General features: G+C 46.6%; 191 protein-coding genes (1 of these 191 cut by a window edge). 140 read left to right on the top strand and 51 right to left on the bottom strand.

The window, feature by feature from the left end:
• Positions 1-137, top strand: partial view of a DUF2062 domain-containing protein gene (locus CS562_RS00945; protein ID WP_076289671.1) — the final stretch only. The gene continues 454 nt to the left of window position 1, outside the view; only the last 137 of its 591 coding nucleotides appear in the window; its start codon lies off the left edge, out of view; its stop codon occupies positions 135-137.
• Here CS562_RS00945 and CS562_RS00940 read toward each other — a convergent pair.
• Positions 115-1,044 (bottom strand): AEC family transporter, encoded by a 930-nt coding sequence (locus tag CS562_RS00940; protein WP_099852922.1) that lies wholly within the window; start codon positions 1,042-1,044, stop codon positions 115-117. The two genes, CS562_RS00945 and CS562_RS00940, sit on opposite strands and share 23 nt — an antisense overlap.
• A gap of 215 nt (positions 1,045-1,259) precedes the next feature.
• Between CS562_RS00940 and CS562_RS00935 the strand changes: the two genes are divergently transcribed.
• From CS562_RS00935 to CS562_RS00875, 13 genes are all read left to right on the top strand, one after another.
• On the top strand, positions 1,260-2,342 hold the full coding sequence (locus CS562_RS00935) for a lactonase family protein (RefSeq protein ID WP_099852919.1): 1,083 nt from the start codon (positions 1,260-1,262) through the stop codon (positions 2,340-2,342).
• A 403-nt stretch (positions 2,343-2,745) separates the two neighbouring features.
• The gene (gene hxlA / locus CS562_RS00930; RefSeq protein ID WP_090993813.1) at positions 2,746-3,378 is read left to right on the top strand and encodes a 3-hexulose-6-phosphate synthase; all 633 of its coding nucleotides are present in this window, start codon (positions 2,746-2,748) and stop codon (positions 3,376-3,378) included.
• Positions 3,379-3,383: 5 nt separating this feature from the next.
• On the top strand, positions 3,384-3,947 hold the full coding sequence (hxlB, locus tag CS562_RS00925; protein ID WP_076289675.1) for a 6-phospho-3-hexuloisomerase: 564 nt from the start codon (positions 3,384-3,386) through the stop codon (positions 3,945-3,947).
• A 511-nt stretch (positions 3,948-4,458) separates the two neighbouring features.
• Complete coding sequence (locus CS562_RS00920) at positions 4,459-4,818, top strand: winged helix-turn-helix transcriptional regulator (protein ID WP_076289676.1); 360 nt, start codon at positions 4,459-4,461, stop codon at positions 4,816-4,818.
• Positions 4,819-5,222: 404 nt separating this feature from the next.
• Positions 5,223-7,025, top strand: a complete 1,803-nt coding sequence (gene pepF / locus CS562_RS00915; protein WP_099852916.1) for an oligoendopeptidase F — start codon at positions 5,223-5,225, stop codon at positions 7,023-7,025.
• Positions 7,026-7,134: 109 nt separating this feature from the next.
• Positions 7,135-7,650 (top strand): DUF2500 domain-containing protein, encoded by a 516-nt coding sequence (locus tag CS562_RS00910; RefSeq protein WP_246317977.1) that lies wholly within the window; start codon positions 7,135-7,137, stop codon positions 7,648-7,650.
• 240 nt (positions 7,651-7,890) lie between these two features.
• Positions 7,891-9,384: a rhamnulokinase gene (locus CS562_RS00905; protein WP_099852912.1), complete on the top strand. Its 1,494-nt coding sequence runs from the start codon at positions 7,891-7,893 to the stop codon at positions 9,382-9,384.
• Between the two features lies 1 nt (position 9,385).
• Positions 9,386-10,147: a DeoR/GlpR family DNA-binding transcription regulator gene (locus CS562_RS00900; RefSeq protein WP_099852909.1), complete on the top strand. Its 762-nt coding sequence runs from the start codon at positions 9,386-9,388 to the stop codon at positions 10,145-10,147.
• A gap of 67 nt (positions 10,148-10,214) precedes the next feature.
• A complete protein-coding gene (locus CS562_RS00895) occupies positions 10,215-10,943 on the top strand; it encodes a (Fe-S)-binding protein (protein ID WP_063563333.1) in 729 nt (242 codons plus the stop codon).
• Positions 10,940-12,457 carry a LutB/LldF family L-lactate oxidation iron-sulfur protein gene (locus tag CS562_RS00890; protein WP_099852906.1) on the top strand — a complete coding sequence of 506 codons (1,518 nt, stop codon included), beginning with the start codon at positions 10,940-10,942 and terminating at the stop codon, positions 12,455-12,457. The genes CS562_RS00895 and CS562_RS00890 overlap by 4 nt, the downstream gene beginning before the upstream one ends.
• Complete coding sequence (locus CS562_RS00885; RefSeq protein ID WP_076289681.1) at positions 12,447-13,172, top strand: LutC/YkgG family protein; 726 nt, start codon at positions 12,447-12,449, stop codon at positions 13,170-13,172. The genes CS562_RS00890 and CS562_RS00885 overlap by 11 nt, the downstream gene beginning before the upstream one ends.
• A gap of 260 nt (positions 13,173-13,432) precedes the next feature.
• On the top strand, positions 13,433-13,987 hold the full coding sequence (locus CS562_RS00880) for a glutathione peroxidase (protein ID WP_099852903.1): 555 nt from the start codon (positions 13,433-13,435) through the stop codon (positions 13,985-13,987).
• Between the two features lie 379 nt (positions 13,988-14,366).
• Complete coding sequence (locus tag CS562_RS00875) at positions 14,367-17,540, top strand: bifunctional cytochrome P450/NADPH--P450 reductase (protein WP_076289683.1); 3,174 nt, start codon at positions 14,367-14,369, stop codon at positions 17,538-17,540.
• 235 nt (positions 17,541-17,775) lie between these two features.
• Here CS562_RS00875 and CS562_RS00870 read toward each other — a convergent pair whose 3' ends face one another.
• On the bottom strand, positions 17,776-18,174 hold the full coding sequence (locus tag CS562_RS00870) for a hypothetical protein (RefSeq protein ID WP_090896607.1): 399 nt from the start codon (positions 18,172-18,174) through the stop codon (positions 17,776-17,778).
• A 120-nt stretch (positions 18,175-18,294) separates the two neighbouring features.
• Here CS562_RS00870 and CS562_RS00865 point away from each other — a divergent pair, with 120 nt between their 5' ends.
• On the top strand, positions 18,295-18,639 hold the full coding sequence (locus tag CS562_RS00865; protein ID WP_076289685.1) for a hypothetical protein: 345 nt from the start codon (positions 18,295-18,297) through the stop codon (positions 18,637-18,639).
• 204 nt (positions 18,640-18,843) lie between these two features.
• Here the strand turns inward: CS562_RS00865 and CS562_RS00860 are convergent, their stop codons facing one another.
• From CS562_RS00860 to CS562_RS00830, 7 genes are all read right to left on the bottom strand, one after another.
• A complete protein-coding gene (locus tag CS562_RS00860) occupies positions 18,844-20,490 on the bottom strand; it encodes an MGH1-like glycoside hydrolase domain-containing protein (protein ID WP_099852899.1) in 1,647 nt (548 codons plus the stop codon).
• Between the two features lie 23 nt (positions 20,491-20,513).
• Positions 20,514-21,830: an ABC transporter substrate-binding protein gene (locus tag CS562_RS00855; protein ID WP_099852896.1), complete on the bottom strand. Its 1,317-nt coding sequence runs from the start codon at positions 21,828-21,830 to the stop codon at positions 20,514-20,516.
• 88 nt (positions 21,831-21,918) lie between these two features.
• Positions 21,919-22,758, bottom strand: coding sequence for a carbohydrate ABC transporter permease (locus CS562_RS00850; RefSeq protein ID WP_099852894.1), 840 nt, complete (start codon positions 22,756-22,758; stop codon positions 21,919-21,921).
• A 5-nt stretch (positions 22,759-22,763) separates the two neighbouring features.
• Positions 22,764-23,678, bottom strand: coding sequence for a carbohydrate ABC transporter permease (locus CS562_RS00845; RefSeq protein WP_099852891.1), 915 nt, complete (start codon positions 23,676-23,678; stop codon positions 22,764-22,766).
• 123 nt (positions 23,679-23,801) lie between these two features.
• Positions 23,802-25,364: a response regulator gene (locus CS562_RS00840; protein ID WP_099852888.1), complete on the bottom strand. Its 1,563-nt coding sequence runs from the start codon at positions 25,362-25,364 to the stop codon at positions 23,802-23,804.
• Positions 25,339-27,156 (bottom strand): cache domain-containing sensor histidine kinase, encoded by a 1,818-nt coding sequence (locus CS562_RS00835; protein WP_099852885.1) that lies wholly within the window; start codon positions 27,154-27,156, stop codon positions 25,339-25,341. The genes CS562_RS00840 and CS562_RS00835 overlap by 26 nt, the downstream gene beginning before the upstream one ends.
• 108 nt (positions 27,157-27,264) lie before the next feature.
• Positions 27,265-28,554 (bottom strand): Gfo/Idh/MocA family oxidoreductase, encoded by a 1,290-nt coding sequence (locus CS562_RS00830; RefSeq protein ID WP_076289691.1) that lies wholly within the window; start codon positions 28,552-28,554, stop codon positions 27,265-27,267.
• Between the two features lie 125 nt (positions 28,555-28,679).
• Here CS562_RS00830 and CS562_RS00825 point away from each other — a divergent pair, with 125 nt between their 5' ends.
• Positions 28,680-29,564: an AraC family transcriptional regulator gene (locus CS562_RS00825; protein ID WP_099852882.1), complete on the top strand. Its 885-nt coding sequence runs from the start codon at positions 28,680-28,682 to the stop codon at positions 29,562-29,564.
• 50 nt (positions 29,565-29,614) lie between these two features.
• Here the strand turns inward: CS562_RS00825 and CS562_RS00820 are convergent, their stop codons facing one another.
• Both CS562_RS00820 and CS562_RS00815 read right to left on the bottom strand, forming a co-directional pair.
• Positions 29,615-29,902, bottom strand: a complete 288-nt coding sequence (locus tag CS562_RS00820) for a hypothetical protein (protein ID WP_099852880.1) — start codon at positions 29,900-29,902, stop codon at positions 29,615-29,617.
• A 243-nt stretch (positions 29,903-30,145) separates the two neighbouring features.
• Positions 30,146-31,090, bottom strand: coding sequence for a glycoside hydrolase family protein (locus CS562_RS00815; RefSeq protein WP_099852877.1), 945 nt, complete (start codon positions 31,088-31,090; stop codon positions 30,146-30,148).
• 375 nt (positions 31,091-31,465) lie between these two features.
• Between CS562_RS00815 and CS562_RS00810 the strand changes: the two genes are divergently transcribed.
• The gene (locus tag CS562_RS00810) at positions 31,466-31,912 is read left to right on the top strand and encodes a RidA family protein (RefSeq protein WP_076289695.1); all 447 of its coding nucleotides are present in this window, start codon (positions 31,466-31,468) and stop codon (positions 31,910-31,912) included.
• A gap of 5 nt (positions 31,913-31,917) precedes the next feature.
• On the top strand, positions 31,918-32,508 hold the full coding sequence (locus CS562_RS00805; protein ID WP_373561659.1) for a GNAT family N-acetyltransferase: 591 nt from the start codon (positions 31,918-31,920) through the stop codon (positions 32,506-32,508).
• Positions 32,509-32,728: 220 nt separating this feature from the next.
• On the opposite strand, the gene CS562_RS00800 is transcribed toward CS562_RS00805, so the two are convergent.
• Together CS562_RS00800 and CS562_RS00795 are read right to left on the bottom strand one after the other, a co-directional pair.
• The gene (locus CS562_RS00800; RefSeq protein WP_099852874.1) at positions 32,729-34,573 is read right to left on the bottom strand and encodes an IucA/IucC family protein; all 1,845 of its coding nucleotides are present in this window, start codon (positions 34,571-34,573) and stop codon (positions 32,729-32,731) included.
• A 24-nt stretch (positions 34,574-34,597) separates the two neighbouring features.
• Positions 34,598-35,899, bottom strand: coding sequence for an MFS transporter (locus CS562_RS00795; protein ID WP_099852871.1), 1,302 nt, complete (start codon positions 35,897-35,899; stop codon positions 34,598-34,600).
• Between the two features lie 233 nt (positions 35,900-36,132).
• Between CS562_RS00795 and sbnA the strand changes: the two genes are divergently transcribed.
• From sbnA to CS562_RS00715, 16 genes are all read left to right on the top strand, one after another.
• Positions 36,133-37,140, top strand: a complete 1,008-nt coding sequence (sbnA, locus tag CS562_RS00790) for a 2,3-diaminopropionate biosynthesis protein SbnA (RefSeq protein WP_099852869.1) — start codon at positions 36,133-36,135, stop codon at positions 37,138-37,140.
• A 27-nt stretch (positions 37,141-37,167) separates the two neighbouring features.
• Positions 37,168-38,187 (top strand): 2,3-diaminopropionate biosynthesis protein SbnB, encoded by a 1,020-nt coding sequence (sbnB, locus tag CS562_RS00785; protein ID WP_099852866.1) that lies wholly within the window; start codon positions 37,168-37,170, stop codon positions 38,185-38,187.
• The gene (locus CS562_RS00780; protein ID WP_257219279.1) at positions 38,178-39,401 is read left to right on the top strand and encodes a type III PLP-dependent enzyme; all 1,224 of its coding nucleotides are present in this window, start codon (positions 38,178-38,180) and stop codon (positions 39,399-39,401) included. Before sbnB ends, CS562_RS00780 begins: the two co-directional genes overlap by 10 nt.
• Positions 39,402-39,444: 43 nt before the next feature.
• Positions 39,445-41,319, top strand: a complete 1,875-nt coding sequence (locus CS562_RS00775; RefSeq protein WP_099852863.1) for an IucA/IucC family protein — start codon at positions 39,445-39,447, stop codon at positions 41,317-41,319.
• A 17-nt stretch (positions 41,320-41,336) separates the two neighbouring features.
• Entirely contained in the window at positions 41,337-43,412 is a 2,076-nt protein-coding gene (locus CS562_RS00770; RefSeq protein ID WP_180286996.1) for an IucA/IucC family protein, read from the top strand.
• 134 nt (positions 43,413-43,546) lie between these two features.
• Entirely contained in the window at positions 43,547-44,518 is a 972-nt protein-coding gene (locus CS562_RS00765) for an ABC transporter substrate-binding protein (protein ID WP_180286995.1), read from the top strand.
• Between the two features lie 289 nt (positions 44,519-44,807).
• Entirely contained in the window at positions 44,808-45,809 is a 1,002-nt protein-coding gene (locus CS562_RS00760; protein WP_099852855.1) for a FecCD family ABC transporter permease, read from the top strand.
• On the top strand, positions 45,806-46,813 hold the full coding sequence (locus CS562_RS00755; RefSeq protein WP_099852852.1) for a FecCD family ABC transporter permease: 1,008 nt from the start codon (positions 45,806-45,808) through the stop codon (positions 46,811-46,813). Before CS562_RS00760 ends, CS562_RS00755 begins: the two co-directional genes overlap by 4 nt.
• A 45-nt stretch (positions 46,814-46,858) precedes the next feature.
• Positions 46,859-48,457 (top strand): helix-turn-helix domain-containing protein, encoded by a 1,599-nt coding sequence (locus tag CS562_RS00750; RefSeq protein WP_180286994.1) that lies wholly within the window; start codon positions 46,859-46,861, stop codon positions 48,455-48,457.
• Positions 48,458-48,533: 76 nt separating this feature from the next.
• Positions 48,534-49,346 (top strand): phosphotransferase family protein, encoded by an 813-nt coding sequence (locus tag CS562_RS00745; protein ID WP_099852847.1) that lies wholly within the window; start codon positions 48,534-48,536, stop codon positions 49,344-49,346.
• 43 nt (positions 49,347-49,389) lie between these two features.
• Positions 49,390-51,696: a class I SAM-dependent methyltransferase gene (locus CS562_RS00740; RefSeq protein WP_099852844.1), complete on the top strand. Its 2,307-nt coding sequence runs from the start codon at positions 49,390-49,392 to the stop codon at positions 51,694-51,696.
• Positions 51,693-52,280: a histidine phosphatase family protein gene (locus CS562_RS00735; RefSeq protein ID WP_099852841.1), complete on the top strand. Its 588-nt coding sequence runs from the start codon at positions 51,693-51,695 to the stop codon at positions 52,278-52,280. The genes CS562_RS00740 and CS562_RS00735 overlap by 4 nt, the downstream gene beginning before the upstream one ends.
• A 44-nt stretch (positions 52,281-52,324) precedes the next feature.
• Positions 52,325-53,017, top strand: a complete 693-nt coding sequence (locus tag CS562_RS00730) for a 3'-5' exonuclease (protein WP_180286993.1) — start codon at positions 52,325-52,327, stop codon at positions 53,015-53,017.
• Positions 53,010-53,381: a hypothetical protein gene (locus CS562_RS00725; protein WP_099852835.1), complete on the top strand. Its 372-nt coding sequence runs from the start codon at positions 53,010-53,012 to the stop codon at positions 53,379-53,381. Before CS562_RS00730 ends, CS562_RS00725 begins: the two co-directional genes overlap by 8 nt.
• 180 nt (positions 53,382-53,561) lie before the next feature.
• Positions 53,562-54,563: an ABC transporter substrate-binding protein gene (locus CS562_RS00720; protein WP_099852832.1), complete on the top strand. Its 1,002-nt coding sequence runs from the start codon at positions 53,562-53,564 to the stop codon at positions 54,561-54,563.
• A 101-nt stretch (positions 54,564-54,664) separates the two neighbouring features.
• The gene (locus tag CS562_RS00715) at positions 54,665-56,320 is read left to right on the top strand and encodes an AraC family transcriptional regulator (protein ID WP_180286992.1); all 1,656 of its coding nucleotides are present in this window, start codon (positions 54,665-54,667) and stop codon (positions 56,318-56,320) included.
• Positions 56,321-56,530: 210 nt separating this feature from the next.
• Here CS562_RS00715 and CS562_RS00710 read toward each other — a convergent pair whose 3' ends face one another.
• Positions 56,531-57,199, bottom strand: a complete 669-nt coding sequence (locus CS562_RS00710; RefSeq protein WP_099852826.1) for an SOS response-associated peptidase — start codon at positions 57,197-57,199, stop codon at positions 56,531-56,533.
• A gap of 253 nt (positions 57,200-57,452) precedes the next feature.
• Entirely contained in the window at positions 57,453-57,830 is a 378-nt protein-coding gene (locus CS562_RS00705; RefSeq protein ID WP_053779906.1) for a VOC family protein, read from the bottom strand.
• 251 nt (positions 57,831-58,081) lie between these two features.
• Between CS562_RS00705 and CS562_RS00700 the strand changes: the two genes are divergently transcribed.
• The 7 genes from CS562_RS00700 (at position 58,082) to infC (ending at position 67,645) form a co-directional block, all read left to right on the top strand.
• Complete coding sequence (locus CS562_RS00700; RefSeq protein ID WP_257219275.1) at positions 58,082-60,352, top strand: putative PEP-binding protein; 2,271 nt, start codon at positions 58,082-58,084, stop codon at positions 60,350-60,352.
• A gap of 221 nt (positions 60,353-60,573) precedes the next feature.
• On the top strand, positions 60,574-61,659 hold the full coding sequence (locus tag CS562_RS33670) for an HAD-IIIA family hydrolase (protein WP_099852824.1): 1,086 nt from the start codon (positions 60,574-60,576) through the stop codon (positions 61,657-61,659).
• A 148-nt stretch (positions 61,660-61,807) separates the two neighbouring features.
• On the top strand, positions 61,808-63,745 hold the full coding sequence (locus CS562_RS00690; protein ID WP_099852821.1) for an LTA synthase family protein: 1,938 nt from the start codon (positions 61,808-61,810) through the stop codon (positions 63,743-63,745).
• A gap of 194 nt (positions 63,746-63,939) precedes the next feature.
• Positions 63,940-64,947 (top strand): LLM class flavin-dependent oxidoreductase, encoded by a 1,008-nt coding sequence (locus CS562_RS00685; protein ID WP_099852819.1) that lies wholly within the window; start codon positions 63,940-63,942, stop codon positions 64,945-64,947.
• Between the two features lie 90 nt (positions 64,948-65,037).
• Positions 65,038-65,790: a metallophosphoesterase family protein gene (locus CS562_RS00680; RefSeq protein ID WP_306553621.1), complete on the top strand. Its 753-nt coding sequence runs from the start codon at positions 65,038-65,040 to the stop codon at positions 65,788-65,790.
• Between the two features lie 305 nt (positions 65,791-66,095).
• Positions 66,096-67,028, top strand: a complete 933-nt coding sequence (locus CS562_RS00675; RefSeq protein WP_076289717.1) for a manganese-dependent inorganic pyrophosphatase — start codon at positions 66,096-66,098, stop codon at positions 67,026-67,028.
• A gap of 125 nt (positions 67,029-67,153) precedes the next feature.
• Positions 67,154-67,645, top strand: coding sequence for a translation initiation factor IF-3 (gene infC, locus CS562_RS00670; protein ID WP_076289718.1), 492 nt, complete (start codon positions 67,154-67,156; stop codon positions 67,643-67,645).
• Positions 67,646-67,830: 185 nt separating this feature from the next.
• Here the strand turns inward: infC and CS562_RS00665 are convergent, their stop codons facing one another.
• Positions 67,831-68,658 carry a protein-glutamine gamma-glutamyltransferase gene (locus CS562_RS00665; protein WP_076289719.1) on the bottom strand — a complete coding sequence of 276 codons (828 nt, stop codon included), beginning with the start codon at positions 68,656-68,658 and terminating at the stop codon, positions 67,831-67,833.
• A 274-nt stretch (positions 68,659-68,932) separates the two neighbouring features.
• On the opposite strand from CS562_RS00665, the gene CS562_RS00660 reads away from it, so the two are divergent.
• Entirely contained in the window at positions 68,933-71,680 is a 2,748-nt protein-coding gene (locus tag CS562_RS00660) for a PAS domain S-box protein (protein WP_180286991.1), read from the top strand.
• Between the two features lie 98 nt (positions 71,681-71,778).
• On the opposite strand, the gene CS562_RS00655 is transcribed toward CS562_RS00660, so the two are convergent.
• Positions 71,779-71,991, bottom strand: coding sequence for a cation:proton antiporter regulatory subunit (locus tag CS562_RS00655; protein WP_053779896.1), 213 nt, complete (start codon positions 71,989-71,991; stop codon positions 71,779-71,781).
• A 142-nt stretch (positions 71,992-72,133) separates the two neighbouring features.
• Positions 72,134-72,874, bottom strand: coding sequence for a hypothetical protein (locus CS562_RS00650; protein ID WP_099852811.1), 741 nt, complete (start codon positions 72,872-72,874; stop codon positions 72,134-72,136).
• 600 nt (positions 72,875-73,474) lie between these two features.
• On the opposite strand from CS562_RS00650, the gene CS562_RS00645 reads away from it, so the two are divergent.
• The 14 genes from CS562_RS00645 to CS562_RS00580 all read left to right on the top strand — a co-directional run bounded on the left by CS562_RS00645 (position 73,475) and on the right by CS562_RS00580 (position 91,598).
• Positions 73,475-74,281 (top strand): glycoside hydrolase family 12 protein, encoded by an 807-nt coding sequence (locus tag CS562_RS00645; RefSeq protein ID WP_257219274.1) that lies wholly within the window; start codon positions 73,475-73,477, stop codon positions 74,279-74,281.
• Positions 74,282-74,542: 261 nt separating this feature from the next.
• Positions 74,543-76,237, top strand: a complete 1,695-nt coding sequence (locus CS562_RS00640) for a M3 family oligoendopeptidase (protein ID WP_076289721.1) — start codon at positions 74,543-74,545, stop codon at positions 76,235-76,237.
• A gap of 131 nt (positions 76,238-76,368) precedes the next feature.
• Positions 76,369-77,226, top strand: coding sequence for a GNAT family N-acetyltransferase (locus CS562_RS00635; protein ID WP_180286990.1), 858 nt, complete (start codon positions 76,369-76,371; stop codon positions 77,224-77,226).
• Positions 77,227-77,511: 285 nt separating this feature from the next.
• On the top strand, positions 77,512-78,663 hold the full coding sequence (locus CS562_RS00630; protein ID WP_076289723.1) for an iron-containing alcohol dehydrogenase: 1,152 nt from the start codon (positions 77,512-77,514) through the stop codon (positions 78,661-78,663).
• A 211-nt stretch (positions 78,664-78,874) separates the two neighbouring features.
• Positions 78,875-80,494 carry an ABC transporter substrate-binding protein gene (locus CS562_RS00625; RefSeq protein WP_099852806.1) on the top strand — a complete coding sequence of 540 codons (1,620 nt, stop codon included), beginning with the start codon at positions 78,875-78,877 and terminating at the stop codon, positions 80,492-80,494.
• On the top strand, positions 80,491-81,435 hold the full coding sequence (locus tag CS562_RS00620) for an ABC transporter permease (RefSeq protein WP_257219272.1): 945 nt from the start codon (positions 80,491-80,493) through the stop codon (positions 81,433-81,435). Before CS562_RS00625 ends, CS562_RS00620 begins: the two co-directional genes overlap by 4 nt.
• Positions 81,432-82,298 carry an ABC transporter permease gene (locus tag CS562_RS00615; RefSeq protein WP_099852800.1) on the top strand — a complete coding sequence of 289 codons (867 nt, stop codon included), beginning with the start codon at positions 81,432-81,434 and terminating at the stop codon, positions 82,296-82,298. The genes CS562_RS00620 and CS562_RS00615 overlap by 4 nt, the downstream gene beginning before the upstream one ends.
• Positions 82,298-83,050, top strand: coding sequence for an ABC transporter ATP-binding protein (locus CS562_RS00610; RefSeq protein ID WP_099852797.1), 753 nt, complete (start codon positions 82,298-82,300; stop codon positions 83,048-83,050). Before CS562_RS00615 ends, CS562_RS00610 begins: the two co-directional genes overlap by 1 nt.
• Before the next feature lie 2 nt (positions 83,051-83,052).
• Positions 83,053-83,838 carry an ABC transporter ATP-binding protein gene (locus CS562_RS00605; RefSeq protein ID WP_099852795.1) on the top strand — a complete coding sequence of 262 codons (786 nt, stop codon included), beginning with the start codon at positions 83,053-83,055 and terminating at the stop codon, positions 83,836-83,838.
• Positions 83,822-84,880 carry a pyridoxal-phosphate-dependent aminotransferase family protein gene (locus CS562_RS00600; protein WP_099852792.1) on the top strand — a complete coding sequence of 353 codons (1,059 nt, stop codon included), beginning with the start codon at positions 83,822-83,824 and terminating at the stop codon, positions 84,878-84,880. The genes CS562_RS00605 and CS562_RS00600 overlap by 17 nt, the downstream gene beginning before the upstream one ends.
• A gap of 2 nt (positions 84,881-84,882) precedes the next feature.
• Positions 84,883-86,025, top strand: coding sequence for an amidohydrolase family protein (locus tag CS562_RS00595; protein ID WP_099852790.1), 1,143 nt, complete (start codon positions 84,883-84,885; stop codon positions 86,023-86,025).
• A 507-nt stretch (positions 86,026-86,532) separates the two neighbouring features.
• The gene (locus CS562_RS00590; protein WP_099852787.1) at positions 86,533-87,702 is read left to right on the top strand and encodes a glucose-1-phosphate adenylyltransferase; all 1,170 of its coding nucleotides are present in this window, start codon (positions 86,533-86,535) and stop codon (positions 87,700-87,702) included.
• Between the two features lie 27 nt (positions 87,703-87,729).
• Entirely contained in the window at positions 87,730-88,833 is a 1,104-nt protein-coding gene (gene glgD, locus CS562_RS00585; RefSeq protein ID WP_090896761.1) for a glucose-1-phosphate adenylyltransferase subunit GlgD, read from the top strand.
• 332 nt (positions 88,834-89,165) lie between these two features.
• Positions 89,166-91,598: a glycogen/starch/alpha-glucan phosphorylase gene (locus CS562_RS00580; protein ID WP_099852784.1), complete on the top strand. Its 2,433-nt coding sequence runs from the start codon at positions 89,166-89,168 to the stop codon at positions 91,596-91,598.
• Positions 91,599-91,709: 111 nt separating this feature from the next.
• Here the strand turns inward: CS562_RS00580 and CS562_RS00575 are convergent, their stop codons facing one another.
• Together CS562_RS00575 and CS562_RS33280 are read right to left on the bottom strand one after the other, a co-directional pair.
• A complete protein-coding gene (locus tag CS562_RS00575; RefSeq protein WP_099852782.1) occupies positions 91,710-92,519 on the bottom strand; it encodes a CPBP family intramembrane glutamic endopeptidase in 810 nt (269 codons plus the stop codon).
• Between the two features lie 32 nt (positions 92,520-92,551).
• Positions 92,552-92,680 carry a hypothetical protein gene (locus CS562_RS33280; RefSeq protein ID WP_257219271.1) on the bottom strand — a complete coding sequence of 43 codons (129 nt, stop codon included), beginning with the start codon at positions 92,678-92,680 and terminating at the stop codon, positions 92,552-92,554.
• Between the two features lie 429 nt (positions 92,681-93,109).
• Between CS562_RS33280 and CS562_RS00565 the strand changes: the two genes are divergently transcribed.
• The 10 genes from CS562_RS00565 (at position 93,110) to CS562_RS00525 (ending at position 103,529) form a co-directional block, all read left to right on the top strand.
• Positions 93,110-93,568, top strand: coding sequence for a VanZ family protein (locus CS562_RS00565; RefSeq protein ID WP_076290983.1), 459 nt, complete (start codon positions 93,110-93,112; stop codon positions 93,566-93,568).
• A gap of 120 nt (positions 93,569-93,688) precedes the next feature.
• Positions 93,689-95,380 (top strand): glycoside hydrolase family 13 protein, encoded by a 1,692-nt coding sequence (locus CS562_RS00560; RefSeq protein ID WP_099852780.1) that lies wholly within the window; start codon positions 93,689-93,691, stop codon positions 95,378-95,380.
• 88 nt (positions 95,381-95,468) lie between these two features.
• Complete coding sequence (locus CS562_RS00555) at positions 95,469-96,161, top strand: metal-dependent hydrolase (RefSeq protein WP_063563389.1); 693 nt, start codon at positions 95,469-95,471, stop codon at positions 96,159-96,161.
• 239 nt (positions 96,162-96,400) lie between these two features.
• The gene (locus CS562_RS33275) at positions 96,401-97,102 is read left to right on the top strand and encodes a cation:dicarboxylate symporter family transporter (protein ID WP_257219270.1); all 702 of its coding nucleotides are present in this window, start codon (positions 96,401-96,403) and stop codon (positions 97,100-97,102) included.
• 41 nt (positions 97,103-97,143) lie between these two features.
• A complete protein-coding gene (locus CS562_RS33270; protein ID WP_373561657.1) occupies positions 97,144-97,752 on the top strand; it encodes a cation:dicarboxylate symporter family transporter in 609 nt (202 codons plus the stop codon).
• Positions 97,753-98,064: 312 nt separating this feature from the next.
• Positions 98,065-99,786, top strand: a complete 1,722-nt coding sequence (gene treC / locus CS562_RS00545) for an alpha,alpha-phosphotrehalase (RefSeq protein ID WP_099852777.1) — start codon at positions 98,065-98,067, stop codon at positions 99,784-99,786.
• A 29-nt stretch (positions 99,787-99,815) separates the two neighbouring features.
• Positions 99,816-101,828, top strand: coding sequence for a PTS system trehalose-specific EIIBC component (treP, locus tag CS562_RS00540; RefSeq protein ID WP_099852774.1), 2,013 nt, complete (start codon positions 99,816-99,818; stop codon positions 101,826-101,828).
• Between the two features lie 273 nt (positions 101,829-102,101).
• Complete coding sequence (locus tag CS562_RS00535) at positions 102,102-102,956, top strand: chemotaxis protein (RefSeq protein WP_099852771.1); 855 nt, start codon at positions 102,102-102,104, stop codon at positions 102,954-102,956.
• Positions 102,957-102,985: 29 nt separating this feature from the next.
• Positions 102,986-103,249, top strand: coding sequence for a YkgJ family cysteine cluster protein (locus CS562_RS00530; protein ID WP_076290989.1), 264 nt, complete (start codon positions 102,986-102,988; stop codon positions 103,247-103,249).
• Positions 103,250-103,325: 76 nt separating this feature from the next.
• Entirely contained in the window at positions 103,326-103,529 is a 204-nt protein-coding gene (locus CS562_RS00525) for a hypothetical protein (RefSeq protein WP_099852769.1), read from the top strand.
• A 78-nt stretch (positions 103,530-103,607) separates the two neighbouring features.
• Here CS562_RS00525 and CS562_RS00520 read toward each other — a convergent pair whose 3' ends face one another.
• The 3 genes from CS562_RS00520 to CS562_RS00510 form a co-directional block, all read right to left on the bottom strand.
• Positions 103,608-104,729: an AbrB family transcriptional regulator gene (locus CS562_RS00520; protein ID WP_099852766.1), complete on the bottom strand. Its 1,122-nt coding sequence runs from the start codon at positions 104,727-104,729 to the stop codon at positions 103,608-103,610.
• Positions 104,730-104,883: 154 nt separating this feature from the next.
• Positions 104,884-106,215, bottom strand: coding sequence for an MFS transporter (locus tag CS562_RS00515; RefSeq protein ID WP_099852763.1), 1,332 nt, complete (start codon positions 106,213-106,215; stop codon positions 104,884-104,886).
• Between the two features lie 77 nt (positions 106,216-106,292).
• Positions 106,293-106,997: an O-methyltransferase gene (locus tag CS562_RS00510; RefSeq protein ID WP_099852761.1), complete on the bottom strand. Its 705-nt coding sequence runs from the start codon at positions 106,995-106,997 to the stop codon at positions 106,293-106,295.
• Positions 106,998-107,135: 138 nt separating this feature from the next.
• On the opposite strand from CS562_RS00510, the gene CS562_RS00505 reads away from it, so the two are divergent.
• Positions 107,136-108,032: a LysR family transcriptional regulator gene (locus CS562_RS00505; protein WP_099852757.1), complete on the top strand. Its 897-nt coding sequence runs from the start codon at positions 107,136-107,138 to the stop codon at positions 108,030-108,032.
• Between the two features lie 29 nt (positions 108,033-108,061).
• On the opposite strand, the gene CS562_RS00500 is transcribed toward CS562_RS00505, so the two are convergent.
• Complete coding sequence (locus CS562_RS00500; RefSeq protein ID WP_180286988.1) at positions 108,062-108,790, bottom strand: YoaK family protein; 729 nt, start codon at positions 108,788-108,790, stop codon at positions 108,062-108,064.
• Between the two features lie 133 nt (positions 108,791-108,923).
• Positions 108,924-109,670 (bottom strand): alpha/beta hydrolase family protein, encoded by a 747-nt coding sequence (locus CS562_RS00495; RefSeq protein WP_257219269.1) that lies wholly within the window; start codon positions 109,668-109,670, stop codon positions 108,924-108,926.
• Positions 109,671-110,036: 366 nt separating this feature from the next.
• Here CS562_RS00495 and CS562_RS00490 point away from each other — a divergent pair, with 366 nt between their 5' ends.
• Both CS562_RS00490 and CS562_RS00485 read left to right on the top strand, forming a co-directional pair.
• Positions 110,037-110,783, top strand: coding sequence for a GTP pyrophosphokinase (locus tag CS562_RS00490; RefSeq protein WP_076291139.1), 747 nt, complete (start codon positions 110,037-110,039; stop codon positions 110,781-110,783).
• 41 nt (positions 110,784-110,824) lie between these two features.
• Positions 110,825-112,066, top strand: a complete 1,242-nt coding sequence (locus tag CS562_RS00485) for a multidrug effflux MFS transporter (protein ID WP_099852751.1) — start codon at positions 110,825-110,827, stop codon at positions 112,064-112,066.
• A gap of 131 nt (positions 112,067-112,197) precedes the next feature.
• Here the strand turns inward: CS562_RS00485 and CS562_RS00480 are convergent, their stop codons facing one another.
• The gene (locus CS562_RS00480) at positions 112,198-112,791 is read right to left on the bottom strand and encodes a hypothetical protein (RefSeq protein WP_099852748.1); all 594 of its coding nucleotides are present in this window, start codon (positions 112,789-112,791) and stop codon (positions 112,198-112,200) included.
• A gap of 260 nt (positions 112,792-113,051) precedes the next feature.
• Here CS562_RS00480 and CS562_RS00475 point away from each other — a divergent pair, with 260 nt between their 5' ends.
• The 7 genes from CS562_RS00475 to CS562_RS00450 all read left to right on the top strand — a co-directional run bounded on the left by CS562_RS00475 (position 113,052) and on the right by CS562_RS00450 (position 120,942).
• Entirely contained in the window at positions 113,052-114,047 is a 996-nt protein-coding gene (locus CS562_RS00475) for an iron-hydroxamate ABC transporter substrate-binding protein (RefSeq protein ID WP_257219268.1), read from the top strand.
• 155 nt (positions 114,048-114,202) lie between these two features.
• Positions 114,203-114,823: a flavin reductase family protein gene (locus CS562_RS00470; protein WP_099853681.1), complete on the top strand. Its 621-nt coding sequence runs from the start codon at positions 114,203-114,205 to the stop codon at positions 114,821-114,823.
• Positions 114,824-115,036: 213 nt separating this feature from the next.
• Positions 115,037-116,194: a type III polyketide synthase gene (locus CS562_RS00465; RefSeq protein ID WP_099852745.1), complete on the top strand. Its 1,158-nt coding sequence runs from the start codon at positions 115,037-115,039 to the stop codon at positions 116,192-116,194.
• 43 nt (positions 116,195-116,237) lie between these two features.
• Positions 116,238-118,499 (top strand): MMPL family transporter, encoded by a 2,262-nt coding sequence (locus CS562_RS00460; RefSeq protein WP_099852743.1) that lies wholly within the window; start codon positions 116,238-116,240, stop codon positions 118,497-118,499.
• Positions 118,500-118,708: 209 nt separating this feature from the next.
• Complete coding sequence (locus CS562_RS33265; RefSeq protein ID WP_257219267.1) at positions 118,709-119,242, top strand: alpha/beta hydrolase family protein; 534 nt, start codon at positions 118,709-118,711, stop codon at positions 119,240-119,242.
• Positions 119,239-119,727 carry an alpha/beta hydrolase gene (locus tag CS562_RS33260; protein ID WP_257219266.1) on the top strand — a complete coding sequence of 163 codons (489 nt, stop codon included), beginning with the start codon at positions 119,239-119,241 and terminating at the stop codon, positions 119,725-119,727. Before CS562_RS33265 ends, CS562_RS33260 begins: the two co-directional genes overlap by 4 nt.
• Positions 119,728-119,769: 42 nt before the next feature.
• A complete protein-coding gene (locus CS562_RS00450) occupies positions 119,770-120,942 on the top strand; it encodes a rhamnogalacturonan acetylesterase (protein ID WP_076290999.1) in 1,173 nt (390 codons plus the stop codon).
• Between the two features lie 138 nt (positions 120,943-121,080).
• On the opposite strand, the gene mnhG is transcribed toward CS562_RS00450, so the two are convergent.
• Genes mnhG through CS562_RS00420 form a run of 6 tightly spaced genes read right to left on the bottom strand, consistent with a single transcriptional unit; the run spans position 121,081 to position 126,989 of the window.
• Complete coding sequence (gene mnhG, locus CS562_RS00445) at positions 121,081-121,473, bottom strand: monovalent cation/H(+) antiporter subunit G (RefSeq protein ID WP_062324636.1); 393 nt, start codon at positions 121,471-121,473, stop codon at positions 121,081-121,083.
• Positions 121,457-121,741: a Na(+)/H(+) antiporter subunit F1 gene (locus tag CS562_RS00440; protein ID WP_063563408.1), complete on the bottom strand. Its 285-nt coding sequence runs from the start codon at positions 121,739-121,741 to the stop codon at positions 121,457-121,459. Before CS562_RS00440 ends, mnhG begins: the two co-directional genes overlap by 17 nt.
• Positions 121,741-122,217 (bottom strand): Na+/H+ antiporter subunit E, encoded by a 477-nt coding sequence (locus CS562_RS00435; RefSeq protein WP_076291000.1) that lies wholly within the window; start codon positions 122,215-122,217, stop codon positions 121,741-121,743. Before CS562_RS00435 ends, CS562_RS00440 begins: the two co-directional genes overlap by 1 nt.
• A 6-nt stretch (positions 122,218-122,223) precedes the next feature.
• The gene (locus tag CS562_RS00430) at positions 122,224-123,702 is read right to left on the bottom strand and encodes a Na+/H+ antiporter subunit D (RefSeq protein WP_076291001.1); all 1,479 of its coding nucleotides are present in this window, start codon (positions 123,700-123,702) and stop codon (positions 122,224-122,226) included.
• Positions 123,695-124,033, bottom strand: a complete 339-nt coding sequence (locus CS562_RS00425) for a Na(+)/H(+) antiporter subunit C (RefSeq protein ID WP_024631879.1) — start codon at positions 124,031-124,033, stop codon at positions 123,695-123,697. Before CS562_RS00425 ends, CS562_RS00430 begins: the two co-directional genes overlap by 8 nt.
• A 1-nt stretch (position 124,034) precedes the next feature.
• Positions 124,035-126,989, bottom strand: a complete 2,955-nt coding sequence (locus CS562_RS00420) for a Na+/H+ antiporter subunit A (protein ID WP_076291142.1) — start codon at positions 126,987-126,989, stop codon at positions 124,035-124,037.
• 302 nt (positions 126,990-127,291) lie between these two features.
• Here CS562_RS00420 and CS562_RS00415 point away from each other — a divergent pair, with 302 nt between their 5' ends.
• Positions 127,292-128,938, top strand: a complete 1,647-nt coding sequence (locus CS562_RS00415) for a sensor domain-containing diguanylate cyclase (protein WP_099853679.1) — start codon at positions 127,292-127,294, stop codon at positions 128,936-128,938.
• Between the two features lie 50 nt (positions 128,939-128,988).
• Positions 128,989-129,510, top strand: a complete 522-nt coding sequence (locus tag CS562_RS00410; RefSeq protein ID WP_076291002.1) for a hypothetical protein — start codon at positions 128,989-128,991, stop codon at positions 129,508-129,510.
• Between the two features lie 103 nt (positions 129,511-129,613).
• Here the strand turns inward: CS562_RS00410 and CS562_RS00405 are convergent, their stop codons facing one another.
• A complete protein-coding gene (locus CS562_RS00405; RefSeq protein WP_076291003.1) occupies positions 129,614-130,732 on the bottom strand; it encodes a GGDEF domain-containing protein in 1,119 nt (372 codons plus the stop codon).
• A 232-nt stretch (positions 130,733-130,964) separates the two neighbouring features.
• Here CS562_RS00405 and CS562_RS00400 point away from each other — a divergent pair, with 232 nt between their 5' ends.
• The 4 genes from CS562_RS00400 to CS562_RS00385 all read left to right on the top strand — a co-directional run bounded on the left by CS562_RS00400 (position 130,965) and on the right by CS562_RS00385 (position 140,008).
• Positions 130,965-137,675, top strand: coding sequence for a DUF7507 domain-containing protein (locus CS562_RS00400; RefSeq protein ID WP_099852740.1), 6,711 nt, complete (start codon positions 130,965-130,967; stop codon positions 137,673-137,675).
• Complete coding sequence (locus tag CS562_RS00395; protein WP_099852736.1) at positions 137,672-139,366, top strand: DUF11 domain-containing protein; 1,695 nt, start codon at positions 137,672-137,674, stop codon at positions 139,364-139,366. Before CS562_RS00400 ends, CS562_RS00395 begins: the two co-directional genes overlap by 4 nt.
• 163 nt (positions 139,367-139,529) lie before the next feature.
• On the top strand, positions 139,530-139,787 hold the full coding sequence (locus CS562_RS00390; RefSeq protein ID WP_076291006.1) for a YolD-like family protein: 258 nt from the start codon (positions 139,530-139,532) through the stop codon (positions 139,785-139,787).
• Between the two features lie 98 nt (positions 139,788-139,885).
• Positions 139,886-140,008, top strand: coding sequence for a dihydroorotate dehydrogenase (locus tag CS562_RS00385; RefSeq protein ID WP_099852733.1), 123 nt, complete (start codon positions 139,886-139,888; stop codon positions 140,006-140,008).
• 56 nt (positions 140,009-140,064) lie between these two features.
• On the opposite strand, the gene CS562_RS00380 is transcribed toward CS562_RS00385, so the two are convergent.
• Positions 140,065-141,327, bottom strand: a complete 1,263-nt coding sequence (locus tag CS562_RS00380; RefSeq protein ID WP_076291008.1) for an amino acid permease — start codon at positions 141,325-141,327, stop codon at positions 140,065-140,067.
• A gap of 175 nt (positions 141,328-141,502) precedes the next feature.
• Between CS562_RS00380 and CS562_RS00375 the strand changes: the two genes are divergently transcribed.
• The 3 genes from CS562_RS00375 (at position 141,503) to CS562_RS00365 (ending at position 144,113) form a co-directional block, all read left to right on the top strand.
• The gene (locus CS562_RS00375; protein WP_076291009.1) at positions 141,503-142,006 is read left to right on the top strand and encodes a ferritin; all 504 of its coding nucleotides are present in this window, start codon (positions 141,503-141,505) and stop codon (positions 142,004-142,006) included.
• A 396-nt stretch (positions 142,007-142,402) separates the two neighbouring features.
• Positions 142,403-143,143: a polysaccharide deacetylase family protein gene (locus CS562_RS00370; protein WP_076291010.1), complete on the top strand. Its 741-nt coding sequence runs from the start codon at positions 142,403-142,405 to the stop codon at positions 143,141-143,143.
• Positions 143,144-143,204: 61 nt separating this feature from the next.
• Positions 143,205-144,113 (top strand): hypothetical protein, encoded by a 909-nt coding sequence (locus CS562_RS00365; protein ID WP_099852730.1) that lies wholly within the window; start codon positions 143,205-143,207, stop codon positions 144,111-144,113.
• A gap of 141 nt (positions 144,114-144,254) precedes the next feature.
• Here the strand turns inward: CS562_RS00365 and CS562_RS00360 are convergent, their stop codons facing one another.
• The 3 genes from CS562_RS00360 to desA form a co-directional block, all read right to left on the bottom strand.
• Positions 144,255-144,854 carry a response regulator transcription factor gene (locus CS562_RS00360; protein ID WP_076291012.1) on the bottom strand — a complete coding sequence of 200 codons (600 nt, stop codon included), beginning with the start codon at positions 144,852-144,854 and terminating at the stop codon, positions 144,255-144,257.
• Positions 144,851-145,999 carry a sensor histidine kinase gene (locus tag CS562_RS00355; protein ID WP_099852727.1) on the bottom strand — a complete coding sequence of 383 codons (1,149 nt, stop codon included), beginning with the start codon at positions 145,997-145,999 and terminating at the stop codon, positions 144,851-144,853. The genes CS562_RS00360 and CS562_RS00355 overlap by 4 nt, the downstream gene beginning before the upstream one ends.
• Before the next feature lie 93 nt (positions 146,000-146,092).
• On the bottom strand, positions 146,093-147,151 hold the full coding sequence (desA, locus tag CS562_RS00350) for a Delta(5) desaturase DesA (protein WP_076291014.1): 1,059 nt from the start codon (positions 147,149-147,151) through the stop codon (positions 146,093-146,095).
• A gap of 376 nt (positions 147,152-147,527) precedes the next feature.
• Here desA and CS562_RS00345 point away from each other — a divergent pair, with 376 nt between their 5' ends.
• The 4 genes from CS562_RS00345 (at position 147,528) to CS562_RS00330 (ending at position 153,393) form a co-directional block, all read left to right on the top strand.
• Positions 147,528-148,367 carry a YitT family protein gene (locus CS562_RS00345; RefSeq protein WP_062324740.1) on the top strand — a complete coding sequence of 280 codons (840 nt, stop codon included), beginning with the start codon at positions 147,528-147,530 and terminating at the stop codon, positions 148,365-148,367.
• A gap of 223 nt (positions 148,368-148,590) precedes the next feature.
• On the top strand, positions 148,591-149,790 hold the full coding sequence (locus CS562_RS00340) for an ROK family transcriptional regulator (RefSeq protein WP_099852724.1): 1,200 nt from the start codon (positions 148,591-148,593) through the stop codon (positions 149,788-149,790).
• 179 nt (positions 149,791-149,969) lie between these two features.
• Positions 149,970-150,935: a sugar phosphate isomerase/epimerase family protein gene (locus CS562_RS00335; RefSeq protein ID WP_099852721.1), complete on the top strand. Its 966-nt coding sequence runs from the start codon at positions 149,970-149,972 to the stop codon at positions 150,933-150,935.
• Between the two features lie 307 nt (positions 150,936-151,242).
• Positions 151,243-153,393: a cytoplasmic protein gene (locus CS562_RS00330; protein ID WP_099852718.1), complete on the top strand. Its 2,151-nt coding sequence runs from the start codon at positions 151,243-151,245 to the stop codon at positions 153,391-153,393.
• A gap of 181 nt (positions 153,394-153,574) precedes the next feature.
• Here CS562_RS00330 and CS562_RS00325 read toward each other — a convergent pair whose 3' ends face one another.
• The gene (locus tag CS562_RS00325; protein ID WP_099852716.1) at positions 153,575-154,159 is read right to left on the bottom strand and encodes a P-loop nucleotide/nucleoside kinase family protein; all 585 of its coding nucleotides are present in this window, start codon (positions 154,157-154,159) and stop codon (positions 153,575-153,577) included.
• Between the two features lie 297 nt (positions 154,160-154,456).
• Here CS562_RS00325 and CS562_RS00320 point away from each other — a divergent pair, with 297 nt between their 5' ends.
• Together CS562_RS00320 and CS562_RS00315 are read left to right on the top strand one after the other, a co-directional pair.
• Positions 154,457-154,792 carry a PadR family transcriptional regulator gene (locus tag CS562_RS00320; protein WP_024631897.1) on the top strand — a complete coding sequence of 112 codons (336 nt, stop codon included), beginning with the start codon at positions 154,457-154,459 and terminating at the stop codon, positions 154,790-154,792.
• Entirely contained in the window at positions 154,789-156,141 is a 1,353-nt protein-coding gene (locus CS562_RS00315) for an FtsW/RodA/SpoVE family cell cycle protein (RefSeq protein WP_099852713.1), read from the top strand. The genes CS562_RS00320 and CS562_RS00315 overlap by 4 nt, the downstream gene beginning before the upstream one ends.
• Before the next feature lie 61 nt (positions 156,142-156,202).
• Here CS562_RS00315 and CS562_RS00310 read toward each other — a convergent pair whose 3' ends face one another.
• Positions 156,203-157,981 carry an ABC transporter substrate-binding protein gene (locus CS562_RS00310; RefSeq protein ID WP_099852710.1) on the bottom strand — a complete coding sequence of 593 codons (1,779 nt, stop codon included), beginning with the start codon at positions 157,979-157,981 and terminating at the stop codon, positions 156,203-156,205.
• Between the two features lie 133 nt (positions 157,982-158,114).
• On the opposite strand from CS562_RS00310, the gene CS562_RS00305 reads away from it, so the two are divergent.
• The 3 genes from CS562_RS00305 to yidC all read left to right on the top strand — a co-directional run bounded on the left by CS562_RS00305 (position 158,115) and on the right by yidC (position 161,004).
• Positions 158,115-159,758, top strand: coding sequence for a DUF4153 domain-containing protein (locus CS562_RS00305; RefSeq protein WP_257219263.1), 1,644 nt, complete (start codon positions 158,115-158,117; stop codon positions 159,756-159,758).
• A gap of 92 nt (positions 159,759-159,850) precedes the next feature.
• Positions 159,851-160,201 carry a hypothetical protein gene (locus CS562_RS00300; protein WP_175382604.1) on the top strand — a complete coding sequence of 117 codons (351 nt, stop codon included), beginning with the start codon at positions 159,851-159,853 and terminating at the stop codon, positions 160,199-160,201.
• Positions 160,138-161,004 carry a membrane protein insertase YidC gene (yidC, locus tag CS562_RS00295; protein WP_099852708.1) on the top strand — a complete coding sequence of 289 codons (867 nt, stop codon included), beginning with the start codon at positions 160,138-160,140 and terminating at the stop codon, positions 161,002-161,004. Before CS562_RS00300 ends, yidC begins: the two co-directional genes overlap by 64 nt.
• Positions 161,005-161,148: 144 nt before the next feature.
• On the opposite strand, the gene CS562_RS00290 is transcribed toward yidC, so the two are convergent.
• The gene (locus CS562_RS00290; protein WP_099852705.1) at positions 161,149-162,264 is read right to left on the bottom strand and encodes a helix-turn-helix transcriptional regulator; all 1,116 of its coding nucleotides are present in this window, start codon (positions 162,262-162,264) and stop codon (positions 161,149-161,151) included.
• 130 nt (positions 162,265-162,394) lie between these two features.
• Between CS562_RS00290 and CS562_RS00285 the strand changes: the two genes are divergently transcribed.
• The 11 genes from CS562_RS00285 to CS562_RS32765 all read left to right on the top strand — a co-directional run bounded on the left by CS562_RS00285 (position 162,395) and on the right by CS562_RS32765 (position 174,449).
• Entirely contained in the window at positions 162,395-163,102 is a 708-nt protein-coding gene (locus CS562_RS00285; RefSeq protein WP_099852703.1) for a class I SAM-dependent methyltransferase, read from the top strand.
• A complete protein-coding gene (locus CS562_RS00280) occupies positions 163,086-164,183 on the top strand; it encodes a saccharopine dehydrogenase family protein (RefSeq protein WP_099852700.1) in 1,098 nt (365 codons plus the stop codon). The genes CS562_RS00285 and CS562_RS00280 overlap by 17 nt, the downstream gene beginning before the upstream one ends.
• 89 nt (positions 164,184-164,272) lie before the next feature.
• On the top strand, positions 164,273-164,566 hold the full coding sequence (locus CS562_RS00275) for a hypothetical protein (RefSeq protein WP_076291026.1): 294 nt from the start codon (positions 164,273-164,275) through the stop codon (positions 164,564-164,566).
• A gap of 86 nt (positions 164,567-164,652) precedes the next feature.
• Positions 164,653-165,945, top strand: coding sequence for an amidohydrolase (locus CS562_RS00270; RefSeq protein WP_099852697.1), 1,293 nt, complete (start codon positions 164,653-164,655; stop codon positions 165,943-165,945).
• Positions 165,946-166,134: 189 nt separating this feature from the next.
• Complete coding sequence (locus CS562_RS00265; protein WP_099852693.1) at positions 166,135-168,099, top strand: ABC transporter ATP-binding protein/permease; 1,965 nt, start codon at positions 166,135-166,137, stop codon at positions 168,097-168,099.
• A gap of 44 nt (positions 168,100-168,143) precedes the next feature.
• Positions 168,144-168,812 carry a response regulator transcription factor gene (locus CS562_RS00260; protein WP_099852690.1) on the top strand — a complete coding sequence of 223 codons (669 nt, stop codon included), beginning with the start codon at positions 168,144-168,146 and terminating at the stop codon, positions 168,810-168,812.
• Positions 168,809-170,146 carry a sensor histidine kinase gene (locus CS562_RS00255; RefSeq protein WP_099852688.1) on the top strand — a complete coding sequence of 446 codons (1,338 nt, stop codon included), beginning with the start codon at positions 168,809-168,811 and terminating at the stop codon, positions 170,144-170,146. The genes CS562_RS00260 and CS562_RS00255 overlap by 4 nt, the downstream gene beginning before the upstream one ends.
• Positions 170,147-170,423: 277 nt before the next feature.
• A complete protein-coding gene (locus CS562_RS00250; RefSeq protein WP_099852685.1) occupies positions 170,424-172,259 on the top strand; it encodes a UbiD family decarboxylase in 1,836 nt (611 codons plus the stop codon).
• Positions 172,260-172,536: 277 nt separating this feature from the next.
• On the top strand, positions 172,537-173,628 hold the full coding sequence (locus CS562_RS00245) for an HD-GYP domain-containing protein (protein ID WP_099852681.1): 1,092 nt from the start codon (positions 172,537-172,539) through the stop codon (positions 173,626-173,628).
• A gap of 182 nt (positions 173,629-173,810) precedes the next feature.
• Positions 173,811-174,260, top strand: coding sequence for an SRPBCC family protein (locus CS562_RS00240; RefSeq protein ID WP_306553619.1), 450 nt, complete (start codon positions 173,811-173,813; stop codon positions 174,258-174,260).
• Between the two features lie 27 nt (positions 174,261-174,287).
• The gene (locus tag CS562_RS32765; RefSeq protein WP_157258459.1) at positions 174,288-174,449 is read left to right on the top strand and encodes a hypothetical protein; all 162 of its coding nucleotides are present in this window, start codon (positions 174,288-174,290) and stop codon (positions 174,447-174,449) included.
• A gap of 6 nt (positions 174,450-174,455) precedes the next feature.
• Here CS562_RS32765 and CS562_RS00235 read toward each other — a convergent pair whose 3' ends face one another.
• A complete protein-coding gene (locus CS562_RS00235) occupies positions 174,456-175,676 on the bottom strand; it encodes an MFS transporter (protein ID WP_099852678.1) in 1,221 nt (406 codons plus the stop codon).
• 244 nt (positions 175,677-175,920) lie between these two features.
• On the opposite strand from CS562_RS00235, the gene CS562_RS00230 reads away from it, so the two are divergent.
• The 3 genes from CS562_RS00230 to CS562_RS00220 all read left to right on the top strand — a co-directional run bounded on the left by CS562_RS00230 (position 175,921) and on the right by CS562_RS00220 (position 177,955).
• Complete coding sequence (locus tag CS562_RS00230) at positions 175,921-176,505, top strand: TetR/AcrR family transcriptional regulator (RefSeq protein ID WP_099852675.1); 585 nt, start codon at positions 175,921-175,923, stop codon at positions 176,503-176,505.
• Between the two features lie 33 nt (positions 176,506-176,538).
• Positions 176,539-176,790, top strand: coding sequence for a hypothetical protein (locus tag CS562_RS00225; protein ID WP_099852673.1), 252 nt, complete (start codon positions 176,539-176,541; stop codon positions 176,788-176,790).
• A 190-nt stretch (positions 176,791-176,980) separates the two neighbouring features.
• Positions 176,981-177,955 (top strand): D-2-hydroxyacid dehydrogenase family protein, encoded by a 975-nt coding sequence (locus tag CS562_RS00220; protein ID WP_076291036.1) that lies wholly within the window; start codon positions 176,981-176,983, stop codon positions 177,953-177,955.
• Positions 177,956-178,096: 141 nt separating this feature from the next.
• Here the strand turns inward: CS562_RS00220 and CS562_RS00215 are convergent, their stop codons facing one another.
• Positions 178,097-179,140 (bottom strand): LacI family DNA-binding transcriptional regulator, encoded by a 1,044-nt coding sequence (locus CS562_RS00215; protein WP_099852670.1) that lies wholly within the window; start codon positions 179,138-179,140, stop codon positions 178,097-178,099.
• Between the two features lie 420 nt (positions 179,141-179,560).
• Here CS562_RS00215 and CS562_RS00210 point away from each other — a divergent pair, with 420 nt between their 5' ends.
• From CS562_RS00210 to CS562_RS00195, 4 genes are all read left to right on the top strand, one after another.
• Entirely contained in the window at positions 179,561-180,610 is a 1,050-nt protein-coding gene (locus CS562_RS00210; RefSeq protein WP_099852668.1) for a 2,3-butanediol dehydrogenase, read from the top strand.
• A gap of 282 nt (positions 180,611-180,892) precedes the next feature.
• The gene (locus CS562_RS00205) at positions 180,893-182,206 is read left to right on the top strand and encodes a hypothetical protein (protein ID WP_099852665.1); all 1,314 of its coding nucleotides are present in this window, start codon (positions 180,893-180,895) and stop codon (positions 182,204-182,206) included.
• Positions 182,207-182,528: 322 nt separating this feature from the next.
• Positions 182,529-183,629: an NADH:flavin oxidoreductase gene (locus CS562_RS00200; protein WP_099852662.1), complete on the top strand. Its 1,101-nt coding sequence runs from the start codon at positions 182,529-182,531 to the stop codon at positions 183,627-183,629.
• Positions 183,630-183,761: 132 nt separating this feature from the next.
• Positions 183,762-184,208 carry an Lrp/AsnC family transcriptional regulator gene (locus tag CS562_RS00195; protein ID WP_099853675.1) on the top strand — a complete coding sequence of 149 codons (447 nt, stop codon included), beginning with the start codon at positions 183,762-183,764 and terminating at the stop codon, positions 184,206-184,208.
• 72 nt (positions 184,209-184,280) lie between these two features.
• Here the strand turns inward: CS562_RS00195 and CS562_RS00190 are convergent, their stop codons facing one another.
• Positions 184,281-185,834, bottom strand: coding sequence for an acetamidase/formamidase family protein (locus CS562_RS00190; RefSeq protein WP_099852659.1), 1,554 nt, complete (start codon positions 185,832-185,834; stop codon positions 184,281-184,283).
• Between the two features lie 480 nt (positions 185,835-186,314).
• On the opposite strand from CS562_RS00190, the gene nagZ reads away from it, so the two are divergent.
• The 10 genes from nagZ to CS562_RS00140 all read left to right on the top strand — a co-directional run bounded on the left by nagZ (position 186,315) and on the right by CS562_RS00140 (position 197,984).
• On the top strand, positions 186,315-187,652 hold the full coding sequence (gene nagZ, locus CS562_RS00185) for a beta-N-acetylhexosaminidase (protein ID WP_246318134.1): 1,338 nt from the start codon (positions 186,315-186,317) through the stop codon (positions 187,650-187,652).
• A gap of 75 nt (positions 187,653-187,727) precedes the next feature.
• Positions 187,728-188,432: a response regulator transcription factor gene (locus CS562_RS00180; protein ID WP_076291042.1), complete on the top strand. Its 705-nt coding sequence runs from the start codon at positions 187,728-187,730 to the stop codon at positions 188,430-188,432.
• Positions 188,429-189,415 carry a sensor histidine kinase gene (locus tag CS562_RS00175; protein ID WP_099852656.1) on the top strand — a complete coding sequence of 329 codons (987 nt, stop codon included), beginning with the start codon at positions 188,429-188,431 and terminating at the stop codon, positions 189,413-189,415. Before CS562_RS00180 ends, CS562_RS00175 begins: the two co-directional genes overlap by 4 nt.
• A gap of 277 nt (positions 189,416-189,692) precedes the next feature.
• Positions 189,693-190,463: an ABC transporter ATP-binding protein gene (locus CS562_RS00170; protein ID WP_099852653.1), complete on the top strand. Its 771-nt coding sequence runs from the start codon at positions 189,693-189,695 to the stop codon at positions 190,461-190,463.
• Positions 190,438-192,390 (top strand): ABC transporter permease, encoded by a 1,953-nt coding sequence (locus tag CS562_RS00165; protein WP_099852650.1) that lies wholly within the window; start codon positions 190,438-190,440, stop codon positions 192,388-192,390. Before CS562_RS00170 ends, CS562_RS00165 begins: the two co-directional genes overlap by 26 nt.
• A 196-nt stretch (positions 192,391-192,586) precedes the next feature.
• Positions 192,587-194,014, top strand: coding sequence for a 4-hydroxyphenylacetate 3-hydroxylase family protein (locus CS562_RS00160; protein ID WP_099853671.1), 1,428 nt, complete (start codon positions 192,587-192,589; stop codon positions 194,012-194,014).
• 221 nt (positions 194,015-194,235) lie between these two features.
• Positions 194,236-194,943, top strand: a complete 708-nt coding sequence (locus tag CS562_RS00155) for a response regulator transcription factor (protein ID WP_076291046.1) — start codon at positions 194,236-194,238, stop codon at positions 194,941-194,943.
• Entirely contained in the window at positions 194,921-196,372 is a 1,452-nt protein-coding gene (locus tag CS562_RS00150; RefSeq protein WP_076291047.1) for a HAMP domain-containing sensor histidine kinase, read from the top strand. Before CS562_RS00155 ends, CS562_RS00150 begins: the two co-directional genes overlap by 23 nt.
• Positions 196,373-196,472: 100 nt before the next feature.
• On the top strand, positions 196,473-197,552 hold the full coding sequence (locus CS562_RS00145) for an AI-2E family transporter (protein ID WP_076291048.1): 1,080 nt from the start codon (positions 196,473-196,475) through the stop codon (positions 197,550-197,552).
• Between the two features lie 33 nt (positions 197,553-197,585).
• Positions 197,586-197,984 (top strand): Asp23/Gls24 family envelope stress response protein, encoded by a 399-nt coding sequence (locus CS562_RS00140; RefSeq protein ID WP_076291049.1) that lies wholly within the window; start codon positions 197,586-197,588, stop codon positions 197,982-197,984.
• A gap of 78 nt (positions 197,985-198,062) precedes the next feature.
• On the opposite strand, the gene CS562_RS00135 is transcribed toward CS562_RS00140, so the two are convergent.
• The gene (locus CS562_RS00135; protein ID WP_076291050.1) at positions 198,063-198,908 is read right to left on the bottom strand and encodes an AraC family transcriptional regulator; all 846 of its coding nucleotides are present in this window, start codon (positions 198,906-198,908) and stop codon (positions 198,063-198,065) included.
• Between the two features lie 203 nt (positions 198,909-199,111).
• Here CS562_RS00135 and CS562_RS00130 point away from each other — a divergent pair, with 203 nt between their 5' ends.
• From CS562_RS00130 to CS562_RS00120, 3 genes are all read left to right on the top strand, one after another.
• Positions 199,112-200,116: an aldo/keto reductase gene (locus CS562_RS00130; RefSeq protein ID WP_099852647.1), complete on the top strand. Its 1,005-nt coding sequence runs from the start codon at positions 199,112-199,114 to the stop codon at positions 200,114-200,116.
• A 276-nt stretch (positions 200,117-200,392) separates the two neighbouring features.
• A complete protein-coding gene (gene mbcS / locus CS562_RS00125; protein ID WP_076291052.1) occupies positions 200,393-202,003 on the top strand; it encodes an acyl-CoA synthetase MbcS in 1,611 nt (536 codons plus the stop codon).
• Between the two features lie 111 nt (positions 202,004-202,114).
• The gene (locus CS562_RS00120; RefSeq protein ID WP_099852643.1) at positions 202,115-203,359 is read left to right on the top strand and encodes an aminopeptidase; all 1,245 of its coding nucleotides are present in this window, start codon (positions 202,115-202,117) and stop codon (positions 203,357-203,359) included.
• A 93-nt stretch (positions 203,360-203,452) separates the two neighbouring features.
• Here CS562_RS00120 and CS562_RS00115 read toward each other — a convergent pair whose 3' ends face one another.
• On the bottom strand, positions 203,453-203,917 hold the full coding sequence (locus tag CS562_RS00115) for an AraC family transcriptional regulator (protein WP_099852640.1): 465 nt from the start codon (positions 203,915-203,917) through the stop codon (positions 203,453-203,455).
• Positions 203,918-204,154: 237 nt separating this feature from the next.
• Here CS562_RS00115 and CS562_RS00110 point away from each other — a divergent pair, with 237 nt between their 5' ends.
• Entirely contained in the window at positions 204,155-205,315 is a 1,161-nt protein-coding gene (locus tag CS562_RS00110) for a leucine-rich repeat domain-containing protein (RefSeq protein ID WP_099852637.1), read from the top strand.
• A 38-nt stretch (positions 205,316-205,353) separates the two neighbouring features.
• On the opposite strand, the gene CS562_RS00105 is transcribed toward CS562_RS00110, so the two are convergent.
• Entirely contained in the window at positions 205,354-205,986 is a 633-nt protein-coding gene (locus CS562_RS00105; protein WP_063563466.1) for a nitroreductase family protein, read from the bottom strand.
• A gap of 130 nt (positions 205,987-206,116) precedes the next feature.
• On the opposite strand from CS562_RS00105, the gene CS562_RS00100 reads away from it, so the two are divergent.
• On the top strand, positions 206,117-206,392 hold the full coding sequence (locus CS562_RS00100) for a hypothetical protein (protein ID WP_099852634.1): 276 nt from the start codon (positions 206,117-206,119) through the stop codon (positions 206,390-206,392).
• Between the two features lie 251 nt (positions 206,393-206,643).
• On the opposite strand, the gene CS562_RS00095 is transcribed toward CS562_RS00100, so the two are convergent.
• Positions 206,644-207,264 (bottom strand): TetR/AcrR family transcriptional regulator, encoded by a 621-nt coding sequence (locus CS562_RS00095; RefSeq protein WP_257219257.1) that lies wholly within the window; start codon positions 207,262-207,264, stop codon positions 206,644-206,646.
• A 149-nt stretch (positions 207,265-207,413) separates the two neighbouring features.
• On the opposite strand from CS562_RS00095, the gene CS562_RS00090 reads away from it, so the two are divergent.
• Entirely contained in the window at positions 207,414-208,184 is a 771-nt protein-coding gene (locus tag CS562_RS00090; RefSeq protein WP_076291058.1) for an alpha/beta fold hydrolase, read from the top strand.
• Between the two features lie 207 nt (positions 208,185-208,391).
• Here the strand turns inward: CS562_RS00090 and CS562_RS00085 are convergent, their stop codons facing one another.
• Positions 208,392-209,168, bottom strand: a complete 777-nt coding sequence (locus CS562_RS00085; protein ID WP_064638795.1) for a M15 family metallopeptidase — start codon at positions 209,166-209,168, stop codon at positions 208,392-208,394.
• A gap of 246 nt (positions 209,169-209,414) precedes the next feature.
• Positions 209,415-209,777: an iron-sulfur cluster biosynthesis family protein gene (locus CS562_RS00080; RefSeq protein WP_099852629.1), complete on the bottom strand. Its 363-nt coding sequence runs from the start codon at positions 209,775-209,777 to the stop codon at positions 209,415-209,417.
• A 167-nt stretch (positions 209,778-209,944) separates the two neighbouring features.
• On the opposite strand from CS562_RS00080, the gene CS562_RS00075 reads away from it, so the two are divergent.
• From CS562_RS00075 to CS562_RS00050, 6 genes are all read left to right on the top strand, one after another.
• Complete coding sequence (locus CS562_RS00075) at positions 209,945-210,529, top strand: TetR/AcrR family transcriptional regulator (protein WP_099852626.1); 585 nt, start codon at positions 209,945-209,947, stop codon at positions 210,527-210,529.
• A gap of 128 nt (positions 210,530-210,657) precedes the next feature.
• Entirely contained in the window at positions 210,658-211,509 is an 852-nt protein-coding gene (locus CS562_RS00070; protein ID WP_217504765.1) for an NmrA family NAD(P)-binding protein, read from the top strand.
• A 234-nt stretch (positions 211,510-211,743) separates the two neighbouring features.
• Complete coding sequence (locus tag CS562_RS00065; RefSeq protein ID WP_099852624.1) at positions 211,744-212,787, top strand: ABC transporter ATP-binding protein; 1,044 nt, start codon at positions 211,744-211,746, stop codon at positions 212,785-212,787.
• Positions 212,780-214,294 (top strand): osmoprotectant update ABC transporter permease/substrate-binding subunit OpuFB, encoded by a 1,515-nt coding sequence (opuFB, locus tag CS562_RS00060; RefSeq protein WP_099852621.1) that lies wholly within the window; start codon positions 212,780-212,782, stop codon positions 214,292-214,294. The genes CS562_RS00065 and opuFB overlap by 8 nt, the downstream gene beginning before the upstream one ends.
• Before the next feature lie 39 nt (positions 214,295-214,333).
• Positions 214,334-215,677, top strand: a complete 1,344-nt coding sequence (locus CS562_RS00055) for a dihydrolipoyl dehydrogenase family protein (protein ID WP_099852619.1) — start codon at positions 214,334-214,336, stop codon at positions 215,675-215,677.
• Between the two features lie 300 nt (positions 215,678-215,977).
• Positions 215,978-216,586, top strand: coding sequence for a DUF1349 domain-containing protein (locus CS562_RS00050; protein WP_099852616.1), 609 nt, complete (start codon positions 215,978-215,980; stop codon positions 216,584-216,586).
• 192 nt (positions 216,587-216,778) lie between these two features.
• Here the strand turns inward: CS562_RS00050 and CS562_RS00045 are convergent, their stop codons facing one another.
• Entirely contained in the window at positions 216,779-217,252 is a 474-nt protein-coding gene (locus tag CS562_RS00045) for an SET domain-containing protein (RefSeq protein ID WP_076291147.1), read from the bottom strand.
• 245 nt (positions 217,253-217,497) lie between these two features.
• Here CS562_RS00045 and CS562_RS00040 point away from each other — a divergent pair, with 245 nt between their 5' ends.
• Positions 217,498-219,054 (top strand): ABC-F family ATP-binding cassette domain-containing protein, encoded by a 1,557-nt coding sequence (locus CS562_RS00040; protein ID WP_099852613.1) that lies wholly within the window; start codon positions 217,498-217,500, stop codon positions 219,052-219,054.
• Between the two features lie 418 nt (positions 219,055-219,472).
• Complete coding sequence (locus CS562_RS00035) at positions 219,473-224,659, top strand: S-layer homology domain-containing protein (RefSeq protein WP_099852611.1); 5,187 nt, start codon at positions 219,473-219,475, stop codon at positions 224,657-224,659.
• 161 nt (positions 224,660-224,820) lie between these two features.
• On the opposite strand, the gene CS562_RS00030 is transcribed toward CS562_RS00035, so the two are convergent.
• Entirely contained in the window at positions 224,821-225,381 is a 561-nt protein-coding gene (locus tag CS562_RS00030; RefSeq protein WP_063563477.1) for an NAD(P)H oxidoreductase, read from the bottom strand.
• A 177-nt stretch (positions 225,382-225,558) separates the two neighbouring features.
• Between CS562_RS00030 and CS562_RS00025 the strand changes: the two genes are divergently transcribed.
• The 4 genes from CS562_RS00025 to CS562_RS00005 form a co-directional block, all read left to right on the top strand.
• Complete coding sequence (locus tag CS562_RS00025; protein ID WP_099852609.1) at positions 225,559-225,948, top strand: winged helix-turn-helix transcriptional regulator; 390 nt, start codon at positions 225,559-225,561, stop codon at positions 225,946-225,948.
• 213 nt (positions 225,949-226,161) lie between these two features.
• A complete protein-coding gene (locus CS562_RS00015) occupies positions 226,162-228,003 on the top strand; it encodes an assimilatory sulfite reductase (NADPH) flavoprotein subunit (protein WP_099852604.1) in 1,842 nt (613 codons plus the stop codon).
• Between the two features lie 54 nt (positions 228,004-228,057).
• Positions 228,058-229,779: an assimilatory sulfite reductase (NADPH) hemoprotein subunit gene (gene cysI, locus CS562_RS00010; RefSeq protein ID WP_099852601.1), complete on the top strand. Its 1,722-nt coding sequence runs from the start codon at positions 228,058-228,060 to the stop codon at positions 229,777-229,779.
• Between the two features lie 210 nt (positions 229,780-229,989).
• A partial coding sequence (locus tag CS562_RS00005; RefSeq protein ID WP_099853667.1) for a YebC/PmpR family DNA-binding transcriptional regulator occupies positions 229,990-230,686 on the top strand: 697 nt, incomplete at its 3' end.

Genomic DNA, 230,686 nt, shown 5'->3' with positions numbered 1-230,686 from the left:
TTTCTTACTTTGTCGTCAAATTCTTCTATGTCAGAGCACTCAACCGTCGCTTTGAACGCCGGTTGGAGAAACGCAAGCAGGCAGCGATGTCTCCAACTTCGGCTTCCGTGCTGATCAGGAAGACATCACAATCATAATCGGCAGAATGATCATGGAGGCAGCGGTTGTCCATAGAATACAGCGGGACACAAACTGCGGAGATGCATTGAATTGCTCGGCCAAAATGACTGCGTTCACTGCAGTTGGCATGGAAGCCAAGATCAGCAGCACACTGAATAACGTTCCTTCTATCTGAAGTGCGGTTAGGATCAGATACGAAAGTACGGGTGCTGCGGCAAGCCTTACTACAAGTCCAGTCCAGAATGCTTTGCGAACGTTAGGTTTCCAAGGTTCGACCGCACCACGTGGTCTGAGCATCTGTGCACCGAGAATGGCCAGTACGATAGGAGAGTAACCGGCTGCGAGCATGGAGACGCCTCCATCTAGTGCCATTGGTAAGCTCAGATTGGATGCACGCAGGATGATGGCTATCGCAGCAGCATAGATGGAAGGCATACGGAAGACGGACAGAATCGCATTTTTGACCGTGAATTCGGATCTGGCAGCAAAAAAGATACCTACCGTGTTTACAATGATCATCTGTCCGATGACATATACCGAAGCCTTATCCAATCCAAGCTGTCCAAAGGCAAGCAACACAAGCGGGAGCCCATAATTCACGCAGTTCGTAAACGTGGAGACAAGGGTGAGGCCCGCTTTTTCGCTTGCCCCAAGATGGAATACTCGGCTCAGCAGTTCAGCCAGTGCCCACAGGGCGATCAGATTGATGATGGAGAACCAGAATGTGCCGGTTACGTCTGTCCATGTAATATCAGCATGCAGCAGTGTATCAAAGATAAGCGCAGGGCTCAAAATATAGAGGGAAAAGGTCGACAGCGGCCGAGTATCCCAATTTTTGAAGCGTTTTAACAATATGCCTCCGATCACGGGAAGTGATATCGGCAGAAATACATGATATAACGTAAGCAGAAACGAATTAAACAACCGAATTCAGTCCTTTCTGGATGAAAAACCTATTTTATCATAGCAGAAGTTGACCTTTGTCGGAATGGATATTGGTGTTGGCTTATTTCATGAGCATATGTTTGAGGGCACTTCTTTGATGGCTGCACAGGGGCGGTGGATTGCTATTTTGATATGGCAGATTTATTATAGAAGAGGTGCAACCAGATTACATACACATAGAGGAGGAAACTGTAATGAGTGAATCAAAACGCTTGCTCGTATTGGTCGGCTCTTATGCCGAAGCGGAAAATGAGGGCATTTACGCATATGAATTGAATGAGGATACAGGTAACCTCTCCAAGCTTGATGGCATCTCCGGCGTGAAAAATGCAACGTTTGTAAACGTGGATGCTGAAGGCAACAAACTGTATGCGATCGGTGAGACGGTGTCTGCCGAAGGTAATAAAATGTCTGAAGCTGTAGCTCTGAGCATTGATCCTTCTACAGGAAAATTATCATTGCTGAATCGTCATGACTCCATTTCGGCTCCACCATGTCATATCCAACGTGATCCTTCCGGACGTTACTTGATCCTTTCCAGCTACCATGGTGGTCTGGTGGGTCTGCAAGCCCTGACGGATAACGGTGAAGTTGGCGTGCTTCTGGATGAGAAGAAACATGAAGGCAAAGGTGCGCATCCTGAACGTCAGGACAAGCCACATGTGCATTCTGCATTCTTCAGCCCGGATGGCAAATACATGATGGTACAGGATCTGGGTGCGGACAAAATCGCAATCTACTCCATTGATGCAGACAAGAATGAACTCGTATTGCACAGTGAAACCAAAACACATCCGGGTGCAGGACCTCGTCACCTGGCATTCCATCCGAACGGTCAATTCGCCTATGTTATTAACGAAGTAGATTCTTCCATTACGACTTTCCGTTATGATGCAGCAGCGGGTACTTTGACAGAGGTGTCCACCGTGTCTACATTGCCTGACGGCTATGACGGCAGTGAAAACACAACAGCTGAAATCGCCGTATCAAACGATGGTCGTTTTGTATACGGTTCTAACCGCGGGCATGACAGCATCGTGGTATTTGCAGTAGACGCTGAAACAGGACATTTGAAATTGGTTGAGCATGTATCTGCTGAGGGTGAACACCCACGTCACTTTGCATTGACTCCGAATGGCAAACTGCTGATTGCAGCTAACCGCGATACCAACAATATCGTTTCCTTTACAGTGGATCAGGAGAGCGGGCGTCTGAAATACACTGGTCACAGCACAGGTGTATCCAAGCCGGTATGCGTGAAACCTGTTTATCTGTAAACCAAGGATTTGAATGATTAACCGAAAAGTTTAAATAAGTTTTCAGGATCAATATATGTGATCTTGTTGACCTGAAGCTTTGGAAAGACCCTGTCCTTGTGGCGGGGTCTTTTTTGATGAGAAGAGCACAGGAATTCGCGGGTGATCTCATATGTGGATTGTGGACGATAACTTATTTTCAAGATTTAGATTCACATAACAATGTAATTTAATCAATAGTATCGTGCAAGTAACTACCTGACTTCAAAGTGCGTACTTCCTGATCAGATAGTCAGGCTCTACAATGAATGAGTAGCCATGACAAACATTGCATGCATCTGAACTGGCTGTACGGTGCAGGCTAAATATTTTAACATCCTTTACAGGATATACTCATACTCGAACAACAAAGGAGAAATGAATCGTGAAATTGCAATTGGCATTGGACTTGGTAAACATCCCTGAAGGTATTGCACTTGTTAAAGAAGTTGAACAATATATTGATATCGTTGAGATTGGTACGCCAATCGTCATTAATGAAGGTTTGCACGCGGTAAAAGCGATGAAAGAAGCATTCCCTAATCTGCAAGTTCTTGCAGACCTTAAAATTATGGACGCTGGTGGTTATGAAATCATGAAAGCAGCTGAAGCTGGTGCGGATCTGATCACTGTGCTCGGGGCAACCAATGATAGTACGATCAAAGGTGCAGTAGCAGAAGCGAAGAAACAAAACAAACAAGTTCTTGTGGACATGATCAACGTGCCTAATCTTGAACAGCGTGCTCGTGAAGTTGATTCGCTTGGCGTAGATTACATCTGTGTACACACAGGTTATGACCTGCAAGCTGAAGGACAAAGCCCGTTCGAAGATCTGCAAACGATCAAAGCTGCTGTGAAAAACGCTAAAACGGCTGTCGCTGGTGGCATCAAGCTGGAAACATTGCCTGAAGTGATCAAAGCACAACCGGATCTGGTGATTGTGGGTGGCGGCATTACGGGCCAAGCAGACAAAGCTAAAGTAGCAGCTGAGATGCAACGTCTGGTTCAACAAGGGTAAGACAGATGAGCACAGGGCAATACGCAGTGGACATCTTGAAGGAGCTGGAACGTACGCTAAGCCAGATCGACGACTCGGAGATGCAGGCCATGGCGGAACATATTCTGGCTGCCGAACAGGTTTTTGTGGCAGGCGCAGGCCGATCCGGTCTGATGGGCAAGGCTTTTGCCATGAGATTGATGCAGATGGGGCTTCGGGTATATGTAGTTGGGGAGACCGTTACACCAGGAATCTCTCCGAAAGACTTCCTCTTGTTATGCTCAGGCTCTGGGGAGACAGGCAGTCTGGCAGCAATGGCTCAGAAGGCCAATAAAGCAGGTGCTCCTGTCGGTCTGATCACAATTAAACCAGAGTCCACCATTGGACAGCTGTCAGATACCTTGGTTCGTCTTCCAGCTTCTGCCAAAGAGGATACAGCGAGCGCCGGAGCCGAAGTGACCATTCAGCCGATGGGCTCCCTGTTTGAACAGGGGCTACTGCTGAGCATGGATGCACTGGTGCTCACCATGATGGAAATGAAGAGTATGACTGGAGCAGACATGTTTGGGCGTCATGCCAACCTGGAATAGACCATATGCCATAGACTTCATGAATTAGAATATATAAGTTGAACTAAACATCTACACAACAACGGAGAGGACAGAAATAAGCTGGAGAAGCGGAGCTAAAAGCTTTCTGAAAGAAAGCTACATCGGAAGCATACGCTTCGCCTTTATGACCAGATATTCACTTTTGATAAAGAGGATGAAAAAATCTGGGCATAACAGCGATCGGAAGATTGTTCTGTCATCGGAGTGGCTAGTGTAAATATTCATTAGTTCAACTTATAGATGGAAGACCGGAATTCCCTTAAACAAGTGGGAGTTCCGGTCTTTTCTGCTATTGTTGTCTGTGGTCTGATTCGGTCTGCTTAACATCAGGGTTGTACTGTAGTAGAATGTATACAAGCTGTATCGAGCCAATGAACCCGTTATATGATACAAGAGAGCGGCAAGTTCTCCTATTGCGGAGTGTTCTTGTGATATGCGAAATGCATTTTAGTGATAAAAGATTAAGTGGAAGAAAAGGGGGCTCGGAGCCATGGCAGCCGAAGTCAAGGAACGCATCAACTTGAAAGAGATCAACTGTGAGAAAGAATTGACCCTTGCTGTGATTGGCGGCAAATGGAAACTGATTATTTTATGGCATCTGGGTCTTGAAGGCACCAAACGTTTCAGTGAATTGAAGCGATTGATTCCTCATATTACCCAAAAGATGCTGACCAACCAGTTGCGTGAGCTGGAGGAAGACAAGCTAATTGAGCGCAAGGTGTATGCAGAAGTACCTCCTCGTGTGGAATATACGTTGACGGATCACGGACAGAGCCTGATGCCCGTGCTGCATGCGATGTATAACTGGGGTAAAAACTATGGTGAAAATGTAATTTGGAAATCAGAATAAGTTATAGTCAGAACGAACCGCCGGGTAAATGGATACTTCCATTACCCGGCGGTTTTTCTTTCCCCCTAATTCACTAACAGTTTAACAAAAGTTTTCTTGAAACGTAGAGGGCAGAAGTATCCTGAAGAAGCGAAGCGTTCGCCTAAAAGCTTTCTGAAAGAAAGCTACATCGGAAGCATATGCTTATCCCCGGATTTCCCCTTTAAAAAAGGGATCAAAAAATCTGGGGATAACAGCAATCGGAAGGTTATTCTGCCGGCGGAGTGACGCGAGCAAACTAAATTTTCTAACATGGTTGTGAATCCCTTGTACCAAAAGGCTCATTTTAGGATATGTAAGGCATAAATGCTCCGAATATGATACGATGAGAGATATTGGAAATGCAAGGAGGAGGACATTTAACGATGGAAAAAATACGTACACGCGATGAAGTAAGCCAAGAGACTACCTGGGACTTGCGAGACTTGTTTGGGACTGACGAAGAGTGGGAGCAGGAGCTTAGATCATTGACTGAAGCTGCTGCTCATATCGAAACATTCAAAGGACATCTGGGCGAAGGCGCTGAGCAGCTGCTGGCCTGTCTGGATGCCCGTGAAGCACTTCATGAACGGATTGGAAAAACAGCTTCATATGCCCGACTTAAACAGTCGGAGGACAGTACCAATCCCGTGAATATTGAGAATTCTGCCAAGGCAGGAGATATTTTATCGAATTTGTCGTCGTCCTTGTCTTTTGTGAATTCCGAGATCGTGAATCTTCCCGATGGAACGATTAAACGTTATATTGAAGAACTTCCGGGTTTGCAGCCGTATGCTCGAAGTCTGGAGCGTCTAATTCAGGAAAAAGCACATCGTCTCTCGCCCGAAACGGAGAAGGTACTCGCTTCCCTTGGGGAAGTGCTGGACTCACCATACCGGATCTATCTGCGCGGCAAACTGGCAGACATGACGTTTGACGATGCACTTGACAGTGATGACAATAATCGTCCGCTTTCCTGGTCATTTTATGAGAACAATTATGAAATGTCTTCGGATACGAAGCTGCGCCGCTCTGCGTATGCCGCGTTCAGCTCCAAACTGAGCGATTACAAAAATACGTTCGCTGAAGGTTACGCCACCGAAGTGAAGAAACAGGTCGTTATGTCCAGGCTGCGTGGATATGATGATGTTACGGATATGTTGCTCAGCCCGCAGCAGGTGAGCAAAGACATGTACAACAATGTACTGGATATCATCCAGAAGGAACTTGCACCTCATATGCGCAGACTGGCAGCTCTCAAGAAACGTGAGCTAGGCCTGGACAAACTGATGTTCTGTGATCTGAAAGCACCACTGGACCCTGAATTCAGCCCTGCCATTACATATGAGGAAGCCTGCACACTCATTCGTGAAGCTCTTGCGGTGATGGGACCGGAATATGGCGACATTGTGGAACGTGCATTTAGTGAGCGGTGGGTAGATTACGCTGATAATGCGGGCAAATCGACAGGAGCTTTTTGTTCGTCCATATATGGTTCTCATTCCTATATCCTCATCTCATGGGCAAACAATATGCGCGGAGCGTTTACACTTGCCCATGAAGTTGGACATGCCGGACATTTCATGCTTGCCGGGCATTATCAACGTCTTACGAATACACGACCGTCTCTCTACTTCATAGAGGCGCCTTCAACGATGAATGAAATGCTGCTGGCAGATCATTTGTTGAAACGTTCTGATAATCCGAGAATGCGTCGTTGGGTCATTTTGCAATTGCTCAATACGTACTACCATAACTTTGTTACGCATCTGCTTGAGGGTGAATTGCAGCGTCAGGTGTACGCACTTGCAACCAAAGATGAACCTATTACTGCGAAGACGTTAAGTCAGTTGAAAGGCAATATCCTCTCCGAGTTCTGGGGGCCTGATCTAGTTATTGACGAAGGGGCGAAACTGACCTGGATGAGACAGCCTCATTATTATATGGGATTGTATCCATATACCTATGCAGCAGGTCTGACGGCATCTACCGCTGCTGCACAGCTGATTCGGGAAGAGGGACAGCCTGCCGTAGATCGCTGGCTTGATGCATTGAAAGCGGGAGGAAGCCTTGATCCGCAAGAGCTGATGAAGCTTGCGGGTGTAGACATGTCTGGACCTGAGCCGATTCGTGCTGCTGTTGCCTATGTTGGCAGTCTGGTCGATGAACTTGAACGTCTGTATTTGTAATCAGGTTCATATAGTATACGGACAAGGCTTGTAGGGTTGTCTACGTGCACCGTCTCCTTGGCAGGGGGGCGGTGCATCTTAATTTGCAGGGAGAAGGGAACGATGATGAATGACGTCATTGAGCATATCTTCATCACTGGGCTGGTTAAGCATGGATGGTTTCGGTATTTTTGATGACATGAATGATGTTCCGGGATTTGAGGGCAATCAGAGTGGTTTTTTTGCTGGATTCAATGAGATTGGTGCAATGAGTGCGTTTGGATCCATTTTTATCGGTGGCATTTTTCTCATCATTGCGGGTGTCATTGTTTATGCCATTATTTCAGGGGTACGCACATGGTCATCGAATAATGCTTCAGCGCTGTTAACCTTGCATTCAACGATTGTGGCAAAGCGAACGAGAGTTAGTGGAGGATCGGGGGACAGCAGTGCTTCAACTTACTATTACATTACATTTGAGCTGGACAACGGTGAACGGGTAGAACTGAACGTAGGTGGGAGTGACTACGGTATGCTTGTGGAACATGACCGAGGCATGCTGACATATCAGGGGACAAGGTTTAAGCATTTTGAAAGAGATGTTCAGCCTCAGTCCGGTGTTAACAAAAACAGCTTTTATACGTGAAATAACAGGAAGGCGGCTCCTCCCGAGTGGAGAGAGTCGTTTTTGGTATGAGTAAAAGAAACCAATCACAGGGTATTCAAACGCTTACATTGATGATATACTCGTAAAATAAAGCTAAACAGTATAAAACAAAAATAAACAAACAAAAAAATAAAGAATAAAGTACAGAGCAGTCATCATTGAAATCAAGAAATGTTCAAGGGCGAAATATAGTATGGGATGAAGGGCTGGTGAAGAGCGGTGAGTGTGCTGGCGTATGATTTGGGTGCTGGAAGCGGGAGAGCACTGCTGGGTCATCTGAATGATCGGGGAATGGAAACGTTGGAGATCCATCGGTTCAAGAATGAGCCGGTAAAAGTGGGGGAGCGGCTGCACTGGGATATATTGAGGCTGCACCATGAATTGCTGGAAGGGCTGAACCTTGTTAAACAAAAGGGAGAGCAGCCTGAAAGTCTGGGGATTGATTCCTGGGCGGTTGATTTTGGACTGCTTGGAAGTCATGGTGAATTGTTGGGCAATCCATATCATTACCGTGATGCACAGTTTAACGGCATGATGGATCAGGTGCGTAAGGAATTGACCTCTCAGCGAATTTTCGAACGCACAGGCATCCAGTTTCTTAGCTTTAACACACTATATCAGTTGGCAACGCTTAAGCGAAGTGGCTCCCCAATGCTTAACGAAGCGGAGCGTTTCCTCATGATCCCTGATCTGCTTCGTTACTTTCTAACCGGTGAAGCGGTGAATGAGTTTACCAACGCCACCACAACACAGCTGTACAATCCAACCATAGGGCATTGGGACGGTGAACTGCTTGCACATATTGGTATTTCGGAGACGCTGTTTGGAGAAGCAGTTATGCCAGGTACTCAAGTGGGGCAGCTGCGCAGCAGCATTTGCAGTGATCTTGGCTTATCTGCCATTCCGGTTATTGCGGTTGCAGAGCATGATACAGGTTCGGCGGTTGTGGCTGTTCCGGCAACAGAGCGTTCATTTGCCTACCTAAGCTGCGGAACCTGGTCACTAATGGGCACGGAGATTGATCACCCCGCCATCAGTTCCGAGAGTTTGGCGCTCAATTTTACGAATGAGGGCGGGGCAGGAGGCACGTTCCGTTTGCTTAAGAACATCATGGGCCTGTGGATTTTGCAGGAATGCATGCGTGAATGGGAACGGAAGGGACAGGGAATCAGCTATGCGGAGTTACTAAGCAGGGCGGAACTTGCTCCTCCATTTGCGAGCCTATTTGATCCCGATGATGACCGGTTTATGCCAGCAGGGGATATGACCTCTCGCATACAACAATATTGCCGTGATACAGGGCAGGCTGAGCCGCAAGACCAGGGGGCCATTGCCCGTTCTATTCTGGAGAGCCTTGCACTGAAGTATCGGAGAGTGCTGGAATGGACAGAACAACTGTCCAGACAGTCTTTTAATGGATTGCATATGGTCGGTGGTGGCATTCAGAATCGACTGTTATGTCAGTGGACAGCCAATTCCATTGGCAAACCGGTATGGGCGGGGCCAGCAGAAGGTAGTGCGATCGGGAACATGGCTGTACAGTGGATGGCAAGCGGAGCCTTTAAGGATATATGGGAAGCCCGCAAGGTCATACGTGATTCATTCCCAGTTACCGATTATGAGCCAAAGGACAGACCCATCTGGGAAGAGGCCTACGGTAGATTCCTAAGGTTGACGGCTTCGCCCAAATCACAGGCTGGAAGCGAGGTGTAACATGCTGGCAGCAGAGCGCTATGACCGAATTGTGGAGATGGTTAATGTTAAGGGCAGTATGCGTGTATCCGAACTTAGTGAGCACTGCCGGGTAACGGAAGAGACGATTCGGCGTGATCTCGACCGGCTGGAGCAAGCTGGGCGACTGCGCCGTTCCCATGGCGGCGCTGTCAGCGTGAAGGAAGAGCAGCCGGAGATCCCTTACCGGGTAAGGGAGACAACACATGCAGAGGAAAAGAAAAGAATTGCCCTGTCTGCTCTATCCTTGATTCGTCCGGGTGATCGAATCCTACTGGATGCCAGCACGACAGCAGGTTATATGGCGGCCAATATGCCGGATATGCCATTGACTGTATTGACCAATTCCATACAGGTAGCCACTGAACTGAGCAGCAGGGACAAGATTGAGGTCATCTCGACTGGTGGCCAGTTGGCCCAACGATCTCTGTCTTTTGTTGGACCGCTCGCCGAACGTTCTCTGGAGACATATCATGTCGATAAATTGTTCCTGTCTTGTAAAGGTGTGCATCTGGAAGGCGGCGGAATCAGTGAATCCAATGAGCTTCAGGCACGGTTGAAGCAGAAAATGGTCGGTATATCCGACCAGGTCATTTTGCTTGCAGATACGAGCAAGTTTGGAGTTCGTGCATTTGCCCGGGTAACCGGGTTAAATGCGGTTCATGCGGTGATCACGGATCAGTCGCTTGGTGATGATTTGATAGAACGACTGAACAGCTATGATATCTCAATCACAAGGGTGTAAAACAATACGGTACTCGAGACTTATAAGCGTTATAACAACAATTCATCAGTTATAGGAGCGTGTAATCATGAAAGTCTCCTTATTCATTACCTGCCTCAGCGATGCCATATATCCCCGTGTGGGGGAGGCGATGGTGAGATTGCTCGCTGCTCATGGCGTTCGGTTGGATTTCCCGCCCGTGCAGACCTGCTGCGGTCAGCCTTCCTACAACAGCGGGTATTGGGATGAGACGCGGGTAGCCGCCAAAACGATTCTGGAAGCCTTTGATGACAGCGATTTTGTCGTCTGTCCCTCGGGCTCCTGTACGTACATGATTCATCATTATCCCGAGCTGTTTGTCGATGAACCTGTATGGCTGGAGAAGGCTAAACGTTTGGAAGCCAAAGCCTACGAATTCACGCAGTTTCTCGTTCAGGTGCTTGGCATCACGGATTTGGGTGCACATTTTCCGCATAAGGTTACATACCACCCCTCCTGTCATGGCAGCCGCTTGTTAGGCGTAAAGGATGAGCCTATGGCATTACTTTCGGCAGTAAAAGGTTTGGAATTTGTTCCCCTTCCTTACGGAGAGGACTGTTGCGGCTTTGGGGGTACCTTTGCGATCAAAATGCCGGATATATCTGGGGCCATGGTCACAGAAAAGGTAGATCATATCAAAGAGACGGAAGCTGAAGTATTAGTAGGACTGGATATGGCCTGTCTGATGAATATCGCAGGTAATCTGCGGTATCGGAATGAACCAGTGCGTGTGATGCATTTGGCCGAACTGCTGTATGAGGGGGTGCAAACAGGATGAGTCAACCCGGTGTAATGGATGTTACCGTCAAAGAACGTGCAGAATTGGCTTTGAATGATGATTTCCTGCGGAAAGCCGTCAAATTTACGACAGAGCGATTGCGTAATGGCAAGAAGTCCGCATCCGAAGAACATGGCAACTGGGAAGAATGGCGCGAACGTGGACGTCAGATTCGTCTGCATACGATCGCACATCTGGATTATTACCTGAATGAATTTGTCAATAATGCACGTGCCAATGGAGTTCATATTCATTTTGCCGATACTTCGGTAGAGGCAGCAGCGATTGCACTTGATATTGCGGCTCACAAGCAGGCTTCTACCGTGGTAAAATCCAAGTCCATGGTGTCCGAGGAAGTGCATCTCAACCATGTATTGGAATCCGCAGGTATTGAAGCAATAGAGACCGATCTGGGTGAATATATCATTCAATTGGCGGGTGAAGCCCCATCTCATATCGTCATTCCGGCTATTCACAAAAACCGTTACCAGATTGCGGACCTGTTATCCAAGGAAGCGGGAGAAATTCTGGAACCGGACACCACCGTACTTGCCGGATTTGTACGCAAAAAGCTGCGTGAGAAGTTTCTTGAAGCAGATATTGGCATGACCGGCTGCAATTTTGCGATTGCGGAGACGGGTTCCATGGTCCTATTTGAAAATGAAGGCAATGCCCGCATGGTATCCACCGTGCCAAAAACACAGATTACCTTAATGGGCATGGAGCGTATCATTCCATCCTGGACGGATCTGGAGGTGATGGCAACCTTACTGCCACGCTCCGCGACAGGTCAAAAATTGACGATGTATATGTCAGGCATAACCGGCCCTCGCCGAACAGAAGACGGGGACGGGCCAGATGAAATGCACATTATTATCGTGGATAATGGACGTTCACTTCAGTTGGGTGATCCCGAGTTTCAGGAGCTGTTGAACTGTATTCGCTGCGGGGCATGTTTGAACGCTTGTCCGGTATATCGTCATATCGGCGGGCATGCCTATGGTGGAACCTACAGTGGACCGATTGGAGCGGTACTTACACCTGCACTGAATGGCAACATCGATGAATGGAACGACATCGCGGGTGCTTCCAGTCTGTGCGGAGCCTGTTATGAAGCCTGTCCGGTCAAAATTCCGCTGCATGATATGCTCGTATATTTACGCAGACGCAAGGTGGAAGAGGGCCATGGCAATAAACTTGAGAGCGCTGGTATGAAAGGTTTTGCAGCGGTTGTATCCAATTCTAAACGATTCGGAGCGGCTATACGTCTCGGACAGATTGGTCAGAAAGCCGTTGTACGGAATAACGGAATTTCACTTAAACTTGGGCCCCTCAAAGGCTGGAACAGCTATCGGGTTGCGCCAAGCCTCGCGAAGCGTTCCTTCCGGCAGCAATGGAACAAGCTGGATCAAGAGCTGAATCAAGATAAAAAAGAGATGGATTCTTCCGTTCGGGATCGAATGGAACAGATTCTGCGTGAGCGCGAGGGGGGCGGTGGTCAACATGAACACTGAACATCAGGAATGGCTAGAGCAATTGGAGAAAAAGTCTCGTGCGAAGCAGGAACACTTTATGAATGACATTGCGTCCAAATTGAGAAGACCACGGCAGACACATGCTCCGACTCAACCTTTTCGAGGTGCACCCGCATTCTGGACGGATTTGGAGTGGGACATAGATAAGCGCATACAGGCATTCACCGATAATTTTGTGAGTGTAGGGGCTCATATTGCGCGGGTAAGAGACATTGGCGAAGCTTCAGACTTTATCGCTAATAAATCTCATGAATTGAGTGCGAAATATATCATACGTCAGAATGAACAGGCGCTGACGGATCTTGGATTGGAAGAGCAACTTCCCGATGTGCAGATTTCTGTATGGAACAGCCAAGCAGAGGAGAACTGGAAGGCACGGGCAGCCGAGGCAGATATCGGTGTAGTAATGGCGGATTATGCCACAGCATATACGGGTTCCGTCACTGTGCTTTCTTCGCCAGAAAAGGGACGCTCAGTGAGTCTATTGCCCACCGTACTCATCATTATTATTCCAGTTGAACGGCTCTACACCAGACTTGGTGAAACGCTTGATCGATTCGATGAAGCGGGAAGAGAGAATCTTCCGGCAGGCATACATTTTATTTCCGGTCCTAGTCGTTCTTCTGATATCGAAAATGATTTGACGATTGGTGTTCATGGGCCGGGGATTGTATATGGTCTTATTATGGGTTAGCTACATTTCGAAATGCACAACTTTAACGAATGACTGTCCAAAAGCAGCTTTTTATCTGCGAAGGGCAGTTTTTTCTATTTCTAGTATGTCCATTATAAAAGGGATAATGAGCCATATAATCATATGGCAGCAGACAAGATGGTTTATAGATAAAAACTATTAATATTATAATTATTATATATTTAACCTATCAATAGAAGCGGCGTATAATCCATTTCAAGAGAGGGTTCATGTGAGAACCGACCAAGGAGGCGTTATGAATGAGTGTATTTAACTATCCGGTTCCATTCATGGATGGAGGTACGGGTGATTTATCTGTTTTGAGGGGGAAAGTACTGCTTATTGTGAATACAGCCAGCAAGTGCAGTTACTCGCGACAATTTACGGAACTTCAGCACTTGTATGAGCAGTATCGTGATCAAGGGCTGGAGATCCTGGCGTTTCCCTGTGATCAGTTTAATCACAAGGAACCGGGCAGTAATGATGAGATAGCTCAGTATTGCAGGAATCATTTTCATATTTCCTTTCCGATTTTTGAGAAGATCGAGGTTACCGGACCATTCATACATCCTTTGTTTCGCGAGCTGGTCGAAACAGTCCCATTTGAGGGGTATGATATGGAATCGGAAGAAGGTCGGTGGATGGATCAATTCCTCAAGGAGAAACATCCCGAATTATACCGAGGAGACGGGATCAAATGGAATTTTACCAAGTTTCTGATTGATCGAACAGGGGAAGTGAGTGGTCGCTATGAGACTACGGTTGCACCGAAAGAGATGGAGTCCGCAATTCGGGATTTGCTGAGACAGGCCTAGTTTGAGTTTGAGCGAATTGTGTATCTTCAAAATTCTAGTGTTCGTTCAGAGCAAAATATTCTCTATTTTAATGGACCAAAGGGGAAATTTACTCATGCCAATTTGGATGGATACCCATTGGTCCTAAGACTTTGAGACTGTTGAAGATTAGGACTGGAAATGTTAGGGTAAAAGAAAGATAACGAAGGAGCCCATTTTTTTTAATCTAAACTGACCAATATACCATTTTGGTCAGTCGGTTCCGGTATGATTTTCAGGTTATCTGGATGAAATATGAAAATTTGCAGAAAATGTAGTCATGTCTGTTGATCTGAAGTCGTAGTTGAACGAAGGTATTATTTTTTAGTCGAACGTAACACTTGGAAGAGGAGTGAGTATTATGGCGCAAATTTCAGTTCCCCAACCCAAAACTTTTGGACCTTTAGGAAACTTACCACAGTTAAACACCGATGAGCCTGTACAATCCCTAGTGAAACTCGCTGAAGAGTATGGCCCCATTTTTCGAATGGATTATCCTGGCCGAAGTGAATTGTATATTTCAGGTCATAAACTGGTAGCTGAGGTTACCGACGAATCCAAATTCGATAAACGTGTATGGGCACCGCTGGAGAAGGTACGTGCATTTGCCGGAGATGGCCTGTTTACGAGTTGGACTCAAGAACCGAATTGGAAAAAAGCTCACAATGTGTTGCTGCCCAGCTTTAGCCAGCGTGCGATGCAGGGATATCACAACAAAATGATTGATCTCGCTGTACAGCTCGTGCAGAAGTGGTCCAGATTAAACCCGGATGAGACGGTTAACGTACCTGATGATATGACTCGTCTCACCCTGGATACGATTGGATTGTGCGGATTCAACTACCGATTTAACAGCTTTTACCGGGAAGAACCGCATCCCTTCATTACTAGTATGGTTCGAGCGTTGGACGAATCGATGAGTTCGTTGCAGCGTTTGCGTCTGCAAGACAAGCTGATGATCACCAAAAAGAAACAGTTTGAGCAGGATATCCGTTCGATGTACTCACTAGTGGATCATATTATTGCGGAGCGTAAGGAGCAGCCCCAGGAAGGGGCGGACGATCTGTTATCCCACATGCTTAGTGGCAAGGACCCGGAAACCGGGGAAACGCTGGACGATGAAAATATCCGTTACCAGATCATCACCTTCCTGATTGCTGGACATGAGACGACGAGTGGCTTGTTGTCCTTTGCCATCTATTATTTAATGAAAAATCCGGATACACTCGCCAAGGCTCAAGCTGAAGCAGATCAGATTCTAAAAGATCCGGTTCCAACATACAATCAGGTCCGCAATCTGAAATATGTTCGCATGGTTTTGAACGAAGCATTGCGGTTGTGGCCAACGGCTCCAGCATTCTCCTTATACGCGAAGAAAGACCTTGTTCTGGACGGGAAATATCCTTTGCAAAAAGGGGATAGTGTCAGTGTGCTCATTCCCAAGCTGCATCGGGACCGCGAAGCATGGGGTGACGATGTCGAGGCATTCCGTCCGGAACGGTTCGAAGATCCGAGCAAGGTGCCACATGATGCCTATAAACCGTTTGGTAATGGTCAGCGGGCCTGCATTGGCCAGCAGTTCGCCCTTCAGGAAGCAACGCTTGTGCTAGGTATGGTCCTGAAGCATTTTGAATTCATCGATCATGCGGACTATCAGTTGAAAGTGAAAGAAACGTTGACGCTCAAACCCGATAACTTCACGATTCGTGTTCGAGCACGCGGGGGTCAACCGGTCATGGCTGTGCCGGGTGTTGCCGTGGAGGAACCGACTCCGGTTGCCAAACGACAAGAGCCGGATACAGCAAATGCCCATCACACCCCGATGCTCGTCCTGTATGGATCCAATCTCGGGACTGCGGAAGGTATTGCGCGTGAAATCGCAGATACCGCAAGATATCAGGGCTTCCGCAGCGAGGTGGCTACCCTGGATGATCGTGTAGGTAAACTTCCGAAGGAAGGCGTCGTCATCATTGTGAGTGCATCCTACAATGGTCAGCCACCAAGCAATGCCAAGGATTTTGTTGAATGGATTGAACATGCGGATGCAGGGGAATTCCAAGGCGTTCGATTCTCTGTTCTCGGATGTGGGGATCACAACTGGGCCAGCACGTACCAGCGTATCCCACGTTTGATTGATGAGCAGCTATCTTCTAAAGGAGCAGAACGGTTATCACCCATCGGAGAAAGTGATGCTAGCGGGGACTTTGAGAAACAGGTTGGAGACTGGACTGAGCAACTATGGCCGGATCTGGCACGAACTCTGGGCCTCAAGTTGAACACAAGCTCAGGTAGTGAGCGCAGTTCCTTGTCAGTACAGTTTGTCAGCGGACTGGCAGTAACGCCGCTCGCGGATACGTATGATGCACATGTTGCTGAAGTGCTTGAGAATCGGGAACTTCATGATGCGGGCAGTGAACGAAGCACACGTCATCTGGAGATTAAACTGCCTGAAGGCGCAACGTATAAGGAAGGCGATCACCTGGGCATTTTACCGCAGAACCCGTCTGAGCTCGTAGAACGAGTATTGAAACGATATGGATTCACAGGTACGGAACATCTGGTTCTGGATGCATCAGGTCGCAGCGCAGCTCATCTGCCATTGCACCAACCGGTTAATCTGGTCGATCTGCTCAGTCACAGTGTCGAGCTTCAGGAAGCGGCAACTCGGGCCCAACTGAGGGAACTCGCGGCGTACACGGTATGTCCACCGCATAAGAAGGAGCTCGAAGCGCTTCTTGATGAGTCTGTATACATGGAAGAAGTACGTAAGAAACGTATATCCATGCTGGATTATTTGGTGAAATACGAAGCATGTGAGCTGCCTTTCGAACGGTTCTTGGAACTGCTGCCTTCCCTGAAAGCCCGATATTATTCAATATCCAGTTCACCACGAGTGCAGCCTGAACAGGCCAGCATAACCGTCAGTGTAGTGCGTGCTCCGGCGTGGAGTGGTCAGGGAGAATATAAAGGCATAGCGTCTAACTATCTATCAAACTTGAAGCCTGGTGAAGAGGTAGTCATGTTCATACGTACGCCTGAGTCCGGGTTCGAACTACCAGAAAATGCAGAGGCTCCAATTATTATGGTTGGTCCGGGGACGGGCGTAGCTCCATTCCGTGGTTTCCTGCAGGCAAGACGTGTATTGAAGGAAAAAGGTCAGCAGGTTGGCGAGGCCCATCTGTATTTTGGATGTCGCAACCCTGAACATGACTATTTGTATAAAAATGAACTCGAAACAGCCGAACAAGAGGGGCTTGTCCAGCTTCATACCGCTTTCTCCCGTGTGGACGGGGAAGAGAAATGTTACGTGCAGCATCTAATGAGAGATGATACCCACAAATTGATTCCTCTGCTTGAGCAGGGTGGACATCTGTATGTTTGCGGCGATGGCAGCAAGATGGCACCTGATGTTGAAGCAACACTCAAGAAAGCGTACGCTGATGTCAGCGGCAACTCCACGGAGCAAGCCGATGCGTGGTTAGAACGTTTGCAGCAGGAAGGTCGTTATGCCAAAGATGTGTGGACAGGTATCTGAGTGATACGTTCCTGATTTCAATCATTGATAGGCATCTACGTGGTGAGACACAGAAGGATCCTGTGCTCACCGCTTTTTGCTATGGCACAATATCCGAGCAGACTAATGCACCTATGAGTTATACTAGGGAAGAGAAATATGCATATCATGACATGGGATAGATCCAGGGTATGGATCGTTCTTTAATCAAGATTGCAAGTACAGACAGATATGAATTCAGCGAAGTCTGGTCTCATTATTTCTTCTTTTTATTCGTTGGGCGATAGATCGATTCGACCTGAGTTAGCGGAAAGAGAATACGTGAGGAGAATTTACCCTTTCCCTGCAGCTCAATGTAATCCAGTCCAACACCAACAAGTCGGATATTGTTAAATGCATTTCGAGATGGGAATACCGTGCGGATGCCTACCCGTATGCCTCGCCGTGCTCGTGGTACATCAAATACACGAATGGAAAACAAGCTGAGTGGAATAAATAACTGCCGATTAACTTTGATGAAATTGCGCGGATATACTTTTCTAATTATTCCAGGTTCCAGACCAGACAATGGAGCATTCAGTTCTGCCAGATGTCCCTGGAACTCGGCCAGACGCTGCTGAAGTGTTTTTCCTGTATGAAGTTGGTGCCAATTCATAAGCAATCCTCCGTTCGCCATTTATACCTACTATATGAATGGACGAGGGCAAGAGGTGAGCAAAATGGCGCCCATGTTACTCATGATAAGGTACAACTTAAGATATAGGGAGTGATTCAGATGGACGTGGAAATGTATAAAGACCTCATTCGCGATGAACGTGGCAACTATTATATCGCGGTACAGATGGAGGGTAATGAGCTTACGCTTGTTAACGCATTTGTAGAAGCATCGTTTACACCGGAACTGATCTATAATGAAGAATTTCGGAATAAACATAAAGAGATGGAAGGCGGCTTTGTAGGCAAAATCGCAATGGACCTTCTCCGACATGATGTGGTCATGGGTTTGAAACAAATGGACAGAAAGCTGCTGGAGCTGTCGGATGTTGAACAGAAGTACACGGTGAACTATATAGATACGATTGAGTTCTATCGCCACCCTGCGTGGGAGCGGAAAGCATAAGAAAATGTTGGCTTTCTCGTATAAATAAAGGGAGTCTTCAAAGTTAACTTCTCTTCATCCGTCGTGGACAGTCCATACGATATTAAATTGTAAAAGCGCAAGTACAGGGGATTTCCTCCTGCTACTTGCGCTTTTGCTGTTGAACTCTATATCGGCAAATGGGCCTGATTAATGCTCCTGTAGAAAGGATACTTTTTTAACTCACTAGCAATAAGAAGGAAAGATGATGCCAATATCCCGTTCTGTTTTCAACTTTCCCTCAATATATCGCTGGAGTTCATTTCCTTTGATTCGAAACGGAATGCATTTTCCTCGATAGATCAGTTCACCTTCAATCGTGCGCACGCTCATTCCGATGATGCCTTCCAAATGTCCACTACGATCCGTAATTAATCGAATTCCCGCTGGTCCTTCCATAAAAACCTTACCATCCTGATATACCGTTACCCGTTCTGGTGTGTTCACCAATTCAAAATGCAGTCCATTCATCGTGCGGCTGTACGCCGTATGACCAGCTACTTCTTCGCCATGATCCATGTCGATGGGGAGAAGACCGGTAAACCACAGTTGATCCGATCCAACCGGCATGATGCCGCATAACCGTTCCACATAATCAAGCAGGCAAAGAATGGAGGGGGAATAGGTTTCGGTAAAACCTTCCTCCCCGGTCCATGGACTTAAAGCCTGCGGAAAGCGCGTTGCTTTGGAAAGGGACGACAAGATGGGTTGCATCACCCAGGTCAATTCCACATAGCGATGGTGATATTCAAATGCATGTGGTGCACGGATCAGACTCAGGAAATTGGATGCTCCACCCCAACTGTTATAAGAGGAGAACGGATCGAACCTTGGATCATCCATCGACATGGAGGTAAACGGGTATTTGGCGAAAAACTTGCTTGTGTTCAGCAAATACCTGCGCAGCATGTTATCAAACAATTTACGGTCGCCCACCTCGCAGGCCATCACGCGCAGCAGCACATCGGACTGTACCCTGACGAATTCGTCGTTGCGATCCCGGTCGTAGAAGAACATATCCTCTTCGTCATAACAGTAGCGGAAGAGACTTTCGAGACTGGTTTCAGCTTTTGCTTTCCAATCACCACTAGACTCCCCAAGTTCCTCAGCCATTTGGGATAAATACATGCGCTGGCAATATATATTGGCGGTTAAGTCTGGTGCCAAAAAAGGCAGGACCGGAGAGTCCGGATGGTAGGACGCAGCATCATTCATATAAGGTGTATCCGGGACATGCCAGAACCGGGGGGACTGATCATGCCCGGTATCAAAGGTGCTAAATGCCTCCACACAGCCTTTCCCTCGGGTATTACGATACGTTGCAATCCATTCGTCGTATTGTACCATTGCCTTGTACATGGTCTTCAGGAAGGAGCGGTTCTTTCCATGAAGTTGGTAGTGGTTCCATACGCTTCGTGCCAATGGTGTAACGAGCTGAATCTGACGAAAGGAAGGACCGTTCTCCGTTAGCTTATAAGGCAGCAATCCATCTTCTCTTTGGTGTCGGGCAAAAGCTAGATAGGTCGTTTCCGATACGGAAGGAATCAGACGTGACAGCAGCTCCGCATTAATGGTGCCCGTACTCTCCAGCCAGCAGCCCAGATAGATACCACCTTCCTGAAGAATGGGCTCACTGCCGTTCAGGGGCACAATGCAAGTCAGTAACTTCTCCAATGCGGAATAATAAGTCGCTTCCAAACGTCCGCCGGATGCCGCGAATCGAACACCCGACGCCTGCCATTCCTGTATTAACTTTTGATCCTCCGGTTTACCTGGCTGCACATGATCGTGGATCGAGATCTGCCGCAGCTTGTTCAGCAGGGCTTCTGTCATGTTGACCTCCTTGAAGCGGTTAATTATTGATTGGATTCAAAAATTCGTACGGTGCCATTATAGAAGTCAGTCACGGCTTGCTCCACACTTTTTCGGCCAAAGCCGATTTCCTGGTTGGTTGTCTGGGCCAGCTTGGAGAATTCAGCGAATCCCGGAGGATTATAGCTCACGTCAAAAGGCTCCGTTTTTGTAGCTTCAGATACAAAGCTGGTGTAATTATATACAATCTCCTCAACAGGTCCCGCTTCTTGTTGAAGCAGATTGCGGTTGGCTTCCGTAACGGGCACGCCGCGGTCGTTGCCGAGAATTTTGGCTGCGTCCGGATCATTAATCCAGAAATCCATCAGGATCGCGACTTCTTTTGCATGTTTGGTATTTGCATAACCGGACAACCCCTGACTGGATTCAAATACAACCCCAGTTCCTTTTGGACCCCGTGGTACAGGCAAAAGAATTAACTTATCTTCCGTGAGACTCTGGAAAGCAGCCAGCTGATTCGAAGGAAGCAAGCTCATAGCCGCCTTGCCCGTAATAAGCAAGGATTTACTCGTATCATCCGGTGGATTGGAAACCTGCAATTCAGGCGTGACCACACCTCCGGATTTGGAAGCCTGCTCCCAGTAAATGAACCATTCCAAAATGTCTTCTTTTGCAAATCCGAGCGTTCCGTTCTTCATATCATATAGCTGTTTGCCGCGTTGTTTCAAAAAGATGTCCATACCGTCAACCGTGAAATTATAGGTTCCATAAAAGCCCTTGCCGAGCTTGTCGGACAGCTCCTTGCTGATTGCAGCATAATCTTCCCAAGTCCAATCCGAAGCTGGCAAAGGGATTCCCGCTTGATCGAACAGCGCCTGATTGACGACAATGCCCCGTGCATTCGCACCCGCGGAAATATGCTGCAACTTTCCATCAAGACGCCCATACTCAACCATGGTGGCATCCATGCCATCCAGATTCAGTTCACTACCGACATAAGGGTCCAGGTTCAAAAGCACATCCTTCTTGGCATAGTCAACCACATTACCTCCAAGGAAGAAAATATCCGGTGCTGTGCCTGACGCGAGCTGTGTATTCAACTTGTCGAAATATCCGGAGGAAGGCGCAAATTCACCTACAATTTTAATATTCGGATGTTTCTCCTGAAAAACCTTCAGGGCTTCATTCGTAATATCTGCCCGTTTTTGATCGCCCCACCACATCATGCGCAATTCGACTTGCCCGTCTTCCGCGGTTTCCGTTCCTTTTTGCTCATCAGCGCCGGTATGATCCGTTCCAGAGCAGGCAGTTACCAATAACAGGAGCGAAGCTATAACAGTGATCATTAATCGTTTCAACATGAGAAATCCCCCTGACGATGGATAATGAAAAACATAATATCTGTTGTACACGTATTGCGTCTGGACAGGTATTTTCGTAATTTCGTAATCACTTCAGCCCAGTCGTTGCAATTCCCTCTAGAAAATAACGCTGAAATACCAGAAAGATAATGGTCACAGGCAGCAGAGACAGCGTGGACATGGCGAGCAGTGCACCCCAATCCGATTGTCCCGATGGATCGAATAACGACCGAATCCCCAGCTGTACGGTAAACAGATCAATTTTGCTCAGGTAGATCATCTGACTAAAGAAGTCATCCCAGCTCCAGATGAAGGTGAAGATCGCTGTTGTGATCAGGGCAGGAACGAGAAGTGGCACCACGATTCTGAAAAAAATCTGCGATTGCCCGCAACCGTCAATAGTTGCACTCTCGTCCAGCTCCCGTGGGATACCACGGATGAATTGAACCATGAGCAGAATGAAGAAGGAATCCTGTGCCAGCCACTTGGGCAGAATGAGCGGGAAATACGTATTAATCCAATGCAGCTCGTTATACAGAATGTACTGAGGTACCAGGGTTACATGGTAAGGAAGCATGAGTGTGACCAGCATAATGCTGAACCACAGGCCTTTGAACTTGAACTTCAATCTGGAAAAGGCGTAGGCTGCTAGGGAACAAGAAATCACATTTCCCAACACACTCATGACCGAGATCAACGCCGAGTTACCGAAGAAGCGGCCAAACGATACCCCTTGCAATCCTTTCCAGCCATTCACAAAATGATCAAGAGTAAAGTTGGTTGGAATCAGGCTACTATTCGTGAAGATGAGATGATTTGGTTTAAACGAACTGAGAATTAACCATAACACCGGATACAACATCAGCAGACCGAAGAGGATAATGGCGGCATGCCTCCCGGCTTGAACCAAACGTCGCTTTAGTGGCATGTGTACTATCTCCCTTCCTGATTGTCGCCGTAGAACACCCAGAATTTCGAGGTGAGAAAGACGATTGCGGTGAATACCCCGATAATGACCAGCATGATCCACGCCAGGGCAGAAGCATAACCCATATCAAAGAACGAGAAGCCTTTCAGATACAGGTACAAGGTATAGAACATTGTGGCGTCGAGCGGGCCTCCGCGTCCATCCCCGATCACATAAGCGGGTGTAAAGGCTTGAAACGAATTGATCATGCTCATGATCAGGTTGAAAAAAATAACAGGCGAGAGCATCGGAAGTGTGATGCCGAAGAATTGGCGTACCTTTCCGGCCCCGTCGACGTCCGAAGCTTCATATAAATCGGCTGGAATTTGCTTTAGGCCAGCCAGGAAGATAACCATGGCCGAACCGAACTGCCATACAGAGAGTGTGATGATCGTATAGACCACATAATCGGGATGGGCAATCCAGGCGGGTCCGGTGATTCCGAACCAACTCAGAAACTGATTGACCAAGCCACTTCCTTCGAAAATCTGACGCCAGACGATCGCAATAGCGACGCTGCCTCCCAATAGGGAAGGGATGTAATACACGGTTCGGTATAAGCCGAGTCCCCGAATCCCCTTGTTCAGCGCCATTGCTACAAGTAGGGCGAAGGCAAGCCTGAGCGGAACAGATAGAAATACATAATAAAATGTTAGCCCCAAAGATCTGCGAAAGGTATCGTCTTCGGTAAAAATCTGGACATAGTTGCTGAGCCCCGTCCACGTGGGTGATGATAACAAATTAAATTTAGTCAAGGACAGGTAGAGCGACGCAACCATCGGTCCGAGTGTCAGACAGAAAAGTCCGATGAGCCAGGGCAGCAGAAACAAATAGGCAGTCATATTCTGCTGGCCGTATAACGGCTTGGACAGCTTTCTCATCATAGGCCTCCCTTCAGGATTGGATGTTAATTCGTGATCACCGCAAAATTGAATCCGCTTACAATATTTGCGGTGATTCTCTTGGTAAATTCATCATACCGGGGAGGGGGAGAAGCCGGAATCTCATTTCTTCGGATCATGATTATCAATTTTTTCGGAATGCAGCAAACGATAATCCGAAGGACTTATGTTGAACATTTTTTTGAATTTTGAACTGAAATAGCTTGGGGAACGGAAGCCTGTCAGCTCTGTAACATCCCAGACGGTTAGTTGGGTTTCCCTCAGTAAACGTATGGCATGTTTCATTCGCACCTCGGTTACATATTGAATAAAAGAGATGCCGGCAGCTTCTTTGAATATCTCTGAAAAATAGGTAGAGTTGTAGTTATAATGGTCAGCTAACGAAGTTAATGTCAGTTCCAGCATGTAATTTTCCTCAATATATCGTTTGGCCGATTCAATAACCGTATCTTCTCCAACCTCGGATGGCTGCTGTTGATTCACAAAATCTTCCGCCCAATGCATCAGCAGCAGTTCTGCCTGGTCTGGGGTCTTTAGCCAAAGCACCCATTCCGGGGAAAGCCACGAGGATTCCTGTTCGAACAATAATGAAATTTGAAAAAGGCTTCGGATCATATGGGAAGTGGATATCCGAAATGAGTCAGTAAGCTCCTTTCGAATCACGGTGCGGAAGGAATCCAGCTCTCCACGAATGAGGCAACGATGCAGCATGCGACTGGTTTCCTCAGGCAGTAATGGACTATGATCTACTACGGGCACACGGTCCTGTGCACCTTTGCGCCCAGCAGAGTTCCAAGCCAAGAGGGAATGAATATAGCCTTCTTTCCAGCGCTCAAACCCAGACACGGACAATCCCAATCCAACTTGTACATCTATCGTTAAGATAGAGCGGGTCTGTGCTGTGATCTGCTGAGCAAATTCGTGCTGAATACCTTCCAATGTTATGAAATGCATGATTCCAGGGTGGGCTCCGTCATGGAACACTTGCACGTTATCTGGATAGGATTGAGCCATTTCGTGACAAAGCAGCTCAAAGGGTAGGTGGAGCTTTTCGGGAATACGTTCCACTGAGGCAGTCTGTATACCGGAGTTTCGCATGCCAGCGGTGATGAAACAGACGCTGTGATCCTGCCAGGATTCCAGATGAAACAGCCGCATTCGTTCTGGCAGTGAAGAAGGTGGGAGGCGATGTCCCCTAACAAGATCAAGCAGGAAACGTTGCTTCATTTCTTTGTAATACTGGGAGAGACGCCATTGCATCATTTCGGAATCGCCGTGCAGCTGTTTCTTTTTATCCAACTCATCTTTGATTTTATTTAAAGTGGTTTTCAGTTCATCCCGGGTTACAGGCTTCAGCAAATAGTCCATGGCCTGGCTGCGCACACCTGCTCTGGCATAGTGGAAATCTTCATATCCAGTGATGATCATAATTTGAATGGAAGGATTAAGGCTTCGGCAAACGTCCAGTAATTGGACGCCATCCATGACCGGCATGTTCATGTCTGTAATTAACAAGTCAAAATGTTCAGTTTTCAGAAGCTCTTCCGCTTCGATGCCGTTTGCTGCTTCACCTGAAATGATAAAGCCCATGTCTTGCCAGTTCACTTTCAATTTTAGTCCTTCGCGAACCTCGATCTCGTCATCTGCGATCAATACGTTGTACATCATATTCCTCCTGTGCGGGTAGAATCAGTTCAATAGACGTGCCGTTATGCTCTCCGTTCTCGATCTGAATGTTAAACAGACTTCCGTAATGCAAGCGGCAGCGTGCAACTACATTACCGAGCCCAATGTGCCAGCTTTGGCTTCGCAATAGGGGTTCCAGCTGAGATGCTTCAACAGGATCATGAATTTTCTGGATGATTTCGGCTGGAATCCCGGGCCCATTGTCTGAAATGTTGAAATGAAGGTGGTTATTCCGTCTGGAGATCAGGATGTGTACCTCTGCCGTCGTCTGATGCTGGAAGCTGTATTTGACGGCATTCTCGATAAGCGGCTGAAGAATAAATTTAATGATGACCAGAGAATTCAGCTTGCCTTCCTGTGTCAGAGTAATGTCCAGCTTATGACCGAAACGGGTTTGCAGAATGGAGATATAGTGGCGGATATAAGCCAGTTCCTCTGCAAGCTGTACCCTGTCGTCACTTGTATTCATGGAGAATCGCATCATTTTGCCCAGATCCTCAATGACCTGAACTGTATCATCTGTTCGGCACTGCATGGCGAGACTGCTCACCAGTTCCAGCGTGTTAAACATAAAATGGGGATTAATCTGCATGAGCAGCGCTTTATACTCAGCTTGCTGGCGGAGTAGCTTCAGCTCGAATTCGTTCTGGATGTGCTGTCGCAATCGGCTGATCATGTAGCGGAAAGTGGAGATGACATAACTGACTTCGCTTTTTACATTTTTGTCCGGAGGCAGAAGGGACTCTGCTTGATCGAATGCGCCGCGCTGTACCTGTCTCATGGCCAATACCAGTCGTGTTAAAGGTTTGGTGACGCCATAAGAGAGCCAGGCAGCGGCAAACAAAGAGACGAGAATGAGAACAATGGTGACCACCAGAATGGTACTCTGAAGTTTGTGAAGAGAAGAATATAGCTCTTTTTCCGGTGCCAGACCAGCCAGCATCCAGCCCGTACGCCCCAGCTTTTTGTATACCAGAATATCACGCTGTCCTTCATCATTGTTCAGATACACCACACCCGATTTGAGCGAGTTGTTCCGGATCTGATCGATTTCTGCTAAAGCTTCGGCACCAAGCTGATTGGCCTGTTGGGAAAGAATAGGACTTCCTTGTTCGCCCAGTAGAAAAATAGTGCTGCTCTCAGCCAGATGGATTCGGTTAAGCGGTTCCAGAAAGTAAGATTCGCTGACGTTAATTTTCATCACATTTTGGGCTGTAGCATGGTGAAAGGTCCCAATGGGCATTAGCAGACTAACTACCGGGTTGCCATGATCCCTTATATTTTCATGTTGATCGGTATGTGCAGGCAGCCAGTGATTCCCTGAGATAAAGAAATTTTTGTACCATGATTCTTGCAAGAAGAGAGCGTCGGTCGTTACTTGATTTTCACTGCCAATCCTCAGTCCATTTCGTCGATAGATGGATACATCGGAGATACTGGTGTAGCTGTTCGTAGCCTGGGTCAGAAAACGGCTCATCGCCAGATTGACAAGCATCTTTTCCCCTTCAGGAAGGTTGGAGTCACTTATTGCGTTATCCCAGTTCTTGGCGGTATCGCTGTTGAAAACAAGAGAGGCTACATCATAGATCTGCATTTGAACCATATCGACATAGGAACCGTATTCCTCCATCTTCTCAAGAGCAGAAGATTCAATGTAGGAACGAATTACAGTGCGTGATTCCTTAAAGAGTAGGAAGGAGAGTGTGCCAAAACAAAGAACGAAGAGCACAATGATAAAGGCGATCAGGCGGCTTTTTAATGAGAAAAACATGGATTCCTCCTTAAGCGAATAGATTTCAAGACCGTCGTCAAAATGGGAAAAAGACTGCGTATTATACGCAGTCTTTGAATTAAATGTGGTTGGAGCGGCCTTGCGTTCCTAGAAACGAACCAGATTGTTGATGCGAACAGGTAAGCCGGTTGCGATGGCGCGGTTGGCTGCAATTCCGGTGAGGATGGATCTTGCTCCGTCGAATTGGTTGGCAGCGCGGTGGTATGGATCTTCCGCTGGCTCTCCAAACAGATCATTCAGAAGTACAGGATCACCTCCGCCATGACCGCCTTCTTTTTCCTCGACCTGAACCTCGTATGGGGCATCGAACATGGGAAGGACACGCAGTGTTTTGCCAATCAATGCACCTTCAAGATTTTTGTCACCCAGCGAGTTAACATAGGATTGTTCTACAATGTTCATTTCGATCCGGCCTTTGGTGCCATTAATGGCGATGCGATAGCCTTCCCACGGCTGGTATGCAACCAGTGAATAGGTCAAAATAGCTTTGTTCTGATACTGGACAAGAACGCCCATCGTATCCTCGATGTTGATGCCATCTCCGAATACGCTTTGATCCCGCTGGTAGCCGTCTTCCGGTTCAGCATCCAGATACATGGCTTTGAGATGTGCATCCGAATCCAGATGCAGGGCAAAAGGATCTTCTTGCGCAATCGGGTTGCCCGTTGCACGAGTGTAAAACTGGGTCACGCCTCGTTCCTCTGCGTTCTCTCTACCATAATACATGAGATCGCCGAATGCGAAGACGGTCTCAGGCTGCGAACCGATCCAGAAATTGACCAAGTCGAAGTGATGCGTGGATTTGTGCACGAGCAGTCCGCCACTATTACGCTTGTCCCGGTGCCAGCGGCGGAAGTAATCTGCGCCATGGCGCGTATTCAGCAGCCATTCGAAGTGGACCGAAGTCACTTTTCCGATTGTGTCATTCTGAATCAGTTCCCGTATTTTGGTATGGTGCGGCGCATAACGGTAGTTAAAGGTGACGCGTATATTTTGTCCAGTCCGCTTGACGGCATCAAGAATATCCTGACATTTGTGTTCATCGATGGTCATGGGCTTCTCAGTCACAACATCACAGCCAAGCTCCATTGCCCGAATGATATATTTGTGGTGGGTGCGGTCGATGCTGGTTACAATGACGAAGTCCGGCTTCTCGTTCTCAATCATCTGATCAAACTGATCTGCAGGATAGGTTGGCACCTCATTGTATTTATATTTTTCCCTCAGCAACTGATTGGCGTAATTCATGCGTGTCTGGTTAATATCACAAAAAGCTGCAAGTTCGGATGTTTCCCTGAAATTTTGGGCTAATGCTCCATAGAAAAATTCAGCACGGCCGCCTGTTCCGACTAATACGTAGCGTTTTTTGTTACTCATGTCTATCGCCTCCTTGAATATAGCTTTAGACTATAACAAGGAAGCACTTCATTCGCCGCTTTTTGTGCGTAATCGCTTTCAAATGCCGCTTATTTTGCTATAATTCAACTAAAGGGGGCAGCTGCATGATACAGACATTTCAAGCGGATTACCATGATCCCACCGGATATTTGAATATCGAATATGATCGCCGCCTTGGATATTTTTCCATGACCGATGACCATCTGCATGACCATTATGAGCTGTACTACCTGCTATCGGGTGAGCGCATTTACTTCATTAAGGATCGAACTTATCGAATCAAAGCCGGAGACTTCGTATTCATTAACCGGAATACCGTTCATAAAACAATGGAGAGTGGAAGACCAGACCATGATCGAATTGTTCTGTATATCAAGCCAGAGCTGTTCACCGAATTGGCCATTTTACCCGAGCTGGCTGAGGGACTGAAGGAGCCATTCGGCTGGAATATTCCCATTCTGAGGCTTCCTTCACAGGTAAGTGAAACAGCGGAGCGAATGGTCAGTGAAATGATTGATGAGATGGTCCATACCAGAGCTGGAAGCAGTCTGCTGCTGCGTCACCGATCCGTTGAACTGCTGTTGTTTGCTTACCGTAACAAACATTTGAGCACCGTGCACTCGGCCGACAGTGAGCCGGTTCTGCATCCCAAGGCACAGGCAGTGGTGCGTTATCTCAACGATAACTATCAGCAGGATCTAGCGCTGCCTGAGGTTGCTGCATTATTTCGAATTAGTCCCCATTATCTAAGCCGTTTGTTCAAACAGACTACAGGTTTCACGTTCAGCGATTATCTCAATCTGCTTCGTGTGAAGGAGGCGCAGCGTTTGCTGCGTGAAAGCGAGGATTCCATAACCGAGATCGCTCTGCGAGCGGGATTCAGCAATTTTTCACATTTTGGGAAGATGTTCAAGCGTACGGTTCAGGTGTCACCGAGGACATATCGTCAGAAGTTTAGAGAAGTAGGTTCGACGAGAGTGCTGAGATAGGGTGGGTTTATTTCAAACGTTGGAGTCCCTTAATAATGATGTTTGTTTTATCACTTACCTTTTGTAATTCTTTCAATGAAAGCATAATATTCGAAAGCGTTCTTAATATTGTTCGTATAGATGCTCAGGTTTGTTTCATCTGTTGTTTTGTTGCTTTTGATGTATCGATCCAGCTCTTTTTTATAATGTATACTTTCCAGAATAACACTGCGGTAAGCTGAGTCGGCAGAAGACTCGATACGATGTTTGAGTTCACGATACTTATGAAAAAAGATGGATGCAATAATCAGAATGATAGTGAATAAAATCAGAATAATATGTCGTGTTTTTGTACTCATAAATACGTCCTTGTTTATGTATTTAGTATTTTCCCATTTTGAAAATGGAGTTCTACAAAATAACATGTAACGACACTTAAACCTATAGGTAAATACAGGAAGGGAATTCTTGACGACACGCGATCCGAAGTCGAACATGTAAAAAAAGAACCTGAGCAATCCTGCGTGCGCAGACATTGGTTCAGGTCCTTTATTATGACGTTGTATAACTGTGTTTAAATCTCACTTTAGGAACAACGCAGCTCAAACCGAAATTTGACTTGTATCGTTCTCCGGTCGCAACTTCATCTGTAACACTTCATCCCGTGGACAGACCATCACACCATCAATGACATCGAGACGTGCGGCCTGAATGGAGGAACGACGTGCGGGTTCGCTGGCATGATCGATACCTTCGATCCGGTCTGGGTGGGTAAAATAAAAGATATAGGCTTCATCATTCTGTACGACGACATCTGCATGCAAACCGATTACACCATCATCCTCACGATTTCCTGGCTGATCGAGAATCAGACTGTTCCATTCCCAATGCTCCAGGTCATCCGACTTGTAAACAGCCTGTCCTCTCCATTCGTCAACAATCATCCAATACGAATCACGGAAACGAAATACGTTAGGCCCTTCATGCGCACGCCCTGTAATAACCGGACCGATGACTTCCCATTGATAGAAATCCGGGCTATCTGCTGCATACGTATGGGATGAATTAGCTTCATCCTTGTACCACATCCGGAATTTTCCGTTCGGCAGCGGGTAAATGCACGCATCAATCACACGATCCGAGCTAAGCTCCAGTTTGCCATGGAATGTCCAAGAGAGCAGATTCGTACTGGTGTAATGCAAAATGTGCCGATCATGGCCAGCCCAGTCATGAGGCACCCCTTGAATGTAACTGACATACATGTGATACGTGCCCTCATGCCAGAAAATTTCGGGAGCCCAGAACGTATTATGTCCCCATTCATGCTCCAACCCGGTTAACGTACCACGATAAGTCCAAGACTGTCCACCGTCAGCTGAAGAAGCTACGCCCAAATCCGTGCCATGCACCCAGGCGAACTTTGACCCTCCGGCTGTGGCTCTGCGATTGGTATAGATCATCCACCAGGTTTGCTCGGAACGATTCCATACAACGACCGGATCAGCAGCTCCATCAAAGATGGGATCACGAAACAATGGTGCACTCATGATGATTCCTCCTTATATTCAATCCCATTGATTTTAGAGTTATTGCTTCTATCGTAAAAGAAATGATTTGAAATTACAATATGACGTTTTCAATATTTAAGGAATTATATATTTATTAATTCATTTAAAATATCAATAAAAATATCAATTGAATCTAACATCGTAAACTGCACCCTGTATCCTAGTTTAGAGCATTTAATGCTGATCGACATTTGAAATGTAATTAATTACTTATATGAAGGAAAATATCCCTTCAACCCATTTTACATCTTGCAGTTCAAGAGCAACCGGCGTATATTGAGATTTAACTAAATTAGGAATAAATTGAAAGATTGATAGCTTGTAAAGACATTTTTATACATAAAGGAGAAGCCGATGATACAGACCAGATTGGACGAATTGGGCATTGTATTGCCCCAAGCAAGTACGCCGGCAGCAAAGTATACCAATGCGGTGATTGTAAACGGAATCATGTATGTGTCCGGTAAAGGGCCGGATACGCAAGAGCGTGGCAAACTGGGGGAGCAGTTCACGACGGAGCAGGGATATGAATTTGCTCGAAATGCTGCCATCGAGGTGTTGGCTGTCGTTCAGGAAGTGCTTGGTTCACTAGATCGGGTGAAGCGGGTGGTTAAAGTGCAGGGGTTCATCAATGCGACCGCCTCGTATGAGGAGCACCATAAAGTGTTAAACGGGTTCTCGGATCTGATGCTGGAAGTGTTTGGAGAACAGGGCGCGCACGCCCGTTCCGTATTTGGCGCTGTATCCGTGAGGGACAACTTGCCGCTGATCATTGACTCGATTTTCCAAGTGGAGGAGTAGAGTTCATGACCAATCCCGCTTCAATGAATCCGTTAATGCTGTCTTTTCCCGAAAGTTTCGAAACACCGCGTTTGACCATTCGTGCCCCGAGGTGGGGAGATGGAGCGGCAGTGAATGAGGCAATTCGTGAAAGTGCGGAGCAATTACGTTTGTGGTTGCCTTTTGCCGAGAACATACCTTCACTGGAGGAATCGGAAGCGCATGCCCGCAAAGCCAGGCTGCAATTTCTGGAGCGTACCGACATGATGCTTCATTTACGTGACAGATTTACGGATGATTTCGTGGGCAGCAGCGGACTGCATCGAATCGACTGGAATGCACGTTGTTTCGAAATCGGTTATTGGATCAGAACTTCGCGTGCCGGTGAGGGTCTCATGACAGAAGCGGTCAGAGGTATTGAGCAGTTCGCAATAAACTATCTGGAGGCCAATCGACTGGAAATCCGATGTGATGCCCGCAATGTGCGAAGTGCCAAAGTGGCTGAGCGTGCAGGCTATACGCTTGAAGGTGTACTGCGCAAGATGCGGCGTGACAGTACAGGCACGTTGGTAGATATGATGGTGTTTGCCAAGGTAAGAGGCGATGAGTTTGAATAAATAGGTTGAAAAAAGATAAGAAATGAATCGGAAAATGATTTAAAAGAAAGAAAGAAAGAAAGAAAGAAAGAAAGAAAGAAAGAAAGAAAGAAAGAAAGAAAGAAAGAAACGGCTTCTGGAAGAACACGTTGTATTGTTCTCCAGGGCCGTTTTTTGATATGCAAATATTGGAGGCTGGGAGATACTGCTGGATGAATTGGAGCAGATAAAAGGAACCTCCTTACCTCATTGGATTGGGAATGTTGACGTATAACGGCGTCTCACCACGCTGATGGAACCGGCTGAGCAGATTGGCTTTGGCCGGTAAGGTCTCGGTGGTCAACAGATCACGAATGACGTCGTTGATGTGCGAGGATTCGGTTGTCTTTTTCCGAAGCTCCTCCAATGCATTTCTCACCACCCTCCAGTATGGCTGCTCCTGTTGACCAGTATAATATGCCAGACGCTGCACCACATGACTGAGGTGATTGACAAAGAAATAATATTTCAATCGATGAAGTGATTCTTCTTCGGTATACAAGACAGGACTGTTGGCATTCACTACCTGATGGATCCAACCTTGCTGTTCCGCTAAGGCTCGATTGACACTGATGCCCTCCAGATCCCTAACCACAAAAGTGGCAGGCATGCCATCTTCAAGACGCAGCATGGAATTCTGTACATGAGCTTCTAGACTAATGCCTGTCTCGGCATACAGTTCCACAAGTGGAACCATGGACAATTCCAGATATTGACGAAGCCATTCATACCAGTCTGTCTGCACCCTCGCATCATTTACACGATCCGGCGACGAAGATGACTGGAGACTTTCCCGGACAGCCCGGAACAACAGCGGTTCGGTTTCTCCGGGAAGTACCTCCATCAGAGATGCCACAACATAAGGAGCCCCTGAAGCAGAGCGGCAAGACTCTGGTGCTTCGCGCAGGATCATGGAGAATCCGGAGATCAACGCCTCTTGAGTGGACGAAGGCATCTCCGGTACCTTCAAGCTACGATAACCTTTTTCCAGCAAAATTTGAAATTTCTCTGACGTCCAGCGATCCTGAATCTGCTGTACAATTCTGGATGCATCCAGTGTGCGCAGCAACTGCTCTTCATTGTTCTCGCGAATAAAATTTGTAATTCGAATATGAAGAGACAGCTTATAGAAACAACTTTCCTTTGGATTCCAGACCGTGCGCACCGATGAGGTAGGATACACGGAAGGTCCGGTAGAGCCCAGATCAATCAAAGTGCCTTGTCGTAATAAGGACTTTACAGGTTCAAGTGTCCGCAAATAGGCGGCCTGCCAAGGATGACAAGGGAGGAGGACATAATGTTTGCTTTCCAGAGAGAGGTGCTTCCAAGCGGCCTCGGCCATTTCCGCAGGAACCCAGGGTGCTTCACTGCCATAGTCCACGGTATCCAGCCAATCCTCCAACACAAGTTCAGGTGCGACCGCAAAACAGCTGAGCGGAAAGCTTACGCCAAATTCTGGCGAATAGGCATGCGAATCCGAAGAACTGAAGCCCTCCAGACTTTTCGGAGTTGGATGAAATGGATGACCACATAGTAGTGTCTGTTCCAGATAGCGAAAATCCAATGTTACAGGAGATGTTGTACTCAGGGCATGTTCCAGATAAGAGGTCATATGCTCCAAACTGTTGTAAACCATCTGCTCCAGCTCTGCTCTTTTCAACATTCGGGCTTTAAGATTGGGTTCTACAGATGATATTTCATCGAGCAACAGCGTTGTTATTTGTTCAAAAGAAACTTCTCTCCAACCATCGGGCTGTGCCCCGCCTGATTCTGCAATGTGAAACTTGTCGCCATAGACATGATGTCCAGCGGCGGAACGATGAAGCAGATTTCCATATATCCTCTGACCAGTACGCGGAAGCTCAATAACAAGTGAAAAGTTTGGCCGCGTGGTAATTCGAACATAAGGATCATGCTGTTCGGTTTCTCGGAGATAGGCGTTCAATATACGGCTTAACATCTCCTGACGAGCAATTCCGCTCGGCGATACTAAAGAGGGATGAACAGTCTGCTGGAATGGATCGATGGTGACGTTATCCTTGGTCATGATTGATTATCATCCTTTCACAAATTATTGGAGTGGCAGTTGTACGGGAGCTTTTGGCTCATGAACCGCTGGGCGGCGTACAGCAAGCGAAGCGGCAAGCATGACTGTCCCCATGACGAGAAATACAGCTGGAATTCCCCAGATACCTCCGATTAGAACCCCAATGGACGGACCGGCAATCTGACCAGCCATTAACATACTGTTGGTAGCTCCGATGCGCACGCCCCGATCCTGATCGGTGGAGGATTTCAGCACGTTGAGCATGACCGTCTGCAACAGGGCGCTGTAGAAGAATCCTTGCAGAAAACGTACAACCAGCAGCCAGGCCACCCCGAGTGGAAGTGTATGTGCAAGCAGACACAAGCCGCATAACAAACCAGCCAGCCGGAGATTGCGTTCGGGTAAGTAACGATCGTTTCGCTTACCCCACCACGATGCGCCAACCAATTCACCAACCGAAGACATCGCGAGCAGAACCCCGACGGTAAGCGCAGCTGCACCTGAGGAAGGGACGATTTCACGAATAAACGGGGTGAACATCGTAAATGTTGCAAAATCTGCGAGCTTAAAAATGATGCCTGCGATAACGAGTCTTCGGGCAATCGGATGCGTAATCAGCGAAACGAAGGCATGGATAATTCCGCTCTTGTTTCTGTTTTTGCCATGGTTATTCAACAGAGCGGCCGAAGGCAGGTGCTGTTCCACAGGAGATACTTGAGTATTGGTCTTGGCCGTAGGAATCCGATGCGTCGTCGCCCCCGTTAATACGATTGCGGCAAGCACAGCAAAGCTCAATGTCAACGAGGCCGTAATGAACAATAGCGGACGACTTCCCCATGTGTTTACACATATGCTTCCTAGTAGTGGTCCCACGAGCAGACCTGCTGCCGATGCCCGCTCCAACTGTCCGAGCGCAGAACCCTGCTTTTGGTCAGGGACATGGGTTCCCACAAACGCACTGCTTGCATCAGATATGCCACCGAAAGCCCCCTGGCAGAGACGGAACAAAAAGAATTGAAAGGGCGTCTGGGCAACGCCCATCAGAAACATGCTAAGGGCCAGTCCGACCAGCGCTCTGACAACCATCCATTTTCGACTCCAACGATCTCCGATCTTACCCCAAAAAGGGGTCAGAAGTGCGTAGGACAAAGCAGGCGCAGATACGGACAGACCTGTCCACATCAGCACCTCTTCCGGCGTTCCCGCGTTCAGATGCTCCATGTAGTAGGGTATAAAAGGGCTGATTCCAGTCAGCCCGGCACTGGAAAGAAAGCGTCCACCCCACAAAATGCGGACGCTCTGTTTCCATGCCATTTGAGACATCATGTGTCTACTTCACCACCTTGATTTTGGCAATTTGAAACCAATTGCTGATCAGATTATCAAGAATGATTCTCAATGTCAATCTTATTTTTTTTCAAAAACTTTCCAAAAATTTTAGTGTTGACAGGAAAAAAAAGGATATGCATAATAGGCCCTGTGTCCAATTTTGAAAATGATAATCATTATCAATAAAGCGATTTTGGACAACAATATGCCCAGAAAGCTGGTGTAAACACATGGAACAAAGTACCCTGCAAATCAAGGATAGCTCGCTTAAAGTTGCGGATTCCATTATCGATTGTATCGGTCAAACACCACTGGTTCGCTTGAATTCCCTGTTCGGATCTTCAGGAGCGTCGGTGTATGCCAAGCTGGAAATGATGAACCCCGGCGGCAGCATGAAAGACCGACCTGCACGATACATTATCGAGCAGGGTCTGCGAGAAGGAACGATCAAACCAGATACGCATCTCATCGAGAGCACTTCAGGAAATCTGGGAATTGGTCTCGCATTAACCGCAAAACGATATGGACTGAAATTCACTTGTGTGGTTGATCCAAAAATCACATCGACGAATCTGAGAATGATAACCTACCTCGGGGCACAGGTTGACATGGTGACTGAACCGGACGAACACGGAAGTTATTTGCAATCCCGTATTCGCAGGGTTAAGGAGTTAGCCAGTCAGGACCCGGCAGGTTACTGGATCAACCAGTATGCCAACCCTTTGAACTGGCAAGCTCACTATCATGGTGCAGGTCAGGAGATTGTGGAGCAGATGGATGGACAGATAGACGTACTAGTGTGTGCAGTGAGTACGACTGGAAGTATTCTGGGCATATCCCGCCGTGTGAAAGAGGCAAATCCGCATGCGCGGATCGTAGCCGTTGATGCAGTTGGCTCGATCATTTTTGGCACACCATCACGTCAGCGTGAATTGCCAGGTATCGGCGCCAACCGTGTCCCTGAGTTATTCAGCCCGAACGAGATTGACCAAGTTATTCATGTGGATGATCGGGAATCTGTGCTAGGCTGCCAGAAGCTGCTGGAACGGGAAGGCATTTTTGCAGGAGGTTCGTCCGGATCACTGGTTGCTGCATTGGAAAAACTGGTTCCAACCTTGCGGCCTTCAGCCAAAGTGGTTACTGTTTTCGCAGATCGTGGAGAACGTTATCTGGACAGTGTGTATGACGAGCAATGGGTTAATCAATTGCCGCCAAGCCAAGCTATTAAGAGTATTTAAAAATTTATCTCAGAGGAGAGATCAAATATGAGCACCGTTCAGGATCATAGCCTTTTGTATATGAGTAAACAGGATATTATAGATCTGGGAGGGCTGTATTCAGAGCCATATGTCAAAGCAGTAACCCGTGCACTGGAGCTTCATGCCAAGCGGGATATCGTGCAACCGTTGAAGCCTTATCTGCGGGTTAACGAGGCGAGCGGTCATATTGCCGATCGCATTATTGCGATGCCTGCGTATGTGGGTGGCGATGTAGCGATCAGTGGTCTCAAGTGGATTGGAAGCAAACATGATAATCCGGCTAAGCGTCATAAGGAACGTGCAAGCGCTCTTATTATCCTCAATGATCCGGAAAGTAACTATCCGGTGGCGGTGATGGAAGGCAGCGTGATCAGTGGGATGCGCACGGCAGCGGTTACAGCCATTGGGGCAAGATATTTAGCCAGAGAAGGTTTCCGCACAGTGAGCGTAATCGGCTGCGGGGTAATCGCCAGAATGCAGATCACCTCGCTGCTTGAACAATTTGACTCCATTCGGACCATCCATCTGTATGACCTGAATGACGATACGGCCCGCCAGCTTGCCGATGAAATTGGTTCGCGTTTTGATCAGGTTGAAGTGCTGGTGGAAGATTCGTCAGAACAAGCGGTACGACAAGCGGAAGTACTCGTAACGGCTACGGTAGCCTCATCGCCCCATATTCCGTATGAATGGATTGCCAAAGGTACCTTTGTCAGTAACATCTCGATTATGGATTTGCACAAGGATGTATTTATGCAGGCAGACAAAGTGGTCGTGGACGACTGGGATCAATCCAATCGGGAGAAAAAGATTATTAATCAGCTGGTGCTGGAAGGGAAATTCTCCCGTGAGCAGCTTCATGCTGAACTCGGCGAGATCCTGATTGGGGCAAAGTCAGGACGAGAACATGAGGGTGAGATTATTGTGCTGAACCCGATGGGGATGGCGATTGAGGATATTTCCAGTGCGGCAGAGATGTATGCAAGAGCCGTTGAACAAGGAAAGGGCACACGTTTATGGCTATAGAGCTGAAGATAGGACGTATGCCTCAGGTTGCAAGAGTTCGTGAGCACCTATTGGCACTGAAAGAACAGCAGACCGAACCGGTATGTGCCTACATCCGGGATGTAACAGCACTCGTCGCTCATGTGCATCAACGTGTACAATCCATGCCGGAATCTAGTCAGCTGTTCTATGCCATCAAAGCCAACTCGGAAGAAGAAGTGCTTCGAGCGCTGGCCCCTGTAGTTCATGGCTTTGAAGTGGCATCTTTGGGCGAGATCGTGAAGGTGAGACAAGTCTCAGCGGATATTCCGATTCTGTTTGGTGGACCAGGCAAGACGGAAGTCGAGCTTCGGGGAGCGATAGAGCATAAAGTGCAGCTTATTCATGTGGAGAGTATGCACGAGCTAAACAAGCTGAACGAGATTGCTCGTCAAAACGACGTTCGGGTATCCGTATTGCTGCGGATTAACCTGAAAGGTCCACTGCCGCAGGCGACACTGGCGATGGGCGGTCGTCCGACCCAGTTCGGAATCGACGAGGTTATGCTGCCACAAGTCATGAACCAGCTCCGACACTTGCCACATATTCAGGTGGAAGGCTTTCATTTTCACTCCCTTTCGAACAATCTGGATGCGGAGCAGCATGTGAAACTGGTTGAGTATTACTGCACGATCGCACGGGATTGGGCGAGGCAATATGGTTTCACGCTTCGGTATTTGAATGCCGGGGGTGGAATTGGTGTGAACTATGCCCATCTGGAGCAACAGTTCGACTGGAACACATTTGTGAATGGAATTGCACCGGTATTGCAAAAGGAACTGCCTTCGGAAACGACTTTGTTGTTCGAATGTGGGCGTTACCTTACGGCGTCGAGTGGGTATTATGCAACCGAGGTGCTCGACGTTAAAGTCAACCATGGTAAAACATATGTCATCGTGCGTGGCGGTACACATCATTTTCGCCTACCCGTTTCTTGGCAGCACAGTCATCCGTTCGAAGTGATTGAGGTGGAGAACTGGACGCATCCGTATGACAGACCCGAGGTGAAGGAAACCGCTTTTACAGTGGCAGGCCAGCTATGTACTCCGAAAGATATTTTGGCAAGTGATATTATGTCAGGCAGGGTTCGGGCAGGAGACATTTTGCTGTTCCAATATGCGGGTGCTTATGGCTGGGCGATCTCGCATCATGACTTTTTGAGTCATCCACACCCGGAGCACATTTATTTGCAGTAGCACATGAAATGGTTTGAGGCAGTGCAATCATGGGAGGTGTCATATGAACGGTCTAACAGCAGAATTGGTCAGGTCCGAAGAGTGGATAATGGTGCGGCGACGTATTTTCAGGCAATTGGTGGAGTCATTTCTGTATGAGCAAATCTTGAGTGAACCGGTGATCGGGCCTTATGCGGAGGCAGAGTATACACTGCGAGGGGAGATGGAGACAGGAGAGAAGGTGGAATACACCTTTTGGGCTGTACAAAAAGAGAGCTTTGATCGCATTCGGTTGTCAGATAAACCAATTATGCGGGTAACATCGAAAGATAGAGCTGAAGCAGATTCTATTCCTCGTTTTTTACTGGAGATGGCTGCGCATATTCCCACATCCGAAGCTCAGCTGGGGCAATTCATGGATGAGCTTCAGCAAACCCATCTGAAGGACACGCTGTCTGTGCGATGGCGTGCTGGTCAGCCCGAACCTCGGGTATCAGAATATGATGAGTGGGAATCTGCCCTGATTGAAGGGCATCCGTATCATCCTTGTTACAAATCCAGAGTTGGATTCACGCTTTCTGACAATGAAGCCTATGGACCGGAGTTCGGACCCGAATTCAAGCTGGTCTGGATTGCGATTAAACAGGATTCAGCCCAGATATCCATTTCGTCTTCACTGGACACGTATGCTGAGTTTATTCATAACGAGCTGGGGCAGGAGCTACAGACATTCAAGTTGATTTTGCAGGAAGTTATATCGTCTGCGAACTTGAAATTGAACTCGGCTGCCAATGCCGAGGAGAAAGTGAATACGGATGGGGCTGCAAGTGTTGATGAATATGTATTCGTTCCTGTGCATCCCTGGCAGTGGGAACGAATAATATCGGTGGCGTGTGCGGAGCAACTCCGAACAGGGGAAATTATATATCTGGGTCAAGCAGGTGACACCTACTGTCCTCAACAATCCATTCGCACATTGACGAATGTGAGTCATCGCGATAAACCGTATGTCAAACTGCCACTGAATATGGTGAATACGTCATCCGGCCGAATTCTGGCACAGCACACGATCATGAATGCAGCCCGTATCTCGGACTGGCTTGGTCGTGTGGTGGCAGAAGATTCGTTTTTGCAGGATGAGCTTGGTCTGATTGTGCTGAAGGAGATTGCGGGTGTATCGTACCATCACCAGAAACTGCCCAATATACTGGAGCAAAAAATATACGGATCACTTGGAGTGATCTGGCGTGAAAGTCTGCATCCACGCTTGCGGGCAGGAGAAGATGCTTTGCCCTTCAATGCTTTGTGTCATCTCGATCAGCAGGGCACTCCGGTCATTAAACCGTGGATAAGCGCATATGGCCTGGATCGCTGGACCCGGCAATTGCTGAATGTTGCGGTGGTACCGTTGATACATCTGCTGTACGCACATGGAGCGGCGCTGGAATCGCATGCGCAGAATATGATTATCGTGCTGAAAAAAGGATGGCCCAGCCGGATTGCGCTTAAGGATTTCCATGACGGAATCCGTTACTGCCCATCCATTCCTCACCCGTTTGGATACCCGGATATTGAATATCCACCTGCCAACCATCAGCGGGTGAATCGCAATTCGTTTGTGGAGAAGGAAGACCCTTCTGAGGTGAAGGACTTTATGTTAGACGCGTTGTGTTTTATCAACCTGACCGAAGTGGCATTGTTTCTGGAGAAGCACTTTGACCTGAGCGAAAAGCAATGGTGGCGCATGGCTGCCGAAGTGATTTTGAATTACCAGGAACGGTTCCCGGAGCTACAGACGCGATTTGAACAGTTTGACGTTTTTGCATCCGAGATCGAAGTGGAACAGCTGACCAGACGGCGAATTCATGAAGGGCCGGGGGATTGTGTGCATCGGGTAAGTAATCCACTGCATGTCTACAGGCCAATATGGCAGAGTTAATCAGGAGGGGAGGAAGCATGCGCATGGAAAGTACGAGAATATCGGAATATCAGAGCCATGATGAGGATCAGGACGGGCAAACGTTTTGCATAGATGAATCCTCTAGCCACTCAGGAAATGGTGTGGCACGCTCTAGAGTTGGAGTGGAGAAGGAGCATTGGCAAGAGCAGCTAAGAAAATTTTACACCGCATCCCTGTCTTCACACCACTATACCGATGCACGCAGACGCATATTCAAGCAGTTGGTTGAATCCTTGATGTACGAAGGTGTTATCGAATATACCTCAAGGGAGGAGCAGGGGTTCAACGTTTGGGAAATAGAGGGTCTTGGTCTGAACGGCGAACGGGTTTTCTACGCATGCAGGGGAACGAGCCATCTCACCTTTGGTCGTTTACGGCTGAACCATGAACCGATTACAAGACGTGTCTTTATGGATGAGACTCCGGCTTGGGGTTCGGGAAGTAGCAGCATTCAAAAGGGAGAACGTATTCAGGCTGTAGAAGTTGGGCAAGAAGCGGAGTCGATTTCTCTATTTTTGCTGGAAGTCGGACCTGCGATAGGCGCCGATGAAGGAAAGCTGCTGCATTTCGTTAAAGAACTGGAACAGACGCTGATCAATGACACACTGGCGAGATATGTACGGGCTGAGCGGCAGACTGATCTCCATGCTCTTCCCGATGAGGACTGGGAAAGTGGAATTATCGAGGGTCATCCATACCATCCAAGTTATAAATCCCGTATCGGCTTCCGAATCGAAGATCAGCTTGAATATGGACCCGAGTTCCGCGGATGCATTAAACCGATATGGGTGGGAATTCATAAGCAAAACGCACGGATAAGTCATGGCACGAATGAACATGGACCGGCTGCAAGGGAATGGCTTCAGAATCAACTTGGCGAACAAGTGTTGGATCGCTTCCTCACGGCACTACAGGAAATGGGTGCTGATCCGGCAGAGTATGTGATGATGCCAGTCCATCCGTGGCAATGGCGAACAACGATCAGTTCTGTACTTGCAGAAGATATTCGTAACGGGAGCATCGTACCGCTTGGCAGCAGCGAAGACCGATATACTGCTCAACAGTCGATTCGCACGCTAGCTAACCGATCACGTCCCAATTCACCGTACTTGAAGCTGTCGCTTAGTATGATCAACACATCAACTAGTAGGGTGATCGCCCCACATACGGTTGAGAATGCACCTCGCATTACCGATTGGCTGCAGGGAATTAGTAAGCAAGATCCCTACTTGAGGGATGAACTGCGTGTCATTCTTTTGGGAGAGATTGCTGGCGTTGCATACGACAATCATCAGATACCGGATGTTTTGAAGCCACTCTCGTATGGTGTGTTGTCCTGCATTTGGAGAGAAAGTGTACATTCCCGGCTGGAACCGGGTGAATCAGCGATTCCGTTTAATGCATTGTCTACACTGGACTATGCAGGGCGCCCGGCGATTGATCCTTGGGTGAAAAAGCTGGGTGCTGATGAATGGCTGTCCGAGCTACTGCTGACTGCGGTACGACCGCTCATTCACTGGTTATTCGCTCATGGGATTGCGCTAGAGTCTCATGCACAGAATATGCTGCTCATTCACCGGGAAGGCAGACCCTCACGCATTGCGCTGAAGGATTTTCACGATGGAATTCGATTTACAAGAGAGGCACTTGCCGATCCAAAGCTCTGTCCAGCGCTTGTCGAGGTACCAGAATATCACCGCCGTGTGAACCGTAATTCATTCCTGGAGACGGAAGAACCGACAGAAGTGCGGGATTTCATACATGATGCCTTTTTCTTTATCAATCTTGGAGAGCTGGCTTTGTTCATGCACGAGCATTACCAGATCAGAGAGCAGACCTTCTGGAACAAAGTTCGTAAGATTATTACCGACTATCAACAACATTTCCCTGAATTTCATGAGCGTTACGAACGGTATTCCTTGTTTGATCCTGAGATCGGAGTAGAGCAATTGACCAAGCGTCGTATGTTCCCAGATGATGAATTGCGCATTCATCAGGTTCCGAATCCACTGGCGCACCGGATTATGGATAAATTTGGGTCTAATGAGGATGAATTAAAAAATAGTATATGAGATCAAAAGAATATTGCATGGACAGAAACTGGAATTGTGGGATATTGTTTTAATAATGATAATCATTATTGATTAGGTTATTAAATAGGATCAGGGGGTTGGATGGGATGCAAGTAGAGAGAAAGAGGATTGGAATGAAATCATGGGTACATTTTGCTATGTTGGCAGTACTGATGCTGGTGCTAGCGGGTTGTGGAAATTCGGGATCGGGTGCAGCCAATGGTACAGCAGCGGAAACAGCACCAACCGAACCAAAGCAAGAAGAAACCATAGCCAATACTGGCGATACACGTACCGTCAAAGATGCATATGGTGAGGTACAGGTTCCAACCAATGCAAGTCGAATTGTGGTACTGGACATTGGGGCCTTGGATAATTTGCTCGAGTTGGGCATTAAACCTGTAGGCGCACCTTCCATCCTGGCAGCAGGCGATCCGTATCCGGCTTATCTAAAAGGCACAGAAGGCATTGAGAATATCGGATCGGTGAATGAACCAAGCCTGGAGGCTATCGATGCAATGAAGCCGGATTTGATCATTGGTAATAAAGATACACATGATGCTATCCATGATCAGTTAAAACAAATCGCGCCTACGGTGTTTGTAGAAACACTCGGGGTTACCTGGAAAGAAAATCTGCAGCTTCATGCCGATGCAGTAAACAAGCTGGAAGATGGCAAGAAGCTGTTGGATACATATCAGCAGCGCATTGAGGAATTGAAATCCACGCTTGCAGGCAAAGATGCCAAGGAAGTATCGCTGTTCCGTCCCCGTGAAGACAAAATTCAGGTCTATCTGAAAGAAACCTTTGCAGGTACGATTATGGAAGATGCCGGAATTACTCGTCCCGCCGCACAGCAGGATGCAGGCTTCTCCAAGGATATTACGGAAGAACAGATTGCTGATCTCGATGGTGACGTAATCTTCTGGTTTAACCGTGAGCCGGATGCATTCGCCAAGCTGGAGAAAAGTAAATTGTGGGCAACGTTGAAAGGAGTCCAAAACGAAGCTGTGCACCCGGTTGACTGGGAGTACTGGATGAGTGGCCTGGGCATCCAGGCTGTAAACAAGGTCGTGGATGACCTGAACACCTATGTAGCCAACTAAACGCAAACATGCTGCACCTTTTCCAGAGACAATGGATTGTGAAATCAGCACTTTATCAATTGCAATTATGCTTCCAAATGGTCATAGCTTAACTGTAAAATTGGGTCGTCGAATGTGACGATCCAATTTTTCTGATTTTTCTGCATAGGACTCGTGCCACGTTTTATTCGTGCTCTATATTTGTTCCTATATAATAGAAGGAAAAATTTTGACAGTCTGTTATTTTAACTGTTGTATACAACATATTGAAGTACATAAATCAAGCAGCATGCAGGTCGGAGGCGTAAAAATGAACATAAACACCAAGTTTAAAATCACTGGTTTAGCAACGATCATCGTGTTGACACTTCTCGCGTTTCTATTCAGCATCATGTATGGCATTGTACAGATTCCATTGCGTTCTGTTGTGGATACGTTCTATGCCTTTGACGGATCGCGTGAACACCTGATCATTCAAACCGTTAGGCTGCCAAGAGCGGTTATTGCCGCAGTGGTTGGCAGCTCACTGGCTGTGGCCGGGTGCCTAATGCAGGCGATTAGCCGCAATGCTCTGGCAGGCCCTGAACTGTTCGGTATTAATTATGGCGCGGCACTTACCGCGGTGCTTGCTTCCTTTTGGCTGGGAACGACGTCTCTACAATTATTTGCATGGTCTGCGCTGTTAGGGGCCGCGGTTGCAGGCGTGATGGTTTTCCTTCTCAGTTCCACGGGCAGACAACCCTTAACTTCCGTAAAACTAGTTCTGGCAGGGGCTACATTAAATTTGTTATTTGCTTCACTGACACAAGGCATTCTTATCCTGAATGAGCAGTCTTTGGATACGATGCGTTTCTGGTTGGCGGGTTCATTGACAGGCAGAGATCTCGATCTGTTTATTCAAATTCTGCCTTATCTGATCCTTGGCATCGTCGGTTCGTTTGCATTAAGCAGTCAATTGAACATTTTTGGATTAGGTGATGAAGTGGCTCAAGGATTAGGACAGCGAATGAAGATGATTAGGATCATCTGTATTATCTCGATTGTTCTGCTGGCTGGCAGTGCCGTGGCACTTGCCGGACCAATCGGATTTATCGGGTTAGCCGTTCCGCATATTGCAAGATCAATAACAGGCAGTGATTATCGCTGGGTAGTTCCGTACTCTGCTGTTTTGGGGGCACTACTGCTGCTCACAGCAGATATTGGAGCGAGATTTGTGTTGCCTGGGCAGGAAATTCCTGTTGGGGTGGTTACAGCCTTCTTCGGTGCTCCTTTCCTCATCTATTTGGCCCAAAGAAAGGAGAGATCGATATGATTTCTTCTATTATAAAGAAACGTGCAATCACCCTTTTTCTGATCCTGTTGTTATTGAATGTGGGGGTGCTTGTGCTTAATGTGATGTTAGGAGATCGCTCCATCCCTCCGGGAGAAGTATTGCGTAGCTTGATGGGCAGGGGAGATCAGGAATATCACTTCACCATTCATCAGTTAAGGCTGCCCCGGGTACTGACCGGTTTTCTGGTTGGGTGCGGTCTGGCATTGGCGGGTACAATCCTACAGGTCATTACAAGGAATCCTCTGGCATCACCTGGCGTAATTGGGCTGAATTCGGGTGCGGCTGCTGCGGTGGTTGCCGTCATGGTGCTGGTTCCTACCTTTCCAATGCGGCATATGCCTTGGATTGCATTCGTTGGAGCCTTTCTCGCGGCCACGGTAATCTATGGATTGTCATGGAGAAAAGGAGAGGCGAGTTCCACGGTTCGCATGCTGCTGATTGGTGTGGGCATCTCTGCAATGGCTGGCGCATTAATCACCTATTTGCTGACGGTGGGCAAAATATTCCGGGTCTCTCAGGCTTCCGTGTGGATGGCAGGCAGTCTATACGGACGAACGTGGGGACACTTTTGGCCTTTATTGCCGTGGATGCTGCTCCTGTTTCTTCTATTAATATGGATGTCCAGACGGCTGGATATGTTTCTGCTCGATGTCCAGTCGGCAACTGGACTGGGTCTGCGGGTAGAGACTATGCGGGTGTTGTTCCTTCTGATGAGTGTAGGGCTCGCCGGGTCCGCGGTGTCGATGGCAGGAACGATTGGCTTTGTTGGCTTAATGGCTCCTCACATGGCAAAACATCTGGCAGGAAGCCGGAGTCTCGTTCGTTTACCGATTGCAGCGTTGCTTGGAGGACTGATCGTCATGCTCGCAGATCTCGCTGGACGGACATGTTTCACTCCGTATGAAATTCCAGCCGGATTAATTACGGCGATTATCGGGGCTCCATATATGATGTATTTGCTGTTACGACGCAGAGGGATATAATGAAGAAAAGGATTCAGAATGCAAGAAAGGCTGGTGCATTTTTTCATGCCATCATATGTGAACGAAGCCAATCTAATCTATCTTTTATCTTCAGTACGTAAACGAAAGTTTCCCATGACCCGACAAGCCAAACATGTTCGGGTCCCTGTATACATATTATGCTTTATTACAGAGGGCGAAGGAGTTGTTGTACTGGATGGTGCGCTCCAGAAGGTTCGTCCTCTCCAGTTATATTTGCTTGTTCCCGGCATGATTGTGGAATTCCCGGAACAAGGCAGCACGTTTGAATACTATGGCATATGGTTTGAACCGATCCGGCTAACTAAGACCAGAGGTAGATATGAAGCATTGCCTTCCTTATCCTTATCCGGAGCACTCTCACCAGGACATATTCTCGTGCATCATCCACAACAGATCCTCCAACAGATCGTGCAGTTGTATCATCACAGTCGGCAGGAACGAAATCGGGATTCATTGAATTTGAGAATTCAGTTAGAGCAATTGATCCAGAATATTATGAAAAATGAACCGGAACAGCCGACTACCGTAATGGATGAACGGGTTGAACGCAGCATCCTTTATATGGAGCAGCACTATACGGACAAAGTAAGCATTGAACAGCTGGCTGAAGCAGCAGGTGGCATGCCGCCGGTTGCTTTTTCACGTTTGTTCCGAAGTGAAACAGGTCTGCCGCCAGTCGAGTACCTGAGCAATGTGCGCATGACCCGGGCCAAGCAGATGCTGAATACGAAGAACAGTCGAGTGAAGGAAGTGGCAGCTGCAGTCGGGTTTCGTAGTGAATTTTACTTTAGCCGCATGTTTCAGCGCATGGTGGGTGTATCCCCTACATTATATATGAAGCGAGGCAAGTTAAAGGTGGCTGTAGCATCCTCGCTCGGTTTCGACGACCATCTGAAATCTGTTGGAATCGAGCCGGTCTGTGTGGTGGATTTATTCCAGTATCCAGGACAGAGCAATGAACAGTATGCAGAACAATTGCACAGCCAACTGCTGGAATTGGAGCAGTCCAATCCAGATATGATCATTGCCGATCATTATCATACAGAGTTCAGAGAGCAGTTTAAACAAACGGCTGCGCCTGTATTTCTGGATTTCTCTGTGTGGGACTGGAAAGGAAACTTTGAGAAAATTGCCGAGTTGGTGAACCGGGAACGTGAGGCTGCGGAGATGCTGACTCGTCTGGATGTGCAGACTGAGACAACAGGCCAGACATTGCGCCGGATACTGGGCCAGGAACGGATGACCATCATGCAAGTGAGCCACCGGACGATTGGCATTCAGGGCAGGGTGAATCATCCGCTCAATGAATTGGTATACGGCGAGCTTGGTCTGCGCCCGGGTAATCAGGCTCCAGCAGAACTGTGGCGTATGGAGCTGCAACCGGAGGCCATGCCTGTATTGGAGACGGAACATTTATTAATTCATCATCATCATATTCTCGCCGGTAGTGACAAAATGTATGACCAGTTGACCAGAACGGCAGCATGGCCCCAGATTCCGGCGGTGAAGGATGGAAAAGTTAAGCGTATTCCCAATTGGTTTGTAATGAGCTGGACTCCACTGGGGAGACAACGAATCATGAATGAATTGATGGCAGCCGTGGGTGAACATCAACAGCGATAAACAGCACTGAATTAGTAGTGTTTCAACAGGGATCGTACTGCAATAGGTAGTCTACTCATGTTAGGGAGAGTGAAGAATGAGACGGATTGGGCAAGGAAGAACGGCTGAGATCTATGAGTACCCATCAAATCAGATTATGAAATTATACCATGCGGATTTTCCAGCCGAAGCTGTCCAGAATGAGTTTCGGATTACCGAGGCAGTATTCCAAAAGGGCCTACCTGTGCCACAGGCAAGATTGTATATGGATGATGAATCGCGTAAAGGGATTATATTTGAACGGATTGAAGGCAACACGATGTTATCCCTTATGATTCAGGAGCCCGTGTTGATCGAAGAACTATCGCGTCAAATGGCAGTCTGTCATCATAGCCTTCACGCCCAACAGGATGATGAAGGAGCACTCCCCACACAAAAGCAGATTCTTACTGGGGCCATTCGCAATACCTCTCTATTGTCGGAAGAAGATAAGATGCAGGTTATTAATTATATGTCGTCGCTTCCAGAGCGAAAGCAAATTTGTCATGGCGACTTTCATCCCGATAATGTCATGTTAAATGAAATGAGAGATCAATATTGGGTTATAGACTGGATGACAGGCATGTCGGGTGATCCAGCGGGTGATGTGGCACGAAGCTGGGTAATATTAATGAGCGGCACGTTGCCGGAGGATACAGACCCGGCTGTTCATAAGGGATTTGAATTGGCTCGCAATGTAATGCTGGATCATTATATCCAACATTACATCCAGATTTCAGGGATATCTCGCCAGGAGCTGGATGCCTGGATTTTGCCTGTCGCGGCTGCACGTCTAGACGAGAGGTTACCTGCAGTGGAAGCGGATCAGTTAATCAAGCTTGTGCAGAATCGTATTCGTCTGCTGAAATGACATATTTAGTGTAACTAATAAGGATAACGAGGTGTAGAAATTCATGCTGAACGCATTAAAGGCCATACAATCTTACAAGTCAGGCCATCTCCCGGAGGGGGAGCAGCCACTGTGGCTGCAGCTGCTGGCAGCGGCAGAGCAGCCGAATATTAACCTGGAACGCATTCATTCTATAGCTGAGCTGAAAGGCACGAATCCGGTACTGGATTACGTAGAACGTACACTCCTGATGCTGGAGCGACTTCAGGTTTCTTTTTGGATGCGAGAAATTCTGGAGGATGTGTTGGTCTGGTCGGAAACGGCAAAGGCAGGATCACCGAAACAGCGGCGAAAATGGCAGAAACAGGGGGTAAACCTGTTCGTGCACAATGTCGGTTCAGCACAGCTATATGACATGTATGGAAGTGTTGGACATTTGCATGGCAAGCAAGGCCATCGTGAGGAGGAACATTCATCTCGATCAGAATCCTCACGTGATTTATCAAATGATGATCCAAGCGGTAATACACAAATTGCGCAAACTGCATATGGTTCACCCACACCTCGGCATGAGATCATTCGTACCCTTATTGCCACACACGGACTTATTGGTCAGTACATAAGAGGAGAAATTCCATTTGCCGAAAATGCCCCACTGCACTCGTTCATAACGCAAGGGTGGCTGACCGCAGATGAAACGCAGGCCATCCTGATCGCATTAAATGAATGTATCATTGCTGGTGTTGATCCAGCGTTGTGGAATCAAGTTCAGGCTGAAGTGCAGCGTATCGTAGGTTGGATTATTACAAAGCCGGATCATACAGACTGGAATGTGAAGGAGCGGCTGTCACGCTTACGGAGCTCATCTATACGTCAGGGAGAAGCGATGGATGAAGCATATGCGAAACTTCAAGCTCAGCTTGAGATAGAGAAACTTCTCGCTCCTCTGGCTCATCGGACCTTATGGTATGTGGAGTCAGCGATGCATGATTTTTCATTGCAGGAGATGGTTAAGATCTTCCTTTTGACGCTACACAGTGAGGGAATGTTATCTGTAGATGATTTGACGATGAACAGCACAGGCATAGGCAGAGTAACCGAAGAAGAAGGAGTGGGCTTGAACTCGACTTCACAGGAGCAACAAGGGGATATGGTAAGGCATATCAGCTTCGAACCATTAATGAACACGATGTATTACGATTATAAAGGTGTCAAGAAACTGAATGTTTACAAGAAACGAATGATTGAAAAGTATTTGGAGCAATATTCGTGGGAGCAGATTGAAGCAGGTGAGACGATTACTTACCCCCATCTGACACATCGGATTGAGCGGCACCCGGATTTGCGGGATACGGTATTTGTGACATTTGAATTTTCCCCGGCGGCCGAGAAGCTAATTGCATTTTGTATTGAAGCAGAAAAGTCTCCGTTATACGAAAAGGCTGTGCTGTTGTTATTTGACCTATTTGGACTCCGTCGGGATGCGTATGATCGGTTCCATAATGAAGAGACGTATCTGGCCGACATGAACAGCTCAGGTGATTACAAGAAAGTACTGCTAGATTACATGGTTGGCAAACGTGTGCTCGATATCGGTCCCGGCGGTGGAATATTGCTCGATCTGATTGAGCAGGAACGACCTGAGATGGAACCAATCGGCATTGATATTTCAGCGAATGTTATTGAGGCGTTGGAGCGCAAAAAGCAGCGGGAGGCACATCGCTGGCAAGTATTGAAGGGAGATGCTCTCCAACTGGATCAATACGTGCAGCCAGGCACGGTGGATACGGTTATTTTTTCATCCATTCTGCATGAACTGTATTCGTATATTGAACGTGACGGACGAAGATTTAACAGGGATACGGTCGTAGCTGCGCTAAGAAGTTCATTTAACGTGTTATCCCCCGGGGGCCGAATTCTGATCAGGGATGGCATCATGACTGAACCCGAAGCGCAGAAGCGTCGAATTCGTTTCCTTGAACCGGATGGGATGCGATGGCTGGAGCGGTATACGCAGGATTTCCAGGGACGCAGCATTGAATTCGAGCGAATCTCTGAGGACGAAGCGGTGCTGGATATCAACGATGCGATGGAATTTCTGTACACCTATACATGGGGCGAAGAAGCATATGTCCATGAGATTCAGGAACAATTCGGCATATTTACCCCATCGGCATATGAGCAAAGTATTCGCGAAGCGCTGGGTGAGCAAGCCGAGATTATTACATTAAGACACTTTCTTCAAGAAGGATATACGGAGGCGCTTGGAGAACGAATTATATTTATGGATGAACAGGGTCAACCTGCACCTTTGCCAGACAGCACCTGCCTGATTGTGATTGAAAAGAAGAAAGGAATGGCGGACAGATGACGAATGAAGCCAACACGGCTTTATATTTTGTAAGGCACGCGGAATCTGAATATATGGAAGGGCAGGAACGTGAGCGAGGTCTGACGGAACAAGGAAAAAGGGATGCGGCGACTGTCGCGGGTTTGCTCCACCGGGAGCAGATACAATCGTTTTATTCCAGCCCGTATAGACGGGCCGTGGATACGATTCAGGGGTTGGCCGAAGTGTCAGGTGGCATTGTGGTCACCGAAGAGGATTTGCGTGAGCGTAAGCTGTCAGGTCCTGAAGTGAAGCATGAACATTTTCGGGAAGCCAAACAAAGGCTCTATGATGATCCTGCATTCGCTTATTCAGGTGGAGAATCCGGCGTAGTCGCTGGGGCGCGGGCAATTGCTGTTATACAGCGAATTCTGGATAGGCATCCGGGACAAAAAATAGTGATTGGCACCCATGGGGATATCATGACGTTGATTTTCAATTATTTTGATTCGTCCTACGGTTATGACTTCTGGGCAAATACAACGATGCCGGACATCTACAAGCTGGAGTTTGATCGTGAAGGTAGGTTGGTTCAGGTAACACGATTGTGGGAAGAACAGGTTTAGTCCTTTGAAATATGCGTTCTATAGATGAAAAAGGGGAGAGTCGAATGAAGATTACGTTTATGCCGGATACGTACACTGTTGAAGAGCTAAAAGTCTCTCACTTGCAAGATAGGATGTACTGCATATTTGATCTAGAGGGCACAGGGATTAATCCGGCAGAGGAGAGTGTGACCCAATTTGGTGCAATGAACTACAAAAAAGGAGAATCATTAGATTCATCGTTCACTTCACTTGCATGTGCCTTTAAACCGATTCCGGAAGCGGTCTCGAAGTTAACGGGTATTTCAAATGAGGATATGATCCAGGCTCCCTCATTTGCAGAAGCATACCAGGCTTTTCTGGAATTCATCGGGGATAAGGTGTTAGTAACGCAGGCGGGTTATGAGTATGATTTGCCCATATTGAAACGACATTGTGATATGAATGGGCTGCCGATGTTTACCAATCCGGTGTTGGATACAAAAGCGATGTTTACATATATTCATCCTGAAATCTCCGAGGTCATCTCTACCGATTTCCTGATCCGATATTATGACCTGAATACAGACGGAATTCACAGGCACAATGCCTTAGCTGATTGTAGTGTGATTGCTCGTATTTTTGAGCATGTCCTGAATGAATATCAGGCTCTTGCATTGGATCATTTTACTGCGGATGGGGAACGTGAGATGAAGCGTTTTGTGATTCCCGAGATGTATTTAACAGCACCGAATGGAGGAGGGAACCCAGATGAGTAGAGTGGATGCGGATAAATTGCTTGCTGATATGAATAAGGGACGGATTCTTAGTCAACAGACATTCGAAGGACTGGATGTGGAAGCCTATCTGGATCAACGGGATGCTTCCGAATTTGCCGATGAGTGGATGCAGGCATTTGAACGGTTTGCTCAGTCTGACGTCGTGGAAGAAGAAGTGCTTCGTGCAAGCAGGGAATTGGCTTTCAAACGAACGATTGCTCTTGCGGGCGATCCTGAACTGGCCGGATATGTCAGTGATGATATTGGATTGATTGGCGCTGCCCTGTTACAGGACGAAATGCAAGATTCATTTGTTATGCAATTACTTGAACGTTATCAACAAGGTACATTGCCCCTGCGTTAAGCGGGGGTGACGGTTGTATATTCTTTTCGTTTGTATAAAAAAATGGCTGCGAATGTGTATTGTGAGTTTTGCACAGCATAAGGTACAATTCATCTAAGCATTGAGTGAGAATGATAATCATTATTCGTAAAACATGTTCTCACCGATACAACAACAGATTACATAGGGGTGAATGGTATCATGGTATGGTTCAGTAAAGGCTTCAAAGGGTGGACGATCATACTGCTACTCATGGTTGTAGTTATATCGGGCTGTAGTGCAAATTCTGAGTCAAAAGCAGAAGAGGCTCCTGCATCTGAGACAGCGGTTTCGGATGGCAGTACATCTGAAACAACAGAAAAAGAAGCAGAGACACGTGTCGTTCAGGATGAATTCGGTGATGTGACGATCCCGGTGCATCCGCAGCGGATTGCTGGTATCTATGTGGAAGATTATCTCAAGGCTCTCGATATCACACCTGTAGTACAGTGGTATAATCCGATGTGGGGTGTGCAGGAATATCTGGATCTGGATGTGCCTCAATTCGATACTACAGGTAGCATTGAGGCTTTGTTGGAGTATGATCCGGATCTCATCATTGTGGATGGCGGAGCGGACATGGAGAAATATGAGATGTATTCAAAGGTGGCACCGACGTATCGTCTGCCTGAAGATATTTTGCAGGATTCCAATCAAATCTTGACGACTATTGCCGATGTTGTCGGTAAACCGGACAAGGGTAAAGAAGTTGTTGCGGCATTTGAGGCCAAGATTGCAGATGCTAAGGCGAATCTTCAGGAAGCCGTTGGGGATGAGACCGTAGCGGTTGTCCGATTGAATATCAGCAATAATACATTGGCATTGTTCGGTGTGAAAAATCGATTTACCGGATTTCTTTATTCGGAGCTTGGTCTAACACCTCATCCTCTGGTCGCCAAGATGGAAGAATATCAGGAAATTCTGTCCGAAGAGGCTTTTCCAGAGCTTGATGCGGATCATATTATTGTATTTCCATCCAATGGAGAGTGGTCATCTCCAGAGAACAAGGAAGCTTTGAAGGTGCTGGATAGCAAGTTGTGGAAATCTCTCCCGGCAGTCAAAAACAACCATGTGTACATGATGGAAAGATCGTATTGGCAATCAGGTGCGATTACGGCAAACACAATGAAGATTGATGATCTCTTGCAAAAAATGACGCCATAATCCCTTTTCCATAAGAAAGTTCTTCCCTCAGGGTTGAAGAGCTTTCTTTTTTCGTTTACACTATTGTAAATGATAACAATTCTCAATTAAGGAAGATGAATATGTGTCCCACGATTGTACAACTGATTCCCAAGCCCTGGTTATGCTTGCTTCAACATATGAAATACATGGATTATAACCAAGTCGATATCGCCAACAGGCAGACATATAACAAGACATCATCACACGCTCTTTTCGTAGTGACGGGTGGGCAAGGCTCAATAGACTCTTTGGATAATAGGGACACTCGTCTGGAAAAAGGGATGATTATGTTTGTTCCAGCTGGACGTACCATTGTGATTGAAGGCTCCTGTGAGCTGCAATATTATAAAATTGAGCTGATGGTAGCTGAGGTGAAAGAAGATAAGGCCAGTAGGTTGAGTATAACAGGTGAAACGGTGCAACACGAGCCGCCAGCCTTTATATCAGATCCAGATCGGTTGCCTCTTATTGAACTGAATTATAGTCCATGGAGTTCCTGTCTGAAATCGTTGGAACAGATATTGCATGGGCTGACTGCTCAAGACTGGTTGGACCAATGGGAGATACAACTGCGTTTTCAGGAGTGGTTCCGTGTGCTGCTTCGACAAAATGATCCCGAGATTGAATCGCCGGATGACCGTGCACGGCTTCAAAGCTCGATTCGTTATATTCGCGAACACTATGATCAGCCCATAACGGTTGACGATCTGGCAGCAGAGATCCGGCTTACCAGATCCAGTTATACCCGACAATTCAAGGAGATTACAGGCAAGCTTCCGCTTGATTATGTAAATGCTGTACGATTGGAGCATTCCAAACTGCTGTTACAGATGACCGATGATCGCTTGCATGATATTGCACAGAATGTGGGATTTAATAACGAATATTATTTTGGTCGCCGATTCAAGCAATATACAGGTGTTTCACCAGGATTATATCGGCGACATCACCGTCAAGAGGTGCGTGTGTTTGCTCCGTATCTGGAGGACTTTGTTCTTGCCCTTGGAATAAAACCGATACTGCAAACTTCCCATCGTTCTTGGGGAAGACAGCAATATTTAGGGTTGGAAGATGTTCCTGAATTTGATGTTACTCAGCTGGACATAGGGTTTAATGAGACGAATGTACCTGAATTTATTATGCTGAACAACGGATACCAACGCTGGAATCTGGAACGGTTTGAGCAAGTAGCCCCGACATTTTATATGGAGCACGAGGGAGAGGATTGGCGTTCCATTTTGAAATCGACAGCAGATATATTGGGAAAAGTAAATCGGGTTCAGGATGTAATAGGTGCCTATGAGGATAAAGCCGTTGAGGCCAAGGGACAGTTGGCACGTCATGCGCGGGGACAAACGGTAGCTCTTTTACGTATTTCGTCATCTGAAATTATACTCTACGGGAACCAATATGGTTACGTAGGACCGGTATTGTATCAAGATCTCGGATTGACCCCGCATTTCCGTGTACAGCAATGGGCGAGTCAAAGTAGAAGAGTCGGTATTGGGCTTGAGCAGCTGAGTCAGCTTGAAGCAGATCATCTCTTTATTACATTTGACAATATGGATTCTGCCTATCCCGGAGAGGAACGGAAGCTCCTGGAAAGAGATGAGTGGAGACGGCTGCCTGCAGTGATAAGCGGTCATGTATATGAGGTGGATTTTATGACCTGGATGAATTATGGTGTCATCTCCCACGGAAAGAAAATCGACGATATACTGCAGTATTTGGGATGAATTAGGCAACACGGGAGGACTAAATTAATTTAAAAAATCACGAGGAAAATCACATTCTCTGCTAAATCTCACAATTGAATTATACTTGAGTAATCGTATACAATCGTTGACATGGCTGAGAATATGGAATCCTTAGAGCTTAATGATATATCTCTATTAATTCATTACATAAAGGAGCAGAGGGGATAACCTCGCTGCTCCTTTTTATTCTTAACTGACCTCTTTGATCAATTCCTCGTTATTATTTCGCACATTACCTACTGCAGAATCCACCTTGTATGCTATCATTTCATTGGCCTCATGCGGGCTGAGAAGCCTCAGAACGCTTTCCTTGTCCGATTCCTTGTTTAGCCAATCCGCTTCATCTTGCGGCCGGAGAATGACTGGCATACGATCGTGGATGTCCGCCATAAGATTGTTAGGTTCCGTAGTAATGATAGTGCAAGTTGAAAGCTTGTTACCTTCTGGATCAATCCAAGTATCGTATAGACCAGCAAGCGAGAAGATGGAGGCATCTTTCATTAAAATCCGCATGGGTTGCTTTACGGATCCATCCTTTTTCCATTCATAAAATCCCGAGCATGGGATAATACAACGCTTGGAACTGATCAGGCGCTTAAAGGCAGGTTTCTCTGTGAGGGTCTCTGCACGGGCATTAATCATTTTATTTCCTATTTTTTCATCCTTGGCCCAATTAGGAACTAAACCCCATCGGAGCGCCCCCAATCGATTACCGTCTTTGCTACCGATAATTGTCGGGATGAATTGCATAGGTGCAGCGTTGTAATTCGGTTTGTACTCATATCCTTCAGCAATAGAAGCATAGTACCTGTCCATAATTTCTTCGATTGGGTCTGTAATCGTGAATCTTCCGCACATATCGAAGCCTCCTTTAAAACGCTATAGTATGTAATTTAACTCAAATCTTTAACGTTAGAAACGGGTAATATGTGGAGTTGTATATCCATTTAAAAATAAATATGCAAAAAATCACGTGGAATTACTGCGCAACAACATGGGAAAACAGCAACGTATGCAGGCAGGTTTGCATATGAGCAAAATATATAGAAAAAAGCCTGTTCACTACTGAACGGGCTTTTTGATGTGGTATTACTCAGGTGATCCAGGAGATTTAATTTTTCTCCATAACAGCAAAGTAATTGTTTTCGTCATCTGCAAAGTTGAATACTCTTCCGCCAGGCATCGTTACAATCTCGCCAACCGTAACTTGTTTATTGGATAAGTGAGTGTATAGTTGATCCAAGTTATCTGTGAAAAGCATGAGAGATGGTGTACCAAGGTTTAATTCAGGGGACATTTTGGCAACGAATTCTTTGTCGTGCAGGATAATGGTGGTTTGAGCATCCTTCACAGGGGCAATCTCGATCCAGCGCATGCCATTCCCATTAACTTCGTTAACGATATGGAAACCTGCTTTTTCCGTCCAAAATTGAAGAGCCTTATCCTGATCATTTACATACAACATAATTTGCCCGACTTGAGTAAACATTGATTTACACTCCTTATATACGTAGTTGATCATGGTTGAAGCAGGTATGCGTTTGAATGTAGCTTTTTTAGATTGAGTCAAGCTTTATATTACCATATACGAGCGGCCAACATACAACTTCAATTCAAGCACAAAAAGAGGAAGCAAATGTCCTTGACTGCCGTATTGCGACATACCATTAGATAAAGGACAATTCGAGTGATGAATTGCCTTTTAAGCACAGCCATGTAATGGCAGATGGGAGCGCTGTAATGACAAAACGGGTAGTTCTATTGGAAGAAGGTACGGCAGAGATGAAAGGGCTGATGGGTAGTAAAGGGGCTGGACTTGCGGCGTTGCTCCAGGCAGGTTGGCCCGTTCCGGCCGGATTCATTGTAACAAAGGAAGGCTGTCGCACGTTCTGTACCCGTCTTGCACATCTTTCAGCTGAAGGAGCCCAAGAGATTGGCAGCGCAATTCAGCAACTTGAGAAGCATTCCGGCAAAATCTTTGGCGATTCCTCAGCACCGCTGCTGCTTGCCCTCCGGTCAAGTGAAACGTGTCCCAGTGGTACGGCATCCCATGCTTTGCTTCATGTAGGACTGAATGATGTGACCGTGGAAGGTTTCGCAAGGCAAACGAATGATCGTCCGTATGCCCTTAATTGTTATCGAATTTTATTGCAGGATTATGGTCAACTGGTGCACGACATTCCGTATGCCCTATTTGAAGAAAAATGGGGAGACATCTCGATACTCGATGAAGCGAAGTTAGCATTCGCCATCGCGGAATATAAACGCTTAATAGAAGAGAAAGGACGTCATCCTTTCCCTCAAGATGTTCAGTTACAGCTAAAAGAAGTGATGCGTGCAGTTTCTGATTCACAGGGTGTTATACGGTCCAACTCCCAACAAGAACTTCTTCGTAATCCTTCTCTTTTCTCCGATGAAACTCAAGGAGCAGCTGTTCTTATACAGGTGATGGTCAATGGTGAGCGTGGTGACCGCAGCGGGTTCGGAACGGTATATTCTCGTCATCCAGGTACAGGGGAACGAGGTATGACAGGGGATTACGTTTCAACTGCTGCTTCTCGGCCTTCGAATGAAGGACTGGATCAACTGCGGAGTGAAGAGTCTGAACTGTATGGTCTTTTGCAGGACGCTTGCGGTTATTTGGAGTCTCACACGAGAGAGGTACAGGAAGTCCAATTTGTTGTGGATACTGGGACCCTGTATCTTGTGGAAATCAGTGAAGCGAGGTTAACCTCACAGGCGACGCTGAGGAGTACTGTAGATCTCGTGGATGAAGGGGTAATCACCAAAGAGGATGCCATATTACGTATCCAGCCTTGGCATGTGAAGGAATTGCTGAAATTATCTCCAACTTTATCACCAGAGCTGCAGCTTCTACTTGAATGGGCAGATGAAATGAAGGGGCTTACAATACTTTCGAATGTGGATCATCCCAAGGACGCCGTGAAGGCCCGCACGTTAGGGGCTGAGGGCATTGGATTGTGTCGGACAGAACAACTGTTGTTGTCTGCTTCGAGATTTCCTTTTGTACAGAAAATGATTCTGGCAGACAGCGAAGCTGAGCGCAAACGCGGACTGGAACGTCTGTTGCCGATGCAGCAGGCTGATTTTGAACAACTCTTCGAAGCGTTGGATGGTTATCCGGTAACCATTCGATTGCTTGATCCGCCGCTGCATGAGCTGCTGCCTGATATTGAAAGGTTAAACAAACGACGTGAGCAGTTGGCTCTTAGCAAACTAGAGGAAAATAACACCGAAGTGCAGGAGCTTGAGCGTGTCATCCGCAGGGTGCTGGAATTACATGAACAATATCCGTTGCTAGGGCAGCAGGACTGTCGACTGGGAACCGTGTTCCCGGAAATCTACGATATGCAGCTTGAAGCCATTTTTCGTGCAGCCGTGAAGGGCATTCGCCAAGGGCAGTGGGTACGGCCTGAGATCATGATTCCTTTGGTGGGTCATGCCAATGAACTTCAGGTCATGAGAGATCTGGTGGATCATGTAGCGGACCAGGTGCTTGGAGAGGAGAAGCGTCACTGTCTCTACAGAGTGGGGGCACGGATTGAAGTTCCTCGAGCGGCATTGACTGCAGCTCCTATTGCGCGTCATGCGGACTTCTTCTCGTTTGGCACCGATGAGCTGACACAGATGACGTTTGGTTACAGCCGTCACAATACGGAGAAGCCATTCCTTCATTTTGTTGAGCCACAGCGCTCACTGCCCAGCAATCCATTTCACGTACTGGATATCGACGGAGTGGGGCAGTTGGTGGAGATGGCTCTCGTTCAGGGCCGAATCCGGAAACCTCATCTAAAAGCAGGCATCTGTGGTGAGAATGCAGCCGATCCGGCATCCATTGCTTTTTGTCACCGTATTGGTCTGGATTATGTAAGCTGTCTGCCAGAACAGGTACCGCTTGCTCGTATTGCTGCCGCTCAGGCAGCACTCCTTGCTCAGAAGCAGGACCCAAATGTGAACAGGCAGGACGGCGATATATCGACGATTGCGTAATGTTTCTGGTAAGCGATTAATGAGGTAATTGGATCGGCAGATGGTATAATACGGAAATGATAGAGAGACAAAAGCTTTTGTGGACATAACTTGTTTATGGTGTTCACTTGTCTACTGTCAACGTATGACGACCACTTCGCGGATTCGTTACCTCTTTTTAATTTGAAATAAAAACGGAATTCATTTTCGTCCACAATGAAGCATAAGGAGAGACATCCAATATGACTACTTATGATAATCCCCCTATCCAGGCTATCTTTATCGACCGGGATGGCACCATTGGAGGTACAGATGAAATACGATACCCTGGTGAACTGGAGCTGTATCATGGAGTTGAAGAATCCATCCGGAAACTATCTGGACAGGGTATCCGATTATTTGGATTCACGAATCAACCGGGCATTACAAATGGTAAGTCAACGATCAAAGCTTTTCAGCAGGAGATGAGGCTTTTTGGCATTGAGCACACCTATGTGTGTCCTCACCCTGCCGAGGCTCAATGTGAATGCCGTAAACCACAACCAACGATGCTCAAACAGGCAGCACTAGAACATGATTTGAATCTTGAACAATGCATTGTTATTGGAGATCGGTGGTCTGACATGACTGCTGCGCGTGCAGCTGGCTGTTTATGCATATTGGTGTTGACCGGAGCAGGCATAGAGTCGCTTGAGGAGAACCGTACCCGATGGGAAGCGCTGGAGGCAGACTTTTTGGCTACTGATTTTAACGCTGCGGTACAGTGGATTTTACAAATGAGGGAGAAGCCAATCGGGGATGTTATTATTCGCCAAGCCTGTGCCGAAGATGCGGCTCGTCTGCTGGAACTACATCGGGCACTGGATCGTGAAAGTACTTATATGCTCTATAATCCGGGCGAGCGCAAGACCACGTTAGGCGGGCAGGCTCGTTTTATAGATCAGTTGGACGCTACTTCGAATAGTTCAATCTGGATCGCGGAGCATCAGGGCAAGATCATCGGCCATCTTACGGTCATTGGAGGCACAGCAGAACGTATCCGACATCGGGCGAGTATCGTTATTGGAATAAGACAGGCTCATACCGGCCAAGGCATTGGCAAAAATCTAATATCAGCAATGGAAGAGTGGAGACCTACTGCGGGCATTACTCGTCTTGAGCTGACTGTTATGTCCCATAATTTTAATGCGATAGCTTTATATCATAAGGTTGGTTTTATACAGGAAGGAATCAAGCCTAAGTCTTTATTGGTAAATGGTACATATGTGGATGAAATTATTATGGGTAAGCTGTATGAGGACATGAACAAGAGCAGCTTAACTTTGTAGAAACGAGAGATTTCAAAAGAAGGAGTTTGCTTAAACTTTTTTTTGTCTGCTGCCACCCCTCATGGAATACCAACCCCAAAACTGTTATACTAAAATATGCGTTTTGTAAAAGGAACGTAAAAATTTCAGATAAGGGTTGAAAGCGACCATGTTTAATTCCAAAAATGAGCGGACCTCATCACGGACCTTATTTGCCGTGTTATTTATTCTGATGCTGCTGAAGCTGTCGCTTTTGCGGTATTTCTTTTTCCAGGGTCTGTCCGGCATCGGTTTCGTTACTGACGCATTGGGGGCCCTGACAGTGGTATGTATCCTTGATCTGATCGTGCCAAAAGCCTGGAAGCGTTCAGTGTACGCAGGTTTTAATGTGTTGTTCTCGCTGGTATTGTTCGCAGCGACACTCTATAACGTACATTTCAGTTCGGTTCCCACATATACGGCACTCAGCGAACTGGGCCAAGTCGCCCAAGTGAGAGGCAGTATCGGACCTTTGGTAAGACCTGAGCACTTCCTGTTTTTTGTGGATATCGTACTGGCACTGCCCGTATGGTTTATCTTGCGCAGTCGTCGTGCCTCAGCTCGTAACAACAGCTATCGCGACAGTGGACTCCATTTCGGCAGAAGCCGGAGACGGTATTGGGGCAAGTTGGGTGTTGCCCTTACGGCTGCATTTTGTATCGTGCTGTCAGGCAGCTTCATTGTCAAAGGAGAAACCATTGATAATGAACTGGTTCGTGCCGAAAATCTTGGTTTCCTGAATTATCAGGTGTCATCTGCGATTCTGACGAGCAAAGAGAATGAAGCCATTGCGAATGGCAATATTAACGAAACCATCGACAAGATTAATCAACTGGTTAGCAAGTATCCGTATCAGGATAAATCGAGTCAGGGCACTGCTATCAAAACCAAATATTTTGGTCAGGCCAAAGGAAGTAACCTGATTGTTCTCCAACTGGAGTCATTTCAAAACTTCCCGATTAATGCTTCTCTCGACGGTCAGGTATTAACCCCCGTTCTGAATGATCTGGCCAAAGAAAGCTATTATTTCTCTCATTTTTTCCAACAGATCGGACAGGGAAATACGTCGGATGCCGAGTTCATGTCGAACACATCCATCTATCCAACCGGAGTTGTACCTATGTCAGCAGGATATAGTGACCGTGATCTGCCAAGTCTTCCAAAACTGCTTGATAAAGAAGGATATGAGTCAGAAACGTTCCACGTCAATGACGTTACCTTCTGGAACCGGAACAAAATGTATCCAGCGCTTGGATTCAATCGGTACTTCGACAAACCCAGCTTCAAGAATGATAAGTTTAATGATTTTGGACCGTCGGATGAGGAATTATATCGTGTAGGTGTGGAAAAAATGGCTGCGCATCAGGCTGCTAATCAGCCGTTCTATGCTCAGTTCATTACAGCTTCCAGCCACTCACCGTTTACGGTTCCTGCGGACCGGGCGAGAATTACGATCCCGGCCACAATCACCAATACGCTCCTGCATGATTACCTGCAAGCGATCAATTATACGGATTATGCGGTAGGTCAACTGATCAATGAACTCAAAGCAAACGGGTTATGGGATAATACAACACTCGTTATATATGGTGACCATTTCGGACTGCCGGCAAACGATGAGATTACTCAGCAGATCCAGACCAATCTGGGCGTGCCCTATGACGGTAAAGTTAGCCGCTTCAACATCCCACTCTTGATCCACACGCCAAAACAGGCGAAAGGTCAAGTTATAGAACAGCCTGGTGGTCAATTGGATATACTGCCAACGGTGATGAACCTGATGGGTGTCTCTTTGAAGGAAGAGAAATTTACAGCCTTTGGACACGATCTGCTTAACATGGACAACAATGCGTTCGGTATCCGGTATTACTTGCCAACAGGTTCATTTGTGAATAATGACATTATGTTTATTCCGGGTGCGGGCTTTGATGATGGAACAGCCTACTCGTTAAAAACGTATGAACCCGTCACGGATTTGGAGCCGTACCGTTCTGATTATGAGCACGTGCTCAGCTTGATGAAGTTGTCTGACGAGTATGTGAAGCTGTTACCCAAACGTGCACCGTAATTGAATTTTTAAATGTATGAAATACTATAACGTCACTGGCTCACGTGCTGGTGGCGTTATTTGTTTATTCATCGTACATCTTTACGTGTAATGAACGTGTAACTGAGAAGCAGATATCCTTTGAAACTGTAATCAATAATGTTACAATGGGAGATGCAGCCACTAACGCAGGATGACGAAAGGAATGAATATAGATGAAACTTAGTGTACTTGAACATGGACATATTAATGAAGGACGGACGGTACAGGATACCCTTCAGGAGACGGTAACGCTTGCCAAACATGCAGATGAATTGGGATTCTCCCGCTTCTGGATGTCGGAGCATCATGGCAGCGGAGCACTGTCATTTTCCAGTCCGGAAGTTATGATTGCACACGTTGCAGCACATACAGATCGAATTCGCGTAGGTTCAGGCGGCGTTATGCTGCCCCATTACAGTGCATATAAAGTTGCCGAGAACTTCCGTTTGCTGGAAGCGCTACACCCCGGCCGAATCGACCTTGGCATTGGCAGAGCACCGGGCGGTATGCCGATTGCCAGTAGAGCTCTGAATGAAGGAAAGTCATCGAATGTGCAATTCTTCCCGCAGCAAATTGCCGATCTGGGTGGATACTTTCATGAACAGCTGCCGGAGGATCATCGTTTTGCTTCCCTAGTAGCCGGACCATCCGTAACCACTGTTCCCGAAGTATGGTTGCTCGGATCCAGTTCCGAAGGTGCAAGAATCGCTGCGGCACAAGGGACCGCATACGCGTTTGCCCAATTTTTCGGAACACCGGGTGGGGAGGAAGCAATGAAGCATTATCGCAGACATTTCAAGCCTTCCATCCTCAATGACAAACCACATTCCATGATTGCGGTGTCGGCATTTTGTGCAGAGACCGAGGAAGCGGCTGCTGAACTGGCTCGCAGCAATGAGTTATTTTTCCTGCGGCTTGGCCGGGGTCTGGAACAGAACTCATTCCCATCCCTAGAAACGGTGAACAACTATCCATTTACGGCCATGGAGATGGAACAGATCCGTCAACGCCGCTCTTTTTCCATTGTGGGTACACCGGATCAAGTGAAGGAAAAAATTACGGCAATGGCTGAACGCTATGAAGCGGATGAAGTTATTATTGCATCAGCGATTCACTCATTCGAGGATCGTTTGCGTTCATTCAGCTTGATAGCGGAAGCCTTTAATTTAAAGCAGGATTAATCGGTACTGAACGGGAATTATATTCTGAAATGGCTGGAACCTTGTTTAGCAAGGTTCCGGTTAACTCTTGCGTGATCAGGGAGAGGAGAGATTCACATTCGCAGATGTGTCATTAGTGATATTCATGGCTGTTACGACGAATTCAATGCTCTGCTTGAGCAGGCAGCATACGATCCGAAGCAGGACGAGCTGATTTTGTTAGGTGATTATGTCGACCGCGGACCGAAGAGCAAAGAGGTCGTGGAACAGATTATGCAGATGCGCGAGCAGTACAACATTATTGCGATCAAAGGAAATCATGATGCGATGATGGTCAAGGCGCTGAATCATGATGTCGAGGAGTATGACAAACATTGGATTCGTAATGGTGGCTTACAGACGCTGGCCAGCTATTCCGAGATTTCTTTGGATGATGAGCAATTGGACTGGGATGTTTATACTGAAGCCAAACAGTGGCTCCGTACACACTATGAGCATCATCTTCGTTTTCTGGAACAGCTTCCCCTTGTATACGAAATTCCTGGTTATATCTTTGTACATGCCGGGATTAATCCGGATGTGGAGGATTGGCGGACCCAGTCAGAGCGTGACTTCATTTGGATTCGAGAGCCGTTCTATTCCAGACCAACATCGCTCAAGGAGACGGTGGTATTCGGTCATACTCCAGTCAAAAATTTGCATAACGAGCCAGGTGTCTGGTTTGACCCCACGGGGGACAAGATTGGTATTGATGGCGGATGTGCTTATGGTGCTCGACTGAACTTGCTGGAGATCAGCGAAGACGGAAGTGTGCAGACTCTTTTTGTGAAAAGAGGAGAGACCCGTCAGGGTCCCGAGGTTTAATCCACGCGGCGAATTTCAAATAAATCCCTTAAACAAGAGTATAAATTAAATCCCGTTGAAGCTCTAACTTTTTACTTTCTTGAGAATGTGGATTGGTATACATACCGACAATGGATCGAAGCTGGTGGAACGGCAGAGTTGTGCATTCGTTTACGGAGTATAAAGACAAGACCCTGACATGATTTTGTAATTAATTCGCTGTAAAGGGATTGGAATTAAGCCTTATTAACGCTATAATCAGTAAGGGTATGATTGAAATATTACATTTTATTCATCTAAATCAGAATTGACGGAGGGCTATTAATATGGAAAAAGCATTAATCTTCGGTCACAAAAATCCCGATACGGATACGATCTGCTCGGCCATTGCCTATGCAGACTTGAAAACAAAATTGGGTCAGGACGTTGAAGCTGTTCGTCTCGGTGAAGTAAATGGCGAAACTCAATTTGCACTGGACCAATTCAAAGTGGCAGCGCCACGTCTGATCAAAACAGCAGCTAACGAAGTGAATAAGGTCATCCTGGTTGACCACAACGAGCGTCAGCAAAGTGTCAGCGATATTGAGGACGTGACGGTTGTTGAAGTTATCGACCATCACCGGATTGCGAACTTTGAGACAAGCCAACCTTTGTATTTCCGTGCAGAACCTGTAGGTTGTACAGCAACCATTTTGAATAAATTGTACAAAGAAAACGGCGTGGAAATCAGCGCACCGATTGCTGGTTTGATGCTGTCCGCGATTATTTCCGACTCCCTGTTGTTCAAATCTCCAACATGCACAGAGCAGGATGTAGCAGCAGCACGTGAACTGGCTGCCATTGCTGGTGTAGATGCAGACAGCTATGGTCTGGATATGCTGAAAGCGGGCGCAGACCTGAGCCAGAAAACGATTGCTGAACTGATCTCCCTGGATGCAAAAGAATTCGCTATGGGTCAAGCAAAAGTGGAGATTGCACAAGTTAACGCGGTTGACGTGAATGATGTGCTTGTGAAGCAACCTGAGCTTGAAGCAGCGATTGAAGCCATTATTTCCAGTAAAGGTCTTGACCTGTTTGTATTTGTCGTAACCGACATCCTGAACAACGATTCCGTTGCATTGGCTTATGGTGCTTCCACCAAAGCTGTTGAAAAAGCGTACAATGTGACATTGTCGGATAGCAGAGCGCTGCTCAAAGGCGTAGTATCCCGCAAATCGCAAATTGTTCCAGTTCTGACCGAAGCGTTCAACTCGTTGTAAGATGCACAAAACCGACGTATAACCATTACGTCCAGATATACGATGAATATTCAGTTACAACATCCAAGCCTGCTCTTGATCTGTCATAGGTCAGGACAGGCTTTTGTTGTAGAGGAGGATGTACCATGATCAAAAATGAAAAGATCAAAGCGACTGAAGTCCAGTTGACCGGCCTGAACGGTGAAGATCTCGGCATCATGTCTACGCGTGACGCACTTGCACTTGCGAAGCAGCATAAGGTCGATCTGATCTGTATGTCTCTAATGACCAGCCCGCCGCCTTGCAAACTGATGGGCGCTGGAGCAGCAAAACAGGAAAAGCAGCAAGAGAAGAAGAAAGCTGCGAAAACACCGGATAAACGTAAAGTGAAGGAGATCCGACTGAATCTGCAGATGGAAGACCACGACCGGGAGACCAAGCAATCTCAGGCAGAGCGTATCTTGACGAAGGGTGATTCAGTGAAGCTCGTCATCCAGGTGCATGGAGCCAAGGAAGGGACAGCAGGCAAAGAATGGGCAGAACAGCTGTGCAAATCTCTGGCTGAGTATGGCAGTAAAACGACGGGTATTCAGGTAAGTGGCAAGCAGGTCGTTGTACAGTTAGACCCCATCGAATAATAACGATGAACGAATTCAGCTAAATAACAAGGAACGGTGGGACAATCCGGTTGTTATTAGGCTGGCTTATCCCAAATGCTCCAAAAACCCCGTGAAGCAACAGTTGTGCTGTTGCTTTACGGGGTTTTCAGCATGTAATATTGTTACAGCACTTTAACACCTAATGAATTACGCTTCAAGCCGGTTTAGGTTCGCAAATAACGGCTACTGCCAATGCGTACGTACAACTGTCCTGGCAGGACCGGGGTAGATGAGGCTGTCTGTGAATTCGCGTTACTGTTTTTAGCGTAGCGGGATAGATATAGAAAGTCAGGATAAATAACCGTATCCATTAAATAGGCTGACACTGTACTTCCAGGAATGCGATTTTGATTCAGTGAACGAATGATTTCTTCCCCGCTTGCAATTCCGATTCCATGACCATAATATAAGTCTTCACGCAGCATAACGGTATTCTCCCCCTGCCACTCTGGTGTTTCAGGGGAAACGTCCGGATTTTTGAAGTACAATACATCTCCCGGAAGCGCTGAGTCGCTGCCGTTCTTCTCCGTTAATCGCAGATCGCTGTCATAGTGCCAATCGTAGAGCAGCAGGTCGCGGAATAATGAATTGAAATCATCTTCCCGAATACTGTTCAATACACCGCCATAAAGGACAATGACAGTCGCTGTTGCACATTCAAAAGCATACAAATGACCATTCTTCCAAATGTCCCGGATTCCTTCCGCAGGCGTTACCTCAGATCTTAACTCAAAGCCACCTTCAGCGTTTCGGTTCCAATAGGCAGGGTTACATCTGGATTTCTCAAACGAGGCAAAGCTGACCCCACTTCGATCGAGCGCTTCCGCTGCATCCACCAGAGACTCGCGCAACGTCCATTCAAAGTGAAGATGATCCATGGATTGATATGTGTATACGGTGGGACTGTTCTGTAGTTGTTGTAACCAATGCCATGCAAAAGCAGACCAATCCGAACGCACCAGCTCAATCGGTTGATTCGCAACAATGATCATAATCATAACCTCCAGTATCATTTGGATGTTCAGCCTTGTACAAACGGATATGCACGCGTATTCTGTAGTATATGACGCCACTTATATGGTTTTGTATGTCTACCAAGTACAGACAGCATGAACACACGATAAGATTGTCGATAATTGCCTGAATTTTTGTTGATCTCGTTTATAAATCATGGCATTTGGGGTACTACTCTTATAGATGAAGTTATGTTCAGGTCGATCTGTTCATACGGAATATATTCAGATTCCCCATAAAGGAGGATATGTGGTGTCGAATCCAATTGCAGAGAATCGCTCTCTGTTCGAGCAGTTATACACACATGCACCGATCGGCATTGCTGTTGCTTCGCATGTGAACGGACGTTGGCTTCAGCTTAATCCGGCATTTTGTGAAATGCTGGGGTGCAGTGAAGATGAATTGATTGACTCTCCGATTGTACATATGATTCATGAGGAAGACTTAGAGATGGAGGAGTTTAGGTCCCATTTCTGGGATATGACCAATGGAATAAGTCTGATGTATGAAACAGAGTTACGGCTTAAGCGCAAGGATGATTCTCTTCTGTGGGCCACGGTAAGAGCCTGCATCGTCAGGGATGAAACGAGCGGCGAGCCGCTTTATTTGCTTGTGCAGGCAGCGGATATTTCGAAGCAGAAGGATGCAGAGAGTCGACTCATTATACAACGCAAGCAGTTGGAGGAGAGCAGTCGAATCTCAAGATTGCTGGTTGAATCCTCGCTTGACCTGATTGCCATTCACCATGCCGATCCGGAACGGACGTTCAAGTACGTATCTCCAGCCAGCCAAAGCATGTTGGGATATGATCCTGAAGAAGTCGTTGGTCAATCTGGACTGTTCTGCATTCACCCCAGCGATATACCTCTTGTCGAAGCTTACGTGGCGGGTCAAATTCAGGGCCTTGCTCCTGATCGAATGAGCTATCGGCTCCTGCATAAAGATGGTTCTGTTGTATGGGCAGATACCATCACTCATTATCTATATGACAAACAGGGGAATTTGCAGGAAATGATCGCGGTGACCCGTGATATTACAGCAAGTATGCAACAGCAGTTAAGTCTTCAAGAATACCAATCATTGTTCGACAGTAATCCACTTGGAGTTGCTTCATTGGATCTGGAAGGAAACCTGTTGAAGGCCAATGCAGGTCAGGAGCAGTTGACTGGCCACACCAAGGAGGAACTGCTTAGCGGGCCGTTTGATCATCTTATTGATCCGGTGGACCTGGATAAGACAAGGTATCATTTTGAACAGACCGTAAAAGGAACTGCACAGAGCTATGAGGTAGGACTGATTCACAAGAACGGACAGCGTATTGAAACGAGTGTGATTAATGTTCCGATTTTGCTCGAGGATCGGGTCGTAGGCGTCTATGGAATAACCAGCGATATTACGGAGTCAAAAAGGTATGTAGAGGAAATTGAAAATCTCAGTTATGAAAGGGCGTTGATTCTCAATGCCATGTCTGAGGGTGTCATTGGCCTGGATCAGAAAGGAAATCTGATATTTGCCAACCCGATTGCAACAGAGATGATGGATTTCTGTCCGTCTGAGATGAATGGCAAGCCGCTTGAAGAGATTATGTTACAAATGCAAAGTGAGGGTATCCCTTATCCATCCAATGGCACTCCAATTCTTCAAGCTGTACGTGAAGGGCGAAGCCTGCCGCGATCTGAGTCTGTATTTTGGAAGCAGGATGGCTCCAGCTTCTTGGCGGAGTTCCAATTAAAACCGATTATGGAGCAGGGGGACAATCGTGGGGCAGTTCTGGTTTTCCGCGATATGACATCGGTGAAGGAAATCATTCGTGCCAAAGAAGTGGCAGAACATGCGGATCGAGCCAAATCCGAGTTCCTGGCAATTATGAGTCATGAGCTTCGTACACCTCTGAATGGAATCATGGGCATGGCTCACCTTCTAAAAGAAACTGAACTGGATGAGGAGCAGAACGGCTTCGCTGATATCATCATCGACAGTGGTGAATCACTGCTGCATATTTTGAATGAAATTTTGGATTTCAGCAAGATTGAAGCAGGCAAAATGGATCTCGAACGACAGCCAGTGGATCTCAAGGCCGTTCTTGGCGGGGTTATGGAACTATTTGCGCTTAGAGCTTCCGAAAAGAATATTGAACTATACTGTGAAATGTCAGATCAGATTCCCGAACGCGTAAGAGGCGATGAAACACGTATTCGTCAGATTCTAATAAATCTGGTGGGCAATGCCGTCAAATTCACGGAGAAGGGAAGCATTCAGGTTCATGTGAACGTTAAGCCGGCGGAATTTTACAATGAGAATCACCTTATCTTGTTAGTTTCGGTCAAAGATACGGGCATTGGCATTCCGTTCAACAAGCAGCATCAACTTTTCCAGTCCTTCTCGCAGCTCGATCCGGCTATTAATCGGAAATATGGAGGTACAGGTCTGGGGCTGGCTATCAGCAAGAAGCTTGTGGAACTCATGGGAGGCGCCATTGGTGTACAGAGTGAGACAGGAGAGGGAGCGAATTTCCAATTCACCCTGTTACTTGAACGTTGGCAAGACGAGTCCACGGATCGGATTGAAGAGGTGGCTGATCACGACCTGAGGCTGGATCGTACAAGTCTTGCAGCGGGGATCAAAATTCTTATAGCTGAGGACCAGTCATTGAACAGTCATTTGCTGGAGGAAATGCTTCGTAAGCTCGGCGGTGTATGTGATATTGTGGAGAACGGTGCTGAAGCGGTGAAAGCATTGGAAAGGGAAACATACGACCTTCTCTTTATGGATATCCAAATGCCTGTTATGGATGGGATTGAAGCGACCTGTCGAATTAGGCAAAGCCATCCTGAAACTCCCGTCATTGCAGCCATCACAGCATTTGCAGGAGCGAACGACCGGGAAGCCTGTCTAAAATGCGGCATGCAGGACTTTATCAGCAAGCCGTTCAGCTCTACGGAAATAAGTCGTGTGCTAAACACATGGGTTCCGTATATTCGGTCCCAGCAAGAGCGCTGATGGTCTTTTGCACTAGGAATATAGAGATAAGAAAATAACCTGCCCCTAATTGAGGGAGCAGGTTATTTTGCATATCGTCGGTACTGCCCTGACAGATATCAGGACCATCCGCCAATTAACCCCGAAAGGGTTACGCACTCGTCATCTTCCAGTTCTGCAATTAAGGTAAGTTCTTCATTGTCATTGGGGTCCACCGAGAATAATTCACGGCGTCCATCTTCGTGGACAATTATGACCAACTTATTACCGCTTTTTGTATCAAACTGGTACTTCACTCCGATACCAGGCAAAGGGCATTCCCGGATATTCATGAAACCTGTCACCTCTTTAGCTTTTCCATAGTTAAGTTAACCGTTCACACAGTACGGATGTATTCTACTATCCATAACACCGTTTGGCAAGTCGGAAATGAAATCGTAGTCATCTCATCCAACCTTCTTGAGCTGAGGTTAGTTATACATTTCGACCCTGACGGGTTCGTCTGCGACGGACCATAAACCAGATAAGTAATGCAATGATCAGCACCAAGGCAATGCCCCCCGTAATTATGATGTTCCGAATATTCGGGACCTGTACGGTCAAATCCAGTTTATTCGTATTCAGTGGGGAGACGTGCCAAATAAGGGTTTTTCCATGATCTTCGACCAGATCTGCATTGGAATCCTGCACCTTGATCGGCAGTGTCAGCTTGAAATCAAAATTGACATCTTTCAACAGCAAGTTTTTGAGAAATCCGGGGACCTTGCTGATTTGGTCTTTGACTTCTCCATCAGGTATAGTCTGCAACAGGTCTGCTTCAGCAGCAATATGCAATTTGGAAGTGAAAAAGCCAGGTGTAGTGGATTGCTCCACCTTGATTCCATCAGGCAGATCCGACATGCTGAAGGTAGAGACGGTATTACTTTTCTCATAATGGGTTGTCGCTTTGAGTTGTGTCTGATCTCCCTGGTCTGAAACTTCGGCCTGGAAATTATTCTGTTTCAACGTATTTGCGAGCATTGTCATGAGATTTTCTTGTCCCATCATTCCCAAGGCTGAGTCGGTTACGCTGAGATTCAGATCCAGATCGGATGAACCGTCCATATTAACCGTGACATGAGCTTCACCATCAGCACAGGCGGATAGTATAAACAGCATAAGAGTTAGTGAAAAAGCGAATAATAGCTGACGAAAATAGGGTGTGCGAGTCGACATTCAGTTCAAACCTTTCTGCGTGTAATCCAATTCCAATTCATAGATTTATAGTATACACCGTATGTATGGCGGATGAAACTTTTGCGAAACTGTGAATCTGTGTTTTGAATATTTGGATGCAGATACGGTGGATGTGGAATAATCGAATTAGTAAGATGACGGTTGGAATTACAATGAAAAAGGACACAATATGTTGAGTGAAAATGAAGATTTCGTATTTTTGTCAATGTTCAGTCAATTCAAAATGGGTTTCACCGTGTAAACTGGTAGTAGTGTGAAGAAATACGGAGCAGGGGGGTTACATTCATGACATATATCATTATTATGGCAATCATTATGGTTGTGGGAATGGTCGGAATGGGCTGGTTCTACAAGATTATGGACAACGATCAACACTAGAGCGTATTAAGAAAAATGTCAAAAGACAAGCCTATAAGCTGGCTTCGCAATGGATGCGAGGCGGGCTTATTTGTATATAATGCCAAAAAGTCTAAATATAGCATGAAATAATGTCGGATTTAAGTGGTATGCTTGTATATGGAAATGTTTTACACTTAAATCTGTAAGCGTTTACATTAAAATTTATGGGAGGCTAACATTATGGGTTTGAAGATGAAGAAAGGATCAGGCAAGAAAGCATGGATGCTGCTGGTTATGTCATTACTGATTGCGGCCGTTCCAATTACAGCCAGCGCAGCATCGGATTCCACAGCGTACGCCAAACTTAATTTCAGCAACAACAAGTATTATATATTCAACAATAGCTGGGGAAGCTCAAGTGTCAGTGGCTGGTCCCAGTCCGTGTATGTGAACAGCAATACTGATCTGGGTTACGTTTGGAACTGGCCAACGACTGTGGGTGGAGTCAAAGCTTATCCTTCACTAGTCAGCGGCTGGCACTGGACAGAGGGCTACACACCAGGTAGTGGGCTGCCAACGAGATTGTCTGCGAACAAAAGTATCAATACCGGAGTAAGTTATTCTAAGGCGTCCAACACCACTGGGGAGTATAATAATGCGTATGATATCTGGCTGCACGACATCGGCAATGCGACCTGGTCAAGCACACCCACCGAGGAGATTATGATCTGGAACGATTGGACTTCCGGTGTAGGGCCTATTGGTTCCAAAGTGTTCTCGGATGTGTCCATTGGTGGACAAACCTATGATCTGTATCGCGGTGAGATTACCGACAACGGAGTGCATCAGTGGTGGGTATACTCGTTCCTGAAAAAGTCAAAATCCCCTAACAACTATAGCATCAATGTCAAAAACTTCACTGATTACCTCATCTCCAAAAGTTATTTTACCAACAGCAAATATGTCAGCAGTGTTGAATATGGAACCGAAATTACGAAAGGCAGCGGCCAGATCAATTACTCTAATTGGTACGTGAACGTTCAGTAACGGTCTGTTTATCACGCCTTTTCATGATTTAATGAGATGCTGCTCGGAGGAAAACCCATTTCCTGCTGATGCAGCATCTTCTACTTGTGAATTGTACCTAACATTCATCCGTAACATATGTAACGAGTGATGTAGCTCCATTTGACCGATGGACAAATATTTTTCGTAAAGTTGGGATTTTTAGGCTGCTCTTTTGTATAATAGGGTTTAGTTCAACTCGGGGAATCCCGAAATATGCCTAACAGGAAAGGGTGTACATAAATGAAATTTAGTGAGTATACGTATACACGTCCCGATCTGGAACAAATCAAAACGTCATTCCGTGAGCTTCTGAGTGGTTTTGAAGCCGCAACTACGGTTGAAGAGCAGAGTGGATATATGGACAAGATTAACGCTTTGCGCAGTGACTTTGAGACTCAGGCACAATTGGTCTACATCCGTCATTCGATTGATACCAATGATACATTTTACAAAGAAGAAAATGAATTTCTGGATGAAAGCTCTCCGATCATTCAAGAATACATCACCGATTATTATCGAGCATTGGTAAATTCCAAATTCCGTGCTGAACTGGAACAAAAATGGGGCTCACAGCTGTTCCAGCTGGCGGATCAGTCTCTGAAAACATTCAGCCCGGAAATTATCGAGGACCTTCAGAAAGAGAACAAACTTTCTACGGAATACAATCAGCTGATTGCTTCGGCCAAAATCCCGTTTGAAGGTGAAGAACGCACATTGCCGCAGCTGCATCCTTTTGAGTTGTCCACAGATCGCTCCATGCGAGAACGCGCATCGGAAGCAAGATATACGTTCATGGCTGAACATGAGGCTGAATTCGATCGCATTTACGACGAATTGGTGAAAGTGCGTACACAGATCGCGAAGAAGCTCGGATACCCATCGTATGTGGAACTCGGCTATGACCGTATGAACCGCACGGATTACAACGCGGAGATGGTGTCCAATTTCAGAGCACAAGTCCGTGATTATATCGTGCCTGTAGCGACGAAGCTCAGAGAGCGTCAGCGCAGCCGGATTGATGTGGATACCCTCTATTTTTACGATCAGGGCTTCAGCTTTAAGACGGGGAACCCGACACCTAAAGGGGATGCGGACTGGATCATTGACAATGGTAAGAAGATGTACGCTGAATTGTCACCAGAAACGGATACGTTTTTCCAGATGATGACCGACAATGAACTGATGGATCTGGTGAGCAAAAAAGGCAAGCAGGGTGGGGGCTATTGCACCTTCCTGAATGATTACAAAGTGCCGTTTATTTTCTCCAACTTTAACGGTACATCAGGCGATATCGACGTGTTGACACACGAAGCGGGCCACGCATTCCAGGTCTATGAGAGCCGTCACTTCGAAGTACCTGAGTACAACTGGCCGACCTATGAATCCGCAGAGATTCATTCCATGAGCATGGAATTCTTCACTTGGCCGTGGATGGAATTGTTCTTCAAGGAAGATACGGACAAATACAAATTCGATCACCTGTCTTCCGGACTGCTCTTCATTCCTTACGGCGTAGCAGTCGATGAATTCCAGCATTTTGTTTATGCAAACCCGGATGCAACACCAGCGGAGCGTAAGCAGGCTTGGCGCAATATTGAGAAGACTTATCTGCCGCACATCAATTACAAGGATAACGCTTATTTGGAACAAGGCGGATTCTGGCACAAACAGGGTCATATCTTCTCGTCGCCGTTCTATTACATCGACTACACCCTGGCACAAATCTGTGCATTCCAGTTCTGGAAACGCAGTAACCAGGATATGAAGTCTGCATGGGCTGACTACCTGACATTGTGTAAAGCCGGAGGAAGCCTGTCCTTCACAGGATTGGTAGAACTGGCAGGTCTGAATTCTCCGTTTGAAGACGGCTGCGTATCCTCTGTCATCGGAGATATCGAAGCCTGGTTGGACGCAGTAGACGATAAAGCGCTGTAAGCGAAAAATAAAAATAAAGGTCGAAGAGGTGAAAGGGAACGAGGAATACACCTGACGTTACAGCATTCTGAGGCAGGGCGGATTTGAATGTTTTTTTCACCCACCCTATACAAAGAATGCGAGGTTATACCATGTTGGTTTTACTGGATCAACCGTCCCAAAGGAAGCAATTGACGCCCTTCATCTCGGGTACAAACGGGCATGTGGTTATGGGTGGAGTACTTGCAGGACTTCAATGCGGGCGTGTCTATGCAGACCAGCTTCATGCTCCGAAAAGCGCCCTGATTTGGGCCAAAAACGAAATGTTTTACCTAATCGGAAGATCGGATAATGAACATTTCAATAGCCGTATCAGGGAGGTACTTGTTCAGGAGCTATTGCCTGAAGCGTTAGATGCTGGCGAAGACATGCTGAATCTTGAAGTTTACCCAGAGCCCGGCTCGGATTGGTCTCCAGTCCTGGATCACATATTCAACGGACGTTTGCGAGAAGGATTACGAGTTCCTTTTCAATTCAATCTTACGAAGTATGGACAGTGGCTGGAACGCAGTTCCAGCTCCTTGTTCGTCCCTCGTGGATATGAGCTTCAAGTTATCGATCGAGCTGCAATGCTGGAGGACAAAAGCTGTATCATTGAGCAGGAAATTTTGAAATTCTGGCATTCGGTGGAGGACTTTTTTCAATACGGAGTTGGAACATGCAAGGTGTATCAAGGGAAGGTTGTAGGTACATGTATCTCAGTGTTTGTCAGTGGCATTCACCATGAAACAGGCATCAACACCTACGATCCGATACACCGTGGCAAAGGTCTGGCTACGGCCATGGCAAGCGCTTATGTGCAATCCGTTCTGGAACGGAAGTGCGTTCCACACTGGACGACAGAGGATTTTCGTCATGATTCCATTACGATTGCGAGTAAGCTTGGTTTTGAACAAGGTAGAGCCTATCCCGTCTATTACATGCCGATCCAGGAGCTTCTGGATTGCTGAACATCATCTGCAGGGGCTGTCCTAAAGTCATGAAAATGACCAGGGGCGGCCCCTGTTTTTTGATTCGAGAGGCGAAACCTGTGAATCCAAGCTCAACAAGCTCTTTTTAATACACGCACAGATAAGCCGGTTAATGAAGAACAGTCATAATCATTGAATAATTCTTGGATAATTCAGTGCAAAAGAAACATTTATCAACTTAGTTGTGATTTATTTCACTATATCTGAAAACGGATTCAGTTACAATAAAGATAGTAAATCAGGGGTAACAGGAGGCTGGTTCAGATGGCAACACACGCTTATTATGTTCCGCCCGTGAACTTGATGGGTAGAGGATGTTTACACGAAGCAGGAAAAATGATTGAGAAAATGGGTATTCGCAAAGCGCTCGTCGTAAGTGATCGTCGATTGATTTCTTCCGGCGTTGCTGAACAAGTGCTGTCTATACTAAGAAAATCAGGGTTAGACTATGTGGTATATGATGAGGTTCAGCCTAATCCAACCTGTCAGAATGTACATGACGGACTTCACGTATTTCAGGATCATGGCTGTGACGCCATTATATCGATAGGCGGAGGTTCACCTCAGGATGCTGCCAAAGGGATTGGTATTGTAGCAACTAACGGTGGGCATATCCGTGATTATGAAGGTTTGCATCAATCGAAACACAAGTCCGTGCCGCTTGTTGCAATTAACACAACAGCTGGCACGTCCAGTGAGGTGACCATGAACTACGTGATTACAGATGAGGAACGCAAGGTGAAAATGGTGATGGTGGATCGAAACAGTCTCGTCGACCTGTCAGTGAATGACCCGGAACTGATGCTGAGCAAGCCAGCCAGTCTTACTGCGGCTACGGGCATGGATGCATTGACCCATGCCGTGGAAGCCATGGTCACGCCTGGTGGGTTTACGGTAACGAGCGCTACAGCAGCGGCTGCCGTTGAGCTGATCTTTGAATATTTACCCAGAGCCGTCAGGGACGGCAGTGATCTGGAAGCAAGAGAGCATATGACGTATGCGTGTTTTCTTGGCGGGATTGCTTTTAACAATGCAGGCTTGGGTTATGTTCATGCGATGGCCCATCAACTTGGTGGAGTCTATGATCTGCCGCATGGGGTATGTAACGCGATGTTGCTCCCTTATGTAGAAGAATTGAATGCAAAGCATGTGCCAGGTAAATTCCGTCATATAGCCAAAGCAATCGGTATGGATGTAAAAGGCAAACGAGATGAGGAGTGCTCGGAGTATGTGATTGAAGCCATTCGTCAACTTTCCAAGGAGGTTGGCATTCCTGAGAGACTGTCTGAATTGGGTGTGAAAGACCCTGATGTTGAATTGCTGGCGGATAATGCCATGAAAGATGCCTGTGCACCGGGTAATCCGTATCAACCTTCCAGGGATGAAGTGATGGAGCTATTCCGCAAAATCATATAAAGTTAAGAACAAAGAGAGAGCCAGAATATATTCTGGCTTTTTTGGTGTGTCAAGTGCTTCTGAGCCTTATGAATACGGATTCATTTCCTTCATTGGATAAAATAGTTTTATCTCGCAATGGTCATTATTTTTTGTTTGACAGAGGGGGTGCTTTAATCCATAATCAATCCATACTAAACACATAAGCTTTATTGGAAGGGGAGAGTCAGTCATGTCACAGTTTAAATCATCAACTAGAAAGTCATTATGGGTAGGAGCGTTAGCCGTTCTATTATTGGTAATCGTTAGCGGTTGCTCCGGATCGACCAATGATCCTGCTCCCAATGCAGCAGCCCAGCCTGGGACGAACCAAGGTACGGATGAAAATTCAAAGACGGACGAGACTGCAACGGGGGGGACTTTTGTATATGGTCGGCCGGCTTCCGTAACCTCGTTTGATTTGCATAATCAGATTACATCGAACAACGCTTTCGCCATTGATAAAGTATTTGAATCTCTGGTTGCTTTTGATAGCAAAGGCGAGATTGTGGATTGGCTTGCCAAATCGCATAACATCAGTGATGACGGTCTGACGTATACGTTTGTGTTGCGTGATGGCTTGAAGTTCTCTAATGGCACAGATGTTACGGCAGAGGATGCCGTATTCTCGCTGGAGCGGCATTTGAAGGTTGGTGGCCCGCTTGCAATATCCGCGAAGGTGGATACGATCAAAGCCAAAGATAGCCACACACTTGTAATTACACTTAAAGAGCCGTATACGCCGTTTATTTCCGAGCTGTCCAACTTCTCGAACGGTATTATTCCTAACAATTTTGGCGGAGTTACCGAGGAAGAATTTTTCAAGAAACCGGTAGGTACAGGACCGTTTGTAGTTGAGCAGTGGGACCCTGCAGGCGATGTGACCTTTACGAAGAACACTTACTACTGGCAAGAAGGAAAGCCATCGGTTGATAAGCTTGTTTACAAGCTGATAGAAGATGACAGCCAAGCAATCAATCAATTGAAAGCAGGAGAAGTGGACGCGATTGAGTCGCTGGCTCTGCAAAATGCCGATGAAATCAAAAATGGCGCGGATACAACTGTTGTAACCAACGGCAGCTGGGTGACAGAGCAATTGTTCTTTAACACGCTGGATAAGCATTTTTCGGATGTGCATGTTCGTCGGGCATTGGCTCTGGCACTTGATCGTGACGGTCTGACTAAGGCGCTTACCTTTGGTTATGCACAGACCGCTAATTCATTGCTGCCGACAACGATTCCTTACAATTCGAATGATACACTCAAGGCGCTGAATTTTGATGTAAATGCAGCCAAAGCGGAACTTGCCAAATCGGCCTTCCCTGATGGATTTACTACAAAACTGCTTGTAGCTTCAGGCAACAGCACCAGAGCGCAAGAAGCGCAAATCATTCAGGCAGCGGGGAAACAAATTGGCATTAACATCGAGATTGAATCGATTGAACTCGCTACCTTCCGTGAACGATTCTTTGCTTATGATTTCGCAGCGATGCTGAACAGTGGGCAAGCCGATTCTCCGGAAGCGAACTCAATCATTGCGTTCCAGACCGACCCTGATGGTTTCAGCAAATCTTACTGGACGCATTACACCAATGATGAAGTAACCAAGCTTTTGTATAAAGGCCAACAAACACCGGACGGCGATGGCCGTGCCGAAATATACTCCAAACTGCTTCAAACGCTTGCCGATGAAGTGCCTTACATTCCGCTTTATTATCCGGATATTCTGATTGGTGTTCGTTCTTCAGTAGATGGCATTGTTGTTTTGCCTAACGGCAGTGTGCGTTTTGAAGACGTTCGTATTCAGAAATGAAGAAGTTCTGGTTGATCAGTACTGTGGGAAGAGCGTTGGCAGTGATCCTTTGTGTGATGACAGCAGTCTTTTTTCTCATCAGAATGGTACCAGGAGATCCTGCCAAAATGATTCTTGGCGAGTACAGCACCCCAGAGGCCGTTGATAGCATGCACCATGCTCTCGGGCTGGATCTGCCGCTGGGGGAACAATTCATACGGTTTGTGAAGACACTGTTCACTCAGGGGGATACCGGCAACTCCATTATTAACGGAACCTCCACTAGAGAACTGATTGCTGATCGTGCACCCGTTACCTTGCTGCTCATTGCCATGGCATGTGCATTGGCAATTGTCATTGCTCTCGTGCTTGCTACACTGGCCGCTACACACAAGGATAAGCTGCTGGACCATTTGATACGTATTTTTCCTACGGTAACGCTAGGTATGCCAATCTTCTGGGTTGGCATCCTTTTGATTCTGCTGCTGAGTGTTCATCTTCACTGGTTTCCCGTTGGTGGAGTCGGCGAAGGGTGGTGGGGCACCTTATACAGTTTGACACTTCCCGCCATTACCGTAGCTTTTTCACAGATTCCAACATTGGTTCGTTCATTAAGAGCCCAGATGCTTGAAGTACTGGAATCTGATTTTGTAGTTACATTGAAGGCTGCGAGATTACCTAGCCGGGTCATTCTATTCAAACATGTCCTGCGCAATGCGGCACTTCCGACGCTGATCCTTCTTGGCGTTAATATCTCTTATCTCATTGGCGGCACATTGGTCGTTGAACAGGTATTTGGTATCAAAGGAATTGGCAGTCTTTTGTTTAGTTCCATTTCCAAACGGGATTTCCCGGTCATTCAAGGCATAGCCCTTTACTGTGCTGTATCTGTCGTGATCATCAGTCTCCTGATAGAGCTTCTGTCCAGGTGGCTAGATCCCAGAACGAAAGGAAGACCATGAAAACGATACGAATTGAACCTCAGTTATATGAAGACAGCCAAAACACCAGTCTCTTGAATCGCATATTGAAAACTCCTAGCCTGCTTGTGGGAAGTGTGATGTTTGCTGTGCTGATCATCTTGGCTGTGATCATACCGTGGGTGAGTCCTTATGACCCTTCGGAGCAAAATTTGAGTGCCTTTTTGCAACCGCCGTCTGCTGAACATTGGTTGGGCACAGACCAACTGGGACGTGATTTGTTCACTAGACTGATTTATGCCGCGCGAACCGACTTGAGCATTATGGTGCTGGCGGAAATTGTACCCTTTTGCATGGGCGTATTTCTAGGGATGCTCGCAGGGTATTACGGAAAATGGATTGATAAGATCATATCGTTAGTTACCGATACCCTTATCGCTTTCCCTTTTTATCTCATTGTCATTATCGTGGCTTTTGCCAGCGGAGCAGGTGAGCGGGGGATTTATATTACGTTTATGCTCGTTGGCTGGATTGTCTTTGCCCGTGTCGTCAGAGGGCTGAGTGCATCCTACCGCAAGCAGGAATGGATCGCATCCGCACAGACGTTGGGTTTGCCGGGAATACGGATTATCCTTCGTCATCTCCTGCCCAATGTATTGCCTCAGGCGATCGTTGTCCTCATGACGGATATGGTTGGGCTGCTGGTGGCGATTGTTACGCTTGGATACCTGGGCATTGGCATCGCACCACCGACCCCAGATTGGGGCACGATGATCTCGGATGGACAATCCTTTATCACGACAGCCTGGTGGCTCTCGGCAGTTCCAGGATTTGCAGTCGTTTACACGGGAATTGCTTTGTCGCTTGTCGGTGATGGATTGGCCGATGTATGGAGGAAAAAATAATGTCCACTGAACCGATTCTTGAAGTCAAGGCGCTATCTCTGTCAACCAAGTCAAATCAAAAATTAGTTCAAGATGTACATTTCTCGCTTGGGCGAGGGGAGAGCTTGGGATTAGTAGGTGAATCCGGCTCCGGTAAATCACTAACTCTTCGTTCCATTCTGGGACTGTTGCCAAGCGGTGTAGAGCAGACGGGTGGAACCATTCGAAGTGACGTGAACAGCGCGATGGTGTTTCAAGACCCGAGAGGTGCGCTCGATCCGCTCTGCCCCGTTGTTAAACAGCTGGCGGAAGTTGTTTATTACAGGCAAAAGTTAAGCAGGAAGGCCTCCAGGGTAGCAGCGCTGGAATTACTTGAACTGTTGGGGCTTCCCGACTCGTTGAAGCGTGAGGACCGATACCCTAGCCAGCTGTCAGGTGGGCAGTGTCAGCGGGTAGTCATTGCACTGGCCCTGGCGTGCAAGCCAGGCATTCTGCTCTGTGATGAGCCAACAACGGCTTTGGACGTTACTGTGCAGCGTCAAATTATGGAGACGATCCAACGTTTGCAGCATGAACTGGGATTCGCCATGGTCTTTGTAACACATAATTTGGCGATTGCAGCGACGCTGTGCTCGAAGCTGTGCGTGATGAAGCAGGGGCAGATTGTGGAGCACGGGGATTCGCTTAGCGTACTGCAAAACCCGCAAGATCCTTACACCCAGATGCTCATCAACTCGGTGCTTCCTTTACCGAAGCTTGAAGGGAGCGAATAACAATGGAACTTTCTTTGCAAGTTCAGAATGTCACGGTTCAATATGGTGACTTTACTGCGCTGGACAACATCACGCTAAATCTTCAGAGGCATACCACGCTTGGTCTTGTTGGTGAGTCCGGTTCGGGCAAATCAACCCTTGCGCGAGTCATTGCCGGTTTGATCACGCCGGATGAGGGGCAGATTTTGCTGGGGGATCAGCAATTAAAGAAGAAGAGAAGTCGTGAGCAGTATAAAAGCATACAGATGATCTTCCAAAATCCGGATGCTTCACTGAATCCCAAACATTCCATTCGCCAGATTCTTGCTGAAGCGCTGTTGTTTCATCGCATTGTAGACCGTTCACAGGTGGAGAAAAGATCGAGAGAGCTTCTGGCCCGTGTCCAGCTGGAAAGCAGGGCACTGGACAAGTATCCGCATGAATTCTCCGGCGGTCAGCGCCAACGTATCGCCATTGCACGCGCTTTAAGCGTAGAGCCGAGTCTGCTGATTGCGGATGAGCCTACGAGTGCACTCGATGTTTCCGTGCAGCGGAGTGTGCTCGATCTGTTCAATTCACTTAAGAGGGAACTTAATCTTACGCTACTGTTCATTTCTCACGATCTTGGAGTTATCCATGCCATTAGCGATACGGTAGCAGTCATGCGGCAGGGTCAGCTGGTGGAGATTAGTCCCAAAGATCAATTCTTCACACGACCTGAAACGGCATACAGCCGAGAGCTGTTGTCCGCAGTTCCAAAGATGCCGAAATCAAGTTCTTTAGGAGGTTTATATGAGCCAACAATATAAAGGAAACATCCCCCTTACCTTGTCGGAATACGATACGCTTACACAATTGCTCTCCAGGCTTTTGAATACAAAGTATCCTCCGGTGATCATTCCGGGAGAGGCTATCTTGGGTATAGAGGCCGTGGCAGCTGGAATATCTGCGCCGGGTCGTACAATTGTCAATGTCGTAACAGGGCCATATGGCAGTTTGTTTGGTCAGTGGCTTGAACGCGGAGGGGCAACGGTTATTGAAGTCAAAGTTCCTTTTGATGAAGTTGTACCTGTGGAGAAGGTCGCTGCCGCGATTGAAAAGCATCAACCGTCCGCACTATCCTTTGTTCAAGCAGAGGTGGTTACGGGTGGGTCGAATCCCGCAAAAGAAATCATACAGATTGCGCGTGCCCATAACCTGATTACGGTAAGTGATTCTGTATCAGCCATTGGAGGAGAGCCTCTGCTGGTCGATGAATGGGGCGTAGATTTTGTAGCTGTGGGTGCACAAAAAGCTCTGGCTGGGCCAAACGGCATCAGCGCAGTAAGCATTTCGCCGCGTGGATGGGAATTTCTCGAATCCAATGCGCATGCACCGCGCAACTCCATCCTGTCTTTGCTTGACCTACAGCCCTCCGGCGAAGGGTCTGCACCGGTCCGCGTTCCTCCCAACATTCCAACGCTGGAAGCCAGAGCACTGATTTTGGCTTTGACAGCTATTGAGTCTGAAGGATTGGAGCAGGTAATCAAGCGTCATGAACAGGCTGCGTTATCTGCTATAGCGGGAATTCAGGCCCTGGGTCTGGAGGCTTGGCAAAAAGATAACAGAACATATTCGACACTGACTACGACGGTTCGAATTTCCGGGGAGAAGAAGTTGCATATCGATCAGCCGATCGGCATCGTTGCTCCGGGGGATGGAGAACTTTTTGGTCAGCTTCTGCGAATTAATCATTTTGGAGTTAATGCGTCCTTGGCAGGTGTGGAGGAAGCTGTTGCGACCATTGCAGCATTATTGAATCAGGACCATGAGCAAGCCGTTCAGGCTGTTCGTCTCGTTTGGGGGGAATGAATATGACCCAGGTAAAATCGGAGGAACAAAGCTTCAAACATATCTTTATAGCAGGCATTGAGGGCAAACGGTTCGATGTCTCCATTCAAAATGGACGGTTTGCATCTGTTACAGAATCCGTGCCGCAGAATGATGGCTCATCGTCTACGGGTACAGATCAATGGATAAGTCCCGGAGTTATTGATCTTCATACACATCTGGCCTGGACAGACTTTGACCATGCGGATCAATTGAAACGGGACAGCCACGAGGTAGAAGTGATGCAGGCGCAAGCTTTTGCAGCTACCCTCAAGACGGGGGTAACCACGGCGCGAGATGCGGGCGGATTGTTACCAAGCACCGCTCGACATCTCGCTCAGCACTATCAACACCCCTTACGAGTTGAAACAAGCAGTGAAATGCTAGGAGCGGCAGATGCCCGTGGTGTAAAGCATCTAGAACAACGGCTGAACGGAATTTTTGATACAGGCGCGGGATGGGTTAAAATTATGGCTACAGGTGGACTGGGAACCCCTACGGAACAAGTGCTCGATCCTGTATTTTCGGAGGAAGAGTTCGCGTTCATCGTTCGCTATGCGCATGCCCACCATAAAAAGGTACTGGTTCATACCTGGGGTGGCGTGACGGTAGACTGGTCCATTCAGGCAGGAGTGGAGTCTGTGGAGCATGGCATGTTCTTAACTGAGGATCAGGCCGGCAGACTTGCCGAGTCTCGAACGGCCTTTGTCCCTACCACATCGATATATCGTATTGCCGCAGATCCGAAAGGCGTCCTGGCGTTGCCTATTGTTATCAGTGATCGTGCAGCGCGCGCTGCTGAAGCTCATTCTACAGCCATCGGATATGCCAAAAGAGCAGGAGTCCGTTTCGGTTTCGGTACCGATTACGCTACACCTTCACTTCATGGCTATAATTTGCAAGAGTTGGATACGCTGATCGATTATGGCTTGACCCGGGCAGAGGCGTGGCAATCTGCGACGACCAATGCTGCTGAGATTCTGGGTCGTGGTGACGAATTGGGGCAGATTGCAGAAGGCTATATTGCGGATGCTATTATTTTCAATGCCGATCCGTATCAAACGAAAAATGCAGATCAGCTGCGAGAGAGTATCGTGTCCGTAATTATTGGAGCGCAGAAACCATGAAATTGGTTTCTGCGTTTTTTTCTTTACTTGTGAATACAGTGAGCGCTATGTTGCTTTCGAAGGAGCAGGTTAGCTGGCGAATATTGAGCGATAATTAAATCCCCAAAAGTTTTCCAAAAGGATTTTGCAGACCCATCAGCGAATACAATATTAATAACAGCGGCATAAAGGAAGGAGTGATATCCACTTAAACTTTTGTCGAAGTTTTCCAGCAAGATTCCTCAGCCCGTTTCGTGTTTAATGTTATATAGGAGTAGTGTATTGCATTTCTCACGGGGTACACCTTAATTTTTACATCCACCTATCACCTCTACACAACAAGTACAGGCAATTCTGCACGTATCATCTACTTTCAGACATTACAAAGAACAACGTTCGGCTGCAATTCTAAGTAACACAGTCTGTACAGCATGCTCCTAATCATGACAAAAGTGTCCACACAACAGCATATCGGATTATGGGCTCTGAAATGATTTAGAACGAATGCACATGGAGGAGGCTGTAATGATGGCAAAAAAAGAAGTTGTAGCGATGCTGCTCGCTGGAGGGCAAGGCAAAAGATTAAAGGGACTGACCAAATCACTGGCCAAGCCTGCTGTTTATTTTGGCGGAACCTACCGCATCATTGATTTTCCTCTAAGTAATTGCTCCAATTCTGGCATCGACACGGTCGGTGTATTAACCCAATACGAACCTCTGGTGCTGCACTCCTATATCGGCATTGGCAGTGATTGGGATCTGGACCGCAAAAATGGCGGGGTATATGTACTTCCTCCTCATGAACGTGAAGATGGTAGTAACTGGTACCGCGGTACGGCGGATGCGATCTACCGTAACCTGAATTTTATCGAACAATTCGATCCTGAGCATGTGCTCATCTTGTCAGGGGATCATATCTATAAAATGGATTACGAGAAGATGCTTCAATACCATAAAGAAAAGGATGCAGATTGCACCATATCGGTCATTGACGTTCCGTTGGAAGAAGCTAGCCGGTTCGGGTTGCTCAACACCCACGATGATTATCGCATCTATGAATTCGAAGAAAAACCTCCTGAACCCAAGAGCACGCTTGCTTCCATGGGTATCTATCTCTTCAAGTGGGATGTGCTGAAACGCTTCCTGATCCAGGACGAACAGCAGGCATCCACCTCCTATGATTTTGGCAAAGATATCATTCCCTTGTTGCTTGAAAATGAAAAATCACTATACGCTTATCCGTTTGAAGGGTATTGGAAAGACGTCGGTACAATCCACAGTCTGTGGGAATCCAATATGGACCTGCTGGATGAAGAAACGCCGTTTAATCTGAACGATCCGGATTGGCGTATCTATACCCGGAATCCAAATCAGCCTGCGCAATATATTTCACCATCGGCGAAGGTGCGGAATTGCATCATCAGTGAAGGCAGTGTGGTACATGGTGAGGTTAAGCACTCCGTTTTGTTCTACGGGATCGAGGTGGGAGAGAACAGTTCCGTAACCGATTCAGTGATCATGCCAAAAGTGAAGATCGGTCAAAATGTACGTATTTACAAAGCCATTATTGCCGAAGGATTGGTGATCCCGGATGGAGTACATCTGTCGCCCGCCCCTGAGGATGAAAGTGATATATTGCTGGTCGATCAGGAAGAACTGGAACGTCAGCTTCTTGAGGGAATGACAAGCAAAGCCTAATCTAAACCCCAAAGGACGGTGCATGCGATGAAACCATTGATCGGAGTTATTAACCTTGACCATGAGCTTGAGGAATTGAAGGAATTGACGTACTTTCGCTGCGGAGCCGCGGTGCCTTATGCCGGGCGTTACCGTCTGATTGATTTTGTATTATCCAATATGATGAATGCTGGCATTGAGAGTATCGGTGTATTTGTGCGTCGTAAGTACCGTTCACTCATGGATCATCTGGGAGACGGTAAGCCGTGGGATCTGGATCGCAAGCATGGCGGTATGTTTATTTTACCACCGGACTGGAACGATCCAACCGATACGTCACAAGGGGATTTGCAGCATTTTCACAATAATCTCGATTTCTTCCGCCGGGGTTCAGGGCAATATGTAGTCCACGCAGGTAGTCGGCATGTAACCAAAGCAGATCTGCAGGATGTATACAGGTACCATATAAGCAAAGGCGCGGATGTAACGCTGGTCTGCAAAAAAGTGGATCAACTGCTGCCTGAGCATGACGCCTGTGTCAAAGTTGAAGATGACGGGAACGGTAATGTGGTGGACATTCACCAAAGCACCGATCACCCGAATATATATACAGAAATTTTCATTATGGAAAAAGAATTGTTCCTGCGCCAGGTGCAGCGCTGCATCGCTCATGGCGAAAGCCATTTCTTCCGTGATGTAATTCAGAAAAACCCGGATGGCTTGAACATTGCGGCGTATGCCTATGATGGCTATCACGCCGTGATCAATTCGATCGATAGCTATTACCGCAACAGTCTTGAATTGTTGAATAGCGGATTGTATGAGCAGCTGTTCAAGGAACAGCCTGTTCAAACCAAGATTAAATACGAGGCTCCAGCCAAATACCTGGACACTGCTGAGGTGAAACATTCCTTGCTCGCGAATGGCTGTATTGTGGGCGGAGAAGTTGAAGACAGCATCCTGTTCCGTGGGGTGCATGTGGCGAAAGGTGCCAAAATTAAAGGTTCCATTATTATGCAGAAATGCTACATCGGAGAAGGCGCCGTTCTGGAGAACGTCATTCTCGACAAAGATGTAAAGTTAAGTGGTGGCCAGACGTTGATCGGCGACCCGTCGAACCCGTATATTCTGGCGAAGAGTACTATTATCTAATACCAACACTTAACCGATATCATCTATAAATATATATAAAATAAAAATCCTGTAGGATGGATTTAAGGTTCATGAGCGAAAGTTGAAATGCAACTTCGATTGAGCTTGCCAACGTGCAAACGTAGTGGAGGGAACGAAATCGATTCTGAAGAAGCGTAGCGTTCGCCTTTATCACTGTATTTTCACATCTGAATAATAGAATAAAGAAAATACAGGGATAACAGCGATTGAAAGAACGATTCGTACCCGTAACGGCCACTTTGCAGAACATTGAGCACTTGAGTGTATGAACCGCCACCATCCTACAGGATTTCACCGGGAGGAACCTTCTTTTGTTTGACAACAAGGAAACGTTCAAGAGTATTTTTAGACGCAATCTGGTTAGCAAATTGGGCAAACCACTAGCAGAAGCAACGCAAGAGGATGTCTATCACGTACTTGGAAGTATGATTCGCGAATACGCGGGTCAAGATTGGGCGGCGTCGAATCAGGGGTTTAAGCAGCGCCAGGATAAACAGGTCTATTACTTCTCGCTGGAATTCCTGATTGGACGTCTGCTCGGCAACAACCTGTTAAATGTGAATGAATTGGAACTCGTCCGAGACAGTCTGGCTGAACTGGGCTTCTCTTTGGAAGAAGTGGAAGAGCAGGAGGCGGATGCAGGGCTCGGCAACGGAGGTCTGGGAAGACTCGCAGCCTGTTTTCTGGATTCACTGGCTTCCCTCGGCTATGCAGGACATGGATGCGGAATCCGTTATAAATATGGCTTGTTTGAGCAAAAAATTATTAACGGCAATCAGGTCGAATTACCCGATAATTGGCTCGAGAAGGGCAATGAATGGGAAGTGCGCCGTCCGGACAAAAAGGTGGAAGTGCAGTTCTGGGGCCGTGTGGAAGCCTATGAACAGGATGGACATTACCAATTTGTCACGAAGGATGCCGAATCAGTTGTAGCTGTTCCTTATGATGTGCCTGTGATTGGTTATGGCCAGCCCCATGTAAACACCTTGCGATTATGGAGTGCGGAGCCCAAGCGGGAGACTTCACTCGATACCCCTTCGAACTATTACGGATATCTGGATTACAGCCGTTCGGTAGAATCGATCTCGGAGTTTTTGTACCCGGATGATTCCCAATACGAGGGCAAGCTGCTTCGTCTGAAACAGCAATATTTCATGTGTTCGGCAGGCGTACAGAGTGCTTTGCGTACATTTAACAAGCTTGAGCTTTCGTATGATCGATTGCCGGATAAAGTGGCGTTCCATATTAACGATACTCATCCAACACTCGTGATTCCCGAACTGATGCGCATTCTGATTGATGTCAAAGGATATGGATGGGATGAAGCGTGGGATATTACAACCCGCACCGTATCGTATACCAACCATACAACGTTAAGTGAGGCGCTTGAAAAATGGCCTGTGGGCATGATCAGCAAGCTGCTGCCACGCATTTACATGATTATTGAAGAGATCAACAAACGTTTCTGCGGCATGCTGCTTGAACGTTATCCCGGAGACCAGGATCGTATCCAGCATCTGGCGATTGTTGCGAACGATCAGGTGCGGATGGCTCATCTGGCCATTGTGGGCAGTCATAGCGTTAACGGTGTTGCGGCATTGCATACCGAAATATTGAAGGAACGGGAAATGGCTCCGTTCTATGCACTCTATCCGGAGCGCTTCAATAACAAAACGAATGGCATTACCCATCGCCGCTGGCTGATGCATGCCAATCCAAAGCTGTCGAATCTGATCACAGATATGATTGGAAGTGAGTGGATTAGGGAGCCGGGCAGACTGAATGAGCTGGTAGGCGTTGCAGACGATGCTTCATTCCAGCAGCAGTACCATTTCATTAAACGTAATAATAAGGAGCGACTGGCCGCGTACATCCTGGATCATACCGGGAAGGCTGTCAATCCGGATTCCATCTTTGATGTACAGGTGAAAAGGCTGCATGGGTACAAACGGCAGCTGCTGAACATTCTGCATGTTATGCATTTGTATAACCGTCTCAAGAGCGATGCTTCGTTTGATATTGTGCCACGTACGTTCATTTTTGGAGCAAAGGCAGCGCCGAGTTATTATTTTGCCAAGAAAATTATCAAGTTGATTAACACGGTGGCAGATACGGTCAATCGCGATGTAGCCGTGAAAGATCGTCTACAGGTATTTTTCCTGGAAAACTACTCGGTTTCTCTTGCCGAGAAAATTATACCTGCTGCGGACGTTAGCGAACAGATTTCAACCGCAGGCAAGGAAGCCTCCGGTACGGGGAACATGAAGTTTATGATGAACGGTGCGTTGACCATTGGTACTATGGACGGCGCGAATGTGGAGATGGCAGAGCAGGTTGGTCAAGACAATATGTTTATCTTTGGTCTGAGTGCAGACGAGGTGCTTGAATATTACCGCTCCGGCAGTTATCGGCCAAATGAGATTGTACAGCAGGATGAACGAATTAGGGAGGTAGTGGAGCAGCTGGTACATCCGGGAACGTTCTGTGAGCGTGATGGTGAATTCTGGGATATCTATGATTCCTTGCTGGCCCATGGTGACGAGTACTTTGTATTGCGTGACTTTGCTGCCTACGCCGATGCGCATGCTGCCATTGATTTGGCATACCGCGATGTAGCGGGCTGGACACGTAAGGCGGTGCTAAATACCGCTCAATCCGGCATTTTCTCCAGTGATCGCACTATTAGTGAATATGCGACTGATATCTGGGGCATTCATCCGGTTTCCGGACACTGGAAAGGTTAAATAATTATTGTTTAACAATGAAATCCCCTTGTACACTAGGTGGATCTCTGTTGGGTTCATAAACCTTTGTCAGAGATCACTCCTTGTTGCACAAGGGGATTTTTGTATGAATCAGCCGATTGGTCGGGACACACTTTGTTTGCTATCACGCCGCCTTTCACGACGAAGGATGATCGGAACTGTGATCACTGCAGCGATCACCAACAACGGAGCTAATAAACCAGCGATGGGTAACGCCGATGCGCCATTCGCTGAGAAGACGCTCAAGTCCCAGAACCCGTGCAGGAATATGGAGGCCACGAGTGATCCGGTAGACCGCCGAGCGAGGTAGAAGATCGAACCGAGGCCAAAAGCGATCATTACCTGGAATAGGGCACCCGCTCCGATGCCCAAAAACATGTTCGGCAGGTGGAAGACTGCGAACATCGCTGTTGAGAGCAGCCAGACCCCGGTTTCCCCGAATCGGCTGCGCAGAGCAACCATTAACTGACCTCGATTGATCATCTCCTCATTGAAGCCGACCATGATACTGCCGAAAATGAGATACAGCCACATGAGGGGGGTGACACGGGTGAAATCACCGATTAGCATGTTCACGATCGCGATGACCATCATGATGATCGGGAGAGTCATTGTCGATCGAGAAAGACGCTGCCTTTCAACCAGGCTAGGACGCCACCATCCGTAGATCGTGACCATTGTGATGGTCAGCACGGCACCGCCGGACAGCGGTGCTATGTACCAGAGAAGAAGGGTCCGCTCACTCTCACCCACTCGCGTGTAATCAATGCCGTTGAGCAAGAAGATCGCGTAGAAGACTGCGCTGTATAGGAAATATGTGAGAACACCCCATCCTACGCGGGGACGAACCCGAAGGGCAGGGTCCAAAGTTTCTTGAAGCTTGTCCCTATTAATTGACATGTTAAACACTCCCACTATCCAATAATATTTTTTTATTTGCTCATTTTTCTTATGATTTTAACTTCGATTAAGTCAAGATATAGTCCCGCAAAGCCTTTGGTAACAGTGCCGACAATTTTGCGGAGTTTCATACCGAGGATGCGAACGTCCAGCCCTTTCATTTCACCCCACCTTCGACGCGCGCTTTTAAATGGTTAGGACCATGCGTCCTCCTTCCCGTAAATTCTATTATCTCTTGTGTTAATTCTTCGAATGATCCAGAAATCCAACAAGAAGCTTCGGTGACGAGGAGCATATTTTGATTACTGGCTTATTTAAAATTCTAGTTGCCCAAGTTAAATAGAAGCTAACCAAATGGATAAAAACCAGCTAAATTTTCACTGCTGTAGTTTAGGTTCTGTTTAGGTAACGATGTGGTATAAAGGATGAGGCAGACTGGGCCGAAGTCTAACTATGAACGAAGGGAAGGACAGGATTTTGAGGTGACAGATATACGGAAGTCCACGCCTGAGCAGCTGGACATGAAGATCTGTATCCCTTTAAAATAGACCTACCGCTCTGCGGGAAAAAAAGTCGGAGGAATTCAGACAATGAACGAACGTTCGTGGCTCCACTCCAGGTGGATGCTTGCTATCGTTGCCTGCATGGCAGTACTGTACACGTTGATTATGGGCAACTTGCTATTTGTCAGCGGGAGGACGCCTGGCGTGAATTATCAATATAATCTGGTACCATTAGAGACAATTAAGCCCTTACTTTTTGAAAAGAACAGATACCATACGGAAGCCTGGGTGAAGAATCTGTTCGGAAACATTGTTTTATTCATACCGCTTGGAATATGGATACCATGGTTATTCCGCATGTGCCGAAAGTTTTTACTATTTACAGGTATTGTTGTAATGCTTTTGTTAGCTGTTGAGATTACGCAATTGATTACCCGTGTTGGTTCGTTTGATGTCGATGACATTATTTTGAATACGTTGGGTGCCTGGATTGGATACATAGGGTTTACCTTATTCATATATTCACAGAGAAAGACTCGAAAATAAACTGCGAATAGCGGTCAAAGATCGGGTCTTTTTGTGTTCATGGATCTTTTCTGTTTATAAGAAGAGCATTTCGGATAAAACATACTAACGGGTTATATAGTAAAGAGTAAAGAAAGCGAGGTGGTCTATATCGTTTGGTGGAAAGAGAGTGTGGTGTACCAGATCTACCCCAACAGCTTCAAAGATTCCGATGGGGACGGTCAGGGTGACTTGCAGGGGATATATGATAAGCTCGATTATTTGACTGATCTGGGCGTGGATGTAATCTGGATCTGTCCTATTTACGATTCACCTAGTCATGATAACGGATACGATATCCGTGATTATTACTCCATTTTACGTAAGTACGGCACGATGGAGGATTTCGACCGTTTGCTGGCGGAAGCGCACAAGCGTGGTCTCAAGATCATGATGGATCTGGTACTGAATCATACGTCGGATGAACATGCGTGGTTTGCCGAGTCACGTTCATCGAAAGTGAACCCGAAACGGGATTATTATATTTGGCGTTCAGGTAAAAATGGTCAGGTTCCAAACAACTGGGAGTCCTACTTTGGGGGTTCTGTGTGGAAGCATGATCCGGAGACGAATGAATATTATTTGCATCTCTATACTGAACACCAGCCTGACCTGAATTGGAACAATCCACAGATGGCAGAAGAGATGTATGAGATGGTGCATTGGTGGTTGCAAAAAGGTGTGGATGGTTTCCGTTTCGATGCGGTGGCCCATATCGCCAAGGCAGAGGGGTTACCCAGCGCACATAATCCGGATAATCTGCCGGTCGTTCCTGCGTACCAGCTTTTTTCCAACCTCGAGCAAGTACATTCGATTCTGAACAAACTTAACGACATGATCCTGAAGCCTTATGGTCCAATGACTGTTGGGGAGACTTCCGGGCTTGGACCGGAACAAGCGCTGGCCTATGTTGGGACAGATCGGAATGAGCTCAATATGGTGTTCCAGTTTGAGCATATGTTTGTGGATGCTCAATCATCCGGAATCGGCAAATGGAACTATCGGGAATGGAGGCTGCCCGAGTTGAAAGAAATAATGAGCCGCTGGCAAACCGTACTGCATAACAGAGGCTGGAATGCCAATTACATGGGCAATCATGACCAGCCGCGCCCAGTATCCCGTTTCGGTGATGATGGAAAGTACAGAGTGCGCTCTGCCCAAATGCTGGCTACGTGGATGCTCACCCTGGAAGGTACTCCCTACATTTATCAAGGGGAAGAGATTGGCATGACCAATGTTGCTTTTCCTGATATTGAGGATTATCGTGATATTGAAACGATGAATTATTATCGGCAGCATATTGGTCAGGGGCGAGCGAAACATGAAGTCATGCAAGCGATCTGGCGCAAGAGTCGTGATAATGCACGTACACCGATGCAGTGGGATGATACGAAACATGCCGGATTTACCGATGGTGAGCCATGGATTCAGGTGAATGCGAACTATCCTGAGATTAATGTGGAGGATGCCGAACGTGATCCCCAGTCCATTTTGCATTATTACCGTAAACTAATCGCTCTTCGCAAACAACATAAAGTACTCATCTATGGGGCATATGAGCTGCTTTTGCCGGATGATCCCGATATTTATGCCTATACCCGGACGCTGGATGATGAGCAGATGCTGGTTATTCTGAATTTCCGGCAACATGAGCCTGAGATGCAATGGCCTGAAGGGTGGAACGAGGAGAATGCCAAGATGGTCATCAGCAATGTCAGTAAACGATATTCCACCGATAAGGGCGAGATTCTTCTTCAGCCTTATGAAGCACGGGTTTATCGAATGCAGCGATGAGGCGTTATTTTGCTTTGGCGAAGAGTTTTGAATTATAATATAGGTTGAAAATCAAACTAACGAACGCATATGTCAGGAGGATACCAAGTTGCTGAATATTACTTACCACGGACACTCCAGTGTACAACTGGGCACAGAAGAGAAGTCGTTAATCATTGATCCTTTCCTGCGTGGCAATGAACTTGCTGTCACCAAACCGGAAGACATCAAGACCGATGCCGTTTTACTGACACATGCACATATGGATCACATTTTGGATGCTGAACCGATCGCCAAAGCCAACAATGCCAAGGTGGTTGCGATTGTGGAACTGGCTACATATATGTCCTGGAAAGGTCTGGACACTCTTGGCATGAACATGGGTGGAACGGTGGATCTTGGTTTTGCGCAAGCCAAAATGATTCAGGCTTTCCATACATCCGGGATCGTGCTGGAAGAGGAACAACGGATCATGTACGCAGGATTGCCTGCAGGATATATTATTAACATTGGTGGCAAAACCATTTTGCATGCCGGTGATACTAGTCTGTTCGGTGATATGAAAATGATTGGCGACCGCCATGATATCGACGTTGCACTATTGCCTATTGGTGGACATTTCACCATGGGACCGGAGGATGCTCTGCAGGCTGCTGAATGGTTCAATGCCAAGCTGACGATTCCAGTACATTATGATACGTTCCCGGTGATTCGTCAGGATGCCGAGAAGTTTGTGGAGCAGCTTGCTTCCAAAGGTCTGGAAGGCCGTGTGCTGGCACCGGGACAATCTCTTACCTTGTAATGCTCTATTAATCACTGTTCAATCATAAAAGCAATACAAAGCTAAAGACGAATATCACGTCAAGATAACTGACGTGATATTCGTCTTTTTTCGGTTCCAAGTTCAATTTAGCACGCCTCAGTTGGTCCGAATGACAAAATCTTGAAATCCCATTGTTGAGGTTCGAGCTGCAATGTTATAAAAAATTACACGGAAACCAAACGGAAATCCGAATTGACCGAAAAACAGGGGGAGCGTTCATGTCATTTGTGAAATCATTGTTTTTTCAAATTATTGTAGCGGTTATCATCGGGATTGGTGTAGGCATTCTGTGGCCTGATCTGGGCAGTCTGCTGCAGCCGCTCGGAACAGGTTTCATCAAGTTGATCAAAATGATCATTGCTCCATTAATCTTTATGGTGATCGTGACAGGCATTGCCAAAATCGGTGATCTGAAATCAGTCGGACGCATTGGGTTTAAAGCCATTCTGTGGTTCGAAATCGCTACGACGGTTGCGCTGGTCCTTGGACTCGGCACAGCGAACCTGCTTCGTCCGGGTGCAAGCATGAACGTGGACCCCTCGACCCTTGATGCAAGTGGCATCGAAGCCAAAACCAATGGCTCTGAACTGCCGCATGTCGTCGACTTTATCATGAATATTATTCCAACAAGTGTTGTAGATGCATTTGCACAAAATGCATTGCTGCAAGTGCTGCTCGTTGCCTGTTTGTTCGGGGTAGCCTTGGCAGCAACGGAAAGTAAGGCGAAGGAGAATGTGCTGACGCTAATTGAAAATGTACTGGGTATCTTGTTCCGTATTATTGGGTACATTATGAAACTGGCACCGATTGGAGCATTCGGAGCCATGGCATACACTGTTGGAGCATATGGTGCATCCACGCTGTCCTCCTTCGGCTTGCTGATTATTGCCTGTTACGAGCTGCGTTACTGTTTCTGGTGATGCTTGCACTAGCTGCCTGGTGGATTACAGGACTGAACTTTTTGCAATTTGTAAAATATACACGTTCCGAAGTGATGCTGGCGATTGGTACAGGCTCCTCGGAAGTCGTTATGCCTCGCATGATGGACAAGCTGACCAAAGCAGGCTGTGATCGTGCTGTCGTCGGCCTTGTGGTTCCAACAGGGTACTCCTTCAATCTGGACGGAGCCTCGATCTACCTGTCGCTGGCGACCGTTTTTCTGGCCCAGGCGGTTGGCATTGATCTGACACTGGGACAAGAGATTACGATTTTACTGGTGTTAATGCTTAGCTCCAAAGGAATGGCGGGTGTACCTGGCTCCGCATTCCTTGCTTTGTCTGCTACAGCAGCGGCTCTGAATGCATTCCCGGTAGCTGCTGTTGCCTTACTGCTCGGTGCGGATCGTTTCATGGACACCATGCGAGTATTCACGAATCTAATGGGTAACTGTGTTGCGGCATTTGTCGTGGCGAAGTGGGAAGGGCTGCTGGACCAAAAACGTATGCGGGCTGTACTGTCTGGCGAGATCAGTGCCGAAGAGCTGGAGAGAGAAGAACAAGCGTCGATATCCTCGGTGAAGTTGAACAAAATGGAACAGGGAAAAGGAATGGTTTCGACGGACATGCTGTAATAAACAGGAAGTGAAAGGGCTTCGTATGAACTTTTAACTGATCCTATCTTTAAATTTGAACCGTCTGTTTACCCGCATGAAATCATGGGGTAACAGACGGTTTTTTCGTTTCAGATACAGATATCATGGAGTTCTCGAACGCATGCAGCAAAATAATTGTTACAGAGGAATCATTAATGGGGAATGTGTAGAAGAGGGAAAAGATAGCATATTGAAGTTTCAACTTGTATATACATGTTTAGTTATGTAATATATAAATGGAGTTAGGCCAAGAGAACCACATAAGCAATACAATTTATTGGAGGCGTTAACATGAGTTCAACCAACACAACTTCATCATCGTGGTGGAAAACTTCCACGGTGTATCAGGTATATCCCAAGAGTTTCAACGATACAACTGGATCGGGCACCGGAGACATTCGGGGATTGACCGAAAAGCTGGATTACTTGCAACATCTCGGTATTGATATCGTGTGGCTGCAGCCCGTATATGTCTCTCCACAGCATGATAACGGTTATGACGTAGCGGACTATTATCGGATTAATCCTCATTTTGGTACGATGGAGGATTTTGACGAACTGCTTAAAGGTCTGAAGGCACGTGACATGAAGCTGATGATTGATATTGTGGTGAATCACTCTTCTACGGATCATGAGTGGTTCCAGCAATCGCGTTCTTCCAAGGATAACCCATACCGCGATTATTATATTTGGAAGGACCCTGCTCCGGACGGCGGTGTGCCGAATAACTGGCAATCCAAGTTCGGCGGACCTGCTTGGCAGTATGATGAGCAGACAGGACAATATTTCCTAACGTTGTTTGACAAAACACAGGCTGATTTGAATTGGGAGAACGAGCAAGTACGCAAGGCAGTACGGGACATGATCAAGTTCTGGGCGGAGAAGGGTGTGGATGGTTTCCGTATGGACGTCATCAATCTGATCTCCAAGGACCAGCGTTTCCCCGACGATGATGGTAGCGTTTCCCCAGGCGACGGACGTAAGTTCTATACCGATGGACCACGTGTGCATGAATACATTACAGAGATGTATGAAGAGGTGTTTGGACCACATAATATGGTAACGGTTGGGGAGATGTCTTCGACTACGCTGGAGCACTGCATCAAATATTCAAACCCTGCTTCCCGGGAATTCTCGATGACGTTTAACTTCCACCATCTGAAAGTGGATTATCCGAATGGACAGAAGTGGGAACTGATGCCTTACGATTTTGAAGCGATGAAACAGTTATTTAGTGAGTGGCAGACAGGTATGCAGGCAGGTGGCGGATGGAATGCGTTGTTCCTGAATAACCATGATCAACCGCGGGCGTTGTCTCGTTTCGCAGATGATGGCGATTATCGTGCTGAGAGTGCCAAAATGCTCGCTACGACCATTCATGGCATGCAGGGAACACCTTACGTATACCAAGGCGAAGAGATCGGGATGCCGAATCCAGTCTGGAACGACGTTAGCGAGTTCCGTGATATTGAATCGACCAATATGTATCGACTGCTTCAGGAAGAACGGGGCAAATCCGCGGAGGAAGCATTCCAAATTGTGAAAGAGCGTTCCCGAGACAATTCCCGGACACCGATGCAATGGGATGGAAGCGAGAATGCCGGATTTACAACGGGTACACCGTGGATCAAAGTGGATGAACGATATCCGTCGATTCATGTGGCTCAGCAGATGGCTGACCCGAATTCGATCTATTATCACTATCGCAAGCTGATTGCTCTTCGCAAACAGGTTGGTGTGCTGACCGACGGTCTGTATGAACGTTTGGACGATGCACATCCGGATGTATTCGCATACGCGCGGACCAATGGAAGCGAAACGCTGCTAGTGGTATCGAACTTCAGCAAGCGGGACGTAAAATTTGCTTTCTCTGAAGCCGTCTGGAATGACCACATTGCAGGTAAATCAGCAGAGCTGCTGATTGGCAATACGGAGGTATCGCCTGCACTCGAGCAAGAAATCTCCCTGAGCCCGTATTCATCCTATATGTGGCTTGTACCGCAACAGGACTAATTCACATTATATAAATGGGAAGTGACAATATGGCAATTGATAAAAAACAGGTTGAGGAGATCGTACGCGCGGTCGGCGGCAAAGAAAATATTGAAGCTGCAACGCATTGTGTCACACGCCTCCGTTTTGCCCTGTACGACGAAAGTAAAGTAGATACGGAAAGTCTGGAACAGAACGATCTCGTCAAAGGCCAGTTCTCCTCTCAAGGACAATTTCAGGTAGTCATTGGACCTGGGCTTGTGGATAAAGTGTATGATGAAATGATTCAGATTACCGGAGGCGAACGTGCTTCCAAGGATGACGTGAAGGCTGTTGCGGGTAAAAAGCAAAACCCGATTCAGCGTGCGATCAAAACGCTATCTGACATCTTCATCCCGATCCTGCCAGCCATCATCACAGCCGGTCTCTTGCTCGGTATTAATAACATTCTGACAGGGCCAGGCATATTCTTTGATGGAAAATCACTGGTGGATGTATATCCAGCATGGAAGGATCTCGCATCTATTATTAATACCATCGCGAGCACAGCCTTTACCTTCCTGCCTGCGTTAATTGGTTGGTCCGCTGTAACAAGGTTCGGCGGCAGTCCGTTGCTCGGGATTGTACTTGGTCTGATCCTGGTTCATCCCGACCTATTGAGTGCTTATGGCTATGCCAATGCAGTCAACGAAGGCACCGTGCCTACGTGGAATCTGTTCGGTTGGCATATTGAGAAGATCGGTTATCAGGGGCAGGTTCTGCCGGTATTGGTATCAGCCTATCTGCTTGCCAAGCTGGAGATTTTCCTGAACAAAAGGGTGCATGATTCGATAAAACTGCTGGTCGTTGCACCTGTCACTTTATTGATTACAGGGTTCTTGGCATTTACAATCATTGGTCCGGTTACATTTGCCATTGCGAATGGAATTACATCCGGCTTGATCTATATTTACGATTCATACGCGGCTCTGGGCGGTCTGATCTATGGTGGACTGTACGCATTGCTCGTTATTACAGGGATGCACCATACGTTCCTGGCGGTCGACGTACAGCTGATTGGTAGCCAGGGCGGAACGTTCCTGTGGCCGATGCTGGCGCTGTCCAATATCGCGCAAGGTTCAGCCGCACTTGCCATGATGCTTGTGCTTCGTGAGAAGAAAATGAGAGGACTGGCTGCAACTTCATCCGTCTCCGCCTTCCTCGGCGTAACCGAGCCGGCGATCTTCGGGGTGAATATCCGTTATCGTTACCCGTTTATCTTCGGTATGGTCGGTTCTGCGATCGGCGGTGTACTGCTTACGATGAATAATGTTCAGGCCACCTCTATCGGTGTAGGTGGCGTACCGGGATTCCTGTCCATTTTCCCGAATAAATGGGGAGTATTCTTCATCGGTATGGCGATTGTATTGGTTGTTCCGTTCGTGCTGACTGTTCTTTTTGGAAGAGCGAAGTTGAGAAAAGAAGACCGCAACGCAGATCAAGCTACTGTAGCTGGTGGTCAAACACCTTCAGCGAAATCCGCTTCTAGCACAACTACAACAAATGCAGTTGCAGAGCCACGCACACGCAGTGCTGCTCAAGTGGCGGATGAGCCTGTGAATACACTGGAAATCATGGCACCATTAACAGGTAAAGCTGTTCCGCTTGAACAAGTACCTGATCCAGCGTTTGCAGAGAAACAAATGGGTGAAGGGGTTGCCATTGAACCTTCTGGCAATCAGGTCGTTGCCCCGTTTGATGCTCAGGTTGCCCATGTCATCAAGAGCAAACATGCAGTCATTCTTGAGCACGCGAGTGGTTTGCAGATTCTGATTCATGTCGGGATTAATACGGTATCGCTCAAAGGCGAAGGTTTTAACATGCATGTTGAAACTGGAGAGAAGGTAAGAGCTGGGCAAACGTTGCTTGAATTCGACCGTAAAGTGATTGAAGCTGCGGGATATCCGCTCATTACGCCAATCATTATTCCGGATGGTCAGGACATGGTTGATCGGGTGGAGGTCACTACAGGTGATGTTACATCCAATCAGAACGGTGTGCTTAAAGTTCATTTGAAAGGTTAAGTATACGAACAAATGGGGAGCTGCGATATTCGCAGCTTCTTTTTTCATCTCGCTACCGAGATAAAGCTGAACACATACCAATTTGTATGGTTTTACTCTTTATAGATTCGTTTTTTTTATTTATATCGTGGTAAACTGTATCTAGGATACATGTGGCAAAATCTCATGTTCACAGCGATCGGAAAGCTTGTTTATCAGGACTATGCATGTTCAGGTTGAGAAGTTCATATGGTTCAAAGAGAGTGGCTAGTCAATGGACGGAGGGGGAGAGCCATGACTCGTGTTGCGGTAATGGTCATTCATGGTCTGGGTATGCAAAAGGAAAATTATGCGGATACACTGATTTCGCGTTTGCATAAGGAATTGGATCAAGTTATGGTGTTGCCGGGAGCAGCCAAACAGATGCTGGATATTGAGCCTGTATTTTGGGCTGACGTATTTGAGGATCGGGAAGAGGCGCTGTTTCAGCAGCTTGTCAGCTCTCAAGGATTGAACTATCAAGTGTTACGTCGATTTGTAATACATTATCTGGCGGATGCCGTCGCGTATCAACCTGTGGAAAATCAAGGGCATAACTATGATGCGGTACATTATACGCTGAATCGGGCGATGCACGCACTTGCACAGCGGAACGGGCCAGAAGCTCCACTCTGTATCATTGCACATAGTTTGGGCGCGGTGATTGCAAGTAATTTTTTCTATGATCTGCAATATCCGTCTACTCGTACACCTTCCATCGTGGATGTTACTTCCGCATTGGAACGGGGAGATACCTTAACGAACTTTTATTCCTTTGGAACGACGTTGCCATTATGGAGCTTACGGTATCAAGATTTTAGCCGGCCGATTCAGGTGCCTTCACCACTGGCAGGTCAGTACTTTCCTGGGCTGGAAGGGGAATGGATTAACTTTTATGATCGGGATGATATTCTGGGTTACCCGCTGCGCCCTATTGATCCTGCCTATGAGGTAGCGGTCAACGAAGACGTGGAAATTAACTCTGGCGGTGTAATTGGGAGCTGGAATCCGTTGAGTCATGGTGGATATTTCTCGAATGGAACCATGAATCGGAGAATCGCACAAGGTTTGGCGCGAACATGGACGTGGGTGAATCGTGGATCAGGTTAAATACGGGAAATGGAAGGAGGACCATAATTATGGAATGCAGGACAGGCTGTGCCGCATGCTGTATCGCAATTTCGATCTCATCGCCGATACCCGGGATGGCTAACGGCAAGCCCGCAGGTGTGCGTTGTGTACAGCTGACGGAGGACAATCGCTGCGGAATCTTTGGTCAGAAAGAACGCCCCGCTGTATGCAGCGGATTACAGGCCTCGGAAGAGATGTGTGGCAGCACGGACCAGGAGGCGTTTGAACGTTTGAGCTGGCTGGAGCAGGAAACTGCCCCGAGTTCAGCGTGACAGAGTTGTTTTGAGGGAAAAGGATAATTATACTTAATATGGAAGGGGATTGAGATAAGAAAGGGGTATGGGATGAATGGAACTTGCCAAGCGGTTTGTAATGATCGTTTTGAATATGATTGGAGAACTGTGGATGGGCTTCTACAGGCGAAATTCAGACTTCTATGACAAGCAGACATCAGGGGCAAAAAGCAAACTTGGCTATTATGCATTTATTATTGGGGCGACCGCTGTAACCGTGTGCATTGTGAGCTGGATGTATAGTCAGGTTTATTCATAAAATGAGCAAACACATAAAAGAGAGTATCCGTACGCTGGAAATCAGTCGGATACTCTCTTTGGTATGTCCACTTCCTATTTAGGTGACCGAAGAGTGGGTGCTCACCTCTTTTTTCCTCAACATATGCATGAGAATTATCTTAAGGAGCGAAGAGACGATAAAGAAAATAAATAAGATGCGAAACAACTGATATCCGGAGACCACCGATAGGTTGGCATTGACTTCATGAGCCATGATACTCATTTGGTCCATTCCGCCAGGTGCCATGCTCAGCAATGATGTAGCCGCCGAGAGGGAGAACATCTTCATTAATATATAGCTCAAGCCAAGCGAACCTGCAATGAGGAGAACACTGCTCGTGATTGCGAGTGTTATGGTTTGCATTTTGCGTTGCAGCTGCTGAGGACGAAGCATCAGACCCACATGACTGCCAATCATCAATTGCGAAATGTTAAGCAGGGACGACGGCAGATTGGGTGTGTGCATTGTTGTGCTTAATTGAATAACACACATGACGATCATGGGCCCAAGCATAAACGCTGTCGGAAACCGAAGCTTGCGTGCAATCCACGCACCAGCGACACAGAGCGGGGCATAGAGCAAGATTTCGGGAAAGAGTGTTGCCCAAGTTGTTGTCTCGATCATTGGTTGGTGCAAGCCTCGACCTGTCGTTCCGCCGATCCATGGACTAAACAGCAGGAACGGAACACAGAATACAATCATGATCAGGCGCGTGACCTGCAAAAAAGTAACGAGCGTCAGATTGATGGATTTCATCTCATCCGCAAGGGAGACCATCTGCGACAGCCCACCAGGAATGCTGCCAACCAGCAGGGAGGGAAAGTCAAAGTCTGTCAGCTTTGAAGCAACATAGGCGGTCAATGTACATAATCCGATTAAGAGCAGGGTCATGAGCAACATCATAGGTAACTGGTGCAGAATGCCTTGCAGTGCTTCTCTCGTCAGTGTTAATCCGATGGAGTAACCCACGATTAGAATACCATAGTCCCGAATGGAAGCGGGCCACATGAGCGGCAGCTTGGCAATCTGTGAACCAACCAGCATAAAAAACATCGGGCCAAGAAGCCAAGGAATAGGAGTATGGATCACTGTAAATAGTAACCCGCCAAGAATGGAGACACCCAAACTTAGAAAAAACCGAAAGACAACGTGGGAACCGAGCTTGTGCATCAGTTCCATCCGCGTTGTCTTCCGGCTGCATGAGGTAGATTGAAGTACATGTAAGATCACTCCTGATGATATGATACAATGATTGATCCTTGGACGGTGATTGGTTCATTACGAAGCAGGACAGGTAGCTGATTTATCCACTGTCCTGCTGAATGGTTATCATTTATCTGTTCGCCGCGAGAACACGGGCAGATGGCTTCGGTTCTTTGAACATCATATAGTACATCAGCGATGAAATCACGTATAAACTGCCTGTAATGCTGAACGTGATCGCGTAACCCCAATACGTGCCATAAGTGGTTACGAGGTAGGATTGAACGGGTCCCATCGTAGCCCATCCAATCATAAAGGCGGTCTGCATCAGTGAATTGGCGATTCCACGGCGTTTGTCCGATACTCTGTCCACCAGAATGGCGGATTGAATCGGATTAGCTGCATTCATCAGCGCTTGTCTGAATAAGAAACTCACCGAAGCGATGAGCAGCAGATTCGTGAAGCCGGTCAACAGCAGGAAGGGCAGTGACATGATCTGAAAGATGACGACAGCTCGAACACTGCCCACCTTGGCCGCAAGTGTAGGTCCAATCAGCATCGATACAATGGTCATGATCTGACCTAATGAAATGAGTAGACTCATGGCACTTAAGGATACCGAAAAACGGTTGGTGAAATACAGATTCAAATAAGGCACAACCAATCCAGAACCAAACCCAATTAATAATTGGGTTATGACAAATTGACCGATCAAACGGGAATCTTTCTTTTGGTTAAGAGTATCGTTATTACTGCCTTGTTCTACGGAATGAACGACATCCTGTTTGCCATCGGTTGCAGATGTTGCAGATTCAATGACAGGTTGCGCCGGAGTATCCGCTTGCGGAGCCTTCTTATCTTCGGATACAAATAACATCGGAATAAACGCAACCAGTGTAGCTGCACCACCTACGAACAATACTGTCTGCAAACCCGTAACTTTGGCAAGGCCGGCCGTATGAAGCAGGTCTGCAAAAACGCCACCACCTAAGCTGCCGAGTACCTGAGAAGCGAGTACGAGGGAGGAGTAGTAGCTGAACATCTTCAGTCGTTGACTTTTCTTCACATTCTCAGCGAGGAAAGGAATGGCCAGTACTTGAAATACGCCAGCGAAAAGTCCTGAAAATACAGCAAACCAGATCAGTCCGCTGGCAGAATAATCGAAGGAACGGCCAATCAGAAAGATTCCGCTGAACAATGCGCCGGTAATCAGCAGCCGCTTTCGGCTGAAGAAATCGCCGCATAGTCCGATGGGAACAAACATAATCGCTGTCGCAAGTGATTGAATACTCACAATCTGGCCGTTCATTGTATCATTGTAGCCTAGACCCTGAATGTACAAATTGTACAAGACAGAGAACATGCCATTTCCGATCTGATACAAGATGCTTGCCAGAAAAAACAATTGAATATTGCGGGACCAGCCCCGAATTTCAGCATGAATCTGTTGTAGAAGTCTCAAGTGGTTTCCCCCAGTCTGCCTGTGCAGTGATTTTAGTTTAACAGGAATGGGGGATTTGAGGAAGAATTGACCACCGTTTATTTTGCAGTAGGGGATTCCAGCACTCGGGCAATCACGAATCCATCGTAGCCTTTAGTGCCTACAGTCTGCAGTGCTGTAGCTTCAAGACGCGGGTTATCTGCAATTAATTTCAGGAAAGACTGAACGCCCTGAACTCTATTGTCCGTACTGTCTGCATTGACAACTTCGCCGTCCCTGACGATATTGTCACCAATAATCAGACTTCCCGGACGAGCCAGACGCAGCGCCCATCTCAAATAGTCGGGATTACTCGGTTTGTCAGCATCAATGAAGATGAAATCAAAGGGTTCTCTGTACTCTTCCTGAACGTCGGGAAGCGTAGTCAGGGCAGGACCTACTCGAAGATCAACCTTGTGCATAAGTCCTGCACGCGTGAGGTTGGTTCGTGCCATCTCTGCATGGCGTGGCTCTGCTTCCAGTGTGACGATACGTCCGTGGTCGGGAATGGCTCTGGCCATCCAGATCGTACTGTATCCGCCAAGCGTCCCGATTTCCAGCACACGAGTTGCGCCTTGTATTTGAAGCAGGAGCTGAAGCAATTTCCCTTGATTAGGTGCTACATCATGAGCGGGCAAGCCGGCTTCCGCATTGGTACGTAGTGCCTGCTCCAGCAGGGAATCCGAGGGGATTAATAAGGTGTTCAAATAGTTGTCGACTTGACTCCAGGTTTGCTGTTGAGCAGAACCATTCACATTGTTCATCGTTATCTGTTCCTTTCCGATTGCATGTATTGGATTTCATACTTAAACTATAAAGCGAACAGATACATAAATAAAATATATATTATGTATGTTAATATAACTTTAGATTATATATTTCAAGTGAAGGAGGTGTAGCGGTTGAATTTGCACGGATTACGATTGTTTCATGCTATTGTGAGATATGGGGGAGTTACGCGTGCGGCGGAAGAACTCAACATTAGTCAGCCAGCGGTATCCTCTCAGGTAAAGAAATTTGAGCGGGAATTGGGCATTCCATTATTTGCTTCGGAAGGGAGAAGACTGGTTCTTACCGATGCTGGAATGCAATTAACAGGCTACGCGGAACGTCTGTTCATGCTGGAGCAGGATGTCGAGAACTTTGTGCAGGATTTTCGGGCAGGCAAGAAGGGGTTGATTCGTCTTACCGCAACCTATTTGCCCTCGAATTTTCTTCTGCCGGGCTGGATTGCCCGCTTCAAGCAAATGCATGAAGATGTGGAGCTGGTTGTGAGCACAACCAATACTCGGATGGCTTTTGACCAACTGCTGCGTTATGAGGCCGAGATTGCAATTTATGGTGGAAGTGGCATTACACATTCAGGTGTTCATTGGGACGAATTGTTTGAAGATGAAATGTGGTTTGTGGTACATCCCGATCATCCTTATGCGGGAAAGGAAATTGAGCTTCGGGAGATGGTGGCAGAGCCCTTCATTATGCGTGAAGAAGGCAGCGCTACACGGGAGCGTCTCGTCTCTCTTTGCACAACAAATAACCTGGCCGCTCCCCGCATTGCGCTTCAGTTCAATGGGTTGAACGAAACAATTAGTGCGGTGAAGGCAGGTTACGGGGCCAACTTTATTTCTTCTCTGGTCGTAAAGGAAGATGTACAACAGGGCAGGTTGGTACGTGTATTCGTTCGAGGTGTACAGTTGAAAAACACGGTAGCCGTATGTACACGAGCAGGTGAAGTGTTATCTCCTGCCGCACAGCATCTGGTTGAACTCATCAGACAGGAAACATCATTAATGAAATGAAATAAACTAGTTGAAAAATTGCATGAGAGCTAACGTTGAACGTCATCCGTCGCTGTTTTGTTCGCTCCTCTGGAGTATAATCGGGCGTACAGGGTGACTCCACCAACGATCAGAACAGGTATCCATACTGCCATCATAGGTACGTGGTGGAACAACATCGCAGCTAGAATAACGCCGCCCAAATAGATCACAACGGCACCTGCACGAAGGTAGGAATCTACTGATAGCGCTTTGACCAGCGAGCGGATATTGGCGTGTCGCAGTCGCTGAAGGATGCTTACCGCATCCTCAACCACGGCGGCCAGATTATTGGTGAGCACGGTCGTCGAGATACCGGCAATTCCAATGCGGCGTGCTGCAGTCGTTTGCATCCCCATGGCTGTGGCCAGCATGGCAATCAGCAGATAGGATAGTTGTTCCGAATATGGACTGATCATGGCGATGGCAAAGAGCAGAAGCAATATACTTTCTACAGTGAACACGGAGGTGACTCGCGAAGACCAGCCATTTTTCGTCTGCACATGTCCAATCATGTGTGCAGCGATGGCATTTCCGGCAATAAAACCAATGAGGGCAAGGAGTGCACGCAGCACAACAAATTCCTGAGCACGGGCAATTGCGATCCCCAGCAGTACAATATTGCCCGTCATATTGGCTGTGAGCACATGCCCCAGTCCCAGGTATCCGATCACATCGACCATTCCAGCAGACATGCATAACAGCAGCATTGCGTACTTTTGGAGGGTATTTTGATTCATAATCATCCGTCCTTTCCAAAAACGTAACCCCTCCAGTATACATCCACAACGCATGATCCTTCAAAATGAAGTTTATGATGCCAGCCAATTTTTCCATAGCAGCAAACATGTTTAAATCGTCCCCATCTTGAAGCTAAGGAGCTGCGAGCCAATCAAACATATTGTTCACTGCCGCCTCATGCGCGCTTTCCTGAAAGCGATGATCCTGCCCCCCATAAGCGTGAAACGTAACGTTGGCACCTCTGCGTTTCAGCCAATGATACATCCGGGTTCCATGACTGTAGTTCACCTGCGTATCAGACGTGCCATGCATGATCAGCACAGGACAATGGAGTTTGTGTGCCTTCGACAAGGGGGAACGGGCGATATAAGCCTCCGGAACTGAACGTGGTGTACCGCCCAGCACTCTTTTCAAAGTACGTCTCAAGTCGGTTCGTTCATGATAGGTGCGTTCCACATCGGCGACACCGCTCCAAAGCACTAGTTTATGTACCTGCTGAGGACCCTCATTGTAGGTTGTTGCTGTATGTACGGCATTAATGGCTCCACGCGAAAATCCCATCATTGAAATTCGCTTCGTATCGGCAAAGGGCCACTCTTGTACAAGTCGATAAGCGGCATGTACATCCTCGGCATCTCGTCCGCCATATTCGTCATGTCCTTCACCACCCTCGTTACCACGATATGATGGAGCGAACACGATATAACCTTTACGGACAAATTGCTCCAGCCAAGTGGTATTTACCCCACCATAGTTGCCCAGCCCACCCCGGCAATAGATCAGAACCGGCCAACGTGCATCAATACCGTCCATGGTGTGTTGTTCTACAGGAGGGTAGCGGCTTGCGAGCTGTTGCATTTGCATAGATTCTTGGGTCACGGTGAAGCTTTCGAAGGCAGAGCTGGTATGGGGGTCTTCTAATTGCGAGAAGGCGGGTAAGGAGCACCCGTCAGGCAGGCATAAATAGCCTTTTACCCGAAGCGCATCGGACGAATACGTCACATGATAGAGCAGGGGAATCGACCTCTTTCATCGGAAATGGCGAGCCAATTGACAATGATTCTTCTTTAGGATGCGCCTAAACGAGGTTCCCATACCTTTCCGTCAGCAACAGCCGTTCGGTGCGAGAAATTCGTTTATTGGCTCCATTTGATTTATAATGGTTCAGGAGACATGTGGATTGACCTCTGTCCTCTTATTTATAAAACTAACTTTAGTGTGCACGAAGAAAGGAAGAAAACCATGATGAACGCTCCACATCCGATTGATCAATTCAAGAAATTTAAATATGAAATTACGAGATTTATGATGATCTATAAATTTGCTTTGGATCAAATGGAGACCAAAATTGAAGTGCTGAAGGAAGAATTTCAGTCGCTGCATGATTACAGCCCGATCGAACATACGAAATCCAGATTAAAGTCACCTGAGAGTATTATGAACAAGATGTTTCGTAAAAATCATGAGTTAACTTTTGAAAGTATCAAGGAAAATATTAAGGATATCGCCGGTGTACGTATTACCTGCTCCTTTATCTCCGATATTTACCGCATTAAGGATATGCTGTGCAATCAAAGTGACCTGCGTGTGCTGGAAGTGAAAGATTATATCCAGAATCCGAAGCCAAACGGTTACCAGAGCCTTCATCTTCTGGTTGAGGTGCCTGTTTACATGTCTAATGGACAAGAGCGGGCGTGTGTGGAAATCCAGATTCGTACCATCGCGATGGATTTCTGGGCGAGCCTGGAGCATAAGATCTTTTATAAATACAATAAGGATGTTCCTGAGCGTTTAACGAAAGAACTGAAAAGTGCAGCAGACTCTGCCAACGCATTGGATCAGCAAATGGAGAGACTTCACCGGGAGATTCAGGAGATCAAGGACGCCGAGAACGAACGTGATGAAGAAGAACTGCGCCGGATTATCATTAACAATCAACAGTTCACACTACCTTCCAACCTGCTCAAGCTGCTGGGAGACGGGGAACACTAAGGAAACGAGAACTACCGCAGGGAAAGGAATATGTTATTCATATGAAAAGTACACTAGCTTCATTAAGCACCAATTCTACATCCCGTGTACGTATGGCATTGATTCTGGGGACACTATCGGCCTTTGGCCCGCTGTCCCTGGATATGTATTTGCCGGCGCTGCCCACACTGGCCGATGAGTTCCAGTCATCCACTTCCTATGCGCAGCTTAGTCTAACTGCATGTATGGTCGGACTGGCGGTAGGGCAGCTGCTGGCTGGACCTTTAAGTGATGTGCGTGGTCGTCGTACACCGCTTATTGCGGGCCTTATACTTTATACGATTGCTTCCATACTCTGCCTGGTCAGCCCAACGATGGGCTCCTTTGTTGTGCTGCGTTTCATTCAGGGTGCAGCAGGAGCTGCGGGAATAGTCATCTCGCGCGCAGTGGTGAGGGATGTGTATTCCGGTCCAGAACTTACCCGTTTCTTCTCCCTCTTAATGCTGATTAATGGGGTCGCACCGATTGCTGCACCAATTATAGGCGGGCAATTGCTTGCGTATACGTCGTGGCGCGGCGTATTTATTTTGCTGAGTATCATCGGTATTTTGACTTTAGTTGCTGTCGTGGTTGGTCTTGGTGAGACACTGCCTACAGAACGACGATCCAGCGGAGGACTGAAGCAGACGCTGGTTACATTCCGCAAAATCGCAGGGGATCGCCTGTTCATGGGATACGCTTTAACCCAAGGGTTTGTATCTGCTGGCATGTTTGCCTACATATCGGGTTCGCCGTTCGTGCTTCAAAAAATATATGGCATCTCCCCGCAAATGTTCAGTGTCTGCTTTGCCATTAACGGTATCGGTATCATACTGGCAAGTCAGATTGCCGGAAGACTTGCGGGTAAAGTATCTGAAACCCGTCTATTAGTCGCCGGGCTGATAACTGCTGCTCTGGGAGGAACTTCACTGCTCATCGCCATTCTGGCGGGAGGTAATCTGATTTCGGTCCTGATCCCGTTATTTCTTGTGGTATCCAGTGTGGGTCTGGTTAATACGGCTTCCTTCGCACTGGCGATGGCCAATCAGGAGAAATCAGCAGGCAGTGCATCAGCACTTATCGGAGTGATGACGTTCCTGTTCGGTGGTATTGTCGCTCCACTTGTGGGTCTTGGAGGAGAAGGCACAGCCGTGCCAATGGGCATTGTAATCGCTTGTGCAGATCTTGGCGCATTGCTGATATACTTTTTGATGGTAAGCAAAGGCAAGAGGGGTATACGTCGGGATAAACAACGGTTGGCGTGAAATGTATTGCCTTGTTGTTCTGATTTGAAAAATGTATTGCTCGCAATAAAGAATATTTTGACAATAAAAAGCGCTCCAGTTGGAAGGCTCATTCCTTCAACTGGGGCGCTTGTTCTATGTCTGAACGTGCTTTAGCAGAGAGCAAACAAAATCTGTGTATTAAGCAGGATACCTGGAGTAAGGAACGGATAGAAGTAACCGATGACAAAACCGAACAGATTGGTGGAAGGCCACATTAAGTAAACGTCATTGTACGTGAATACAAGAGACCAGCGGTTATAACAGAAATTTTGCAGTACACGTTGCTCGGGATCACGAGGTGTTGCTACTCCTGTTTGGGCAAATTGCACAGCCTGGGTCAGATTCTGGGGCTGTTGCTGGATAAATAGTGGTAGAAGACCAGGGCTGCTTTTGATCAAGTTATACAGAAAAACCATTTCTGCCGGGGGCTGACCTACTGGGCGAGGATAGGCACCAAGCAAGGTAGGCAGATTGCCTTGTGATAGCTGAGCGGGTACACCCGGTGCCGTACCGGGGACGCCTCCAGGAAAGTAAGGAGGTTGACCACCACTAGCTCCGCCCGGAATGAATGGGGGATAGGAACCTGGTGCTCCTGGGAAACCTGGCACTGGCTGACCTCCTGGAGCGCCTCCCGGGAACAGCGGCGGCAATTGAAACGAACGATCCTCATCATATCCTGAATAACTGTTATAAACGTAATCCATGTACGAACATCCTTCCTGTCATCGTATTCTGGAATCAGCATATGGCGGCATCCGCCTAAATGTGAATCGTTGGAATGAAGGTGACTTCGACCTTAAAAGGCAAAAGCTGCATTGACAACTTCGTTGATAACAATTATCATTGTCAATGGAATTGGACAAAAGTACATACCTGTATTATATGCATGAATAATGTATAAACGTCTAAGTCTGCCATAACAACTCAATCCATTGAGGTGTTCATATTGAAAGGGGATAGTCACGTGTTTAAGAAAAATAAAAAAATGATCATGCTTCTGATCACCGTAATGGTCATGTCCATCTGGCTGGCAGCTTGCGGATCGAAACCAGCAGATAACGGTACAGCAGCAGGAGAGAACAATACAGCAACGGAGACAGAGACACAGACAGAAGCTCCGACAGAACGTACATTGACAGATGCAATGGGGCATGAAGTGAAAATTCCTGCTAATCCGGAGCGTATCATCGCTTCGTATCTGGAAGATAACCTGGTTACACTCGGCGTTAAGCCAGTTGCTCAATGGTCTGTAGCCAACGGAATCCAAGAGTATTTGCAAAAAGATTTGGACGGCATTCCTACGATTGCTTTCGATCTTCCTTTCGAAGCGGTAACAAGCTTCAACCCGGATCTGATTATTATCGGTTCCGAAAGTGTGGTTGAGGGTGAGAAATACGCTCAATACAGCAAGATCGCACCTACTTATGTACTTGGCGATGAGATCAATAGCGATTGGCGCAAAACCCTGTTGAAAATCGGCGAAATTCTGAATAAAGGCGATGAAGCACAAAAAGCGCTGGATGAATACGAAGTGAAAGCCACAGAAATCAAGGAAAAAATCAACACAGTCACAGGTGGAACGAAATCGGCAGCGGCCATCTGGTTGGTTAGTGGCAAATTCTTCATCGTAAGTGACAATGTATCCAGTGGTGAAGTGATGTACAAGGAACTGGGACTTGCTGAGCCTGAAGTAGTGAAAGAAATCTCTGCTAATGCGACAGGTAACTGGTCTTCCATCTCGCTGGAAAAATTGGCGGAAATGGATGTAGACTACTTGTTCTTTGTGAATAGTGATGAAGGTACAGGTTCAGAAGCACTGAAAGATCCGGTATGGCAAAGCATCCCGGCAGTGAAAAACGGTAACTTGTTTGAATTTACCCGTTCGAGCAGCTGGTTGTATAGCGGAGTTCAAGCGAACCTTCAAATTATGGAAGACATTCAGAACAGTATTGTAAAATAATAGAGATCAAATACGAAACTGAATGTATACACTCCTTGGTGCGATGGGCACCAGGGAGTTTTTGTGATTTCAACATTTTACGATATATAATAAATGAAGCGAAGATCGTGAGAAAGTAAGTATCGTTTTACGATCATGGAAGGGGATAGCTTATGATGCATACTTTGGACCCACGAGAACTGACGGGCAGAGATAACTATAAACTGATGAGTGGTTCGGTTGTGCCACGCCCAATCGCATTTGTGACAACACTTTCTCATGACGGCAGCGTCATTAATGCAGCACCCTTTAGTTTTTTTAATATCGTTAGCTCTGACCCACCGATATTATCAATATCCATCGCTCGCAAGGATGGCGTTATGAAAGATACGTCTCGCAATGTGCTTTCCGGGAAAGAACTCGTTGTACATATCTGTGATGAATCGATCGCTCTTGACATGAACGAGACGGCTGCCTTGCTGGAGCCCCACGAGAGTGAGCTGGAACGAACAAACCTGACGACTGTACCAAGTACTGTGGTTTCCGTACCATCAATACAGGAAGCACTTATTCGGATGGAGTGTAAGTTGTATCAGCATATTCCGATATCGAACGATGAGGGAAAACCTGTGAGTGATCTGATTCTGGTTCGAATTGTACAATATCATTTCAGTGAAAACGTGTATGATCCTGCCACCAATTATATATTAATGGATCAGCTCAAACCGATCAGCAGGCTGGCCGGGAATGACTATGCCAAACTTGGCGAGAGATTTACCGTGGTCAGGCCGGAGTAACAGTGGAGCGGGTTGAACGACCTGTTGAAGGAAGGGTCGGGATAACATAATAGTAATCATCCTTTAATAAGACGGACAACATGTGCGGAATTCGCATGTGTTGTCCGTCTTTGCGTGTTTCGTGAACATAAAGGGGGCAAGCCTCGAATAGACTTGTACTATATCCTGCACATGTGACATGAACCTATTTTATATATAAGGAGGTTGGAGCCGATGAACCAACTTGATGGAACTGTACCCGCAGCAAGTATCATGGGAATTGGAACGGCATTGCCTGTTCACCGCATTGAGCAAAAGGATGTGTCTGCTCGGCTCGCACAAGCGCTGGAGCATGAGCCGGATTCCAGACGATGGGCCAAGCGAATATTCAACCAGTGTGGTGTTGAGACACGTTATACATGTGAACCGAATCTGCTGGAGCCAGTTGAGTCTTGCCGTTATCTGCCTTTTACCCAGAGGGAGAATGTTCCGACCACAGCCGAACGTATGGGAAAATATAAGGAAGCAGCCGTTCCGCTTGGAATTCAGGCAGCACGTCTGGCACTCGAGGATGCCGTCGTTTCTACCTCGGAGATTACACATCTCATTACCGTTAGTTGTACAGGGCAATTCCTGCCCGGTCTCGATGTTCGGCTGATTCAGCAGCTTGAACTATCGCCGCGTATTAACCGAATTCCGCTTGTATTTCAGGGGTGCGCAGCCGGTCTGAAAGCTGTACAGTTGGCGAATTCGATTGTGACGAGTGACAAAGACGCTACCGTTCTTATCGTATGTGTGGAGCTGTGCACCCTTCATTTTCAGCCTTCCGCCAAGCGGGATGATCTGTTCGCGGCGTCCTTCTTCGGGGATGGCGCATCTGCTTGTGTTGTGGGCCTGTCCGGATTAGGACGTAAAGAGCTGTTCAGATTGGGTAGCGGGGATTCCGTATTGCTGCCAGACTGTTCAGAAGAGATGATCTGGGAGGTGGGCAATACCGGCTTCGATCTATATCTCTCTCCACAGATCCCAAAACTGCTCGGCTTACATCTTGGTCCAGAGGTTGAACGATTGCTGGACGGCAGCGATCTACCGGAGATCTGGGCGATCCATCCTGGGGGCAGAGGTATTGTGGATGCGGTGCAGAAGCTGTATCAGCTGTCAGATGAGCAGGTTGCATACAGCCGAAACATTTTACGGGATTATGGAAATCTATCCTCTGTGACGATTTTGTTTGTTTTACAGGCCATCCGCGATGATTATCGCAAAAGGGAAGAAGCTTCCAGCGGAATAGCACTTGCATTTGGACCGGGACTGACGGCGGAATTGCTTCCTTTTACTTATGTTCCTGCATCCGTTGAAGAACGAGAACCAGTGAATCAAGGCATGATTTAAAAAGAGAACGGAATTACCAATCTGATAGCAGAGGAGCTTGGGTATGGGTTATCGCAGCCTTGCTGTCCTCATTAGCCGATATCCGCGGTTCATCATTCTCTGCTGGGTGTTTGTCATCGGGATGTCAGCCGTCTGGGCATGGAAATTGCCTGGCATTGTTCAGGATCATGGGTTGAACTTGGATCAGGGAGATGCTCATGCTGTAGAGCTTATTCTGGAAAAAGAGTTCCATGTTCCTGCTGATCCGGTTATTCTTCTATTTGAAAAAAAGACCGGCACTACCCCCGCCGAATTCCGGGGCTGGATTAAAGATCGTCTGCAACAGGTGAGTAAACTGTCAGGTGTAACGTCCATAATCTCTCCGCTTGAAGCACGTGGAAGCCGGATGCTGCTGGGGGACGTGGCCTATGCTTTGCTGGCGTTTGATGTACCGTCTCACAAGATGGGCCCGCCACTTGAACAGCTGCGTTCTGTGCTTACAACAGACGGTCCGGGAACGATCCAAATCACAGGGAAATCCGTTGTACAGCAGGATGTGAACCGTCTCAGTTTTCGCGATTTGGAACGGGCAGAGGTTGTGGGATTGCCACTTGCCTTCGTCATTTTGTGTTTTGCATTCAGAGGTCTTTATGCAGCGCTAATTGCAGTCATTATGGGAGTGTCCGGCGTCATAACGGCAATGGGAGTTACATCCCTGATGGGTTACCATCTGGCGCTCTCCAACTTTGTGATCAACGTTATTCCGATGGTGGGAATGGCGCTCAGCATAGACTTTGCTCTGATTATTCTCAGCAGATACAGGGAAGAACTCCAGCGAGGTCAGAATAGTGAAGCAGCAGGTTCGGGCGACGAAGAGGTTCTCCAAAGAATGCTGCGTACAGCGGGAAGAGCCGTATTTTTTTCTGTGGCTTGTGTGCTGTTAGGACTGCTTGGTCTACTATGGATTAGATTGCCGATGTTTCTGAGTGTATCCCTTGGAGCCATTGTTGTGCTCGTCATATCGGTCCTGCTGAATATAACACTGCTGCCAGCCATTCTATCCCTCTATTCTGTGCGAATCTTTAGACAACATTCCAGGAATTCCATCTCTTCAAAACAGGGCCAGCATCAACAATCGTTGCCGTCACGTTCGATCTGGTCATTCTGGTCAGGCATGATTATGAAACGGCCGATTAGGATGGCGCTGATTGGAACGGGTGCGCTGCTTCTCTTTGTTCTACCGGTTGCCCGGTTAGAGATCGCCATCCCGGATGCTTCTTCCTTGCCTGACAGAATGGAGTCTCGCCAAGCGACTGAGCAGATTCAGCGCATTTTTGGACAAACGAACGTCTCTGCTGTAGAGATTGTAATTGGTGGAACGGGAGAGCCGTTGACCACATACCATTGGCGAATGGCGTTGAGTAAAATGCAAGAGCTCCAGCAGGATTCGAATGTGGTGGCTATTGAGTCCGCATGGGGGATCATGGTGCCGGACAAGATGTCGGGCCAAGCTCAAACTAATATTAAAACTCAAATGAACATTCCATCACCTTCTTTGAGTGAAGCACTGAAAGAAACCCAATCTCAACAGCCTGCATGGCTGCGTTCATATGTGTCCGACCATTCCATTCGTATGGTGGCTACCATTCACGGAGCACCGGGCTCCGATGAGGCTGCATCCTGGCTCGAACAGATGAGGGCAAAGGACATCGCTAACTCCATGTCTTTCATACCCCTGCGTTACGGGGGAGAAGCAGTTATGCAGCATGAAATCATGCAAGAAGTTTCAGGTCAACTGCCCAAAGTGCTGGTGTTTGTTGTGGTATCGAATTATCTCGTATTGCTCGCAGCATTCCGGTCACTGCTCATCCCAATCAAAGCCATTCTGATGAATCTGCTCAGCTTGGCTGCTTCATTCGGCGTGCTCGTACTGGTCTTCAATCAGGGCCATTTTGGCATGGAGCCATCTGCCATTGCCATTATGATACCTGTGTTCATTGCCGGGCTTGTCTTCGGTATTTCGATGGACTATGGCGTTTTTATGCTGACCCGTATCCAGGAGGTTTACAGACGAACAGGGGATAGTGATCTGGCCGTACAGCAAGGACTGGCCTCAACCGGACGTCTCATTACTTCGGCGGCAGCGATTCTGCTGGCAGTGACTATACCATTTGCCTTTGCTGACGTGGCGGGTGTCAAACAGCTGGGAATCGGAATTACAGCGGCGGTGTTCATTGATGTAACCATTATCCGCCTAGTGCTGGTGCCTGCACTAATGAAACTGATGGGTAGATGGAACTGGTGGCTACCAGGGCACAGGGAATAAAAGGCCAGATTAAGAAGGATGTTCACGGAGCCTGCAGTTCAGGTATTCGAGAACATCCTTTTTTCATCAAAAAGGTGTGAATTCAGCCCAAAAAAGGCAATAATGTTCAATTCATGGGCTGTACCGTGATTTATAATAGACTGGACAAGTCCGACATATATCTTTTTACATACGTCTATCATTTGAATCCACAGGAGGGATGAACGGTAATGTCTGATATTGAATCTTATCTGCAAAAACAAACAAGCCCGCGTGGACGCTCTGCGTACCAGACGGGTCAATCTCTTGAGCAATGGCGGAGGCAGTTGCGAGTACGGATTATAGATCGGCTGGGCGGCTTCCCATCCGTGGTGTCGGAGCTGAATCCTGTAATGCTCGAACGCACTGTATGTGACGGATATATCCGAGAACGGGTTGAGATTACGACCTATGCGGGGTTGCGCATGCCCATCTATTTGCTGATACCGGATATGGTAAACGCTACCAAAGAATCACGCCCGGCCATTATAGCCTGTCATGGACACGGGTATGGCAGCCGGGAGATCTCAGGCATGGAACCCGATGGTTCACCGCGTAGAGGAGAGCCTGGTTTGCATAAAGACTTTGCCGTCGCCCTTGTACAGCGTGGATATGTGGTTGCCGCTCCTGAATTGCTTGGATTTGGTGACCGAAGGTTGGAAGAGGATCGAGATGCCCCCCCGGCGCAAGCTCCTGTACCAAGATTGCCGCCCATCTGCTCATGACAGGGCAGACGCTTGCTGGGCACCGAATCTATGAAACGATGCGTGTGCTGGATTACGTAACCACACGTCCTGAAGCTGATCCAGCACGTATCGGAAGCATGGGCATCTCGGGTGGTGGACTCGTGACGGCATTCACAGCTGCGCTGGATGAACGTTGCCGTGCGGCTGTCGTGAGCGGTTACGCAAGTACATTCCAGGGTAGCATATTGGACAGAAATCATTGTCTCGACAATTATATCCCAGGAATTCTGAGGGAAGCAGAGCTGCCGGATATCATAGGTCTGATCGCACCCAGGCCGCTATTTATTGAAGCCGGAAGTGAAGATCAGGTATTTCCACTGCCAACAGCCAAAGAAGCTTATGCTCGATTGACAGAGATCTATGAACAAGCGGGAGCACAGAAATGGCTCGATGCAGACTTTTTTACAGGAGGCCATGAGATCAGTGGAGCGAAAGCCTATGACTGGCTGGATAACGTTCTGTAAAGCAATCATATATAAATGAACCTTTGAGAGGAGAGTTTAGTTATGAAATGGTCAAAATCTGTGCGGTATCTGCTCTGCCTAACCCTGTTTACTAGTCTGATTGGAGGTGCTCTGACAGCTAATGGAGGACAGGTCGCCCAAGCTGCGGCGAATGAGTACAAATTTGACTTTGGCGCGGGTGCAGTTGAGAACGGTTACACAGGTGTATCGGCAACAGAGGCCTACACATCAGCGAAAGGTTATGGATTCAATACACCTGCCAACATGCGTAATGTATCGGCATCTGGAACAGGTGTTGCAAGCGATGCCGTACAGTTTGTCACCTTTGGAACGAAAAGTACGAATACGTTTAATGTGGATCTGTCCAACGGTCTTTACGAGGTTAAGGTGGTCCTGGGCAATACAGCCAGATCGAGTGTGGCAGCAGAAGGTGTATACCAGATCATTAATATGACGGGTAATGGGGCGAGCGATCAATTTCAAATTCCGGTGACGGATGGACAGTTAAATCTGTTGGTTACGGAAGGGAAAGAAGGCACCGCATTTACACTTAGCGCACTTGAAATCCGGAAAATTTCGAATCAAACGGTGACGAACCGTACGATCTATATTGGCGGCGATTCAACGGTCTGCAATTACTATCCGCTCAGCAGCAGTGTACAGGGTGGCTGGGGGCAGCTGTTTCCTGCCTACGTAAATACGAGTACGTTTCAGGTTCGCAATATGGCCTCTAGTGGTCAATTTGCAAGAGGTTTCCGCGATGATGGGCAGATGGAAGCGATTCTGAAGTATATTAAGCCGGGAGACTACTTCATTTTGCAATTAGGGATTAATGATACCAATGCCAAGAACAATACAACCGAAGCAGAGTTCAAGGAGATCATGCGTGACATGGTCCGTCAGGCCAAAAACAAAGGAGCCACCGTCGTTCTATCGACGCCTCAGGGTCGGGCAACTGATTTCAATTCAGCCAATGTGCATACTGCAGAAAATCGCTGGTACAATGCATCTACACGTGCACTCGCCCAGGAAGAGGGCGTGACGCTTGTAGAACTGAACAAACTCAGTTCGGCCTATTTTACTTCCATTGGACCGGCTGCAACACTGGCCTTGTATATGACAGGCGATACGCTTCATCCGAATCGTGAAGGGGCAGCCCAGCTTGCACGAATCGTTGCTGCTGATCTGAGAAGGCAGGGACTAAATGGATTTTGATCTGGTTAAAATGAAGCTTCGTTCCGCTGCTCCTCGAACATAGATTGGACTTAACTGAATCGTATAGCCAAAAACACCCCCGGGACAGCCAATTAATCTACGGCATGTCCCGGGGGTATTTGATTGTAAACCAAGTGACTATTCCATCATATCCTTGGCTTCATGGTTGACCTTTTTACCTTTCAAGAGTGGTTCAAGTTCATCCTGTACACTCTGTTCCCATAGGGGCACGTCTGTACGATAGGCAGCCCGTCCGTTGAGATGTCCGGCTACTGGTGCTGTGATAAATACAAACACAATGCCAAGCAATACCCGAGCACTGATATAGTTATCGAAATACCAGAAGAAGAGAAACGTTCCGCTCAGTACACAAAGTACGCCGAGTGTAGTACTTTTGGTGGCGGCATGTGCTCGTAAATATACATCTGGCAGTCGGATCAGTCCGAACGCGCTAAATGCGCTCAGTAGTGCTCCCAGCAAGACAATGAGCCCAATGACAATTCCGGCGGTTCCATCAACGATCTCCTTCATTTTTGAATACCGCCCCCCGTTCAATATATCGTGCAAATGCAACTGTGCTTAGAAAAGCGAGAATGCCGATCAACAGAATGATATCCAGATAAGCTTGGGTATGAAGCATCATGGACAGAACAGCAACGATGGCAATGACGTTAATACCGATCGTATCCAGTGCCGTAATCCGGTCGGCCATGGATGGTCCCCGTAGCACCCGGTACAGACAACCCAGTATTGCGAGGGAGAGAATAAGCAAGGATATGAACAACATTGAGGATAACATTATCGTGTCACCTCCATAATGGCTTTTTCGAACGTATTTTTGATATCATCACTCATTTTCTGTTCGTCTTTGATATCCAGCGCGTGTATAAATAATTTGCGTTGATTCCCTGAAATTTCAAGTGGGAGGGAGCCTGGCGTCAGTGAGATGAGCAGACACAGGAGTGTAACTTCCCAGTCAGAGGACAGCTGTGTCTGATAGGTAAATATGCCGGGCCGAATATCAAGCTTCGGCTTCACGATCTGGCGAATAACTTCAATACTGGCCCGTACCAGTTCCTTGAACAGCAAGGCAATCAGCTTGATGATCGCCCAGACACGAACAATATAGAAGCGTTGCGGAAAGAAACGTCGCATACTCCCAATCAGCAGTAGACCCAGCAGGTAACCCGTGAGAAAGCCAACCCCATTCCACGCATTATTCAGAAACATCCATACAAAGCCAATGATCAAATTAAGTACAATCTGAAAGGCCATACGCATCTACTCCTTCAAGACTGCATCAATATAAACATTGGGATGCAGCAGAATGTCGCCTGCGCGGGAGGTCAGTTGGAACATGCCCTCAGCCCCCACACCCATTGCGATGATGAACACAAACAGAATTCCGGCAGGGATGAGCAGGCCGTTCACGGCGTAAGGTCTTCTCACTGCGCCTGCCGGCGGTTCACCCCAGAACGCCTGGATGAAGATGCGAAGAACCGAATACAACATCAGCAGGCTGGAAAGGACGGCAATGCCTGTCAGTCCGTAGAGACCTGCCTGCAACCCGCCTTCAAATAACAACAATTTCCCAGGAAATCCACTGAACGGAGGAATACCTGCCAGCGCAAGTGCACTGATGAAGAACATCCAACCAAGCAGTGGGTAGCGGTGGATCAGCCCGCCCATATTGTCGAGTTTGGAGGTGCCTGCGACCGCGATCAGAGCGCCTCCGAGCAGGAATAGCAGTGTTTTGATGAGCATATCATGCAGCATGTAGAAGAGTAGACCTTCCAGTGCAGGACGGCTGGCAGCAGCCATCCCGAAAGCTACAAATCCCACCCCTGCGATCACGTTGTAGATCAGTATTTTATTGACGTCACGATAGGAAATCGCCCCGATTACCCCGAGTACCATGGTCGCTCCAGCCATCCAGCCGATAAGGGCATGGAAGAAATCAGGATCATGATAGAATATCAGTGTGAATGTTCGCACAATGGCGTACAGACCTACTTTGGTCAACAAACCGGCAAATAGAGCAGTGACCACTGCCGGGGGGGCTGCGTAAGAGCCGGACAACCAGAAGAACAGGAACAGTCCGGCCTTGATGCTGAAAACGATCAGGAAGAGGACAGCGATCAGGGTGATCACTCCGCTCTGTCCGACTTCAGCGATCCGATTGGACAAGTCGGCCATGTTTAAAGTGCCGGTAACAGAGTAGAGAAAACCAATAGAGGCAACAAATAGCGCAGAAGAGACAATGTTAATCAAGACATACTTGATCGTTTCTCGTAGTTGTCTTTCCGTACCTCCCAATACAATTAGTGCATAAGAAGAGATAAGCATCAGTTCAAAGCATACAAACAGGTTAAACAGGTCTCCAGTCAGAAAGGAACCGTTCACGCCTGCAATCAGGAAATGAAAGAACGGGTAAAAATGATGTTCTTCCCGTTCCTTATTTACACTTCGGAAAGCGTAGAGCAGGCATGCCAGTGCAATGATTGAAGCAGCCACGACGAGCAATGCCGATACCATATCTGCAACTAGTACAATGCCATAAGGCGGTTCCCATCCTCCCATATTGAGCGTCTGTATCCCGGATTGTGTCACTTGGGTAATCAGTACGGTTGAAGCGGCTGCCGTCAGCAAAAGGCCAATAACACTCACAACCCGCTGGATGTTTACCCGCCGGAAGAATAGAAGGGCTATAACCCCGGTAATCAGTGGCAGCAGAATGGGCAGAACAACGAGATTATTCATAAGGACGCCCCCTTACTTCTTCCATATCGTCTGTTTTCAGCTTCAGATAGGAACGATAGGAGAGTACAAAGAAAAAGGCGGTTAGTCCGAAATTAATGACAATGGATGTCAATATCAGCGCCTGGGGAAGTGGATCGACATAGCGTTCAGCTTGCTCCCCAAGCAGCGGTGGTGCTCCAGTTTTGAGACGGGACATCGTGATCAGCAGTAGATGAACTCCGTGAGTGAGTATGGACATACCGAGCACGATTCGGAGCAGGCTCCGCGATAAGATTAAAAAGACGGCGACTGCAAACAAAATGCCAACGGCCACACACATCAATATTTCCATATCAGCGATCCTCCCCGATCTGTAGAATGATATTCATGGTGACTCCCAGGACGGCGAGATATACGCCGAGGTCAAATAGCATCGCGGTTGCAAGTTCTGTTTCTCCAAGTATGGGGAGATCGAAATGACCAAAGGTCTGGCTCAGGAAGGGTACGCCGAACAAAAAAGAGCCAGCTCCAGTCAATAAGGCAATACCCAGCCCGATGGCCGTCAAGGTGCGGAAATCGATAGGTAACGCTTTGCGTACAGTATCCGTACTGAATGCCAGCGCGATTAAAACCAGGCCAGCTGCCGTTACCAGGCCGCCAATGAACCCGCCACCCGGGTTATGATGTCCTGCGAAGAACAGATGCAGCGCGAAGGTCAGAATGATAAAGACAACAACTTTAGTCGTCGTTTGCAACAACACATCGTTGCTTTGAAGTGGTACGGTATCCCAGGTTGATGAGCTGCGTTCACGGTTGCCATACTTTTTCGTATTGTCCGCTTTGTCATCCGCATCTTCTTCGGTTTCTTCAGTCTGTTCTTTCTTGCGGAATTTCAGTCTAGCGCCAAGGTCCCTCGCTTCGAGATTCAGATTAATCATGGAGTAGATGGACAACGAAGCTACCCCCAGTACCATAATCTCCAGTAGGGTATCGAATCCACGGAAATCCACCAGCAGCACGTTGACAACATTTTTGCCGCCAGCCAGATTGTAACTTTCCTGAATGAAAAAGTCGGAGATGCTATCCAGTGATGCGGTTCCGCTCGCTGCTAATGCAACAAAGGTCATGACCACACCTACTGCAATCGCAACAACCATATTCACACTGAGGTAGCGGCGGCTAGATTTGCCCCGTTGTAGCTCCGGCAGATGGTAGAAGCAAAGCAGGAACAGTGCAACCGAGACCGTTTCGACAATCATCTGGGTCAATGCCAGATCCGGCGCTCGGAACAGCACGAATAGTAATGTGACGAGGTAACCCACTGCGCCAGTCATTATGACTGCGGATAGTCTGTTCTTCGCAAAAGGGATCGAAACCGCTGCTGCGATCAGTGCGATGAGCAGTACTGCTTCATAGAAAGAAAAAGGGGCATTACCCTTGAAGTTCCACGTAATATTTTCCCCTGAGCGGAAAAAGGCATAAACCAGCAATGCAACGGTGAACGAGAAAATATATACCAGATAGTTACGAACCGAGCCATTCATATAGGCTTCTGTCCATTTACGTGCATAATGCTGAAGATTATCTAGTACGACATGGTACATATTGTTTATCGTTAACCCTTGTGGGTAATGCTCATAAATCGTTCTCCAGCGCGGCAGCAGTTTGTACAAAGTAATACCGAGGGCGATTACACCAATGGTCATGATTAATTCTGGTGTGATGCCATGCCATAGGGAGAAGTGAACATCAAAGTGTTCATTTCCGTTCAGCAGTGATGGAAGTACAGCAGCCATCGCTGGTTCAATTAATGATCCAGCCAGCAGATTCGGGAATAGACCGAATATGATCACCAGTATCCCGAGAATAACCGGAGGAATCAACATGCCAACGGGAGCTTCATGCAGCTTCTCAGCAGGAATCTCGCTGCGGGTGCGACCGAGGAATGTTTTGAACACAATAATAAGCGCATAGATCAGGGTGAACACACTTGCGAGCCAGGCGAACACAGGCAAGAGTACACTCCATGATCCGAGTCCAAAGATGCGGAGGTGTGTTACTTCCACCATAGCCTGGAAGAACAGCTCCTTGCTCAGAAATCCGTTAAACGGCGGAATTCCGGCCATGGCGAGTGCTCCGACGAGCGCTACCGTAAAGGTCACTGGCATAAATGAAGCAAGTCCGCCAAGTTTCCTTATATCCCGCGTGCCTGTCTCATGATCCACAATGCCAACGACCATGAACAGTGCCGCCTTGAAGGTAGCGTGATTGAACAGATGAAGCAGTGCTGCCGTAATGGCAACTGTGTACATCGCGGAGGATTCGCCATATCCGAAATAGATGGCTGCCGAGCCAACGCCGAGCAGAGACATGATCAGACCAAGCTGTGAGATGGTAGAATAGGCCAGGATCGCTTTAAGGTCATTTTTTTTCACGGCAAGGAATGATCCATAACATAGGGTGAGCAGTCCAACCCCGGTGACAAGCCAGAACCATAATCCCTGTCCACCAAAGATGGGTGTAAACCGGGCTACGACATACAGCCCCGCCTTGACCATGGTCGCCGAATGCAGATAGGCGCTGACAGGTGTTGGAGCTTCCATGGCGTCAGGCAGCCAGATGTGGAACGGGAACTGCGCCGATTTGGTAAAAGCTCCAATCAGAATCAGTACAAGAGCAGGCAAGAATAGTGAACTGTCCTGAATCTGGCCCCATTCCGTAATCGTTGCGCGAATACTGAACGTACCCGTCATGAGGTACATCAGCATGAATCCGGCAAGCATGGCAAAACCACCAAAAACGGTAATGAGGAACGACTTTTGTGCGCCCGAAGTGGACGCCTTGCGTTTGTAATGAAAAGCGATCAAGAGAAAGGACGTTATACTGGTCAACTCCCAGAATCCATACAGTACAATCATATTGTCTGACAGTACCACGCCAAGCATGGCTCCCATAAACATCAGCAGATACAAATAAAAGCGGTTTAAGGCTTCTTTGGTATCCATGTAGAAAATGGAGTAGAGCACCACCAGTGTTCCTACACCGGTGATTAACAATGTCAGCAGCAAACTTAGACCATCCAGATATAGATTAAATCCAATGTCCAGTGACGGAATCCAAGGGATATACCCGGATACTGTATTTCGCTGAGACACGGCGGGTACGAGGCTCGCAAAATAAACAAATAATAGGGCCGGGACAAGTAAAACCAGCCATCCCATATGTATTTTACGGAAGAAACGATGCAGCATGGCAAGTACAATACCAGCGGCAAAAGGCAGAATCACAGCAACATGAAGCAGGCTCAACATTACACCCCCAATGACTGAATTTCTAATGCTCTTTGTTGTGACAAACAGTGCTCATATGGCTCTGTGAGCATGCTTGCTCTCTATATTCATAACCCAAGTATGTATATACAGAATCGTGACTATTCTTTGAATGGAAGAAACACGGTGTGAATAGCGTCCCCATATTGTATGGATATATATAATGAAAAAAGACATTATTTCCGATAAAGATGAAAACGAATAGGTGACATCCCGTAGTTCTTAACAGCATGAATGATGTTGAAAAAAGCAAGCTGGTTCACCGTTTATTGGAGGAAGTTATGTCATTCAAGCTTAAAACTGTTCTCACCATGACCTTCGCTGTGTTATCCCTGTTGGTTACACTCACGATTGGTTATATTCTAAGTCAAAAATCATCCATAGCTGTTGAAACGGAGATTGGTCATTCCCTCATCAGCACAGCTTCTCAGACTTCAGACAAGCTGGATCGTTTCATGTGGTCGCGTTCAGGAGAATTGGATCTTCTGGGCCGAATGATTGCCCTAGAGGACCGTTTCGAGCCTGCCGAAATGCAGATGCTGCTGAATCAGCTTCAAGATAGCTTTCCCACATTCTCATGGGTTGGATTCATGAATCCCAAAGGAAAAGTGCTGGCTTCCACAGACGGCATATTGCGCGGTGAAAATTTATCGGAACGACCTGTGTATCAGGAGGGAATCAAGGGTAAATTTATCGGAGATGTCCATGATGCTGTCCTTCTGGCGAAGCTTCTTCCGAACCCAACCGGCGAACCACTTCAATTTGTCGATATCAGCTTTCCGGTAAACTACAAGAACGGAGAGATTGCTGGCGTGCTTGCCGCACATTTGAGCTGGGCCTGGGCGAAGGAAATGGAGGAAAGTGTCCTGGAGCCGCTGAAACATGAAGAAAAGGACATCGAGATGTTTATTGTCAGTCAAAAGGAAAATATGGTGCTGCTTGGTCCAAAAGAATGGATTGGTCGTCCTTTAAAGCTATCGGGTATTGAAGGGGCAAGACTGAACAAAAGCAGCTGGTCCATAGAAGAATGGCCGGATGGAAAAGAATATGTAACAGGATTTGCTACTAGCCAAGGGCATTTGGACTATCCGGGTCTGGGTTGGACGGTGGTTATTCGTCAGCTCAAGTCAGCGGCGTTTGCTTCCGTGACCGACATGCTTTGGTTCAATGTGTGGGCAGGGCTCTCGGTTACGGTGCTGTTTGCACTGATTGGCTGGCTGATCTCCCGCCAGATCTCGGCCCCGATTGCACGGCTGACTCAAGTGGCGAATCGGCTTGGTGCTGGAGAGCAAGTACAGATTCCGGAAAATCGAGGTTTTAGGGAAATCGAAGTACTGTCACGTTCCCTCGGAGATATGCTGACTTCGCTAACAAATAAGGACTCGGAACTCGTTATTATGCAGAATCTGGCCCACTACGACCAATTGACCGGACTGCCAAACCGAACAGCGCTCGAGCTCTATCTGGAAGAATCCTTGGAGATGGAAAGTGAAAATCACACATTAACATTCCTTTACCTTGATCTGGATGGATTCAAAAGTGTGAATGATACGCTTGGACATCAGACCGGAGATGTTCTGCTGCAGAAAGTGGCTCAGCGCTTGACCAGTATCCGTCATGATAAGGGCATCACGGTAAGGCTTGGCGGAGATGAGTTCCTCATTGTGCTCCGCTCTGTGGGAAGCAATCCAAGAGAAGAAGCTCGTACCTATGCGGAAGAAATCATCCAGAGCCTGAATAAGCCGTTTATTATTGAATATGAACGAATTCATATTGGCTGCAGCATTGGGGGTGCTGAATATCCTACCAACAGTGGCAATCCGAGTGAAATTATCCGTATGGCAGATGAGGCGCTGTATGAATCGAAACGTGCGGGCAAAAATAGAATGACATTCTATCCAGAATTGAAGAACACAGTTAGAGAATAATATAATATAAATTGCAGTAACTGATCCGCATACAGGCAAGGAGCGATGAGATGTCTGGAAAATATACCAATGTACCCTATGGTTATGAACCTCCACCGGCTACCCGGAAAGGCACGCTGATTTTCTATGATTCATTTGAGCACATAACAGATGAACAGCTTGAACACGCCGCTGATATTGCGGACACACGTTCCTTTGTGCAACTTGTGCTCTATCCGCTGCATGAGAATACAGTGAAGCGAATGAGCAAGGATGGTGTGCAACCTTTTTACAAAAGGGAAGATCGCCTTCATGACTGGAGAAGGGAGCATGCATCCTCCAGCATACGGGTGGAAGGCTGGGAAGGCAAGAGGAAGAAGTATACGCCGATCGAAGCAGCCCTGCGTCATATGGCAGAAGAATATCCCGCTCCCCATTTTCTGTATCTCACGGTGGAGATGGCGAATCAGTTCGCATCATTTGATTCGTTCAAAGATTGGATTAAGGAAGTACGTCTGATAATTGATGGAGCTGCCGTTAAGCTCCACCCGAAACTGGAGCAAAATGCACATCGCTGGGAATGGGCAGAATGAACCGGTACATTCGAATTGACGATTAGGCAGTAAAAAAAGTAGTGCTGCACAGCCGGCTTCCCGGTGAACAGCACTACTTTTTTTTGCATTTTTTTATGGAGTACTATACCAGATCAAGGGACGTCATCGTTTTATTTTTCCCCGTTCGTTTAGCTGCATAGAGACACGCATCCACTTCCTCAAACAGCTTGTCCTTCGACAGATGGGCGCTGTAGCTTTTGAGTCCGACACTTACCGTAATATAAGCGCCTTCAAGCTCCAAATGAACATGACGGGCGATCTTCTTGCGGATCTGCTCCACCAAGGCATATGCCTGCTCGAAAGGTTGCTCAAACATTAACAGTGCAAATTCTTCTCCACCATAACGTGCTGCAATATCGCTTGAGGTGATGTTCTCCTGGATGACCTGAGAGACTCTCTCCAGAATGGCGTCTCCAACCCGGTGCCCATATGTATCATTAATTGACTTGAAGTTGTCAATATCAATCAGAGCTAAATGCAGACTCATGCCATTATTCGCATATTCAAACGCTTTTTCATAGTAGTCCTTAAAGGAGCTTTGATTATACAGATTGGTTAATCCGTCTGTCTTGGACTGCTTGGTCATAATTGCGTTTCGCACAATCAGATCCTGCTTGGCAAGCATACTGGCCTGAAGATCATCCAGTACCTCCACACCGCTCGTAACAATTAACTGTGCAACATATGTACCTACAATAAGAAAAGCGGGAATGGAAACCATGTCAAACGAAGATAAGTACAGCCGATAGGCTGGGTCGCAGAGTACGATGACATAACCAATCATCTGCATGAGGCATACCGTCCATACTCTTTTCTTGCTGAAGAACAGAACCGAAGCAAAGATCGGCAACAGACAGATGGCCAGGATGATCCGAATATCGTAATTGACATGAATGATAGTCCAGGCAATGACTGTGCTGGCCATGGACATGGAATAGAAGGAAAATGAACTGAAACGGCGTTCTACCCAACTGGCAATCAGAATAGCTAAAGCGCTGGATATCGTAGGCCAAAATAAAACGTAGATCATGAAATCTTCTGGAGTGCGATCATAATCGAGAAACAGAAAGCAGCCTATTTGAATGACAACATGCGTTAATACGACGACCCAGTAAGCACGAAGCATTTTTTTGATCCATTTGGAATGCTTGAATTCGTACTCGGTTGGGATATGGTTGCTATGTAAGTTGGGACTCTTCAATATATCACCGCTGACTGCATCATAATGATACGACAGACACTGCTCTCGTATGCTTTAATTATAAAACACATTGCACGAAACGCAAATCATTTAATTTGTATTATGCAAACAAAGCTTACATAAGTGCAAATCGCATAAAGTTCTTTTATAGGACAAACAAAAATCCTAATCAGGCTCATAGACTGTGTGTGAAGGCTCCAATTCATATGATTCCAATTAAGATGAAGGGGAGGTGAGATCAATTCCTCTTGTCGTTCGTTCAACCGTTAATGCTACGGGAGCAATTACATTTACAGGTAACACGCTTGGACTGAGTCGTTCGGACACAACCGGAGTACCCGGAACACAGGACAGTATTGGAGCTTTTACGACAACCAACGCTTCCGTCCAGTACGGAACCTATCCGCTAGGCACCACGAGCCTGTATCAGAGCAACAGTTCAGCGGCAATACTCGTTCTTCCTGCTGGCAGCACTGTCTTGTATGCAGAATTGATCTGGGGTGGAAGTTACATCAATGGGACAGTCAATCTGAGTGCTGCAATCAATAATCCGGTTACGTTTACTACACCAGCAGGTACATCCAGTGTTACTCCTGATCCAGCTACTTATAATCAATTTGATCTGGGGAACGGCGCTGCCGGCTATGTGCGTTCAGCCAATGTTACTTCGCTTGTACAAAATGGGGGAGCGGGTACATATACCACCGGAGCAGTTGTAGGAACGATTGTCATCACTAATGATGCTACAGCCAATCATGCAGGCTGGACACTTGGAGTCATTTATCAGAACCCCAGCCTGCCCTTTCGCAACATGTCCTTACGTGCAGGTGGAGTACTCGTCCAGTCTACATCGGCGCCAGTTGTTACCACACTGACTGGATTTGCTACTCCGCTTTCGGGTGCATTGGGAGGCAGAGCCCTGTTCAGTGCACAGGAAGGGGACGCGAACCGGACCGGGGATCAGGCATTATTCGGGCCAACCTCGGCAACTTCGGTTGCCTTGTCCGGACCAAACAATCTGGCTGCAAACTTTTTTGCTTCTCAAATCAACGGCGATACAGGAACCCTTAATACAACAGGGACTTTCGGAACGCGGAACCAGACGAACGGGGCTCCAGGCACCAATATTATTGGCGGACGTCAAGGCTGGGATATTACCAATGTGGATGTGTCAGCGAGACTAATCAATAACCAGTCTTCTGCGGTGTTGACGTTAACGACCTCCGGGGATGCATACATTGTCAATGCCAATGCGATTCAGGTTGATATCAATGCACCCAAAATTTCAGTGGCCAAAGCATCCGTAGCCTCTGGTGCGGTAGCGGGGGATAGCATTCTTTATACCGTTACCGTCAGCAATGCAGGTACAGCCAGTGCGGCCAGCGTTGTGCTATCTGATTCATTGCCTGTAGGGCTCACCTTCATTCCAGGGAGTGTGACGGTCGCTGGTGTGTCTCGCCCAACACTCGATGTAACCGCCGGCATTCCGCTTGGTTCATTAAACCTATCCAACAGTATTGTTGTAACCTATCGTGCACTCATTGGTCAGGATGCAAGCATACTGCAACTGGTGAACTCAGCGAATGCCGCATTTACGTTTCAAAGTGTGGCAGGGGGCTCAGTGATTACGGGAGTCATTCCGTCCAATAACTCTACACTTCCTGTTTATTCACCAAACCTGTCTATTGTGAAGTCAGCGAGCACAACCAACGCTACGGTGGGTGATCAGGTCACGTATACGCTTCAGGTGAACAACGGGGGGAATGTTGCTGCCAACGTTACATTAACGGATAACATTCCGAGTGGCAGCTCGTACGTGGCTGGCAGCTTCCGACTAAATGGAAATGTGATTGCTGGTGCTAATCCTGCGACTGGCGTTAATTTGGGGAGCCTCGCGGCAGGAAGTACAAATACAGTAACCTTCCAGGTACTCGTAACAAGCTTGCCTACGCCTCCAACCCTTGTGGATCAGGCCACGGCCACCTATTCCTTTAACTCTCCTGATGGTCGGACTATTAACGGCACAGTAGCTTCGAACACCTTGACGATTCCCGTTACATTGCCCAATGTAACAACGGTAAAATCGGCATCAGTCATTGATGTTGCAGTTGGGGAGACGTTTACGTACACCATAGTTACTACCAATAGCGGCATCCAGGTAATTAATAATGTGGTACTCACGGATACTCTCCCCGCTGGAACTACGTTCGTACCCGGCAGTGTGACCGTCAGAGGGACTGTCATACCAGCGGCCAATCCGAGCAGTGGAATTTCGTTAGGAACGCTGACAGCCGGAAGTTCTGCGACGGTGACGTTTCAGATTAATGTGCAGTCCCTGCCCACATCAGGTTCGCTGGTCAACCGGGCTTCCGTATCCTATAGCTCAGGTGCGTTCACGGGCATTTCCAATTCTAATTCAATCACAACCCCTGTATACCAGCCGATCATCGGTATCAACAAGTCGGCGAGTCAAACGAATGCCACACTGGGAGATCAGCTTGCATATACACTAGTGGTGACGAACACTGGAAACTTAGGGGCACAAGTAACAGTGACCGATACGATTCCAGTAGGTCTGACGTTTGTCCCCAATTCAGTAACCGTGAATGGTGGTGCACGTCCCGGAACTAGCCCGTTAACCGGAATAACGCTGGGAAGTCTCCTGCCAGGAGCAACTGCAACGGTAGTGTTCCGAGCTACACTCACTACACTCCCATCTCCGCCAACGCTGGAGAATCAGGGGACTGCTAGTTATACGTACCAGCTTCCGAGTGGACGGAATCTCTCAGGCAGCAGCCAATCCAATCTCGTTCGCATACCTGCATCTGCGCCCAATATCTCTATTAGCAAAACAGTAAACACTCCGGATGCAACTGTAGGAGATGTTCTTACCTATACGGTTGTTGCAACAAATGCTGGGAGTAGTGCGGTACAAAATCTGGTGATCTCGGATACGCCAACCGGTTCGGAATTCGTCTCCGGCAGTGTCACTATTAATGGAACTGCTGCAAGGAATGCAAGTCCGCTTTCGGGCATTGCTGTCGGTGCATTGAACAGTTCAAGCAGCGTTACGGTGACCTATCAAACAAGAGTGACATCCGTTCCGTCCACAGGTTCAGTCAGCAACCGGGCAAGTGCAGCATTTACGTCAGGCAGTTTTAACGGCGTTTCTTCGTCTGTCACGGTGAATACACCCATATATCAACCACTCATCCAAGTAGCTAAAACAGCTAGCACCTCGAATTTGACAGTAGGGGATTCCTTTAATTACTCCATTCAGGTCAACAATTCAGGCAATATTGCTGCAACGGTTACCTTGACGGATCCGATTCCTGCGGGAGCTGTATTCAGTACGAATAGTGTCATTATTAATGGCGTACCAACACCAGGTGTTAGCCCGGTAACAGGAATTAATTTGGGGTCGATCGCTGCAGGCTCGAACGTAACGGTCACTTTTGTTGCCACGGTCACAAGTTTGCCTGATTCAAGGCAGTTGACTAACCAAGCAGTTGCATCATTTGCCTACACTCTTCCAAGTGGGAGAACAGTTGCCGGTTCTTCGTTATCGAACACCGTTAACATTCCCGTATCCTTGCCCAATGTAACGATAGTAAACAGTGACAATGTAGAGTACGGCGTGGTCGGGGATGTCATTCGATACACATCTGTTATTCGTAACAACGGAACAGTAGCCGTTAACAATGTGGTATATGTCAACCCTCTTCCTCCGAATACCCCATTTGTACCCGGAAGCGTCATTGTGAACGGGACTTCATTCCCGCTCTCCAATCCGACCGCCGGCATTCCAATCGGTACGTTGGCTCCAGGAGCCGAGGTTACCGTAACTTTTGAGGTGACGATTACTATGCCGATCCCTTCACAGATTAACAATCAGTCGACGGTCAGCTTCACATCCGGTTCATTTTCGGGGTCATCATCATCCAATACAACACAGACTCCGGTCATACAACCGCAAATTTCACTCATCAAAACAGCAAATACAGTTAATGCGACCGTAGGCGACACGGTTGTATATACAGTAACTGTCAGTAACACAGGCAATCTGGAGGCAAACGTTACAGTGACAGATACGATTCCTACTGTCACAACTTTTGTACCCAATAGCCTCGTGGTATCTGGTGTACCACAGCCTGGAGCAACACCAGGAACGGGTATTCCTGTAGGCATTGTGGCAGCGGGAGCGACAGCTGTTGTTACATTTGCCGTTGTTGTGGATTCACTTCCATCTCCGCAGCAACTTAGCAATTTTGCGACGTCATCTTTTACTTTCACACCTCCTGACGGGCGAACGTTAACAGGGACAGCCACCTCAAATACACTGACGTTTCCAGTCTCGTCGCCAAACGTTGCCGTAGTTAAAAGTACAGTTTCTACTGCGGCTGCCGTAGGGGATACTGTTACTTACTCCATTTTGGTAACGAACAGCGGAATAGCACCGGTAAATAATATTCAGTTTTCGGATCCAATTCCTACGGGGGCCTCTTTTGTTGCAGGAAGTGTCACTATAAATGGGGTAGTGCAGCCTGCTTCCAATCCGGCAGGGGGGATATCACTAGGTACGCTCGCTCCCGGAACGTCTGCAACTGTGACTTTCAGTATCAATGTCAATGCGATCCCACCAAGTGGACAATTAAGCAATCGATCCACAGTGAGTTTTACCTCGGGGACATTCTCAAGCACAACGTTCTCCAATACTGTGGTTACACCGGTATTTCAGCCCATTCTATCAGCACAAAAAACGGCGAGTACACAAAATGCTACCGTTGGGGATACCGTCAGTTACACGATTACCGTCAACAATCAAGGTAACTATGGTGCCCAGATTAACTTAACGGACAATATTCCTACAGGAACCATACTTGTTCCGAACAGTGTGATTGTAAATGGTCAGCCATTACCTGCAGCCGATCCTGCAACAGGCATTCCGGCAGGCACTGTTGCTGCTGGGGCAACAACAACGGTTACCTTTTCCGTAGTTATTGATACTTTGCCGACCCCGCAACAGCTGGTGAATCAGGCTTCGGTTGCTCTTTCCTTTACGCTGCCTGATGGACGCAACATCACGGGTTCTGTTTTGTCTAACATACTTACCATTTCAGTGTCGGCTCCCGATGTCGATGTGGTGAAATCTACGACATCTACGTCTGTATCTGTAGGTGATGTTGTGACGTACAGCATTGCAGTAACTAATAACGGAATAGCGACTGTCAGCAATGTGGTCTTTACGGATGCATTGCCGGCAAGTACTGTTCTTACAGCAAACAGCGTGTTTATTGATGGAGTTCCTCGACCGGGTGTCAATCCTTCAACCGGAATAACGCTTGGTTCCATCGCGCCTGGAGTTACCGTGACCGTTGTGTTTAGTGTGCAGGTTACAGCACTCCCATCCAGTGCAGTATTAAACAATCAGTCTACAGTGAGCTTTACATCAGGTGTTTTTTCAGCTACCACATTTTCTAATACGGTCACTACTCCGGTATACCAACCGATTCTGTCGGCAGTCAAAACGGGAGACCAGGCTATAGCAACGGTAGGGGATACGGTCGTTTACAGCATCGCGATTACCAATGCAGGGAACTTTGGGGCATCTGTCACGTTAACGGATACCATTCCGGCAGGAACAGAACTTGTGCCAAATAGCGTCATTATTAATGGAGCTTCAGCACCAGGAGCCGATCCGGCTTCAGGGATTCCACTGGGTGTAGTCTCCACAACAACTGTAGTCATGTTCTCGGTCGTGATCATCACCCTACCTTTAAGCCAGGCCATAACCAATCAGGCCTCAGCAACCTATTCCTACACGCTGCCGGATGGAAGAACACTGGGAGGCAGTCTTTCGTCCAATTCTCTCAATATTCAGGTGTCTGCTCCGAATGTCAGTGTCGTCAAGACGACACCAGTAATTGATGCTGTAGTGGGTGATACGATTGTATATGAGATGGTCGTAACCAATAACGGAATTGATCCTGTCAACAATGTCGTGTTAACCGATCCAATCAGTTCGGCTGTTACATTTGTCACGGGCAGTGTCCTGGTTGACGGTGTTCCGCGTCTCTCGGCTAACCCGACACTGGGGATAGCGCTTGGTTCTTTGGCGCCTGGAGCATCTGTATCCGTTTCGTATGCGGTTCGGGTCAACACGCTGCCTGCACCACCGCAAGTGAGCAGTCAGTCATCGGTAAGTTTCACATCGGGTGTATTCTCGGGAGCGGCCTATTCAAATACCGTGGTAACACCAATCTATCAGCCGATTATTTCCGTAACCAAAACAGCGAGTACGTCCAATGCCACCATCGGTGACATCATTACCTATTCTTTTACCATTTCCAACAGTGGGAATTTAGCAGCCAATTTGACAATTACGGATAACATTCCAGATGGAGCAGTACTGCTTCCTAATAGTGTCCTGATTGATGGTGTTCCACAGCCAGGTGCAAATCCGGAATCAGGGATTGTTGTTGGGACGATACCTCCAGGAGGGTCTGTTAATGTAACGGTTACCCTTGAAGTGACTGTGGATTTCTTGCCGCAGAATCAGCAGCTGGTCAATCAGGCTGTGGCCAATTATACATTTAGTCCGCCGGATGGACGTCTGTTGACAGGTACGGTATCCTCCAATGTTCTGGTGATTCCTGTCTCTTCACCAGATGTCGTCGTTGTCAAAAGTACAAATGCCATTGATGCTGTTGTCGGTGATGTCATCACTTATACGGTTGTTGTAACCAACAGCGGTATTCAAGTGGTCAATAATGTGGTCATGGTAGACCCTGTACCCGTAGGAACTGTGTTTGTACCAGGAAGCATAACGGTGGATGGCGTGGCAAGGCCTACGGGGAATCCGAATACAGGGATAACACTCGGTTCGATTGCCGCCGGTGCTTCAGTTACCGTTACATTCAGAGTGGAGGTTGTGGTGATATGAGCCAATCTTCCGGTCCGTTGTCCCACACGCTACAGAATCAGTCACTGGTTCGATTCAGCTCGGGTGCGACTGAACTGGTACAGGTGGCCTATTCAAATACAGTAGTTACACCATGGATCGGCCCCAGGCTGGAGGTTCACAAGATTTGCAACGTTGCTGAGGCTGCTCTGGGGCAGACACTGACCTATCTGATTGAAATTGTGAATTCGGGTAATTGTGCTGCCATGGTACATGTGTTGGATTCGCTCTCGTCAGAAACTTCACTTCTCCCCAACAGTGTACTCCTGGATGGAACTCCGCTGCCGGGAGTATCACCGGAGAGAGGGATTCCTACGCAGGAAGTCGTACCTGGAGCGACGTTGCGAATTCATTTTCAGGTGATCATCGTCGGTCTTCCACCGTCCTTGAAACTGGTGAATCAAGCGAAGATACGTTATACGTTTGTGACGCCGGAAGGACGAATGGTTGAGGGAGAAGAGCAATCCAACGTGGTAGAAGTAAACCTGGTCTCGTCAAGTCTGTCGTTGGTGTTGAATGCAGATCGTGTGCAAACCTTTGTCGGAGATATCGTCACTTACAACCTTTTGGTGAGTAACCCGGGTTTTATAATAGGAAACGATGCCAGGGTAACGATTCCATTACCCAAAGGTATTGAATTTCTTCCGGGAAGTGTCATTGTGAATGAGATTTTTGTTCCCGAGACGACGCCTGACTCCGGGATTATGATAGGTGAGGTACTGCCCGAAGAATCTGTTCCAATTCAATTTCGAGTACAGGTCACGGGAGGAAGCATAGCTGAGAATTTAACAATTCAGGCAGTGCTAGAGTACGTTTCAGGTGACACATTGGAGAATGTATACTCGAACGTAGCAACTTTACAAATCATTCAACCTCGGATTTCGATTGCGAAAAGTGTGAATCCACCCATCGCTACTCCTGGGGATACCGTTCAATACCAAATAACGGTACACAATGAAGGTTCTTTTGCAGTAGATGCTATCGTGACGGATTTTCTTCCGCCAGGTATGCGCTATGTTGAGGGGAGCCTGGGGTGGAACGGTGTGAAACGGCTTGGAACAAATCCAGTCAAAGGCATCAATCTGGGAACGTTGACTGCACGTTCCGTGGTTAATATCCAATTTGAAGTGCATCTCACAGAGCAGGAGCGGGGTGTACCTGCAGTCTTCGAACTGATGAATCAGGCTCGCTTGATCTATACATTTCGCTTGCCAGATTCGCGTTCTGTGCAACGAATAATTTCCTCCAATACGGCTGTCATTCAGTTGAAGTTTCCTATCATCTCGGTTCATGTGGAAGTGAAGCCAGACTTGATCGAAAGGGGAGGAAATGTAACCTTTCATGTACATGTAACCAACACAGGGTCCTGGCCCGCGCGGGTGCAGTTGGCTGATGTGCTCCCTCCAGGTGCCAAATGGATTGGGGAAGCAGAAGTACGGGATCGAGCGATCATTTCAGAGTATTCATCACCAAGATTTTTACATTTGGGTGAGATGGAACCTGGAGCGGAGAAATGGGTCAATTACATTGCACAAATATCCTCCACTGAACAACTGGGAATCCAGCAGGGTACCGTAACTGCAATGTATACCTACGAGTGGAACGGTCAGAGGCATTCAGGACAGTCCATTTCGAATGTATACACCATTATTGTTGAAGATGGCGATGAATGAAGGGGGATACTAGCTTTTTCCTGTAAATGTAAGGGATTTTTTGCTTCGTTATGGAGTCATGACATTACACGAACGTGAATGAATGGTATACTAATTAAATATGACCTCGGCAAATAACCCGTGGATTCGGGACGTCGGATTAGCTATAGAGGAGGCCGCTACATTGGCAAAAGCAAAAGTTGCAAAAAGACCTACCCGGGACGAGTTTGAACTGGAAGAGCTGGGGAACCAACTGGTTGAGGCGTTTCATGAACGTTCGGAAGTGTTGCTGACCGTATGGGGCAAGGAAGATCAGGTTCATGGGGTCATTGTGAAGTTGGACTCACGTACTCGGCTAGTACATGTTGAGTATACAGAGGAAGAATTTACGGCCAAAGTGCCATTCTTGGATATTATGCGCATTGATTCTCCACGGTATTGAAAAAATGATAAACAGGATCTGAAACAGGGCATCCGCCCTGTCAAATCTGTTCTCCCTGCATAAGATAACCCATACCTGTTGCAGAGGAGGTACGGTCAATGAGCGAAGTATTAGGTGGAGAAACAAGAGGAGGCTACGGATACGGAGGTTTTACTTCTGTAGGCGCCATTCTGGTTCTGTTCATCCTGTTGGTTATCATCTCCAAAGCGTTCCTGGTATAATGATTTTTTCCAGATGAATAAAGGAAGCTCTGCCATCGCGGCAGAGCTTTTTTTGTTTATATTTTGTCTTGTCGTTTGCGGCTGACTAAGCCGTAGATGACAACGATCACCACAGGGTAGAGAACGGCCCACCCGGCAAAAGGGAACACAATGGCCGTCGCCACAAAGGAAATCCAACTGATGGTTACCCCAGTACGACTGCCCTTGAGTAAACGTATTCCGGCTGCGCATCCGCCAAGATAGGTGAGAATAAAGGTTGCATTGGGCAACTGAATAAGTGTCGTGAGTGACACGAGGCCTGATCCGTATATGCACAACACTAAAGTAAAGCAGATGGCCAGGAAGCCAATTGCAGCAATGGGTGTATGGTACCGACGGGATAAGCGGGACATCCATTGCGGGGCAGATCCTTGTCTTGCCAGTGCATAGGCGACTCGGGATGCAGCACCAGCATATGCAATGACGGTAGCAGTGCAAATAAATATGCCAGTCAGCCCAGCAAGTAATCCACCCCAGGAACCGAGAGCCTGACTAATAATCCATACAAGAGAGACATCTGCTCCGCCATGAAGATAGCTTTGAGTTCCGACTGTCGCCAGTGCAGTTAGGAAATAGAGCACACCTACAATGATGGCTGCAATCGTTACACCTTTAATAGCTGCCTTGCGTGGATCAGTAAATTCTTCAGACAGGTGAGATACAGCTTCCCAACCGATAAAACACCAGAATAGAATGGCTCCAGCCTGTCCCACGCTGACCCAACCACTTGGCATAAATGGTGTGAAATGTATGGATTCCATATTCGGAATAGCAAATACAAATGCCATGACGAGCACGATAATAATCGCTAGCACAACGCCGATCTGTACCTTTCCGGCGACCTGCATACCTACGATGTTAATGATCAGTCCAGCCGCCAGCATGAGGGCGGCAATCGCTGTTCTATATCCTTCCCCGAGTCCCAGTGCAGCTGTCATGTAGCCTGCACCTGTAAGTGCAGCTACTGGAGCACCGATGGGAACGGACATTAGAAAGAACCAGCCAACTACAGCTCCTGCCCGTTGTCCAAAAGCGAGGGTAACGAAATGGGATACACCGCCTGCGTCCGGGTATCGGGCTGAGAGTAATCCCATGGACAGGGCAAGCGGAAGAATTAGCAGCACCATGCCTCCCCAGGCGAGAAGTGAAGCCGGCCCTGCCAGTTCGGCAGCAAGTCCGGGTACAATCAGGACACCTGAACCGAGAACTGCACTTATATAAAGCGCAACAGCTTGCGGCATACCTATTGTTTTTTTGAGCTGCGAAGAAGATGTGTTCATGAAATAAAAAGGCCTGCCTTCCAGATTGAAATGATTTTAGAGCGAGAACTATGTAATTATATAGGAAGAGATGCAATCAGTCATTGGCGAATTTTGTAGAAGTTTCGATATCGGTCATGCGGACGTTATGATAAAATAAAACCATCCCTAGAGAAAGAATGAGGTGTACCCCCTAATGAGTAAAGAGTTGACAGAAGCTTTGAACGAACAGATGAACTTCGAATTTTATTCGGCTCACGTATATCAGGCGATGGCTGCATACTGTTCCGGCGAAAGCTTGGACGGATTTGCCAACTTCTTCATCGTACAAGCTGAGGAAGAGCGGTTCCACGCGATGAAAATATACAAATTCCTGAATGACCGCGGACAACGCGCTACGCTTGCTGCATTGCCAGAACCGAAGAATGAATATTCCTCGATGCTGGATGTGTTCGAACATGGATATGCACACGAGCAGCAAAATACGAAGAAATTCTACAATCTGGCTGACATTGCCTTGAATGAGCGTGAACATGCCACGATGTATTTCCTGAAATGGTTCATCGATGAGCAAGTCGAAGAGGAAGCTCTGTTTGATAATATCATCCAGAAGTTGCGCCGCATCGAAAAAGACAGCAATGCTTTCTACATGCTGGACGCCGAATTTGGTAAACGTTCGTTCACAGCTCCTGCGGAGTAAGAGGGAACTAAGCAAAGCAAACAGGATTGATCCGAACGACAAGAAAATCGATCTACATATGAAAAGTCTGCTCTCGAGCAGGCTTTTTTGTTATACCATTTTAAGCTTCTTCGCTTGCTTCATATAAATTCCAGAAATGACTCTATCAGAAACCACAATTTGGGTTAATAGAATATATGTCAACATTGATCTATCCCGACGGATGTTCTTTTTCGAGCAAATCTATCAAATTCGTTTTATTTTTTTGGGTAATCTGACAAAAGTGTAACTCGAACGTAGCATTTGAAGCGAGAATGGGACGCACTCTTTTTGATAGTATTAGGATTATCGCCAAGGGCTGCAATGAGAGAAACATAGACACCCGGGGAAATACAAGACATAAGGGAGACTTTTATTATGCTACATATTCGTAAAACGTTCATCACCGCACTTGCTATTCTATTGATCATTCCATTGTTATTGCCGCAGTCGGCTTCAGCTGCCTCATCCGCATCCAAGCATGCTGGAAATAAAGCGAGCTCCAAGATCATATATCTAACTTTCGATGATGGGCCGACCGCCCACACGGGACAATTACTGGATATCCTGGATCAGTACAATGCCAAGGCGACATTCTTCATGCTTGGACCTCAAATGGAGAAGTTTCAGAAGGCTACTAAGCGTATTGTTGCAGACGGACATGGACTGGGCTTGCACGGCGTAACGCATGTTCCCGGTAAATTTTATAAATCCGCATACAGCGGCTTGAAAGAAATGCAGCAGGCCAATGAAAGCTTGAACAAAGTGGCAGGCGTCAAAACCAGCCTCGTTCGTACTCCGTACGGCAGCAAACCATATCTCAAACCGGCATATCGCAATGTTCTACTAGGTCAAGGGGGATTCCATCTGTGGGATTGGAATGTTGATTCCGAGGATTGGAAATACAAGAAGGATCACCAGAAAGTCTACAACAGCGTGATGAAGCAGATTCATAATGTGCAAAAGAGCGGAACCACCCCTGTGGTACTGATGCACGACCAGGAAGCGACATTGAAAGTACTTCCGCAAGTGTTAAAAACACTGAAAGCAGAAGGCTACCAGTTTGAAGTGCTGACCAAGAAAGTACAGCCCGTGAATTTCTGGAATGACAAACGTTAAAAATTCAGGCTAGACAACAATGTAAACTGATTCTAATAATGGCTTCAAGGAGGACAACAACATGAGTAAACCTAAATTATGGATGACGATTCCTGTGACAACAGCAGTGCTGCTTGCTCTTGCGGGGTGTGGTGGCCAGGATACCAAACCATCATCAGCGGACAACACGTCCCACGCGGCCGGCGAACAGGCTCAGTCAGGCAGTGGAGGAGCCGATTTCTCCAATGGAACGAAAGATAGCGGAACAGATACCACAGGAACACCGGGGACCGAAGGTTCTGCAGGAAGCGGGACACCGAATTCGGAAACGAGCAGTAAAGGTCAAACCCAGCAAAGTGCGAACGATGTCATTAAGGACATTCGCAGTCAGCTGAAGATGAAGAACGCTTCGTTACCTACTTCATTTTCTCTGGAAAAGGGAAAACATCTGACTGCATCGATCACATCGAATACTTCAGATGCGTTTCACATTAACTTTTATTCCACTGACCAGCCTGTTGCGGTGAATGATGCTTCATTGACGGCCTCTGGCAGCAAAGTGCCTGTTCTGGCATCCTATGAAGTGAAGACATATAAAGATCCGAACAGCACCGATATTTTCCCTGAGACAGATTTGAAAGACTTTCCGAAGGATATGACAGTGGATCTGGGACATGGTATCAAGGGTATGACTGAAGGCGCGGCGGGCAGTCAGTATCTGACTTGGACAGAAGGTAGATGGACGTTACAGATTCGTTCCATTTCCGAAGATAACATGAATAATCCGGGCATTGCGAAGAGAATGGTGGAGTATTTGGAGTCCCATACACTGCCTGCACCAAAGGATAAAGGATTCGTAAACGTGCAGTATCCAAGCGGTGGTAAAAGCGTTAATGTAACGATTTCCTGGCAAGATGGCAAGCAGATTCATCAGCTCCAGACCGAGCAGGTGCCACTGGAAGCTTTGGGCATGGTTGTTTCTGTAAAATAGAATGGCTTCAAAAAAACATCAAAAGGAAATAGGCTGGCCCGGGGGGAATGCTCCAGACCAACCTATCCTTGTATAAGCAAGGTGCACCGATGGGAAGGTGTGCCTTGCTTATTTATGTTTCATTGGGTTAAAGCGGTACTTTCATTTAAACCACCCTTTTTCTTTGGAACGGGTGATGGCTTCAATGCGGTTACTTGCATTTAACTTGTTGAGGATAATAGAGATGTAATTTCGCACCGTACCGGTTGTAATAAATAAATGTCCGGCTATTTCCTTTGTATTTTTACCGTCAGCCATCAGGCCCAGAACGGCATTTTCACGTTCGGTCAGCGGGTTCTCCTGAACATAAGCCTCGTCCACCAGGTCGGGTGCAAAAATACGTCTTCCATTCATGACCTGACGGATTGCTTCGGCCAGTTCCTCGATCGGGCTATCCTTTAACAGATAACCGCGTACACCACCTTTTAAAGCACGTTCGAAATATCCGGTCCGGGCAAAGGTTGTTAAAATAATGACTTTACAGTTCATTCCTTTAAGTTCCTCAGCGGCCTCCAGGCCACTTTTGACGGGCATTTCAATGTCCATCAGACAGATATCTGGTGAATGCTCCCTGACGAGAGCAAGGGCTTCCTGTCCATTGCTTGCGCGTCCTACCACTTCCATATCCTCTTCCAGATTGAGTAGGGAAGACAATGCCCCCAGCATCATACGTTGGTCTTCGGCGATTACGATCCTGATCATTGTTCAACCTCCTTTATCGGTTTGCGGACCAGCTTGGGAACATGGATGACAATGCCTGTACCTTCCATGTCTGCTCCGGAACGAATATCCAGACAACCGTTCACAAATTCAAGTCGTTCTTTCATCCCCAAGATTCCGGTTCCGCGCCGTTCTTGCTTGCGAGTACGTTCGATTCCGACCCCGTTATCCTGAACCGTTAATACATTATCGGCCAGTGTTTCCTCAATACGAATGGTGCATACCGCTGCTTGACTGTGTTTGACCACATTTGTAACAGCTTCTTTCAGACACATGCCGAGTACATTTTCATTGAGCTGTGACGTATCCTGTAACTTCGGATTGCCTTCAAGTACAAATTCAATGGAAGCGGCCTTCAAAATTTGTTCGGCACGGAACAGTTCATCCACCAGTTGTGTTCCACGCATAGTCGTTACCATTTCCCGGACTTCTTTCAGGGCCGTACTTGCCGTCTGTCTCAGATCGTTCAGTTCAATCTCGGCTTGATCAGGATTCATGCGAAGCAGACGCTTCGCCAGATCGGTTTTAAGACCGATAAGAGAGAGCTTCTGTCCAAGTGTATCGTGCAGATCGCGTGCGATACGTTGCCGCTCTTCCATTTTCACAAGATCATCCAGCCGTTTGTTGGCATTTTCCAGTTGGCCTTCCAGCTGTTCACGCTTATTTTTGTTATACGTACTGATCGGAAGCAGAATGGATGCCATAAGAGTAATGAATACAAACGGGAACTGACTGAGCAACAGGGTACTCTGTTTGATGAAACTATAATTAATGGTTAGAAAACTGGCTGCCAGGTTCACCGAATAGAGGGTGAAGAAACCAGCTTTATTTTTAATATTCCCAATAAAAAAAGCAAGAAACAATGAGAAATAGGCATAATCATAAGCGATGGTCATCGTAATCGATATGGCGATCAAGAGTCCAATCCACATATAGACTTGCCAGCCCTTTGTGATAAAGGCAAGCAGATAACAAACAAAGAAGAACAGAATGATGAAAATGCCCGCAACCATAGGCCACAATTTGGAATATTGCGAAATATAATAGAAGGGCAGGATGAAAAAGACGAGCCATACATACGGATTTAAACCTGTATTTTTATAAAAGAGCTGCATCCACTTTTGAATGAAAATTCTCCTCCTCGGACTTGCATTGTACTCAAACTTAGCCTGACTGTAGCATGACTTTAGCCTGAATACAAGAAAACGAATCCGACAGAGTTAAGGCTTCTCTGTCAGACCCGCTTGGTTGTTTACTCGAATTGGTGGTTGAACGTAAGGCTTGCGAGATAAGCGTTTGATCTCTCTGAAACTGACAAATTGCTTGGATTCTTCGTCCCACAGACGGAAGCGCAGGGCAGCCAGACTGGAACGTAACGTAATCGTTGTAGCCTTTTGCAGTGGCGGTGTTGCGTTATGTGCTTCTTCCAAATAATAGTTGGGAACACGTGGGCTCAAGTGATGCACATGGTGGAACCCGATATTGCCGCTGATCCATTGCAGCAGTTTAGGCAATTTGTAATATGAACTACCTTCTACAGCAGCCTTCACATAACTCCATTCATCTTCATTCTCAAAGTACGTATCTTCAAATTGATGTTGTACGTAGAACAGCCAGATGCCGAAGAAGCCGGAGAAGAAAAAGACGGGTGCCTGCACCAGGACAAAAGCCTGCCAACCGACTAGCCAGCACATAAAAGCGTACAGGACAACGATCAGAACTGTTGATAGATGCGTATTGATGCGCTCTTTACGTCTTGCGCCTTTACGGTTAAAGCGGTAGGCAAAAAGGAACACATAGATGGGACCAATACCGAACATGACAAACGGATTACGATAAATCCGGTAGAATAGACGACCCCAAGGGGAAGCGGCTTTATATTCCTCAACTGTCATCACCCAGATATCGCCAACTCCACGTTTGTCCAGATTGCCGCTGGTGGCGTGGTGAATGGAATGTTCGTTTTTCCATTGCAGGTAAGGTGTAAGGGTTAGTACACCTGTAATGGTGCCGAGAATGTCGTTGGCACGTTTGCTTTTGAAGAATGAACCATGACAGCAGTCATGGAAAATGATAAATGTTCTAAGTACAAATCCCGAGGCTACGAGGGCAATCGGAAATGTTAACCAGTAGGACACGGACAAGCTATAGTACGCTGCGGCCCATAATAATAATAATGGCAGTATGGAATTCACTAATTGTTGGATACTCAGGCGAAGATTGTTTTTCTCATAAGGGGTAACTTCTTTTTTTAGCGCCATTTCCTTGGATCTGCTCATTGACGTACGTCCTCCTTCAATGGTCAATAACTGTAATCAGTTATAACCTAACGCTTCCTGGGAAGATGTCTCCAAGTGAGGCGTTTTTATCATTGTATAAGAATGCGTCCAGTGCAGTAAGTCATAAACGTCAGTACACTGTAATGATGAATATCAATGATGACCCATGACATTTGTCATGGGTGGATGAAGTTAAACTGCTTTGCAGAACCTAAGTAAGCACTGATTTCGAATTCCTTTGTACAATTCGCGCAACAATTTGTATTATGTATACAAATTTTGTTCATGGCATGGTAGAATCTATCATTGAGTGGTTATGACAACTTATGAAATTGGTTGATAGGTTGATTTTCTGATGGATTGGATGGAGTGCATGATGAAGAAAAGAATAACGGATATTCTATTTATTATGGCGGGTGCATTTCTGTTTGCACTTGCAGTAAACCTGTTCGTCATCCCGAATGATCTGGCTGAAGGCGGCGTTACGGGGATTACTATTATTTTGTATTACCTTTTTGAGTGGTCTCCGGGACTGATGAACTTGCTCCTGAATGGTATTTTGCTACTTGTGGGGTATAAGTTTCTGGACAGAACAACAACGGTGTATACCATTATTGCGGTGGTATTCAACTCGCTGTTCCTGCACCTGACCGAGAGCTGGACGATTGCATCGGACGAGCTTTGGATCAATACCATTTTTGGTGGATTATTTGCCGGTCTGGGTATCGGCTTGATTGTTAGAGTAGGCGGCACAACGGCGGGCACGGTTATTCTGGCCCGACTTGCCAACAAATATTTGGATTGGAACATCAGTTATGGACTGTTATTCTTCGATTTGATCGTGGCGTTCTCGTCTTTCTTCATTATAGGGCCGCAAGGTTTGATGTGTACGATTGTCATGTTGTTCGTCGGCACCAAAACGATGGAGTTCATTATTGAAGGGCTCAATCCGAAAAAAGCAGTTACGATTATATCTACCAAACAGGATGCTATTGCTCAGCAGGTCATTGAGAAGATGGATCGGGGAGTGACTGTCCTGTCTGGTCATGGATACTATACAAAGAACCCGAAAGAGATCTTATATATCGTCATTAGCAAACAAGAAGTTCCAATGCTGAAGAAGATTGTGCGAGCGGAGGACGAAATTGCTTTCATAACGATCCATGATGTGCGTGACGTATTTGGTGAAGGGTTCATCGAATTGTCCAAATCGTAATGAAGCGTATATATAAGGAAGTAAGGAGCTGCGGTGTTTATCACTGCGGCTTTTTTTGATGTATGTGGTGTAAATTCGAAATTAAATGATCACGATGAGATCAGGCCTTGATTTTGAAATCAGATCATCCGATACTGACAAAAAGCTGTACACGTATCAAGCCCGATGATATATTGAATTTAATTCGTTAAGAAACTTAACTAACTATAAAGGAGGCGATAAAATGGCTGGCTCACCGCAATATATCCGCAATCTGAACGAGAATTTGATTATGGATGCTCTAATCGCAACTGGTGCGATGTCCAGGGCAGATATCAGTCGTCAGACCGGACTCAGCAAACCTACGGTGTCGTCAGCAATTGAACATCTCATTGAACGAAACTTGGTGCTGGAAACTGGTAGAGCCGATAATGCTCAGGGTCGCAAAGCAACACTCATTCAATTCAACGAATCAGCTTATTATGTCTGTGGCATCGATATTGGGGCAACCCGAATTCGGATCGCACTCTCTGATCTGAATGGTGAGATTATGGAGTACAGAACGTATCCAACGTTATCGGTCCAAAGTGGTGATCGAACAGAGACGGCAACCCTTGATGTTCTTAGAAGCCATATGGATGACTTACTGTCGGAGAATCAATTGAATTGGGATCAGATTCGATGTGTTGGTTTTGGCATTCCTGGCGTTGTACTGCCGGACTCTGGAGATATTGATCGAATCGTTGCCCCTTTAGAGGGATTGGAAAAGTTGCTCTCGCTTGAATCATTGTCGGGGGCCTTCCCGTGTGAAGTGATTCTGGAGAACGATGTAAACCTGGCTGCACTGGGGGAGTACAGGAGGGGAGCTGCAGCAGAAGATTCCAATCTGTTTGTTTTTTTCTCCATCGGTACTGGAACGGGCGCAGGCATCATGGTGAACGGGCAATTGCTTCGAGGTATGGGCGGGTTGACAGGCGAGCTCGCGGAGATGTTGTTGGAAGAGGGCCATCGATTGGAGGATGTCCTATCTGCTGATGGTCTGATGGAACTGGCCAAGCGTCAGTTGGATGCCAGTCTACTTGAGGATCCTGATTCTGGTATAGAAGCTCTTCGTGAATACCTGACTCCTGAGAAACTGTTCGAAGCTGCGCGAGGTGGAGAAACGCAAGCTGTGCAGATTCTGAAACAATACAGCCAAATGATTGCTTCGGCTCTGCGGCATATTTGCGTCGTTCTTGCTCCCCATCTCATTGTACTTGGCGGAGGTATTGGGGGAAATGGGGATGTGTTATTGCCGCATCTCAGACAGATCGTATCTGATCAATTCCCGGCGAAGCCTGCACTGATCTGTTCAGAGCTTGGCGAGCGGGCTGTAGTCACTGGAGCAGTGCAGGTGGCGTTACAACAAACGATGTTGAATCTTCAGCAAGAGTCATTGGAATAAGGGCGTTACTTCAATAATTATAAAGGTAAGTTGGATGGATGGAACGAGATCGAAATTGGCTTAACCGTTAACGCGGACAAAATGAGATTTGAATTAAACATCAGCTAGGCTGATTTAAAAATAGAGAAGATTCATCAGACATTGAACGGGTTGAACATTGCATATAGGAGGACAAAGCTATGTTTACCGACAAAAAGGAATATTCATTTTCAACTTGCTGGAACATCAAACGACACACTACGGGTCAGGATATGATGGAGGAGATCAAATCTCTAGGGTTCAGACAGGTGGAGCTGAACTATAACGTTACGGACGAATTGTTGCAAACAATTGAACCGATGATTGAGCGGGGGGAAATCGGCATATCCAGTGTGCACAACACGTTCCCACATGTAGCTGATCCCGATTATGGGACCGATTCAGTTCTGCTCGGTTTCGACGATGAGCCTCGTCGCAAGCGGGCCATTGAACTGCTGCTCCGTTCAGCCGAGTATGCACACCGGTATGGTGCGAAGGCAGTCGTCGTGCATCCAGGTGAGGTGCCGTTTGAATATAACATTGATGAAGCATTGAAAAAGATATATCACGATCAAGGGCCGGACTCCTCGGACTATCAATCATTGTGGCAAGAGATGCTGGAGAAGCGTGAGGCGAGTAGCGCACATTACCTGAAGCGAATTCAGGAGAGTCTGGAAGAAGTGTGTGAATTGTCTGAACAGCGGGGATACGGAGTGAATTTCGGCATTGAGACTCGATCACGCTGTTACCAAATGCCGACGCTGCAGGAGGCGGGCGCACTTATCCGCGGTATGAAAGGGGCTCCACTCGGCTTATGGTACGATATTGGTCACGGTATGATGATGGACCGAATGGGGCTCTATGATAATGCACGCGAAGCAAATGAATTGATCGACCATGTCGTTGGGGTTCATATCCATGAGACGGTAGGCTTGTCGGATCATTGGTGTCCATATATCCATAGTAAGGACATGGCGTTTTTTGATTCATTCCTGGATATCATTGATCGTTCTCCGGTCAAAGTATATGAGTTGAAAGCAGCCTGCACACCGGAAGAGATTGATGAGAGTCACCGGTTAATTACAGCTCGGATCGCCGGACGTCAAGCGGCACGTCAGCACGGATAATCTGGCAAGTGAATAGCGGTGAAAAATAAATGTAAAGAGAGCGGTCAGAATAACTTTATCTTTCGGGTGAAGTGGTATTCTGCCGCTCTCTTTTCGATGTGATATTCTCTAATCTGCAATTATAAGATATAATATGCATTAATCAGGCTATGGTATCCCTTCCTTCTGAACTTACAATGGTATTAGGGGTGCCGCTTCCCTGATTTTTTTAGTTTTTGGATTGTGTCATACATATGAAGAACAGCCACAAGCTAGGCCAAGTATACCAATGCTGAATATATTATCGTCATGTGGGAGAGTACAAGTGATGGACTTATTCTCAATCTATTTCAGCAGGAATTTGAAAGTGATCATTGCAGAGCGCAAGGGCAAGCTGCCTGTGCGTATATTGGCGACTGCACTGAGAAATTTGGAATCGCTGGGATATACGTTTTCGACGAAACTGATAGATGTGCTGAATACCTGGGAACGTGACAGATTCGTTTTATGGTTTGAGCAATTGATGGAAGAGCTTCGAAAGATGAAAGGAATCAATTTAAAGGAAATCCTCGTGTATCCGAAATTTCCTAAGCGAAAAATGAATATTCAGGAAAGTAAATTTTATTTAAATGCTTTGATGCATTCCTGGAGACAGCAGTCTTTTGAACAGGAGCAGCGCATATTACTGCTGAACAAGCTGCGACTGCGTGTGATTCATCTCGGCAGTGAAGCAGATTTTTACCAAGTGGGAATGAACCTGCTTACAGCGAAATCAGCGTTATCGCCAGTTGCAAAAGAGCAGTTGGTCTGGTTTGCAACAAAGTACGAAGGCTGGTCCGCATTTGAGCCAGAGGCAGGGCAAATACCTGTGAGGGAAAATGCCGCCGTTTATTGTGCTGCTTTATTAAAGGCGGGACGTGCTTCGGTGGAGCAATTCCAGCGGCATTTGCGCACGGCAACAGATATATTGCGGCTAGCGGTGGCGTGTTCCGATGGAGATGTCAGTTTGAAGGAGAATACCCGTTTCCGTTCATTTACCCGATCTGAACGACGGGTAATATTTGCTTTATTGGAGAGTGCTTCGGACCCGTTGGAAGATTTGTTTCGATATAAAGGAAGCTGGCAGAGATTGGCCGAGCGACTGCATCCGGGTGAATATCGATACCGTTATCCAGTGGCAGTAGCAGCGCTGGACCAGTTGCGACTTGGGGAACACCCGCTTACCTTTCATGGCAGAGTGGAGCGGGCATTTGAACAGAAGGATAACCAGCTTATTGTGGAGACGCTCGCGGAACGTCCGGGAGAGATGGTCGGTCAGCTGGACCGAATGATACGTTCCGGTGTTCCGGTACAACGAGTTATCTGCAAAATGAAAACTGTGGCAGACAAGGTATCGACAAGGGCGCTGCTTCGAGTGTTGGCCCATTTCGGTACACGGACGCAGTTTCAGGTCAGGAGGAGCTTTTTCCCCCAAGGCAACACGTCAAATCTGTTTGTCTCCACTCAGCCGCTGCCGCCCCTGAACGTTGAGGATGTTCATACGGTGATATCGGCGGTAGAGCATACACTGTTGAAACGATTTGCGGTACTTCCACCACTCGGTAATGTATACATTGATGAAAGACTTCAAGAGTTTTCAGTTCCATCGGGGAAACTTAGGGCAAGCGAATCTCTTCGAGCTCTATCGCGTGCGTCATGGATATCGTTACCCACAGGAGATACCATTCGTTTTTTTCTGTCGTGGAGAGAAGGCTTGGGCGGTGAGGAGCGAATCGAATGTGTGAATACCGATCTGTCAAGTGTTCTGTATGATCCGAACTGGCGTGATATGGGTCAAACAACCCGGATCCCTTTGCAATCGAATGAATATGTAGCTGCAAATAGCGGGTTTAAGGTGACTGCACCGGATGGAGCGGCGAAGTATATGGATCTGCATTTGCCGTCCGTTTCTAAGTTAGGCGCACGTTATATTGTGATCATGGTTAACGCATTCAGGGAAAATGCTGTCAAGGATTTGCCGGAGTGTTATGCTGGCTGGATGATGCGTCAGGCGCCACAGTCGGATGAAATGTTCGAACCTTCAACGGTACAGGAGCGAATCGATCTGACGGCAGGTTCCCGTAGTTGTATACCAGCCATTATTGATGTACAGGAGCGGCGCATTTTGTGGTGCGATTTTGGCTTAATGAGACAGCCTAAAGCGCATCCTCCGATGGGGGACAACATAGCCGATTTGGCTTTGATCGCCCGGGCGCTGACGGAGTTGAAAAGACCGGATTTATATACCTTATTCATGCTTCACGCTAAAGCGCGGGGAACATTGGTTGAGACATTAGGGATGGCCAATCTCGTATTTACAGCGGAGCTGGAGTCCAATCGTGTGGCTGAAGTGGCAGAGTATCTGACAGAAGGTCCACCCGTGGAGCGCACCGTGATTACACCTCTGGAGCAGGAGTATATTATGAAGCAGTTTTTGTAACGATGCAGGTTCGAATGTTTGGTCATAGATCATTGTAAAAGGGGTATTTGTCACGTTCGACCTGTGCGGGTCACCATGACAAGTACCCCTTTTGGGTGTGAATTAGTTTTATTGAGCGTATAAGCAGCACGAAAAGAGAATGGAGAAGTTAAGGTCGTTCCATTCCATTCGATTACACATTTTATTCGTACATTCGTTGTTCGACTTCAGCAAAAGCGATATCAGGGTTCTCATCGGAATTATCGATATAAGCCACGGCTGAGGCGGGCAAGGGCCAGGCTACTTGTTTACGTGCAAGTGAAGCTGTGAAGGCATCCCAGTTCTCCAGCTTCCACTCATCCAGCTGTGATTGTCTGGCTGTAATCCGCTCTCGATACAAAGCTTCATTTGCAAGATAAATATAGGCCACACGTACATCTGTATCATTCAGGGAACGTCCAATCTGTGCGAGTTCCTGCTCGATCCAGTCCGGAGTTCCGATTTCTTTGGTAAAGGGTCCTACAACAACCGTATCGATACCCAATTGCACATTGTCTAGTGCTGCATCCATCGTAATACGGTATCCCAAATCACGACACAGCCGTTTGTATTCCGGTGAATCTCGATCGGATGGATCGAGTCCCTGCAGGGTCATTATTGCTTCAGCAGCAGGACGCAGCAGGATATCCATATCCAAAAAAGCAGCTTTATGTTTACGCGAGAGGGCTTTAGCAAGGGTTGTTTTGCCGCTCCCGGCCCCGCCAAGAAAGAAAATCAGTTTGCTCATGGTTTGAATTGCCTCCTCATAATGAATAGAAAGAATATGTAATGTGTGAGTACGAATAAGAGAGTCATAATGGCACCTCAGGTGTGAAATGACTTGTTTATTTTATCATAAACGCCTTCAATTGATAGCTAGACAGAAAAGGAAGAATCAGGTAATATTATACCTAGTTTTACTATGCATAGATTTCCGATGTATATAGCTAAGTGGTTTTATTAGGTTCATTTGAAGTTCTATGAACTGTAGTAAAAGTGGTAGTTGTTATTGTACGTTGAAGCATGAACAAAGGGAGTGACAGCATTGCAGGTAAACAAACAAATGATTAAAGGCAGCACGGAGACATTGATTCTTACGTTATTGAAGGAACAGCCGCTTTACGGTTATGAATTGATCAAGGAACTCCATCGTCAATCCGAGGGTGTGTTTAATTTAAAAGAAGGTACGTTATATCCCATTCTGCACGCGATGGAGCTTGAGGGATGGGTGGAGTCTTACTGGATGGAGGTTGAAGGTAGGAAACGTAAATATTATTCCATTTGTGACAAGGGTGTGGAGGCGTTACAGCATAAAAAAGCCGAGTGGCTTTTATTCCGCGGTGCCGTGGATCGGGTGCTTGGAGAGGGAGGCTTAACATGACGGATCGACATGAGAAGATTAAACATTATCTTGATCAACTGTGTAGTCAGGTTAAGGCACGTGAAGTACATACTGATCTGCGTGATGAGCTTGGCAACCACATGGAAGAAATGATGTTGGACAAGGAGCAAGAGGGACTGAGCCAGGAAGAGGCAGCTGCATACGCCATTGAGCAGATGGGTGATCCTGCAGTGGTGGGCAAAAGTATGCACAGATTGCATCGTCATCGTATGCATTGGGGGCTGTTAGTTGGAATAATTGGATTGGCTACAGTTAGCCTGTTGTTAATGTGGATTTTTACAACCAATGTTACAGTAGAAATATATAAGGAGTTATATAGCAATCATGTAATATACACCGTTATGGGTTTCATATTTATGTTGTTCTTTATTTACTTTGATTATCGAAAGTTTAAAAGAGCGGCCTGGTGGATCTATATTCTACTTAATGCCATGCTGTGGATCAATCCAGCATTATCTTCAACTTACAATGGTATAAATAGATTTTGGACGTTACCATTCGGCTTTGTTCTAGATGTGACGACGGTTTCAATGTGGGTAGTACCACTTGCCATTGGCACAATTATGCTGGACAAGCTTCGTTCCAATTGTAATATGCAATCCATATTGACCTACATTGCAATGGTAGCGTTACCGTTAGTGCTACTATTTCAAATGTCGGACTGGGTTCGCATGTTTCTGTTTGGCACAATGTGCATTATTTTATTTGGCTGGCTCACGAAAAAATGGCTTTATACTGCCATAGGTGCTGTTGTAACAGGAAGTATTTTTGTATTGTTATTGTTTTTTGCAGATCAGTACGGCCGCCTGGAGAGGCTCTCTGTCGTTTTGAATCTTCAGGATGACCCTCACGGGAGTGGATATAGCAATTATTCCATTATTGAAATTATTCGATCAGCCGGCTGGTGGGGAAATGGGATTGATACAACGTTCGACATGTTTAAAACGAGTTATTATAATTACCCAGGTGTGCTGCTCATTGATGTGTTTGGCTGGTCAGCTGGGATACTGTTATTGGTGGGTGTCGTCTGGTATGTTGCCAGTATGATGAAGATACTAGTTCGCATTCGGGATGATTTCAGTCGAATGATTATTGTCAGTATCACCGCCATGTTTGCATTGCAAATCATCTATTCGTTGGCGATGACTACCGGTAAGGTTCCAATCCTAAGTATTTCTTTTCCTTTTATTGGATATGGGAATCACCTGATTTATGATTATGCCATGCTTGGTTTACTTCTCGGTATTTATCGTCGGAAGGATATCATTTCCAAGAAAAATGAAAAAATACGGCAGAAGGTGGATGCCGACCCAATGACCAGTTCATAAACATGCAAAATCATTACCGAATCTTGAAACAAATGGATTGTTATGCTCGTTTAACAAGCATTCACGGGAACCAGATGTGCCTGAGGTTTACCCATCCCTGGCTGTTGAAGGAGAGGCCACGAACGGAAGGCAGGTAGGCAGTCTCCACAGGTTTTTCAGTTAAATGGAATAATAAACTCTGCTGCACCAGAAATTGTTCGATCCGATCCAGTTCGGCAGATCGGTCTGCTGCTATTTGCGAAGCAACAACAGCTTTCAGCATCTCTTGAACACTCTTCTTGGAAGATTCCTCCAGATGTTCGGATAAAGTGAGATAGAGATCGTACCTGCGTAATTCTTCGTCCCGGTCCCGAATTAGGGAGAAGAGAATCAGATCGGATTCCAGTCTCAGGTTCCCTTTGAATTGCTCCATCGTGCCTATGCGGACAGTACATGTGAAGCCGTACATTTCCAATGACGATGCCAAACGTCTAGCATCCATCCGATACTGAGGAATGGTTGTGATGTGTAAGGGGATAGGTAGATCAAAAGTAGAGTGCTGAGACAAATAAGTCAATTCTTCTGCATTCATCAACACTTTATCAGCATCTCCTGGATCACGTTCATTACTTTCATTCATGCCATTCCCATACAATTTAGTAATGCACGCCTGAACATGTGCTCTTACATCCGGATCGCTTAGCGGTCCGGTTTTTTGTGTATTACAAGTGAGTAATTTGCGTACCATCACGCCTGCACTAATCTGTGTCCAGTCTCTACCCTCAGACGAGGATGGATTATGAACAAGGTGGAAGAAAGGAGATTCGATATCTTGTTTTTCATCCAAATGTGCAGGAGCACTCCACGGGATTTGTAGAATATCTACACGGTCCAGATGGGCTCTGCCTTGAAAATACATCGGAAAAGCTTCAAGTCTGCACAAGTGATCATCCCAGGTTGTAACCTTGAAAGGCCCGGTTCCTATAGGCTTTTGCATGGTATTCGGTACATCTGGTTCCTTGTCTCCATCTTTATGTTGCCCGTACGTGGCTTGTGAAACAATCGCTGCACGGCTCGTAGAAAGAAAGGGCAAAAACAATTCGTGAGGGGCTTTGAGTTTGAAACAAACGGTCAAGGGATCTGTTGCTTCAAGCGATAGAATTTGTTTGCTCACATCGCGGTATAATGTCCGCCGTTCTGTGGATTGCAGTCGTTCAAATGTATACACTACATCCGCGGCTGTCAGCAGGTGTCCATTGTGAAAAGTAATCCCTTTACGCAAATAAAAGAACCATGTTTTCCGATCTGAACTGATATCCCAGGTATGAGACAGACAAGGAACAATCTCCCCATGTTCATTACGTTGAACCAGCCCGTCGAACACATGACTGGTGACAAAAGATTCTGCCAGCAAATTGATAAAAAGAGGATCAAGCGCATGCAGTTGTTGGCGGATTGGTAACCTGAGCGTATCAATTCGCTCATAATGGCTACCAGTTTCCGTATGGTGTCCAGAATAACCAAGCAGCCACTGGTTTAGATGATCTTGCATTGTCGTAGAACTAGAATAAGCACCAACCTGTTCGGCGGCTTGCTGCAACTCGCGGCGATTCATGGCCTGCATCATGTATTCTGCAGCAATTTGATCAGCCGGAATAAGCAGGGTCAGCGTAGAACGCCGTCCACGTCCGCGCTGGGACACCCACCGTATCCAGTCTTGGGCAATCATTTTTTTGACGATCGTTAATGTGTTACGGTGTGTACACTCGAGCAGTTCCGCAAGGTCAGAAAGCGTTACTTCATGCTCTACAAGTTGACCAAACTGGCTATGGAGCAGCAAATATTGCTGATGTAATTTCAAGGTTTGGATTCCTCCTAGAGGTTGTAGCTGATGCAATATAATAAAATAAGAAGTTTTATCGTTTTTAATTTCTATTTATATTCTTATTTTATCATCTAGAATTAAACCTAGAAAGTTAATGGAGGTATTTCCCATGATTGACAAGATAATGGCTTCACCCAATCGCGCTTTAATTACGCTACTATCGGCATTAATGTTAGCTATCATTCATCAGTATTTGTTTTATGGCAAGGAACCTGGTGTTTCTTATCCCATCTTTGTTATCCTCTTTTATGGCTTTATGTTCTTGTTTGCCAGAGACCGCATGCGGTCATTGACCATGATTAATGCTTTTGTGGCTGGGGTGGTACTGATGCTGGCGCTGACGTTTCTGTTATACGACAATAAACCGCTGCGTATACTTAATTTCCTGGTCGTACCAGGGCTTATTATCTTACATATGACTTATCTAGTCGGTAGAAAACAGAGACAATGGTGGAATATTGGATTGATCGGTACCGCATTGGACCATTTGCTGCCACAATCCATCCGTCATTGGGGAACGGTCGCAAGCATTATTATGAAAACAGGAGGACGTGGCTTGGGCAAAACGCAGAAAACGGTTGCTTTCAAAGTATTCATTGGCCTTATCGCATCCGTTCCCATCCTCATCGTAGTCGTAGCACTGCTCTCCTCTGCAGATGGGATTTTTAATCAGTATTTATCTGGTTTTCCGGAATGGTTAAATCAACTGACACTGACACCAGGGCTGCCGAGAGTGATCTGGATTCTCATTGCGGGCGTTTTATTGTTCAGTTACGTATGGGGATTTGTGCAGCCGATGCAATATGAATCGGAGAAAAGAGAGAATGCACATTGGAATAATGGAAAAGCAAATACGGTTGCTTCAGAAATCGAAAAGCGAGAAGACGTTTCCATGAATTCCATACAAGAGAATCCTTCCTTGAACTCAATCATTGAGGGTCAGACAGCAAATAAGATCTCATCAGAGGCAATTTCTACTCAAGCTCATCGTGAACCTTTTAGATTGGACCCCGTCATTATGGGCACGATGCTGATGGTTATCAACTGTGTATACGTTCTGTTTGTGCTTGTACAATTTTCTTATCTTTTTGGAGCGGGTGAGGGGCATCTTCCGTCAGACTTGTCCTATGCGGAATATGCAAGAAGTGGATTTGTGGAGCTGATACTGGTAACAGGCATTAATTTTCTCATCCTGATCATCGCCCTTCAGTTCACGCGTTCAAGCGGCAAAATAGGTTCAGTTGTGCATCAGGTGCTGCTCTTTGTCCTGGTGGGTTGTTCCGCAATCATGCTGTACTCGGCGTTTATACGCCTCAACCTGTATGAACAGGCTTACGGATATACCTACATTCGATTTCTCGTACATGCATTTATGATTTTTCTGGCCCTGCTGCTGCTTATTGCCGCTCTTCGAATCCGTTATACATCCATACCGTTGATCCGCTGGTATATTGTACTGTCCCTTACAGCCTATGTGACAGTCAACTATGTGGGTATGGATAAACGAATTGCGGAGCTCAATATTGCACGATATCATCAGACAGGCATTATTGATACATCCTACTTGGCGAGTTTATCTGCAGATGCCGTTCCGCTATTGCGGGAATTTGCCCAGAGAGAGTACCCGAATTTGAAAGGGGAAATGTTGGATCGTCAAGCCAACTTCGACTTGGGTGAAGAGAGTTCATGGACTTCTTTTAATATGGCAAGACATAGAGCTAATCTAGAATTGTCCAAATTGAGAATGGAATGAATTCATCAACCTGTTTTCTAACAATGAATTTATGCAAAATCAATATGTAAGTGTTATACTATAAAAACTAACCTATAAAGGGGGTGAATCCCTTGTTTGAACTTCAGGAATTGATACCGTATATATTTTCACTCGGACTCATTTTCACAGTCAGTTACGCTTATATTGCCCATCTGCATTGCGGCATTACAGAGTACTGGATGGAAGGTGGGGCCGGAGGTGGTCTGGAGCCTGGATTGCCAACCTTGTCCTTGGACGGACAACACAGACCTGAAGCTTTAAGTCGAATCGTCAGACGAAGAGAATCCCCGGATGAAGATGAACCAGATTGCCATTCCTCGTTGTATGTACTTTCTACAAAACAACGAGGAGGATATATATGGGACATAAGACAAGCAAGGGGTTCACTGTTACATCTGGCAAGGGACGGATCTATGGCCTAATTGCAATTCTTTTTGCAGTGATGCTACTGGCTGGATGCAGTAACAACGTCTCAGAGATTAATTCATCAACACCAGGGTTCTTTAACCATTATGTTGTATTTCCGCTGTCGTATCTCATTCAGCACATCGCAACGATATTTAATGGAAGTTATGGGGTAGCCATTATTGTGATTACCCTCGTTATCCGTCTTGCGTTGTTGCCATTGATGATGCGACAAGCAAAATCTCAGCAAGGCACACGAGTGATCATGAATGCTATGAAGCCGGAGATGGATGCGCTCAAGAAAAAGTATGAGGGCAAAAACGACCCAGCCGATAAGCAGAAGCTTTCGCAGGAAACGATGGAGCTGTACAAGAAGCACAAGTTCAATCCGCTGAATATTGGATGCTTGCCACTGCTGATTCAGTTGCCCATTCTGTCAGGTATCTACACGGCTATTCGGCTTACGCCGGAGTTGTCATCTCACTCCTTTCTGTGGTTCAAATTAGGAGCGCCTGACTATGTGCTTGCAGTCGTGGTAGCAATAATTTATCTGATCCAAGCCAAGGTTTCGCAAGCCAATATGGCGCCGGAACAGCGAAAACAATTCGCAATCATGGGATATATTTCTCCTCTGATGATGGCCTTTTTCTCGCTTTCGGCACCTGCAGCGATGCCGCTGTATTGGACGATCGGCGGTTCATTCCTGGTCTTGCAGACGTTATTGTTCCGTAAATTGTATCCGGTTGAACACCCGCAAGAGCCCGTGGCTGTGCAGGTAAAGAACAAAAATATCAAACCTGCGAAGCCCGCTAAGTCCTAAGTTTTCACTCATGAGAATGGTGCACTAGAATTATATAAATTTAACGTATGTGTTGATATAACGGATGTTCTGCACCATCATGTAGCGCAAAGATGCCTTGTCCCATGGGACAAGGCATCTTTTTGTATGTCCAGGTTATAACCTTCAAATAGCTGGTTCATCAGACAACTGGAAACGGGATACAAAATACCAGATTAGCTCACGGCGGGAGGATACGTCTGTTTTGGCAAAAATGGATTTTAAATGATCCTGTACCGTGTAGGCTGATATATGCATCGCTTCCGCAATTTCTTTGGAAGAATAACTGCGCAGCACGTAACCCAATAGTTCCCGTTCCCGAATGGACAACCCATGACTCTCGGCGAGTAAAGGCAGTAAGTCCTGCGGCATAGCCTGTTCAAGCCTGATCGCAATCTGATCCGGACCTGAAAACTGTTGCATGCGGCTGGCATGAAGCACAAGGTAACGACCATCCAGGAGTTGAATGCAGACTTTGGAAGGCGAATGAAGGATAGGTTCTTGCGCAACCATCAGGTCGGAATCTGTACGAATCTGACGCTGTAAATGCGAACTGACTGCCCGGACTGGGCGTGGCAATATATCTGGTCCCACATGCTCCAGTAAACGTAATTGCGATAGCCAATACTGAGCGGGAGCATTCACGGATAACAGCTCGAAAGCGTCCGATGTGATCATAATACCTGGGTCCGTGGGACTTCCGCTCTTAATCTCGTCCACAAGAGTCAGACTTGTGGATCGTAACATCGATGCAATAGAAGGAGTCCAGGCCTGAATGCTCAGTCGCTCATCTTCCGTGAATAAGGGTTGTTCCGTCTTGCGATATAGGGTCAGATACCCCCAACAGGCTCCGCCACTGACCAGTACAGCCCGAAGTTCATCACCGAAACCTGCGGGTTGAAGGATGTTATGATATCGAGCGCTGGATACTGGGTTTCCGCTTATCGATGCATGAAGGATCGCTGTATACTCACCGCTGCGAATCAGGTCAGCATACTTATGTATGTCTTCTTCCATGTATTCATTAACGAACAGCCGATCATGAATGGCTTCAATGCCGTCTTCTGTCACGGCACCCGTTGAAAGAAGAGTTTGTGGATCAACCGTTGTGAAGCAATACGCGTCATAGGGAACGATATTCTGAATTTGTTTTAGGACAGCTTCCCGGTAGGTACGCGAGGTCCAGGTTCCTTTTTCGAGAGAAGTAATGAGTCGCTGGTTCGGTTCCATACTTGATGTCATTAAAGCTATCTCCTCTCCTCATGCAGATATCCCATTGTTCTGGGATTGTAGGCTCTGCGTATCCTTTTATAATGAAATTAGACGAATGAAGAGTCAAGTCTAACTTGAATCCATGAGGAGTGTAGTATCGATGGACCACAATCAACCATCTATGAGCTGGGATACGGCGGATGAAAACCGTTACGAACAATCGATAGCCCTGAAAATTCCGGGTTATTCTCATATGCATGATCTGATGGAGCGGCTGCTTGTCGCTTCTATCACGGATAACAACGAGGCTAAAATACTAATTGTCGGAGCCGGTGGAGGTAAGGAAATAGCTCTGCTTGGTTCTCGCCATGCGGGATGGACGTTTACTGGAGTGGATTCTTCCCAGCCGATGCTTCAGTTAGCAGAGAGAAGAGTCCAGGAAGCGGGAATCGAAGCCAGAGTGCAACTTAAATTCATGATGCTTGAAGCGTTACCGGAAGATGAGGTCTACGACGGGGCAACAAGTATGCTAATGCTGCATTTTATTCAGGGGATCGAGTCCAAAAGACGGTTCCTGTCCAATCTAGCGGCCAGACTCAAGCCTGGGGCGCCACTCATTATTGCAGCAGTGAATGCCGATCTTCATTCGCCTGTATATCCAACCATGATGCAAGCCTGGCAGGATCACATGTTAAGTAATGGTATTCAGCTTGAAGAATGGGAGCGGTTTGCAGCTTCCCTTGGCCGAGAATCGGATCCTATCTCATCTGAACAAATGATTGGGCTGATGAAGGAATGCGGATTCTCGCACATTACACGTTATTTTGGAGCATTTTGGGTGGAGGGATATTATGCGAAACGAGACTAAAACAGATTCTGTGAAAGACCAGATTTGGGTTGTTGGCGGATACGGTCAGGTGGGGCAAATGATATGTACGCAACTGGGACGTTTGTTTCCCGGCAAGGTATGGGCGGCAGGTACGCGGATGAATCGGGCTGAGGAATTCAGCCGATCTACGGGTGGTATAGTCCAGCCGCTTCAATTGGATGTACGAAAAGCGATTGATCTTGTTGTGCTTCAATCGGTCAAGTTGGTGGTCATGTGTGTGGACCAGACGGATACCCGATTTGTCGAGGCTTGTGCGAAAGCGGGGACAGATTATATCGATATTTCAGCCAATTATGACTTTCTGGGTCAGGTCGAACAGCTGCATTCCAAAATGCAGCGTTCCAAAGCAACAGCCATGCTTAGTGTGGGACTGTCGCCTGGTGTGACCAATCTGCTTGTGCGTGAAGCAGGTGCCCATATGGAACAAGTAGACAAAGCGGACATTACCGTTATGCTGGGACTGGGTGAGAAACACGGGAAAGCCGCGGTGGAGTGGACTGTGGATCAGATGAATGCTACCTATCAGGTCATGAAAAAGGGCAAGCCAGTCGAAGTGCAAAGTTTTCACGATGGTAAATGGATTGATTTTGGGGCAGACCTGGGCCGCAGGAAAGCGTATCGGTTTAACTTTTCGGATCAACACGTCGTTGCTCGTACACTTCGTATTCCAACGGTTTCCACTCGGTTATGTCTCGATTCCCGTTGGATGACCAGATCCATGGCAATCTCGAAACGTATTGGGCTGTTCAAACTACTGCATATTCCCTCCCTTCGTAATGGTACGGTCAAGGCTTTTGGGGTTATTCCCGGAGGGGAGCCGATGTTTGCAGTTAAGATAGATGCAGTGGGATGGAAAAAGGGCAAACAAGTCCATGTCGAGCAGCTGCTGGTTGGTGAGCGTGAAGCAGATGCAACAGCAGCAGTTGCGGCAGCAGTAGCGGAGCGAATGTATCGGACGGAACTGCCGCATGGTGTTTATCACATTGAACAATGCCTTTCTTTGCAGCATATTCAGGAAGTACTACGTTTTCCATTGAAAGTAACAACGAAGATCACGTAAATCATATATGTGCTTGGATCATTTTTTTTGCTCAGGCTCTCCGATCTGCTATGATGGAACAAATAATCATGCTAGAACGGAGGGAGATCATGAACTGCATTGCTGTATTGCCTTATTACAAAGTACAGAGAGAAGTGACGGGTCTCGCACAGGAAGTACTGCAGAGCGATCGGTCCATGATCCTTTACTCGGACAAGATTGTAACGAAATACCGCGAGTTTAACATTACGGAAGTGTTCGACATGTCCTTTCGGAGAATGGGGAATGAAGGTGGTTTTTTCTATCTACATACCAGCACCGGAGTCTATCCTTATATGGTCAACATAGATCCCAAACCTTTTATCCAAAGTTTCAGAACAATGACGACTCAAAAATTAACTTAATCTTGACCTTGACCTTGCCGTTACGTGAAGGCTTATCCTCGGATTTGGAAGTAAGACAATCCAAACCTAGAGGAGTTGGGAAACGAATGAGTATTTTAATCCAGCAAGCCACAATCTTAACGATGAAAGACACCGATTCCCCCTTCAAGGGGGATATTCGCATTGTAGGTGACCGTATCGTAGAGATTGCTCCCCACATTCAGGCTCAACCGGGTGATGACATTATGGATGGTCAACATAAAGTGGCAATGCCGGGCCTGATCAATGCTCACCAGCATACACCGATGAGTCTGTTACGAGCATTCTCGGATGATCTGAAGCTGATGGACTGGCTTGACCGTAAGATGCTGCCTGCAGAAGCCCGGATGACACCCGAAGATATATACTGGGGAGCACAATTATCCATCGCCGAGATGATCCGTTCAGGAACTACAGCTTACGCTGATATGTACATTCACATGAATGAAATTGCAGAAGCGGTAACGAAAACTGGTATTCGGGCATCGCTCACACGCGGCATGGTATTCGTGGAGGATGACGGGGGGCGCAGATTACAGGAAGCTGTCGATTTGGTGCAGCGTTGGTCGGGTAAGGCAGAGGGTCGAATTACGACGATGTATGGCCCGCATTCTCCCTATACTTGCCCAGTAGAACCTTTGCGGGAAGTCATCACGATGGCGGAACAGGAGAACGTGCCTATCCACATTCATCTGGCTGAGACGAAAGAGGAAGTTGTGAAGATTCGTGAACGCTATGGCATGACGCCAACGGAGTACTTGGAAGAGGCAGGTATGTTCGAAAAGGCACATGTACTGCTTGCCCATGGCGTACACCTGAATCGCAGAGATATTGGCAGATTGAAAGGCATGCGTGGTGGAGTAGCGCACAATCCGGTCAGCAATCTGAAGCTGGGCTGCGGAATTGCTCCAATTACCGAGATGATTGCACAGGGAATTAACGTGGGTCTTGGAACCGATGGGGCAGGAAGTGCGACAACCATCGATATGTTTGAAGAGATCAAGGCTGCAACCTGGCTGCAAAAGCTGGATTATGGTGACCCTACCCGCTTGTCCGCAAGAGAGGTACTACACATGTCTACACGGGGAAGTGCAGGTCTGTTGAACCTTCAGGATGAAGTGGGTGTGCTGGAAGCTGGGCGCAAGGCCGACCTGATTCTGATTGATCTGCAGAAACCGCATTTGCAGCCGGTTCACGAGCTGGAATCATTGCTTGCATACAGCGTGAATGGAGCTGATGTAGATACCACCATTGTGAATGGTCGTGTACTGATGAGAGGCAGGCAGCTGCTAACGATAGATGAGGAAGAACTTTTCCGTCAGGTAGAGGTTCGGGCGAAGCGTATTGTTGAAGGGATTTAATGTCCCGAGCGGAACTAAGCAAACGGAGTCCTAATGAATGTAGGGCTCCGTTTGCTTTTTCTTACATAGTGTATTTCTTTTACCAGGCAGACTCAGATTGTCCAGTTCATTATCAGTTCACACAAATTTGTTAGAATGTGAAATGGCCAATATAGATAGGGTGTATGACTTGGAGAGGAAGAGATCAAGATGACTATATTAGAAGTTAAACATGTGAAGAAATCATACACGCTGTATGGTAAGGAAAAGGTCCCTGTGCTCCACGATGTGAATTTGAGCTTTGAAACAGGAGAATTCGTCTCGATCCTTGGTGAATCGGGTTGCGGAAAGTCAACCCTTATGAATATTATTGGTGGAATGGACTCCGATTTTGAAGGGGAGATCCTTGTTCGTGGAAAGAATTTAAGTGCCATGACTGAGAAGGAAATGGATGATTATCGGAAAAATAATATCGGCTTTGTGTTTCAAAATTTCAATCTGATCCCGCATCTGTCTGTGCTGGAGAATGTTACGATTGCCATGCAAATGACGGATACAAGTGAAAAGGAACGCAATAAGCGCGCTATAGATATTTTGACCGAGGTCGGGTTGAAGAATCATCTGAATAAACGGCCCAACCAGCTGTCGGGTGGACAGAAGCAACGGGTTTCCATTGCTCGTGCACTATCAAACAATCCAGACATTATTTTGGCGGATGAACCAACAGGTGCTTTGGATAAGGAAAACGGAGATCAAATCCTGGCTTTGCTGGACAGTATTGCGCAAAAAGGAATGCTGGTCATTGCGGTAACTCACTCGCAGAAAGTAGCTGATTCCGGTACGCGTATTGTAAAGGTAGAAGAGGGGCGGATTAAGGATGATATTCATCTAAAAGATCGTTCCTTGACCACTTATGAAGGCAGTCGTGGTGCTTCTAGAAACTTGGGCTTACTGGCTTCTTTCAAAATGGCTCTCAAAAATATGAAACTCAACGGCAAGCGTAATGTACTGGTTGCATTGGGTGGGTCGATCGGGATTTTAAGCGTACTCCTGATGCTCTCCTTGGGTAATGGGATAACGAGTTATATGAACGACGAAATCAATTCAAGTATGGACCCTTTGCTTGTGGATATAACGAAGCCCAGTGCAGATGCCAAAGATATGCAAGGCCCGCAAGCCTTGATGGCAGCAGGCGAACCTTTTACAGCGACCGATATTGAGACCATTCGCAAATTCCCTAATGTGGATCATGTAGAGACGATCACTACCATTACAGGAAAATCGACTATGGTTCATGCAAAGCAAAGTGTGGCACTTACGCAGTTAACGACGTTAACGGATGCTTTTGATCCAGCAACGCTAACTACGGGTACGCTTCCGGTAGAAAATGAGATGTTGTTACCCCTCGATACGGCGAATAAATTAAGCGGAAATGACCAAGCTGAATCCATGATCGGCAAGTCTGTGGTTCTATATATCAATGAGATGGATGGCAATAATAAACCGGTAACTTTGGAGAAAGAAATAACCATATCTGGTATTTATGAAGCGTCAGATCAAAGATCACCCATGCAGCAATCTCCGGGTTACATTTCATCAGATACGTTGGAGCAAATGTATACGGACAAAGGAATAACGATTGGGCCGATTCAAGTTAATGCTTATGCAACCGATATGAAATATGTCAATGATATTAATGCTGCTGCTGTTGATGCTGGCTTCTCTGGCTCCCAGACGGCAAAAATTATGGAAAATATCACGACTTATGTGAACATGGCCACGATCGTTCTGTCTGGTATTGCAGGCATTTCGTTGCTCGTATCCGGTATTATGATATTGGTTGTGCTTTACATTAGTGTCGTGGAACGGACGAAGGAAATCGGCATCCTTCGGGCGATTGGAGCCAGAAAGAAGGATATCAAGCGAATCTTCTTTTCCGAATCTGCTTTGTTGGGAGTGTTTAGTGGTATCATTGCGGTAGTCTTTGCCGTCATTATTAGTTACGTGTTGAACATCCTTTTGGTCAACGCTTTTGGAGCAAAACTAATTAATTTATCCGGATATTATATCTTGTTCGGAATCATTGTAAGTACAGTGATTAGTATCATCGCTGGTTTGATGCCATCTTCCAAAGCTGCCAAGCTGGACCCGATGGAATCCTTACGATATGAATAAATACAGTTGTGAATAATGAAAATTGCGGAAAGGATAATGCATAAATGAACACAATTCTTGTGGTTGATGATGATTCCCATATCCGCAAATTGATTCGAATATACCTTGAAACTAATCAGTTTTCCGTTGTGGAAGCGCCGGATGGCCAAGAAGCACTGAATATCTTGTCTCATACCAAAATTGATTTAGCGATTGTAGATGTGATGATGCCACGTGTAGATGGTATTGAACTGACCGAAGATATTCGATCTTATATGGATATTCCGATTCTGATGGTGACTGCCAAAGGAGAATCCAAGGATAAAGTCAGAGGATTCAATGCAGGGTCAGACGATTATTTAGTAAAACCTTTTGATCCTGTAGAGTTAATCTTGCGTGTAAAATCTTTAATGAAGAGATACAACAAGATTTCATCGAATGTTATTCATATAGGCGGTGCAATGATTAATCTGAGCAATTTGACAGTGGAGGCAGGAGCTCAATCGGTTGAATTGAAAAAGAAGGAATGTGAATTATTGTTTGCTTTGGCGAGTTTGCCAGGGCAAATATTCACACGTACACAGCTTATAGAAGATATATGGGGTATCGATTATGAAGGTGATGAGCGTACCGTTGACGTGCATATCAAAAGGCTAAGAGAACGGCTGGAACCGATCCCTGAGCTTATCATTTCGACGATTAGAGGACTTGGATATCGTTTGGAGAGTGTATGAAAATCGTGAGGAAAAGCCTGCGTCTACGAATCGTAGTTACTTTTTTTGGTATAGTGATCGTTAGTTTAATTCTCTCCTTTATTTTAAATATACGGTCTCAAGAAAACACACCGAATCACTCCATGGTAACGATTGCTGAAGATATCGCTACGATGATAAATCTGATTGATGATCCGGAAAAAGTGAAGACAAGTTTGAATATCTTTGCGCGATACGGCTTGAATATTACTTCCGTGAACGAACAAAGTGAAGTGCTTGCTTCCTTACCAGATGATAAAGTTCATGAATTATTCGATGAAAATACCAGGGAAGCGTTCATTCTATCCAATAAAGATGAAACAGCGATTGTCGGTGTTCCAAGGATGAATGAAGAGAAAGATGCGCTTCTGATCAAAATTAATTTTTCATCGATTTTTCATAATGTGAAACGTACATTAGTTATATCGCTATTAACTGTCTTAATCATAGGAAGCTTATTAATCATGTTCATGTCTGGGTACATTGTGAAACCGATCAAAAGGCTAACTGCTGCAGCTAAGAAAATGGCATCAGGCGATCTGTCTGTCCGTTTGAAGCATAATAATCCAGATGAGTTTGGTGAGCTGATGGAGAGTTTTAATCATATGGCTCGTGAGTTGCAAAAAATAGACTCGGTGCGTGATGATTTTGTCAGTAATGTCTCTCATGAAATGCAGTCTCCACTAACATCGATTAGAGGGTTTACAAGAGCGCTGCAAGATGGTGTCATCCCATTGGAAGAGCAGAGAGAGCATCTGGATATCATATACGAGGAAACATTGCGCCTTTCCAGGCTAAGTGATAATTTACTCCGGTTAGCCTCACTGGATTCGGAGCACCATCCGTTTAATCTCACTACCTTTCAATTAGATGAACAATTAAGAAGAGCGATCGTATTAGCAGAGCCCCAGTGGGCGCACAAAAATATCAAAATTGAATTGGATTTATTACCTTGCGAAATTACCGTAGATAAAGATCTGTTTGAGCAGGTCTGGCAGAATTTAATCAACAATGCGATAAAATATACGGGGCCGGATGGGGTCATTCACGTCGCAATCGAGATGTCCCCGTCATCTGTGAAGGTATCCATTAGAGATTCAGGACAAGGTATACCGGAGGGAGACCTTCCGTATATTTTCGATCGATTTTATATGGTGGACAAAGCACGGAGCAGTTCACTTAGAGGCAATGGATTAGGACTTTCCATCGTGATTAAAATTTTGAAATTACATGAGTGTACAATTGATGTGGAGAGCAGGGTTGGAGAAGGAACGCAGTTTACGGTTACGATCCCAAGACCTTCGATTGCATCTTAAGTAAACTCAATTAGCAATATTTAAGCAATTGTGGTCCTTATGAATGCAGGACTCCTGTTGCCTGAATATTGCTTTTTGGTGTGCTGCGTAAGAGATTTAATATATTGTTTTGTTTAGTGGCAGATGATTTGATAAGATAGAAGAGATGCGAGCATCAATCCATTTGTAGTGTGACGAGAATGAAGTAGATTCAACGTTTGATTCTATCCGCTACCCTTGCACATCTATGTGAATATATGAACATAACAATTTATTATATAAAGAATGGAGCCATCCAATGAAATATCGCAATATGGAAGATTGCATTAATGATCTGGAGCAACATGGACATTTGATTCGAGTGAAGGAAGAAGTGGACCCTCATTTGGAGATGGCAGCGATACATATGAAAGTGCATGAGGCGAAAGGCCCAGCTCTGCTTTTCGAAAATGTGAAAGGCTCGAAGTTCCAGGCTGTTTCCAACCTGTTCGGTACACTGGAACGAAGCAAATTCATGTTCCGTGGAACGCTTGAAGGTGTACAACGTGTCATGGCTGTTCGGGATGATCCAATGAAGGCACTCAAGACGCCATTTCAGCATATCAGCACAGGTCTTGCCGCCTGGCAGGCTCTACCTAAGCAGAAGTCCATCAGTTTGCCTGTAACTGCGCAAGAGATTCAGATTTCGGATCTGCCGTTGATCAAGCATTGGCCCATGGATGGTGGAGCATTCGTTACACTGCCTCAAGTCTATTCGGAAGACCCGGACAAGCCAGGCATCATGAACTCCAATCTGGGCATGTACCGGGTACAGCTAAGTGGTAATGATTATGAACTGAATAAGGAAATTGGACTTCATTATCAGATCCATCGCGGAATTGGTATTCATCAGGCCAAAGCGGTCAAAAAGGGAGAACCTCTGAAAGTGAGCGTCTTCATTGGGGGGCCGCCGGCACATACACTTTCTGCTGTGATGCCTTTGCCGGAAGGACTCAGTGAGATGACTTTCGCAGGACTACTTGCCGGCCGTCGTTTCCGTTATAGCTATAAGGATGGGTATTGCATCAGCAATGACGCCGACTTTGTCATCACGGGTGATATTTACCCGGACGAGACGAAGCCTGAAGGACCGTTTGGTGATCATCTCGGATATTACAGTCTGACCCATCCGTTCCCGCTAATGAGAGTGCATAAAGTGTACGCCAAGCCGAATGCGATCTGGCCATTTACCGTGGTGGGTCGTCCTCCACAAGAGGATACTGCATTTGGGGATCTGATTCACGAAATTACGGGTGATGCCATTAAACAGGAGATTCCGGGTGTAAAAGAAGTCCACGCAGTCGACGCAGCAGGAGTGCATCCGCTTCTGTTCGCGATCGGAAGTGAGCGTTATACGCCCTATCAGTCGGTAAAACAGCCAACAGAGCTGCTTACGATTGCGAGTCGCATTCTGGGTACAGGCCAGCTCAGTCTGGCGAAGTATTTGTTTATCACAGCAGAAGATCAGCAACCGCTGGATACGCACCGGGAAGTGGAATTCCTGACGTACATCCTGGAACGAATGGATCTGCAGCGGGACATTCATTTCCATACCAATACAACGATCGATACGCTGGATTACTCGGGAACCGGATTGAACAGCGGCAGTAAGGTTGTATTTGCAGCCTATGGGGACAAGAAACGGGAATTGTGCCGTGAAGTACCAGAGACATTGAAGGATATCCGGGGGTATAGCAATCCGCAGCTCGTAATGCCAGGAGTTGTAGCCGTTCAGGGTGCGCCGTTCACCAGTTATGCGGATACAGAACAAGAAATGAAGGCATTTACGGATATGCTAAAGGAAAAAGGAGACCTGTCTTCTTGTCCAATGATTGTGTTATGTGACGATAGTTCTTTCCTGAGTGCGAACCTCAGCAACTTCTTGTGGGCGACATTTACCCGCAGTAATCCGTCCCATGATATGTACGGTGTGAACAGCAGTTACAACTATAAACATTGGGGCTGTGACCAGATCATTATTGATGCCAGAGTGAAGCCGCATCAGGCGCCACCGTTAATTCCGGACCCTTCTGTTGAGAAAGGCATTGAACGCTTTTTCGTACAGAGTGCGAGTCTAAGCTCGATCAAAATATAGATGAATTCAATAAAAGCCCAAAGATTTTTTTGGGCTTTTTGGTTATATATGTGTAAAACAAGATCTCCGTTATCTAAATACAAAATCAAACCGGGACTTTTTTGAAAATGGGACTGAGAATAAAGTCTTATACGTTCGTATTTCCTTTTACGATTAAGGTCGTTTGGACTATGGAGAAAAAGAATGTATTTATCGATATAAAGTAGTATAGGGATTTTTGGGACCCGATCTAACGGGTACTGTTGACTATAAATGATTGTTCAGGGGGAATACCGATTTGAGAATCCATATTATGAACCTGCAAGATGGAGACCGTCTAACTGCGGATACATTCAGCGAAGCGGGATTACACGTTCTGGGTCAGGGTACTGTGATCAAAAGTGAAGATATCACCTTGCTGATGCAGCACCGCGTAGACTATGTGGATATTGAACCACGCGAGGAAGAGATCACGGAAGCGGAATTCTTTGCTGCTGCAGCAAAATTTGCATCTGGAGCAAGCACAAGCACCAAGGAAGAACCGCCTGAAGAAGAAATGAAATCTCAATTTATACAAACTGTACATAACTATCAATCCGCGTTTCTAGAAGCATTGACGGTGGGTAAGTTCAACGCTACGATGGTGGACGATGCGCTTCAACCGATGGTGGAGGGACTGGACGAGCAAAAGGATGTCGTACATCTCCTGATGATGCTGGAACGGGATGATGTCAATAACTACACACATTCCATTCAGGTTGGACTGTTGTCATTTTACCTGGCTAACTGGCTTGGTTATTCCCAAAAAGAGAGTTACCAGATCAGTCGTGGGGGCTATCTTCACGATATTGGCAAATGCAAGGTATCTCATCGGATACGCAACAAGATGGAACCGTTAACCGCAGATGAACAGCTCGAATTGCAGCGTCACACGATCTATGGACATGATATTATCAAAAGTTCCATGACGGATGAAGCTACTGCGTTGGTAGCTCTTCAGCATCATGAACTTGAGGATGGTACCGGATATCCGATGCAACTGAAGAAAGATGAGATTCATCCATACACACAAATCGTATCTGTCGCTGACATATACATCGGAATGAGATCTGGCAGTCACGGAAGCAGCAATCCGAACCTGATTAACAACTTGCGAGATATCTATGCGATGGGATTCGGGAAATTGAATGAAAAGCCGGTTCAAGCCTTGATGCAGCATCTGCTTCCTAATTTTATTGGTAAACAAGTACTGCTGAGCAACGGTGAGCGGGGTGTTATTGTCATGAACAATACATCCGATATTTTCAAACCACTGATCAAGGTGGAATCGGAACAATATCGTGATCTGTCCAAAGAACGAACTCTTGCCATTAATGAATTAATTATCTAAGTTTGCATATCAAATGAATTCACACAGAAAACGGGCCTCCTATAAGATAACAGGGGACCCGTTTTTCATTTAGATCATGCGCTGCGTTGTTCTTCATGGAGACCAGGAGTATACTTTGCAAAGACCTTAATCTTCCTTTTTAGGAAAAGGAAACAGAAAAGGAGGGATCGTCCTTGATTGAAGTGGTAACTGAGATTACAATACATGCGCCCATCGAGCGATGCTTTGACTATGCGCGGGACATTGATATTCATACCCGGACGGTCTGGAAACATACCCATGAGCAGGCTGTAGCAGGTGTGACAACGGGCAGAATTGGTGAAGGTGATGCGGTAACTTTCGAAGCGAGCCATTTTGGGATAAGGCAGAAGCTGACTTCCCGGATCGCCGAGTACAATCGGCCGTATCTCTTTGTGGATCAGATGGAGAAAGGTGCTTTCAAGAGCATGAGACATGAACACAGCTTCAGCAAGCTTGGCGAGCAGACCACTTGTATGAGGGACACACTGAGATTTGAAGCTCCCCTTGGTGTTCTGGGTTGGGTCGCAGAGCGGATTGTGCTCAAGAGGTATATGCAGGCTTTCCTGGAGAGCCGTAATTTGAAGCTAAAGGCGTTACTAGAGAATAAATAGAGCTGATCTGTCAGGAGGAGATGATGTTTGATGGAAAACGAATATTTTGTGGGTTGGGGTACACTTGCTCTTATTAATGCCGGACTTGCCCAGGGGAAAAACAGAAGTGGTCGTAACTGGTTTCTGATTTCCCTGTTATTTGGTCCGTTAGCCACTCTGTTTATCGTGGTATGGAATAAGCTGGATTAAGTTCATTTATTGATCCGAATTCCGATGGATATACCGATCAAAGGCCCAGAACAGAAGCGCAGCGGCACTAACGCCTGCACCCAGCCAGCAAACGCCAGTCCAACCTGCCCATGCGTACACTTGAGTAGAAGCAATGGAGCCGGTAGCACTTCCTATTGAATAAAAGATCATGTAGGCGCCCGTCAAACGGCTCTGCGCCTCAGGTCGGACTTCATAGATCAGACTCTGGTTGGTGACATGTACGGCCTGCACGGCAAGGTCAAGCATAATTACCCCAGCTATAAGCAGCCATAATGAGTGGTGAACATAGCCAATGGGCAGCCAGGATAGAAGCAATATGACAAGAGCGACGCCCGTCGTCTTTTGTCCCAATCCCCGATCAGCCAGTTTTCCGGCACGTGCAGCAGCCAGGGCACCAGCAGCTCCCGCAAGACCAAAGGCTCCAATAGCAGTATGTGACAGGGAAAGTGGCGGAGCGCTAAGTGGCAACACCATGGAAGTCCACAGAATGCTGAAGGCTGTGAAGATCAACATGGCGAGAACGCCGCGTGTCCGCAGAATAGGCAGCTCTCGGTATAGTTGCAGGACAGAAACGATCAATTGGGTGTAGCTGAGTTTCTCTCGTTTGGGTTCGTGTTTTGGGAGTACCAGAAACAGGGCGATAATCCCGAGTAATGTCAGACTGGCAGAGAAGAGATAGACTGATCTCCAGCCGATCCAATCGTTCAACGTGCCTGCTATAGTTCGCGCCAGTAATATGCCAATGACGATTCCGCTAGTGACCAGACCGACGATACGCCCTCGTTCAGAAGGTGCAGCCAGGGAGGCGGCAAAGGCAACGAGTGTTTGTGTAATCACGGCAAGCAACCCAATCGCTGCCATTCCAATAAATAAGATTTGACTGGATGATGAGGTACCTACAGTTATCAGGGCGATTACGGATAAAAGCATCTGGATAATGATCAGCTTGCGTCGATTCAATAGATCACCAAGAGGGACCAGTAATAACAATCCGAGGGCGTAACAAATCTGGGTTACGGTAATAACGATTCCAATAGAGGAATGAGAGATACTAAACTCTTCAGCAATGGAGTCGAGCAAAGGCTGGGCATAATAAATGTTGGCTACCGCCAGTCCGCTGCATAGGGCGAATAAAAGCGCGACAAGGCGGGACATGCCTGAACGTCCTTCGCTGAAGGGATGTGCTTGATGAGATGCATTTTGCATGGATGATTCACCTTTCTGTATTCGAATGTGCTAAGTTAGGGGAGCAGAAAGAACACTGTTGAATTTAAATATACCGATCAGTACATTATGATTCGGAATAAACATACTTCACGCTTTGACGCGATGTCAAGAGTTGAATTGAAATGTTTGATTGTCTTCTTTATATATCGAGATGGATTTGACATGAGAATTGGATCTAGATAAAATAGTTATATACTGATCGATACATAAAGAAGGTGAATACATGGTTAGACAACGGGAATTTGATACGGATCAGGCATTGGAAGCGGCAATGCAGATTTTTTGGGATAAGGGCTTTGAAGCGACATCCTTAAGTGATTTGACAACAGCTATGGGGATTCAGCGTCCCAGTCTATATGCGGCTTTTGGTGACAAAAAGGAATTGTTTGAAACGGCACTTCGCAGATATACAACTTTGCATGCCGCTCAAGTCAGATCCAGGCTTCAACATACATCCTCTGTAAAAGAAGCCTTCCGTGCCTTATTTGAACATATCGGAGCAGAAGAGGATGTGACAGATGCTCGTCACGGCTGTTTTTGCATCAATACGATGGTTGAATTGGCTCCGCATGACCCCAAATTCGCTGTCCTGACACGCGAGCACCAGATGTATCTGGCGGCGATTTTCAAGGAGACGATTGAACGGGGGCAGGAAACAGGGGAATTGTCTAATGATCTCGACTCAAGTGCGTTGTCCAAGTCTCTGGTTGTTTCGATGATTGGATTGACCGTGATGATGAAATCGGAGCCAGATCGCTCATTTGTGCAGCAGAGTATTAAGGTTACGTTATCGTTGCTTGAGGAATGAGGGAAGGATTTCATTTTTAGAAAGGGTGTTCATATGGAACGTTATTTTCATAGGATCTACCTTGTCGTTTTATATATTATAGGTGTGCTGCTGACAACATACGGCGGGATGGGGATTATCCAGTTCAGTTTGATTGTGATTGGCATACTTGCTTTTATTGCTATTGTGGGTTCGCTGACAGAGAATGATCAATCAAAATTAGATACGATTTTTTGGAAAATACGATCCTTGCTTCAAGTGGCGATGGCCATACTGATCACGGCGCTGCTTTTCAAGCTATTCTGAAGTGAGAGCGACAAGCGGGAATCTGTTCCTGCTCTTTTTGTGTCTGAGGACATTGGGCAGATGAGGGCTTGAGTTGATACAATACAGATAGGGTATAGATTAAATTAGGGTGTATACTATGATTTACATATTCGGGTAACATGTTCAAAGAATGTTTGATGATGCACATATATGAGGAGGAGATTCAACCATGCAGACGAAGTTGCGTTGTGCCATATTGGATGATTATCAGAATGTAGCCCTTTCTTCAGCGGATTGGACTCCTATCCTGGATCGAGTTGAGGTTCAGACGTTCAATAATTACTTGGGATCAGAAGAGAAGGTCGTTCAGGAACTGCAGGATTTTGAAATTATTGTCTTGATGCGTGAGCGTACACCTTTTCCTGAATCCGTGATTACTCAATTACCCAATCTTAAGCTTCTGATTACAAGCGGCATGCGCAATGCCTCCATTGACCTCCAGGCTGCGGAAGAAAACGGTGTAATCGTGTGCGGCACGGAAGGCAGCTCGAACCCTCCGACTGAACTCACATGGGCGCTGATACTGGGTCTGTCCAGACAGCTGGTAACTGAAAATAACGCACTGCGCTCCAATCGGAATTGGCAGAGTACAGTTGGCATGGATTTGTACGGAAAGACATTGGGATTGCTCGGTTTAGGAAAGATTGGCAGCCGAATGGCAGAGATTGCACAAGCCTTTGGTATGAACGTGATCGCCTGGAGTGAGAATTTGACACAGGCAAGAGCAGAGGAACAGGGAGTCCAATGGGCAGAGACCAAGGAACAGCTGCTTGAACAAAGCGATATTGTTTCCATTCATCTGGTGCTCAGTGATCGCACTCGTAATCTGATCGGACGAGCCGAGTTGCAACGGATGAAAAATACCGCTTTATTGATCAATACGTCCCGTGCAGGCATTGTGGATCAAGAGGCGATGGTCGAAGCTTTACAGAATGAGTGGATTGCCGGGGCAGGTCTGGACGTATATGAACAGGAACCTCTTCCTGTGAATCATATGTTGCGTACACTGCCCAATCTGCTGGCAACGCCGCACCTGGGTTATGTGACTCAAGGCAACTATGCGATTTATTTTAACCATACCGTAGAGGATATTGAGATGTTTATGAAAGGAACACCAATTAGACAATTGCTTTCGAAGAAGTAGTTGCTCGGAGGTGGGTTTGATATAAAAGGGTGTGAATGAAGATAAAAAAAGGTGTTTCTCAGGAAGAAGTTCATTCCTGGTGAACACCTTTTTGTGATTATCGGGGGTTTGGATTGTCCATTAAATCCGGTGACTTCACAATCATTCTTCTGTGGGTGGTTCTTGTGAAGATGAGCGGATCATGGCAACGCTGGAGCCGCGCACAATTAACCGTGGCTCAAATTGAATATGTTCGTAATCCGTGGTGCTTATCTCTCGAATCCGTTTTAACAGCAATTCCGTAGCAAGTCGGGCCACTTCTTCGCCCATAATCGAGACAGAACTGATCTGCGGAGACGTAACGGTAGTCCATTGATTATTATCGACACCCACAACAGCGATATCTTCAGGGACACGAACGCCGAGTTCTTTAAACCGATTTACCAGTCCGATCGCGACCATATCGTTAATCGCGTATACGGCATCTGGCATGTGAGTCAGCCCAAAGAAATAATCCGCTGCATTAGCTCCCGTATTCAATGAGAAATCTTCTCCGAAGTAAACAAGCGAGATATCTACATGTCCCAGTGCCTGCTCATAAGCTCGATAACGTTCTTCAATAATATCTTTGGGGGCACCGGCGTATGCGATGCGGGTCCGTCCAATCTTAATCAGATGTTCCATCACCAGTTTCCCTTCTGGCTGTGAAAGAGAAACGACATCTGCTTTCATGCCAGGGTCCAGCTTTTTACCGTAATTGATCATGGAAATGGGAAGGGGGGCTTTATCAATTAAGCCAGGCAACGTTTTGGGATATGCCAATGGCATGAAAATAAGCCCGTCCACATGCAGTTTTTTGATCGTACGAATGGTTTCCAGTTCCGTTCGTGCATTACCAGCCGTATTGATTTGAACCACATGATACCCATGCTGCTTCGCCGTTTGTTCAACAGACCAAGAGATCTCGGGAATGATGGCATTGCGGATGTCGGGTACAACCAGTGCGATCTGATGCGTCTGGCGTATTTTCAAACTCTGGGCAGAGGTATTGGGGACAAATCCTAACTGCTCTATGGCCTGCATGACTTTATCCCGTGTTTTGTTGCTGATGCCATCGGAATTGTTGATGGCTCGGGAGACGGTAGCGATACCTACACCTGCAAGTTCTGCAACGTCCTTGATCGTAACCTTCTGATCTTTACTCACGTTTAGTTAACCTCACTTCATCGGAAACGATTCCGAATTTTGAAAATATGTACGAATGAAATGACAATCCTATACCTTGATTATAACATTTGAGCCAATAAGTATCCTGTGAATACGATTAAAGAGCAGAGATGTCTGTTGCTTTCCAAAAGAACCGAATGGATAAATAGAGATAAATCGTGCATTCTATATCAGTTGAATTAAATATACACGAGAGAGAACGTACAGAAAAGCACAGAGCAAAAAAAATGATCAATATATTGAAAACGCTGGCATTACACCAGAATTATCGACGTAAAATTCATAAGATAGACATATGTGTGACAAATTATGTTTGACAGCCTATTTAAAATGTGACATATTTAACTTACGGAAACGTTTCCGATTATATCAAAACTTATGATCTGGGAGATGAAACAAATGAAAGCATTGCGTTGGCATGGAGTAAAAGATTTGCGTCTTGAAAATATTGATGAACCCCGCCCTGAACAGGGGAAGGTTAAAATAAAAGTGGAGTGGTGTGGAATCTGTGGCAGTGACTTGCACGAGTACACTGCTGGCCCGATCTTCATTCCGGCTCAAGCACCGCATCCGCTAACAGGGGAACAAGCACCTGTTGTGATGGGGCATGAATTTTCAGGACAAGTCGTTGAAGTAGGAGAAGGCGTGACACGTTATAAGGCAGGTGACCGCGTTGTGGTGGAACCGATCTATGCATGTGGTCATTGTGAAGCCTGTAAACAAGGGAAATATAATTTGTGCGATCAGATGGGTTTCTTGGGCCTAGCTGGTGGCGGCGGAGGTTTCTCGGAGTATGTAACAGCTGAGGAATATATGGTACATGCCATTCCAGATTCCATCTCATACGAACAAGGAGCGTTGGTGGAACCTTCCGCAGTAGCTCTTCATGCAGTTCGTCAAAGTAAACTGAAAGTTGGCGACACTGCAGCTGTTTTTGGTGCGGGTCCAATCGGGTTGTTGGTTATTGAAGCATTGAAAGCTTCTGGAGCATCGGATATTTATGTAGTGGAATTATCCGAGGAACGTAAAGCCAAAGCGGAAGAACTTGGCGCCATTGTTATTGATCCTACACAATACAATGTGGTGGAAGAAATCCATGCACGTACGCAAGGTGGCGTGAATGTAGCTTATGAAGTAACGGGTGTACCACGGGTGCTGCAACAAGCGATTGATTCAACGCGTATTGGCGGTGAATTGATGATCGTCAGCATTTTTGAACAGGAAGCACCAATTCTGCCAAACTCCATTGTTATGAAGGAGCGTACGGTCAATGGCATTATCGGTTACCGTGACGTATTCCCGGCTGTAATTAGTCTGATGGCTAAAGGTTTCTTCCCAGCTGATAAGTTGGTAACCAAACGAATCAGCCTGGACGAAGTGGTAGAGCATGGATTTGAAGCACTGCTGAAAGAGAAAAATCAGGTTAAAATTCTGGTGAAAGCAGAGTAACTTTACCAAGCGAATCACAAGCCAAGTAATAGAGTGAAAGTCAGCGGATGGAAACAGGCACCTAGATGGAGCTCAATTGGAACTGATCCTCAATCGGTAGGCAACCACCAATGAATTATGACAAATAGACAACGTATCTTCGGATGCGATTGTCTATTTTTTTTGCACGGAGCGGGCGGAATTTGTTGCAAGTACGTTTTGTTTTACATAATATGAAAAGATACAAATTGTATCTTTTTGCTGTAAAGGTGTTATCTCATAAAAATGAAGGAGGAAGCGGACATGCAGAGGAACACGAAGTGGGCGGCCGTGATTTTGACGGTTGTTGCAGGCATGGGCTGGCTGCTTATGGGTAATTCGAAACCCAAAAACAATGTTTCCACCGATCAGCAGCCGACTGCCGAACGGGCACTTGCTAAGGTGTCCAATGCACCCATCACATCAGCCGATGTGACGTCCAAGATCGAGTTGCTTGGAAAACCTTTTAAGAAAGCACCGTATGCCAACAATGTCTGGGATTTGCAATTGTACAGAGGAAAAATATATATGGGTCACGGGAACAGCAGTAATTTAGGTGTTTCACCTAATGCGGGTCCGATTCCAGTCATCTATTACGATACAGCCAATCCCAAATTTATAACCCAGGCCGTCACCAATAACAATCCGAGCATCGTTCCTTCGACCAAATTATTTGTAGATGAGGAACAGATAGACATTTATAAAGTGCTGAACGACAAATTGTATATTCCCGGAAATGATTCGGACGGTGAGCAGTGGGATATGGGGAACTTCTACCGGTTAGACGGAGATGTATGGACAAAGTATCGTAATCTGCCGCTAGGTGTACACGTATATGATTTGGCGTCCTATCAGGGCAAACTGTTTGCAGCGCTGGGTACCGAGCAGAAACCTACTGTGTTAATCTCTCATGATCAAGGGGAAAGTTGGCAAAAATTCGCAACCATCAATACGTTTGGCTTCAGGGCATATACGCTATTTGAGATCAAGGGCAAATTATATGCTTCAGGCATGATGTATCCTGCCAATAATATTTGGGGCGATAAAACCAATATATTAGAGATTAATGAGAAGCTTGAAAAGAAAGACGTCGTCATCTATGGTAACAAGATGCTTCCGGGATTATCCTATCAAACGGGCACCGTCCCGTATAATAAAATAGGGAAAAACATTAATTTCAACAATAAGCTGCTTTATATTGTCGGAGGGGTATTCAATGACGGGCAACTGTTACCCAAATCCTTGAATGTAATGACCGACATTAATCAGGCAACACGCGTCATTTTGCCAGATACTCAAGCTCTTCCTACGGATCTTCTGCTTCGGGAAGGGAAGGTCTATGTGCTTACCTACACTCGCAAAAGTGCGAATCTCTATATAAACCGGGTATATCAATCCACAGATCTGACCACATGGAATGAAATTCTCCGTTTTAACCAGGACACGTACGCTAAGTCTTTTGAAGAACACGAAGGTGATTTCTACTTTGGACTGGGCACAGACCCCGATGTTCTATCGATTTCATCAGGCAAACTACTGAGAGTTAATCGCAATGATATCCCTGTTAATTCTAATTAAACGAAAGGAAGATTATGGATTATATACTATGCTTCATCCACATTTTTGGTTACAGAGAGAGCCGTTTAGGTTAATTGTACAGGGCAGGCCGAGATCGTAGAACTTCTTAGCTGAAGCTACATCGGGCTTGCCCTATTTTGTGTTCAAGAGATGGGTAGTGCCTCTTTATCGAAAATTTGAAAATAAAAATTAGAAACTTTAAAATAGAAAGGTGATATATGTTAATCAAATCACAGAATAACTTCTGTGGTAGTAATACAAGAGCATGTGTAAGAAAGTATACATGTTTTCTTCCAATCTAATCGTAAAGGAGCATTACACAATGAATGTACCGTCAGCTTTGTTTAAACCATTTACCTCGGACAAGCTTACCCTGTCCAACCGGATCGTCATGGCACCCATGACTCGTGGATTTTCGCCCGAAGGAGTACCCGGACCAGAGGTCGTGGAATACTATCGTCGCAGAGCAGCCGGAGGTGTAGGGCTGATTATTACGGAAGGAACGGGTATTAACCACCCTTCATCCATTAGTGGCGCGAGCATTCCGCTGTTCCATGGCGAAGAATCACTGCAGGGTTGGGCGAATGTAGTCAAAGCAGTCCATGAGGCAGGTGGCAAAATCATGCCACAATTGTGGCATGTGGGTACAGCCCGCCGTTCAGGCGACCTGCCTAATGCAGAAGCTGAGCCGGTAGGCCCATCGGGAATAAGCATGGCAGGTGAATCTGAAAGACAACCATTGTCAGAAGACGAGATCAGGGGTCTTATCGAGGCGTTTGCCCAAGCAGCAGCAGATGCGCAGCGCATCGGTTTTGATGGTATTGAGCTTCACGGGGCACATGGCTATCTGATTGATCAATTCTTCTGGGAGCATACCAACCGTCGTACGGATAAATACGGAGGCGATCTGACACAGCGCACGCGTTTTGCTGTTGAAGTTATTGAAGCATGTCGCGCTGCAGTAGGTCCTGACTTTCCGATCGTACTTCGTTTCTCCCAATGGAAAATGGGGAACTACGACGCACGGCTGGTGGAAACACCAGAACAACTGGAGCAATTCCTTGCACCCCTCACGGCTGCAGGTGTAGATATTTTCCACTGCTCGACCCGTCGATTCTGGCTGCCGGAATTTGATGGCTCAGAGCTGAATCTTGCAGGCTGGACACAGAAAATAAGTGGCAAGCCGGCGATCTCTGTTGGATCAGTAGGGCTCGAAGCTGAATTCGTGGACAGAGCGAACGAAAACCAGGGAACAGGTGACGCTCATCTGGATCAGTTGAACGAGAAAATGGAGAATCATGAATTTGACTTGATCGCGTTGGGACGTGTATTGCTGAGTGATCCGGAATGGCCAAACAAAGTTCGCGAAGGACGTCAGTCCGAAATTGTTCCGTTTACAGCAGAAGCATTGAAAACACTCTAAACTGAAAACAAACCTGATGCCGCCGAAAGGCGGCTTTCGTATGATCAGGTAAGCAAGTAATTAGGAGTTGTCTGTTTTTCTGTGACACTGTTTTTCTGTTACAATATATAGTACATAGAGGGGTGAATGACGGTGCTGGATACGATTGATAGCCATATTTTGCGGCGTTTGGCCCAGAACAGCAGAATCTCGTACACTGATCTGTCCAAAGAGGTCGGCCTTTCAGGGGTAGCGGTTAAGGAACGTATTGAACGTCTTGTAAATCAAGGGATTATTGAGCAATTTTCAATTGTAATCAGTGCCGAGAAGCTTGGGAAAAAAATTTCTGCTTATCTTGAGCTGGAGGTTGAACCCAAGCATTTGGACAAGATTGTGGCGGCGCTGAAAGAAAACGAGCGGGTGGCCGTGCTTTATGAAATGACGGGGGCTTGCATCCTGCACACCCACATTCTTGTGGAGAGCATCGAGGAAATGGAACACTTCATGAACGAATCGATTTACTCTCTGGAAGGGTTGCTTCGGGTGGAAAACCAGATTTTGTTGAAGCGACACAAAAACCAGGATGGATTGAATATTTAACGAACAAGAACCGTCAGGCTCTGAAGACTAACGGTTCTTGTTTATTTCCTTTACAGAAACAGAAGAGTGTGATTATTCCGTCTTGGACAATTTTGCCCGGTAGAAGGTTACGAAATATTCGCTGACTTCTGCCAGTTTCTGATCGTTCAATTGAATAGGCGCCGTCAATTTGATCGTTTCCTCATTAAACGTAGCTGTTGTGGCACCGATTTTGGCCAAGAGTGTATTGTCGTTATATTGAATGGTGATCATTTTGGTTGCTGGGTCCCATCCGATGTCTGCCCCGAATTGTTCAAAGCTGTTGCGCAGCAGTGCACGCTTCTGTTCTTTTTCCCCGAAGATTTTTTTGTTGATGATGCCATGAATGCCCCAGTTACCGTCAACAACCTGCGTAATTCCGAAATCCGTTGAAACGGACATCAGTGAATATGCTTCATCTTCAGTCAAATCCATGCCTCTCATCAGAAAAGACTTCGTTTTGTTGGCAGCGTCCTTCATCGCTTTATCCAGGGAAGACTGCTTGAAAATTTCTGTTTGTGCATCCTTGCCCAGTTCGGCCAAATGGTTCGCATAGCTGAAGCCGTGAACAACCCATTCGTTTTCATTCTCAAGAAGTGGGAAGTTGAGCGCCTTCAACTTGTTGACCAGCTCCGCTTTTTTGTGAAGAATGAGCTGGATATCCCCGGTCACTGATGTTTCGATCGCTGTTCCGTTCAATTCGGAATCACCTTGACCTGCGTGCGGATCACCCACAGAAAGCAGTGCTCCAGGTACAGATACCGGATAATACATCGTTGCCCCTTCGGTTACGCGCCAATCATCGATATTCCCGCCATAATACGATGGTGGAACGGAATCGACAACATCAGCTTCTTTGGGGGCCACGCTCATTGTGCCAAAATGCAGCCGGACAGGGACGTGAATGCCTTTTAGCACATCATGGTTCTCTTCCACCGTCGAGTGATCAACGATAACACCTGGATAATCTATGGTTGGATGTACTGTGCCGCTTGGATCGGTCTGTGGTGTCCAGCGATAACTGTACAGTGCCTTGGCGTAATCATTGCCACCTTTCGTCTCCATTTCATATATTGTAACAACCTCACGTGTATTCGGCGTTTCTTCCATCTCACCATATAAAAGGCCCCAGTTTGCAGCTACATTCGAACCATAGGTTTTACCGGCATATTCCCCGTTTCCGCTAGGGCGCAGCTTCATGTCCAAAATCTTCACTTCGAGTACATCGCCAGGTTCAGCGCCCTCGACTGCAATTGGTCCCGTCATGATATGTACGCCAGGTCCACGTTCAGCCTCATGTTTTTCCGTTTCGCTCCAATGGAAAATATCTTCTGCGCCGGCATCACCTTTGATCATGCGCTCATAATCATCGCCGGAGTGGTGCGTAACAGCTTCCACCGTGACGATATCCCCCGAATTAACCGTAAGCACGGGATCACCTTTCCCGATATTACCCCAGCGTACGTTTTCCGATTTTGCTTCAAGATAATGTGTTTTCGGAACGTTTCTAACTTGAACTGTGTCAGCATTTGCAACATAAGAGACTGGAAGTATTAATAAAACAGCAGATAACGCAGAGGAAACCTTCCATTTAAACCGATTTCTCATTCGAAAATCACTCCCATTCGATATAATGTCATTTTACTTAACATGATATGAATCAGAGTATAACAGATGTATTTTAGGTTAACAATATAAAGTTTTTGTTTTATTTTTCATATTTTTTAAAGTTATTTATCCAATATTCTTAAAATTATTAGATTTCCAAATTGAAATGCTTAGTAAATATTAGCTGCTTTTTGCCTTCCTATAATAATAATTTCAACATATGAAAAATTCACAACAGAAACCATTTTTCGCACCGCTGATACCTTTTCTCATCCCCTTCAATCACACACGCCTTAAGGAATAACACCATGAAGTACCACACAATTACCCGGAAAGGGGAAATTTTTTGCGTTTTAGGCTGTATTTTTAGAATTTGTACTGGAGCCGTCTCCATTTTGAAAATGAACCACCTTATGATAAGGTTATGCCTGAACCACATTCAGACTGAATGACAACAATGCTTAAGGAGGATGACCATCCTTGTATATCGATAATCACAAGTTAAAAAACAAACACATAAACACGCTTCAAATGCTGTTCCTGCTATTCGGAATAGTGTTGCTCTTATCCGCATGTGGAGAGTCACAGAAGCCCTCCTCGTCAGAGCAAAATAACAATAATGCCGGAACGGAGACCAATGCGAATTCAAACGCTGGTGCAAACAATCAGAATGGTCAGGATGATCAACAGAATACAGTGCCTCCTCAGGAAGAGAAAGATTCGGTAAAAGAGCAGCTCCACCAATTGTCTTTGGATGAGAAGATTGGACAAATGATTCTCGCGGGTGTTCAGGGGACCACTTTGGATGCTCAAGCGAAACAGATGATCACGGATCAGAAGGTGGGAGGGATTATTTTCTATGCGAATAATGTCTCGACCGTGCCAGGAACGGCAAAGTTCGTGCAATCCATTAAGGATGCCAATCGTTCCAATCCGGTTCCAATTTTCATGAGTGTGGATCAGGAGGGTGGCAAAGTTAGTCGAATGCCAGAAACGGTAGAGTCTATACCTTCCAATGGGAAAGTGGGGAAGACGAAGGATGCTGATTTGGCTGAAACGATGGGCAAATTGTTAGCAAGACAAATTCAGCTGGTAGGTTTTAACGTCGATTTTGCTCCAGTGCTGGATGTAAATAGTAATCCGAATAACCCGGTAATTGGGGATCGTTCATTTGGAAGTTCGGCCAGTCTGGTTTCACAAATGGGCATAGCTGAGATGAAAGGGCTGCGCAGCGAAGGGATTATTCCGGTGGTGAAGCATTTTCCCGGTCATGGAGACACGTCAGTGGACTCCCACTTGGATCTGCCTGTCGTGAACAAAACGGAGAAGCAACTTGCCCAGCTGGAGTGGATTCCGTTTGAGGCAGCGGTGAAGGAACAGGTGGAAGCGGTTATGGTAGCCCATATTTTGTTTCCCAAGCTTGATCCCGACCATCCGGCATCTTTGTCGGACGTCATTATTGGTCAGCAGTTGCGTGGCAAATTCAAGTATGACGGTGTGGTCATCACAGATGATCTGAGCATGGGTGCGATCGCGAAAAATTATAAGTTGAAAGATGCCGCCGTAGCGACAGTTCAGGCAGGAAGTGATATTCTGCTGGTAGCTCACAGTTATGAGAGTGCCAAGACTATTTTTGATACATTGAAGAACGCAGTGAAGTCAGGGAAGATTTCAGAATCCCGAATTAATGAAAGTGTATATCGAATTCTGGCGTTGAAGCAGAAGTATAACTTGTCCGATGAGGAGCAGCCGTCAGGAGATTTGAAGCAGTTGAATGCTGACATTGTGGATTGGCGTAAGCAGGTCGATGCCCGATAGTACCCACCTGTGTTATGATTTTGGAAAGAGAATTGCATATTCCATTATGACAGGTTGGAGGCGAGACCTTTTTTTATGTATACGATAATGATTATTGAAGATGATCCGAAAATTGCGGGTTTACTCCAATCCCATATTGAGCGATATGGTGACAGGGCCGTTGCGGTTGAGGATTTTGAGCAGGTCGTCCAGCAGTTTGAACAAATTAAGCCGCATGTCGTCCTGCTGGATATCAACCTGCCGAGTTACGATGGGTTCTATTGGTGTCGCCAAATTCGTTCCATTTCCACATGTCCGATTATTTTCATCTCGGCCCGGAGTGGCAAAATGGATCAGGTTATGGCGCTTGAGAACGGTGCGGACGATTATATTACGAAGCCGTTTGAGCATGAGATTGTCATGGCCAAAATTCGAAGTCAGCTACGCCGGGTGTATGGCGATTACGCTGCGCGTCATGAAGAGCGCAAGGTGGAACTGGATGGACTAACTGTTTATCTGGAAAGATTGGAGATGGAGCTCGGTGATCGCAAGATACAGCTGACCAAGAAAGAAACCATTTTGCTGGAGACGTTGCTGCGTCGGAGTCCCAAACTGGTTAGCCGTGAAACCATTTTAGAAAAGCTGTGGGATGATTCCTTTGTGGATGATAATACACTTAGCGTGAATGTGACCCGCGTGCGTAAACGATTGGCTGAGCTGGGCATTACAGATGCGCTGGAGACGGTAAGAGGTTCAGGTTATCGACTCAACAGCAATTGGAAGGCATCGTCGCCCTCATGAAGTTGTTTATCAGAGAACATATTGTACTGACTTGTTGGGTAATCGTTGTGCTGCTCACCGTGGTTGCGGTCTTTTGGTACGACGGCTATGACCACTGGTTAACGGCCACGTATGCGGTATCTCTGGGGTTAGTCCTATACGCAGCCTATCTCATTTATCGGTATCTGTCCCATCGCATGTTTTATTCCCGGATGTCCCATCGAATGAATGATCTGAAAGAATTTGTTCCATTGAATGAGCCCGCGCCCTTGCCGCAGGCATTGTCAGAACTGTTGGACTCACAGTACGGTCATTATTATGCGCACCTGCATCGTCTGGAACAGCGTCAACAGGAATACCTGACTTTTATGAATCAATGGGTTCATCAGATGAAGACACCTTTGTCCGTCATTGAACTGACGGTTGAGGATCAGGAGGATGAGGACCCCCGTTTCATCAGCATTCGAGAGGAAGCAGACCAGATGAGACGAGGACTGGAAACGGTGTTGTACATGGCACGGCTGGAGACATTTGAACAAGATTTCAGTGTGGAACCGGTATCCCTCAAGGCGGCCGGAGAAGAAGCCATCCATGAGCTGAAACGGTTCTTCATTCGCAATCACGTGTATCCCGAGATGAAAATTGATTCTGCGTTAATGGTTCAGTCGGATGCGAAGTGGATTCGGTTTGTCCTCGTACAGCTGTTGTCCAATGCCATCAAGTACTCTTCCGGGGGGAACGGGCAAAAGGTAACCATCCAGGCCCATGAATCCACAAGATCCATTATTCTTGAAGTGAAGGATCAGGGAGTGGGTATTCCCAAGTCGGATCTCAACCGAGTGTACCAGCCTTTTTTCACCGGAGAGAATGGGCGTCATTTTAAAGAATCCACGGGGATGGGATTATATATTGTAAAAGATGTCCTGACACGAATGAACCATCGGATCGACCTTACATCCGTTCAGGGAGAAGGGACAACGGTAACCATTACTTTTGAAATCTAAATATAAGCGCATAATGCGGAACGAAATGAGAAGACGTCTGGTGCCCTGACAGGGATCGGCGTCTTTCTCGTTTTCTACATAGAAGAAACACGCCAAAAGGCGACGAGAGACATGTAACCTTACAATAATGTCATGAAGATGAAAGGTTAATCCATAGGAGAATGGTCGAAACTTCGATAGACTGAAGTCAGAAAGTAGAGAACGACCTCGATTTGCGATGAAGTTCAGCCCAACTTGGTTTAATTCAAATCCGAAATCTAAAAGGAGCCATTAACCTATGGAGATATGTTCAGTGAAACAGATTAGCAAAATTTATAAAGGGATCGTATCATACGAAGCCTTGTCAGGTATTGATCTCAGTATTCAGGAGGGTGAATTCGTTGGCATCATGGGTCCATCCGGCAGCGGCAAAACAACGTTGCTAAACATGATTTCAACTATTGATCACCCTACTTCAGGGGAACTGGAGATCGCGGGTAAGAACCCGTTTGAACTGAATCACGATGAACTGGCTCTGTTCAGACGCCGAGAGCTGGGGTTCGTATTTCAGTCGTTTAACCTGCTCAACACACTCACGGTTAAAGAAAATATTGTCCTGCCGCTTACGCTGGATGGAGTACCGGTTGAGGAGATGAATGAACGTGTTGATCGACTCGCAGAGAAGCTGGGCATCGCATCTCTTCTGAACAAACGCACGTATGAAATTTCCGGAGGTCAGGCCCAGCGGACAGCAATCGCACGAGCACTGATCCATTCTCCCAAGCTGGTGCTGGCCGATGAGCCTACAGGAAATCTCGATTCGAAGGCAGCGCGTGATGTAATGGAGATGCTGGAACGTCGCAACCAGGAAGATCGGGCCACCATGCTGTTGGTCACGCATGACGCTGTTGCGGCAAGTTATTGCAGCCGGGTTGTATTTATTAAGGATGGACGACTTTACAACGAAATTCATTATGGAGATAACCGATCGACATTCTATCAACGAATCATCAACGTATTATCCCTGATGGGAGGCTCAGGACATGAATTTTCGCCAGTTCGCCATTAATAATGTTGTTCGGAACAAACGAATTTATTTGGCCCATTTTCTAAGCAGTACGTTTTCCGTCATGATCTTTTTTACGTATGCACTTCTTTTGTTTCACCCGGATCTGAAGGATGGACTGAAGGGTTCAAGTGGGACAGTGACCATGCTTGCGAATCAGGGGTTTCTAATTGCTGAGATCATTATTTTCATCTTTTCGTTTCTGTTTCTGCTCTATTCCGTAGGTTCATTTCTAAAGACGCGTAAAAAAGAATTCGGCATATTTCAAATCATTGGCATGACACGTAAACAGATGAACCGACTGTTATTCATGGAAAACTTGTGCATTGGACTTGCCGCCATTGTGGCAGGCGTTGGATTAGGAATGATCTTTGCCAAGCTGATCCTGTTGATCTGCGGTTCGATGCTGGCGGTGGAAGAAAGTCTCCGATTCTATTTTCCATTAAAAGCAATCGCACTTACTGTCGGAGCATTTCTGCTGCTGTTTGTTGTGATTGCGCTGAGCTCATCGCTGCTGATGCGAAAAGGGTCATTGATTGACCTTGTAAAATCAGAGGAAAAACCAAAACCCGAGCCAAAGGCTTCTCGTCTTTTAGCACTTCTCTCCGTCATACTCATTGGGGGTGGATATGCGGGTGTATTTGCCTTTGTATGGATCACATACTCTTTCCCTTTGCTGCTTGGTAGTGTTGTTTTGGTTATTGCAGGCACGTATCTGTTATTCACCCAACTTAGTGTGTATGCCATTCGGGCGCTCAAAGGCAATAAGCGTTTGTTTTTCCGCAAAACGAATTTGCTGTTTCTGTCCGAACTTACCTATCGAATGAAAGATAATGCGGTCATGTTTTTTATGGTGAGTGTGATTTCGGCTTCCGCCTTTACAGGCATTGGCACGATGCTGGCGATCGCTGATCCGGGATTGTCATCGATGTCAAATCCATATGCGTTTACCTACCAAAATTCATGGGATACACCTAGCGCAGAACGGCACATCAGGAAGATTGAAGAGACACTGATTGATAATGAGGTTCCGTACCAGAAAGGAAGTTATATTCCGCTGTTTGATGACGAAGGGGACTATATCATCAAACTAAGTGAATATAATCATCTTGCCAAGGCGCTCGGTTACCAAGAGCGAACTCTCGAGAATGTTAACGATTCCTTTATGACTCCGGGCAATCTTACGAGTCGCAAGACATTACGAGCAGAAGTTGGGCAGGGTTCAACTCAGAAAAATATCAGTATGTGGGAAGTTCAGGAAAAGGTCAGATTAACAACACCTGCAACCGATATCGTCATCCCTGTTGAATTCAAAAGGGAAGTTTATGTGGTATCCAATGAGCTGTACGACAAGATGAATAAGGAATTTAATATTCAAATCGAGGCTGATGAAAATTATTATCCCGATAAAAAAACTCAATTTGTTGTGACAGATTGGATGGGAACGCGGAAGTTTGCTCCTGATCTGGTCGAATCCATTCAAAATGACTCAGATGGTCAGGGGTACTTCGAGATCAGCGCTCTCGTGCTGGATTGGCTTAATTCCAAACAAACTAATGGTATTATCCTTATTCTGAGCGGATTGATTGGCATTGTCTTTTTCACCTTTGCTGCAAGCTTTACCTACTTCCGGTTATATGCAGATCTGGAACGGGATGAAGAGCAGTACCGCATGATTGGTAAGATGGGACTGAGTCGCCCGGAGCTTCGCAACATCGTAACCAGACAGCTGGTGTTAATGTTTTTCCTACCAATAGTGTTGGCCATTATCCACAGTTCCGTTGCATTTGTTGCATTACAGCAGTTGGTTGATTTCTCTGTTATGGGTTATACTTTGCGCATTTTCCTCGTATTTGCATCTATGCAGATTCTATTTTTCCTGCTGGTACGCTGGCGTTATCTGCGTCATATGTATGCCAAATTGATCTAATATTAATCGAATAGAACAGACACCAGACCTTAGGTTCGGTGTCTGTTGACTTTTTCCTCCAAAGCAAAGTACTATTTCAATAGATACAATATGTATCATTTCGGTATAACTTAAGTCTCGAAATGATTAAAAATATTATCAACATTGAGTTTCCTAGCCTTTCTAACCGAGAAGGAGGATTACATTGAGCATAACGATGTCCCGTGGACAAGCTTATCTGCAACGGTTGAACGATGAACGGAATGTATGGCTGGATGGAGAGCGTATTCGCGTAACAGAGCATTCTGCCTTCCGGGGAACTTTACAAACGATTGAAAGTCTGTTCAATCTGGTGGATGGTGCGGACACGAGAGAAACAGTGGCTTATTGGGATGAGCAGACGAAGGGATATGTACATCAGGCTTTTCGAGTACCCCGCAATGCTCAGGAGATCAGCAGCAGGGCGGCAGCCTTTCGATTGTGGTCTGATCGCACCTACGGGGTAATGAGCCGTCTCTCGGATTATGCCCGATCCCGCCTGACCGGATGGTATGCCACACGGGATGCGATGGCTGCATATGACCCGGCATATGGAGGTAAAATCGCTGCCTATTATGATGAGGCAAAACGGAAGGATGCCTTCCTGACCATTGTCCAGCGTGACCCGCAAATTAATCGTGCTCTGCCCGTAGGGGAAGATGAAGATGCGATGCTTCAAATCATTCGTACCAATACAGAGGGTGTTGTCCTCCGTGGGGCGAAGATGGTAGCGACCGCTGCTCCATATGCGGACGATATCATTGCATATCCGATTCAGCGCATTCCTGGACATCGCCCGGAACTCGCGCATATGGTTATTGTGGCAGCAGGAAGTCCAGGATTACATATGGTATGTAGAGAATCTTTTGCAACATTAGATTCAGATACTGCTCATCCGCTCAGTAGTCAGTATGATGAGATGGATGCTGTATTATTTTTTGACGATGTATTTGTACCTTGGGAGCGTGTACTGCTTCACAACAATCCGGAAGCGGTATGGCAGATTCGCTGCAACGTGGCATCCTCCAGTCTGGCTTACCATCAGAGCATTATTCGGCTGCATTCGAAGCTGGAATTCATTACAGCCATCACGTCTTCCATTGCCAAGGAGATTGGAGTGGATGCCTTCCTGAATGTACAGGAACAGCTTGGGGAGATGATCAGCCAGATGCATACGATTGAAGGACTCATCATCGCATCCGAGGCACAAGCTGCGCCGGATGTTCATGGGAACTGGCTACCATCATTCAAATATATTGAAACAGCCCGTAATCTGGGGAACCGTTATTACCCGCGCGCTGTTGAGATTTTGAAGACTATTGCTGCAGGTGGCCTTATTCAGATCCCTTCCGGGAAGCTGGAGCTCGAAGGAAGTATCAGCCCCATGATGAACAAGTATCTTGGAGGCGTAACGATGCAGGCACCAGAGAAGATTCGGTTATTCCAGCTCGCCTGGGAGCTGACAGGAAGTCCGCTGGGAGCCAGACATGATCTGTATGAACGTTTCTATGCCGGTGACCCGGTACGTAATCGGGCGAGTCAGTATGTGCAATATGATAAGGACCGATTATATGCCCGGGTTGAACCCTGGTTACGTAGCAAGTGATGAATGGTACTGAAACTTTACTTATTTTAGCTTTATATTTGAAGCTCTGGCCCTGATGCCCGGGCTTTTTATTTAGGTTATCTTTAGAAATGGTTTAGATTGATTTAAGAGACGTAGTATATAGTAGTAACGTATAGACATATGAGCAATAACAAATGGAATGTACGGATACGAATTTGAATGAAAACTGAATTTATTGAAATAGGAATGAGAGGATTCGCATGAGATACACACTATTAATTGCAGATGACGAACCCGAAATTGTGGAACTGCTTCAGCTGTACCTCGAGAAGGACTACAACATTGTGACAGCCGTTAATGGAGTAGAGGCGCTAGAGTGTATCCGTTCAACTCAGATTGATCTGGTCATACTGGATATTATGATGCCTGTGATGGATGGACTCCAGTTGATCAAACAAATCAGGTCCACACATCATATGCCTGTTCTGTTCCTGTCGGCCAAAAGCCAGGACCATGACAAAATCCTTGGACTCGGACTGGGTGCAGACGACTACATCTCCAAACCTTTCAATCCTTTGGAAATTGTCGCCAGAGTGGAAGCTTTGCTCAGAAGAGTCAATCAATTTGATGCACCTGACGTGGCTGCTGCTAAGGAGTTAAATCTTGAGCTGGGTGAGCTCAGGCTTGATCGATCCCAATGTATCCTTTTTCGCTCGGATAAACCTGTGACATTGACCTCAACAGAGTACAAAATTGTGGAGCTTCTGCTTGAGCAGCCAGGCCGTGTCTTCACCCGTAAAAAAATATACGAAGCCGTCTGGGGAGATTATTATGCTCATGAGGACAGCACGATAATGGTACATATCAGTAACATTCGGGAAAAGATCGAGCGCGACTCCAGGCAACCGGAATATTTAAAAACGATAAGGGGACTGGGATACAAAATTGAAGCGCCCATGGAAAGCTAGAGAAAAGAGACTATTGCAAACGTCCCTGACACTGGACTTTTTGCTGTTTAACTTCTTTTTGTTGTTACTGGTAGCCATCGTGTACATTATCATTAATCTGGATGTGGTCGATTTCCGCATTTCGGATCAGGTGGTGGATCCTGATCTGAATGTGGAGGCACATGTGTATGTGACAGAACTGGAGAACGAGTGGCTGTCCGGAAGTTCCGATGAGGCCAATAATACCGAGATTCAGCGTCTCAAGGACAGTGGGGGATGGATTGAAGTGCTGGATGCGGAGCGGAAGGTCATTCGTTATATCGGGGACAAGCAGGATACGTTCACTCAATACAGTGAAGCTGAGCTATATGCAGGACTCGAAAACCGAAATGAGCAGCCTTACTATTACTCCATTAGTCCGCTTTCAACAGAGGGAGCTGCAAAGTACGTTTTGCTGAAGATTCCTCGTGACTTGGTCAGTGTACGAATTAATGATAATCAGCTGATTACCAATTTGAAGCATCCGTTATCGTTCTACATTATGATCGGGATCGGATTGGTCTTGCTGCTGATATTTGTATACAGCTACTGGGTCGCCCGTCGAATCAAAAAGCCGCTGAGTATTCTCTCTCTAGGTCTTACCCAGATGATCCAGGGAAATTATAGTACACGCATGTCCATCTCGGCAGAGAGGGAATTTGTCCAGATTGGAGAAACCTTCAATTATATGGCGGACGTCATTGAGAATACATCTGCGGAGAAACGTTATGCCGAAGAAAGCAAACAGCGATTAATTGTGGATTTGTCGCATGATCTCAAGACCCCGATCACGAGTATTCAAGGATACGCCCAGGCTTTGGTGGAAGGGCGAGGGGAAGATAAGGACAGGCAGCAGCGATATCTGGGATATATCTACAACAAGTCCGTTCAGGTCGCGCGTATGATTCAGAACATGCTGGAATTGCTCAAAGTGGATTCACCTGACTTCCGTATGCATATTCAACAGCGGGAAATCGGCGAATTTGTACGTGAGATTATGGCTGATACGTATGGTGAGATTGAGCAGAATCATTTTGGCCTGCATGTGCTCGTTCCTGATGAAGAGATCTATGCAAGGTATGATCCGGAGCTGTTGTCCAGAGTGATTCAGAACCTGATTACAAATGCCTTGTCCTACAACCCGCGGGGGACGGAGCTGCGTGTGGAGTTAATCCCACTGGACAACCATGTGGTTATCGAGGTTGCTGATACCGGTGTGGGTATCCCTCAAGAGTTATGGGCAACCATCTTTGATCCATTTGTGCGCGGGGATGAGGCTCGTACGGGAACCGGGGGTACAGGGCTTGGACTGGCAATTGCGCGGCGGAACACCGAGAAAATGGGTGGACGATTAACACTTTCCCGTCGTGGACGGGAGACGACGGTGTTCACTATACAGATTCCGAAATAAAGGACCGACATAAAGGGTAAGGTTGATATAAACATTTTGTCATTCTGATCACCATTTGCAAAATGCTCATATAGAAAAGGTTAAGTGGAGGGGAAACTTTTTGTTCAAAGTAAATTCGTTTGTACGTTTCAGTATTGCACTGGCACTGATACTGATTAATATCTATCTGTTATCACGTGTCAGCTTTATTTTCCAACCGCTTGTTACCATGCTTACGGTAATTACCGTGCCGATGATGCTGTCCGTATTCTTTTATTATCTGCTGCGGCCGCTCGTCAATTACATGGAAAAAAAGAAGCTGAATCGCACACTTAGCATTTTGCTGATCTATCTGGTGTTTGGTATACTGTTCGCCCTGTTTATTATAGGACTATGGCCTTCACTACGCGAGCAGTTGATCAACCTGGTAGAAAACGCACCAAATTTAATCAATTCACTGAGTTTGCAGCTTAAAGAGCTGGAGCAGAACGGTGTCATTACGGCTATGTTCCCGGAAGGATCGACCCCGTTTTCGCAGATCACGGATTACATTAACAAAGGCTTTACCTTTGTAACAAACTATGTGAGTGGATTCTTCTCACTCATCTCAAGCTTTGCGATTGTTCTGTTCACTTTCCCGATCATATTGTTCTACATGTTGAAGCAGGGCGAGAAATTTGGTCGTAAGCTGGTGCACATTGCACCAAAACGCTTCCAAAAAGACAGTCGTGACGTGGTACTTGAGATCGATCAGGCGTTAAGCGGCTTTATCGTGGGACGAGTTCTCGTGAATCTGGCTTTGGGCGTGCTGATGTATATTGGTTTCCTGATCATTGGTCTCCCGTATGCACTGCTGTTAACCGTAATTGCGGTCATTATGAACTTTGTTCCGTTTATCGGGGCGATTCTGTCCTCCGTTCCTATTGTCATTATGGGACTGGTGGTATCCCCTTCGGTTGCAATCTGGTCACTCATTATTATTCTGGTAGCACAGCAAATTCAGGATAATCTGGTTGCACCGTATGTATTTGGCAAAAAACTCGATATTCATCCGCTTACCACCATTATATTGGTGCTGGGTGCAGGGGACCTGGGCGGCATAATTGCCATTCTAATTATCATCCCTGTCTACATGATCGTTAAAATTATTTTGGTTCGAATCTATCAGCTATTCTTCAAGGACAAATGGCAGAATGCTTAAACATTTATAAATGATATAGAAGGAGTGGAAATCATGTCTGAAATCATCCCACAACCATACACTGAACCTGAGTATATTGAGCCACAATCTGTTCAAATGGGCGCCATTCATATTTCCAATGATGTAGTATCCAAAATTGTCGGCATGGCCGCTCAAACTACAGAGGGAATATCCTCCATGTCTGTTGGTCTTACCGAAGGAATCGCCAAGAGTATCAGCGGAAAGAGCTTGCAAAAAGGAATTGACGTTGCAATCAAAGATGATCAGGCATCTATCCAACTGCGAATCAATGTTCAATTTGGCAGAAAGATGCATGAAGTCTGTCAGGAACTTCAACATAATGTGCAGCAAGCTGTCGAGCAATTAACAGGCATTATGGTCAATGAAATTAAAGTTCAAGTGGTAGGCGTGACCATGCAGGAGCAGGTTTAAAGCAGAACGAACGAATGGAATTCAGTCATAAGCAGGTAGTGATAACCTGTGTAAAAATACAAAAACAGCACGTTCCCATTAGCTGCATAAATGGGAAGGTGCTGTTTTGTGTTTGCGATAATACGTAGGGGCTTCGCCCATAACTTTTTTGAACATTTTCGAGAAAAGCAGCTGGTCGGCATATCCAACGGAACGGGAGATATCCCCAATGGTCAAAGCCGGGTCCAGCGTCAGCTCAGCCGCCCTGCGCATGCGGTAATTGACCAAATAAGACTGAATGCTGGTGCCCATCTTGTCTTTGAAGAGAGAGCATAAGTAACTGCGCTGCAAGCCAACATGAGACGCAATGGACTGTACGGTTATGGTATTGGCATAATTAATCTCAATGAAATCCATCACCTGAGTGACATAGGTTTCTTTCGTATAGTCCTGGAGTGGAATAGGTCTGTCCTCACCGGCTCGATCAATCAAAATGGAGAAAAACTGAAAGAGTAATCCCGTCATGCTGATTTCCCACCCCTTATGGGTGTTGCGAGAGCTAATCATGCGGTGCAGGCAGGAGCGCATCTCGTCATCTTCATTGCCCATCTCAAAGATCGGATGGTGCTCAGACAGGCAAGCCTGCTGTAATAACGAAGGGCAGGTGCTTCCTTGGAAAGCAACCCAGCTATACTCCCACGGATCATCCTGATCTGCTTCATAATGAACGACAGAATGGGGCACGATGAGGAACCCCTGTCCTTTGTGCAGCGTAACCTTTTTGCCTCCGACTTCGAAGGTGCCTTTGCCGTCCAAAATATAATGGATTTTGTAATAATCACGCATAGCCGGGCCGAAGTAGTGACCGGGTGCGCAAGCTTCTGTGCCGTAATGAAGGAGCTGCAGCTCCTGAAAGTGATTGTTTTTGCACATATACGTAATCAAGGGTATTCACTCCTGTTATGAGGTCGTTATACCTTGCATTTTAACATATAAAAGGTGAAAAGGAATCGTTTTATAAATATCATTTGATGAAGATACCAATCATTTTTCCATATCGTTGTAGTGAAATGCCATATCGTTTTACATGGAAAGTGTCTAAGATGAAAGGGTATTCAATAACTTTTACAGGAAAAGAGAGATTAACCATGCCCTATACTGCGAGTGAACAACGATACAGTGAAATGAAATATGCCCGCTCTGGCAAAACCGGAATCAAACTGCCGCAAATAGCACTAGGCTTATGGCAAAACTTCGGTGGAAACCGCACCCTGGATATTCAGGAAGAGATGATTCTGCGCGCATTCGATCTGGGGATTAACCATTTCGACTTGGCCAACAACTATGGACCACCTCCAGGATCAGCCGAAGAGAATTTTGGTGTCATTCTCAAAAAACATCTGCGTCCTTACCGCGACGAACTGCTCATCTCCACCAAGGCAGGTTATCATATGTGGAACGGTCCATACGGCGAATGGGGTTCCCGCAAAAACCTCATTGCCAGTCTGGACCAAAGTCTGAGCCGGATGGGACTGGATTACGTAGATATTTTCTATCATCACCGTCCAGATCCGGAAACACCGCTCGAAGAAACGATGACTGCGCTGGATCATATCGTTAGACAGGGTAAAGCTCTGTATGTAGGCTTGTCCAACTATGATGCTGAACAGACCAAAGAAGCAGTTACTATTTTGCGTCGTCTCGGAACACCTTGTCTGGTTCACCAGCCAAATTATTCAATGTTGAATCGCTGGATTGAGGATGGATTGCAGGATGTGCTGGATGAGCACGGCGTAGGATCGATTGCATTCTGTCCGCTTGGCCGCGGTCAGTTGACGAATAAGTATGTGGACAAGATCAAGGAAGAGCGCGCTAATCCAACAGGCAATCTGAGAAAAGAAGCTTATACGGACGAACGGATCGCCAAGTTCGAAGCACTTCAGGCGGTTGCCGAACGTAGAGGTCAAACGATCTCCCAGTTGGCGCTGAACTGGATTTTGCGTAGCAACCGAGTTACTTCTGCTCTGATCGGCGCAAGCCGTGTGTCCCAGATCGAAGAAAACGTAGCCGCACTTCAGGCACCAGACCTGACGACGGAAGAGCTGAGTGAAGTCGAAAGCATTTTGGATGGCATCGGGAACTACGCTTGGTAAGATTGAACGCAGAGAAACGACTCTGGAAATTCAAAGTCATGTCTACAATGATTAAATCAATCTATATTTTATAGATATGTTGGGATAACTAAGGTGTCTTCCTGTGGTCGGGAGGACACCTTTTTTTGTCTTACTTATCTTCTTTATATGTAGAGATAAACCTTTTGGAACTTCGTCTTAATTGACCTGCGTTTATTTTTTTCTTAAACTATTTTATATCATAGCACCAGGTCCTAGGATTTAGGGTATAATATATGGATGCTATACATTTGAAATATGAAGGAGAGGCTCCATTTGAATTTTCAACAGTGGATTTCGCCTGAAACCTATAACCTGACATCCGAGATGGAGAATCACCCGTCGGATCGGGTTGCACTTAGATGGCTAAGCGATCATAAAGAATTGGAAGAGATCACTTATGGTGAGTTATTGAAGCAGGCAAATCGTCTTGCTGGAGGCTTGCGTGATCTTGGTTTGGAGAAGGGCGACCGGGTGCTGGTCATGGTACCACGCCGAATTATTGCCTATGTTATATACATTGCCTGTCTGAAACTGGGCATTGCTGTTATTCCTTCTTCCGAAATGCTGCGTGCGAAAGATCTGGAGTATCGTCTTCGGCATTCCGATGCCCGGGCTGTCATTGTCTGGTCCGAGACGACTGCTGAAGTTGAAAAGATAAATGCAGATCTGCCAGCATTGGCACACCGCATCGTTGCATCACCAAATGGTGATAATAGCGTACCTGGAGAAGGCTGGGTCAATGTACACCAGTTAATGCAAGGGCAATCGGATACGATGGCTGCGGTGGAAACACATCGTGACGATATGGCTATTCTCGCTTATACCTCCGGTACGACTGGCAATCCAAAAGGCGTAGTACATAGTCATGGTTGGGGTTACGCTCATTTGCGGATCGCTTCATCGTTATGGCTGGATATTCAGCCTTCGGATACGGTATGGGCAACGGCAGCACCGGGATGGCAAAAATGGATCTGGAGTCCGTTCCTGTCTGTACTCGGAAGAGGGGCGACCGGACTAGTTTATAATGGATCATTCCAACCGAAACGTTATCTGGAATTGTTGCAGGAGCATCAGATCAACGTCTTGTGCTGTACGCCGACGGAATATCGGTTAATGGCCAAAGCAGACGATCTGGGTCACCATGATCTGTCCGCACTGCGTAGCGCCGTGTCTGCTGGTGAGCCGTTGAATCAGGAAGTAATTGAAATTTTCCAGCGTCACTTTGACCTGACGATTCGGGACGGATATGGACAAACCGAGAGCACGCTGCTGATCGGCAGTTTAAAAGAGGCTCCCGTACGAATCGGTTCTATGGGGCAGTCCATTACACCAGGTCTTATTGAGATCGTCAATGAAGAGGGACAACCTGTACCTGCCGGTGAAGTAGGCGATATTGCCGTGCATAAGGACATGCCAGCCTTGTTCCGTGCCTATTATCAGGATGAGGGACGGAAGGAAGCGAATCAGCGTGGGGATTATTTTGTAACAGGTGACCGCGCACGTAAAGACGAAGAAGGATACTTCTGGTTTGAAGGTCGCAGTGACGATATCATCATCAGCTCAGGTTACACGATTGGACCGTTTGAGGTGGAAGAAGCGCTGATGAAACACGCCAGCGTGAAGGAATGTGCGGTCGTAGCAAGTCCTGATGAGATCCGTGGTAACGTAGTGAAAGCATTTGTAGTGCTGAGAGACGAGTCTCTCGCATCACCAGAACTGGCGCGTGAACTGCAAAACCATGTGAAGGAATGGACAGCACCCTACAAATATCCACGCAAAATCGAGTTTGTAGCCGATCTGCCAAAAACAAACTCCGGTAAAATCCGCCGGATCGAGCTGCGTGAGCAAGAAAAACGCAAGGCTTAAATGAAAAACAGTGCTCGAAAGAACGATCCTTCACTGTAACGGCCACTGGGCAGATCTCAAATCATTGTGCAACAATACTCGTTTAAATATGAAATAGGAGTGAACACAACCATGAGTAATTTTGAACAAACCTTCGAAAAATCGTTGGAACAATACGCAGAGCTGGTTGTCAAAGTCGGCGTAAATATTCAGAAAGGCCAGGATCTGCTCGTAACGGCACCCATCGAAACATTGGAATTCACCCGTCTGATCGTGCAAAAAGCGTATGCGGCTGGCGCCAAGTATGTACAGGTTGATTTTGATGATGACGATATTACACGCAGTCGTTTTGAACATGGCTCTGATGACAGCTTCGATTATTACCCGGCCTGGAAGGCGGAAATGATGGAGAAGTTTGCAGAAGCAGGCGGCGCTACGCTCACGATCAAAGTACCTGACCCTGAATTGTACAAAGGCATCAATTCCGACAACGTGTCGCGTGCAACCAAAGCGGCGGCTCATGCACGTCGCGGATATTCGAAATATACGCGTAACCACGAAATTAGCTGGTGTCTGATCAAAGCCCCAACCAAGGCGTGGGCGAACAAAGTGTTTGCCGACATTCCAGAGGAAGATCGCATTAACGTGATGTGGGAAACCATCTTCAAAATGAACCGTGTCGATGGCGGAGACGCTATTCAGAACTGGAAAAAACATCTGGACACCCTGAATGCCATGAGTGATTTGCTGAACAAGAAAAATTATAAAAGCCTGCACTACCGCGCACCCGGAACGGATTTGAAAATCGAACTGGTGAACAACCATATTTGGGGTGGCGGCGGTAGCGAAAACAAGCAAGGTGTGTATACCGTTGCGAACATGCCGACAGAAGAAGTATTTACAATGCCGAAGCGCAGTGGAGTCAACGGATTTGTCAGCAGCACGATGCCACTAAATCTGAATGGACAACTTGTAGATCAGATGAGAATTACGTTTAAGGATGGACAGGTTGTTGCGTTTACAGCAGCTTCGGGTGAAGAGCATCTGAAAAACCTGTTTGCCACCGATGAAGGTGCACGTTATCTTGGCGAAGTGGCTTTGGTGCCGCATGATTCCCCAATTTCCAACTTGAATCGTATTTTCTATAATACCGGTATTGATGAGAATGCATCCTGCCATCTGGCTGTTGGCAGTGCATACCCGTTCAACATGAAAGATGGTACAACGATGTCTAATGAGGAATTGCTGAAACATGAATGTAACGTGAGTCTGACCCATGTGGACTTTATGATCGGCTCCGCAGAGCTCGACATTGATGGTGAGTTGCAGGATGGTACGGTGGAACCTGTATTCCGCAAAGGGAACTGGGCATTTTAATTGGTAAAACAAGGCAATAAGTTAGAAACAAAGGCGACTTCAACGTTGAAGTCGCTTTTGTTGTTTTTGGCATCCTCAACAACTTTAAATGATTTATAACGGCTTAACGGGTACACATATTTCGCAAAAATCCAGAAGAAGCAGATCACCGGCATACCTTTCCAAAATGGGTTTGTTGTCCATAATATAACCATTGCTCTGCAAATACGGGAAAATCTCGGTCCAGGCTTGCTGCACATCTTCTGCTGTGTGTTTGACTTTGCAAACCAGATATTGCCCGCCAGGAAGTTCAGCTTCTTCAAGTTGGGGAGTCGACTCATCCAGGCAGTAATCCTCTGATATGACAATACATGCATCATACCTGCATTGAGAGGGGAGGGTGGTTTCCGGGTTATCCTGCGGAATGCCGAACAAGATGGTCGAGCTTGTAAGCAGGCCTTGGGATCTTGCCCAGTTCTTTAATGTTTCCATCGCGTGACTGTTAGCAGGACCATACGGACCGACTTGTCGTACATAAGCAATTCGGGATGTTGTCAGGTTTTCGATGTGGAATTCCATTGGTGTTCATTCCTTTCGTTACGATTATGGGTTACATCTCGAATGCTATCATGGTATAAAAAAATATTCTTATGTATTTTTGGGGAAAGAGAGATCGTGGGACTTTAAGTCTATTTTCAGTGGTAATGGGTTAGTAGGACTTGTGGTATTCTTGTTTCCGCATCAGCAAACACTTAGAATTGAAGTAATAATCATGACATTTGGAACGTAGCAGAAGTTAGGGGGAGAAAAATTGTAATGGATATCACCCGAGATTTTACGGACGAACTTTTTAAGCAATGGGTGCTGGTGCATTTCTGCGATAATCGAGGAACCATTCAGTCAAGCGATATCAATAACGTAACTTCACTGTCACTCGCGAATCAAAATTTTTCCAGCCTGGCGGGTTTAGAACACTTCAGTATGCTGGAAGAGCTGGATTGCTCGTATAATCAATTAACTGTGCTGGAATTAAGCCGTAATCCAAACCTGAAAACGCTGATTTGCAAAGAGAATCTACTTCTGTCACTAGATTTGAGTGAAAATTCGGAGCTGGAGATTCTGAATTGCAGCTTTAACCGACTTCGAGCTTTGGATGTAAGTAACAACCCCAAGCTTGTGAAGCTGGAGTGCCATTGGAATATGCTGTCGAGATTGAACCTGGATCATAATCCTTCTTTGAAGGAACTTAGCTGTAGCTATAACGCATTTTTTACGCTCGAACTGGATCACAATAAGCTGCTGGAACGGCTCGAGTGCTCCAACAATTACATATTACATCTGGATGTCTCAAGCTGCATGAACTTGCTGGAAATCCGGTGCAATCATAATCATCTAACCGAACTGGATACGTGTAACAATCCGAAATTGGAAAGTGTACGATGTTTTAATAACCACATCTCGAAGTTGGACTTTAGTCAGAACGAGCGGCTTCAAGAGCTTTATTGTTCAGAAAATAAACTAACCGAACTTGATTCTGAACTCCAGTCCAGATTGGTTAGAATCCAGTTTGGGAACAATCTGATTTTTGAACCGGACATTAGCATTTCGGGGGTAGGAATCTTTCAATATGATGTTTCGATGTCATGCTATACAGCTACCTTGACGTACAAGGGACAAAATCTGGTCGTTACTACCGATGCTTCAACGAAAGCAGCTATGGACCAGTTGTCTCCAGTGATCGAGGAGGCCTGGAAACATTTCGACGAATTATGTGAACAAACGCTTCAGGTTATAGGGAAGGCCCATCCGGACGAGGATGTAAATGGATTGATACTGGCTGACGTAGTATTTGAGGAAGGTGGCTGCTTCAGAATAGGTTATGATGCGGGTGATACACCTGCTGGAAGGCTCTATCTGTATGCTTCGTTTAACGAAAAAATGGATATTTCTGATGCGCTTATCTATGAAACGTATTAAAGCCACGAGAACGTGGCTTTTTTGTTTATAACTTTTAGTTATTCGGCATGCATTTTGTTGAAGCTGACATATTCGTTAATCGGTTTGCGGTATCCGCGCGGACGTTGTTTGGCTTCCGACTTTTTGCCGATTGTAATTAGCATGGCAGGTACATAATGGTCGGGAATATCCAGACTGCGTTGCAACTCTTCCGCGTCGAAGCCAATCATTGGGCAGGTGTCCCAACCACGATCCTGAGCGATAAGCATCAATTGCATCGCTGACAGGCTGGCATTACGAATTGCATCTTCTCTCTGGAAGAACCTTCCCCGCGTTTCGTAAAATTCGATGACACTCTGTGATTCTTGCTCGTATTGAAACGGAGTCATCGCACCAAGGTTCAGCAGGCCCTCATTGATTGTACGGATGTGATGGTGTGCGTTGACATCGCCGAGGACAACAATGACCGCAGAGGCCGTTTTTACTTTATATTGCTGGGAAGCTTCATAGACTTTTTCTTTCTGAGCCGGGTCCGTCAGCACAAGATAGTGCGTATGCTGGAGGTTAAAGGCGGAAGGTGCGAATTTGTTCAAGGCAAACATCTCTTGCAATTCTGACTCTGGAATCTCAATTCCTTCTTCAAAAATAACGGCCGATCTACGGTTTTTGACCAGATTCTCCAATTCACTCATGGTAGTTTCCCTCGCTTATGTATGGTTTATAAACTGACTATAACACACTAAGTTACTTTATGTAAGTATTATTTTTGAATAAGACAAGATCTGCCTGCCATACGATAAAATAAAACAGAAGAGGTGATTCATGAAAACATTCATCACTAGGTACAGAGCTGGAAAGTCGCGAAATGAATTTCAGGTATACGTCATCGAATCCTCCACACTGAAACGTTTTTTGGTGGTGGAGATGGTACTGGGAACCATCGCGTATAATGTTGCACTTTTTTGGTTTCATAATGCACTTCTTGCTGGCGTTGGTTCCTGGGCTGGGACGGAGAGTATGAAGAGGCTGCCAGTCGTTTTCAGAAAAATAACAGGTCGGCAGGAAGGTTCAGGAAGCATGAGCATGTTTTTTACTTAAGGAATAGACGGCTTATGGTTCCTTGGCTCTCTTTTTCAATTGCAAGGGACACCGGACACGTTATTTCCTAAAATGCTCCAAAACGTTACATATGGCCTAAACCCCGTTATAACGTGTCTGGGGTTCCTTAGCATTTTGCAGGCGCTTCTTCAACCTCTCCTACACGTCTCATCTTTTTTACACTCCATGTCTTCTGCTCCAACCCGAACGAGGAGAGAGGAACGCCATTTTTATATAAGTCTGGCGGCTAATCATCTCACCATTGTACCTCGCAAAAAAATTTCGACAATCTCCTTACCTATATTTAAATTGGAATCATATTCTCTTAATGTATCTACCTTATTGCCGATGACCATCATTGTTGAGAACGTTTGCGCGAGAAGCATGGAATTGTTGCTTCGAAGCAGGTTATTATCCATCGCATCTTTAAAATAATCAGCCAGCTCTACGTAAATTTTATTTTCCGCTACTCTGATTTCCTCAATCTGTTTCTCACTCAAATATCTCTCCGCATCTTTGAGCAGAGTCTCAATCTCCGCATGAGGATTAGCTAACCTTGCTTCTGCCACATGTAGCAGTCCTGTTTCCAGATTGTCTGCTTCTCTTAATAATCGTGACGTAGCTTGGTGCACATGTTTAAACATGGTCGTAACCGCGATCTTAAAAAGTTCCGGTTTACTGGTGAAGTGATAATAAATGGATGGTTTAGACACATTGCAAGCTTTAGCGATTTGTTGGAGTGAAACAGGTTCGTACCCATGCTCCATAAAGAGTTTGGCGGCCGTTTGAAGAATTATTTCTTGTACGGGTAAATCATCTTCTGCTTGTTTCGGTCTTCCTGGTGAGCGTTGTGAATCTGTATTCATTTTCATCATTACCTCCGTGAATATTTTATGACAACTTATCCATTGAATAAGATTAGACTTGTAATTTTACTTACCGGTAAATATAATTTACTAGAACTGAAGCAGCAAATCAATGATAACCTAATCCAAAATAATGATTGAAAGAGGTTTTAACTTTGGCAAAAACAGAGAAAAAAAACAAATGGACTAAAATATTGATATGGGGAGTTTCCCTCATCATAATTGTAATCATTGGCTTATTGGTATACCTCAATTCGATAACCTACAGTCCTTCCAATCAAGCGGAACTCGCTTTTCAGAACGATAATCAGGTCAAAGTAACAGAGGTCAAAGACGGTTATAAATTTGAGCCACAAACCGGGAAAGTAATCGAACCGAATATTATTTTTTATCCTGGAGGTTTAGTAGAACCGGAAAGCTACTCACCATTTGCCAGAGAACTGGCTCAACGGGGGCATCGCGTATATATTGCGGAAATGCCACTGAATCTAGCCATTTTCGGTCAAAATAAAGCGGACTCCTTTCTTGAAGAACACCCAGACGAATCATTTGTTATTGGGGGACACTCTTTAGGAGGTTCATTCGCAGCTAGATATGCTTCAGAACACAGTGAGAAGCTTGAGGGTGTATTTTTCTTGGCATCTTATGCGGATGAGGGCGGATCCATAAAAGACACTGATTTATCTGTTTTGCAAATTACAGGTACAGCAGATGGAGTTCTCAATAAAGAAGCTTGGGAAAGTGCCAAAACCAATCTACCTGCTGACACTTTGTATGTCAGTGTAGAAGGAGGAAACCATGGGCAATTTGGCTCTTATGGGAAGCAAAAAGGGGACAATGATCCAGCGATTGAGGAAGAGCAGCAATTAAAACAGGTTGTTGATGCTGTAGAGGAATGGAGCACAGAACTGAATAGTAAACCTTAGTCTGCTATGAATCTAACTTTACTTTTACATCAATGTGGTTGAACTGATCCTTATCTATTCGATTTGGAGAACGATTAAAATGTGGTAGATATGCAACAACAGGACGGGGCCCGAAATCGGGCCCCGTCCTGTTAGTTATCTGTCATTTACATACGATAGTTATATGAGAGTGGAATGAATACCTTTTGTCATCAGATTTCTACTGGTTTATTTGGCGCGCTCCAGGTACTGTTCAAGTGTAAGGTTCTGACTCGTAATTTCCCCCGCAATATACACGCCAACATAACGCACATGCCATGGCTCATAAGAGTAGCCTGTCAGTTTCTCCTGATCTTTGCCATAACGAATGATAAATCCGTATTTATGTGCATTGGCTTTCAGCCATTTGCCTTCCTTGGTGTTTCCAAAGCTTTGTTGCAAATCATATCCCGCTGATGCACTGGAGATATCCATCGCAAGACCCGTCTGATGTTCACTTTGTCCAGGACGAGCACTGGTTTTATTCGCAACGGCTTCGCCTTTGATACTTGCATTACGGTCAAAAATGGATTTTTGGGTAGCATAAGAGCGATAACCGGACACGGCTTTGATATCAATGCCGTCTTTTTTTGCTGCTGCGAATAAGTTCTCAATTGCGGTAGCGGCTACTTTACGCATTTGCTTTTTCGGACTGGAGCCGGAAAAGCTAAATGGGATGTTAGGAACAACCAGATCCTGAGGGGCATAGGTTGAAGGCAAGTTTCTCTTTTTATTCACTAGCACAACTGTACTTGATAGATTCGTTACCGTTGCCAAGCCACTGCTACTCGTTTTAATTGTGCGTCCAGGTGCATTATCGTGCAGGAATTGAGTGAAGCTGGAGCTGGCAGCAGATGCGACCGGATTCAGTTCCTTAGTGAAGGGCAGCGTTGTGAATGCTGAGCCTGCTACGACAGAACCTATAAGTATCGTGGATACGATGGATTTACGTGTAAAAGATTTCATGATGTGTGTTCCTCCTCGGGTTATATCAATCTCGTGCTTTGCTATATACCGAGTATACTAGAGGATTATATCCATAGGTTCTCCAATTGTTTCCGAGTTGTAAACAAAGTTTGCGAGATTCATAGCTTTTATTTGTCTGACGAGAAAAAGAGCACAAAAAAAGACTCTGCACCTTTTGTGCAAAGTCTTTCTGTATACATAGATAGGCGAATTAAATACTCTTTATTTCAGCCACGAACTTTTGAATTAAAGCTCGCATGAAACAGAATTTCCGGATTTTCCAGCAGTCACTGCGCGGGCATTCCGAACACGGACATTGCTGCTGAGTACACCGGAATCACTGCTTAGTTTGAAGGAAGGATAGTTGAGTTCCGTGTCCAGCTTCATGTGCTGCTCCAGGTTTAACTGTTGTTTCGGATCGACGTAGAATGGCACCAGATTGGTTTCAATTTGTACATCCAGATCTTCGGGTTCGTCCACGATAAGTATGGCGATAATTCCGTTACAGCCACAACCTTCCATGTCATAGATCACTTTGAAATAGCCGGGCTGATCATTCAGGCTTTCAGTTAATCGCGCAGCAGCCAAATCTGTAATTTGAATATGCATATCGCTACACTCCTTTATATGTTGGCATGATTGTAATGTTAAATGGATTAATTCAAGTTCTACTGTCATTATACCATTTTGGCAAAAAACAAAGCATTTATTTTCTTGACTGATCAGTCTGGAAAAGTGTATTCTTGACTTAATCAAGCGGGAGGTGGGGTCTGAAATTGGGAAGAGCCAAGGAATTTGACACCGAAAGTGTTCTAAGAAAAGCCACGGCTGTATTTGGAGCCTATGGTTATGAAGGTACTTCGTTGACTGTACTGCTGAATGAGCTTGGTATTGCACGTCAAAGTTTGTATGACACTTATGGAACCAAGCATGATTTATTTGTCTCTGCCCTTAAATTTTATATTCAGCAGAAAACAGAGGCGGGTATTCAGCTGTTGAATGAATGCACGAGTGTAAGGCAGGGGATGGAACAGCTTTTCAACGAAGCCGTTAATGTATTGACGGATGAGGAGCGTCGCAATGAATGTTTTATTATTAATAGCGCCGTGGAACAAGCACCCCAAAATCATGAGATTGCCGACTTTATTCAAGCGAGCAACAAGCAAATGGAAGATACTTTTCATGCGGCGCTTATCCGTGGGCATAGAAACGGTGAATTTAACCATGCCGAGCATGAATTGCCCGGTATTTCCCGTTTTCTGAATTATTCCCGTCTGTCATTGACCTTCACGGCCAAGAGCGGTGCCAATACAGAGGTGTTGCGGGAGCTAGTGCGTACAACATTAAGAGTATTGAATTAATGGCAGTATATAAGCAAGGATTATGGTTGGATTTCTGAAAATGAACGCTTAGGGCGTTTATTTTTTCACCATTCTAGACTGATTAGTCTGGAAAGTGAACATAAAGCAAACCGAAGGAGGCAATGAAAATGATCAACGATAAACCTTTAACACTGATTACAGGAGCGAATGGAAAGACAGGAAGCCGCGTTGCTGCCATGCTTCAGAAGCACCACTATCCGGTGCGTCTGGCAGGGAGAAAGAAACCAGCTTCTTCTGATTCTGCCGACAACTATGTCTTTTTTGATTGGTACGATTCAACCACTTATGGTCCAGCGTTGAAAAATGTGGATCATGTATACCTTGTCGTGCCCGTCATGGACATGCACCCGGAAGCCGTAATGATTCCGTTCATCAAGGAAGCGTTATGGAGCGGCGTTAAACGATTCGTCTTGCTTGGCAGTGCTTCCGTTGATGAAGACGGACCTATATTTGGCAAAGTACATCAAAGCTTGAAGGAGCTTGCTCCTGAGTGGACTGTACTACAGCCTTCCTATTTTATGGAGAACTTTACAGAGGGACCGCATCGGGAGACGATGAAGCAGTTGGGTAAAATCTACAGTGCTGCTGGTGATGGTAAAATTGGTTTTGTCAGCGCAGATGATATCGCAGCAGTTGCCTTCTTTGCTCTGACAGATGTTGTCCCCCATAATACAGCTCATATCATTACGGGGCCAGAGACATTGTCTTATGGGCAAGTTGCGGACATCATTAGTCGTTTATTGGATCAGCGTATTCAGCATGAATCATTGTCGGATGCAGAACTGAGAAATAGCCTGATTCAGGCGGGAATGTCAGAAGATTACGCCACGGCTCTGGCAGGGCTGGATGTATTCATCCGTGAGGAAGGAAGAGAAGATCAAACGACGGAGACGGTATTGAAAGTCACAGGGCAAAGCCCGGTTTCTCTGGAGCAATTTATTAGGCAGCATATGCATTAAGGGAAATGATATAAGAATTATTATAAAAATATTGGAAGCAAATTCTGCTGAATAACAAGAAGACGGTGCCGGAAGGCCCGTCTTTTTTGCTGATTGTTCAACCTTTACAGATATCCGTTCGTATTCCAATTTCTACAGAAACAATAATACCCAATCCAGCACGGTGATTATATGCGTACGCTTTTGGGGAAATAGATGAGAATGAATGTTTGATAAAAGGAGAGAAGAGAACGGATGATTCAGTTCGAAAATGTATCCAAGCAATACCCTGATGGAACCCATGCTCTGCGTCAGGTTAATCTCAGCATTAATAAGGGAGAGCTGTTCGTCATGATTGGTCCGAGCGGTTGCGGCAAAACCACAATGCTCAAAATGATTAATCGCCTGATCGAGCGGACAGATGGGACTGTTCGAATTAACGAACGGCCTATCGATGAATATAACATTCATGAATTGCGCTGGAATATCGGATATGTGCTGCAACAGATTGCACTGTTCCCACACATGACAATTGCCGAAAATATTGCGGTTGTTCCTGAACTCCGAAAGTGGAAGTCAGAGCAAATCAAGGAGCGCGTACATACTTTGCTGGACATGGTCGGACTGAAAGGTACCACATACAGTGATCGCAAGCCTGCTGAGCTATCTGGTGGACAACAACAGAGAATCGGTGTATTACGCGCACTCGCTGCCGATCCCGAAATTGTACTGATGGATGAACCGTTCAGTGCACTTGACCCGATGAGCCGCGAAAAATTACAGGACGATATTCTGGATATTCAGCGTCAGATGAAGAAGACGATTGTGTTTGTTACCCATGATATTCAGGAAGCGATGAAGCTGGGTGATCGTATCTGCATCATGAAGGATGGGCAAGTGTTACAGGTAGGCACCCCGGAAGAACTAATCCAGCAGCCAGCGAATGAATTTGTACGTGACTTTGTTGGCAGTTCAGCTCCGGATAGGAGTTTACAGCCTGAATCTGGTGGGGGTGAGTCAATGTATGAAATACAAGCAGCCTCCGGCGAAAAAGAACGACTGTCTTCAAAATTTGATCTTGAAACGATCATGTCACCGCTCTCACCCGGGCATGTGCCGAAGTCAGCCAAAACGGCTGTTCCCGTTTCGATTACGCTGCCTGATTTTGTGGAAATCATGGCATCTCATGATCATTTACTGGTCGAGAAAGACCACCAGATTATAGGTCAGGTCAGTCGAGCCGATTTAATCCAGTACTGGTCCGGGCAGTTGCAGGAACGGGGTGAAGCGCATGAGTAGATTTACAGAGGTGTTCAGTGAGCGCAAAGGACAGTTATTATCCGCTCTACTTGAGCATATTCAGATCTCATTTATCGCATTGTTCTTTGCCGTTCTGATCGCGATCCCGCTGGGCATTTATCTGACACGTAAACCAAGAGTGGCTGAGCCGATTATTGGGGTAACAGCCGTACTGCAAACAATCCCGTCCCTGGCCCTTCTCGGATTGCTCATTCCGTTATTCGGCATCGGTACATTTCCTGCGATTATTGCGCTTGTAGTGTATGCCTTGCTTCCGGTACTCCGCAACACGTATACGGGCATATCGGAAGTTGATCCTTCCATGGTCGAGGCAGCAAATGCAATGGGCATGAACAGTCGTCAACGTCTGACCAAAGTGGAGCTGCCACTCGCGATGCCTGTCATTATGGCAGGCATTCGTACCGCAATGGTTCTGATTGTAGGTACAGCCACGCTTGCTGCCCTGATTGGTGCAGGGGGGCTGGGTGAACTCATTTTGCTTGGTATTGATCGAAATGATACTTCATTGATTATTCTGGGAGCTATCCCAGCCGCATTACTTGCCATTTTGTTTGATGTGCTGCTCCGTCAGTTCCAACGTTTATCATTCAAGAAAACGCTGGTCACTCTCGGAACGCTCGCTCTGGTGGCCGTTCTGGTAATCACGATTCCTTGGCTCTCCCGTGGAGGGCAAAAAGATCTGGTTATTGCTGGCAAGCTGGGTGCCGAACCGGAGATTTTGATTAATATGTACAAATTGCTTATTGAAAAAGATACCGATCTGAAGGTTGAATTGAAACCAGGATTGGGAAAAACCACATTTCTGTTCAATGCACTGAAATCAGGTGATATTGATATTTATCCGGAATTTACAGGTACCGCCATATCTGAATTTATGAAGGAAACCGCAGTTAGCACTGATCGCACAGAAGTGTATGAACAGGCAAGAGACGGGATGTTGAGCCAATTCAATATGGTTCTTCTGAACCCGATGGATTACAACAATACGTATACGTTGGCTGTGCCTCAGAAGGTTGCGGATCAGTATAATCTGAAGACCATATCGGATCTTAAGTCGGTACAGCAGCAGATCAAGGCAGGATTCACACTGGAATTCTCTGATCGGGAAGACGGATATGTTGGTATTCAGAAGAAGTATGGCATCAAATTCCCGAACGTGGCCACAATGGAACCGAAACTGCGTTATTCAGCCGTACAGCGTGGAGATATCAATTTGCTGGATGCTTACTCCACAGACAGTGAACTGAGACAGTATAAACTCGTTGTGCTGGAGGATGATCAGGAATTGTTCCCGCCATATCAGGGAGCGCCGATGCTCCGCAAAGAAACGGCAGATCAATATCCGCAGCTGGTAGAGGTACTGAATCAACTTGCAGGCCGAATCACGGACGATGAGATGCGTCAAATGAATTACGAAGTGAACGTTAATGGAGCGATTCCAGAACAAGTGGCAACGGACTATCTGCAAAAAGCAGGGTTATTATAGTTTGATATTTACGGTTATACATGAAGAGGAGGAACTAACATGACACAACCTTATGATCTGATCGCGATTGGAACTGGGAGCGCTGCAAGCTCGGTTATATCCCGCTGCGCTGAAGCCGGATGGAAAATTGCCGTAATTGATGAACGAGAGTTTGGCGGAACCTGTGCATTACGAGGCTGTGATCCCAAAAAAGTGCTTGCAGGAGCGGCTGAACTGATCGACTGGAATGAACGAATGAAGGGCAAGGGAGTGGAAGGTAACGCTTCTATTCAGTGGTCGGAACTTATGGCGTTCAAGCGAACATTTACGGAGAGTATTCCGAGAGCAAGTGAGGATAAGTTCAAGCAGGCCGGGATGCATACGTTCCATGGTAAGGCTTCATTCGTTGACGAAGATCACGTTCGTGTAGGGGACGAAATACTGCAGGGGAAACATATTCTAATTGCAACAGGTGCGCGTCCAGCACCACTTCCTATTGATGGTGCCGAGCATCTGAAATACAGCGATGATTTTCTTGATCTGGAACAGCTGCCGGATAAATTGGTTCTGGTCGGTGGCGGTTACATTGCTTTTGAATTTGCACATATTGCGGCGAGAGCTGGCACGGAAGTCCATATTATACATCGAGGCGAAGAGCCGCTGGAACAGTTTGATTCGGAACTAGTGGACCTGCTGCTGCAAAAATCCGAAGAAATAGGCATTCATGTACACTTGAATGCGGAAGTGAAGGCGATTCGTCAGCAGGGAAACACATATATGGTTAGTGGAACCCGCAATGGGGCTGAACATCAATGGCAGTGTGGACTTGTCGTTCACGGAGCAGGGCGTATTCCGAATGTAGATGGGCTTGAACTGGAGAAGGGAAATGTCAGCTATACGAAAAAAGGCATCTCCGTTAATGAGTACTTACAGAGCGAAAGCAATCCAAGAGTCTACGCGGCCGGCGATGTTACCGCAACGGAAGGACTTCCGTTGACTCCGCTTGCAGGCCAGGAATCACGCGCCGTATCCTTGAATCTGCTTGAAGGCAATCATAACAAACCTAATTATAAAGTAATGCCTTCCATTGTATTTACCGTGCCATCCCTGGGTTCTGTAGGTCTTACTGTGGAGCAGGCCAAAAAAGAGGGCTACGAGGTGAAAGTAAATGACATGTCGAAATGGTATACTTATAAACGTACGAATGAAAAATTTGCCATGGCCAAAGTTGTAATCGACAAGGAAACAGGACGTATCCTGGGTGCCCATGTATTGGGTGGCAAAACAGAAGAACTGATTAACCTGTTCGCCATGGCAATTCAGTTCGATTTGACGACCGATCAGCTAAACACCATGAATTTTGCATATCCTACAGCCGCATCGGATATGGGCTCCTTATTTTAGATGAACTCATGTGTTGTAATTTGTGTCTATATAAAGTAAAAAGAAGATTACACGAAACGGAAAGTGCTGAACCAATCTGAAGAAGCGGAGCTAAAAGCTTTATGTAAGAAAGCTACTTCGGAAGCATTTGCCCCGCTTTTATCCCCGGATTTTTCCATTTGAAAATGGATCAAAAAAATCTGGGGATAAAAGCGATCGGAAGATGGTTCTGCAATTGAAGTATCAGAGTGTTATAGTCTTCAGTTCATTTTATATAGTAACGAGGTTACAAGACGTGAATGTGGAAGGAAGGGAAGAATCATGTCAATTAATTTCCATCGGATTCATGATGCCGAATGGACAACTGAACCGGTCCAAGCGCGAACGGAAGGTGACCGTCTGATTGTGGAGGCACAGGAGGGCAGTGACTTCTGGGAGAAGACCTTCTACGGTTTCTGCCATCAGAATGGACATGCCATGCTTGCTCCATGGGATGGAACCAAGGCAATTGAAGTATCATTTGATCTGAGTTCATTTACGGAATTGTATGATCAGGCAGGGTTAATGCTCTGGCATGGGCAGGATCAATGGATCAAGGCGGGGGTAGAAGTAAATGACGGCGTGGCTCATGTAGGAGCGGTCGTAACGGATCGCTTTTCCGATTGGTCGCTTTCTCCTGTACCGGAGTGGGGTGGACGCATCGTTACCATTCGGGCTTCATACCATGATGAAGCCGTAGTTATTCGTGCCCGCACGGATGAGCATCCTTGGCGTACCATTCGGGTCGCGAGGTTTGCCTATCCGACGAACAAGCAAGCAGGCCCGTTTCTCTGTTCTCCGAAGCGTGCCGGGTTCGAGGTTGCGTTTACCAAATGGAAATTGACTGAACCGGATCAGGATCTGCACACTGACCCTCCCATTGCCGATTAATATGGGTTTGGTTGGGAAATGTGACGCTATCGAAACAAACGAAAACAAGCAAGTCTTCCTTGGTGGAGGACTTGCTTGTTTTCGTTTGCATTAGGCAGCGGCATTTAGCCCTACAACGGATTATGGTGAAATTTTTTGAGTTTTGTTTTGTCCATAAGAAGTTGCACTACTGTTGTCGTTTATCTTCAAGGTCTATTTGCTTGAGTCCGTATCCTTGGAGTCTGATTCGATGCCATCAGCATCCTCTTCACCATCATTTGCTTCGTTCAACTCACGCATACGTTCTTCGTAATCATCCAGAAACCACAATGGGTCCATGTTATCTTCCTCGCCATTATAATTGATCAATACTTCTTCGCCAGCTTTGATATCTGTATAAGCATAGAAGTCAAAAGTGTGGTTTTCGAAGTTGATATCATAGGTGGCATTAGGCTCGTAGGAATGGTTGATCAAACTGCCATAGCCCAGCAGGATAGCCGTATGATTGGCTCCATATTCAAATACGTAATCTTCGAGAATTGTTTTCTCAACATGTTCGTGGTCTTCATTGGGATAAGGGACAACCGGAGCCTGATGGATCAGCTGGCCTTTTGGAATGTCTACGGTCGCAAATACGCCGCGGTTAAATTCGCCATCACCCAATTTGGATTGTTTCACTTCAATCATGATTTTCACCTGATGCTCTCCAAGAGAGCTCCATTCTTATAGTAGTAAGTCGTTTAAGGAAAAATTTTAACTCATCCATACCTATAAGGCAAATGTCATTGATTTCAGATTGAGTGGATTCGGAATCAAAACGAAGGACATTTCATCGAAAAATGGTGCTAAATTTACAATAGGGCGTTGAGTTGTGCATGATATAACGCTTATAATATACAAAGAATTAAGTCTATATAGAAAAGGTGTCATGAATGAGCATATTAAATGTCGAAAAATTAAGTCATGGTTTTGGTGACCGTGCTATCTTTAACAACGTTTCTTTCCGCCTCCTGAAAGGCGAACATATTGGTCTGATCGGGGCCAATGGTGAGGGTAAATCTACCTTCATGAACATTATTACAGGCAAACTCCAGCCGGATGAAGGCAAAGTGGAGTGGTCCAAACGTATGCGTGTCGGATATTTGGATCAGCACGCTGTGCTCAGCAAAGGACAATCCATTCGTGATGTCCTTCGTGGTGCGTTCCAGTATTTGTTCGACATGGAACAAGAAATGAATGAAATGTATGGCAAGATGGGCGATGTAACTCCGGAGGAATTGGAACAACTGCTGGAGGATGTAGGTACGATTCAGGATACGCTGACTAACCAGGATTTCTACATGATCGATGCCAAAGTCGACGAGACAGCACGTGGTCTGGGTCTAACCGATATCGGTCTGGACAAGGACGTTAACGACCTTAGTGGTGGACAACGTACGAAGGTATTGCTCGCCAAGCTGCTGCTTGAAAAACCGGATATTCTGCTCCTGGATGAGCCTACGAACTATCTGGATGAATTGCATATCGAATGGCTGAAACGCTATTTGCAGGAATATGAGAATGCCTTTATTCTGATCTCGCATGATATCCCGTTCCTGAACAGTGTAATTAACTTGATCTATCACATGGAAAATCAGGATCTCACCCGTTATGTGGGCGATTATAGTCATTTCCAGGAAGTTCATGAGATGAAAAAACAGCAGCTGGAGTCGGCGTATAAGCGTCAACAACAGGAAATTGCCGATCTTAAGGACTTTGTGGCCCGGAACAAGGCAAGTGTGGCTACACGCAACATGGCGATGTCCAGACAGAAGAAATTGGACAAGATGGATGTCATCGAAATCGCCAAGGAAAAACCGAAACCACAGTTTAACTTCCGTGATGCAAGAACGTCCGGCAAGCTTATTTTCGAAACAAAAGGCCTTGTCATTGGATACAATGAGCCGTTGTCGAGACCACTGGACCTGCGCATGGAGCGTGGACAGAAGATCGCCCTCGTTGGTGCAAACGGTATCGGTAAAACAACGCTGATGCGCAGCATTCTGGGGGAGATTCCAGCTTTGGAAGGAACCGTTCAGCGCGGTGAACATCTGGAGATTGGATATTTCCAACAAGAGATGAAGGATGCGAACTACAATACCTGTATCGAAGAGATCTGGCAGGAGTTCCCTTCCTATACCCAATTTGAAGTACGTGCTGCACTCGCAAAATGCGGACTGACGACCAAGCATATTGAGAGCAAGGTTGCCGTATTGAGTGGTGGCGAGAAAGCCAAAGTTCGTCTCTGCAAACTGATCAATAACGAAACAAATCTGCTCGTACTCGATGAGCCGACGAACCATTTGGACGTTGATGCGAAGGAAGAGTTGAAACGCGCACTCAAAGCATACAAAGGCAGCATTCTGCTGATCTCTCACGAACCTGAATTCTATCGTGATGTGGTTACGGAGACATGGAATTGTGAGTCATGGACAACGAAGGTATTTTAAAGTAATATGGGTGAGTTTGGGAACAAACTCGAACGGTGATAGAAGACGCGTATTTTGCTTGCATGGCAGGCGGAATACGCGTTTTTTTTGCATGTTACAGCGAAAAATGTCCGAGCTGAGTTAATGGTTGACAGCTTCAAATACGTAATCATATAATTCGAGAAAGCGATTACATTTATATAATATAAACCTGTTTCACGACATAGGGGCAAAGAAGACGAGGGTATTCCGTTTTGGTATCATTGCACTTAGGAGAGAAGACGGGTCTTTTTTTGCTCTGTAATGAAACCGGTTTCATCAAAAAAGGGAGGTGGAGCGCACTTTTCTACCGCATGCTCACTGCTGAGGACAGGTCGGATAACAACACCGCCTTCAAGAACCATGCTTTCATCTTCCAAGTCAAAGGAGAGAATGAACATTGGATAAACTCAGGAAACCCTTGATATTCATGTTATCTGCTACGTTGGCATTGTCTTCAGGACCGTTGATGTTACCAAGCCATGCATATGCCGATGCGGATAGAATGCCTGCTACGTTGTTGCAAGACGATTTTTCTGACGGAGATTACACGGCATCGCCAGTGTGGGACGTAAGCTCAGGTAGTTGGGAGGTAATGGCGGACCCAACGGATACGTCCAACTCCACACTTTTTCAGAGCGATACTGGGGAAGGCATCATTTCAACCGGAGAGGTCATGACTGACATGACGGTTTCCATGCGTTTTTACACGGGGGGCGGTCAGGGATTTCCGGGAATTCTATTGCGGTTTCAGGATAAGGGCAACTTTTATTATTTTCAAATGCAGGCCCCTAACAATAAACTTGTCTTTTCCAAGCGGGTAAACGGAACAGATATGACATTGAAATCGGTGGACTATGCGTTGGCCAAAAATACGTGGTATACGCTCAAAATGGTGCTGTCGGGTTCTTCCATTCGCGGGTACATCGCCGAAAACGGTTCGGATCGGTTAGTATTCGATTTGATCGATACTACATACGGGTCGGGTACAGTTGGCATTCGTAATAAGTGGCAGTCGGTACATATAGATGACGTTATCATTGCCGAGCAGCCACCAGGGAACGATCTCCAACTCTCCAACGATGAACAGACGGCGTCTTCGGTTTCACTGCAATGGACCGAGGCAGCAGGTGCAACAAGCTATCACCTGTACCGTTCCTCTACGCCTGATAGTGGATATTCCCTGATTACCAACACCGGGTCTTTGGGTTACGTGGATGAGGGGTTAAGTGCGGATATGGTGTATTATTACAAGCTCGCCTATGAATATGGGGGGATGACCGAATCGTTATGGTCTGCGCCGCTGGAGGTTCGGACGACAGCCGTTGCTCCACAGGGACCAGGCGAATTGAAGGCCTTGGCACTCGATGCCACGAGCGTGAAGCTGTCTTGGCCAGCCGTGGACAAGGCGGCTGGCTACCGTGTGGCTCGGGCTGAGGCTGGCAGCGACCAGTATAATCAGGTGTATGAAGGTACGGCGCTCAGTTACACGGATCAGGGGCTTGATCCCGGCAACAGCTATAGCTATCGCGTAACGGCCTTTAATGCTGCCGGAGAATCTGCGTTCACCGTTGCCGAGGCTACCACATACTCGATTGATTCCCCAGCAGGATTTGCTGCTACAGTCGTAACGGATACGTCGATTTCTCTAGGGTGGAACGAACTTTCTGGATCTGATGTAACATATACGGTGTCCCGTGCAACCAGTGCTGCAGGTACGTATCAGCAGGTGTACAGTGGCAATGAAAGTACGTTTATTGATAATGGTCTGACGATGGGCACGGGGTATTTTTACATGATCCAGGCAACCGTCGACGACATCGTTTCTCCTGCATCTGCACCGCTGGGCGTTGCCACCATTCGTACAAGCTTTACGCCGGGGCAGTTATGGCCGGATCAGGACGGCAAGCCGATCGACGCACACGGCGCAGGATTTTTTTACGATGAACAGACTGAAAAGTATTATTGGTATGGCGAATACCATACGGGCGGATGGCCAGCCGCTGGTGTGCGCGTATATTCATCCAAGGACCTGCTGAACTGGACAGATGAAGGCATGGCACTGACGATGATTCAATCGATGGATGATTTCGACAAGAACCCGTTGATCGCCAAGTTGTATGAAGGTCGTGACGACAAGGTGGACATTTGGGCCGATATCCGTAAAGGCCGAATTATTGAACGACCGAAGGTCATCTATAATGACAAAACGAAAAAATATGTGATGTGGGCCCACATGGACGGAGACAAGGACCCCTACAACGATAATGCGAACTACGGTAAAGCGCGGGCCGGCTACGCAATCAGTGACTCCCCGACAGGGCCTTTCGTGTATCAGAAGAGTTACCGGATGGACAGAACTCCCGAAGGGGAGAAAGATTATTTCCCAAGCGATCGGGGCATGGCACGTGACATGACGTTGTTCAAGGACGACGATGGTACCGGATATCTGATCTACTCCAGCGAGGAAAACCTGACGCTGTATATCTCCAAACTGAATGAAGACTACAGTGACGTAACAGGGTGGCATAAGGAAGGACGAACGGATGACAAAGGCAATCCGGTACGTGATTCGACCTATCAGGCGGAATATGGCGTCGATTATGTGCGCGTGTTCCCAGGCGGACAGCGTGAAGCGCCCGCGATGTTCAAGTATCAGGGCAAATATTATATTCTGACCTCCGGCGCGTCCGGCTGGGCCCCTAACGAAAACAAAGTGACGGTGGCGGATAACATTTTTGGTCCTTGGTCAACCATGACCAATCCGTTCGTACGCACATTGCCGAGCGATCCCGATCCGGGTAAGGCGTTCGGTACGCAGACTACGTCGGTCATTCCAGTCGATCCGGAAAAAGGAAAATTCATTTACGTGGGAGACACGTGGAACGGCGGCAATTTCTCAAACGACGGGGCAAAATACGTTTTCTTGCCCATTGAGTTTGGGATAGGATCAGACATCGCTATAAAGTGGTATAACAGTTGGTCGCCTGATCTGCTGAATTCGATGGGCAAGGTAGACATCGTCGATCCGCTGCCGGAAGCTGTGCCGCTCGGGAAAGTACCTTCCCTGCCTACGACGGTCAATGTGCATGACGGAGGTACGCTTGTGTCAACCCCAGCGGTATGGACAGTGGATAACCGGGTCATGGTGGCAGAAGATTTTGCGAAACCCGGACCAATCACCCTTCAGGTAACGACACCGGAGTTCGGTAACAAAAAGCAGGCTGTTCGAGTATATGTTATTCCGGAGAACGCACAGTATTTCGTGAACAGCGGTGGATACGAAACGGCTGATTATAAACTGATGGGTGCCTACATGAAAGGCACGCTCGTCAATTCGGATACGGCAGATCAGTTGTACGCTCCGGAGGAGGGACGGAATTGGGGTTATGTCAGCGCAGATGCGCTCGCTTCCGGTTCGAGCGGCGGGGATATTTTCTCGACCGTCCGTTATTTGAACGGCGGCAATGTCAGCAACTCGCCCAAAGGCAGTGATCTGACCTATACCTTCGATGTGCCGAACGGGACATACGATATATACGCCGGGTTCAACGATCCATGGACGAACACATCGCGGAAAGCGAACTTCCTCATCAATGGCACGAATACCGGTGCAGTTACTTATACACCCGCCAGTGTAAGAGCTCACACAGGCATTGTGGCATCTGGCAACAAGTTGGAATTAACGGTACGTAATACGGCATCACAGGACCCGCTGATCAGCTGGATTATAATCGCCAAGTCTGATGCGGTGCCACCTGCGGATGATAGCGCCGGTCTAAATGCTGATATGTCGGCTGCAACAAGTGCATCACTCCACTGGGATGCAATTCTTGGCGCAGCAAGCTACAAGCTCTATCGCTCCGATCGTGAGAAAGGAGAGTACAGTGTCGTCTACAACGGCAGTTTGCGGGAGTATACGGACAACGAACTGAGCCCCGGCACCAGTTATTATTACAAAGTGGAAGCTTTTGACGCGTCGGGGCATTCGATGCGCGGGTTGTCTTCCGCGTATCATGTGCTTACGGCCCAACAGACCGCTGCCGATGTGGCTGCAAGCATTACGGTACTGGAGCAACCTTCTGCAGGTGCGAAGAGGTTGAAGTTGCCGACTGTGCCGCAAGGTTTTGCCGTGGAGATCGCTTCTAGTTTGGTGCCGACCGTCATTCAAACCGATGGAACGATCATCCCGCCATCGAAGGAAACATCGGTCATGCTGGAATTGGAGATTACTCGAATTTCTGATGAAAGCAAAGCGATGACTATACCGCTAATGGTAAAGGTACCAGGGTATACACCATCACCAGGAGGCTCGGGTTCCGATGGTTCGGCCGGCGGTAATTCGAGCAGCTCCGGAGGGCAATCAGGAAGTGGTACCCCAAGTACAGAGAATTCATCACCACGACCAGTATCGCAAAAAGACCGTGCCGTTCTTGAGTTACAAGGTATTGTTGACCAGAAGGGTGTAGTACAGACGAAGGTGGATGCTTCAGCGATTGAAGAGGCATTGAGAGTCGCTCCTGCTAGTAAGAGTCACCGTCTGGTCGAACTTCGGCAGAAACCGGTTTCAGGAGCAAGTGCATATGAACTATTGCTGCCTGTCTCTGCGTTGGTGGGCCAAGGCGACGCACATGTATTCAACATCGTTACGGAATTGGGAACGTTAGAGCTTCCTGCCACACTTTCAATGAAAGACTTAGCAGGGTATGAGACTGTATCGGTGCGATTGATTCGAACTCAGCTGTCACAGACAGTTGCAGATCAACTCGGAACACAGCACGGGGTTCGATTGGAAATTGATCTGGACGGTGATGCTTGGCCAGCAGCAAATGAGCTCACGCTGCGTCTGCCCTACGAAACATTGCAAAATGTACAACGGGATATAATCGTAGGGTTTGCTATAGATGCGAATCATGTGGCAACTCCGTTGCCCCAAAGCCGTTATGATCAGAATAGCAGAGAGGTCGTATTCACTGTTACGTCCGCAGTAGGAAATTATGCTGCCGTGTCTGTGCAGCAGACGTTCACTGATCTCGCGAATGTACCATGGGCTAAGAATGCCTTGGAGGCCTTGGCAGCCCGAGGAGTCTTTGATGAAGGTGCAAGCGAGGACTCCCGTCAGTTGTATCCGAAACAGGTGATGACACGTGGTCAATACGTGCAGTGGCTGATGACCGCACTCAGCTTGAAAACGTTGCGCGGGAATGCGTTCTCCGATGTCAGCGCGGAGGCATCGTATTATGAAGCGGTAACCACGGCGCGTGCGCTTGGCATCACTGGTGGCACCGGGGACGGGCGCTTTAAGCCTGAGGCAACCATCACCCGTCAGGAAATGATGACGCTGACCGTGAGGGCACTTGGAGCGGCCGGAATGGTCGAGCCGGAATCAGCTTCGGCGGATAGCCTTGTACAGTTCCGCGATGCTTCCACGATCCGCTCATATGCCCGCGATAGCGTAGCCTTGCTTGTAAAGCTGGGCATCGTCGGTGGATACAACGGAGAGGTGAAGCCTCTTGCCCAAGCGACTCGTGCCGAATCGGCAACGCTGCTGTATGCAATGATGAGTAAATTGGTTTGGCCTAACTGATGATAACAACCATTTTAGCGTAAGAAGAGAAGGCTTACTTCAACCTGGATTAAAGGATGAAGTAAGCCTTTTTCTTTTTGCTTATGCGCCCGGCATGGGGGATAACTGGAGGGTGAAGTCCACTCTTTACGAGCCAGTAGCTTTCTTTCCGATTGCAGAGGTTACTTGTAATGTCTACCGATTTGATACGCTTGCTCCAGCAAGCCTTCAATATGCGTTTTGGATTCGGATATGGTTTCATAGAGAAACTCGACTCGGGATTCCTGCAATCCTGCATAACCAGCGATCCCATTATTCAGATAATTCGAAATCATGTTGTAATAATCGTACTTATGGAATGAAGCCTCCGTTCCTCCAGCTAGTGCAATCCAGAGTGCCTTTTTGGAGTTTGCTTTGTTCAGCAGCCCCATGTTCCATACCTTGTCCAGATAAGCTTTGAGCATGGAAGGAACGTTGTACCACCATACCGGGAAAATAAAGACAATGGCATCAGCCGCGAGCACGCGATCCAGCTCTTTGCGAATTACAGGGGCATGCTGCTTATCGGGATTTTGCCAATCTCGCTCATCTTCTACGCTATATAACGGATCGAATCCATCATGGTACAGATCAAGGATATCAATTTCATGGTGATTCTCCTTCAGACCTTCTATAAAACGATTCATCACGGCAAATGTTAGAGAATCCTGTCTTGGGTGAGTAACGACCAGTTTAATTTTCATGTATGAGTGACCATCCTTTTTCCTTCATTTTTTGGTTTAACGTTCTGACCAATGTTATTATAAGTTTCATGACATCTTATTGAGAAGTACGCACCTTCGAGTGCTGTAGATACTTTGAGGTTCTTCGGTTACTTTTAATAATGGGTAAACATATATGTGATTTAAGGAGGATTCCCAGTGGAACAGGAACTGAAAAGATATGAGAGTGGTGTGCAGGCAATGTTAGAACTGGTCGGTGGAAAATGGAGGATTCTTATTCTGCATCAACTGATATCAGGTAAAAAACGAACAAGCGAACTTCGCAGAGCTATCCCTGGCATTACTCAGAAGGTCCTTACCCAGCAGCTGCGTGATCTTGAAAAGAATGAAATCATCCATCGAATTATTCATCCCGAGATTCCACCCAAGGTAGAGTATGAGCTGACCGAGTATGGCTTGACACTGCAGGCAATCATCGACCGCATCTGTCTGTGGGGAGAGAATCATCTGGACAGAGTATATGGTGATAAAAACAAAGTGCTGGAGAATCATTTTAGCGAATATATTCCGCTTTTGACTTCGAACTAAACTGCTTCCAGATTTAAAAAACAACAAAAACCTTCCTGAATTGAGGAGGAGGGTATTTGTTGTTTTTTTGTCCTTTATCAGTGAAACTGATAAATACCATAAAATCATCGAAATTGACCCCTACCATCGGGTATGGTAGCTTCAAGAGAGTAGAAATTAATATGATCATTTTAGTAGGAATTAAAATTGACGTAATGCGCGAGGTGGCAAATGGTGGAACTTCAAGTGACAAACAGCCCTTTTAATCAGGAACAGGTTGAGCTGCTCAATCGCCTTATTCCTACATTGAACGATGGACAGAAAACGTGGCTTAGCGGATATCTGACAGCCATTCAGGGATTTGCGGCTGTAGCTGCACCTGCTGGTGTGGAACAACAGCCTGCATCTTCAGCAAGTATTACTCCTGCAAGTGCACCTGCTGCGGTGTCCAGGGAAGTTACGGTACTCTTTGGATCACAAACCGGGAACTCCAGTGGACTATCCAAGAAACTGGCGAAAAAGCTGGAAGAGCAGGGTCTTCAGGTAACCCTGTCGTCAATGGGAGATTTCAAACCGAACGGACTGAAAAAAGTAGAGAATCTTCTCATTATTGTCAGCACACATGGAGAAGGCGAGCCGCCGGATAATGCGATTCCATTGCATGAATTCCTGCATAGCAAACGGGCTCCGAAGCTCGAGGGATTGCGTTACTCCGTTCTGGCTTTGGGAGATACTTCGTATGAGTTCTTCTGTAAGACAGGGAAGGATTTTGACATTCGTTTGCAGGAACTTGGCGGAACAGCGCTTGTACCACGTGTGGACTGTGATGTTGATTTTGATGAAGCGGCTGCAGAGTGGATGAATGATGTGCTTGCTTCACTCAGCAGTACACCTGCTGCTGCGGGAGTAGTAACAAGTGAAGCGATTGGAGCCGCAGTAAGCAGCGGTGATTCCGAGTTCAACCGGACGAATCCATTCAAGGCAGAAGTGCTGGAAAATCTCAATTTGAACGGCAGAGGATCGGACCGAGAGACACGTCATATCGAATTGTCTCTGGAAGGTTCCAATCTGGACTACGAACCGGGCGACAGCCTCGGTGTATTCCCTGAGAATCATCCACGCCTGGTCGATGAGCTGATTGCAGCCATGGAATGGAATGCAGATGAGCGCGTTACGGTTAATAAAAGTGGAGACCAGGTTTCTGTACGTGAAGCATTATTGCGTTACTTCGAAATTACTGCTGTCACAAGACCCGTTGTGGAGCAGCTGGCAAAGCTGAGCCCGGGTAGCGGGTTGCCCCCTCTGCTTGCAGATGATTCGGAATTCCGCAAGGTCATGAACAGTTGTGATTTGCTGGATCTGGTACAGGATTATGGGCTTAAAGGTATTCCGGCTGCATCGTTCGTAGCTGTGCTTCGCAAAATCCCGGCACGTCTGTATTCGATTGCAAGCAGTTCGAAATCTTTCCCGGAGGAAGTTCATCTTACCGTTCGAACAGTACGTTATGAATCACGTGGCAGAGAGCGCTATGGTGTGTGCTCTGTTCATCTGGCTGAACGAGTTGAACTAGGGGATACATTACCTGTATTTATTCAGCAAAATCCAAACTTCAAACTGCCGGAGAACCCGGATGCTCCAATCATCATGGTTGGACCAGGTACAGGTGTAGCTCCGTTCAGATCATTCCTTGGAGAGCGTGAAGAGACGGGTGCAGAAGGCAAAACGTGGCTGTTCTACGGCGATCAGCATTTCTCCACCGATTTCCTCTATCAGACCGAATGGCAGCGCTGGCTCAAGGACGGCGTTCTTACGAAGATGGATGTCGCTTTTTCCCGTGATGCAGAAGAGAAAGTATATGTGCAGCATCGGATGCTGGAGCATAGCAAAGAGCTGTATCAATGGTTACAGGAAGGTGCAGTTATATATATTTGTGGTGACGAGAAACGAATGGCACATGATGTTCATGCTGCACTCGCGACCATTCTTGAACAAGAGGGTGGCCTAACACCTGAACAGGCAGCGGAATATTTGACACGTTTGCAGCAGGAAAAACGGTATCAGCGGGATGTGTATTAATTACAGATCATATGCCGGATAAGGCATCCCGGAGATACGAGAGGAGAAAGCAGCATGACTTATAATAACTTACTTAACCCACAGCGCACGAACAGTGATGTGGAAGATATAAAGATCAAAAGTGACTACTTGCGTGGAAGTCTGACTGAAACGCTGGCGGATCGGATCAGTGGTGCGATTCCTGAGGACGATAACCGTCTGATGAAACATCACGGCAGTTATATGCAAGACGACCGTGACCTGCGTAATGAGCGGAATAAATCCAAGCTGGAGCCTGCTTATCAATTCATGTTGCGTGTGCGTGCTTCCGGAGGAATTGTTACACCCGAACAGTGGTTGATGATGGATCGTGTAGCGCATAAATATGCGAATGAGACCATTCGTCTGACCACGCGCCAGTCATTTCAACTGCATGGTGTGCTCAAATGGGATCTTAAAAATACCATTCGTGAAGTAAACGATTCGTTGCTCAGCACCCTAGCTGCTTGTGGCGACGTGAACCGGAACGTCATGTGTAATCCGAATCCAGACCAATCGGATATTCATGCTGAAGTATATGAATGGGCATGCCAGGTGAGTAATCACCTGGATCCACGGACTCGTGCGTATCATGAGCTGTGGCTGGATGGAGAGAAAATTATCGATTCACAAGACACAGATGAAGAAGTTGAACCGATTTATGGCAAAGTGTATTTGCCGCGTAAGTTCAAAATCGGGATTGCCGTTCCACCATCCAATGATGTAGATGTGTTTTCACAGGATCTCGGATTTATCGCTATTGTAGAGAACGGCAAGCTGCAAGGTTTTAACGTTTCTGTCGGTGGTGGTATGGGGATGTCTCATGGTGATCCGAAGACTTATCCGCAGGTGTCCAAAGTCATTGGTTTCTGTACACCAGAGCAAATGATTGATGTTGCGGAGAAGACGGTTATGATTCAGCGTGACTATGGGGATCGTGCAGTGCGTAAACATGCCCGCTTCAAATATACAATCGATGACCGTGGCCTTGCATGGTTCGTGGAAGAACTGACGAATCGTCTCGGCTGGAAACTGGATGCGGCGCGCCAGTTCCATTTTGAACATAATGGAGATCGTTACGGTTGGGTGAAAGGCAGTAACGGCAGATGGCATTACACCTTGTTCATTCAAAATGGACGTGTGAAGGATGTGGACGGTTATCCGCTCATGACAGGTCTTCGTGAAATTGCCAAAATTCATACCGGAGATTTTCGTCTCACAGCCAATCAGAATCTTATTATCGGGAACATCAGCAGCCAGAAGAAGAAAAAGATTGAGGCACTGATTGAGCAATACAATCTGACCGATGGTGCTCACTACTCGGCGCTTCGCAGAAGTTCTATGGCTTGTGTGGCGCTTCCGACTTGTGGTCTTGCAATGGCTGAATCCGAACGGTACCTGCCATCACTGATCGACAAGCTGGAGCCTGTGCTGGACGAAGCGGGACTAAGAGACGAAGAGATTGTCATTCGTATGACGGGTTGCCCGAACGGCTGCGCGAGACCGATGCTGGCCGAAATCTCGTTTATCGGGAAAGCTCCGGGAAAATACAATATGTACCTGGGTGGAAGTTTTACCGGACATCGCTTAAACAAATTGTACAAAGAAAATATTGGCGAAACCGAAATTTTGGATACATTGACTCCAATGGTGAATCAATATGCCAAAGAGCGCAATGATGGTGAGCATTTTGGAGATTTCGTCATTCGTGCCGGTTATGTGCCTGAAGTGCTGGATGGGCAGCAGTTTCATGCTTAATTAGATGGATTCGAGTAGAGAAGCATTCCTTAGGGAATTGCTTCTTTGACGTTTTTGGATCGTTTTTCTTTGGGATTTCGGAACGTGGCAAGGTGATATCAACTTGGCTTTTACCATTTTTTCGTGAGTCTAAACTTGTTGAAGTACGCCCAACAAGATATAATGACAAAGTAGAAAGCAGATTATATGTTGAAAGTGAGCGGAAACGATATGGGTCGTAAGTGGAATAATATTAAAGAAAAAAAAGCTTCAAAAGATGCAAATACTAGCCGGGTCTATGCTAAATTCGGCGTTGAGATTTATGTAGCTGCCAAGAAGGGCGAACCGGACCCGGAAGCGAACCGCGCACTGAAAGTCGTGCTGGAACGTGCCAAAACGTATAACGTACCCAAAGCCATTATTGACCGTGCCATGGAAAAAGCTAAAGGCAGCGGGGATGAGAACTATGAAGAGCTGCGTTATGAAGGCTTCGGACCGAATGGTGCGATGGTCATCGTGGATGCCCTCACTAATAATGTGAACCGTACTGCACCGGAAGTGCGCTCTGCTTTTAACAAAAACGCGGGTAATATGGGTGTGAGCGGATCGGTTGCTTATATGTTTGATCCTACAGCGGTAATCGGGGTAGAAGGCAAAAACTCCGAGGAAGTACTGGAACTTCTGCTTGAAGCAGATGTGGATGTACGTGATATCGTGGACGAAGACGATGCTGTGATCGTATATGCAGAACCGGATCAATTCCACGCTGTACAGGAAGCATTTAAAGCTGCCGGTGTTACTGAGTTCACAGTAGCCGAGCTGACGATGCTTGCGCAAAACCACATTGAACTTCCCGAGGATGCACAGGCTCAATTCGAAAAATTGATTGATGCCCTCGAAGATCTTGAAGATGTTCAGCAAGTGTACC

Origin of the sequence: Paenibacillus sp. LK1 (assembly GCF_002750415.1) — a bacterium.
Classification (GTDB): Bacteria; Bacillota; Bacilli; order Paenibacillales; family Paenibacillaceae; genus Paenibacillus; species Paenibacillus taichungensis.
This window is presented reverse-complemented; position numbering and strand designations above follow the sequence as displayed.

Bases quoted from the DNA above. Each gene is read 5' to 3' on its own strand.
- CS562_RS00165 (WP_099852650.1), top strand. From the start codon at position 190,438: ATGAATTTTCGCCAGTTCGCCATTAATAATGTTGTTCGGAACAAACGA.
- sbnB (WP_099852866.1), top strand. From the start codon at position 37,168: ATGAGCACCGTTCAGGATCATAGCCTTTTGTATATGAGTAAACAGGAT.
- CS562_RS33670 (WP_099852824.1), top strand. From the start codon at position 60,574: ATGACTACTTATGATAATCCCCCTATCCAGGCTATCTTTATCGACCGG.
- CS562_RS00235 (WP_099852678.1), bottom strand. From the start codon at position 175,676: ATGCAAAATGCATCTCATCAAGCACATCCCTTCAGCGAAGGACGTTCA.
- CS562_RS00840 (WP_099852888.1), bottom strand. From the start codon at position 25,364: ATGTACAACGTATTGATCGCAGATGACGAGATCGAGGTTCGCGAAGGA.
- CS562_RS00415 (WP_099853679.1), top strand. From the start codon at position 127,292: ATGTCATTCAAGCTTAAAACTGTTCTCACCATGACCTTCGCTGTGTTA.
- CS562_RS00510 (WP_099852761.1), bottom strand. From the start codon at position 106,997: ATGAACAATGTGAATGGTTCTGCTCAACAGCAAACCTGGAGTCAAGTC.
- CS562_RS00230 (WP_099852675.1), top strand. From the start codon at position 175,921: ATGGTTAGACAACGGGAATTTGATACGGATCAGGCATTGGAAGCGGCA.
- CS562_RS00845 (WP_099852891.1), bottom strand. From the start codon at position 23,678: ATGAGAAAGCTGTCCAAGCCGTTATACGGCCAGCAGAATATGACTGCC.
- CS562_RS00935 (WP_099852919.1), top strand. From the start codon at position 1,260: ATGAGTGAATCAAAACGCTTGCTCGTATTGGTCGGCTCTTATGCCGAA.
- CS562_RS00045 (WP_076291147.1), bottom strand. From the start codon at position 217,252: ATGATTGAAGTGAAACAATCCAAATTGGGTGATGGCGAATTTAACCGC.
- CS562_RS00370 (WP_076291010.1), top strand. From the start codon at position 142,403: ATGCTACATATTCGTAAAACGTTCATCACCGCACTTGCTATTCTATTG.
- CS562_RS00255 (WP_099852688.1), top strand. From the start codon at position 168,809: ATGAAAATCGTGAGGAAAAGCCTGCGTCTACGAATCGTAGTTACTTTT.
- CS562_RS33275 (WP_257219270.1), top strand. From the start codon at position 96,401: ATGTCATTTGTGAAATCATTGTTTTTTCAAATTATTGTAGCGGTTATC.
- hxlB (WP_076289675.1), top strand. From the start codon at position 3,384: ATGAGCACAGGGCAATACGCAGTGGACATCTTGAAGGAGCTGGAACGT.
- CS562_RS00450 (WP_076290999.1), top strand. From the start codon at position 119,770: ATGAAATGGTCAAAATCTGTGCGGTATCTGCTCTGCCTAACCCTGTTT.
- CS562_RS00465 (WP_099852745.1), top strand. From the start codon at position 115,037: ATGAACCAACTTGATGGAACTGTACCCGCAGCAAGTATCATGGGAATT.
- CS562_RS00720 (WP_099852832.1), top strand. From the start codon at position 53,562: ATGGTATGGTTCAGTAAAGGCTTCAAAGGGTGGACGATCATACTGCTA.
- CS562_RS00055 (WP_099852619.1), top strand. From the start codon at position 214,334: ATGACACAACCTTATGATCTGATCGCGATTGGAACTGGGAGCGCTGCA.
- CS562_RS00745 (WP_099852847.1), top strand. From the start codon at position 48,534: ATGAGACGGATTGGGCAAGGAAGAACGGCTGAGATCTATGAGTACCCA.
- CS562_RS00880 (WP_099852903.1), top strand. From the start codon at position 13,433: ATGAGTGTATTTAACTATCCGGTTCCATTCATGGATGGAGGTACGGGT.
- CS562_RS00205 (WP_099852665.1), top strand. From the start codon at position 180,893: ATGCAGAGGAACACGAAGTGGGCGGCCGTGATTTTGACGGTTGTTGCA.
- CS562_RS00260 (WP_099852690.1), top strand. From the start codon at position 168,144: ATGAACACAATTCTTGTGGTTGATGATGATTCCCATATCCGCAAATTG.
- CS562_RS00335 (WP_099852721.1), top strand. From the start codon at position 149,970: ATGTTTACCGACAAAAAGGAATATTCATTTTCAACTTGCTGGAACATC.
- CS562_RS00285 (WP_099852703.1), top strand. From the start codon at position 162,395: ATGGACCACAATCAACCATCTATGAGCTGGGATACGGCGGATGAAAAC.
- cysI (WP_099852601.1), top strand. From the start codon at position 228,058: ATGACTTATAATAACTTACTTAACCCACAGCGCACGAACAGTGATGTG.
- CS562_RS00410 (WP_076291002.1), top strand. From the start codon at position 128,989: ATGTCTGGAAAATATACCAATGTACCCTATGGTTATGAACCTCCACCG.
- CS562_RS00210 (WP_099852668.1), top strand. From the start codon at position 179,561: ATGAAAGCATTGCGTTGGCATGGAGTAAAAGATTTGCGTCTTGAAAAT.
- CS562_RS00330 (WP_099852718.1), top strand. From the start codon at position 151,243: ATGGACTTATTCTCAATCTATTTCAGCAGGAATTTGAAAGTGATCATT.
- CS562_RS00425 (WP_024631879.1), bottom strand. From the start codon at position 124,033: ATGGAAATATTGATGTGTGTGGCCGTTGGCATTTTGTTTGCAGTCGCC.
- CS562_RS00755 (WP_099852852.1), top strand. From the start codon at position 45,806: ATGATTTCTTCTATTATAAAGAAACGTGCAATCACCCTTTTTCTGATC.
- CS562_RS00080 (WP_099852629.1), bottom strand. From the start codon at position 209,777: ATGCATATTCAAATTACAGATTTGGCTGCTGCGCGATTAACTGAAAGC.
- CS562_RS00325 (WP_099852716.1), bottom strand. From the start codon at position 154,159: ATGAGCAAACTGATTTTCTTTCTTGGCGGGGCCGGGAGCGGCAAAACA.
- CS562_RS00460 (WP_099852743.1), top strand. From the start codon at position 116,238: ATGGGTTATCGCAGCCTTGCTGTCCTCATTAGCCGATATCCGCGGTTC.
- CS562_RS00870 (WP_090896607.1), bottom strand. From the start codon at position 18,174: ATGAATTGGCACCAACTTCATACAGGAAAAACACTTCAGCAGCGTCTG.
- CS562_RS00715 (WP_180286992.1), top strand. From the start codon at position 54,665: ATGTGTCCCACGATTGTACAACTGATTCCCAAGCCCTGGTTATGCTTG.
- CS562_RS00600 (WP_099852792.1), top strand. From the start codon at position 83,822: ATGAGCCAACAATATAAAGGAAACATCCCCCTTACCTTGTCGGAATAC.
- CS562_RS00675 (WP_076289717.1), top strand. From the start codon at position 66,096: ATGGAAAAAGCATTAATCTTCGGTCACAAAAATCCCGATACGGATACG.
- CS562_RS00630 (WP_076289723.1), top strand. From the start codon at position 77,512: ATGGCAACACACGCTTATTATGTTCCGCCCGTGAACTTGATGGGTAGA.
- CS562_RS00865 (WP_076289685.1), top strand. From the start codon at position 18,295: ATGGACGTGGAAATGTATAAAGACCTCATTCGCGATGAACGTGGCAAC.
- CS562_RS00875 (WP_076289683.1), top strand. From the start codon at position 14,367: ATGGCGCAAATTTCAGTTCCCCAACCCAAAACTTTTGGACCTTTAGGA.
- CS562_RS00655 (WP_053779896.1), bottom strand. From the start codon at position 71,991: ATGAATATCCGGGAATGCCCTTTGCCTGGTATCGGAGTGAAGTACCAG.
- CS562_RS00160 (WP_099853671.1), top strand. From the start codon at position 192,587: ATGTCCCGTGGACAAGCTTATCTGCAACGGTTGAACGATGAACGGAAT.
- CS562_RS00910 (WP_246317977.1), top strand. From the start codon at position 7,135: ATGACGTCATTGAGCATATCTTCATCACTGGGCTGGTTAAGCATGGAT.
- CS562_RS00250 (WP_099852685.1), top strand. From the start codon at position 170,424: ATGAAATATCGCAATATGGAAGATTGCATTAATGATCTGGAGCAACAT.
- CS562_RS00280 (WP_099852700.1), top strand. From the start codon at position 163,086: ATGCGAAACGAGACTAAAACAGATTCTGTGAAAGACCAGATTTGGGTT.
- CS562_RS00735 (WP_099852841.1), top strand. From the start codon at position 51,693: ATGACGAATGAAGCCAACACGGCTTTATATTTTGTAAGGCACGCGGAA.
- CS562_RS00180 (WP_076291042.1), top strand. From the start codon at position 187,728: ATGTATACGATAATGATTATTGAAGATGATCCGAAAATTGCGGGTTTA.
- CS562_RS00265 (WP_099852693.1), top strand. From the start codon at position 166,135: ATGACTATATTAGAAGTTAAACATGTGAAGAAATCATACACGCTGTAT.
- CS562_RS00885 (WP_076289681.1), top strand. From the start codon at position 12,447: ATGAACACTGAACATCAGGAATGGCTAGAGCAATTGGAGAAAAAGTCT.
- CS562_RS00490 (WP_076291139.1), top strand. From the start codon at position 110,037: ATGAACGCTCCACATCCGATTGATCAATTCAAGAAATTTAAATATGAA.
- CS562_RS00725 (WP_099852835.1), top strand. From the start codon at position 53,010: ATGAGTAGAGTGGATGCGGATAAATTGCTTGCTGATATGAATAAGGGA.
- CS562_RS00440 (WP_063563408.1), bottom strand. From the start codon at position 121,741: ATGTTATCCTCAATGTTGTTCATATCCTTGCTTATTCTCTCCCTCGCA.
- CS562_RS00065 (WP_099852624.1), top strand. From the start codon at position 211,744: ATGATTCAGTTCGAAAATGTATCCAAGCAATACCCTGATGGAACCCAT.
- CS562_RS00485 (WP_099852751.1), top strand. From the start codon at position 110,825: ATGAAAAGTACACTAGCTTCATTAAGCACCAATTCTACATCCCGTGTA.
- CS562_RS00270 (WP_099852697.1), top strand. From the start codon at position 164,653: ATGAGTATTTTAATCCAGCAAGCCACAATCTTAACGATGAAAGACACC.
- CS562_RS00685 (WP_099852819.1), top strand. From the start codon at position 63,940: ATGAAACTTAGTGTACTTGAACATGGACATATTAATGAAGGACGGACG.
- CS562_RS00690 (WP_099852821.1), top strand. From the start codon at position 61,808: ATGTTTAATTCCAAAAATGAGCGGACCTCATCACGGACCTTATTTGCC.
- CS562_RS00605 (WP_099852795.1), top strand. From the start codon at position 83,053: ATGGAACTTTCTTTGCAAGTTCAGAATGTCACGGTTCAATATGGTGAC.
- CS562_RS00650 (WP_099852811.1), bottom strand. From the start codon at position 72,874: ATGTCGACTCGCACACCCTATTTTCGTCAGCTATTATTCGCTTTTTCA.
- CS562_RS00345 (WP_062324740.1), top strand. From the start codon at position 147,528: ATGAAGAAAAGAATAACGGATATTCTATTTATTATGGCGGGTGCATTT.
- CS562_RS00140 (WP_076291049.1), top strand. From the start codon at position 197,586: ATGTCTGAAATCATCCCACAACCATACACTGAACCTGAGTATATTGAG.
- CS562_RS00435 (WP_076291000.1), bottom strand. From the start codon at position 122,217: ATGGCCTTTCAGATTGTACTTAATTTGATCATTGGCTTTGTATGGATG.
- CS562_RS00175 (WP_099852656.1), top strand. From the start codon at position 188,429: ATGAAGTTGTTTATCAGAGAACATATTGTACTGACTTGTTGGGTAATC.
- treC (WP_099852777.1), top strand. From the start codon at position 98,065: ATGAGTTCAACCAACACAACTTCATCATCGTGGTGGAAAACTTCCACG.
- CS562_RS33280 (WP_257219271.1), bottom strand. From the start codon at position 92,680: ATGAAAGGGCTGGACGTTCGCATCCTCGGTATGAAACTCCGCAAAATT.
- CS562_RS00430 (WP_076291001.1), bottom strand. From the start codon at position 123,702: ATGAATAATCTCGTTGTTCTGCCCATTCTGCTGCCACTGATTACCGGG.
- CS562_RS00780 (WP_257219279.1), top strand. From the start codon at position 38,178: ATGGCTATAGAGCTGAAGATAGGACGTATGCCTCAGGTTGCAAGAGTT.
- CS562_RS00760 (WP_099852855.1), top strand. From the start codon at position 44,808: ATGAACATAAACACCAAGTTTAAAATCACTGGTTTAGCAACGATCATC.
- CS562_RS00770 (WP_180286996.1), top strand. From the start codon at position 41,337: ATGCGCATGGAAAGTACGAGAATATCGGAATATCAGAGCCATGATGAG.
- CS562_RS00810 (WP_076289695.1), top strand. From the start codon at position 31,466: ATGATACAGACCAGATTGGACGAATTGGGCATTGTATTGCCCCAAGCA.
- CS562_RS00620 (WP_257219272.1), top strand. From the start codon at position 80,491: ATGAAGAAGTTCTGGTTGATCAGTACTGTGGGAAGAGCGTTGGCAGTG.
- CS562_RS00525 (WP_099852769.1), top strand. From the start codon at position 103,326: ATGGAACTTGCCAAGCGGTTTGTAATGATCGTTTTGAATATGATTGGA.
- CS562_RS00855 (WP_099852896.1), bottom strand. From the start codon at position 21,830: ATGTTGAAACGATTAATGATCACTGTTATAGCTTCGCTCCTGTTATTG.
- CS562_RS00825 (WP_099852882.1), top strand. From the start codon at position 28,680: ATGATACAGACATTTCAAGCGGATTACCATGATCCCACCGGATATTTG.
- CS562_RS00860 (WP_099852899.1), bottom strand. From the start codon at position 20,490: ATGACAGAAGCCCTGCTGAACAAGCTGCGGCAGATCTCGATCCACGAT.
- CS562_RS00565 (WP_076290983.1), top strand. From the start codon at position 93,110: ATGAACGAACGTTCGTGGCTCCACTCCAGGTGGATGCTTGCTATCGTT.
- CS562_RS00895 (WP_063563333.1), top strand. From the start codon at position 10,215: ATGAAAGTCTCCTTATTCATTACCTGCCTCAGCGATGCCATATATCCC.
- CS562_RS00830 (WP_076289691.1), bottom strand. From the start codon at position 28,554: ATGAGTAACAAAAAACGCTACGTATTAGTCGGAACAGGCGGCCGTGCT.
- sbnA (WP_099852869.1), top strand. From the start codon at position 36,133: ATGGAACAAAGTACCCTGCAAATCAAGGATAGCTCGCTTAAAGTTGCG.
- mnhG (WP_062324636.1), bottom strand. From the start codon at position 121,473: ATGAAGGAGATCGTTGATGGAACCGCCGGAATTGTCATTGGGCTCATT.
- CS562_RS00380 (WP_076291008.1), bottom strand. From the start codon at position 141,327: ATGAACACATCTTCTTCGCAGCTCAAAAAAACAATAGGTATGCCGCAA.
- CS562_RS00395 (WP_099852736.1), top strand. From the start codon at position 137,672: ATGAGCCAATCTTCCGGTCCGTTGTCCCACACGCTACAGAATCAGTCA.
- CS562_RS00750 (WP_180286994.1), top strand. From the start codon at position 46,859: ATGCCATCATATGTGAACGAAGCCAATCTAATCTATCTTTTATCTTCA.
- CS562_RS00030 (WP_063563477.1), bottom strand. From the start codon at position 225,381: ATGAAAATTAAACTGGTCGTTACTCACCCAAGACAGGATTCTCTAACA.
- CS562_RS00625 (WP_099852806.1), top strand. From the start codon at position 78,875: ATGTCACAGTTTAAATCATCAACTAGAAAGTCATTATGGGTAGGAGCG.
- CS562_RS00095 (WP_257219257.1), bottom strand. From the start codon at position 207,264: ATGAAAATGAATACAGATTCACAACGCTCACCAGGAAGACCGAAACAA.
- pepF (WP_099852916.1), top strand. From the start codon at position 5,223: ATGGAAAAAATACGTACACGCGATGAAGTAAGCCAAGAGACTACCTGG.
- CS562_RS00305 (WP_257219263.1), top strand. From the start codon at position 158,115: ATGATTGACAAGATAATGGCTTCACCCAATCGCGCTTTAATTACGCTA.
- CS562_RS00700 (WP_257219275.1), top strand. From the start codon at position 58,082: ATGACAAAACGGGTAGTTCTATTGGAAGAAGGTACGGCAGAGATGAAA.
- opuFB (WP_099852621.1), top strand. From the start codon at position 212,780: ATGAGTAGATTTACAGAGGTGTTCAGTGAGCGCAAAGGACAGTTATTA.
- CS562_RS00590 (WP_099852787.1), top strand. From the start codon at position 86,533: ATGGCAAAAAAAGAAGTTGTAGCGATGCTGCTCGCTGGAGGGCAAGGC.
- CS562_RS00105 (WP_063563466.1), bottom strand. From the start codon at position 205,986: ATGAGTGAATTGGAGAATCTGGTCAAAAACCGTAGATCGGCCGTTATT.
- CS562_RS00640 (WP_076289721.1), top strand. From the start codon at position 74,543: ATGAAATTTAGTGAGTATACGTATACACGTCCCGATCTGGAACAAATC.
- CS562_RS00730 (WP_180286993.1), top strand. From the start codon at position 52,325: ATGAAGATTACGTTTATGCCGGATACGTACACTGTTGAAGAGCTAAAA.
- CS562_RS00615 (WP_099852800.1), top strand. From the start codon at position 81,432: ATGAAAACGATACGAATTGAACCTCAGTTATATGAAGACAGCCAAAAC.
- CS562_RS00805 (WP_373561659.1), top strand. From the start codon at position 31,918: ATGACCAATCCCGCTTCAATGAATCCGTTAATGCTGTCTTTTCCCGAA.
- CS562_RS00315 (WP_099852713.1), top strand. From the start codon at position 154,789: ATGACGGATCGACATGAGAAGATTAAACATTATCTTGATCAACTGTGT.
- CS562_RS00110 (WP_099852637.1), top strand. From the start codon at position 204,155: ATGGATATCACCCGAGATTTTACGGACGAACTTTTTAAGCAATGGGTG.
- treP (WP_099852774.1), top strand. From the start codon at position 99,816: ATGGCAATTGATAAAAAACAGGTTGAGGAGATCGTACGCGCGGTCGGC.
- CS562_RS00595 (WP_099852790.1), top strand. From the start codon at position 84,883: ATGACCCAGGTAAAATCGGAGGAACAAAGCTTCAAACATATCTTTATA.
- CS562_RS00360 (WP_076291012.1), bottom strand. From the start codon at position 144,854: ATGATCAGGATCGTAATCGCCGAAGACCAACGTATGATGCTGGGGGCA.
- CS562_RS00835 (WP_099852885.1), bottom strand. From the start codon at position 27,156: ATGTTTTTCTCATTAAAAAGCCGCCTGATCGCCTTTATCATTGTGCTC.
- CS562_RS00275 (WP_076291026.1), top strand. From the start codon at position 164,273: ATGAACTGCATTGCTGTATTGCCTTATTACAAAGTACAGAGAGAAGTG.
- CS562_RS00820 (WP_099852880.1), bottom strand. From the start codon at position 29,902: ATGAGTACAAAAACACGACATATTATTCTGATTTTATTCACTATCATT.
- CS562_RS00645 (WP_257219274.1), top strand. From the start codon at position 73,475: ATGGGTTTGAAGATGAAGAAAGGATCAGGCAAGAAAGCATGGATGCTG.
- CS562_RS00800 (WP_099852874.1), bottom strand. From the start codon at position 34,573: ATGACCAAGGATAACGTCACCATCGATCCATTCCAGCAGACTGTTCAT.
- CS562_RS00920 (WP_076289676.1), top strand. From the start codon at position 4,459: ATGGCAGCCGAAGTCAAGGAACGCATCAACTTGAAAGAGATCAACTGT.
- CS562_RS00500 (WP_180286988.1), bottom strand. From the start codon at position 108,790: ATGAATCAAAATACCCTCCAAAAGTACGCAATGCTGCTGTTATGCATG.
- CS562_RS00775 (WP_099852863.1), top strand. From the start codon at position 39,445: ATGAACGGTCTAACAGCAGAATTGGTCAGGTCCGAAGAGTGGATAATG.
- CS562_RS00520 (WP_099852766.1), bottom strand. From the start codon at position 104,729: ATGGAACTGATGCACAAGCTCGGTTCCCACGTTGTCTTTCGGTTTTTT.
- CS562_RS00170 (WP_099852653.1), top strand. From the start codon at position 189,693: ATGGAGATATGTTCAGTGAAACAGATTAGCAAAATTTATAAAGGGATC.
- CS562_RS00155 (WP_076291046.1), top strand. From the start codon at position 194,236: ATGAGATACACACTATTAATTGCAGATGACGAACCCGAAATTGTGGAA.
- CS562_RS00635 (WP_180286990.1), top strand. From the start codon at position 76,369: ATGTTGGTTTTACTGGATCAACCGTCCCAAAGGAAGCAATTGACGCCC.
- CS562_RS00610 (WP_099852797.1), top strand. From the start codon at position 82,298: ATGTCCACTGAACCGATTCTTGAAGTCAAGGCGCTATCTCTGTCAACC.
- CS562_RS00200 (WP_099852662.1), top strand. From the start codon at position 182,529: ATGAATGTACCGTCAGCTTTGTTTAAACCATTTACCTCGGACAAGCTT.
- CS562_RS00795 (WP_099852871.1), bottom strand. From the start codon at position 35,899: ATGATGTCTCAAATGGCATGGAAACAGAGCGTCCGCATTTTGTGGGGT.
- CS562_RS00120 (WP_099852643.1), top strand. From the start codon at position 202,115: ATGAGTAATTTTGAACAAACCTTCGAAAAATCGTTGGAACAATACGCA.
- yidC (WP_099852708.1), top strand. From the start codon at position 160,138: ATGGGACATAAGACAAGCAAGGGGTTCACTGTTACATCTGGCAAGGGA.
- CS562_RS00575 (WP_099852782.1), bottom strand. From the start codon at position 92,519: ATGTCAATTAATAGGGACAAGCTTCAAGAAACTTTGGACCCTGCCCTT.
- CS562_RS00480 (WP_099852748.1), bottom strand. From the start codon at position 112,791: ATGGATTACGTTTATAACAGTTATTCAGGATATGATGAGGATCGTTCG.
- desA (WP_076291014.1), bottom strand. From the start codon at position 147,151: ATGAGCAGATCCAAGGAAATGGCGCTAAAAAAAGAAGTTACCCCTTAT.
- CS562_RS00900 (WP_099852909.1), top strand. From the start codon at position 9,386: ATGCTGGCAGCAGAGCGCTATGACCGAATTGTGGAGATGGTTAATGTT.
- CS562_RS00190 (WP_099852659.1), bottom strand. From the start codon at position 185,834: ATGAGAAATCGGTTTAAATGGAAGGTTTCCTCTGCGTTATCTGCTGTT.
- CS562_RS00665 (WP_076289719.1), bottom strand. From the start codon at position 68,658: ATGATCATTGTTGCGAATCAACCGATTGAGCTGGTGCGTTCGGATTGG.
- CS562_RS00220 (WP_076291036.1), top strand. From the start codon at position 176,981: ATGCAGACGAAGTTGCGTTGTGCCATATTGGATGATTATCAGAATGTA.
- CS562_RS33265 (WP_257219267.1), top strand. From the start codon at position 118,709: ATGTCTGATATTGAATCTTATCTGCAAAAACAAACAAGCCCGCGTGGA.
- CS562_RS00100 (WP_099852634.1), top strand. From the start codon at position 206,117: ATGAAAACATTCATCACTAGGTACAGAGCTGGAAAGTCGCGAAATGAA.
- CS562_RS00115 (WP_099852640.1), bottom strand. From the start codon at position 203,917: ATGGAATTCCACATCGAAAACCTGACAACATCCCGAATTGCTTATGTA.
- CS562_RS00815 (WP_099852877.1), bottom strand. From the start codon at position 31,090: ATGAGTGCACCATTGTTTCGTGATCCCATCTTTGATGGAGCTGCTGAT.
- CS562_RS00530 (WP_076290989.1), top strand. From the start codon at position 102,986: ATGGAATGCAGGACAGGCTGTGCCGCATGCTGTATCGCAATTTCGATC.
- CS562_RS00850 (WP_099852894.1), bottom strand. From the start codon at position 22,758: ATGCCACTAAAGCGACGTTTGGTTCAAGCCGGGAGGCATGCCGCCATT.
- CS562_RS00290 (WP_099852705.1), bottom strand. From the start codon at position 162,264: ATGACATCAAGTATGGAACCGAACCAGCGACTCATTACTTCTCTCGAA.
- CS562_RS00040 (WP_099852613.1), top strand. From the start codon at position 217,498: ATGAGCATATTAAATGTCGAAAAATTAAGTCATGGTTTTGGTGACCGT.
- CS562_RS00070 (WP_217504765.1), top strand. From the start codon at position 210,658: ATGATCAACGATAAACCTTTAACACTGATTACAGGAGCGAATGGAAAG.
- CS562_RS00225 (WP_099852673.1), top strand. From the start codon at position 176,539: ATGGAACGTTATTTTCATAGGATCTACCTTGTCGTTTTATATATTATA.
- mbcS (WP_076291052.1), top strand. From the start codon at position 200,393: ATGAAGGAGAGGCTCCATTTGAATTTTCAACAGTGGATTTCGCCTGAA.
- CS562_RS00340 (WP_099852724.1), top strand. From the start codon at position 148,591: ATGGCTGGCTCACCGCAATATATCCGCAATCTGAACGAGAATTTGATT.
- glgD (WP_090896761.1), top strand. From the start codon at position 87,730: ATGAAACCATTGATCGGAGTTATTAACCTTGACCATGAGCTTGAGGAA.
- CS562_RS00085 (WP_064638795.1), bottom strand. From the start codon at position 209,168: ATGAAATCTTTTACACGTAAATCCATCGTATCCACGATACTTATAGGT.
- CS562_RS00710 (WP_099852826.1), bottom strand. From the start codon at position 57,199: ATGTGCGGAAGATTCACGATTACAGACCCAATCGAAGAAATTATGGAC.
- infC (WP_076289718.1), top strand. From the start codon at position 67,154: ATGATCAAAAATGAAAAGATCAAAGCGACTGAAGTCCAGTTGACCGGC.
- CS562_RS00765 (WP_180286995.1), top strand. From the start codon at position 43,547: ATGAAATCATGGGTACATTTTGCTATGTTGGCAGTACTGATGCTGGTG.
- CS562_RS33260 (WP_257219266.1), top strand. From the start codon at position 119,239: ATGACAGGGCAGACGCTTGCTGGGCACCGAATCTATGAAACGATGCGT.
- CS562_RS00705 (WP_053779906.1), bottom strand. From the start codon at position 57,830: ATGTTTACTCAAGTCGGGCAAATTATGTTGTATGTAAATGATCAGGAT.
- CS562_RS00535 (WP_099852771.1), top strand. From the start codon at position 102,102: ATGACTCGTGTTGCGGTAATGGTCATTCATGGTCTGGGTATGCAAAAG.
- CS562_RS00740 (WP_099852844.1), top strand. From the start codon at position 49,390: ATGCTGAACGCATTAAAGGCCATACAATCTTACAAGTCAGGCCATCTC.
- CS562_RS00385 (WP_099852733.1), top strand. From the start codon at position 139,886: ATGAGCGAAGTATTAGGTGGAGAAACAAGAGGAGGCTACGGATACGGA.
- CS562_RS00375 (WP_076291009.1), top strand. From the start codon at position 141,503: ATGAGTAAAGAGTTGACAGAAGCTTTGAACGAACAGATGAACTTCGAA.
- CS562_RS00130 (WP_099852647.1), top strand. From the start codon at position 199,112: ATGCCCTATACTGCGAGTGAACAACGATACAGTGAAATGAAATATGCC.
- CS562_RS00050 (WP_099852616.1), top strand. From the start codon at position 215,978: ATGTCAATTAATTTCCATCGGATTCATGATGCCGAATGGACAACTGAA.
- CS562_RS00890 (WP_099852906.1), top strand. From the start codon at position 10,940: ATGAGTCAACCCGGTGTAATGGATGTTACCGTCAAAGAACGTGCAGAA.
- CS562_RS00470 (WP_099853681.1), top strand. From the start codon at position 114,203: ATGCATACTTTGGACCCACGAGAACTGACGGGCAGAGATAACTATAAA.
- CS562_RS00365 (WP_099852730.1), top strand. From the start codon at position 143,205: ATGAGTAAACCTAAATTATGGATGACGATTCCTGTGACAACAGCAGTG.